Origin of the sequence: Streptomyces sp. NPDC090108, assembly GCF_044747185.1 — a bacterium.
Taxonomy (GTDB): Bacteria; Actinomycetota; Actinomycetes; order Streptomycetales; family Streptomycetaceae; genus Streptomyces.
This window is the reverse complement of sequence record NZ_JBIVDQ010000007.1, coordinates 333803-525947: the sequence shown is the minus strand read 5'-3', so window position 1 is coordinate 525947 and position 192145 is coordinate 333803. Positions and strand designations below refer to the sequence as shown.

The following is a 192145-nucleotide window of genomic DNA, read 5'->3' as shown; positions in this document are numbered from 1 at the left end:
AGGCTCCCAGTAGACGACTGGGTTGATAGGCCAGATATGGAAGCCCGGTAACGGGTGGAGTTGACTGGTACTAATAGGCCGAGGGCTTGTCCTCATTTGCTCGCGTCCACTGTGTATGTTCTGAGGCAACGAACGGTTGCCGGCTTTGAGCTGAACTATATGAACACAAGTAAAAAGTGTGCTTGTTCGCTCGAAACCATTAGGGTTTCGGTGGTCATAGCGTGAGGGAAACGCCCGGTTACATTTCGAACCCGGAAGCTAAGCCTCACAGCGCCGATGGTACTGCAGGGGGGACCCTGTGGGAGAGTAGGACGCCGCCGAACAATCTTTGGAAGGACCCCTGGTCCCAGCGTTCAGCTGGGACCAGGGGTCCTTTTGTTTTTACAATACTTGCGGTACCGAAGACAGGAGTCACCCATGTCCACCAACTCGCCCGAGGACCGACCGGAGCGCGACCAGCGGCGACGGGACAGCGGTGACCGCGGCGATCGCGGCGGCTACCGCGGCGACCGTGGTGGCTTCCGTCGCGACAACGACCGCGGTGGTTACGGCCGGCGCGACGACAACCGCGGCAGCTACGGCGACCGTGGCGGCGACCGCGGCGACCGTGCCCCGCGCCGTGACGACCGCGGTGGCGACCGTCCGGCCTTCCGTGGCGGCGACCGCCGTGACGACAACCGTGGCAGCTACGGCGACCGCGGCGGCTTCCGTCGCGACGACCGTGGCGGCGACCGCGGTGGCCGTCCGGCCGGCGGTGGCTTCCAGCGTGACGACCGCGGTTCGCGTCCCTCGTTCCCGCGTGACGACCGTGCCCCGCGCCGTGACGACCGCGGTGGCGACCGTCCGCCCTTCCGTGGCGGCGACCGCCGTGACGACAACCGTGGCAGCTACGGCGACCGTGGCGGGTTCCGTCGCGACGACCGCGGTGGCGACCGCCGTGACGACCGTGGCGGTCGTCCGGCCGGCGGTGGCTTCCAGCGTGACGACCGTGGTTCCCGTCCCGCGTTCCAGCGTGACGACCGCGGCCCGCGCCGCGACGACCGTCGCGACGACAACCGTGGCAGCTACGGCGACCGCGGTGGCGACCGTGGCGGCTTCCGCCGCGACGACCGCGGCTCGCGCCCCGGCTTCCAGCGTGACGACCGCGCCCCGCGCCGTGACGACCGCGGTGGCGACCGTCCGCCCTTCCGTGGCGGCGACCGTCGCGACGACAACCGTGGCAGCTACGGCGACCGCGGTGGCGACCGTGGCGGGTTCCGTCGCGACGACCGCGGTGGCGACCGCCGTGACGACCGCGGTGGCCGTCCGTCCGGCGGTGGCTTCCAGCGTGACGACCGTAGTTCCCGTCCCGCGTACCAGCGTGACGACCGCGGCCCGCGCCGCGACGACCGCCGTGACGACAGCCGTGGCAGCTACGGCGACCGCGGTGGCGACCGTGGCGGCTTCCGCCGTGACGACCGTCGCGATGACCGAGGTGGCGACCGTCCGGCCTTCCGTCGTGACGACCGTCGGGACGACAGCCGTGGTGGCGACCGCGGCGGGTTCCGCCGTGACGACAGCCGTGGCAGCTACGGTGACCGCGGCGGCGACCGTGGCGGCTTCCGCCGCGACGACCGTGGCGGCGACCGCCGTGACGATCGCGGCGGCTTCCGTGGCCGCGACGACCGGGACCGTGACCGCGACCGCGAGCCCCTCAAGCGGATGCCGATCCCCGAGGACGTCACCGGCGACGAGATCGACAAGGACGTCCGGCAGGAGCTCCAGAGCCTGCCCAAGACGCTCGCCGAGGACGTCGCCAAGAACCTGGTGATGGTCGCTCGCCTCATCGACGAGGACCCCGAGCGCGCCTACGCCTACTCCCGGGTCGCCCTGCGCCTGGCGTCCCGTGTGGCCGCCGTCCGCGAGGCCGCCGGATTCGCCGCGTACGCCAACCAGAAGTACAGCGAGGCTCTCGGCGAGTTCCGTGCCGCCCGTCGCATGACCGGCAGCGTGGAGCTGTGGCCGGTCATGGCCGACTGCGAGCGCGGACTCGGCCGGCCCGAGCGTGCCCTGGACATGGCCGGTGCCCCCGAGGTGCAGAAGCTGGACAAGGCCGGTCAGGTCGAGATGCGTCTCGTCGCGGCCGGTGCCCGGCGTGACATGGAGCAGCTGGACGCGGCGATCGTGACCCTGCAGAGCCCCGAGCTCGCCTCCAGCTCCGTCCAGCCGTGGACCGCCCGTCTGCGCTACGCCTACGCCGACGCCCTGCTGGCCGCCGGCCGTCAGGCCGAGGCGCGCGAGTGGTTCGCGAAGGCCGTCGAGGCCGACCGCGACGGCAGCACGGACGCCTCCGACCGGCTCGCCGAGCTGGACGGTGTCGAGTTCACCGACGCCCTGGACGAGGACGAGGCCGAAGGCACCGCCGACGAGGCCGGTGCCGCCGAGGCCCCGGCACAGGACCTCGACCGTGAGCGGACCGAAGCCGCCACGGACGCCGAGGCCACCGACGACGCCGACGAGGACGACGACGAGGCCTGATCGGGCCCGCCGTACGGATGAACGGCTGAGCGCATGACGAAGGGCGGGACCCCCTGGGTCCCGCCCTTCGTCATGTCCGGCTCCGGTGTCCGGGCCCCTGCGTCCGGGTCCGCGATCCCGCGCTCAGAGCTCCAGCGCGCGCAGCACCAGCCCGGACGCAGGCTTCGGCCCGAACGACGTCGACTTGCGGGGCATCGTCACGCCCTGCCTGGCCAGATCGCGTACGACCTCCTCGCGGACCGGATGCATCAGCACCGCCGTCCCGCCGTCCCGCTCCGCCTTGGCGACCGTGGCCGCCGTGTCGTGGATGTAGGCGATGTGGGCGGGCGAGTCCTCGGGGATGTGCCAGACGTGTTCCAGGAGCGTGGCGTGCAGGACCGTTGCGTCCAGGGAGCGCCAGGCGGCCGGACGGTCGGCCGGGACCGTGCGGACGAGCAGGTCCGGGTCGGGCCGGTCCACCAGGTGGAAGGCGCCGTCGCCGGCCAGCAGGAAGGCGTTGCCCGCGCAGGAGGCGTCGGCCAGTGCCTCCAGAGCCTCGGCCAGCGGCACGTACATGCGCCGCACGCGGAACAGGCCTTCGAGGGGCGCCAGCGCCTCCGCGACCGGCAGGCCGTGCAGCAGGCGGTGGATGGCGCGGACGCGCAGCGGATAGCGGACGGTGTCCACCAGCAGCACCAGGCCGTGGTCCCAGGCGCTCGGGGACGGGTGCTCGGCACGCAGCCGCAGATAGGTGGCCCAGCGGTGGTGGCCGTCGGCGATCAGCGCCTGGTGCCGGGCGAGGTCGGTCCGGACCAGGGTCAGATCGGCGGGGTCGGTCACCGACCACAGACGGTGCCGGACGCCGTCCTCCGTGGTCGTGGTCAGCAGCGGCGCACCCAGGACCGTCCGCTCGATCACCTCGGCCGTGGCGCCGTCGCCGCGGTAGGTCAGCAGCAGGGGTTCCAGATTGGCGCGGGTGGCGCGCATCAGGGCCGCGCGCTCGGCCACGACCGGCCCTATCACGTCCTCGTGCGGCAGGACCACGCCCTCGGACGGCTCCGACAGGCGCAGGGCACCGATCACACCGCGCTGCACCAGCCCGTCGACCGTCCGCTGCTCGTAGACGTACAGGGCGGGCTCGGGGTCGGCGGCCAGGACGCCCTCGGCCAGCCACCGGTGCAGCGTGTCGGCCGCCTGTTCGTTGCGGGTGCTGGGCGTGCCGGCCTGGGGGAGGATCAGCCGGACGATGTTGTGCGGGTCGGCCGACTGCAGATGGTGCAGGCCGTCGGGGCGCACGACGACGTCGTACGGGGGAGAGGTGACGGAGGCCAGGCTGCCGACCCGGTCGGGGTCGTATCGAAGGCCTCGGAACGGGGTCAGTTCCAGGCCTCGGCGCGCCGTTGCTTCCGAGGGACCTGCTGTCTTCATCCCGGCATCGTACGTGTGCCGGGACGGTGGGGGATGATCGGGGGAAACACGGTCGAACGAGGAGCGATGCGGAATGAGCCAGGGCGTCAGGACGAGTCCCGGGAGCCCCGGGAGCAGCAGCCGGCCTCTGGACGAGGTGTACGACACGGCGCTGCTGGACCTCGACGGGGTGGTGTACGCGGGCGGCCACGCGATCGCGCACGCCGTCGAGTCGCTGGCCGTGGCGCGTACGGACGGGATGCGGCTGGCGTACGTCACCAACAACGCGCTGCGCACGCCGGACGCCGTGGCGGAACACCTCACGGAGCTGGGCATACCGACGGGTGCCGAGGACGTCATCACGTCCGCGCAGGCGGTCGCGCGGCTGATCGGCGAGCAGGTGCCGGCCGGGTCGCGGGTCCTCGTCATCGGCGGTGAGGGGCTGCGGGTGGCGCTGCGCGAACGCGGCCTGACGCCCGTCGAGTCGGCGGACGACGATCCGGCGGCGGTCGTGCAGGGGTACGGCGGGCCGGACCTGACGTGGGGCCGGTTCGCCGAGGCGTCGTACGCGGTGGCCCGCGGGGTGCCGTGGTTCGCGTCCAACACCGACCTGACGATCCCGAGCGGGCGGGGCATCGCGCCGGGCAACGGCGCGGCGGTGGAGGTCGTGCGGATCGCGACCGGCGCCGAGCCGCAGGTCGCGGGCAAGCCGCTGCCTCCCATGCACCGGGAGACCGTCCTGCGCACCGGCGCGGAGCGGCCGCTGGTCGTCGGGGACCGGCTGGACACGGACATCGAGGGCGCGTTCAACGGCGGTGTGGACTCGCTGCTGGTGCTGACCGGGGTCACCGACGGCGCGCAGCTGCTCGCCGCGCCGCCGCGGCACCGGCCGACGTACGTGGACGCCGACCTGCGCGGGCTGCTCACCGGCCAGCCGGAGGTCACCCGGGAGGGTGAGGGTTTCCGGTGCGGCGGGTGGACGGCGACGGCCGGGGCGGACGAACTCGGGCTGGACGGGGACGGCGAGGCGCTGGACGGTCTGCGGGCTCTGTGCGCGGCGGCCTGGACGGCGGCCGGGGACGGCTCCTGCGCACTGGACGGCTCCAAGGCGCTGGCCCGGCTCGGACTCTGAGGGTGCGGGAGGTCCGCCGCCCCCGGGGTTCCCGGAGAGTGTCCTGAAGTGTGCGCCCGTCGTGGGCCCTTGGAACAGGGGCGGAAGAGGCGCCTCGGCGTCGAGATCGAATGCGAGGGTAGGCTAACCTAACCTCGTGTTGGTCGACAGTCCTCCGGAACAGCGCGCGGAGATATCCCCCGCGCCCCCCTCCCGCCGGGCGGCGCGGGCACTCGGGCTGCTCCTGTCCGCCGCGGTCCTCGTGCTCGTCGCCCTGGCGAGCATCGCGGTCGGGGCGAAGGCGCTGTCGCCCGACCAGGTCTGGCACGGTCTGTTCCACGCCACCGGCACCTACGGCGACGTCGTCGTGGACGAGCGGATCTCCCGCACGCTCCTCGGCCTGCTGGCCGGTGCCGCGCTCGGCCTGTCCGGCGCGGTCCTCCAGGCGCTCACCCGCAACCCGCTGGCCGATCCCGGGCTGCTCGGCATCAACGCCGGCGCCTCGGCCGCCGTCGTCACCGCCATCACCTTCTTCGGTGTCACCAGCCTGAGCGGCTATGTGTGGTTCGCCTTCGCGGGCGCGGCGGCGGTCGGCGCACTGGTGTGGTTCCTCGGCGGCAGCCGGGGCGCGACACCGGTGCGGCTCGCGCTCGCCGGCACGGCGATCAGCGCCGCGCTGTACGGCTACCTCCAGGCCGTGATGATCACGGACGACGCCGCGCTGGGCAGGATGCGCTTCTGGACGGTCGGTTCACTGGCCTCGGCCTCGGACTCGACGATCCGGCAGGTGCTGCCGTTCCTCGCGGCGGGCACGGTCCTCGCGCTCGCGCTGGCCCGGCCGCTGAACGCCATGGAGATGGGCGACGACACCGCCCGCGCGCTCGGCGCCCACCTCAACCGCACCCGCGCGCTGGCCATGCTCGCCGCGACGGTGCTGTGCGGCGCCGCGACGGCCGCCTGCGGCCCGATCGTCTTCGTCGGACTGATGGTCCCGCACATGGTGCGCTCCTTCACCGGCCCCGACCTGCGCTGGATCCTCCCGTACGCCGCGGTCCTGTCGCCGGTGCTGCTGCTCGGCGCCGACGTCGTCGGCCGGGTCGTCGTGCGGCCCTCGGAACTCCAGGTCGGCATCGTCACCGCGCTCATCGGCGGGCCGGTCTTCATCTTTCTCGTACGACGGCGGAGGACGGCCCAGCTGTGAAGACCCGACTCAGGAGCCGTGCCGTGCGCACCCCCGGCGGGCTGTCGCTGCGCCTGGACCTCCGCTCCCTGGCCGTCGTCGTGCTGCTGGCGCTCGCCGCGATCGCCGCGGGGGTGGCGCTGATCGGCACCGGGGACGCGAAGATCCCGGCGGCCGACGTGCTCAGGACGCTGGCCGGGAACGGCAACGCGTACCAGAACTTCATCGTCGAGGAGCTGCGGCTGCCGCGCGTCCTGGTCGGCCTGCTGGTCGGCGCCTCGCTCGGCCTCGGCGGCGCGGTGTTCCAGGCCGTGTCCCGCAACCCGCTGGGCAGCCCCGACGTGCTGGGCCTGTCGCAGGGGTCGACCGCGGGCGCGCTGGTCGTGATCGTGCTGATGTCCGGCAGTGCCGCCCAGGTCACCGTCGGCGCGCTGCTCGGCGGACTGCTGACCGGGCTCGCCATCTATCTGCTCGCCTGGAAGCAGGGCGTGCACGGGTACCGGCTCGTCCTGGTCGGCATCGGCGTCTCGGCGTTCGTCACCGCGGTCAACGGCTATCTGCTCACCAAGGCCGACCTGGTGGACGCGGCCCGCGCGGTGGTGTGGATGACCGGCTCGCTCGACGGCCGTGACTGGACGCAGGTCTGGCCGCTGCTGGCGCTGTGCGCCGTCGTCGTCCCGCTGGTCCTCGTCAACGGCCGGGGCCTGAGGATGATGGAGATGGGCGACGACGTCGCGAACGCGCTCGGCGTGCGCGTGCAGCGCGTACGGATGGTCCTGATGGTCTGCGCCGTCCTGCTGACCGCGGCCGCCACCGCCGCCGCGGGACCCGTCAGCTTCGTGGCGCTCACCGCCCCCCAGCTCGCCCGGCGGCTGACCCGCTCGCCCGGTCCGAACCTGGTCCCCTCGCTCTTCATGGGCGCGGCCCTGCTGGTCACCGCCGACTGGGCCTCCCAGCGCGTCTTCGGCGCCGACCAGCTGCCGGTGGGCGTGGTCACCGGAGTGCTGGGCGGCGGCTATCTGCTCTGGCTGCTCGTCACCGAGCGCAGGGCGGGCCGGATATGAGCGAGGGCGCGCAGAGCACGAGCGAGAGCGAGCGCGGCCCGGCGACGGGCGGCCCGCACCAGAACACCCCGAGGAGCACCGTGAACCGCCTGTCCGCCGAGAACGTCACCCTCGCCTACGACCGGCGCGTCATCGCCGAGAAGCTGTCGGTGGAGATACCCGACAACTCCTTCACGGTGATCGTCGGCCCGAACGCGTGCGGCAAGTCGACCCTCCTGCGGGCGCTGTCGCGGATGCTCAGGCCCACCGAGGGCCGGGTGCTGCTGGACGGGCAGACCATCCAGTCGATGCCGGCCAAGAAGGCCGCCCGCACCCTCGGCCTGCTGCCGCAGTCGTCCATCGCGCCCGACGGCATCACCGTCGCCGACCTCGTCGGCCGCGGCCGGTACCCGCACCAGGGCCTGCTGCGCCAGTGGTCCGCCGAGGACGAGCGCGTCGTCCAGGAGTCCATGGCCCACACCGGTGTCGCCGAGCTCGCCGACCGGTACGTCGACGAGCTATCCGGCGGTCAGCGCCAGCGCGTCTGGATCGCCATGGCGCTCGCCCAGCAGACCCCGCTGCTCCTCCTGGACGAGCCGACCACCTACCTCGACATCCAGCACCAGATCGACGTCCTCGACCTGTGTGCCGAGCTGCACGAGACCCAGGGCCGCACCCTGGTCGCCGTCCTGCACGACCTCAACCACGCCGCCCGGTACGCCACCCATCTGATCGCCCTGCGCGGCGGCGAGGTGATCGCCGAGGGCGCGCCGAAGGACATCGTCACCGCCGGTCTGGTCGAGGAGGTCTTCGGGCTGCGCTGCCAGGTCATCGACGACCCCGAGACGGGCACCCCGCTGGTGGTGCCGGCCGCGCGCGGGGCGCGGAAGGCGAAGGTCCCGGCCGCTTCCTGAGCGCCGCCGGCCGGGCGCGGACCGGACGGCGTGGCACGGGCCGCTTCCGGGCACACGTCGCCGGGCCCGCGCTACAGCAGCTTTCTGAGCTGGAACAGGTCCAGCAGGCTCGCCTCCAGCCGCACCCGGCCGGAACCCCAGGCGGTCGCGAAGTTCAGCCGGCCGTCCACCAGCGACACCAGGTCGTCCCCCGCCATCGCGAGCCTTATCCGGGCCCGCTCGCGGGGCGCCCCCGGGTGGGTCTCGTCCACCTCGATCCGGCCTCCGGTCATCCGGCCGGCGAAGGTGATGTCGAGGTCGGTGATGTGACAGCTCACCGTCCGGTCCAGGGCGGCGGCCGCGCGGACGTCGCCCTCGGCCCCCCGCATGCTGTCCGAAAGCTTCTCCAGTGCGGCGCGGCACTGCTCGATCGTGGCCATCGCGGACGACGGTACCCCAGCGGTTCGCGGTAGCGTCTGGGCATGAGCGAGTCCGTGTCCGAGACAGAGAGCGTCACCGCGGCCGTACCCCCGGACGGTCCCGCCGTCCCGGCGCCGCTGGACGTGGCGCGCCCGCCCACCGGCGACGCGGGGATCGACGCCGCGCTGGAGCGGCTGGCCGACGCCGACCACCTCGCCACCGACGGACACCTCGAGGTGTACGAGGATGTACACCAGGGGCTGCGGGACGCGCTCACCGCGCTGGACTCCCGCCCGGGACCTCCGGTCCCGGCCCGGCATCCGGCCGGCGCCCCCGGGTGAGACCCCGCGGGCCGCACTTTTTCGAACGTCGTTACACAAGCAGGAGCTGAACCGAACGTGGCAGGAGTCGCACGCCGTCGTCTGGACGCCGAACTGGTCCGCCGGAAGCTCGCGCGCTCGCGCGAGCACGCCGGCCAGCTGATCGCCGCCGGGCGGGTCACCGTGGGCAGGACCGTGGCGACCAAGTCGGCCACGCAGGTGGAGACCGCGGCGGCGATCGTCGTCCAGACGGACGACGGCGACCCGGACTACGTCTCCCGGGGCGGCCACAAGCTCGCCGGCGCCCTGGAGGCCTTCGTGCCGCTGGGGCTCGCCGTCGAGGGCCGGCGCGCGCTCGACGCCGGCGCGTCCACCGGCGGCTTCACCGACGTCCTGCTGCGCGCGGGCGTCGCCCATGTCGTCGCCGTCGACGTCGGCTACGGCCAGCTCGCCTGGTCTCTCCAGAGCGATGAACGCGTCACCGTCAAGGACCGTACGAACGTACGAGAGTTGACGCTCGAGGCGATCGATGGGGAACCTGTGGATCTTGTCGTGGGCGATCTGTCCTTCATCCCGCTGGGGCTGGTGCTGCCCGCCCTGAAGCGGTGCGTGAAGCCGGACGCCGACCTGGTGATGATGGTCAAGCCGCAGTTCGAGGTGGGCAAGGAGAGGCTCGGCAGCGGGGGGGTCGTACGGAGTCCGCAGCTGCGGGCGGAGGCCGTGCGAGGAGTGGCCGAGAAGGCCTGGGAGCTGGGGCTCGGGGTGCGCGGGGTCACCGCGAGCCCGCTGCCCGGCCCGTCGGGCAATGTCGAGTACTTCCTGTGGCTGACGGCCGGTGCTCCGCGACTGGACCCGGCCGATGTCGAGAGAGCAGTGGCGGAGGGGCCGCGTTGACACAGAACCGAGCGCGAACTGTTTTCCTGCTCGCCCACACCGGGCGGCCGGCGGCGATCCGCAGTGCGGAACTCGTCGTGAAGGGCCTGCTGCAGCACGGCATCGGGGTGCGCGTGCTGGAGGAGGAGGCGTGCGACATCCCGCTGTCCGACGAGGTGGAACTCGTCAAGGAGGCGACACCGAAGTGCCTGGACGGCTGTGAGCTGCTGATCGTCCTCGGCGGCGACGGCACACTGCTGCGCGGCGCCGAGTTCGCGCGGGCCTCCGGGGTCCCGATGCTCGGCGTCAACCTCGGACGTGTCGGCTTCCTCGCCGAGGCCGAGCGGGACGACCTCGACCGGGTCGTCGACCGGGTGGTGGCCCGGTCGTACGAGGTCGAGGAGCGCATGACCATCGATGTCGTCGTGCACCGCAACGGCGACATCGTGCACACCGACTGGGCGCTCAACGAGGCGGCCGTGCAGAAGGCCGGCGCCGAGAAGATGCTCGAGGTCGTGCTGGAGATCGACGGCCGTCCGGTCACCGAGTTCGGCTGCGACGGGATCGTCCTGTCGACGCCCACCGGCTCCACGGCCTACGCGTTCTCCGCGGGCGGCCCCGTGGTGTGGCCGGAGGTGGAGGCGCTGCTGATGGTGCCGATCAGCGCGCACGCGCTGTTCGCGAAGCCGCTGGTCACCTCGCCGGACTCGGTGCTCGCGGTGGAGGTGCTGCCGCACATCCCGCCGGGTGTGCTGTGGTGCGACGGGCGGCGGACCATCGAGCTGCCGCCCGGGGCGCGGGTGGAGGTGCGGCGGGGGGCGGTGCCGGTGCGGCTGGCCCGGCTGCACCACGCCTCGTTCACGGACCGGCTCGTGGCGAAGTTCGCGCTGCCGACGACCGGCTGGCGGGGGGCGCCGCACTAGCCGGCGCCAGGGGGCTGGTTCCGGTTCGCCGGTGGGCGCGGGTCCGTCGTGGGTGCCCGCGCCCACGCGGCGGAGCCGCGCATCGGCACAGCCCCGCGCCCCTGAGGCAGCACCACTCGCCGGAGTGACATTGCTGCCCTATGTGCGCTCACCGCCTCCGACCTCGTATGGTCTGTTCCGTGTTGGAGGAGATGCGGATACGGTCACTCGGGGTCATCGACGACGCCGTCGTGGAGCTGTCACCGGGGTTCACCGCCGTCACCGGCGAGACGGGTGCCGGCAAGACCATGGTGGTCACCAGCCTGGGGCTGCTGCTCGGCGGTCGCGCCGACCCGGCGCTCGTGCGGATCGGGGCGGGGAAGGCGGTCGTCGAGGGGCGCATCGCCGTACCCCCGGACGCCTCCGCCGTCCTGCGGGCCGAGGAGGCCGGGGCGGAGCTGGACGACGGCGCCCTGCTGATCAGCCGCACCGTCTCCGCCGAGGGCCGCTCACGGGCGCACCTGGGCGGGCGCAGCGTGCCGGTGGGACTGCTGTCCGAGCTGGCCGACGACCTGGTGGCCGTGCACGGCCAGACCGACCAGCAGGGGCTGCTGAAGCTGTCCCGGCAGCGGCAGGCGCTCGACCGCTACGCCGGGGCCGCGGTCACCAAGCCGCTGACCGAGTACACCGAGGCCTACCGGCGGCTGCGGGCCGTCTCCACCGAGCTGGAAGAGATCGTCACCCGCGCGCGTGAGCGCGCCCAGGAAGCCGACATGCTGCGCTACGGCCTCGACGAGATCGCCGCGGTCGAACCGCGCGCCGGGGAGGACACCGAGCTGGCGGAGGAGGCGGAGCGGCTGGGGCACGCCGAGGCGCTGTCCTCCGCCGCGACCGCCGCGCACGGCGCGCTCGCGGGCAACCCCGAGGACCCCGAGGGGATCGACGCCTCGACGCTCGTCGCGGGTGCCCACCGGGCCCTGGAGGCCGTCCGCTCGCACGACCCCGGGCTGGCCGCGCTCGCCGACCGGATCGGCGAGGTCGGCATCCTGCTCGCCGACGTGGCCGGTGAGCTCGCCGGATACGCCGACGACCTGGACGCCGACCCGCGCCGGCTCGCCGCCGTCGAGGAGCGCAGGGCCGCGCTGACGGCCCTCACCCGCAAGTACGGCACCGACGTCGCCGCCGTCCTCGCCTGGGCCGAGCAGAGCGCCGCACGGCTGACCGAGCTGGACGGCGACGACGAGCGGATCGGTGAGCTCACCGCCGAACGGGACGAGCTGCGCACCGGGCTCGGCGCGCTGGCGCAGGCGCTGACCGACGCCCGGACCGAGGCCGCCGAACGGTTCGCCGCCGCCGTGACCGAGGAGCTCGCCTCGCTGGCGATGCCGCACGCGCGCGTGTCCTTCGACATCCGGCAGACCGAGGACCCCGAGGGCGTCGAGGTCGGCGGCCGGACCGTCGCCTACGGGCCGTCGGGCGCGGACGAGGTCGAGCTGCTGCTCGCGCCCCACCCCGGTGCCCCGCCGCGGCCCATCGCCAAGGGCGCGTCCGGCGGCGAGCTGTCCCGTGTGATGCTCGCCGTGGAGGTCGTCTTCGCGGGCACCGACCCCGTGCCGACCTACCTGTTCGACGAGGTCGACGCCGGTGTCGGCGGCAAGGCCGCCGTCGAGATCGGGCGGCGCCTGGCGAAGCTCGCCAGGACCGCGCAGGTCGTCGTCGTCACCCACCTGCCCCAGGTCGCCGCCTTCGCCGACCGGCAGCTGCTGGTCGAGAAGACCAACGACGGCACGGTCACCCGGTCCGGCGTGAAGGTGCTGGAGGGCGAGGAACGCGTCCGCGAACTGTCCCGGATGCTCGCCGGCCAGGAGGACTCCGAGACGGCCCGCGCCCACGCGGAGGAACTCCTGGCCACGGCCCGGAGCGAACACTAGGTACTCACCCCGGACCGCCCCGGATCCGCACCCCTACGGGGACGCTGGTCCGGGGCGGCCGGGACCCCTACGGGGACGCTGGTCCGGGGGCGGTCCGGGACGGGTGCGCGTGCGGGGCGGGTCCGGGACGGTCGCGTCCGCGCGCCGCCGGTTCCGCGTCCGCGCGAGGGGCGCGCGGCTTTCGGAACGCGCCCCCGGGGGAGCTCCCGCGGGGACACCGGGCGCGCGGTGCCGCGTACGCACGCCGTCGCGGCCGCGGGCGCCGCCAGAGCGGCCGGTTCCTCCGCGCGGGGGAACCCGACAGCACGCGCGCACGGTCGCCGCGCGTCGCTGACCTCGCGGTACGAAGGCCGGGAGCCGTTCGGCCGCCCAGGGTGTTCTTTCACCCGTGTGGGTGACGTGCTCCGGCGCATTGCCCCCGCCTGCCGCACCGTGCGCCTCCCCGCGTTTCCCGGAACGGCCGTACGTGCTGGCATGCTTGGCGGGGAACGCGGTCCGCGGGGAAGGCACGCGCGGTACGTGCCTCCCGCCTCCTTCCGCCCGCTACCTTCTGTACGTTCCCTCGTGACCGATCCCCGGCCCGTGCCGGAAACCGAATCAGGAGCCCGGCCCCGTGAGCCCCGTGAGCAGCAACGCACCGCACGGCCTGTCGCCGCTGCGCACCGTGCAGGTGCTGGGCGGGGGCAACGCCGGCAGCAGTGCGCACGTGCGCTCCCTGGCGGACGGGCTCGTCGCCCGGGGCGTGCGCGTCACCGTGTGCGCTCCCGCCGAGGCGGACCACGCCTACGACTTCACCGGGGCCGGTGCCGAGCATGTGCCCGTGCCCCGCAGCAGCGACCCGGCCTCCGTGGCCGCGCTCCGGGCGGCCTGCGCCCAGGCCGACCTCGTCCACGCGCACGGACTGCACGCGTCCTTCCGCGCCGTGCTCGCCCTCGGCGGCCGCACCACCCCGCTGGTGGTCACCTGGCACAACCGCGCCCACGCCGAGGGCGCGCGGGCCCATCTGCTGCGGCTGCTGGAGCGGCGCGTGGCGCGGACGGCCGCCGTGGTGCTCGGCACCACCTCCGAGCTGGTGGACCGGGCCCGCCGCACCGGCGCGCGGGACGCCCGGCTCGGCGCCGTGGCGCTGCCGGGCCGGCGCCGGCCGCCCGGCGGCGACCCCGACCGGCCGCGCCCCAAGACGCGCGCCGAACTCGGCGCCATCGACAGGCCCTTGCTGATGGCCGTCGGCTCCCTCGACCGGCACCGCGGCTACGACGTCCTGCTGGACGCGGCCCGCGTGTGGCGGGACCTGGACCCGATGCCGCTGGTCGTCGTCGCGGGGGAGGGCCCGCTGCGGCCGGAGCTGCAACGGCGGATCGAGGACGAGGACCTGCCGGTCCGGCTCCTCGGCACCCGCGACGACGTGCCCGAACTCCTCGCCGCCGCCGATGTGGCCCTGCTGGCCAGCAGGTGGGAGTCACGCTCCGTCCTGGCCCAGGAGGCCCTGCACGCGGGCGTGCCGCTCGTCGCCACCGCCGTCGGGGGCGTCCCCGACCTGGTCGGCGACGCCGCCGAACTCGTCCCCTACGGCGACGCGCGGGCCCTCGCCGACACCGTCGTACGGCTGCTCGCCGACCCCGGGCGGTGCGCGCTGCTCCGCGAGCGCGGACTGCGGCAGGCCGCCGGCTGGCCGACCGAGGACGAGACGGTCGCCCAGGTCCTCAGCGTCTACGACGAACTGACCCAGCCCAGGCCCCTGGTGTAGGTCCTGTCTTCCGGATCCTGTCTCCCGGATCCTGCCGGTGTGTTCAGGGCACGTGGCGGCGTGCGCGCAGGGCGAGGCTCAGCGCCAGGACCGTCTGCGGGTCGTCGAGGTCGGTGCCCAGCAACTCGCCGATGCGGGCGAGCCGGTTGTAGAGGGTCTGGCGGTTGAGGTGCAGTTCGCGGGCGGTCTCGGCCTTGCGGCCCGCGTGCGCGAGATAGGTCTCCAGGGTGGGCAGCAACGGCGGCCTGGCACGCCGGTCGTGGTCGCGCAGCGGGCCGATCGCCCGGTCCACGAAGGCCGCCAGATCCGGATGGTCGCGCAGCCGCCACAGCAGCAGGTCGGTGTCCATGCGGCGCGCGTCGTACCAGGGCCGGTCGGGCAGCCCCTGCGCCGCGGCCGCCGTCTCCGCCGCGTGCCGCAGCCCCGCCGACGCGGCCGCCCAGCCGCCCGCGACGCCCACCACCACGACCGGCGGCCGGGACCCGGGCCGCAGCATCCCCGCCCGCTCCGCGCCCGCCCGCAGCGCCGCCGCCACCTTGTCGGCGACCGCCGCCCGCTCCGGCTCCGCGCGCAGCCCGAGCAGCACCGGCACCCGGCCCTCGACCGGCCGTACCCCCAGCAGGACCGGCAACCCCACCGCGGCCAGCTCCTCCGCGACCGCGCGCGCCAGCAGCGCCCAGCCCCCGCCCGGCGAGAGGACGTCCCCGACCCGCATGACCACCGGCAGCAACGGGCCGTCGCCGGGCCGGAAACCGAGGACGCGGGCCTGCGCCGGGGCCGCCTCGGCGGTGATCCGGCCCTCGGCCAGGTCGGTCAGGAAATCCCCCCGGCCGCGCGCCGCGAGCTCCTCCTCCTGGCGGGCCTGCATCAGCACCACGGCCAGGATCCCCGCCGCCCGCTCGGCCGCGATCCGGTGAACCGGGGCGAGCGGGGTCCGCACGGGCAGCAGCACCAGCCGGGCCCGCACCGCGCCCGGTCCCGCGCCGGTTCCGCCGCCGGGCACGTCCACCAGCACCGAACCGGCCGGCGGCGGCACGTCCTTGTGCGGCCCCCGCAGCCCCTCCCACACCTGGAGCGGATCCGCGCCCTCGGGGCCCGTCCCGGCGGCGTACAGCAGCCGGCCGTCCGCGGTCTCCAGGAACACCGGGTTGCCGCCGAAGTCGGCGAGGATGCCCAGCACCTGCGGCACCCCGCCCCCGCCCAGCAGCGCCTCGGTGCACCGCCGGTGCACCTCCTCCGCCCGCTGGAGCAGCGCGTAGTGCCCGTTGACGATCTCGGTGTGGATCTCCTCGGTGACGGCCACGAACGGCACCTCGCGGTGCAGCTGCACCAGCGGCAGCCCGGCGGCGCGCGCGGTGTCCACCAGGGCCGCGGGCAGCCGGGTGAAACGCGGACCGAGCTCCACCACCAGGGCCGCGATGCCGCGTTCGGCGAGGGTGCGCACGAACGCCCGCTGATCGGCCGGCCGTGTGCCCAGGCCGTAGCCCGTGGTCAGCAGCAGCTCGCCGCCCTTGAGCAGCGACGCGATGTTCGGCACCTCGCCCGCGTGCACCCAGCGCACGGTGCGCCCCAGCCGGTCGGCGCCCGCCAGGATCTCCGGCAGCCCGCTGCGCAGCCCCGGCAGCTCCAGGGCCCGCCGGACGGTGATCCCGGCGTCCGAAGTGACGGCTGAGTTCTCCGTACCGCTGTCCATGCACCGGACGCTACCTGCGAGAACGTCCGGGCGACAGCTCCGGGCGCCCGCTACAGCGGCCTGATGTTGTGGTTGAAGCGGAACACGTTGTCCGGGTCGTACGCCCGCTTCACCTTCTCCAGCCGCAGCATGTTCCCGGCGCCCAGCCCCGCGCTCACCCGCTCGGAGCCCTCGTCGCCGATGAAGTTCAGGTACACGTCCCCGGTGCGCCACGGACGCGCGTCGGCACGGACGTCCCGCACCCAGGCGACCGCCCGCTCGTCGTCGGCCGGGTCCTCCCAGACGCCGAAGGGATGCACGACCCAGGGCGCGTCCCGGTAGGGCAGCGGGTAGTCGTGTGGACCGGCCGCGACCGCCCCGCCCTGCGGGAACAGCACGTGCTGGGTGCCGGTCGGCACCGGCATGCTCTCCGCGCGGGCGCAGTACCGGTCCACCCAGGCGTCGGGCAGCCCCGTCAGATACTCCGCCGACCAGTAGTTCCGCATCCCGGGCGGATCGTCGATCATGCACTGCAGATCCGCGTACGGCAGCGTGGCGACCACCTCGCCCGCGTGCGGCAGCGCCAGCAGCGGTCCGGCCAGCCGCCGCAGCCCCTCCTCGCCGCCCGCGTACGTCACCAGCACCCCGCACACGAGCCGCCCGACCAGGTCCTCGGGGACGAACTCCTCGGGCGGCCCGGTGATGTACAGCGCCGCTCCGCCGATCTCGTCGGGGCCGGAGCCGATCAGCTCCCGGAAGGCGCGGACCGCTTCGGGTCCGGACTCCGGCGGGTAGATCAGCAGGGCGACGGAGAACTCCGGCAGCTCGTGCACCGCCAGGGTGAGCGCGGTGGCGACCCCGAAGTTGCCGCCGCCGCCGTGCAGGGCCCAGAACAGCTCGGGATTCTCGTCGGCGCTCGCCCGCACCCGGCGCGCGTCGGCGGTCACCAGTTCCGCACCGAGGAGGTTGTCGGCGGCCAGGCCGAAGAGGCGGTCGAGCCAGCCGGTGCCGCCGCCGAGGACGAACCCGCCGACGCCGGTGGTCGAGACGCGGCCGCCGGTGGTGGCGAGGCCGTACGGCTGGGTGGCCCGGTCCAGGTCGCTCATCGTCGCGCCGCCCTCGACCCGGACCGCCTCGGCCGCCGGGTCGACCGTCACCCCGCGCATCCGGCGCAGGTCCACCACGACCGCGCCGTCGCCCAGCGCGGTACCGGCCACGCCGTGCCCGCCGCCGCGCACCGCGACCGGCAGGTCCAGGTCCCGCGCGAAGCGCACCGCGCGGACCACGTCGGCGGTGTCCGCGCACCGGGCGATCACCGCCGGGTGCCGGTCGATCATCGCGTTGAAGACGGTGCGGGCCTCGTCGTAGCCCCGGTCGCCCGGGGCGAACACCTCGCCGGCCAGGTCCTCGCGCAGCGCGGCCAGAGCCGCGTGCGCCTTCGAGCGGACGGCCATGACAGCCCCCTTCCGTACGAAAACGGGGCATACGTCCGCGTCAAGCCTAGGGGAGACACGCCCTGGGGCGTGCCTCCCACCGGAGGGACCGGAGGCAGGGGCGGGGGATCAGCCCCCGTAGGCGCCCGAGGCCGTCAGCCGCAGCGCGGTGTCGATCAGCGGGACGTGGCTGAAGGCCTGCGGGAAGTTGCCGACCTGGCGCTGCAGCCGCGGGTCCCACTCCTCGGCGAGCAGCCCGAGGTCGTTGCGCAGCGCGAGGAGCTTCTCGAACAGCTGGCGGGCCTCGTCCACCCGGCCGATCATCGCGAGGTCGTCCGCCATCCAGAACGAACACGCGAGGAAGGCGCCCTCGTCACCGGGCAGCCCGTCGACGCCCGCGTGCTCACCGTCGGTGGGGTAGCGCAGGATGAACCCGTCCGGCGTGGACAGCTCGCGCTGGATCGCCTCGATGGTGCCGATCACCCGCTTGTCGTCCGGCGGCAGGAAGCCCATCTGCGGGATCAGCAGCAGCGAGGCGTCCAGCTCCTTGGAGCCGTAGTACTGCGTGAAGGTGTTGCGCTCCTTGTCGTAGCCCTTCTCGCACACCTCGCGGTGGATCTCGTCGCGCAGTTCCTTCCAGCGCTCCAGCGGGCCGTCCACCGCGCCGGACTCGATCAGCTTGATGGTGCGGTCCACGGCCACCCAGGCCATCACCTTGGAGTGCACGAACTGCCGGCGCGGGCCGCGCACCTCCCAGATGCCCTCGTCCGGCTCCTGCCAGTGGTCCTCCAGGTAGCGGATCAGCTTCAGCTGGAGCAGGGAGGCGTAGTCGTTGCGGGCGAGGCCCGTCATGTGCGCCAGGTGCAGGGCCTCGGTGACCTCGCCGTACACGTCCAGCTGGAGCTGGTGGGCGGCGCCGTTGCCGACCCGCACCGGGCGGGAGTTCTCGTACCCGGGCAGCCAGTCCAGCTCCGCCTCGCCCAGCTCGCGCTCACCGGCGATGCCGTACATGATCTGCAGGTTCTCCGGGTCGCCCGCGACCGCGCGCAGCAGCCACTCGCGCCAGGCGCGGGCCTCCTCGCGGTAGCCGGTGCGCAGCAGCGAGGACAGGGTGATCGCCGCGTCCCGCAGCCAGGTGTAGCGGTAGTCCCAGTTGCGGACACCGCCGATGTCCTCGGGCAGAGAGGTGGTCGGCGCGGCGACGATGCCGCCGGTGGGCGCGTACGTCAGCGCCTTCAGCGTGATCAGCGAGCGGATCACCGCCTCGCGGTACGGCCCGTGGTAGGTGCACTGCTCCACCCACTCGCGCCAGAACTCCTCCGTCGCCTCCAGCGCCGCCTCCGGCTCCGGCAGCGGCGGCGGCTCCTTGTGCGAGGGCTGCCACGAGATGGTGAACGCCACCCGTTCACCCGGTCCGACGGTGAAGTCGGAGTACGTCGTGAGGTCCTTGCCGTACGTCTCGGCGTCCGTGTCGAACCACACGGAGTCGGGCCCGGCGACCGCCACGGTCCGGTTGTCGTGCTTGTGCACCCACGGCACCACACGGCCGTAGGAGAACCGCATCCGCAGCTCCGAGCGCATCGGCACCCGGCCGGTGACGCCCTCCACGATCCGGATCAGCTGCGGGGCGCCGTCACGCGGCGGCATGAAGTCCGTCACGCGCACCGTGCCGCGCGGGGTGTCCCACTCCGACTCCAGGATCAGCGAGTCGCCGCGGTAGGTGCGCCGGGTCGCCGGGGGCGGCGGCGAGTCGGCCGCGTGCGCCGGGCCGAGCCGCCAGAAGCCGTGCTCCTCGGTGCCCAGCAGGCCGGCGAAGATGGCATGCGAGTCGAAGCGGGGCAGGCACAACCAGTCGGCTGTGCCGTCCCGGCAGACCAGTGCGGCGGTCTGCATGTCTCCGATGAGTGCGTAGTCTTCGATGCGCCCGGCCACGTGCAACTCCAGTCGAACGGCCACGTCATCCCCGCGCAGGGGCTGTCGCTTGGTGCGGTCAAGGGGTGTTGTTGTGCGTCGTTGAGCGGTGAAGCAAAGCAGCCGCCGAGCCCTGAGGCAACACGACAGTCCTTGCTCAACGAACTGCCGCGCCTCCGTGGTTCCGGGTGATGGGCGGGGGTGTGCCGTCGTCCGGCGGGCCCGGCAGCGAGTGTCCGAGCAGGATACGACGCACGTAGATGATCTGCGCGCCGCTCCGGGCAACCCGTGTGAGCCGAACGAGTGAGCATCGGGTGAAGGTCCCCGGCCGTGCCACGGGTTCCGCCCGGTGCCGCCGCCGGAGCCCGCGCCGCCGCCCGCGGCCGTGCCGAGGTGTGTACGGAGCGTGGCCGGAAGCCATCCCCTCCGGGCGCTGATACCCTGGTAGCCCGTGGACGGTGGGCCGGAAAAACCCCCGGACCGCAGCGACGGCGCCCCGCGAGGAATCACAAGATCCTCCGGGCCGGCAGCCGCACCGCATCACAGACAGCGACCACGGGAGCCCCCTCTTGGCCATGACGCCCAAATCCACGACGACCAAGCACATCTTCGTCACCGGGGGTGTCGCCTCCTCTCTCGGCAAGGGCCTCACCGCCTCCAGCCTGGGCATGCTGCTCAAGGCTCGCGGCCTGCGCGTCGTGATGCAGAAGCTCGACCCGTACCTGAACGTCGACCCGGGCACGATGAACCCCTTCCAGCACGGTGAGGTGTTCGTCACCAACGACGGCGCCGAGACCGACCTGGACATCGGCCACTACGAGCGCTTCCTCGACCGCGACCTCGACGGCTCCGCCAACGTCACCACCGGTCAGGTCTACTCCACGGTGATCGCCAAGGAGCGGCGCGGCGAGTACCTGGGCGACACCGTCCAGGTCATCCCGCACATCACCAACGAGATCAAGCACCGCATCCGCCGCATGGCCACCGACGAGGTGGACGTCGTCATCACCGAGGTCGGCGGCACCGTCGGCGACATCGAGTCGCTGCCGTTCCTGGAGACCGTCCGCCAGGTCCGCCACGAGGTCGGCCGCGACAACGTCTTCGTCGTGCACATCTCGCTGCTGCCCTACATCGGCCCCTCCGGCGAGCTGAAGACCAAGCCGACCCAGCACTCCGTCGCCGCGCTGCGCAACATCGGCATCCAGCCCGACGCGATCGTGCTGCGCTGCGACCGCGAGGTCCCCACCGCCATCAAGCGCAAGATCTCGCTGATGTGCGACGTCGACGAGGCCGCCGTCGTGGCCTGCCCCGACGCCCGCTCGATCTACGACATCCCGAAGGTCGTGCACGCCGAGGGCCTGGACGCCTACGTCGTCCGCAAGCTCGACCTGCCCTTCCGCGACGTCGACTGGACGACGTGGGAGGACCTGCTGGACCGCGTCCACAACCCCGACCACGAGATCACCCTCGCCCTGGTCGGCAAGTACATCGACCTGCCCGACGCCTACCTGTCGGTGACCGAGGCGCTGCGCGCCGGCGGCTTCGCCAACAAGGCCCGCGTCAAGATCAAGTGGGTCACCTCGGACGACTGCAAGACCCCGGCCGGTGCCGCCGCCGCCCTCGGCGACGTCGACGGCATCTGCATCCCGGGCGGCTTCGGCGACCGCGGTGTCTCCGGCAAGGTCGGCGCCATCGAGTACGCCCGCGAGAACAGGATCCCGCTGCTGGGCCTCTGCCTCGGCCTGCAGTGCGTCGTGATCGAGGCCGCGCGCAACCTGGCCGGCATCCCGGACGCCAACTCCACCGAGTTCGACCCGGGCACCGCCCACCCGGTCATCTCCACCATGGCCGAGCAGCTCGACATCGTCTCCGGCGAGGGCGACCTGGGCGGCACCATGCGCCTGGGCATGTACCCGGCGAAGCTGGCCGACGGCTCCATCGTGCGCGAGGTGTACGACGGCAAGGAGTACGTCGAGGAGCGCCACCGCCACCGCTACGAGGTGAACAACGCCTACCGCGCGGAGCTGGAGAAGAAGGCCGGCATCCTCTTCTCGGGCACCTCGCCCGACGGCAAGCTCGTCGAGTACGTCGAGTACCCGCGTGAGGTCCACCCCTACCTGGTCGCCACGCAGGCCCACCCCGAGCTGCGCTCGCGTCCGACCCGCCCGCACCCGCTGTTCGCCGGCCTGGTGAAGGCCGCCGTCGAGCGGAAGACGTCGAAGTAACACACCGGTTGTACGGTGGCCGGGGTGCGGACCTTCCCAGGTGCGCACCCCGGCTTTTCGTCGAGCCGGACTTTTCGCAAGCGCGTGGGAGGACAGGGCATGACCATCAAGGACACCCCCGAGGAGTGGGAGATCCGGGCGACGGAGACCCCCTTCACGGGCAACAAGACCTCCGTGCGCACGGACGACGTGGTCATGCCCGACGGCTCGGTCGCCCGCCGCGACTACCAGGTGCACCCCGGCTCGGTGGCCGTCCTCGCCCTCGACGAGCAGGACCGGGTGCTGCTCATCAACCAGTACCGCCACCCCGTACGGCACAAGCTCTGGGAGATCCCGGCCGGCCTGCTCGACGTGCCCGGCGAGAACCCGCTGCACGCCGCCCAGCGCGAGCTGTATGAGGAGGCCCACGTCAAGGCCGAGGACTGGCGGGTGCTGACCGACGTCTACACCACCCCCGGCGGCTGCGACGAGGCCGTCCGCATCTTCCTCGCCCGTGATCTGTCCGAGGCCGAGGGCGAGCGCTTCGTGACGGAGCACGAGGAGACCGACATGGCGTACGCGCGCGTGCCGGTGGACGAACTGGCGCGCCTGGTGCTCGCCGGCGACGTGCACAACAACTGCCTCGTCGTGGGCGTGCTCTCGCTGCTCGCGGCCCGCGCCGGGGACGGCGTCGACGCCCTGCGCCCGGCCGACGCGCCCTGGCCCGCGCGCCCCTTCGCCTCCTGACCGCTCCCTCGCGTGTCCCGCGCCCCCACCGGCGCATTGGTGTGACCATCGCCTGATCCGATCGAGGGATGTACCCGCCCCGCTCCGCCGGGAACGTCGCAGAGAGTGAACTAGGCTCTGATCGCCCGCACCGGAGACCCGGCGGGCTTGCGCGTGCGGTGGGACGGGAGTGTGGCCCGTGACGGATCAGGCGGTGGACACAGGCGGCGTTCGGCTGTCGGGAGCCCCGGCGGCGGAGGGCCGGTTCCTCGGCCGGACACGCGAGCTGAAGGAACTGCGCGCCGACATCGAACGCACAGGACTGGACACCCTCGCCGGCCGCAAGGCGCCCCGCGCCCGCGTGCTCCTCATCGCGGGCCGCCCCGGCTCCGGCCGCACCGCGCTCGCCGAGGAACTCGTGCGGCAGGTGGCGGAGCGTTACCCCGACGGAGTCCTGCGGGCCCGGCTCAGCGAGCCCGGCGGCACCCCCGTACCGGTCGAGCGCACCGCCCGCGACCTGCTCACCGCGCTCGACGTGCCGGCCCCCGCCGGGGCGGCCGAGGACGAGCTGACCGAGATGCTGCGCGAGGCCCTCGCGGGGAGCCGGCGACTGCTCCTGCTGGACGACGCGGCGAGCGCCGACCAAGTCGACGCGCTGCTGCCGGACGCCCCCGACTGCCTGGTGGTCGCCGTCTCCGGCGGCCCGCTCACCGGCATCGCCGACGTCCGCCCCTGCACCCTCGGCGGCCTGGACACCAAGTCCGCCGTCGCCCTGCTCACCCGCTACACCGGCTCGGTGCGCATCACCGTCGACCCGCGCGCCGCCGAGACCCTGGCCGAGGCCTGCCAGGGCCAGCCGGCCGCGCTCACGCTGGCCGGCGGCTGGCTCGCCTCCCGGCCCCAGGCGGCCGTCTCCGACCTCGCCAAACGGCTGCACAAGGACGCCGAGGACGGCGCCGACGGCACCCCGCTCGCCCGGGTCTTCCGGCTCGTGCACGACCAGCTGCCCGGCCAGGCCGCCCGGATACTGCGACTGCTCTCCCAGGCCCCGCCCGCGCCGGTCGACCCGCACACCGCCTCCGCCCTGGCCGGCTGCTCGGTGGACGCCGCGCGCGGCGCGCTGGACGAGCTGGTGTCCGTCGGCCTGCTGCGGCCCGTCGCCTCCCCGCTGCCCGAGTACGACGTGCCCGGCTGCCTGCACCCCCTGCTGCACGCCCTGGCCGAGAGCCAGGAGCGGCCGGGCGAGCTCCAGCTGGCCCGCGCCCGCCTGCTCGAACGCGATGTGCGGCTGCTCCAGTCCTGCCGGGCGATCACCGAGACCGACAGCCCGCAGGCCCGGGAGAAGCTGCAGGCGCTGCCCCCGGCCCTGCGCTTCCCGAGCCCCCGGGCCGCCGCCGAGTGGCTCGACGTCCGGCGCCCCGCCCTGCTGGCCGCCGTCCGGCTCGCCGTCGCCGACGGGGAGCTGGACACCCTCGCCCGCCGGCTGATGTCCCAGCTGGTCAGGGCCCTGGTCGCGCACGTCGGCACCCAGGCCGCCGCACCCGACCTGTACGGCGTCCACCGGCTCGTCCTCGACGTCGCCGAGCGGCGCGGGCTGCCCCGGGAGCGGGCCGCGGCCCTGCTGAACCTCGGCGACCTCGACGCCCAGACCGGCCGCACCCGGGACGCGCTGGTCCGCTACCGGGCCGCCCTGGACGCCGGACGCGAGGCGGGCGACCCGTACGCGACCGGCCGCGCGATGGAATCCGTAGGCGGCGCCTACCAGGAGCTGGGGGACCACGACCGGGCCGCCGACTGGTTCGGCCGCGCCCTCGCCGACCGGCTGGCCCGCGACGACCGCGCGCAGGCCGCCCGGCTGTACGGCCGGATCGGCACCGCCCACACCTACGCGGGCCGCTACGGCGAGGCGCTGCGCAACTGGCGGGCCGCCGTCGCCGGATACCGCAAGGACGGCGATGTGCCCGCCCACGCGCGCGCGTTGAGCGAGCTGGCCCGGGTCCAGGAGTACGCGGGCCGCCCGGCGGAGTCCCTGGGCACCTGCCGGGAGGCGATCGAGTGGGCGCGGCGGGCCGAGGACACCCGGCTCCAGGCCGCGCTCCAGCTCCGGCTCGCCGACACCCTGGACCGTCTCGGCGACCCGGTCGCGGCCCGCCTGCACCGTGTCGCGGCGGAGCGCATGCTGGTGGAAGAGGCCCCGGAGGACGAGGTCTGCGGCAGGGACGGCGACGATGCCTGCGAAATCCGCAGCACATCTGGTGAAGATTGATGCAATGAAAGGCTAGACACTCGGAACGCCTTCATTAAACTGGCTCTGCCGCACGTTCTCCTGCGGTGTCTCCCGGTGTGCGCCGGCATGCATGGTTATGTGCAGGTGACGCACCCGTCATACCCCCTGAGTCAAGGACCGTGATCGACGTGAAGGTCGGCATCCCCCGCGAGGTCAAGAACAACGAGTTCCGGGTGGCCATCACCCCCGCCGGCGTGCACGAGCTGGTGCGCAACGGCCACCAGGTCGTCATCGAGCGGGGCGCCGGCCTCGGTTCCTCGATCACGGACGAGGAGTACACGGCCGCCGGTGCCGCCATCCTCGACAGCGCCGACGAGGTGTGGGCCACCGCCGACCTGCTGCTGAAGGTCAAGGAGCCCATCGCGGAGGAGTACCACCGCCTCCGCAAGGACCAGATCCTCTTCACCTACCTGCACCTGGCCGCGTCCAAGGAGTGCACGGACGCCCTGGTGGACTCCGGCACCACGGCCATCGCCTACGAGACGGTCGAGCTGGCCAACCGCGCGCTGCCGCTGCTGGCCCCGATGTCCGAGGTCGCGGGCCGGCTGGCCCCGCAGGTCGGCGCCTACCACCTGATGGCCCCGGCCGGCGGCCGCGGCGTGCTGCCGGGCGGCGTCCCGGGCGTGACCCCGGCCAAGGCCGTCGTCATCGGCGGCGGCGTGTCCGGCTGGAACGCCACGCAGATCGCCATCGGCATGGGCTTCGAGGTGACGCTGCTGGACCGCGACATCAACAAGCTGCGCGAGGCCGACCGGATCTTCGGCACGAAGGTCAAGGCCATCATGTCCAACTCCTTCGAGCTGGAGAAGGCCGTCCTCGACGCCGACCTCGTCATCGGCGCGGTCCTCATCCCGGGCGCCAAGGCTCCGAAGCTGGTCACCAACGAGCTGGTGTCCCGCATGAAGCCCGGAAGTGTCCTTGTCGACATCGCGATCGACCAGGGCGGCTGCTTCGAGGACTCCCGTCCCACCACGCACGCCGAGCCCACCTTCCGGGTGCACAACTCGGTCTTCTACTGCGTCGCCAACATGCCGGGCGCGGTGCCGAACACCTCCACCAACGCCCTCACCAACGCCACGCTGCCGTACGTCGTGTCGCTGGCCAACAACGGCTGGGTCGAGGCGCTGCGCCGCGACGCCGCTCTCGCCAAGGGCCTCAACGTCCATGAGGGCAAGGTCGTTTACAAGGAGGTCGCCGAGGCGCTCGGCATGGAGCACGTGGACCTGGAGACCGTGCTCGGCTGACGCCCGCGACCTGGTGAGTCACTAAGTCGCCATCAGGCGAATGGTGATTCGTCAACCCTGGTCGTCAACACCGCGCACCCGGCCGGACCTTGCCCGACAAGGTCCGGCCGGATGTGTGTATGGTCACTTTGCGACACTGGACCAACTCGCCTCGAACGTAACCCTTCGCCCGATTCGCACACCGGTGAAACCTGCGGTGCGACGGCTGTACGCCCTTGACAGAGGGATGTTTCATTGCCGACACATCCTGCCGGGTCCGGCGGATTGTGTTGCTGCGGACCGCCGACACGCCATAGAGTCGCCAACCGTCGGCATGGTGCCACGCTGACCTTGTCTAGAAGTTTCCTGGTCACCAAGGAGGTAAGACGACTTGTGAATGAGTCGACATTTTCTCCCGGGGGTGGTCAACCAGGAATGCCGGCACAGGGCCAGGGGTCCACGGGATTCGAGGCTGTCGGCTCCGTCGCAGTGCGCACCTTCGCAGCCCACCAGAGTCCGGCGCCGCAGACGGCCCGGACAGCACACCAGAGCATGGATGGCCATCACGTGAACGCCATGGCCGGCGACGGAAGTGGCGCGCCCCACAACCACTTCGCCGACTACGACGAACTGCCCGAGGGGCACTTCTACGACCCCGACGCCGAGTACGAGCCCGATCCGGAGTACGCGGCCACGCTCGCGCCCGACGCGGCACGCCAGCGTCGCGAGCGCGTCGGCCCGACCGGGCGCCCGCTGCCGTACTTCCCGATCCCGGGCCCGCTGACCGACCACGGCCCCGCGAAGATCATCGCGATGTGCAACCAGAAGGGCGGCGTCGGCAAGACCACGTCGACCATCAACCTGGGTGCCGCGCTCGCGGAGTACGGCCGGCGCGTGCTGCTCGTGGACTTCGACCCGCAGGGCGCGCTGTCGGTGGGTCTCGGTGTCAACCCGATGGAGCTGGACCTCACCGTCTACAACCTGCTCATGGAGCGGGGCATGTCGGCGGACGAGGTCCTGCTGAAGACGGCGGTCCCCAACATGGACCTGCTGCCCAGCAACATCGACCTGTCGGCCGCCGAGGTCCAGCTGGTCTCCGAGGTCGCGCGCGAGTCGACGCTCCAGCGGGCGCTCAAGCCCCTGATGGACGACTACGACTACATCGTGATCGACTGTCAGCCCTCGCTCGGCCTGCTCACCGTCAACGCGCTGACGGCCGCGCACAAGGTGATCGTGCCGCTGGAGTGCGAGTTCTTCGCCCTGCGCGGTGTGGCCCTGCTGACCGAGACGATCGAGAAGGTCCAGGAGCGGCTCAACCCCGAGCTCGAACTGGACGGCATCCTCGCCACGATGTACGACTCGCGCACCGTGCACAGCCGTGAGGTGCTCGCGCGTGTCGTCGAGGCCTTCGACGATCACGTCTACCACACGGTCATCGGGCGCACGGTCCGCTTCCCGGAGACCACGGTCGCCGGTGAGCCGATCACCACGTACGCCTCCAACTCCGTCGGTGCCGCCGCCTACCGCCAGCTCGCCAGGGAGGTGCTCGCCCGGTGTCACGCCGAGTGAGTCTGCCCGGGGCCGACGAGCTGTTCCGCACGACCGGGGGGATGGGGCTCCAGTCGTCCTCTCCCCGCCGCGCGGTGGGCGGAGAGGCCCGGGTGCCGGCTCCCGCGGGGGAGAGCGATCCCTCGGCCGCGGCAGCCGCCGAGGACGCGCCGCAGTCGGTGCCCGCCCAGGGCGGCGACGGCGAGGGCGCGGAACACGCGGCGGCGGTCGGATCCGACGGCGCCGAGGGCGGGGAGTCCCGCACCCGGCCGGCCCGGCGGCAGGCGCAGGAAGGTTCCGCGGACGCGGACGCGCAGCCGCGCAAGCGGGGACGCCAGGCCAACCGGCGCCCCAGCGGGCGCGAACGCCATGACGAGAAGATCACCGTGTACGTCTCGGCCGAGGAACTCATGGACCTCGAGCACGCGCGGCTGGTCCTGCGCGGCGAGCACGGCCTCGCCGTCGACCGCGGCCGCATCGTCCGCGAGGCGGTCGCCGTGGTCCTCGCCGACCTGGAGTCGCGCGGCGAGGCGAGCATCCTGGTACGGCGGCTGCGGGGGCGTTAGGGCCTGTCTTTTCGGATCTTGCCGGGGTCGCGGGGTCCTGCACGCGTTCCCCCGAGCTCTGCGAGCAGGGGTGCCCCCAGCGGCGTCGTCGTCGGTCGCCGACGCGCCGCGTCGGCGCCCTCCTCCGCCTCGCAGCCGCACGCACCGGACCCCGCTCGGGCCTGCTGTGAGGCGCCGCAGAGCCGCCCCGGCCCGATCCGGAAGAAAGGCCCTAGGGGGCTCACCGGGCGCCAGACGGTAGCCTGCGACGGCCATGACCTCGAACGACGCTCCCGCCTCGGACCCCGCCCCCGGACGCAGACGCGCCCTGGGCCGGGGCCCGGGAGCCGCCCGCCCCGAACCGGCCGGGCCCCCGCCGCCTGCCGCGGCTGCCGCCCCCTCCGCACCTCCCGCACCCTCCGCGCGCCCGGTGCCAGCCGCCCCCTCCGCACCCCCGGTGCCTGCCGCCCCCTCCGCACCTGCCGGGCCGCCCGCGCCTGCCGCGCGCCCCGTGCCGGAGGGGACCGTCCCGGCGGCAGCCGCTGAGCCCCCCGAGGCTCCGGCGCCCGGGCCAGCCGCCGTCCGGCCCGAGGCGTCCGCATCCGCCGCGTCCTCACGCGCCGCGTCCGCACCCGACGCGTCCGAACGGGCCGCGTCCCCGCCCGCCGACGGGGTCTTCAAGGTGCGGCTGGCGAACTTCGAGGGGCCGTTCGACCTGCTGCTCCAGCTCATCTCCAAGCACCGGATGGACGTCACCGAGGTGGCGCTGTCCCAGGTCACCGACGAGTTCATGACGTACCTCCGGGCCATGGGGCCGGACGGCGACCTCGACCGGACCACCGAGTTCCTCGTGGTCGCCGCGACCCTGCTCGACCTGAAGGCGGCCCGGCTGCTGCCCGTCGCCGAGGTGGAGGACGAGGCCGACCTGGCGCTGCTGGAGGCCCGGGACCTGCTGTTCGCGCGGCTGCTCCAGTACCGGGCGTACAAGCGGATCGCCGACATCTTCAACGAGCGCCTGGACGAGGAGGCCCTGCGCCGCCCCCGTACCGTCGGCCTCGAACCGCACCACGCCGAGCTGCTTCCCGAGGTGGTCATCAGCATCGGACCCGAGGGCCTCGCGCGGCTCGCGGTCAAGGCGATGCAGCCCCGGGCCGAGCCGCAGGTGTACGTGGACCACATCCACGCCCCGCTGGTGAGCGTGCGGGAACAGGCGGGCATCGTCGCCGTGCGCCTGAGGGAGCTCGGCGAGGTCAGCTTCCGCGCGCTGGTGGAGGACACCGACGACACCCTCACCGTCGTCGCCCGCTTCCTCGCGCTGCTGGAGCTGTACCGCGAGAAGGCCGTGGCCCTGGACCAGGAGGCCGCGCTCGGCGAGCTGCTGGTGCGCTGGACCGGCGGGGACGCGGACCCGGCACCGCTGGTCACCGACGAGTTCGACCGGCCGCCCGGGACCCCCGAGGAGCGCGAGAACGCCGAGGAAGCCGAGGAAGCGGCGGAGAGGACGAGGGCATGAGCGAGGAGACCGCAGAACTTCCGGCAGGACCCCGTACCGTCGCCGGGCTCGACCTCAAGCCCGCCCTGGAGGCGGTCCTCATGGTCGTGGACGAGCCCGCGACCGAGGAGCATCTGGCCCGGATCCTCGAACGGCCCCGGCGGCAGGTCGCCGACGCGCTGCGGGAGCTGGCCGACGACTACACCGTGCAGGGCCGCGGCTTCGACCTGCGGTTCGTCGCGGGCGGCTGGCGCTTCTACAGCCGTGCCGCGTACGCGCCCGCCGTCGAGCGGCTGGTCCTGGACGGCCAGACAGCCCGTCTCACCCAGGCGGCCCTGGAGACCCTGGCCGTCGTCGCGTACCGCCAGCCGGTCAGCCGCAGCAGGGTCTCCGCGGTGCGCGGAGTGAACTGTGACGGGGTGATGCGGACCCTTCTTCAGCGGGGTCTGGTCGAGGAGGCGGGCGCGGAACCCGAAACAGGTGCGATCCTGTACAGGACGACGAACTATTTCCTGGAGCGGATGGGCCTGCGCGGTCTGGACGAACTCCCGGAGCTCGCGCCCTTCCTCCCGGAGGCGGAGGCGATCGAGGCCGAGACCCAGGAAGGCGTACCGTCGTTCGACCCGGACGCGCCCGACGCGCCCGGCGGCCAGGATGCGGACGACTAAGACGGAACTTTGATGCGAAGCAGCGGCAGCGGCAAGAGCGGCGGCGGGCGCGGGAACTACCGCGGCGCCGGCAACAACAGGGATGAGCGGCAGGGGCAGGGCCGTCCCAGCAAGCCCCGCCCCGAGGAGCGCCGCTACGACGTGGGCCCCGGCGCCACCAAGGACGGCCCCAAGTCCGGGCGTGGCGGCGCGGCGCGCGGCGGCGCCAAGGGCGGCCCCCGGCAGCCCCAGGGCGCCGGACGCGGCCGTACGGAGCCCTCGCGCTCGCGTGAGTACGAGACGCGGGCCGAGGAGCGCAACCGGGAGCGGTACGCCGGCAAGAAGGACGTCAAGCTCCCCAAGACCTTCCCGGGCGCCGAGCAGGAGGGCGAGCGTCTGCAGAAGGTCCTCGCGCGCGCGGGCTACGGCTCCCGGCGTGCCTGCGAGGAGCTGATCGAGCAGGCCCGGGTCGAGATCAACGGCGAGATCGTGCTGGAGCAGGGCCGCCGCGTCGACCCGGAGAAGGACGAGGTCAAGGTCGACGGTCTGACCGTCGCCACGCAGTCGTACCAGTTCTTCTCGCTCAACAAGCCCGCCGGTGTCGTCTCGACGATGGAGGACCCCGAGGGCCGGCAGTGCCTCGGCGACTACGTCACCAACCGTGAGACCCGCCTGTTCCACGTGGGCCGGCTCGACACGGAGACCGAGGGCGTCATCCTGCTCACCAACCACGGTGAGCTGGCGCACCGCCTCACGCACCCGAAGTACGGCGTGAAGAAGACCTATCTCGCGGCGATCGTCGGCCCGATCCCGCGCGACCTGGGCAAGCGCCTGAAGGACGGCATCCAGCTGGAGGACGGCTACGCCCGCGCGGACCACTTCCGCGTCGTCGAGCAGACCGGCAAGAACTACCTGGTCGAGGTGACCCTCCACGAGGGCCGCAAGCACATCGTCCGCCGCATGCTGGCCGAGGCCGGCTTCCCGGTCGAGAAGCTCGTGCGCACCTCCTTCGGGCCGATCACCCTCGGCGACCAGAAGTCGGGCTGGCTGCGCCGCCTGTCCAACACCGAGGTCGGGATGCTCATGAAGGAGGTCGACCTCTAGGTCGGCCTGCCTCCAGGAGCGCCTCAGCGGCTCCGTGGCGGCCGGTACCGGGTTTCCCGGTACCGGCCGCCGCTGTTTGCGCGGAAGACGCGGAGGGAGGCGCTGAGGGCTTGCGAACCGGAGCCGCCACTCTTTATAGTCAGGATGACTACTAGTCATGTTGACCATAAAGGGGAGACCGTCGTGGAGGCCGGAGTGACGGGCTACGACAAGTACGCCTACGAACCGTTCGCCGTCACCGTCGACCTCGCCGTGCTCACCCTGCGCGAGGGCGCCCTGCACGTCCTGCTCGTCGAGCGCGGGCAGGAGCCGTACGCCGGACGGTGGGCCCTGCCCGGCGGCTTCCTGCTGCCCGAGGAGTCCGCCGAGACGGCCGCCCGGCGCGAACTCGCCGAGGAGACCGGCCTGGACGACGTCACCGGGCTGCACCTGGAACAGCTGCGCACCTACAGCGAGCCCGGCCGCGACCCCCGGATGCGGGTCGTGTCCGTCGCCTTCACCGCTCTGCTGCCCGAGCCCTTCGAACCCCGCGGCGGCGGTGACGCGGCGCAGGCCCGCTGGGTCCCGTACGACACCGTCCGGGGGCTCGCCTTCGACCACGACCGGATCCTCGCCGACGCCCACGACCGGATCGGCGCCCAGCTGGAGAACACCCGCCTCGCCACCGCCTTCTGCCCGACCGAGTTCACCCTCGGCGAGCTCCAGCGGGTCTACGAGACGGTGTGGGGGACAGCCCTGGACCGGCCCAACTTCCGCCGCAAGGTGCTGGCCACGCCCGGCTTCGTGGAACCCGTGCCCGGCGCCGCCCGGCTGACCGGCGGCCGCGGCAAACCCGCCGCCCTCTACCGCGCCGGCACCGCCACCGCCCTGCACCCGCCCCTGCTCCGGCCGTCCCGGGAAGGACACTCCGCATGACCACCAGCCAGACGGGCAAGCGCGCCGCCACCGGATCCCTCGTCGGCCTCGCCCTCGGGGACGCGCTGGGCTTTCCCACCGAGTTCGACGACATGCCCTCGATCCTCGCCAAGTGCGGGCCCTGGCGGGAGATGGAGCTGCCGAAGCGCGCCTTCGTCTCCGACGACACACAGATGACCCTCGCTCTCGGGCGCGGACTCAGGACCGCTCTGGGGCACGGGGACCTGGCTCCCCGGCGGCTGGAGCCGCCGGTGCGCGAGGAGTTCGTGGACTGGTACCGGTCGCCCGACAACAACCGCGCCCCCGGCCGTACCTGCCTGACCGCCTGCGCGCTGCTCAAGGAGGAGGGCCGTGCCTGGCAGGACGCAAGCCAGACCGGCTCCAAGGGCTGCGGCGCCAACATGCGCGTCGCGCCGATCGGCCTCGCCCCGGGGCTGAGCGACGCCCAGCGCGCCGGTGCCGCCCAGCTCCAGTCCGCGCTGACCCACGGCCACCCCACCGCGCTCGCCGCCTCCGACCTCACCGCCCACGCGGTCCACCTGCTCGCCCGGGGCGCCGACCCGGCCGGACTCGTCGGGCGGCTGCGCTCCTACGCCTGCGACAACCGCACCCGCTACGACCACGTCTGGCTCGGCGACCTGTGGACCCGCTCCCAGGACCCCAGCCCCGAGCACTTCATCGCGCGCGGTTGGGACGAGTGCCTGGAGATCCTCGGACGCCTCCAGGAGGCCGTCGGCCGGGTCTCCCCGGAGACCGACCCGTGCCTGGCCACCGGCGCGGGCTGGATCGCCGAAGAGGCCCTCGCCACCGGGCTGCTGTGCTTCCTGCTCTTCCCCGACGAGCCCGTGACCGCCCTGCGCCGGGCCGCCTGCTCCTCCGGCGACTCCGACTCCATCGCCTGCCTCACCGGCGCCTTCGCTGGCGCCTGGCTCGGCGCGGACGCGTGGCCGGACGCGTGGGCCGGCCGGATCGAGTACCGAGGCGATCTTTTGGAACTGGGGACGCTCTGGGACGCTTAGGCACATGATCGACACCCTCGACATGGACCTGACGCCGGTGATAGCCGAGCAGCCCGATCCCCTGCTGTTCGCGACCGTCTCCGGAGCCCACCTCTACGGCTTCCCGTCCAAGGACTCCGATCTCGACCTGCGCGGCGTCCATCTGCTGCCCGCCGCCGACCTGGTGGGACTGCGCGAGCCGGAGGAGACGCGCTCGCGCGACTGGGTGCGGGAGGGCGTCGAGATGGACCTCGTCACCCACGATCTGCGCAAGTTCGTGCGGCTGATGCTCCGGCGCAACGGCTATGTGCTGGAGCAGCTCCTCTCGCCCCTGGTCGCGCACACCACCGACGCCCACCGCGAACTGGTGTCGCTCGTCCCGGGCGTCCTCACCAGCCATCACGCCCACCACTACCGCGGTTTCGCGGTCACCCAGTGGCGGCTGTTCGAGAAGACCGGCGAACTCAAGCCGCTGCTCTACACGTTCCGGGTGCTCCTCACCGGCGTCCTCCTGATGCGCACCGGCGAGGTCCAGGCCCATCTGCCCACCCTGCTGGAGCGGCTCGACGCGCCCGCCTACCTGCCGCAGCTCATCGCCGCCAAGGCCGAGCACGAGCACGGCCGCGCCGACGTCGACCTCGCGCGCGTGGCGGCCGACGTCGAGCGGCTGCACCTCGCGCTCGACGAGGCGCAGAAGACCTCAGCCCTGCCCGGTGAGCCCAGCGCCCATGACGCGCTGCACGACTTCACGGTCCGCGTCCGCCTCGGCTGAGGCGCGGCGGGTCCGGAACAGGAAGTCCGCCACGCGCGCGTGGTCCGGCTCCGCGGGCAGGGGGGTGCGGCGCAGAGCCTCCTCGGTCTCGGCGGCCAGCCGGGCCATGCGGGCCTCCACCTCCGCCCAGGGCACCTCGCCCTGCTTCACCGCCAGCAGCGGCTCCCGCAGTTCGCCGACGTCCAGGCGCAGTTCGCCGGTGCGCAGCAGGTCCCGGGCGCTCCCCAGCAGGCGGAGGAGGTGCATCGCGTGCTTCCAGCGCGGGGCGCCCGTCGTGCGCACGTCGGCGTCCAGCCTGCGGCGCTGGCCGAGGGCGTAGCGGGTGAAGGTGCCGTACACCTCGCGCGAGAGGAACGCGCCGCGCAAATCCAGCAGTTCGCGGCCCGTGCCGTTCAGGTGCTCCACGAGCGGCGAGTGCAGGCACTCCAGGATGTTCGGGTTCCCGCGCAGCGCCAGCTCGCAGAACCGTTCCAGCTCCCAGGAGAAGCGCTCCTCGCCCGGCCCCTCCACATGCGTCGGCGGCTTCTCGAACCGCCAGAACAGGGGAGTCGGGGCGAGGAAGACGCCCCGCCGGTCGGTGTCACTGCCCTCCGTGGCCAGCCCGAAGGCCCGCGAGCCCATGACGCAGGCGTAGACGGTGTGGTCGAGCACCAGGCTCTCGGCGATGCCGGCGCGCCCGGTGGTCCCGGTGCTCCGGGAGCGCCCGGCGACGCCGGCCGGTTCGGCGCTGCCGGTGCTCGTGGTGGCGTCGCTGCTCTCGGGGACCGGTGCCCGCCCGGGGGTCTCGTGCCGCATGCCGGGAGCGTACGCGGCACCCTCACGTCAGGTGGATCGAGTTTCCCTCCACCTTGATCGCCTCGGCCGGCAGCGGCCTGGTCGCCGGGCCGTGCGCCACCGAGCCGTCGGTGACGCGGAACCTGCTGCCGTGGCAGGGGCAGTCGATCGTGCCGTCCGCGACCTTCGCCAGCGTGCAGCCCTGGTGGGTGCAGACCGCCGAGAAGGCCTTGAACTCACCCTTCGACGGCTGCGTGACCACGATCTTCCGCTCCCGGAAGATCTTGCCGCCGCCCTCCGGGATCTCGGCGGTGCGCGCCAGCACCTGCCCGGTGGAGGCCGCCGCGTCCTGGCTGGCCGAGGAGTCGGCCGGGGTCTTGTCGGCGGCGCCGGTGGTGGTGGACGTGCTGTCGTTGCCGCCGCATCCCACGCATCCGACCGCGAGCGCCGCGGCACCCGTCGAGAGAATCGTGCGCCGCGTCGCGGGCTGGGTCATGTCATCACTCCGAACGTACGTAACGGGAGGAATGCCTCAAGTGCGGTCATCTTTTCACCGAAGACGCGCCCCTTTTCGCCGAAGACGCGCCCCGCGAAGGAACCCCGGACCCGGCGTCACCGGATCGGCCCCCCGCGGCCGCCCGCCCCGCCCGGCCCCCGCGAGCCCCGGCCCCGCCGCCCCCGACCCGGTCTCCGCGCCGTGCCGGGGACGCGTCCCGGTACACGCCCCGGTCCGCAGCCCCCCGGCCCGGCGACGTCTCGGAGGGCGGGCGGTGCGCGCCGGGTCCGCGCGTGCTGACTAGGCTGGACGCACCACGAGCCGGCACCGGTCGGCACGCACGTCAGTGAGGAGCAGCACCGTGGCGATACGAGCGGTCCGGGGGGCCGTCCAGCTGGAGCGGGACGAGGCCGGCCACATGGACGAGCAGGTCGGAGCGCTGCTCACCGCCATCCTGGAGCGGAACGACCTCCACACCGACGACCTGATCAGCATCTGGTTCACCGCCACCCCGGACCTGCACAGCGACTTCCCGGCCGCCGCGGCCCGGTCGCTCGGCATCGTCGACGTCCCGCTGATCTGCGCGCAGGAACTCGACATCGAGGGCGCCATGCCCCGGGTCGTCCGGGTGCTCGCGCACATCGAGTCGGACAAGCCCCGCGCCGACATCTCGCACGTCTACCTCGGTGCCGCCGCCGCCCTGCGCAAGGACATCGCCCAGTGAGGACCGCGCTCGTCATCGGCACCGGCCTCATCGGCACCTCCGCCGCGCTCGCCCTGACCCAGCGCGGCGTCACCGTCCACCTGGAGGACCCCGACCCCCAGCAGGCCCGTACGGCGGCCGCGCTCGGCGCCGGCACCGACGAGCCGCCCCAGGGCCCCGTGGACCTCGCGATCGTCGCCGCCCCGCCCGCGTACGTGGCCTCCGTCCTCGCGGACGCCATGGCCCGCGGCGCAGCGCGCGGCTACCTCGACGTGGCCAGCGTCAAGGGCGGCCCGCGCCGGGAACTGGAGGCCCGCGGCCTGGACCCGGCCGTGCTGGCCCGGTACATCGGCACCCACCCCATGTCCGGCCGGGAGAAGTCCGGCCCGCTGGCCGCCACCGGCGACCTCTTCGAGGGCCGCCCCTGGGTGCTCACCCCGGCCCGGGACACCGACACCGAGGTGCTGAACCTCGCACTGGAGCTGGTCTCGCTCTGCCGGGCCGTTCCCGTGGTCATGGACGCCGACGCCCACGACCGCGCCGTGGCCCTCGTCTCGCACATGCCCCACCTGGTCTCCAGCATGGTCGCCGCCCGGCTGGAGAACGCCGAGGAGGCCGCCGTACGGCTGTGCGGCCAGGGCATCCGGGACGTCACCCGGATCGCCGCCTCGGACCCGCGGATGTGGATCGACATCCTCTCCGCCAACCCCGGCCCGGTCGCCGACCTGCTCGCGGACGTCTCCGCCGACCTCGACGGGACCGTCCGCGCGCTGCGCGCCCTGCAGTCCTCCGACGAGGACGAGCGCCGCAAGGGCAACGCGGGCATCCAGGACGTCCTGCGCCGCGGCAACGCCGGCCAGACCAGGGTGCCGGGCAAGCACGGGTCCGCGCCGCGGGTCTACGAGGTCGTGGCCGTGCTCATCGACGACTCACCGGGGCAGCTGGCCAGCATCTTCGCGGACGCGGGCCGGGCCGGGGTCAACATCGAAGACGTGCGCATCGAGCACGCGACGGGGCAGCGGGCCGGTCTGGTGCAGCTGATGGTCGAGCCGAAGTTCACCGTCGAGCTGACCGCCGCGCTGCGCGAGCGCGGCTGGGCGCTGCGGCAGTAGCCCCCGCGCCCGGGGCCGGCCGCCCCTTCGGGACCGGCCGGCCCCGGGCACCCGTGCGCGGCTCCGGCGCGCGGCGGCCCGCCCGGGTCCCCGCGCGCCGCTTCCGTGCGCGGCGGCCTCCTCGGGGGCTTGTCGCGCCGCTTCCGCGCGTCGCGGCCTCCTCGGGGCTCGGTCCTCCGCTTCCGTGCGTGGCGGCCGTACCCGCGTGATCCTCCGCCGTCCGGACGCGCGGCCGGACGAGTGACCCGCACCCAGTAACCTTGTCCCGGGCGCCCTCCGCGTCCACCGACCGTCTCTCGACTGTCGCTCGACTCCGCTCACCGCACCGCACCAGGAAGGTGTCCACCCGTGGAAAACGGCGTTCCGACCGCCAAGCCCGTCATCGTCGCGATCGACGGCCCCTCCGGCACGGGCAAGTCGAGCACGTCGAAGGCCGTGGCCGCCCAGCTCGGCCTGAGCTACCTGGACACCGGCGCCCAGTACCGGGCGATCACCTGGTGGATGGTGACCAACGGCATCGACCTCGAGGACCCGACCGCGATCGCGGCCGTCGCCGGCAAGCCCGAGATCGTCTCGGGCACCGACCCGTCCGCCCCGACCATCGTGGTCGACGGCATCGACGTGGCCGGCCCGATCCGCACCCAGGAGGTCACCTCCAAGGTCAGCGCGGTCAGCGCGGTCCCCGAGGTGCGCACCCTGATCACCGAGCTCCAGCGCTCGCTGGCCGCCGCCGCCGAGGTCGGCATGGTGGTCGAGGGCCGCGACATCGGTACGACCGTGCTGCCGGACGCCGACCTGAAGATCTTCCTGACCGCCTCCCCGGAGGCCCGCGCCGCCCGCCGCAGCGGCGAGCTGAAGGGCGCCGACGTCCACGCCACCCGCGAGGCGCTGATCAAGCGGGACGCGGCCGACTCCAGCCGCAAGACCTCGCCGCTGGCCAAGGCCGGCGACGCGGTAGAGGTGGACACCACCGAGCTCACCCTCGCCCAGGTCATCGAGTGCGTCGTCACCCTGGTCGAGGAGAAGCGGGCCGGCAAGTGAGCCGACCCTCCCGCCAGGAGGCGGACCTCCCGTCCGGACGGGGCGCAGAGGCCGGCCGGCGCATCGGCGTCGGCCTGATGTACGGGCTGTGGAGGCCGCGTGTGCTGGGCGCCTGGAAGGTGCCCGCCACCGGACCGGTGATCCTCGCCGTGAACCACTCCCACAACATCGACGGTCCGATGGTCATGGGCGTCGCGCCCCGGCCGACGCACTTCCTGATCAAGCAGGAGGCCTTCGTCGGCCCGCTGGACCCCTTCCTGACCGGCATCGGCCAGCTGAAGGTGGACCGCACCAGCGCCGACCGCACCGCCATCACCCGGGCGCTCGGTGTCCTGGACGGCGGGGGAGTGCTCGGCATCTTCCCGGAGGGCACCCGAGGCGAGGGCGACTTCGCCTCGCTGCGCGCCGGCCTCGCGTACTTCGCGGTGCGCAGCGGCGCGCCGATCGTGCCCGTGGCCGTCCTCGGCAGCGCCGACCGGCCCGGACGGCTGGTCAAGGCGCTGCCCCCGCTGCGTTCGCGGGTCGACGTCGTCTTCGGAGACCCGTTCCAGGCGGGTGACGGAAGCGGGCGGCGCACCCGCCGGGCGCTGGACGAGGCGACCGGGCGGATCCAGAAGCAGCTCACCACCCACCTGGAAAACGCCAGGCGCCTCACCGGGCGCTGGGCGACACTTGAGTAGTGGAACCGGCCCGTCACGGGTCACTCCACCGATCACCACGATGAACGACGAGGTACGGACTTCATGAACGACCACATCCAGCCCGACGGCTCGGCCGCGCACGAGTACGACCACGGGGCGCTCGGTGACGCCGAGTACGCGGAGTTCATGGAGCTCGCCGCCGAAGAGGGCTTCGACATCCAGGACGTCGAGGGCGCCATCGAGGAGGCCGGCCACGGCCCGCTTCCCGTGCTCGCCGTCGTCGGCCGCCCCAATGTCGGCAAGTCGACGCTGGTGAACCGGATCATCGGCCGCCGCGAGGCGGTCGTCGAGGACAAGCCGGGCGTCACCCGCGACCGCGTCACCTATGAGGCCGAATGGGCCGGCCGCCGTTTCAAGGTCGTCGACACCGGCGGCTGGGAGCAGGACGTCCTCGGCATCGACGCCTCCGTGGCCGCGCAGGCCGAGTACGCGATCGAGGCGGCCGACGCGGTCGTCTTCGTCGTGGACGCCAAGGTCGGCGCGACCGACACCGACGAGGCGGTCGTCCGCCTGCTGCGCAAGGCCGGCAAGCCGGTCGTGCTGGCCGCCAACAAGGTCGACGGCCAGAGCGGCGAGGCCGACGCGGCCTACCTGTGGTCCCTGGGCCTCGGCGAGCCGCACCCGATCTCCGCGCTGCACGGCCGCGGCACCGGCGACATGCTGGACGCCGTCCTGGACGCGCTGCCGGAGGCGCCCGCGCAGACCTTCGGCTCGGCCGTCGGCGGCCCCCGCCGCATCGCCCTGATCGGCCGCCCGAACGTCGGCAAGTCCTCGCTGCTGAACAAGGTGGCCGGCGAGGACCGCGTCGTCGTCAACGAGCTGGCGGGCACCACCCGCGACCCGGTCGACGAGATGATCGAGCTCGGCGGCAAGACATGGAAGTTCGTCGACACCGCCGGTATCCGCAAGCGTGTCCACCTCCAGCAGGGCGCCGACTACTACGCCTCCCTGCGCACGGCCGCGGCCGTGGAGAAGGCCGAGGTCGCGGTCATCCTGCTGGACGCCTCCGAGAACATCTCGATCCAGGACCAGCGCATCGTCACCATGGCCGTCGAGGCGGGCCGCGCCGTCGTCATCGCCTACAACAAGTGGGACAACCTCGACGAGGAGCGCCGCTACTACCTGGAGCGGGAGATCGAGACGGAGCTGGGCCAGGTCGCCTGGGCGCCCCGCGTCAACGTCTCGGCGCGCACCGGCCGGCACATGGAGAAGCTGGTCCCGGCGATCGAGACGGCCCTGGAGGGCTGGGAGACCCGTGTCCCCACCGGCCGCCTGAACGCCTTCCTCGGCGAGCTGGCCGCCGCCCACCCGCACCCCGTCCGGGGCGGCAAGCAGCCGCGCATCCTGTTCGGCACCCAGGCCGGCACCAAGCCCCCGCGCTTCGTGCTGTTCGCCTCCGGCTTCATCGAGGCGGGCTACCGGCGCTTCATCGAGCGCCGGCTGCGCGAGGAGTTCGGCTTCGAGGGCACCCCGATCCACATCTCGGTGCGGGTGCGCGAGAAGCGCGGCGCGAAGAAGAAGTGACGGCCCGCAGGGCCGAACGGCGAAGGGCGGCTCCCGCTTCCGCGGGGAGCCGCCCTTCGCCGTTCGCTCACGCGCCCCGGCGGGGTGCGGGGGGCAGCGCCGCCGGCACGTGCTGCGTCCCGCCGGCCTCGTGCGGCCGCCCGAGCGTGCCGACGCGCTGCCACTGCGACTGCTGGCGCGCGCTGTAGGCCCCGGCGCTGTAGGCGCTGTAGGAGCTGCTGAACGACCCCGGCCGGTGGCCGCCGTAGGTGCCCGTGCTCTGCGGGAGGCTCCCGAAGGCGGTGAAGCCCAGATCCTCCTCACCGCTGCGGTCCCCCGGCAGCGTGCGGAAGGTCTTGACCCACTCCGCGTAGAGCGTGTCGTAGATGGGCGTGGCCGAGTTCCCGCCGGTGCCGTCCTGCCCGGCTCGGGCGGCCGGTACGGGCGAGAAGACGGACCGGCGGTGGGGGATGTCGTATGCGTGCACGTATGTCCAAACGACGGCGCATCCAAAGGGATGCGGCCTCACCGCGCGGCCGCGCCCCCGGCGGACACACGGGGGCGCGGCGGCGGACACGGACACGCGGGGCTGCGGCCGCGCTCACGCGTGCGCGGCGGGCGGCCGCCCGCGTGGGAGCGGCGCCGCCCCGTGTGTCCACCGGGTGAGCCCACGTGCGACCGGCGCCGCCCCTGTGGGACCGGCGGTCGCCCGCGTGGGAGCGTCGCCCGCGTGGGCCCGGCGGCGCCCCGTGTGTCCGCCGGGTGCGCCCACGTGATCGCGGCCGCAGACCCTGCGGGACCGGTGGTCGCTCCTGGGGGAGTCGCGGTCGGTACCGGGGCGTCGGAGGGGCTCAGGTGCCGGCGAGCGGGAGCGCCGCCGCCACCAGCTTGCCCTCCGCCGCGGCCTTGTCGAGCGACATCCGCAGCAGGTCCTCCCGGGGCTGACGGCCGATCGACCCGACCGGTGCCGCGAACATCAGCACCTGCTGGTGCTTGTTCGCGGCGGCCCGCCAGCTGTCCGTGACCTGGAGCGGCTGGTGCGCCTGCCACCAGGCCACCGGCTGGCCCGCGTGGGGCCCGGGCTGGAGCACCGCGTGCAGCTGTCCCACCGCGAGCAGCACCGACCAGCCGTGCAGCACCGGCGGGACGGTGGTCAGTTCGCTCATCGGCATGAAGCCCTGCTCGGCGAGGAGCGGCAGGAAGTCGTCACCGGCCCCGGCGGTGCCCGGGCGGGCGATCGGCGTGGTGGGCTCGACGACGAGCGCCGGGTGCAGTTCGCCCTCGATCAGCACGAGTCCGCTGGTCACACCGAGCACGGCCTGTTCGGGCGCGCTCTGCGCGGGCACCGCGCCGGCCTGGCCGGCGCCCGGGGCGACGCCGTCGCCGATGGAGCGGACGGCGCCCTGGAGCTGCTCCTCGGTGACCTGTACGACCTGGGAGGGCAGGCATCCGGCGTGGGCGAAGGCGAGCACGGCGGTCTCGTCGCCGACGAACAGAACGGTGCTGGTGCGCTCCTGCTCGGAGTCGCCCGGGGTACGGCAGGACGTGCAGTCGTAACTGCCCGGGGCGTTCTCTCCGGCGAGCAGCCGGTCGGCTTCTTCGTCGCCGATCTCGGCGCGTACGGCGTCACTCACGTCGAGCATGCGCGGCACGGGGGCTCCCTCGGGATGCGTGCTGGGTCGGCCGGGTGGCTCCCGGCCGATGAGCCCCGGGGTTCCGGGCTCATGAAGAAGACAACGGGCGTCCTGTGGTGGGGGTCACGCCCCGCTGGGCACGGAATCGAACCGCCCGACGCACACGGTCACCTTTGGTACGGGTTCTGACACTCACCGTCAACTCCGTACATTGTCAAGGAACTTGAAAGAGTGAAGTGGGTCACACATCCTCTCGATGGCTGGTCGGCAAATCATGAAATAGACCGATGAAGTGGCTGTCCGGAATTGGCCGCTACCCGAGGTAACCCCGAACTGGCCTGGAATGACAGGGAGTTGGTTGAAATCACCCCGCTCTTCTCCCTAGATTCCTCCGCCGTGTGCAACGAGCACCGCTCGGGAACGTCCTCCCGGCCGGCACGGGCAGCGCAGGATCGCCCGGCCGGACGCGGCGGACGGGGCGGGGCGCGCGGAACCGCGGTCATGCGCGGCGAGGCGCCCTCGCCCGGGGGAGCCCGGGTATGTGGAGAGGGAATTACATGTCCGAGTGTGCCGATACCACCCGCAACACCGCTCGTCACGACGGAGCCCGCAAGGGCCGTACGACGGCCGCCCTCGCCGGGGCGGCACTGCTGGCCCCGCTGGGCCTGCTGGCCGTGAGCGGCGAGGCCGCAGCGGCGGACAACGGAGTGTGGGACCGCATCGCCCAGTGCGAGAGCGGCGGCAACTGGCACATCAACACCGGCAACGGCTACTACGGCGGGCTCCAGTTCTCCGCCGGCACCTGGCGCGCGTACGGCGGTTCCGCCTACGCCCCGACGGCCGACCAGGCCTCCAGGAGCGCGCAGATCGCCGTCGCCACCAAGGTTCAGGGGGCCCAGGGCTGGGGAGCCTGGCCGGTCTGCGCGAGCCGCGCCGGAGCCTCGGGCGGCGCGCCCGCGGCGGCCCACCCGGGCACGGCACCGTCCGGCACGAGGTCCGGCTCCGCCACCCAGGAGTCCGCGACGACGAGGTCCGCACCCGCGCGGACCCCGCGGCACCAGGCGGCCCCGGCGGGCAGCCGGAGCGGCCACGGCGGCTACCGGGTGCGCGAGGGGGACACCCTCAGCATCATCGCCGCCCGGCACGGCACCTCGTGGCAGCACCTCTACGCCGTCAACCGGCACGTCATCGGGGACGACCCCGATCTGATCGTCCCGGGGCAGCACCTCGCGGTCTGACCCGACCGCCGGAGCCGGCCCCGGCACCACGGGGACCGGCTCCGGAAGCCGCCGGCACCGGACCGCCGTGGGGACCGGACCCGACACCGCCGGCCACCGGCCCCCGGCCGTCCCGACCCGCCCGCGGGCCGTCGGGACGGCCGGGGGCCGGTCCGCGCTTCGCCCGCCGGCGTGATGCGTACGGCGGTTGTGTGCGGGACCGGTGAAATTCCTATGCGCCGTCAGCTGTCCTGATCCGGCCGCGGATTCCGGCGGATTCCCAGTCGGACGTCGTCGGCGCGCGGCCGCACGGGCGCATTCCGCCAGGGAATTCGGCGGGGCGCTCCGGCACGCGGGAATTCTGTTCGATTACCCCGGGAAGGCGAGCGGAAACCCCCGATCGTGTGACGGAGTTCGAAGGAATCGGGCCACCGGAAGCTGTGACAGAAGTGTGACGGGAGGGGAAGCCGGGGACCTGCGGCGGGACCGCCTTCCGCCGCCGCCCGATGCCGCCTAGCGTGGCCGCATGACATCGATTCCCCCTCCGCCCGAGGAGCCGAAGGACAGTCCGGACGGGTACGTCGGCCTCGACGCCGCGCAGGCAGAGCGGCTCGCCCGGGAGCGGGGCTGGGCCACGGTGCGGTCGCTCCCGCCGGGCACGGTCATCACCATGGAGTACCGGTTCGGCCGGCTCAACTTCGAGGTGCGGGAGGGCCGGGTGGCCCGCGCCTGGAAGGGCTGACCCGGCTCCGGCCCTCGTACACGTTCCGGTCCGCGTACACGCTCCGGCCCTCGTACACGCTCCGGTCCGCGTACACGTTCCGGCCCCCGTGCGCGTCCGGACCCCGTGCGCGCTCCGGCCCACGCGCGCGCTCCGGCCCCCGTGCACGTTACGGCGCGGGGGCGAGCCGGCCCCCGTACGCGTGAGGCCCCGCTCCCGGTACGGGAGAGGGGCCTCTTCGCGGTGCGGGCGGTGTGCGTACCGGGTCCCGCGGCCGTGACGGCGGGTCAGCCGCCCGTGAGGGGGCGGGCCGACGGGGAGGAGCCGCGCGGCAGCCGCTCGGCGTGCTGCGGCCGGCGGCTGCCCGCCGGGGTGACCGGGCTGCGCTCGGAGCGGGGCGTGTGCGGTCCGGGCGCCAGATGTATCGGGGTCCTGGTGCCGCGGCCCGACGCCACCGGTTCGCGGGCCGCCGCGACCGCGTGTTCGGCGGGCGCGGTGAGCGGACGGAGCGGCACCGGGGCGACCGGTGCGGCGGGTGCCGGAACCGGCCTGGTGCGGCGGGCGCGCCAGCGGTCGCGGAGGGAGAACAGCGCCGTCTCTGTCCGGGCGACGAGCGGCTCGAACCAGGGCAGCGCGAGCATGATCAGCAGTCCCGCAGCCCAGCCCAGCAGCACGTCGCTCAGCCAGTGCGTACCGAGGTAGACGGTGGTGAGCCCGACACCGAGCGAGGTGACGGCGGAGAGCGCGGACAGCCAGCGCCGCGCCCGCGGGGTGGAGGCCAGATAGGCCAGGATCCCCCAGGTCACGACCGCGTTGGCGGTGTGGCCGCTGGGAAATATATCGCCGCCGCGGGCCATCTCGTTGGAGCCGATCACGGTCGCGTAGTGCGGACCGAGCCGCCCCATGCCGAGCTTGGCGGCGCCGACCGTGATGTTCAGCAGCAGCAGCGAGGCGGCCAGGGTGAGCAGCGGGCGCAGCGTGTGCTGACGCCAGGAGCGCCAGCCGAGCCAGGCCGCGACCATGACGGCGGTGGGGCCGCGCTGGCCGAGCACCACGTAGTAGTCGAGGAAGGCGTGGATCTGCGGCCACTGCTGGTACGGCCTGAAGAACATGACTCGCCAGTCGAGCCGGACGAGCCATGAAGTGGTGATCACGGCCCACACGATCGCCAGGTAGAAAGCCAGGGTCGACGAGAACAGAACGACCCTGTGCCGGCTCATCCTCGGCACATCGATGTGAGCCGGTCGTTCCGGCTCACGATCCAGCCTGGCGAACACCCGGTCCAGACTCCGGGTGAGGTTTCGTTCGGTACGCACCCAAACGACGTTACAGCGAGTGAGGTGTGTACCCGGTCGTAACAGGGGCTTTGTGATGACGATGTGATGTGGGAAACCTCTCAAGGGCCGTCCGAATTCACGAGATTCGGCAATCCGTCGGTCTCCCGTAGCGCAATTCCTTTGATCATGCCGGGCAGTGCTTATATGGCACTTATGAATGCGTTCACCGAATCATGGCGCGGAATTCAGGGGCCGCTCACGGACGCGCCGAAGTCGATCATGGAGGACCGGAGCCGTTCAGCCAGAGCGCGCCGTAGGCCGCCGCGGCGGCCGCCAGCCCTGCCGTGACCAGTGCCGACCGTGCGGTGCGCGAGCGCGCGAGGGACCGGGCGAGGGGGAACAGTACGGGGAACGCGGGCAGCAGCAGCCGCGGTTTGGACCCGAAATAGCTCGACGCGCACAGGGCCAGCGCCAGCACGGCACCCGTGTAGACCAGCAGTGCGAGGGGCTGGCGCTGCCGTACACAGGTGACGTACAGCCAGATCAGCAGGGCCACGCCGATGATCAGGCCGAGACCGGCGAGGGCCGACGGAAATGACGTGAACTTGTCGGCCACGAAGCGGGCGAAGGCGTAGCCGCCGTCGAAGCCGTTGCGCCAGCCGGCCTGTACGTCCAGGTACCCGAGCGGCCCCCGGCCGGTCCGGTGTCCCACCCACAGGACGTAGGCGGCGGCCCCCAGCGGGGAGAGCGCCATGCCGAGAGCGCGCCGGGCGGCGGAGGCGTGCGGCGCGGCACCCGCGGTGTCCGGACCGGCGGGAGCGAGGGGGAAGACCGCGGTGGCCAGGGCGGCCGGGGTGGCCGGGGCGGCGAAGGTGCCGGTTGCGGGGGAGGGGGCGCGTACGGAATCGGGTGCGCCGTCCGCGCGCCGAGCGCGCTCCGCGTGGGCTTCGTCCCCCGTCGCGAGGGCGTGTTCCTCGCCGCGCGCGCCGTGCGGGCCCCCCGCGCTTCGCTCTCGCACGAACGAGATCACGCCCGTCACCCACACCGCCGCGACCACCGCGAGCCCCACCGGCCGGGTCAGCCCGGCCAGCGCCGCGAGCAGACCCGCCGTCACCCACCGGCCCGTCAGCACCGCGTACAGCGACCAGGCGGCCAGCGCCGTGAACAGGGACTCGCTGTACGCCATCGACTGCACGACCCCGACCGGCAGCACCGCCCACAGCAGCACCGCGCAGACACCCGCCCGGGCCCCGTACACCCGCTCCGCGACCGCGAAGATCCCCGCGGCCGCGGCGAGCGACGCGAGCAGGCTGACGGTGAGACCGGCGTCCGCGTACGACAGCGGCGTGAGCGCGTGCAGCAGCCGCTCCAGCCAGGGCAGCAGCGGGAAGAAGGCGAGGTCCGAGTGGATGTCGCCGTCCGGCAGCCGCACCGTGTGGCCGTAACCGCCCTCGGCGACCCGCGTGTACCAGAGGGAGTCCCAGCGCGCGGTGAGCAGCGTGTGCGCGCTCTTGCCGCGCGCGGCGCTCCACACGGCCAGGACGAGCAGGCCCAGGGCGCGCACGGCGGCGTACCCGAGGAGGGCCGGAGCCGCCCGGCGCGGGAGTGGGGCGCGGGGTGGGGACACGCGCGTCGCTAGTTCGGTCACGGGCTCGATTATCGACCGGCGGGAGAGTGGTCCGGTTTGTGCGGACGCGGTCAAGGGGAAGAGGGGTGGCGTACGCCACACGGGTCGGGCCGAACCCGTGAGATGTCCACCACGTGTCCGCAGGGCGAACTCGCGTACGCTGACGAGCCACCCGCGTGGGTTCGCGGCGGCCGGAGTCCCCGCAGTTCCGGCCGTGCGACGGGGAGTCCCCACCCCGCCCGATCCGCGCACGCGAGGGATCATCTGGGAGGTACGTATGTCCGGGACGACCACTGCCGCCGTCCGGCGGCGCTGTCGGGAGACCGGGGCCGGTGCCAACCGCTGGGTCGTGCTGGTCGTGCTGTGCGTCAGCCTGCTGCTCGTCGCCGTCGACGCGACCGTGCTGCACGTGGCGGTGCCCGCCGTCACCGAGGACCTCAGGCCCGGCGCCATATCGCTGCTCTGGATCGTCGACGTCTATCCGCTGGTCTGCGCCTCGCTGCTGATCCTCTTCGGCACGCTGGGCGACCGGATCGGCCGCAGACGCGTGCTGCTGTGCGGATACGCCCTCTTCGGCGTCGCCTCCGCCATGGCGGCCTTCGCGCAGAGCGCCGAGATGCTGATCCTCGCCCGCGCGCTGCTCGGCGTCGGCGGCGCCATGATCATGCCGGCGACCCTGTCGATCCTCCGCCAGGTCTTCCCCGACCGGCGCGAGCGCGCCCTCGCCATCGGCGTCTGGAGCGCGGTCGCGGCCGTCGGCGCGGCGGTCGGGCCGCTGCTCGGCGGCTTCCTGCTGGAACACTTCTGGTGGGGCTCGGTCTTCCTGGTCAACATCCCGCTCATGCTGGTCAGCCTCCCGGTCGGCCGGCTCCTGCTGCCCGAGTCCCGCGGCGCGCACGACGGCCCCTGGGACGTGACGGGCGCGCTGATGGCGGCGGCCGGTCTGTTCGGCGTCGTGTTCGGGGTGAAGCGTCTCGGCGGCGGCGCGGAGGTGGCGAGCCCCGTCACCCTGCTGCCGCTGGTGGCGGGCGCGGCACTCCTCTTCTTCTTCGTCAGACGCCAGGGGCGCCGCTCGCACCCGCTGGTCGACCTGCGGATGTTCCGGCGCCCCGCGTTCGCCACCTCGGTGGGCTGCATCGTGCTGGCGATGCTCGCGCTGGTCGGCCTGGAGCTGATCGCGGCGCAGTATCTGCAGCTGGTGCTGGGCCTGTCCCCGCTGGCGACCGGCCTCAGGCTGCTGCCCCTCACCGTCGCGGCGATGGCCGCGGGACTCGGCGGCGCGCGGATGCTGCGCCGCTTCGGGCCGCGCCGCATGGTCTGCGCCGGCTTCTGCCTCACCGCCGTGGCCGTCCTCGCGCTGACCGGCATGGGCGGCACCGACGACGAGGCCCTGCTGCTGTCCGCCTTCGTGCTGCTCGGCTTCGGCCTGGAGACCACGCTGTTCGCGGCCTACGAGTCGATGCTCAGCGAGTGCCCGGCGGACCGGGCCGGCGGCGCCGCCGCGATCGGCGAGACCTCCTACCAGCTGGGCGCCGGCATCGGGATCGCGCTGCTCGGCAGCGTGATGAACGCCGCGTACGCGCCCGGACTGAAGTCGGTGCCGGGCGTCTCCGCGCACGACTCGGGCGCGGCCTCCCACTCCCTGGGCGAGGCCTACGACATCGCCGGGCGGCTCGGCGGTGCCGCCGGGGCCGCGCTGCGGCACGCGGCACGCGACGCCTTCGTGCACGGGCTGCATGTGACGCTGCTGGTCAGCGCCGGTCTGCTGCTGCTGGGTGCCGTGATGGCGCTGCGGCTGCCGCGGATCATGCAGTGCGGTGAGAGCGGCGAGGAGTCCGCCGAGGCCCTGCTGCCCGCCCCGCGCGAGGCGGAGAAGCCGACGGTCTCCGTCTGACCCGGCTTCTTCCCCTTCCCCTGTCCGAGCCCCTTCCCCGGCGCGTCCCCCGTCCCCGGCCCGGCCCCTTCGTCGGCCCGGCGCTTCCCCGGCCTGGCGGGCTTCCCGGCCCGGTGCCCGTCCGCCCGCTCGCGGCGTGGCGTGGTCGGTGCGGCCCGGTCGCTCTGGACGTGCGGGAGACTGCACCGTAACGTCGCCCGCAGCGCTGTGACTAGCGCTGCTAGTTTTCCGTGTGCCGCACTGTGCCGGAGGGTGTCCCATGTCCGCGTCCGCGAAGCTGCCCCCGTTCGACGCCGCCGATCCGCTCGGGATCGACGACCTCCTGGAGCCGGAGGACCTGGCGGTCCGGGACACCGTGCGCCGCTGGGCGGCGGACCGGGTGCTGCCGTACGTCGCCGACTGGTACGAGAAGGGCGAGCTGCCCGGCATCAGGGAGCTCGCCCTGGAACTCGGCGGGATCGGCGTCTTCGGCATGTCCCTGACCGGCTACGGCTGCGCGGGCGCGACGGCCGTGCAGTACGGCCTCGCCTGCCTGGAGCTGGAGGCCGCCGACTCGGGCATCCGCTCCCTGGTCTCCGTGCAGGGCTCCCTCGCGATGTACGCGATCCACCGCTTCGGCAGCGAGGAGCAGAAGCGGGAGTGGCTGCCGCGCATGGCCGCCGGTGAGGTGATCGGCTGCTTCGGCCTCACCGAGCCCGACCACGGCTCCGACCCCGCCGCCATGCGCACCCACGCCAAGCGCGACGGCGACGACTGGGTGCTGAACGGCCGCAAGATGTGGATCACCAACGGCTCCGTCGCCGGGGTGGCCGTGGTGTGGGCGCAGACCGAGGACGGCATCCGCGGCTTCGTCGTACCGACGGACAGCCGGGGATTCTCGGCGCCCGAGATCAAGCACAAGTGGTCCCTGCGCGCCTCCGTGACCAGCGAACTCGTCCTCGACGACGTACGGCTGCCCGCCACCGCCGTGCTGCCCGGCGTCACCGGCCTGCGCGGACCGCTCAGCTGCCTCTCGCACGCCCGTTACGGCATCGTCTGGGGTGCCATGGGCGCGGCGCGCAGCAGCTTCGAGGCGGCGCTGGCCTACTCGACGACGCGCGAACAGTTCGGGCGCCCCATCGGCGGCTTCCAGCTCACCCAGGCCAAGCTGGCCGACATGGCGGTCGAACTCCACAAGGGGATCCTGCTCGCCCACCACCTCGGCCGACGGATGGACGCCGGCCGCCTGCGTCCCGAGCAGGTCAGCTTCGGCAAACTCAACAACGTCCGCGAGGCCATCGAGATCTGCCGCACGGCCCGCACGATCCTCGGTGCCAACGGGATCTCCCTCGAATACCCCGTGATGCGGCACGCGACCAACCTCGAGTCGGTGCTCACCTACGAGGGCACCGTCGAGATGCATCAGCTCGTGCTGGGCAAGGCGCTCACCGGTCTCGACGCCTTCCGGTGAGCCCCGGCGGGGGCAGGGCCGGCGGGCGGCCCTGCCTCAGCTCTGGTTGAAGAAGCCGTCCTCGCGGCGCGCGGACGGCTCGCCGCTGATGATCTCCGTGTTCGAGGGTGTCAGGAGGAAGACCCGGGTCGCGACCCGCTCGATCGTGCCCCGCAGGCCGAAGGTCAGTCCGGCCGCGAAGTCGACGACGCGCTTGGCGTCGACCGGCTCCATCGCGGTGAGGTTCATGATGACCGGGACACCGTCCCGGAACAGTTCGCCGATGGCGCGGGCGTCCCGGAAGCTGTCCGGGGTGACCGTGCCGATCCGGCGGCCCTTCTCCTCGGCCGTGTCCGTGGCCACCTGCACCCGGGGGTCCGTGACCCAGGCGTCCGCGGCCTCGGAGCCCTCGGAGTAGTCGTCGTCGTAGTAGCGCTCGTCATCGTTGTCGTCGACGAGGCCGAGCCACGCACTCGCCTTGCGTACCGATCCCATGGACGCCTCCTCTCACAGCGGTCTTTCTTGCTCTGCGCATCCCTATGGTCATCCATGATGCGGACGGCGCGCCAAGGGGATAGACGCCGCGCGGGGGGTTTGTGACGGTACTGGTGCACGGCCGATCCGTCGAGAGTCCTTGTGCCCCAAGGGGTCCGACTCATACGGCTGCTGACTGTGAGTGAAATATGATTGTTCTTGGCGTACGGGTGATGCACGGTGCGTACGGGTGAACGCGGAGCCTGACCGGAGCGGGCCGGCGCACTTGTGCGGGCCGAGCCCCGCGCCGCGCGAGAGCCCCGAACGACGTGCGCGCGCCGTGGCGGACCACGACGCGCGCTGTGTGCAACGGTTCTGACGCGACCTCAGGCCCGGGCGGGCCGCAGCCGTCAGTTCTTGAGTTCCGGCGGTGAGATCCGGGACGTGCGGATCGCCGACGCCGTCGTGCCCCACTTCCTCAGGATCCGGTCGTAGGTGCCGTCGGCGATCAGGCGGTCGACCGCCGCCCGGAAGGCGGGGGCCAGCGGGGTGCCCTTCTTGAAGGCGAAGCCGACGTCGAGCCGGTGGTACTCGTTGAGGAACTTGAGCCCCGGCTGCTGGGCGACGGCGTAGCGCAGCCCGTTGATCGTGGACATCACGACGTCGCTGCGGCCCTGCTGGACCGAGGACCAGATCGCGCTCTGCTCGGCGTACGTCTGCACCTTGTATGGCTTCTCGCCGGCGTCGGAGCACACGTGCGCGTTCTCCTCCAGCGTGGCCTCGAAGGTCGTGCCCGCGCCGGTGGCGATGTTCAGTCCGCAGAGCTGCTTCAGATCGGTGATCCGGGACAGCTTGCTGTCCTTGCGCGTGGCGAAGCCCTGGCCGTCGTTGATGTACGTGACGAAGTCGATCGTCCTGCGGCGCTCGTCCGTGACGCCGAAGTTGCTCGCGCCGACGTCGTACTTGCCGCTGTCCAGGGCGGGCAGGATCGCCTCGAAACTCGCCTGGTCCACCGTCAGCCGCAGCCCCAGGACCCTGGCGACGGCCTTGGTGAAGTCGACGTCCTGGCCGGTCAGGGTCTTCCCGTCGGCCAGGTAGGTGGTGCCGGGCGGGGTGCCGCCGACGCTGACGGCGACGGTGAGGTGCGAGACGCCGGCCGGCAGCAGCCGGGCGGCCGCGCCGTCCTCGCGGATCGCGGACACCACGTCCCTGGTCGGCACCGCGCCGGGCCCGGCCGCCACACCGGCAGCGTCTGTGCCCGTGCCGCCGCCCGAACCGCACGCGGTGAGGAGGAGCGCGGCCGAGGTGATGACGGCGAAGGGCATGAGAAGTCGATAGGTCTGCTGATGCATCGGTAAGCGGTCTCCTGAGGCGGACAGAAGGCGAGCCGTGCGCGAGGGGAGGTGTGCGAGAGCCGTGCGCGAGGGGAGGGGGCGCGTGTGAAGGCGGCGAAGTCGGGCGTGGTGAACGGGAGAAGAAGGAGAGCGCTCAGGGTGCCCGCCTGCCGCGGCGGGCGTACAGCGGGGTCAGCTCAACAGGAAGAGGACCACACACGACCGAAGTCGATGTGGGAGCGGGTGACCAGCCACTGCTGTGGATGCATGGGGCAAGTGGAACAGGCGACCGGTTCCGCGTCAACCGAGTCCAGGCCAACGGCTCACTGTATGGACAACCTTGACAGCGGACCGAAGTCAGCCCGTACTCTCGACGGGCGGCCCTGCTGAGGGGCTCGGCCGCGTCCGCGCCCCAGGGCGCCCGTGTGCAGGCACCACCGTGTTCGACTCTCGTGTCACGGAGCCCTCGCATGTCATCCGACACCCTCGCCGAGATCCCCGCCGCACCTCCCGCTCCCGGAGGCGCGGACGCCCTGCCCGTCGTCCCGCGCCGCCGGCTGGGACAGTGGGCCGCCGCGGCCGCCGTCCTCACGCTGCTCGGGCTCGCGGTCGACTCGGTGCTGCGCAACCGGGCGTTCCAATGGGACGTCGTCGCCGACTACTTCACCTCCGACTCCGTGCTGCGCGGGCTGTGGCTCACGCTGTGGCTGACCGCGGTCGTCGTGGTCCTGGGCTTCGCCCTCGGCACGCTGATCGCCACGTTCCGGCTCTCCGCCAACCCCGTCCTGCGGGCGGTCGGCTGGGGGTACGTCTGGCTCTTCCGGTCCATCCCGATCCTCGTGCAGCTGCTGCTCTGGTTCAACATCGGCGCGCTGTACCCGCGGGTGCTGGGGGTCAGGACCGTCGATCTGCTGAGCCCGGTCGCCGTGGCCGTCGTCGGCCTCACCCTGCACGAGGCCGCCTATGCCGCCGAGGTCGTCCGGGGCGGCATCCTCTCCGTCGACCGCGGCCAGATCGAGGCCGCCCAGGCGCTCGGCCTGAGCCGGTGGCAGCGCTGGTGGCGGATCGTGCTGCCCCAGGCCATGCGGGCGATCGTGCCGCCGGCCGGGAACATGCTGATCGGCACCCTCAAAGGCACCTCGATCGTCAGCGTCATCGCCGTCGAGGACCTTCTCTTCTCGACCCAGTTGATCTATCACCGCACCTACCAGGTCATTCCGCTGCTGATGGTCGCCACCCTCTGGTACACCGTCGTCACCTCGGTGCTCGGGGTCGGCCAGTACTACGTCGAGCGGCACTACGCGCGGGGAACGGAGTCCGCCCGATGAGACCGCAGCTGGTGATCGTGGGAGCCGGTCCGCGGGGGACCGGACTGCTGGAGCGGATCGCCGCCAACGCCCCGGACCTGTACGCCGGTTCCGGCCTCGACATCCATCTGGTCGACCCCCATCCGCCGGGCGCCGGCCGTATCTGGCGGCAGGCGCAGTCGCCGCTGCTGCTGATGAACTCGCACGCCGAGGACATCACCATGTTCACCGACGACACCGTGCCGATGGACGGCCCCGTGCGCGAGGGCCCCACCCTGCACGAGTGGGCCGGCCTGGACGGCCGCACGTTCGCCGACCGGCAGGTCCAGGGCCGCTATCTGCGCTGGATCTATGACCGGTCCGTCGCCGGGATGCCGCCGGGGGTCGCCGTCTATCACCACCCCCGGCGCGCCCTGCGGATCAGCGGGCCGCGCGAGGGGCGCCAGCAGGTGTGGCTGGAGGGCCGCCCGCGCCCCCTCCTCGCCGACGCGGTCGTCCTCGCCGTCGGCCACCTCGACGCCGAACCCGACGCGGAACAGCGGGAGCTGGCGGCCTACGCCCGCGCGCACGGCCTGGTGCACCTGCCGCCCGACTTCACCGCCGACAGCGACCTGTCCGCGCTCGAACCCGGCGCGCCCGTCATCGTGCGCGGCTTCGGTCTCGCCTTCGTCGACCTGATGGTGCTGCTCACCGAGGGACGGGGCGGACGGTACAAGGGCGACCTCTACCTCCCCTCCGGGCGCGAGCCGGTGCTGTACGCGGGCTCACGGCGCGGGGTGCCGTACCGCGCGAAGATCGGCTACGACTGGACCGGGCCGCGCCCGCCGCTGCCCCGCTTCTTCGGCCCCGAACAGGTCAAGGCGCTGTCGGCCGGTCCGGACGCCCCCGACTTCCGGCGCGACATCTGGCCGCTGGTGGAGAAGGAACTGGGATTCGCCCACTACCACCGGCTGTTCACCGCCCACCCCGGACGCACGGCGATGGACCGGCTCCGCTTCGAGGAGCGGTACGCCGCCGCGGCCGGCCCCGCCGAGATCGCCACGCTCGTCGCCGCCGCCGTGCCCGACCCCGCCGACCGGCTCGACCTCGCCGCGCTCGACCGGCCCCTGGACGGGGTGCGCCACGCCTCGCACGAGGAGTTCCAGGAGGGGTTGCGCGGCCACATCGAGGCCGACCTCGCCCGCAGGCACGACCCCGGGCACAGCGCGGACCTGGGTGTCTTCCTCGGACTGCTCTCCGTCTACGGGCAGTTGACGCGGCTCGGGGACATCGGCTCCTGGTGGCACGGCTTCTTCAGCTACCTGGCGTCCGGGCCGCCCGGACCCCGGCTGCGGCAGATGCTCGCGCTGTCCCGGGCCGGGCTGCTGAAGTTCGTCGGCGCCGGCATGACCGTCGGCGCCGCGGACGGGGTGTTCCGGGCGGCCAGTCCCACGGTGCCGGGGTTCTCGGTCACGGCACGGGCACTGGTCGAGGCCCGGCTGCCCGAGCCCACCCTGGCGCGGGTGCGCGACCCCCTGCTGCGGGACCTGCACGCCACCAGGGGCGCCGCCGGGACCCCCGACGGGCTGCTGCGGGTCGACCCCGGCGACGGCCGTGTCCTCGACGGCGCCGGACGCCCGCATCCCCGGCGCTTCGCGCTCGGCCCCTTCACCGACGCCCGCACCGCCGGAGCCTTCACCAGACCGCGCACCGGCGGGCCCGCGTTCCGCCAGAACGACGCCACCGCCCGGGCCGCCCTGGCCCTGCTGCGGGACCTGGCGCGGCACGCCGCGGCCTGAACTCCCCGGGCCCGCACGCCGAGGCGCGCACCGGACACCCCCTGGGCCGAGGGCCGTCCGGCGGGTCGACTTCCGGACATTCCCGGCCACCGGGCGGCCGGCGGGGGCACGGTCCGGCTCGCCGACGGCGCGGCCGACGGGCTCACCGCGGCCGGGCCGCCCTTCTCCGGCACGGTGCGGCTCACCGCCGACAGCGGCCCGGAGCGCGGGTCACGGGGTCGCGTCCGGTGAGAAACGGCTGGTCGCCCTCGTCCGCGAAGACGTCCTCGGGGGGGCGGTCCGGCGACGCGGACGGCCGGGAGCGCGGACTCGTCCTCGCCGGGGAGTTCCCGGCGCCCGGCAACCCGCCCGGCAACCCGCCCGGGAGCGCCGCCGAGGCGGGGCGCGAGGCCTGATCCGGCGTCAGGAGCCGGACGCGTCCTGCCAGGTCGGGGCGGGTGCACGGCGAGACGGGGCGACCGGGGGCGCGCGGGTGGTGAGCGCGGGGGCGTACGGGCGGCGCGGCCGGCGGCTCACAGGTGGTTCAAAGGTTGACGGCCGAAAGGCACCCTTGTGCCGACCGGCCGTTCGACCGAATACTCCCCCTCAGCGCTTGTCAGGGGCATGAGTTGTCCGGAATCCGGTGCACCTCTCCTCCCCTGGCTGCGCCTCACGGGCCCCGACCCCACGCGGGCCCCCGACTTCCCCTGGGAGGGAACGAGTGAGGATCAAGCGCACCACTTCCCGCAGCGGCGTTGCCAGACGGACCCAGCTCATCGCCGTGGCCGCCGGTCTCCTGGCCGCGGCGGCGGTCACCGTCCCCACCGCGAGCGCCGGCACCACCCCCACGTTCAGTGCCAACCAGCTCACCAGCGCCAGCGGTTCCGTGCTCAAGGCCGACGTCCCCGGCACCGCCTGGGCCGTGGACGGCAAGAACAACCGCGTCGTCGTCACCGTCGACAGCACGGTCTCCCAGGCGGAGATCGCGAAGATCAGGCAGCAGGCGGGCGCCGGCTCCGCCGCTCTGGTCATCAAGCACACCCCGGGCACGTTCAAGAAGCTGATCTCCGGCGGCGACGCCATCTATGCGAGTAGCTGGCGCTGCTCCCTCGGCTTCAACGTCCAGGACTCCGCGGGCAACTACTACTTCCTGACCGCCGGCCACTGCACCGACGGCGCGGGCACCTGGTGGGCGGACTCCTCGCACGCGACCACGCTCGGCACCACCGCCGGTTCCTCCTTCCCGGGGAACGACTACGGCATCGTGCGCTACACCAACAGCTCGGTCACCAAGTCGGGCACGGTCGGCAGCCAGGACATCACCAGCGCGGCCACGCCGTCCGTCGGCACCACCGTCACCCGCCGCGGCTCCACGACGGGCATCCACAGCGGCACCGTCCAGGCGCTCAACGCGACGGTCAACTACGGCGGCGGCGACGTCGTCTCCGGCCTCATCCAGACCAACGTCTGCGCCGAGCCCGGGGACTCCGGCGGCCCGCTGTACGGCGGCACCAGGGCCTACGGCCTGACGTCCGGCGGCAGCGGCAACTGCAGCTCCGGCGGAACGACCTTCTTCCAGCCGGTCACCGAGGCGCTGAGCGCCTACGGAGTCCACGTCTACTGACGCAGAAGGATCCCTCCGGCCCGTCCCGGGCGGACCGGTGACAGCACCGTGCCCCCGTGCGCGTTCCTCGCGTGCGGGGGCACTCGCGTGCCCGCGTGCTTTCGGCCACGCACCGCTGAACGGCGCTGTCCATGCGTGGGTTACCGGGACGTAGTGTTTGCACCGCGAATGTTGTGTGCGTCTTGGGCACGACCTTGTGCGTCCCCTGTGCGGTTCGGAAGAGTGAGCGCCCGTCAACCAGCCTTCCGGTCCGGAAGCCCCATCAGTCCGGGCCGACCCCCCACAGGAGGACGTGAGTTGAAGCACCGACGCATACCCCGGCGGCGGGCCGCACTGGCCGGAGCGGGAGCCGCCGCGCTGATCGCCGCGGGTGTCACCTTCCAGACTGCGAACGCCAGCGAGCCCGCGAAGTCTCCGCAGCAGCCGCGGACCCTGTCCGCCCCGGCGGCCGGAAAGCTCGCCTCGACGCTCGTCCGGGACCTCGGTTCCGGCACAGCCGGCAGCTACTACGACGCCGGGTCGAAGCGGCTCGTCGTCAACGTGCTCGACGCCGCCGCCGCGAACGCCGTCGAGGCGGCCGGCGCCCAGGCCAAGGTCGTCACGCACTCGCTCGCCGCGCTCGACGGCGCGCGCGCCGCGCTGAAGAAGGACGCGACCGTCCCCGGCACCTCGTGGGCGGTCGACCCGGTCACGAACAAGGTCGTCGTCACCGCCGACCGGACCGTCTCCACGGCCGAGTGGACCAAGCTCGGCACGGTGGTCGACGGGCTCGGCGGCAGAGCGGAACTCAAGCGGTCGAAGGGGGAGTTCAAGCCCTTCGTGGCGGGCGGCGACGCCATCACCGGCTCGGGCGGGCGCTGCTCGCTCGGCTTCAACGTGGTCAAGGGCGGACAGCCGTACTTCCTGACCGCCGGGCACTGCACCCAGGCCATCTCCAGCTGGTCGGACTCCTCCGGGAACGTCATCGGGCAGAACGCCCAGTCCAGCTTCCCGGGCAACGACTTCGGTCTGGTCAAGTACACCGCGGACGTCGCCCACCCGAGCGAGGTCGACCTCTACAACGGGTCCGCCCAGCAGATCACCGGCGCGGCCGACGCCACGGTCGGCATGCGGGTGACCCGCAGCGGCTCCACCACCCAGGTGCACGACGGCACGGTCACCGGGCTGAACGCCACCGTGAACTACTCGGAGGGCACGGTGAGCGGTCTGATCCAGACCGACGTGTGCGCCGAGCCCGGCGACAGCGGCGGCTCCCTGTTCTCGGGCAGCAGCGCCGTCGGACTGACCTCCGGCGGCAGCGGTGACTGCACCTCCGGCGGGGAGACCTTCTTCCAGCCGGTCACCGAGGCGCTGTCGGCCACCGGATCGTCGATCGGCTGACCCGCCCGCCCCTTCGGAGAAGTCCCGTCCCGCCTCGCCGCGGGGCGGGACTTCTCCGTGTCCGGGGCAGCCCGCGGGTGCGTTTGCGCAGGTGGGAGGGGGGAGAGCCGTTGTCGTACGCATGTTCGGGAATGGAGGTATGGTGGTGAAGGGAACAGATGTTCGAGAGTCGTACGGGGCTCACGAGTGCGGGAGGTGTGTGTGCCGGGTTTCGCGCATCTGCGCACCGTCTCCGGGTTCTCCCTGCGCTACGGCGCCTCGCACCCGGAGCGGCTGGCCGAGCGCGCCTCCGAGCGGGGCATGGACGCCCTCGCCCTCACCGACCGCGACACCCTCGCCGGCGCGGTGCGCTTCGCCAAGGCCTGCGCCGGGGCCGGGGTCCGTCCGCTGTTCGGCGTGGACCTGGCGGTGGCCGCCCCGCCGCGCCGGGACGGTGCCGTACGGCCGGCGGGGGAGCCTTCCGCCCCGGCGGAGCCGGGAGCCACCGGGCGCCGCCGCGCCCCGGTGCGGGGCGGTGCCTTCGTCGACGAGTCGGCGCCCCGGGTGACCTTCCTCGCCCGCGACGGCGCCCGCGGCTGGGCCGGCCTGTGCCGGATCGTCACCGCCGCGCACGCGGCCGGGGGCACCCCCCTGCTTCCCTGGGACCGCCACGAGGGGGACGGGCTGACCGTGCTGCTCGGCCCCGGTTCCGACGTGGGGCGCGCGCTCGCCGCGGGGCGGCCCGACCGTGCCGCCGTACTGCTCGGGCCCTGGCGCGAGGTCTACGGGGACGCGCTGCGCCTCGAAGCCGTCTGGCACGGCCGCCCGGGAACGGGGGCCGGGTCCCTGCGGCTGGCCGCCCGCACGGTGGGGTTCGCCGCCGAGCAGAGGATCCGGCCGGTGCTCACCAACGCCGTCCGGTACGCCGACCCGGGGCAGGGGCGGGTCGCCGACGTCCTGGACGCGGCCCGCCGGCTGGTGCCCATCGACCCGCGCGGGGAGCTGGACTCCGGTGAGGCGTGGCTGAAGGACGAGCCGGCCATGCTGCTGGCCGCCGAGCGGGTGGTGGAGGCGGCCGGTTTCCGGCAGGGCACCGCCCACCGGCTGCTGGAGCAGACCCGGGCCACGGCCGCGGAGTGCCTGGTCGACCCCGAGGACGACCTCGGCATCGGTTCCGTGCACTTCCCCGAGGCGCGTCTGGTCGGCGCCGGCCGGCGCACCGCCCAGCGGGCGCTCGCCTCGCGGGCGGCGGCCGGGATGGTGCTGCGCGGCCACGCGGGCCGCCGGGAGTACTGGGAGCGGATGCACCGCGAGCTGGACATCATCGCCCACCACGGCTTCGCCTCCTACTTCCTGACGGTCGCCCAGGTCGTGGACGACGTACGGAGGATGGGGATCCGGGTGGCCGCGCGCGGATCGGGCGCCGGCTCCCTCGTCAACCACCTGCTCGGCATCGCGCACGCCGACCCGGTCGAGCACGGGCTGCTGATGGAGCGCTTCCTGTCCAAGGAGCGGATCGCGCTGCCGGACATCGACATCGACGTGGAGTCCGCGCGCCGGCTGGAGGTCTACCGCGCGGTCATCGGCAGGTTCGGCACCGAACGGGTCGCGACCGTCTCCATGCCGGAGACCTACCGTGTCCGCCACGCCATCCGCGACGTCGGGGCCGCCCTGTCCATGGACCCGGCCGAGATCGACCGGGTGGCCAAGTCCTTCCCGCACATCCGGGCCCGGGACGCCCGCGCCGCGCTGGAGGAACTGCCCGAGCTGAAGCGGCTCGCGGGGGAGAAGGAGAGGTACGGCAGGCTCTGGGACCTGGTCGAGGCCCTGGACGCCCTGCCGCGCGGGGTCGCCATGCACCCGTGCGGGGTGCTGCTGTCCGACGCCTCGCTGCTCGCCCGTACGCCGGTGGTGCCGACCAGCGGTGAGGGGCTGCCCATGTCGCAGTTCGACAAGGAGGACGTGGAGGACCTCGGGCTGCTCAAGCTGGACGTGCTGGGGGTGCGGATGCAGTCGGCGATGGCGCACGCCGTCGCCGAGGTCGAACGGGTCACGGGCGAACGGCTCGACCTGGACGCGCTGCCGCCGGGGGACCCGGAGACGTACCGGCTGATCCGGTCCGCCGAGACCCTCGGCTGCTTCCAGATCGAGTCCCCGGGACAGCGGGACCTGGTGGGGCGGCTCCAGCCCGCCACGTTCCACGACCTCGTCGTCGACATCTCCCTGTTCCGGCCCGGTCCGGTCGCCGCCGACATGGTGCGGCCGTTCATCGAGGCACGGCACGGGCGGGCCCCCGTGCGCTTCCCGCACCCGGACCTGGAGCGGGCGCTGAAGGACACGTACGGCGTCGTCGTCTTCCACGAGCAGGTCATCGACATCATCGCCGTCATGACCGGCTGCGGGCGCGGGGAGGCCGACCAGGTGCGGCGCGGCCTGTCCGACCGGGAGACGCAGGGGCGGATCAAGGTGTGGTTCGCGCGGGCCGCGGCGGACAACGGGTACGACCCGGAGACGGTCCGGCGCACCTGGGAGATCGTCGAGGCCTTCGGCTCGTACGGCTTCTGCAAGGCGCACGCGGTCGCCTTCGCCGTGCCGACCTACCAGTCGGCGTGGCTGAAGGCGCACCACCCCGCCGCCTTCTACGCCGGGCTGCTCGCGCACGACCCCGGGATGTACCCCAAGCGGCTGCTGCTGGCCGACGCGCGGCGGCGCGGGGTGCCGGTCCTGCCGCTGGACGTGAACGTCTCGGGCGTCACCCATCGGATCGAACTGGTGTCCGAGAAGGGGGCGTGGGGACTGCGGCTCGCCCTCGGCGACGTGTACGGCATCGGAGAGGCCGAGGCGCGGCGGATCGCGGACGGGCAGCCGTACTCCTCGCTGCTGGACTTCTGGGAGCGGGCCCGGCCGAGCCGGCCGCTGGCCGGACGGCTCGCCCAGGTGGGCGCGCTGGACGCCTTCGGCGCCAACCGCCGGGACCTCCAGCTGCACCTGGCCGAACTGCACCGCGGCGGCCGCGGTGGCGGCGGCGGTCAGCTGCCCCTGGCCGGCGGCCGGCGCACCGCCCCCGCCGGTCTCCCCGACCTGTCCTCGGCCGAGCGGCTCAGCGCCGAACTGGGCGTGCTCTCCATGGACGCCTCACGCAATCTGATGGACGACCACCGGGAGTTCCTCGACGAACTGGGCGTGACCTCGGCCCGCCGGCTGCGGGAGGCCGCGCACGGGCAGACGGTACTGGTCGCGGGCGCCAAGGCGGCCACCCAGACCCCGCCGGTCAGGTCCGGCAAGCGGGTCGTCTTCAGCACGCTGGACGACGGCACGGGCCTCGTCGACCTCGCCTTCTTCGACGACTCCCACGAGGCCTGCGCGCACACCGTCTTCCACTCCTGGCTGCTGCTGGTGCGCGGAGTGGTGCAGCGGCGCGGCCCGCGCAGCCTGAGCGTGGTCGGGTCGGCCGCCTGGAACCTCGCCGAACTCGTCGAACTGCGCGCGGAGGGAGGCCTGGACGAGGTGGCCGCCCGGCTGGCGGCACCCGTCGCGCCGGGCACGGGCGAGGATCCGACGGGCGGCCGGCGGATCCATCTGCCGACCGGGTACGACATGCACCCCTGGGCCGACCTGCGGCCCGCGGGCGAGGGGACCTCCCAGGGTCCCGCGGCGGCGAGGAAGCTGTGGCACCGGAGTCCGGGGAGTGCGGGATGACCGTTCTGTGCGTGCGTTTCCGGCTGCCGCCGATGTACGAGGCGGCACTGCCCGGACTGCTCGGGCTGCTGGAGGAGTTCACCCCGGTCGTCCAGGCGCTGCCCCCGGACGGGGCGCTGGCCGATCTCCGCGGCGCCGAGAGGTACTTCGGGCGGAGCGCGGTGGAACTGGCCTCGGTGATCCGGGTCCGCTCCCTGGCGCGGTACGGCGTCGACTGCGCGATCGGCGCCGGGCCGGGACCGCTGCTGGCCCGCGTGGCGCTGCGCGCCGCCCGCCCCGGCGCGACCTGCGCCGCCCCCGAGGACCCGGACGCCGCGGCGGAGTTCCTCGCGCCGTTGCCCGTCTCCGTGCTGCCCGGCGTCGGCGCCGCCACCGCCCGCGTCCTGTGCGAGTACGGCCTGGACACCCTGGGCCGCGTCGCCGCCGCGCCGCCGTCCACGCTCCAGCGGCTGATCGGCGCGAAGGCGGCCCGCGAGCTGCGCGAGCGGGCGCGCGGGACCGACCGCGGCCGGGTCGCCCCGGACGCCGTCTTCCGCTCCCTGTCCGCCGAACGCTCCTTCGGCCTGGACGAGCTGGACCCCGCCAGGCATCGCAGGGCGCTCCTCGGCACCGCCGAGGACCTGGGCGCCCGGCTGCGCGCGGCGGAGAAGGTCTGCCGCACCGTCGCCCTCACCGTGCGCTACGCCGACGGCTCCGCCACGACCCGCAGCCGCACCCTCCCGGAGCCGACCGCCCACTCGGCGGCCCTCACCAGGGCGGCCTACGGGATGTACGAGGCGCTCGGCCTCCAGCGCGCCCGGGTCCGCGCCATCACCCTGCGCGCCGAGGGCCTCGGCTCCGCGGGCCACGCCTCCCGCCAGCTGACCTTCGACCCCGTGGACGAGAAGGTCCGCCGTATCGAGGAGGTCGCCGATCGCGCCCGCGCGAAGTTCGGCCCGCGCGCGGTCATGCCGGGGACGCTGGCGGCCTGATCCCGCGCCCCGGCGGCCGGATCCCGCTCCCCGGCAGGACGTCCGCCCGGGAGGGGGACACGCGCGGGACGCCGGCCGTGTCGTCCGGCGGGCGGGTGCGCGCGGGGCATGCGACGGGCGGGTGCGCGTGTTGCGGGAGGGGCGGGTGAGGATCGTCCCCTATCGTCCGATGAAGCCCGCCTGGTGACGATCTTTCAGGTCAACTCATGATTCCGGCCGTTAACCGGAATTTTTTACCGACGCGTAACTTCACACGTCTGCTACTCGCCCGTAACTTGACGAGTGAAACAGCATCCTCGTGATCCGGATCACAGGGCCCCCACCTCCCCTTGAGCCGCAAGGAGATCACCCGATGCTGCCCTGGAAGCGAGTGCTCAGACCCCTCGTCGCGCTGGCCCTGACGGCCGCCGTCGCCGCCGTACCCGCCGCCACCGCGCACGCGGCCGCCGCCGCACCCAGCACCGGCTGGAACGACTACTCCTGCAAGCCGTCCGCAGCCCACCCCCGCCCCGTGGTCCTCGTCCACGGCACCCTGGGCAACTCCGTCGACAACTGGCTGTCCCTCGCCCCCTACCTGGAGGACCGCGGCTACTGCGTCTTCTCCCTCGACTACGGCCAGCTGCCCGGCGTCCCCGTCTTCTACGGCCTCGGCCCCATCGACAAGTCGGCCCAGCAGCTGTCCGACTTCGTGAACAAGGTCCTCACCGCGACCGGCGCCGCCAAGGCCGACATCGTCGGCCACTCCCAGGGCGGCATGATGCCGCGCTACTACCTGAAGTTCCTCGGCGGAGCGGCCAAGGTGAACGCCCTCGTCGGGCTCGCCCCCGACAACCACGGCGCCACCCTCAGCGGTCTCACCAACCTGCTGCCGTACTTCCCCGGCGCCGAGGACCTCATCAAGGCCACCACCCCGGGCCTCGCCGACCAGCTCCCCGGGTCCGCCTTCCTCACCAAGCTCAACGCGGGCGGGGACACGGTCCCCGGGGTGCACTACACCGTCATCGCCACCCAGTACGACGAGGTGGCCACCCCCTGGCGCAGCCAGTTCCTGACCGGCTCCGACGTCCGCAACGTCGCGCTCCAGGACCTGTGTTCGCTCGACCTGTCCGAGCACCTGGCGATCGCCCTGTTCGACCGCATCGCCTTCCACGAGGTCGTCAACGCCCTCGACCCGGCCCACGCCACCGCCACCACCTGCGCGTCCGTCTTCAGCTGACCGCCGGCGGGACCCGCCCGGCCTGAGCCGCCGGACGGGTCCCGCCGTCGTACGCGCGTCCCGGGGAGGGGGTGACCGGGAACAGCCACCAGGAAACCGTGGAATCACCCGCGCGGGGCGGCCGGAAGCGATCTTTATGGTCGCCTTAAGGTCCTGTTCGGACTGTGCTCAGGCTGTGCGCGCGCCATGCCCGCACCGTGCCGGCACCGCGGCCGCACCGTGCCCGCGCGGCCGGCGCGCGCGGCCGGGTAGCGTGCCCCGCATGGACATCGGGGACACCGGCACCGGCACCGGCACCGGCACAGGTACTGGCACTGACACCGGCACCGGGAACGGCGGACGCGCCGGGGAGCTCGTGACCGGGCAGGTCATCCGGGCCGCCGTCGCCGCGGACGTGCCGGCCGTGCGCGCCGTGACCGACGCGGCCTACCGGCCGTACATCGCGCGCATCGGCGTGGTGCCGCAGCCCATGGAGGCCGACCACGCCGCCGACGTGGCCGCGGGCCGGGTGTTCGTCACCGGAGACCCCGTCACCGGCCTCGTGGTGGTCGAGGAGTTCCCCGATCACCTCCTACTGGACAGCATCGCGGTCCACCCCGGCGCCCATGGCGGCGGCGTCGGACGCCGGCTGCTGCGCTTCGTCGACACGCACGCGCGGGCGCTGGGCCTCGGCGAGGTCCGGCTCTACACGAACGCGATGATGTGGGAGAACCAGCGGATCTACCCGAAGTACGGCTACGAGGCCGTGGAGCGCCGCGTCGACGGGCCCTACGACCGGATCCACTACCGCAAGCGGCTCGGCTGACCGCCGGCCCCGGCCCGCCCGGCGATGTCAGTGGCGGGTGCCACCGTGGAGGCATGACGGAGCGGAACGAGCAGAGCGAGCACGCGCACACGAACGCCACCGGTGCCGCGGTGGACTGGGACGCGGAGGCCGCCGCCTTCGACGAGGAGCCCGATCACGGCCTGCGCGCCCCCGAGGTGCGCGCCGCCTGGGCGGCCCGGCTCCGCGGCTGGCTGCCGGAACACCCCTGCGACGTCCTCGACCTCGGCTGCGGCACCGGGAGCCTCTCGCTCCTCGCCGCCGCACAGGGCCACCGCGTCACGGGTGTCGACCGTTCCCCCGCCATGGTCGAACGGGCCCGCGCCAAGCTCGCCGGGCGGGACGCGACGGTCCTGCGCGGCGACGCCGCGGCCCCGCCGGTCGCGGAGGGCAGCCAGGACGTCGTCCTGGTGCGCCATGTGCTGTGGACGCTCGCCGAGCCGGGCCGGGTCCTGCGGCACTGGCGGACCCTGCTGCGGCCCGGCGGCCGGTTCGTCCTGGTCGAGGGGGTCTGGGGCACCCTGAGCCCGGTGGGCATACCCGCGGACCGGCTCGCCGCGCTGCTGGCGCCGCTCGCGCGGGACACGCGCGTCGAGCGGCTCTCCGGCGACCCGCTGCTGTGGGGGAAGGCCGTGACCGACGAGCGGTACGCGGTCCTCGCGACCCTCTGAGACGCCCGGGGGAGCCGGGGCCGCCGGGAGACGCTCCCGCGCTCCCGGCGGCCGTGCACGGCGGGAGACGCATCCGCGCTCCCGGCGGCCGTGTACGGCGGGAGACGCCCCCGCGCTCCGGTGGCCGTGTACATAGGGAGACGCCCCGCGCTCCCGGCGGCCGTGTACGGCGGGAGCCTCAGGCCAGCAGTGAACCGAAGCCGCCCGCGCGGGCCAGCGCCTCCAGCTCGTCCAGCGCCGCCACGGCCGCGGCCGCGGCCCCCGGGTCCCTCTCCGCCAGCCCGCTCTCGGCGAACTCGTCCTCGTCCAGGCGCCGTACGTCCCCGCCGTCGGCGGAGCGCCACAGGTCCAGGTCGAGATCCTCGACGACCAGTTCGCCGCCGGAGAGCGCGGCGGGCCGGGTGATGTCGCAGTACCAGCCCTTGAGGGTGCCGTCCCCGGCGCGGACCTCCTTCACCGAGAACCAGCGGTCCCGCCAGTAGTGCTCGGTGAACACGTCACCCGGCTCGAAGCGCACGAAGCCGAAGTCGCGGACGCCCTCGCCCGCCCACGGGGCGCGGACGGTGATCCGGGTGCCGTCGTCGCCGAGCAGCTCCGCCGCGTAACGGATCTTCGTACGGCCCGCCTTGACGAGGACGACCTCCACCCGCCCGCCGGATTCAGCCGAGTTCACGGACATAGCGCACCTCCGTACCGCAGATCTCGTACCCGAGCCGCTTGTTGATCGCGATCATCGGGTCGTTGCCCGCGTCGTTGCCCGTGAAGGCCTCCGTGAACCCGGCCGCGCGGGCCCGGTGCAGCGAGTGGGTCTTGGCGAGCCTGGCCAGCCCCCGGCCGCGGTGGGCGCGGGCCGTGCCGGTCATCGCGGTGGAGTAGCGGGCACCGCCGTCGGTGTAGGCCACGGTGAAGGCGACCGGACGGCCGTCCGCGACGGCGGCCACGGTCAGCTCGCGGTCCAGCAGCGGGTGGTTCCAGGTCTGCGCGAGCCAGGCCTCGTAGTCCGTGAACGCGTAGGTGATGTCACCGGGTTCGTCCGACACGGTCTCCGCGTCCAGCTCGAACAGCGGCCGCGGATCGTCCGCGAACTCGGCGGCCGTGCGCAGCACGACACCCGGCGGGATCTCCGGGAGCGGCGGCAGGGTGCCGTCGGTGAGGTCCAGGCGCAGGAAGTGGGCGGGGCGGCCCCGGGTGTAGCCGTGCCGCCCGGCGAAGGCGCGGTTGCCCGGCTCGTCGAGCAGCCAGGCGTACACCTTGTTCGCGCCGTTGGCGGCCAGATGCTCCTCGCCGGCCCGGACGAGCAGCTCGCCCGCGCCGCGCCGGGTCCGGTCCGGGCGTACGTAGACGTTGAGGTACCCCTGGCCCGGCTCCGTGCTGTCGTGTGCCAGGGCCACCTGGGCGGTGCCGATCACCTCGCCGTCCTCCTCCGCGACGAGCGAGCGGAAGCGGGCGTCGGGAGGGGTGCGGGTGAGCAGGTGACGGACCGAGTCCGGGGTGAACAGGATGAAGGGCAGGGCGAGGCGGCGGACGCGGACGAAGCCCTCCAGGTCGTCCGGGGAATCGGGCCGCAGGTCGCGCACGATGACAGTCATGGGCAGGCACCGTACGGCCGGGCTGGCCGGAGTGCCTCTCATTTTCCCTCCGCTGGGGGACAATCGGCCCTGTGAGCCTGAAGATCCACATCGATGACAGCGCGCCGCCCTACGAGCAGGTGCGTGCGCAGATCTCCGAGCAGGCGCGGTCGGGGGTGCTGCCGGTGGGGTACCGGCTGCCCACGGTGCGCGGGCTGGCCGAGTCGCTGGGGCTCGCGGTGAACACGGTGGCGAAGGCCTACCGGGCCCTGGAGGGGGACGGGGTGATCGAGACGCGGGGCCGGCACGGCACCTACGTGGCCGCCGCCGGTTCGGCCGCCGAACGCGAGGCCTCCGCGGCCGCCCAGGCCTACGCGGAGCGCGCCCGCCGCCTGGGCCTGGCGGAGGACGACGCGCTGGCCGCCGTCCGGGACGCCCTGCGGGCGGCCTACGGCGAACACAAGGCGTAAGGACGCCAGGGGCGTGACTCCCCGGTCCTCGCCGGTCCTCCCGGTCTTAGCCGGTCCTCACGGACCCGCGAGGACCGGGGAGTCACGCCCCTGGGCCGTCCGGGCGCTCAGAGGTACAGTCCCGCGTCCGCCTCGCCCCGCGCGCCCGGCACGGCCGTCGGGGACGAGCCGCGGCGCAGCGCGTACAGCTCGGCCAGGGTCGCGCCCTCGCGGCCCAGGCCCTCTTCGGTGCCCAGCCAGTCCACCGCCTCCCGGCGGGTCAGCGGACCCACCTCGATACGGGCCAGACAGCGGCCGGGGCGGACCACCGCGGGGTGCAGCCGCTCCAGGTCCTCGTTGGTGGTGACGCCGACCAGGACGTTGCGCCCCTGGCCGAGCAGGCCGTCGGTGAGGTTGAGCAGCCGGGACAGGGCCTGGCCCGCGGTGTGCTTGGCCTCGCCGCGGATCAGCTCGTCGCAGTCCTCCAGCAGGAGCAGCCGCCAGCGGCCCTTGCCCGGGCCGTCCTCCTCGCCGATCGCGATGTCCATCAGATAGCCGACGTCGGAGAAGAGCCGCTCGGGGTCCAGCACGCAGTCCACCTGGCACCAGTCCCGCCAGGACCGGGCGAGCGTGCGCAGCGCCGAGGTCTTGCCGGTCCCGGGCGGACCGTGCAGCAGGAGCAGCCGGCCGGCGATGTCCTCCGGCGTCGTCTTCATCAGCCGGTCCATCGCCTCGGCCACCGGCGCCGTGTAGTTGGGGCGGACCTCGTCCCAGGTGCCCGCCGAGATCTGGCGGGTGGTGCGGTGCGGGCCGCGCCTCGGGGAGACGTACCAGAAGCCCATGGTCACGTTCTCCGGCTGCGGTTCCGGCTCGTCGGTCGCGCCGTCCGTGGCCCGGTCCAGGACCTGCTTGGCCAGTTCCGCGGTGGTCGCCGTCACCGTGACGTCCGCGCCCCGGTTCCAGCGGGAGACCAGCAGGGTCCAGCCGTCGCCCTCGGCGAGGGTCGCGCTGCGGTCCTCGTCCCGGGCGATCCGCAGCACCCGGGCCCCCTCCGGCAGCAGGGTCGCGCCGGACCGCACCCGGTCGATGTTGGCCGCGTGCGAGTACGGCTGCTCGCCCGTCGCGAAGCGTCCGAGGAACAGCGCGTCCACGACATCGGAGGGCGAGTCGGAGTCGTCGACGTTGAGCCTGATCGGCAGAGCGTCGTGTGGGTTCGCTGACATGCCGCCATGATCCGGCACGGACGCACTCCGCGCACGGCATTTCCGCCCCTTCTTCCGGGTGTTGTCCCGGTGTGGCCAAGACCTCCCCCCGCCCCCTCTCCCCGGTTACTGTGGTCCTCGATGGGACGTCATGAGTGGTATACGGGGGCTCGGCGGTGGCGGCTCACCGCCCTGCTCGGTGTGGGCGCGGCCGCCCTCGCCCTGTTGCTGACCCTGCTCAACACGCTGCCGGGGGCCGATCCGGACACCGGCGGCACCACGCGTCAGGGCGACCGGGTGCACGGCACGCCCGCCACCCCCGCGCGCAACGCGGACGCTTCCGTGGGCTGGGGATTCACCCACACCCAGTACAGCGCCGACGAGGGCAGCGGAACGGCCGGCGACCGGGTCGAGGGGCTGCTGGAGAAGACCGGCGGCCTGCCGCAGGACCAGGCCCTGATGGGCTGGGGTGCCGACAACCCCGAGCCGGTGAAGGGGCATTACGACTTCGGCGCGATGGACCGCCGTATCGACTTCATCCGCAGGTCGGGCGGCACGCCCGTGGTCACGCTGTGCTGCTCGCCGGACTGGATGAAGGGCGGCCGGGCAGGCGTCGGCAACACCGACTGGAGCCGGTCGGCCCTGGAGACCGCGCCGACCCCCGGCCACTACCAGGACTTCGCCGACCTCGCCGCCACCGTCGCCCGGCGCTACCCCGACGTACGGCACTTCGTCGTCTGGAACGAGTTCAAGGGCTTCTGGAACGACTCCGCGGGCCGCTGGGACTACGAGGGCTACACGGAGATGTACAACCTCGTCTACAAGGCCCTCAAGAAGGTCGACCCCGGCATCATGGTCGGCGGCCCGTACCTCGTCATGGACAGCGTCGACCCCCGCCAGGACGGCGCCTCCACCACCTTCCGGGGCCCCTGGGGCGCCATGGACCAGCGGGTCCTCGACGCCTTCGACTACTGGAACACCCACAAGGCGGGCGCCGACTTCGTGGTCGTCGACGGCTCCAGCTACACCAACGACGACGAGATGCTGCCCGACGAGTTCGGGGCCACCGGCAAGCTGACCGCGGTGAGCGAGTGGGTGCGGTCACGGACCCGCGGACTGCCCCTGTGGTGGGCCGAGTACTACGTCGAGCCCGCCGACGGCAACGACGACCGCACGGGCTGGACCGAGGCCCACCGGCGCGCCGTGCACGCCACCGCCCTGATCGCGATGGTCCAGGGCGGTGCCTCCTCCGGCTTCTACTGGAACCCGGAGGAGGAGAAGGGGACCTCCTGCCCCGGCTGCCTGTGGACACCGACCGACAGCGCCGGCGGAGGCAGGGAACTGCCGATGTACGACCTGGTGTCCCGGTTCGGCGAGGCGTTCCCGCCGGGCACCCGGTACGAGAAGGTGTCCGTCGCCGAGGACGACGTGCCCAACGTGCGCGTCCTGGCGAGCGCCGGCACGGCCCTGGTGGTGAACACCCTGGACCGGCCCATCAGCGCCGAGGTCGACGGGAAGCGGTTCACGATGGGCGCGTACGAGGTGCGGTGGCTCGACCGCCGTACCGGCTGAGGAGCCATCCCGCCCCGTCGCCCGCCTCATTTCATGGTGAGGAACCGCTGCACCAGGGAGGCCAGGAACAGCGCCAGCAGCGGCAGCGAGAACCAGAAGGCGCCCTGCAGCCGGCGCAGCCTGCGCACGCTCGGCGGCGTCGCGACACGCACCAGCTCGCGCGCGGTGAGCAGCACGATCAGCGCGACGGCCGCCAGCGCGCCGACCACCGACCACGGCGTCCACGTCACCTGCGGCCCGATCGGCCCCGGATCCGCCCTCGGCACCGCGCCCGCCGGCCGTACACGCATCGCGTACACGGCGACGTCGTCGTTGACCAGGACCTTCGTCAGCTCCGGACGGTCGTCCAGGTTGCGGGTCAGCCGGGAGTCCCAGCCCGCCGGGTAGCCCGCGTCCAGCCTGAGATAGGTGGCCTGGCTCTCGTTCACCATCAGATACGAGTTCGGGCCCGCGTCCTTCAGCGCCTTGACCAGCCCCGACACCAGCGCCGGATCGGGCGGCGCCAGTGTCGGCACGTAGTTCACGCGCTCCATGTCCCGCGCGCCCCACGGCATCGCCGGGGTCACGTCGTTCACGGTGTCGTTGCTCAGCCACAGCAGCCGTACGGTCGGCTTGTCGTGGGCGTACACCCAGTCCATCGCCGCGACCTCGCCGGGCCGGATCCGCTCGAACGGCTCGTTGCCCCAGCGGGCCACCAGGAAGCCGCCCATGAGCAGCAGACCGGCGAGCAGCGCGGCCAGCGGGGCGGGATTCCGCCGGTCCCGCTCGCGCTCCCGCGCGGTGACACCGGTGCGCGGGAAGAGGGCGAGCGCGCCGAGCAGGGCCGCGCCCGGCAGCGCGAACATGAAGACGCGCAGCGCCATCTCACCGCCGTACGACTGCATGCCGAAGCCCAGGAACGGCACGAAGGCCAGCACCAGCAGCGAACGCTCGCGGTACTGGCTCCGGCGCCGGCGCCACCAGCCCCAGCAGGCGAGCGCCATCACCGAACCGGCCAGCAGCACCCGGGTGTACAGCACCAGCTTGTGCGTCGAACTGCCGCCCTGGATACGGCCGGAGACGGAGGTCGAGACATTGCTGCCGACCCCGCCGACCCCGCCGAACAGTTCGTCGAAGTGCCCGGACCAGTAGGGCTCCGCCATGAACCCGACCCAGGCCGCGACCACCACCGCGAACAGCAGCGGCAGGCCGCGCAGTTCGGAGCGCTGCAGCAGCACCAGGGCCGCGAGGACGCCCAGCATCACGAACGGCGTGAGCTGGTGGGCCGGGACGCTGGCGGCGAACGACGAGGTCAGCACCAGCAGCAGCACGGCCCGCTGGCGCCGGCCGGCCGGTTCCACCTCGGCCTCGCCGGGGCGGAACCTGGTCCAGATCACGTGCGGGGCGCGGAACCACACCAGCAGGATCGCCACGAAGGCGAGATACAGCAGATAGGTGAAGCCCTGCGGGGAGAAGTAGTCCTGGCCGACCCAGCCGCACAGCACGAAGAACCACACACCGGTCCACTTGGCCCGCCAGCTCGCCCGCAGCGACCGGGTCAGCAGGAACATCGGTGCCAGATAGGACAGTTGGACGGCCGTCGGCCACCAGCGGATGATCTCCGTGAAGTCGGTGACGCCGCACGCCCGGCCCACGAACGCGGCCACCGCGAAGAAGCCCGGCCAGCTCCAGCGGGCGTCCAGGTCGGGCACGGCGGACCCGGTGCGGTCGATGTAGTCGATGAAGCCGAGGTGCTGCCAGGCCGTCGGGAACCGCGGTTCGGCCTCGATGACGGCCGGCAGCGCGTGCAGGGACACCACGGTCGCCAGCAGGGTGATGAGCAGCAGCGCGCGGTGCTCGCGGTGCTGCCGGAGCAGCCCGGCGAACACCACGACGAGCAGAGCGGCCCCGGCCAGGGTCGGCAGCGGCAGCACGGAGATCAGCCCGAGCCCGCCCATCCGGTCCAGATCGGCGTCGCCGAGGCGCAGCACGGGCACCCAGTACAGCAGCAGCGCGGCGGCCAGCAGGCAGCCGAGGACGACCCCGGTGCGGGTCGGCCCCGGACGCGTGTACGGCTGCGAGCCCGGCCCGTCGGGTGCATCCCCGGCGTCCGCCGTACCGGCCTCCGGGTCCGCCTCGCCCGTCGAGCCGGGCGCCGGCTGTCCCGAGGGCTTCCCCGCTGGTGGTCGCGAGGGCTGTTCCGGGGACCGTCCCGAAGGCCGGCCCGCGGATGGCCCCGCGGGCGGTTCCACGGGTGTCCCGGCGGGCGGGGTGCCCGGGCCGGGGCGGACGTCCGGGCGCCGTTCGACATGGTCGAAGTCGACGTGGACGCCGAGAGTGAGGGTGTCGTCGTCCAGCGCCCAGGCCGGACCGCGCCGCCGGGACGCCTGCCCGGCGGGCCGCTCGCGCGCCCCCAGGTCGGCCAGGTCCCCGTCCGGCGCCCCGGCCGCGGGGGCGTCGGCGGGCACCGATCTGATGGTCCGCCACAGCTTCGGCGCGGCGATCGCCACGATCACCGCGAGGCTGGAGATCTCGGCCACGCCCGCACCGGTCAGCCCCATCCGTGGCAGGAGCAGCAGGGTGAGACCCAGCACCAGCACGCACAACAGCCCCTGGAGCCAGGCGAGTCCGGCGGTGCGGCTCTGCGCGCGCAGCACCGCGAAGTGGGTCTCCATCACCACGCGCAGCACCGCGCCGACCGCGAACCAGCGCAGCAGCGGGGTCGCCGCGTCCGCGTAGCCCGCGCCGAACACGCCGAGGATCCAGGGCGCGCCGATGAACAGCACGGCCGCGATCGGCAGCATGATCCGGGCCATCCGCTTCAGCGCGGCCCGGGTGTCGGCGGCCAGCCGGGCCGGCTCGTGCGAACCCTCCACGGTCAGGGAGGCGCCCATGTTGATGGCGAGCAGGTTGGTCGTGCCGCCTATGGTCGTGGTGATGTAGAAGTACGCGTTGTCCTCGGAGCTGACCTGCGAGGCGATGATCACCGGGACCAGGTAGACCACGGCGAGGGAGAACAGCGAGCCGGTGTAGTCCCCGGCGAGGAACCTGCCGATCTCCCGGAACGTGGGCGGTCTGGCGTGGTCCGCGGTCGCCCGGACGTGCCGGGGCACCAGCCGCCGGAACACCAGCCAGCCCAGCGGCACCACCGAGGTGGCGATCGCGGCGACCCAGGACACGAAGACACCCGTGGCCGGGATGGCCACGGCGAACGCGACGAGCAGGGCCAGCTTCACCGCCGAGAACACGGTGTTGCCGACCGGCACCCAGGGCGCGCTGCGCAGCCCGGTCAGCACCCCGTCCTGGAGGGTGAGCACGTTCCAGGCGACGACGGCGGCGATGAACCCGAGCCCGTTCAGCGGCCCGTGCAGGAAGCGGTACGAGGGCCCCCACGCGTTCAGCGTCAGCAGGAAGCCGCCGGCCGCCAGTGCCACGACCAGTGAACTGCCCGCGTAGGTGCCGAAGATGAGCTTGCCGGTGCGCTGTCCGGACACCGGGATGAAGCGGGCCAGGGCGCCGGTCAGGGTGACCGCGGTCAGCCCGGCGAGCAGTTTCATCGCGGCGATGGCGGCCGATCCCTGGCCGACCGACGACTCGGGGTAGTAGCGCGCCGCGGCGAGCCAGAAGCCGAGTCCGAGGACGGCGGAGATGCCGGTGTTGAGCATCAGCGCGTAGGCGTTGCGGAACAGCTGGTCGCCGCCGCCCGAGCGGCCCAGTCCGGGCAGGCGCAGCCGGCGTCCCGGCCGGCCGGGCTCCTCGGTTCCGGGCGCGGCGGCCTCGGTTGCGGTGGTCGTGTCAGACACGGGAGCTGATGGCCTTCCGGCGTACCTGGCGGGCTCTGCGGACGAGGGCGTACCCCTTGGTGAGGACACGGTCCCGGGCGAAGGTGCGGGTGATCGCGCTGCCGCGCAGCAGCCGCTCGAACTCCTCGACGCCCGTGGTGCGGCGGACGGTGACGCGCTGCAGGGCGTACGGCCCCTGCCGGCGGCGGGCGAGAGCGTTGCCGACGGCGAGCGCCTGGCCGTACCCGGCGGCCCGGACGGCGCGGCGGACCCGGCGGCTGGAGTAGCCGTAGGGGTAGGCGAACGAGACCGGGCGCGTGCCGAGTTCACCGGTGAGGATCTCGGTGCTCCGGGTCAGTTCCGCCGTCAGCGTGGCGTCGTCGAGCTGGTCGAGCTGCGGATGGGTGTGGCTGTGTCCGCCGATCTCCACACCGGAGCCCGCGAGTTCGCGGGTCTGGGCCCAGTCCAGCATGGTGTCGAGGCCGCCTCCGGTGTCGTGGGCGCCCCTGATCCAGCCGGTGGACACGAACAGCGTGGCCGGGAACCCGTGCTGGGCGAGCACGGGCAGCGCGTGCCGGTGGACGCCCTCGTACCCGTCGTCGAAGGTGATGAGCACCGGCCGGGCCGGCAGCGGCCGTCCGGAACGCCAGCGGGCCGCCAGCTCTCCGGTGGTCACCGGGGTCAGCCCCAGATCGCCGATGAGCGCCATCTGCTCGGCGAAGGCCTCCGGCGCGACCGAGAGCACCCGGGTGGCGTCGTTGGGCGCGGTGGCGACCGCGTGATACATCAGAATCGGTACGGCCGCGCTGCTCATGCCCCCGCCTCCCCGGCCTCGGCGCCGCCCGCCGCGGCGTGTTCCCCGCGGACCCCCGCGGGCGTGTCCCCGGGGCCGTCCGGGGCGGTGCCCGGCCCGACCGGCCCCACGGTGAACTCCATGGCCCCGCGCCGGGCCCGCACACTCCCCACGACGTACCCTCCCGCGGCCGTCAGCACCCCCGCGACGATCGCGCCCGCGCGGCCCGCGCCGCCCGGCCGGGCGAGCAGCGCGTCGCGCAGTCCGCGTGCCACGCCCGCGGGCAGCACCCGCGTGGCGTACCGGCGTTCGGACTCGAGTCCCTTGTCCGCGCCGACGCTCCGGGCCACCAGCGCCTTGGACAGGCCCTCGGCGTAGGCGCGGGTGCGGAAGTAGGCGAAGTGCTCACGGGGCTCGGGGACGCGGTGGTGGATCACCGCGCGGTCGTCGATCAGCAGGACGGCGTCGGGCCGGGCGCGGGTGAGGCGGATGCACAGCTCCGTCTCCTCGCAGCCCAGCGGGCGCCGGTCGCCGTCGCGTCCGATGCCGGTCGCGAAGCCGCCCGCCGCCTCGAACGCCGCCCGGCGGAACGAGGCGTTGCCGCCCAGGACGTTGCGGACCCGGACCCGGCCGGGCGGCAGGCCGCGGTAGGTGCAGCCCACCACCCAGTCGAACTCCTCGGGGAACCAGGCGGGGCGCCTGCCGGACGCCCAGACCGGTTCCGTGCGGCCGCCGACCGCCATCACGCGCGGATCGGCGTACCCCTCGGCGAAGCGGCGCAGCCAGTGCCGTTCGGCCACGGCGTCGTCGTCCAGGAAGGCGATGACCTCGCCGCGGGAGGCGGCGATGCCGGTGTTGCGGCCCGCGGACAGGCCGCGCGGGCCCGCGTTGGGCAGCACCCGCGGGCCCGTCCCTTCCTTGTACTCCCGCGTCAGCCGGTCCAGCAGCGCGGGGTTGTGGTCGACGACCAGGAGCGTCTCCAGTGCCGGGTACGACTGCGCGCGCACCGAGGAGACCGCCGCGAGGATGTCCTCCCAGCGGTCCTCGGTGTACACACAGATCACGACAGAGATGCCGGGATCTCTCAAGACACGTCTCCCTGACCGGTGTTCAGCAGCCGCACGTGACGCCGGCGGCGGCGCAGATCACGCCGGTTGGAACGCTCGCCCAGGATGACGCGCAGCACCCGCAGCCCGTCGCGTACGGCCCGCAGGTTGCTCATGCCGTGGATGCGCAGATACTCGTGGCTGGGGATCTCCTGCACCTTCAGCCCGGCCTTGACCACTCTGATGTTCATCAGGGTCTCGACCTCGAAGCCGGTGCAGTCGAGGTCGATCTTGTCGAGGCAGTGCCGCCAGAAGGCGTTGTAGCCGTAGCACAGGTCGGTGTAGCGGGCGCCGAACTTGCGGTTGACGATGGTGCACAGCGCCCAGTTGCCCAGCTTGCGGATGAAGGTCATGTCGTCGGTGCCGCCGCCGTTGGCGAAACGCGAGCCCTTGGCGAAGTCGGCGCCCGAGACCAGCGCGGAGACGTACGAGACGATCTCGTTGCCGTCGGCCGAGCCGTCCGCGTCGACCATCACGATGATGTCGCCGCTGCACGCCTCGAACCCGGTGATCAGGGCATCCCCCTTGCCCTTGCCGTGCTGCTCGACGACCTTCACGCCCGGCCACAGGGAGCGGGCCACCTCGACGGTGTCGTCGGTGGAGTTGCCGTCCACGAGTACCACCTCGTGGATCCAGTCCGGCAGCGTCTTGAAGACGTACGGCAGGTTCTCCGCCTCGTTCATGGCGGGGATCACCACGCTCACCGGCGGAGTGATCGCGAGGTGCGTGGAGATCGGCCGGTAGTGCACGGCGATCGACGGATCCTTGCCCGAACTCGGCGGGCGCAGAACTGAACTCATGACTGTGGTCGGTCCCTCTCGTCCGGTGGACCGCCCGCCCCTGGGCGGCCCCGCTATGTGTCCGGTTCGAAAGGGGGGTTCTCGTCCCGGGCGCGGCGCGGCTTTCTCCGCACGCCGAGAAGAGCTGGCAAAGCTGGCCGGACCGCCGTCGGAAGAAGGCAGCCGGTCGCGCGGCACGGCCCGGTCACCTGGTGCGGTCACCGAGCGCGTCACCCCCCTACCGCGCCCCGCGCCGGTTCGCCACGGCCCTGAGCCCTCCCCTGAACCGTGTGCTGACGGACCGATGCGGGTGAGATGTACGACGGTATTGACGATTGAAGCAGAATCGCAAGGCCTGGTACGGGTCTCACGATTTTGTTGGTTTGGCCGTTACACAACCTTGAGCGACGTTCTTCACTCTTTCGGGTGATTCTTCGAACTGAACTTCACTCGCGCGAGGAAGCCCGCGAGCAGCAGCAGACTGAGCGCGGTCACCGCGAGCAGCCCGCCGCGGACCGACCAGCGGTGCACGGCCAGCATCCCCTGGGCCACCAGCATGTCCAGGGCGACCGCGCCCGCAAGTGCGGCCACCGCCCGGCCGAACGGATCCAGCCCGCGCAGGCCCACGGCGATCGCCGCCGCCGGCGTGACGAGCAGGAAGAACAGCGCGAGCGGACCTCGCAGCGGCGAACCGGAACCGATGAGCGCGAGCAGCGCACCGGCCCCGCCGGCGGCGGTCGCGGCACCCGCGAGCAGCGGTGACAGGTTCCTCCCCGGACCTGGCCGCTTCCGCCCGGCGTCGTCGCCGACGCCGCCTTGTGAAGGTGTCTTGATACGCAAGGTCTGCATTGGCGACTTTGCCCCCCGACGCGCCGGATGCCGGGCTTCAATGTGGCCCACCCGCGCACGGCCCGTCAAGACGGCCCCGATGCCGTGGACATGCGTTCCATACCGGTCGTCCGATGCCGCGAGTGCGGTCACGGACGGGCGGGTCGGCGCTTCCCGCAACACGGCCGACATGCATACGCAATGGTCGGGCGGTGAACATCCCGCGTCGGTTCCGTCGCGAAACGGTCGAGATCATCGAAAGTCTTGACATGACCACTTCCAGGCAACGCGCGTAGCCGCTACCAAAGTTGACGCAGAGATCCTGCTAAAGGGAGGTTCCATGAGACGTTCCCGAATCGCGGCATACGTGACCTCGCTCCTCCTCGCCGCCGGCCTCGGACTCGGCGGGGCCGCGGCGGCACAGGCCTCCACGAACGCCGTCACCGGCGGCTACGTGGCCCTCGGCGACTCCTACTCCTCCGGCGTCGGATCGGGCAGCTACATCAGCTCGAGCGGCAGCTGCGACCGCAGCACCCTGGCCTACCCGTACCTGTGGAACGCCGCGCACCACCCCTCCTCCTTCGCCTTCAACGCCTGCTCCGGCGCCACCACCGACGACGTGCTCGCCGGCCAGCTCGGCTCGCTCAGCTCCTCCACCGGCCTGGTCTCCATCAGCATCGGCGGCAACGACGCCGGTTTCGCCGACGTCATGACGACCTGCGTCCTGCAGTCCGACAGCTCCTGCCTGAACCGCATCAACACGGCCCGCGCGTACGTCGGTTCCACGCTCCCGGGCAAGCTGGACAACCTCTACGACACGATCCGCGCCAAGGCCCCCTCGGCCCGCGTGGTCGTGCTCGGCTACCCCCGCTTCTACCTGCTCGGACAGAGCTGCCTGGGCCTGTCCGAGACCAAGCGGTCCGCCATCAACAACGCCTCCGACTACATGGACGGCGTCATCCAGACCCGCGCCCAGGCCCATGGCTTCACCTTCGGCGACGTCCGCACCACGTTCTCCGGTCACCAGATCTGCTCCGGCAGCTCCTGGCTGCACAGCGTCGACTGGCTGAACATCGGCCAGTCGTACCACCCCACCTCGGCCGGGCAGTCCGGCGGCTATCTGCCGGTGCTCACGAACGCCGCCTCCTGACGGGCGGACCGTACGGCCCGACGGGGTGAACCCGTCCGGGTGAACTTCCGCGCACGTCCGGCCCGGTGACGGTCAGGGCGTGGGCGAGGAGGAGGCGGAGGCCCCGTCCGACGGGGTCTCCGCCGTCGCGCAGGTGATCGAGAACGGCACCGAGTGAGACGTGGTCCGCACCGGGGACCGCACCTCCACCGCGATCTCGTTCTCGATCGCTCCGCTGCCGGACCAGGCGCTCACCGTCACCCGCACCTGCTGCGTCCGCCCGCCGTCCGCCGGGAACGACAGCGTCCGCCACCCCGATCCGGCGAACGACCCGTGGGCCAGCACCCACCGGTACTCCACCTGCTCCGGCACCCGGCCCACCGTGAACGTCGCGGTGAACGCCGGTGCCCGCGCGTCCGGCGGCGGGCACGTCCCCTCGTACCCCGTGTGCTCGCCGGTCACCGTCACCCGCACGGACCGAGCCGGACGGCTGCTCGCGGCACCGGTCGTCGGCGCCGGCGGCGGGGTCCCGGTGTCCGCGTCGGTGCCGGTGCCCGTGGCGGAGGAGTGCGCCGTGGAGGACGCCGTACCGCCCGCGCCCGGCTTGCCGCCGTCCCCGTCGCCGCCGCCCCGGTCGAGAAGCGCGTACGTCAGTCCGCCCAGCGCCAGCGCCAGCGCGAACAGCCCCGCGACCAGCACCGCCCCCGCGCCGCGGCGGCGCCCCGGCCCGTCCGGCGAGGTCGTGGCCGTGGGCCCGTGGGCGCCCCCGCCCCCGGACCGGGTGTCCGCGTACCCGGCGGGCACCGGCACCGGCATCGGCGGTGTGGGGCCGGGCCGCCGCGGCTGCGCGGCGACCGTCGGCGGGTACGGCGTCCGGGACGGCCCGGGCGGGGACGACGAGAAGGGCGCGGTGTCCGCTCGGGGCGTCCCGCCCGCGGCGACCAGCCGCAGATCCTGCTCGGCCCGCCCGGGCGACAGCCGTTCGGCGGGATCCTTGCGCAGCAGCGCCTCGACGACGGGCGCCAGCGGCCCCGCCCGGCGCGGCGGCGGCAGTTCGTCCTCCACCACGGCGCGCAGGGTGCTGAGCGGAGTGTCGTACCGGAACGGGGAGTTGCCCTCGACGGCCGCGTACAGCAGCACGCCCAGCGACCACAGGTCCGACTCCGGACCCGGGGTGCGGCCCAACGCCCGCTCGGGGGCGAGGAATTCGGGGGACCCGATCACCTCGCCGGTCATCGTCAGCGCGGACGTGCCCTCCAGGGTGGCGATCCCGAAGTCGGTCAGCACCACCCGGCCGTCGTTGGCCAGCAGCACGTTGGCGGGCTTCACGTCCCGGTGCAGCACCCCGACGGCGTGCGCGGCCCGCAGGGCGGCGAGCACCTCGGCCCCGATGTGCGCGGCCCGCTGCGGCGTCAACGGGCCCTCCGCGTCAAGCTGGTCGGCCAGGGACAGCCCGCGCACCAGCTCCATCACGATCCAGGGGCGGCCGTCCTCCCGCGTCACGTCGTACACGGTGACGACGTTGCGGTTGGCGACCCGGGCGGCCGCCCAGGCCTCCCGTTCCAGCCGGGCGTACATCCGCTCGACGTCCCCCGCGGGGAGTCCGGCGGGCGCGCGTACCTCCTTCACCGCCACCTCGCGGTGCAGCACTTCGTCGCGGGCGCGCCACACCGTGCCCATGCCGCCCTCGCCGAGCGGCGACAGCAGTCGGTAGCGTCCCGCGATCACACGTTCACGTTCCGGGTCCTCGGACACGAGCGCCCCCCACGGCATCTCACGTGATTCCTCCACAAAAGTAGCTCAGCCGAGCACGGATGCGGCCCCCTTGAACACCAATCCGGCGCCGAGAGCCAGCACGACGAGCGCGGAGGCCAGCGGTACGGTCCGGCGGGCCAGGGCGGTGGCCGGGTGGGCGGTCCAGCGCGGCCGCCGCTCCAGCAGCCTGCCGACCCCCGAACCCAGCCGTACGACGGCGAACCCGGCGGCCGTCAGCGTCAGCGCGAGCCCCGCGCCGTACGCCACCACCAGCAGCAGCCCGAACCACGCCTGCCCGAGCGCCGCGGCACCGACCAGCACGACCACCGCGGACGGGCTGGGCACGAGGCCGCCGGCGAACCCGAGCAGGATCGTGCCGCGGAGGGTGGGGGCGGTGGGATGGGTGTGGGTGTGACCGCCGTGGGTGTGGGTGTGGGCGCCGTGGGTGTGGCCGCCCTCGTGAGCGTGCTCGTGCCCGTGCTCGTGTCCGTGCTCGTGGGTGTGGGGCTCGGGGGAGTGCTTCGCGGCCGGGGCGCCGGTGGGGGCGGCGGCCAGTGCCAACGGGCGGCTCGTCGCGCGCTCCCGGGTGTGGTCGTGCGCGTCCTCGCGCCGGTGATCATGTTCGTGTTCGTGTTCGTGCGCGTGGGCTTCGGCATGGCCGTGTTCGTGGGGGTGGAGGTGCGGATGGGCGTGCCCGTGCCCGTGGCTGTGCCCAGGACCGTCCCCCTGGGGCCTGTTGCGCCAGGCCCGGCGTACGAGGTTGGCGCCCGCCGCGAGCACCATGGCGCCGCTGGCGAGGCCCAGCCACGCGATCACCGAGGGCGTCGCGGCCGAGCCGGCGGTCACGAGCGCGCCCAGCGTGACCACGCCGAGGGTGTGCGTCACGGTGACCGAGGCCGCGAGCGGGAGCACGTCCTTCATCCGGGCCCGCCCGCCGCGCGCCGCCGCGGTCGCGGCCATCAGCGTCTTGCCGTGCCCCGGAGCCAGCGCGTGCAGCGCGCCGAGTCCGACGGCGATGAGCAGCGCGAGGGAGGCGAAGGCGACGCTGAGATCGTGCCGGGCGACCAGGTCGTTCAGGGCCTGGGTCCAGCGGTCCGCGCCCCGGGGCAGGATCGAGGCGGCCGGGGCCTCCTGGTGCTCCGCCGCCAGCGCGGGCCCGCCGGGTCGCACCCGCAGCCGGGCGCCGGAGGTGTCCGCGGGGGAGGAGAGCAGTTCCTTGGGGTAGACGGTGAGCCGGCGGGAGGACGACTTCTCCGGCACGTCGGACGCGGTGAGGGTCATCCGGTCGCCCCGGGCGGTGATCTCCCGCCAGCCGGGCCCGGAGGGCGTGCCGGCGCTGCGGAAGCCGACGGTGACGGTGGTGTTCCGGGGCAGCGGTGCCGTCTGCGCGCACTCCACGCGGAGCGTGTGCAGCCCGGCCTGTCCGGGGCGCAGCCGGGCGGAGGCGGTCCGCGGGGTGAGGGGGACGCTGCGGCCGTCGACGGTGAGTTCGCTGTCCCTGGCGGCCTGCGCGCAGCGCCGGCGCGCCCACTCGGCGACACCGAGCCGTTCGAGGTCCGGCCGGGCCTGGGTCGCCGGGATCTCGGCGAGGTCCTCCACATGGTCCACGCGGAGCCGGCCGGGGGCGGCGACGAGACCGTCGTAGCGGTTGACGGTGAAGTTGCCGAGCGGGTGCGCGCTCGCGGCCGGGGCGGGGCCGAGCGCGAGCGCGCAGGCGGCCGTGAGGACGGCCGCGGCGCCGGCGAGCGGGCGGCGGAGACTCACTTCGCGGCCTCCAGCGCCTTGCGGGCCGCGGCCGCCCCCAGCGGGGAGAAGCCGGGGTTGAGCCTCAGCGCCGCCTTCAGGGAGGCCCGGCCGTCCCGCGCGTGGCCGGTGGCCAGCTCGATCATGCCGCGGTGGAAGAGGAACGCCGCGTTGTGGTAGCCGGTCGCCGTGGCCTGCCGGGCGTACGAAAGGGCCTGCCTGTCCTGGCCGTTGACGTGCAGCGCCCAGGCGAGGGCGTCCGCGGTGTGCACGGTGTGACGGCGGCCCCACTCGGCGCGGGCCGCGCGCAGGGCGGCCGCCCTGTCGCCGTGCTCCGCGGCCGCCAGCGCGGTGTCGAGGTCGGCGTCCACGCCGTTGGCGCGGGCCAGCGCGATCCACGCGTCGACCAGCGCGTACTGGTCGCGGGCCCGGGCCGGATCGCCGGCCGCGCCCCGGGCCTCGTACAGCTCGCCGAGTTCGACCAGCGGGCCGGGGAGCGGCGCGCGGGAGACGACCGTCTCCATGCCCTTGATCGCCTCCGCCCGGTGCCCGGTCGCGGCCTGTGCGCGGGCCCGGCCCTCCAGCGCGGGCAGATAGGTCTCGTCGGCGGCGAGAGCGCGCGCGTAGAAGGTGAGCGCGGAGGCGTAGTCGCCCTGGTTCCAGACGAGTTGGCCGAGCTGGGTGGCCACGTAGGCGACATCGCCGGGGGAGGTGGCGCCCGCGAGGGCCTGGCCGAGCACCCGGCGGGCGGTGGTCACGTCCCCGCGCAGTTCACGCACGTACGCGTACCGGGTGAAGACCGGCACGCCGGGTTTGCGGGTGTCGGCGGTGTCGGCCGCCCTGGACGCCTCGTCGTACCGGCCGAGTTCGACGAGGGCGTCGATCCGGGAGCACAACGCCCTTTCGCTGTAGGGGTTCTGGGCCAGTGCGCGGTCCGCGTAGGTCAGGGCGTGCGCGAAGTCGTGCCGGGCGGCGGCGAGGGCGGCCCGGCCGGCCAGCGCCTGGTCGTTGCCGGGGGCCAGCGCGAGGGACCGCTTCAGGGCCTTCTCCGCCTGCGGGTACCGCCCCGGATCCGCCGTGGTCCGCGCCTGTTCGACGTAGGCCAGGCCCAGTGTGGCCCAGCTGCCGTAGTCCTTCGGCTGCGCACGCAGATGCGCCTGCGTGGCGGCGATGCCCGCGTCCAGGTTCCCGCTCGCCAGCACGCCCGGATCGACGGCGTCCGAGGCGGCCGCCGCCACGGGCGTCCCGCCCCGGTCCGCCCCGAGGGCGATCGCGCCGCCGGTCAGGGCGACGGCCAGCAGGACGGCACAGCCGGCGGTCCGGACGCTCCGCCGCCGCCACCCGGCACGGGCCGCCCGAGGCGCCCCCGCTTCCTCGTTCCCGCTTCCGCGGGGGCCATGGGGCTCGTCGGCGGGCTCATCGGCGGGTTCGCCGGCTTCCCGCTCCGGCCCGGGGCCCGCCGGAGCGCCGGCTCCCGCGTCCCGCACGTCGGCGGGCGTGGCCTCCGCGTCGGCCGGTGCGCCGGAAGAGGCGCCGGGCTCCACGGCCGGCCGGCCGGTCCGGGCACGGGTCTCCTCGTCCCGTCCGCCCGTCTCCTCGTCATGCGTACGCGGGGCCATGCCCTCTCCTAGGTCGCCTGGTGCCGGTGCCGTCGCCCGATGCTGTTCGGGACGTGGGGGGTTGTGGGGGGAAGGCGCGGCCCGCCGTGGGGGTGGGGGGTGGGGGGAACGGGCCGCGCCGCCCGGTGGGGGTGTGGTCAGTACGGGCGCTGCATCCGGCGGCGCCACCACGCGACGGCGGTGCCGATCAGCAGGATCCCGGCGGCGCCCGAGGCGGCCGAACCGGCGATCAGCACCGTGTTGTCCGTGCCTCCGGTGACGGAACCGGCCGGCTGGAGCGCGTCACCGAGCTGGCTGCGCACGTCCGCGCCCGCGGTCGTGCCCTTGGCGAGCGGGCCGCGCGAACCCGAGGTGGGCTCGGCGACGTACGGGAAGTACTTCCCGAAGCCCTTGTCGTTCTTGTCGACCGCGTCGCCCAGGTCGTTCTTCGTGCCGAGCAGTTCGCCCTCCACGACCTGGAGCGCCTCGTCCACCACGTCGTCGGTCAGCCGACGGCCGTTCGGGAAGCCCGCGTTGTCACCGTCCAGCACCCCGAGCCGCTTGGGATGCATGCTCGGCTTGATCGAGGTGTTCAGGCGCAGTTCCTCCGAAGGCCGCACGTGCGGCGGCTGGTTGAGGCCCTTGACGCCCTTGAGGAACACGTCCACCAGGTCGTTGCGCGGCTCGGCGGGCGCCTTGATCTTGTAGATGCCCTCGATCAGCTTGGGAAGCTCGGGCTGCGTGACGTTCTTCAGGAACTGCGCGTCGTCCCAGGGCGCGGACGCGTTGAACTTGTCCTTGTCCTTCTGCGGGTTGACCACCTCGTTGACCAGCGGGTTGCCGAGCCGGGAGACCTGCGTGTACGCCCCGCGCGCGTTGCGGCGCTGGGTGGTGGACCAGACACCGACCACCGGCTGTCCGGCGGACTCGCGGATCAGGTCGTTGGGGACCTGGAGGGCGATCGTGTTGACGTTGTAGCCCTTGAGGGTGTCCCGGCCGACCTCGGTGAGGTTGCCGCCGTACAGCAGGTCGAAGACGCGCAGGTCCAGGAAGAACGGGTCGTCCGCCTGGCCCGCGAAGGTCGTCGCGCCGCCCGCCGTGCGGTAGACGGCCTGCGACCGCAGCTTGCCGTAGTCCGGCATGGACGCCTTGCCGACGTTCGACGGAGCCACCGGCACGTCGTCCGCGAGCTTCGTCTTCGACACCACGCGCTGATTCCTGAGCCGGACCAGATCGATGTCGTACGTCTGCGTGACGTTGAGGTCGGGGTCGGCCAGGCTGGTGACCGGACCGGTGTTGTACAGGAACGTGTTCCCGTTCTTCGTCCGGGTCTTGAAGGTGTAGCGGAACACCATCTCGCCCTGGGCGTCGCCGTTGTTGTCGATGTGGATGTCGTACTGGGCGTCGTCCGCGAACGTGTAGAAGTTCGGGCCGCCCGCCGGGTCCTCGAACGGGATCCAGTTGGCGACGATCGTCGTCGTGTCCGGCTTGTCCGGGCTGACGAACGCGTACAGGTCGGTGTTGTCGTACTGCGGGGTGCCCGAGATCAGCGGGGCCTCCCGGTGGGAGGAGGCGTAGGCCGCCTCGGGTCCCAGCGCGGTGGCGCCGGCCGCTGCGAGCCCCCCGGCTGCCAGCGCACCGCATATGAGCGGGATCAGGCCCTTGCGTCCTGTGCCGCTCCTGGAGAAGAGAGGAGTCATGCCGTCCGTCCTCAGTGCCGACTTGCCTTTGACGGACGGGTATACGGAGGGAGGGGGCCGTCCGGATTGGTCGGACGGGAATTTTCTTTTCCTTCTTTCCGGCCCGCGTTTCCGGCCCGCGGATCCGTACCACCCACCGGAGGTGTGCGTTCGTGCGGATGCGTGGGGTCAGAGGCAGGCCGGGCTGCGGCCACAGGAGCCAGGCGGAGGGGGCCGGGGTGCGGGCGGACGAACTGCTGGTGCGCGTGGCCGCCGGGGACCAGAGGGCGTTCGAGGATCTGTACGCACTGGTGTCCGGCCCCGTCTACGGTCTCGTACGGCGGATCGTGCGCGACCCGGCCCAGTCCGAGGAGGTCTCCCAGGAGGTGCTGCTCGAACTGTGGCGCTCCGCCGCGCGGTTCGATCCGGTCCGGGGCAGCGCGCTGTCCTGGATCCTCACCCTCACCCACCGCCGCGCCGTCGACCGGGTGCGCAGCGTCCGCGCGGCCGGCGAGCGCGAGCAGCGGGAGGCCCTGCGCGCCGGGGAACCCGCCTTCGACCAGGTCGCCGAGGAGGTCGAGGCCGGTCTGGAACGCGAATGGGTGCGCCGCTGCCTGGACCGGCTCACCGCCCTCCAGCGTCAGTCCGTGACCCTCGCCTACTACGACGGGTACACCTACCGCGAGGTCGCCGAGCGGCTGGAACTGCCGCTCGGCACGGTCAAGACCCGGATGCGCGACGGGCTCACCCGGCTGCGCGCGTGCCTGGGAGGTGCCGCGTGAGCTTCTTCGGCCGGCTGCTGCGCCGCGAGGACCCGCACTCCCTCGCCGCCCCCTACGCGCTCGACGCCCTCGAACCCGGCGAGCGGCGCCGCTTCGAGAAGCACCTCGGGACCTGTGACCGCTGCGCGGCCGAGGTCCGTGCCCTGTCCGAGGACGCCGTGCGCCTCGCCTTCTCCACCGCCGCACCCGCTCCGGCGGCCCTGCGCGACCGCGTCCTCGCGGCCGTCCGCACCACCCCGCAGGAAGCGGCGCAGCCCCCCGCGCGGTCCCGTTCCTCCCAACTCCCCCCGCACGTATGGGGAGTCCAGCCGCCGCCGGCCCGTGCCCGCGTCCCCCGGGCACGCCCCCTCCTCGCCCCGCTCGCCACGGCGACCGCCGCCGCGGCCCTCGTCGTCGCCTCCCTCTTCGCGGTCCAGGCGGGCCGGACCCAGGACCGGCTCGACGCCGAGCGGGCCCAGGCGCGTGAGATCGCCCACGTTCTCGCCGCGCCCGACGCCCGCGCCGCCGGCAGCGAGGACGGCCACGGGCGCGGCATCGCCGTGATCGCGTCGGCCTCCCAGGGCCGCGCCGTCGTCACCCTGAGCGGCTACGGCACCCCGTCCGGTGGACGCGTACGCCAGCTGTGGGTCATGCGCCCCCACGCGCAACCGCGCTCCCTCGGGCTCCTGGGGCGCGACACGCCCTTGGTCGCCTCCGGTCTGGAGAAGTCGTCCACGTCACTCGCCGTGACCGTCGAGCCCGACGGCGGCTCACCGCAGCCCACCGGCCAGCCCATTGTCCAACTCACCCTGAATTCGGTCGGATTCGGAGAGTAGTCAAATGGGGATGATCAACCGCCTTGCGGGGAAGGTGAATCCTGTGGGCGAGATACCCGCATGCCCCAATGGGGCGATAGGGTTACCCTGCCCGGGCCGGGTGGACTTGTACGGGTGGGGAGTGACATGGAGCAGATAGCGATGCGCAGCAGGGCCAGGATCCCTGCCATCACCTGCGGCAGCAGCGCGACCAGTTCGCGTCTCGACCGCCATCTCTCGGTGCTGGCGGGGCCCGCCATACCGCAGCGGGAGACCGTCGAGGCGACCTCACTGATGCGTGAGCTCACCAACCGCGACACCGCGCACCAGCGCAGTGACCGCGGCACGCGTGTCAGCCGGGTCTCTCTCTTCGCGCCCCTGCGCAGGCTCCGCCGTTCGCTGTTCGGCGGGCAGTGAGCACGTTCTGAGCGAGTACCGGGCGGATCCTGTGCGGATTCCGCTCGGGTCCCGGACGTACCGGCGTTCCCCGTAGTCCCGCTCCGCGCGGTGATCACGCTCTGCGAGCCCGCGTTCAGGCCACCACACCGTCACGGCGCCATGCCGTGCCCGCGCTCCGTCATCCCCACGGCGCGCGGCGCCGCCACGGCACCCCGGCCGAACGCGGGCCCGGCCCCTCAGTCACCCGTCTCCACCCGGCGCCGCTCCGGGTTCTCCTGCCGTCGGCCCCGGCTGGACGGGCGCGCACCACACCCCCTAGAGCAGCGCGAACTGGCCTTCCGGGCCTTCCTCCTGGTGGTCGAGGACCGAGGCGGGGCGGCGGGCGGAGCGGGGCGCCGGAAGGACGGCCGCGTTGCGCAGGTCCGTGGCCGTGATGGGGGTGGTGAAGGCCAACGCCGTGCGCTGCGGGCGGAGTTCCGCGAGGAGCGCCAGGACCGTGACGAGTTCGAGCAGTTCCGACGTCCAGGACTGCGGCCATGACGTGGGGCGGATCGCCGCGAGGGTTCCGGGTTCGCCGGGGGCCGTGCGAGACGCGAACCAGGCTTCCAGGACCCGGACTCCGGCCACCTCGTAGTCCCACGCCTCCGGCGGCACGGGGGAGACCCGGCCCTCGTCGACGCACAGGGTCTGCGTGTCACGGTCGTAGGAGAGGGCGAGCGGGCGGCCCGGCAGCGGGGCCCTGACGTACGGTCGGCGCCCGCCGGGCAGCTTGGGGCGCTCGCCGTCGCGCCGCATGAGCCACATCGCGCGCCGCCCCGACGCCACTCCCCGGGACCACACCCCGGCGTCCGCGGTGAGCGGGACCGTGAGGTCGGGACGGACCGCGGCCAGGATCCACGCCAGGACGTCGACGGGGGAGGGGAGTTCGCCGAGCAGGGCGCCCAGATGGTCCAGCAGGCCCGGCGCCAGGTTGGGTTCGGCGCCGCCCGGCCGTCGGTACAGCGGACGGACGCGGCCCGTGCGCAGGGCGGGGAACAGGGAGGTCGCGAGCACCGGGAACTCCCCCTCGGCGACCGCGCCCGTCTCCACCACGAACACCTGCCGCTCGTCCGCCACCCGCCACAGCTCCGGCCTGGCCGTGTCGAGCAGCCGGTGGTCCGGGATCAGCCACTGCTCGTCGAACGGCGCCGTCAGCACACGGACCGGTTCCGCGCAGGGCCCCTCGGCGCGCGCCAGGCGTTCGGTGCCCGTGCGCCTGCCGGGCAGCTGCCCCACCGCCGAGTGCGTCGTACGGGCCCGGGTCGGTTCGAACAGGGCCTCCCGGTGCGGGCCCCGGGCCCGCAGCAGGGCCTCCCAACGGGCCTTCAGGGACGCCGGATCGGGTGCCGTCGGCCAGGCGCGGCCGGGCCGCGGCGGTGCGACGGACCACGGCATGAGGTCTGCCAGCGGCGGCGCGTCGTCGTGCGTCACGCTGGGCATCGTACGGCCTGGGTTCGCGCCGGGAGCCGGTTACGGACCGGTGCCCGGGAGCCCGCCGCCGCCCGTCCGGCGCGGCGGCCGGGCATCAGGTGGCCTCCAGGGTCACGGTGAAGGAGAAGCGGTCGCCCCGGTAGTGGATCACCGCCACGTCCAGCACCCGGCCGCCCGCGTCGTAGGTGATCCCCGTGTAGTGCAGGATCGGGCTGAGCAGCGGCACCTGGAGCAGACGTGCCGTCTCCGGGTCGGCCAGCCGGGCCTCCACGGTGTCCGTGATCCGGCCGATGTCCGCGCCCACCACGTCCCGCAGCACCTTGGTCATCGGCCAGCGCACCAGGTCCGACGGGTCGATGCGGGCGGCGAGTTCGGGACGCACGTGGTTGACGGCGTGGTTCGTCGGCTCGCCGGTCCGCTCGTCGCCGCGCAGACGGTGGTAGACGGCCACCTCGGCGAGGTCCGGGAAGTGCTCGGCCAGACCGGGCGGCACCGGCACCCGCCCGTGGTCGAGCAGTTCGGTCGTCATCCCGGACTGCTGGGCCACGATCGCGTCCACCGAGCCCAGCAGCCGCACCGGGGCGCCCCGCCGCACGCCCGGTTCGATGAAGGTGCCGCGCCGCCGGTGCCGGCTGATCAGGCCCTCGTCCTCCAGCTCCTTCAGCGCCTGCCGCATGGTCAGCACGCTCACCCCGTAGTGCTCCGCGAGCCGCTGCTCGGTGGGCAGGCGCAGCGGGTCCTGCGGCGAGCGGCCGAGGATCGAGGCGCGCAGCGACTGCGACACCTGGTACCAGAGCGGCAGCTTGCGGTTCAGGACTATCGAATCCGGAGCGAAAGAGGTCACAGTGCTATCCGTACCTGTCGGTGAACGGTCGGCGCAATGGACGGGTCACTCCGGGCGGAAGTGACGTTCGAGTCCCCGCCACACGTCGTCGTACCGCTCCTGGAGGTGATCCGCCTCCGCCGCCCCTTGCGTGAGGGTGACCGGCCAGCGGGTCTCGAACATGAACGCCAGCCCGTCGTCGATCCGGTGCGGCTTCAGCTCCGCGGCGCTCGCCCGGTCGAAGGTCTCCCGGTCGGGGCCGTGCGCCGACATCATGTTGTGCAGCGAGCCGCCGCCCGGCACGAAGCCCTCCGCCTTGGCGTCGTACGCGCCCTCGACCAGGCCCATGTACTCGCTCATCACGTTCCGGTGGAAGTACGGCGGCCGGAAGGTGTCCTCGCCCACCAGCCAGCGCGGCGCGAAGACCACGAAGTCCACCCCGGCCAGCCCCGGGGTGTCCGAGGGAGACGTCAGGACCGTGAAGATGGACGGGTCGGGGTGGTCGTAGGAGATGCTGCCGATCACATTGAAACGGCGGAGGTCATAGACGTAGGGCACATGGTTGCCGTGCCAGGCGACCACATCGAGCGGGGAGTGGTCGTAGGTGGCGGTCCAGAGGTTGCCGCAGTACTTGTTCACCACCTCCACCGGACCCGTCACGTCCTCGTAGGCGGCCACCGGCGCCCGGAAGTCCCGTGCGTTCGCCAGACCGTTGGCGCCGATCGGGCCCAGGTCGGGCAGCCGGAACGGCGCCCCATAGTTCTCGCACACATATCCGCGCGCGGATTCATCGAGCAGCTCCACACGGAAGCGCACCCCGCGCGGAATCAGCGCCACATGTGCGGGCTCCACATGGAGTCGCCCGAACTCGGTGTGCAGCAGCAGACCGCCCCGCTCGGGCACGATCAGCAGCTCCCCGTCGGCGTCGGAGAAGACCCGCTCCATCGAGGAGTCGGCGTGGTACAGGTGCACGGCCATACCGGTGCGCTGCGCGGTGTCGCCGTTGCCGCCCAGGGTCCACAGCCCCGCCAGGAAGTCCGTCCCGGCCGGCGGCTCGGGCAGCGGGTTCCAGCGCAGCCGGTTGGGGTCGGGGACGGTCTCCGTGAAAGGGGCCGAACGGAGTGCGCCGTTGCCCGTACGGGTGAACGCCGGGTGCGCGGCCGAAGGACGGATCCGGTACAGCCAGGAGCGGCGGTTGTGCGCCCGCGGCTCGGTGAACGCGGTGCCGCTCAGCTGCTCGGCGTACAGGCCGAGCGGTGCGCGCTGCGGCGCGTTGCGGCCCTCGGGCAGGGCGCCCGGCACGGCCTCGGAGGCGTGTTCGTTGCCGAAACCGGAGAGGTACGACAGCCCCTCGGCGGTCTTCCGCGCTCCTTCGCGCCCGAACCCGCCCGCGCGGGAGGTGCCCCCATCGCCCATGATCGCTCCCTCGTGCTCCTGATTCCTATGCTTCACCGTAGGAATGCGCCGGGGCCCGCGCAAGAGGGCGCCCGTACCCGGGTCCGGGAGAGCGCGGGAACCGGACTTCCGGGGGACCCGTGGACCGCGGCTTTGTTCTAACGTCGCTGATATGTCGTGGATGTCGCGGGTATCGCGGGTGCCGCGGACGCAGCAGGCCCCGTCGGTGCCTCGGGCGTCTCCTGCGTCTGCTGTGTCTTCTGCGTCCGCCGTATCTTCTGCGTCTGCGGTGTCCACCGTCTCCGCTGTGTCTGCGGTGGCGCGGGTGCGCGGCGGCCGCGCCGTGCTCGCGCTCTGCTTCCTGCTGCCGCTCGGCGCGGCCTGCGGGGAGGTCGGGGAGCGCGCTCGCGGGACCGGGTCCTCGCCCGCCGGCCGGGTCCTCGAAGGCACCGACGGCACCGGCCGCCATCTGCGCGAGACCGGTGCCGGACAGGCGCCCGGGGCCGGCATCGAGGTGACCCCCGGCGCGACCGGCGGCTGGGACGTCGTCCTGACCCTGCGCCGCTTCCGCTTCTCCGCGCCCGGCACCCGCCCCGAGCCGGCCGTCGGACGCGGGGTGGCCCGCCTCTTCGTCGACGGCAGACAGGTGAGCCTCCTGCGGACCCGTGCCTGTCACCTCGCCGCCCGGCTCGTCCCGCAGGGCACCCACCACCTCACCGTCCGCCTGTACGCCGACGACGGCACGGCGTGGGCCGTCCACGGCAAGCCGGTCCAGAGCACCGCCGACGTCACCGCGTCCGCCGCGGAGACGGCACCGGACCCACGGCGGTAGCGGACACGGCGGTAGCGGACCCGCAGCGGTAGCGGACCCATGGCGGTAGCGGACGGCGGTAGCGGACCCACGGCGTAGCGGACCGCCGCGCGTCCCCGGCGCCGGCCGTGAGGCGCACCGCGCCCCCCGCGGAGGCGGGATGCGAACCGCTCCGGTGGGGGTGCGGTTCACCGTGCCGCGGCGGAGGAGCATCATGAGGGCCGTGCCCCACGCGACATCGCTTCGCCGCGCGCCCGTCCAGCGGCGCAGCGCGGAACGGCTGACCAGGATCCTCGACGCCTGCGCCGGCCTCCTCGACGAGGCCGGATACGACGCCCTGAGCACCCGGGCCGTCGCCGAGCGCGCCGGCGTGCCCATCGGTTCGGTCTACCGGTTCTTCGGCAACAAGCGGCAGCTGGCCGACGCGCTCGCCCAGCGGAACCTGGACCGCTACACCGAGCGCGTCACCGAGCGGCTGAAGGCCGTCCGCGCCGGAGCCGCCCTCCCGCCCGACGCGCGTGAAGGAACCGCACCGGACCGGGGGCCGGAAGCCGAGGCCGAGGCGGAAGGCGGGGCGGACCGGCCGCCCGCCGGTGACTGGCGTCCCGTCATGGACGCCGTGCTCGACGAGTACCTCGCCATGAAGCGCACCGCCCCCGGCTTCTCCCTCGTCGACTTCGGCAACCAGATCCCCGTCGGGACCGCCCGGACCGGTGCCAACACCCGTGTCGCGGACCGCCTCACCGGCCTGATCGCCGGCTTCCTCGGCCGCACCCCCGACGACGACCTGCGCCGCGCCTTCCTCGTCGCCGTAGAGAGCGCGGACACCCTCGTCCAACTGGCCTTCCGGATGGCACCCCAGGGGGACCCGGCGATCATCGAGGAGACACGGGCGCTGCTGCGGGCCTATCTGGCGCGCGTGCTCGACTGAGCCGCCGGGCCGCGCGGGGGCCGGAGCCCGTACTCGGCGGGCCCGGACTCCGTACTCGGCAGGCCTGGATCCTGTACCGGACGGGCCCGGATCCCGTCCGTGAGGGCCCGGGATCCCGTAAGGGGCTCCCCTCCGTGCGTACCGGTCGGTATGCTCCCGCTGAGCCCACCCGCGCGCTCGCCCGGCACCGTCGCCGATCCTCCGGGAGGACCCGTGTCCCGCACCGCCCTGCGAATATGCCCCCTGTGCGAGGCCACCTGCGGGCTGACCCTCACCATCGAGGGCACCCGTGTCACCGGTGCCCGCGGCGACCGCGAGGACGTCTTCAGCAAGGGCTTCATCTGCCCCAAGGGCGCCTCCTTCGGCGCCGTCGACGCGGACCCCGACCGGCTGCGCACCCCGCTCGTCCGGGAGGACGGCGAACTGCGCGAGGCCACCTGGGAGGAGGCGTTCGACCGGATCGCCGCCGGACTGCGCCCGCTCGTGGAACGCCACGGCCCCGACAGCGTCGGCGTGGTCCTCGGCAACCCCAACGTGCACACCGTCGCCGGCGGCCTCTACCCGCCCCTGCTCGTCGGCGCGCTCGGCACCCGCAGCCTGTTCACCGCCTCCACGGTCGACCAGATGCCCAAGCACGTCTCCAGCGGACTCCTGTTCGGTGACGCCAACGCCATTCCCGTACCGGACCTCGACCACACCGGTCATCTGCTGCTGATCGGCGCCAACCCCCTGGAGTCCAACGGGAGTCTGTGCACCGCGCCCGACTTCCCGGGCAAGCTCAAGGCGCTGCGCGCACGCGGCGGCACGCTCACCGTCGTGGACCCGCGCCGCACCCGCACCGCCAGGCTCGCCGACCGGCACATCGCCATCCGGCCCGGAACCGACGCGCTGCTGCTCGCCGCGATGGCCACCGTGCTGTTCGAGGAGAAGCTGGCCGACCTCGGCGACCTCGCCCCGCATGTCGAGGGCCTCGGCGAACTCCAGGACGCCCTCGCGGACTTCACCCCGGAGGCCGTCGCGGAGGCCTGCGACGTCGACGCGGACCTCATCCGCACCCTCGCCCGCGAACTGGCCGCCGCACCCACCGCCGCCGTCTACGCCCGCATCGGCAGCTGCACCGTCCCGCACGGCACCCTCGGGAGCTGGCTGGTCGACGTCCTCAACACCCTGACCGGCAACCTCGACCGGCCCGGCGGCGCCCTGTTCCCGCAGGCCGCCACCGACCGCACGCCCCGCCCCGCCGGTCCCGGCCGCGGCTTCGCCCTCGGCCGCTGGCACTCGCGTGTGCGCCGACTGCCGGAGGCCAAGGGGGAGTTGCCGCTCTCCGCGCTCGCCGAGGAGATCGACACGGCCACCGGTGAGGGCGAACCCGTGCGGGCGCTCGTCGTGATCGCGGCCAACCCGGTGCTGTCCGCCCCCGACGGCGACCGCCTCGACAAGGCCCTGGAATCGCTGGACTTCATGGTCAGCGTCGACCCCTACCTCAACGAGACCTCCCGCCACGCCGACGTGGTGCTGCCGCCGCCCCCGCCCGCGCAGAGCCCGCACCACGACTTCGCGTTCAACACCCTCGCCGTGCGCAACCAGGTCCGCTACAGCCGGCCCGCCGTCCCGCTGGAGCCGGGCAGGATGGCCGAGACCGAGATCCACGCCCGGCTGGTCCTGGCCGCGTCCGGGATGCACGGCGCCGCCCCGGAGGCAGTCGACACGATGGTGATCGACCAGACCCTCGGCAAGGCCGTCCAGGAGGCCCACTCCCCGGTCCACGGCCGCGACCCGCGCGCACTCGCCGCCCTGCTCACCGGCGACACCGGCCCCGAGCGCCGCCTCGACATGATGCTGCGCCTCGGCCCCTACGGCGACGGGTTCGGCGCACGGCCCGACGGGCTGACCCTGGCCCGGCTGCTGGACAGCCCGCACGGCATCGACCTCGGCCCGCTCCGCCCCCGCCTGCCGCAGCCGCTGAAGACCCGCAGCGGCAAGATCGAGCTGCTGCCCGGACCGATCGCCGGCGACCTGCCGAGGCTCCGCGCGGCACTGCGCGAGCGGCCCGCCGGACTCGTCCTCGTCGGCCGCCGGCACCTGCGCTCCAACAACAGCTGGATGCACAACGTGCCCGCCCTCACCGGCGGTTCGAACCGCTGCACCCTGCACCTGCACCCCGAGGACGCCGCCCGCCTCGGTGTGCTCGACGGGCAGCCGGTGCGGGTGAAGGGGGCCGGGGGAGAGGTGACCGCGCGCGCCGAGGTCACCGACGCCGTCCGGCCCGGAGTGGTCAGCCTCCCGCACGGCTGGGGCCACGACCGCCCCGGCACCCGGCTGAACCACGCCGCCACCGACCCCGGTGTCAACGTCAACCAGCTCCTCGACGGCAGCCTGCTCGACCCGCTCTCGGGCAACGCGGTCCTCAACGGCATCCCCGTGGAGCTCGCGGCGGCGCTCTGACCCCGGCCGTCCCCGCCGAGCCCGCGGCGGCGCCCCGATCCCGGCTTCCGCGTGAGCCGCGGGCGGGCCGGGCGCCGGGCGCGCCCCCGGCCCGCCTCCGGGCGTGTCCCCGTACGGGCGAGGAGGATGTCCGGGTACGTCCGGGCGCCCGGACCGTCCCGGTGCCCGGGATGTCTGGCGCACGAAAACTAACGCCGCTAGTTTATGTGCCGGACGACGCACAACCGCCGGGAGGAAGCACCATGAAGGCACACGACGGCCTCTACATCGACGGCGCCTGGCGCCCCGCCGACAGCCAGGACGTGATCGAGGTCGTGAACCCGGCCGACGAGCAGGTCATCGGCCGGGTCCCGGCCGGCGGCGCCGCGGACGTCGACACCGCGGTGCGCGCCGCGCGCGCCGCCCTCCCCGCCTGGGCGGCCACGCCTCCCGCCGAGCGGGCCGCGCGCCTGGCCGCCCTGCGGGACGCGCTCGTGGCCCGGCAGGACGAGATCGCCGAGACGGTCACCGCCGAACTCGGCTCCCCGCTCCCGTTCTCCCAGGCCGTGCACGCCGCCGTGCCGATCGCCGTCGCCGGCTCCTACGCCGAGCTGGCCGCCACCCACTCCTTCGAGGAGAAGGTCGGCAACTCCACCGTGTTCCACGAGCCCGTCGGGGTCGTCGGCGCGATCACCCCCTGGAACTACCCGCTCCACCAGATCGTCGCCAAGGTCGCCCCGGCCCTCGCCGCCGGCTGCACGATCGTCCTCAAGCCCGCCGAGGACACCCCGCTCACCGCCCAGCTGTTCGCCGAGGCGGTCCACGAGGCGGGTGTGCCGGCGGGCGTGTTCAACCTGGTCACCGGAGTCGGGCCGGTCGCCGGGCAGGCTCTCGCCGAACACCCGGACGTCGACCTGGTCTCCTTCACCGGCTCCACCGCGGTCGGCCGGAGCATCGGCGCGGCGGCCGGCGCGGCCGTGAAGCGGGTCGCCCTGGAACTCGGCGGCAAGTCGGCCAACGTCATCCTGCCGAGCGCCGACCTCGCCAAGGCGGTCAACGTCGGCGTCGCCAACGTGATGTCCAACTCCGGCCAGACGTGCAGCGCCTGGACCCGCATGCTGGTCCACCGCGACCGGTACGAGGAGGCCGTGGAGCTCGCGGCCGCGGCCGCCGCCAAGTACGGCACCCGCATCGGCCCCCTGGTCAACGCCAAGCAGCAGGAGCGGGTGCGCGGTTACATCGAGAAGGGCGTCGCCGAGGGCGCCCGCCTGGTCGCCGGCGGACCCGAAGCCCCGCGCGAGCAGGGCTACTTCGTCAGCCCGACCGTCTTCGCCGACGTCACCCCCGAGATGACCGTCGCCCAGGAGGAGATCTTCGGCCCGGTCCTCTGCGTCCTGCCCTACGAGGACGAGGACGACGCCCTGCGCATCGCCAACGGCACCGTGTACGGCCTCGCCGGGGCCGTCTGGGCCGCCGACGAGGCCGAGGCGGTCGCCTTCGCCCGCCGGATGGACACCGGGCAGGTCGACATCAACGGCGGCCGCTTCAACCCCCGCGCCCCGTTCGGCGGTTACAAGCAGTCCGGAGTGGGCCGCGAACTCGGCGCGCACGGACTCGCCGAGTACCTCCAGACCAAGTCCCTCCAGTTCTGAGCCCTTTCCGATCCAGCACGGTTTTCCCGAGGGAGTTCCCGAGCCATGGCCGTACGAGCCGCCGTCCTGCCCGCCGTCGGCGCACCCCTGGAGGTCACCGGCATCGAACTGCCCGACCCCGGCCCCGGACAGGTCCGGGTGCGCCTTGCCGCGGCCGGGGTCTGCCACTCCGACCTGTCCCTCTCCAACGGCACCATGCGGGTGCCGGTGCCCGCGGTCCTCGGCCACGAGGGCGCCGGTACGGTCGTCGCCGTGGGGGAGGGCGTCACCCATGTGGCGCCCGGTGACTCCGTCGTCCTCAACTGGGCCCCGTCCTGCGGAACATGCCACGCCTGCACACTCGGTGAGGTCTGGCTGTGCGCCAACGCCCTCAACGGCGCCGGAGACGTCTACGCCCGTACGGCCGACGGCACCGAGCTCCATCCCGGCCTGAACGTCGCCGCGTTCGCCGAGGAGACGGTGGTCTCCGCGTCCTGCGTGCTGCCCCTCCCCGACGGCATCCCGCTCACCGACGCCGCCCTCCTCGGCTGCGCCGTCCTCACCGGCTACGGCGCCGTCCACCACTCGGCACAGGTACGGCCCGGCGAGACGGTGGCCGTGTTCGGCGTCGGGGGAGTGGGCCTCGCCGCCCTGCAGTCGGCCCGCATCGCGGGCGCGTCCCGCGTCGTCGCCGTCGACGTCTCCGCGGAGAAGGAGGAACTGGCCCGCCGGGCCGGTGCCACCGACTTCGTCCTCGCCTCCGACCAGAGCGCCCGCGAGATCCGGGGCCTCACCGGCAAGCAGGGCGTCGACGTCGCGGTGGAGTGCGTGGGCCGCGCCGTCACCATCCGCGCCGCCTGGGACTCCACCCGCCGGGGCGGCCGTACGACCGTCGTCGGCATCGGAGGCAAGGACCAGGAGGTCACCTTCAACGCCCTGGAGCTCTTCCACTGGGGCCGCACCCTGTCCGGCTGCGTCTACGGCAACACCGACCCCGCCCGTGACGTGCCGGTGCTCGCGGAGCACGTACGGCAGGGCCGGCTGGACCTCTCCGGCCTCGTCACCGAACACATCGGCCTGGAGGACATCCCGGCCGCCTTCGACAACATGCTCGCCGGCAAGGGCGGCCGCGCCCTGGTGATCTTCTAGCCCGCCTCCTCACCGCCCCGGCCCCGTCAAGATCCTCGCGGACCGGGCGCGTTCAGCGCGCCGACCCCGCTTCCGGCGTCCCCTCGGGCCGCGGCACCGGATCTCCCTCCGGCGCCGCGGCCCGTGCCGCCCGCCCCCGGAGCTCCGCGCCCGGCCAGAGCCGCGTCCGCGCCGCGGGCCGCTCCCCGGCCCGTGCCGCCGCCCGGGACCGGGAGACGGCCACGCCCGCCAGGCACAGCACGCCGCCGCCCAGCGTCAGCGGCCCCGGCACCTCGCCGAGCACCAGCCACGACATCAGCACGACCAGCGCCGGCACGGCGTACGTCGTCGCCCCCATCCTGCTCGCGGTGGTGCGTGCCAGCGCGTACGCCCAGGTCGTGAAGGCCAGCGCGGTCGGGAAGACGCCCAGGTAGACCATGTCGACGGTCGCGCCCACGGGCGCGTGCGCCGCCTCGCTCACCAACTGCCCGGCGAACGGCAGACAGACCACCGCGCCCACCGCGCACCCGAAGGTCGTCACCTGCAGCGCGCCGGCCTGCCCGAGCGCGGGCTTCTGCGCCACCACCCCGCAGGCGTACGCGGCCGCCGCGAGCAGACACAGCACCACCCCGAGCAGCGAGGCCCCGCCGCCTCCCGCCGACATCGACACCCCCACGGTCACCGCGCCGGCGAACGACACGGCCATCCCCGCCAGCAGCCGGGGCGGCATCGGGTCGCCGAGCAGCCGCGCGCCGAGCAGGGCGATCAGCAGCGGACCCACGTTCACCACGAGGGCCGCGGTCCCCGCGTCCACCTCACGCTCGCCCCAGTTCAGGGCCACCATGTAGAACCCGAACCACAGCACCCCGGACAGCAGGATCCCGCGCCACGCCGACCGGGGCGGCCACCCCTCCCGCCGTACCGCCCATATGAGTCCCAGCGTGACGGTGCCGGCGAGCAGCCTGCCGAGCGCCAGCGCCCCGGGCGAGTAGGCGTCCCCCGCGCGGCGGATCGCCACGAACGCGGAGGCCCACAGCACGACGGTGACGACGGCCGCGGCGACGGGCAGCGCCCGCCGGCGTGAGGTGGTGTTCATCATGTTCCTGAGACTAGGTCGGAAGATCGCTCACGACTCGCGGAATTCGGACACGATGGCGGGCGACGGGCGACGGGCGACGGGCGACGGGCGGCAGGCGGCAGGCGCGACGGGTGACGGACGACTGGTGACGCCGTGGCGCGGTGGCCGCGGGCGGTTCAGCCCAGGGCCGCCGCGTCGATCCCCAGCAGCTCGCGCAGGTTCCGCTCACCGGCCGGTGTCACCCGCACCGCGCGCTCCGACCCGATGCGCACGCACCACCCCGAGTCCAGGGCGTACCGGCACAGCGCGGCTCCCGCCACGCCCGCCAGGTGCGGCCTGCGCTCGGTCCAGTCCAGGCAGCCGCGGGCCAGGGGGCGGCGGCCGCTCCGGACCAGCGTGATCCCCCGGGCGCCGAACCACTCCATGCCCGCGTCCGTGAGCGCGAACCCGGTGTCCTGCCGCAGCAGCCCCCGTGCGGTGAGCGCGTCGGTGAGCACGATGCCCAGCCGCCCGGCCAGGTGGTCGTAACAGGTGCGGCCGCGGGCCATCGCGGAGCCCGCGCTCGACTCGCGCAGGGTGCGCGGCCGTACGACCGCGCCGCCGGGCACCTGGGTGACCAGGTCCTCGACCAGCTGTGCCACGCGGGGCCCGGCCAGCCGGACGTACCGGTGCCGTCCCTGCCGCTCCTGTGCGAGCAGCCCGCCGGCGACCAGCCTGCTCAGGTGCTCGCTCAGGGTCGACGGCGCGACCCCGGCGTGCCGGGCCAGTTCACCGGCGGTCCAGGCGCGTCCGTCCAGCAGCGCGAGCAGGCACGAGGCCCGCGTCTCGTCCGCGATCAGCGCGGCGAAGGAGGCGAGGCCGGCGGCCCGCGAGCCCCCGGGCGCCCCGGACACCCTGGGCGCCCCAGGCACGACCCGCGAGTCCCCGGAGGCTGCTGGCACGGCCCGCGAGCCCCCGGACACGGCCCGCGCGCTCCCGGAGGCCGCGGCGCCCCCGTAGCCCACGTAGCCCCCGGCCCCGGAGTCCCCGGAGGCCGCGGCGGGCGTGCGTTTCCTGGAGTCCTCGGCGGTCATGTCCCCAGCATGGACCCCCGACGCTTCGGCGTCGGCCGAACTATCGCCGCTCGCTCCGCCGTACCTGCTCGAACTGCCCGGCCAGCCCGTCCAGCAGGGCCAGGAGCCCCGCTTCGAAGGCCCGTTCGTCGACCTCCTCCTGGCGTTCGGCGAGCAGATGCGCCTGGCCGAGGTGCGGGTAGTCGCAGGGGTCGTAGGCGCTCGCGTCGTCGACGAAGCCCCCGGCGAAGGAGCCGAGCGCGGAGCCCATGATGAAGTACCGCATCAGCGCGCCGATGCTGGTCGCCTGGGCCGGCGGCCAGCCGGCGTCGACCATCGCGCCGTACACCGCGTCGGCCAGGCGCAGGGCGGCCGGGCGCCGGCCGGGGCCGCGGGCGAGGACGGGGACGATGTTCGGGTGGGCGCGCAGCGCGGCCCGGTAGGAGACCGCCCAGTCGTGCAGCGCGGTCCGCCAGTCCCGGCCGTCCTCGAACATCGCCAGGTCGACCAGGGCGCTCACCGAGTCCGCGACCGCCTCCAGGATCTCGTCCTTGGTGCGGAAGTGGTTGTAGAGGGACGGTCCGCTCACTCCGAGTTCGGCGGCGAGCCGCCGGGTCGAGACGGCGGCCAGGCCTTCCGCGTCCACGAGTTCCCGGGCCGTCTCGACGATCCGGTCGGTGCTGAGCAGGGGCTTGCGCGGTCGGGCCATGGCGCACATAGTAGGGCTGCGACAAGAAACTAGCAGTGCTAATTTAAATGTACGGCTTTCAAGATCCGTCTGGTGTGGGGTGATCTCGTGGTGAACCTGGGACTCAGCGAGGAACAGGCCGCGGTCCGGCGGCTCGCCCGGGACTTCGTGGAGCGGGAGATCGCCCCCCACGTGACCGCCTGGGACCGCGCCGAGGACGTCGACCGGGGCATCGTGAAGAAGCTCGGCGAGGTCGGCTTCCTCGGTCTGACCATCGACGAGGAGTACGGCGGCTCGGGCGGCGACCACCTCGCGTACTGCCTCGTCACCGAGGAACTGGGGCGCGGCGACTCCTCCGTGCGCGGGATCGTCTCCGTCTCCCTCGGACTCGTCGCCAAGTCGATCGCGGCCTGGGGGAGCGAGGAGCAGAAGCGGCGCTGGCTGCCGGGGCTGACGGCCGGCGACCACATCGGCTGCTTCGGCCTCACCGAGCCCGGCACCGGCTCCGACGCCGGAAACCTCACCACCCGGGCCGTGCGCGAGGGCGACGAGTTCGTCATCGACGGCACCAAGATGTTCATCACCAACGGCACCTGGGCCGACGTGGTCCTCCTCTTCGCCCGCTCCACCGACGCCCCCGGCCACAAGGGCGTCTCCGCGTTCCTCGTCCCCCTCGACACGCCCGGGGTCTCCCGCCGCGCCATCCACGGCAAGCTCGGCCTGCGCGGCCAGGCCACCGCCGAACTGGTCCTGGAGGGGGTGCGGGTGCCCGCCTCGGCGCTGGTCGGGGAGGAGGGCAAGGGGTTCACCGTCGCCATGTCCGCGCTCGCCAAGGGCCGGATGTCCGTCGCCGCCGGCTGCGTCGGCATAGCCCAGGCCGCGCTGGACGCGGCCGTCGGATACGCGGGGGAGCGCGAACAGTTCGGCAGGCCCATCGCCGGGTACCAGCTGGTGCAGGAGCTGATCAGCGACATCGCCGTCGACGTGGACGCCGCCCGGCTGCTGACCTGGCGGGTGGCCGACCTGATCGACCGCGGGCAGCCGTTCGCCGTCGAGTCCTCCAAGGCCAAGCTCTTCGCCTCCGAGGCCGCCGTCCGCGCCGCCAACAACGCCCTCCAGGTCTACGGCGGTTACGGCTACATCGACGAGTACCCCGTCGGCAAGCTCCTGCGCGACGCCCGGGTGATGACCCTCTACGAGGGCACGAGCCAGATCCAGAAGCTGCTCATCGGGCGTGCCCTGACGGGAGTCTCGGCGTTCTGAGTACGTGACTGAGTATTCCGGCGGATGTGGCGCGGGCCACGTTCGCCGATGCTCGTCCCATGAGTGACACACCGGTCAAGCAGCAGAACACGGCCGCCTTCTACGGTCAGGCCGTCGCGTCCTTCGCCATCGCCATGGTGGCCACCACCGTCGGCATCCTCCGGCTGCACGCCGACGCCTGGGTGCGCAGCTTCCTCGGCATCGCCGTGCTCTACCTCGTCACCTCCGCCTTCACCCTCGCCAAGGTGATCCGGGACCGTCAGGAGGCCGGGCAGATCGTCAGCCGGGTCGACCAGGCGCGCCTGGAGAAACTGCTCGCCGAGCACGACCCCTTCGAGAAGCTGTGACCTCGCCGGGCGCCTGCCGCGGCACGGCGGGGCCGTGCCGCGCGGCGGCCGCGTACCTCCCGCGCCCGCTCCACTAAGCGCGCGCTCACCTTCGGCTGTATGGTGTGGGTCCTGTCACCGAAGAGGGGCGAGCGAGCGATGAGTACGGCGGAGGAGACGGCCGGCGGCGAAGCCGGGCCGTGGGCGGAAGTCACCCCTGACGCGGCCCGGCGCCTTCTCGTCGCCGCCGTGGAGGCCTTCGCCGAGCGCGGGTACCACGCGACGACGACCCGTGACATCGCGGGCCGCGCCGGCATGAGCCCGGCCGCGCTCTACATCCACTACAAGACCAAGGAAGAGCTGCTCCACCGGATCAGCCGCATCGGTCACGACAGGGCCCTGGACATCCTGCGCACGGCGGCCGCGCGCGAGGGCACCGCTTCCGAGCGGCTCGCCGACGCGGTCAGCTCCTTCGTCCGCTGGCACGCCGGCGGACGCACCACCGCCCGGGTCGTGCAGTACGAACTCGACGCGCTCGGCCCCGACGCCCGCACCGAGATCCTCGCCCTGCGCCGCAAGGTCGACGCCGAGGTCCGCGGGATCATCGAGGACGGTGTCGCCTCCGGCGAGTTCGACGTCCTGGACGTCCAGGGCACCACGCTCGCCGTCATGTCGCTCTGCATCGACGTGGCCCGCTGGTTCAACGTGGAGGGCCCCCGCACGCCCGAGGAGGTCGGCGAGCTCTACGCCGACCTCGTGCTGCGGATGGTGGGCGCCCGCTAGGGGGGCGTCTCCCCGGTCTTCGCGGGCCGGGGCACCGGGGGCGCCTCCTGGGACGCGTCAGCCGCGGGCCCGGGGGCCGCACCCCCGGGTGCCGCACTCCGGGCCTACGGCCGCCGCACTCCGGGCCCACGGCCGCCATGGTGTCTCGTGGCCGGTGCCTCGCGGCCGGTGGCGTGACCCCGGCGACGGGTACCGGCGCCTCAGATGTAGTAGCGGGAGACCGACTCCGCGACGCACACCGGCTTGTCGCCGCCCTCGCGCTCCACCGTGAAGGCCACGGCCACCTGGACGCCTCCGGGCACGTCCTCGACACCGGTGATTGCCGCGGTCGCGCGCAGCCGGGAGCCGACCGGGACGGGCGCGGGGAAACGGACCTTGTTCGTCCCGTAGTTGACGCCCATCTTGACGCCCTCGACGTGGATGAGCTGCGGCCCGAACAGCGGGAGCAGCGAGAGCGTGAGATAGCCGTGCGCGATGGTGGTCCCGAACGGTCCGGCCGCCGCCTTCTCCGGGTCCACGTGGATCCACTGGTGGTCCCCGGTGGCCTCGGCGAAGAGGTCGATCCGCTTCTGGTCGATCTCCACCCAGTCGGTGTGACCGAGCTGCTCGCCGACGGCGGCCTTCAGCTCGTCGGGGGAGGTGAAGGTCCTCGGTTCTGCCATGATCCCGGCCTCTCGCTCGTACGTCCCTAAGCAACTGCTTAGCATGGTCGGGAGCGGGGCGCCTGTCAACGGAGCGCGGCCGACGGCGGGGGCGGAGGCCGCGGGAGCGGCGAGGCGGTGGGAGCGGCGGGGCGGTGGGCCGCGAGCGTCGGATCGGCGGGGCGGTGGGGCCGGCCGGGCGCACCCGCCGTGTCGGTAGGCTCTCAGGAGTGCCGCAGATTCCCGAGAAGATCCACGAGCTGACCGTCGGCCAGCTGTCCGCGCGAAGCGGCGCCGCCGTCTCCGCCCTGCACTTCTACGAGTCCAAGGGCCTGATCACCAGCCGCCGCACCTCCGGCAACCAGCGCCGCTACAGCCGCGACGCGCTGCGCCGCGTGGCCTTCGTCCGCGCCGCCCAGCGCGTGGGCATCCCTTTGGCGACCATCCGCGAGGCCCTCGCCGAACTCCCCGAGGAGCGCACCCCGACCCGCGAGGACTGGGCCCGGCTGTCCGAGGCGTGGCGCTCCGAACTGGACGAGCGGATCAGGCAGTTGAACCGGCTGCGCGACCATCTCACGGACTGCATCGGATGCGGATGTCTGTCCCTGGACACCTGCGTCCTGTCCAACCCCGACGACGCCTACGGCGAACGGCTGACGGGCTCCCGCCTCATGGCGGAGGGTCGCTAGGGAGACATCCCCCCGGGCACTGTCCCCGGGGGGCATCCCCGGGCCTGCCCCGCGGATCGGCGCGGACGCGGGACAGACGCGGGACCGGCCGCCCGGGGCTCACTCGTACTCGGTGCCGCCCTTGCGGGTCAGGTACGCGGGGCTGACGGCCTTGGCGATGGCCCGGCCCCCGGTCACCGCGCTGTACCGCTCGACGGCAGGGCGTATCACCACGCCCTCGCGCAGGTGCAGCTCCCGCCCGGACACCGTCTCGCGCCCGCTCGCGCACTCCGTCACGCGGGCGATGTCGTACGGCCCCGAGAACAGCACGGGCGCCAACGGCAGCTCACCCGCGAGCAGTTCCGCCGCGTCCAGCCAGCGCACCGTCCCGTCCAGTTCGGCCGCCACGTCGAACGCGGCGTACCCCAGCGTCGCGCGCCGCCCGTCGGCGCCGTACGTGAGGTCCTGCACCCCGGCGCCGTAGACCTCGCCGAAGATCCCGACCCGCCGCGCGCCCAGCCGCTCGCAGAGCCGGGCGGCGGCCTCGGCCACCCCGTGCGCGCGCACGGCACGCCAGTACAGGTTGCGCGGATCCTCCCGCAGCGCGAGCGATCTGGCGCCGAAGCCCTTCGAGGACACCCGCACCCGGTCCCCGTCGGCGGTGTACGTGAGCAGGCACGCCGAACCGTGCAGCTTCTCCGTCAGGACGACCGGCTCGCCCGGCACGAAGATGTCCGGGTACCGCTGGATGTTCTCGATGTCGGTCCACGGCAGCAGTTCCGGCGCCCGCTCGACCTCTCCGCTCATGGTCGGCGGGACCGGCGGCACCCACTTGGTGATGCCCAGCAGCTCCGCGAAGTCGGTGCCCTCGGCCGCGGCCCGCGCCAGGTCCACGCCCGCGAGCGCGTCCGGCCGGCACACGAGGCCCTGCGACAGCTCGCCCCGCAGCCGTACGGCCCTGACCCGGTTCCCGTCGCCGCCCGCCAGCCGTCCGGTCAGCCCCAGTTCCTCGATCAGCGCGCCCGGCAGCACGGACTGCTCGGGGATGTACACGGCCGTGTCGCCGGTCCGGTAGACGCCCTTGGCGACGACGGCCCGGTACAGGCCCACCTGGGCCAGTTCGAGCGCGTCGGCGTTCGGGTGGTCATGGACGGTCAGCACTTCGGCGGTGACGCGCAGCGTCGACATCTCCGGATTCCTCGCGGGCGGGAACGTCATGTTCCTCGGACGTGTTCCATCGCGGCCCAGTGTCCGGACGGGAAACGGGTGGAGCGAGCGGATTGCCGGCTGCTAGCGTCCCTCTCTTCGGCCGTCGGCGACGCCCCGGCACGGAGTACCCGACAGGGGCCGCGATCCCATGCCCACGCCCGCACTCGCCGCCGCGCTCGCGGACATCGACACGGTCTTCAACGGCTTCGCCAGCCCGGCCGAGACCGGCTGCCCGCTCTGCTACGCCCCCGAGGACGCAGCCTGGCTGCGCACGCCGTACACCACGGTCCCGCCCGGCCTGCTGCGCCGTTTCGTCCATGAGGGGCCCGGCCACTTCGAGGACCACGACGCCGTGCTGCGGCGTCTGCTGCCGCAGTGCGCCCACGCGATGGCCGACGGCACCCTGGAGGACGTCGGCTGGGCGCCCCACGGCCTGAGCCGGGCGGACTGGCGGTCCTGGCCGGCGGAACAGGCCGCGGCCGTCGAGGCGTTCGTGCTCGCCTGGTGGCAGGACGTGCTCACCACGCCCGAGCCGCCCTACCCGGTGACGGACGTGTTCGAGACCTGCGCCTCGATCCTGCGCGCGACGACCCCGCTGCTCGACGGGTGGGACGCGCACCCCGTGGCCGACGTCCACCTCGTGGACTGCGCGCAGACGTGGCTGTACGACCTGATCACCGACCGCTGGCCGTTCACCTGGTGGCAGCCGGAGGACGAGGCCGGGGCCGTCGGCGAACTCCGTGCCTGGCTCGCCCGCAACGCCCCTGACCGGCTCCGCGCACAGGGGAAGGAGGACCTGGCGATCCGCGCCCGGCTCGTCGGCCTCCCCTACGAGGAGCGCTGGAACGACCCCTACTGGGCCCGCCCCTCGGCCACCGGCTGAGAGCGTGGACGGCGGCTCGCCGCGACTCCACGGCCGTCAGGGGGCGTCCATACCGCCCGTGCCTGTGCGGTGCCCGTCGGGACGGACCCGCGCCCTGCCTCCACGGCGCTCGCGTGGTTCCATCGGCGGTTCCGCGCCGGTGCGGACCGGTGGTGCGGCATCCCCGGCGCACCCCGGCACATCCCCGCCGGCCCCGCCCTCGGGCCGTCGCTCGGTCGCTTCCCTGGTCGCTGTCCGGCCGGGTCCACCGGCCGGGTTCCCCGCTCGTGCCCCCGGCCGTGGTCGTGCCCGTCACGCTGGTCGTCGTCGTCGTCGTGGTCGTGGTCGTGGTCGTCGTGGTGGTCGTGGTCGTCCGGTCGGTCCGTCAGTTCCGCTCAGTCGCGTCAGCCCGGTCGGTCCGGTCGGTCCGTCACTCCCGTCGGTCCGCTTCGCCGGGGCCGTGGACGCGTCGTCGCGGCCGCGTTCCTGGCGTCGGGCTCCGCGCTCAGGCCGACATCAGCAGCCGTTCACGCCGGGCGAACGCCAGCGCCCGCGGTGTCAGCACCGGCCGCGGCACGAGGATGCCGCAGTCCGCGCAGACCGGGCCGGACGACGGATCGTGGTCCAGGCCGTACGTCCACACCAGGCGCTCCCCGTCGCAGACCGGACAGACCGAGGCCGGTTTGCGCTCCAGTGCGGCTATCAGCCGGCGCAGCACCTCCGCGAGCGGAGCGCCCGGATGGATCCCCGGGTCGTCGCACCAGGCGACCCCGAACCCGCCCCAGGTCATCCGGTGCCAGTCGTCCACACTGCCCGGCCTGCGCAGCCCGTCGTGCTTCTCCTTCCTGCGGCGTTCGGCGAACTGGGACTCGTAGGCCAGCCATACGGCCCGGGCCTCCTCCAGCTCCTCCAACGCGGCCACGAGCCGCGCCGGATCGGGAGAGCGGTCCTCCGGGCCGAAACCGGCCCGTGCGCACAGATGGTCCCAGGTCGCCCGGTGCCCATAGGGAGCGAACCGCTCCAGACACTTGCGCAACGAGTAGCGCCGCAGCGCCAGATCGCATCGCGCGTCCCGTACCTGTCTCGCCAGACTTCGGAATCCGGCCATCGCCCTGCACCTCCGTCACACCCGCGCCCGTACCTCGGTCACTTCGGCGTCGCCGTACGGGTTCCACGCGACGTCGCCCTGTAGACGTGTCGACACGCGATCCGGCTCCATCCGAATTCCGATGCCTCCCATAAGGCGCCCCGGGTTGACCGCCGGGAGCACCGGACCAAGTGACCAAAGAAGTTGACGCATGTTCATCTTCTCTCCCGGGGATACCGGCGGTAACGTCCGGCCCACCCCCGTCGGGAGGAGCTGCCATGACACGGCGCACCCCACGCAACGTGTTGCTCGACAAACTGAGAACTCCCCGCAAGCTCTCCGGGTTCCTGAAGACGGCATCCGTCTGCGTCCTGATCGCCGGCCTTCTCTCTCCGCTCACCCAGGCCGCCGCCCAGGGCGTCACCACGCAGGGCCTCGCCGCCTCGAACGACTACTGCGGCGGCCAGTGTTCGGACATCCTGCCGCCTGGCGAGAACGGCAACGCCACCCTCGCCCAGATCCTGCTCAACCAGGTCTTCGGCACCCAGCCCGCACACGCCGAGGACCAGCTCGGCCCGTACGCGGGCCTCGCCACCGGCTACCAGGGCCTGACCGACGCGAAGATCAACACCTTCTTCGACGACGCCTCCTTCGGCGTCCCCGCCGACCAGGTCGCCTCCACCGAGAAGCCCGCCGGGCGCACCGACGTGTCGATCGTCCGGGACAAGAAGACCGGCGTGCCGCACATCACCGGCACCACCCGCTACGGCACCGAGTTCGGCGCCGGCTACGCGGCCGCCGAGGACCGGCTGTGGCTCATGGACGTCTTCCGGCACGTGGGCCGCGGCCAGCTGACCTCCTTCGCCGGCGGCGCCCCCGCCAACCAGGGCCTGGAGCAGGAGTTCTACCGCAACGCCCCCTACACCGAGGCCGACCTCCAGGCGCAGATCGACCGCGCCGTGGCCGGCAACGGCGCCCGCGGGCAGCAGGCACTCTCCGACGCCGACGCCTACCTCGCCGGGGTCAACGCCTACATCGACGCCTCCGACAGCGGCCGCTACTTCCCGGGCGAGTACGTCCTGACCGGCCACAAGGACTCCATCACCAACGCCGGCACCATCGACCACTTCAAGATCACCGACCTGGTGGCGCTCGCCTCGGTCGTCGGCTCGCTCTTCGGCGCCGGCGGGGGCGGCGAGGTGAACAACGCGCTCTCCCTGATCGCCGCCCAGTCCAAGTACGGCGTTGAGGAGGGCACCAAGGTCTGGGAGTCCTTCCGGATGCGCAACGACCCCGAGGCCGTGCTGACCGTCCACGACGGCCGGAGCTTCCCCTACGCGGGCAGGCCCGACGACGCCCAGGGCGAGGCCCTGCCCGACCCGGGCTCGGCGGCCCAGGAACCGCTGGTCTACGACCGCACCGGCAGCGCCGGAACCGCGAGCGCCCGCGGTGCCTCCGGCACGGCGGCCAGGACCACGCTCGGTTCCGCCAGGCGCGGCATGTCCAACGCCCTCGTCGTCAGCGGCGAGCACACCGCGAGCGGCCACCCCGTCGCCGTCTTCGGGCCGCAGACCGGCTACTTCGCCCCGCAGCTGCTCATGCTCCAGGAGATCCAGGGCCCGGGCATCAGCGCCCGCGGCGCCTCCTTCGCCGGCCTGAGCATGTACGTCGAACTCGGCCGGGGCCAGGACTACTCCTGGAGCGCCACCACCTCCGGCCAGGACATCATCGACACCTACGCCGTCGAACTGTGCCAGGACGACTACCACTACCTGTACCGCGGCACCTGCACCGCCATGGACAAGGTCGAGCGGAAGAACTCCTGGTCGCCGACCGTCGCCGACGGCACCGCGGCCGGCTCGTACACCATGCGGGTGTGGCGGACCGCCTACGGACCGGTCGAGTACCGCGCGACCGTCGGCGGCAAGAAGGTCGCGTACACCACCCTGCGCTCCTCCTACCTGCACGAGGTCGACTCGATCATCGGCTTCCAGATGCTGAACGACCCCGACTACGTCAAGGGCCCCGCCGACTTCCAGAGCGCGGCCCAGCACATCAACTACACCTTCAACTGGTTCTACGCCGACTCCCGGCACACCGCGTACTACAACAGCGGTGACAACCCGGTCCGGGCGAGCGGCGTCGACGCCGAGTTCCCGGTGTGGGCCCGGCCGGCGTACGAGTGGCGGAACTGGGACGGGTCGACGAACACCGCCGACTACACCCCCGCCTCCGCCCACCCCTCCTCCGTCGACCAGGACTACTACATCTCCTGGAACAACAAGCAGGCCAAGGACTACGCGGCCGCGCCCTGGGGCGAGGGCTCGGTGCACCGAGGCAACCTGCTGGAGGACCGGGTGAGGAAACTCGTCGCGGCCGGCGGGGTGACCCGCTCGGCACTGGTGAAGGCGATGGCGGATGCCGCCCTGGCCGATCTGCGTGCCGAGGACGTGCTGCCCGGCCTGCTGAAGGTGATCACCTCGTCCCCGGTGACCGACTCCACGGCCGCCGCGGCGGTGAACAAGCTCCAGGCCTGGGTGACGGCGGGCGCCAGACGCACCGAGACGTCGGCCGGTTCGAAGAAGTACGCCGACGCCGACGCGATCCGTATCCTGGACGCCTGGTGGCCGCAGCTGGTGAAGGCGGAGTTCGAGCCCGGTCTGGGCAGCGACCTGTACACCGCGTTCACCAACGACCTGCCCGTGGACGAGGCCCCGTCCGCCGGACACGGCCCGACCGGCTCGCACGCCGGCAGCTCCTTCCAGTACGGCTGGTGGTCCTACGTCGACAAGGACATCCGGGCGGTGCTCGGCCAGTCCGTGCAGGGCCCCCTGGCACGGACGTACTGCGGCGGCGGCAGCCTCGGCTCCTGCCGGGACATCCTCATCGGCACGCTGAAGACGGCGTCGGGCCTGACCGCCGCCCAGGTCTACCCGGGCGACGACCAGTGCTCGGCGGGCGACCAGTGGTGCGCCGACTCGATCACGCAGCGCGCCCTGGGCGGCATCAAGCACGGCAGGATCAGCTGGCAGAACCGGCCCACCTTCCAGCAGGTGGTGGAGTACACCTCGCACCGGTGAGCGGCTGAGAACGGACCGATGGCGGCCGGCGCGGACCGGCCGCCATCGGCGGCGTCTGCCATCGGCGGGCGTCCGTCGGTCATTGGCGTCCGTCTGTCATCGGCGGGCGCCCGCCCGGCTCAGCTGATGCGCCCCGCCGCCAGCACCACCCGGGCCAGTTCCGGGTGCAGGATGTCGCTGTGCGCGCCGGACGGCGGGCCGCCCCGCCTCACCACGGCGGCCGCGTCCACGTTCACGCACCCCCGGGCGGGCAGCGGGCCGCGCAGCGCCGCGGCGAGGTCCAGCCCCGCCGCGCCGGACATCGCCTGCGCCCCGTCGTGCCCCATGGCACCCCACCGCGAGCCGAGCAGGTCCCCGACGGTGTTCCCGTCCAGCGACCGGTCGTCGCCGGCGGTCCGGGAGGCCAGCGGGTAGAACGTGCCGAGAGCGGCGTCGAAGTGCGAGTAGCAGCACACCAGGGGGCCGTCGATCCGGTCCTGGGCCCCGTGCAGGGCGCCGGCCGTGTCCGGCGCGTGCGGCAGCCGGCCGGCGAACGCGTAGTGCGAGAAGGCCCCTTGCAGCAGCGTCACGGACTTCACCGCGCGTACGTCCGCAGGCATCCCGCGCAGCGCGAACGACACCAGCCGCCCGCCGAAGCTGTGTCCGACCAGATGCACCCGCAGTCGCTCCGAGGCGTGCGCCAACCGCCCTATGAACGGCCCGAGTCCACGCTCGCCGACCGTCCCCGCCCGGCGCTTCATCGTGTAGTACGTCACCTGCCGCAGCAGCTCCTTGGCGCCGTCCCACGGGTTCGGCAGGCCGAACGGCTCGGGCGCGTCCGGCCCGGCGAGCCCGGCCAGCGCCCGGGCCAGCCCCGCGCACACGGCCACCGTGTCCCCGTCGAGCAGGGCGGCCGCGTCCTCCCGCGGGGTGTCCGCCGGGACGTCCGCCGCGGACCCGGTGTCCGGGACCTCCGCCAGCGTCCGCACCAGCCGCCCGAACTCCGCCAGTCCCGCCTCCCCGCGCGGCCGTTCGTCCAGCATCCGCGCGATCTCGCCGACCGCCGCGCTCCGTCCGGGGAAGGCCGCGACCAAGGCGCGCCTGGTGTCCTCGTCCAGGGCCGGAGCCCGCGCGCCCGCGGCCTCCGGGGCCGCGGCGGATCTGGGGAAGTCGGGGATCGGCTCGTCGCAGAAACGCATCGACGGCCAGATCACCCCCACGTAGCCCACGCGTGCCCTCGGGACGAGTCCCGGGACCGGCGCGAAGAATCCGCGGTAGAGCGCGGTGGCGTCCGAACGGTCGTTGTTCCAGCCGTGCGCGAAGACGATCAGGTCACGGACGCCGCGGTCCGTGATCCCGGCGAGCAGCCGGTCGCGTTCGGGGCGGTCCACGTCCCCGTCCGCGTCGAAGGTCAGCTCCCAGTAGGGAGTCACGCCGATCCCGGGTTGCGCCATGTCAGGCTCCCTCTCATCCCCCCCAACGGTCTGATGTGGGCGCATCGTCCCGCCGCGGGGGGAGCCTGGCCATACGGCGCGGCTCAGCCGTAGAGGAGATATTCCTTTCGAACCCGGCGGAACGCGGTCAGCTCCTCCTGCCACGCCCCGGTCACCTCGTCGGTCCCGGCGCCCGCGTCGATCATCGTGCGCACCCGTGTCGAACCGGTGAGCTTGTCGATCCAGTTGTCCGGTCGCCAGGCGAAGCCGTCCCAGACCTTCTTCGCGGTCACCAGCAGCGCGATCCCGGTGCGCACGGGGTCGAACGCGGCCCGGTCGTGGACGTGGATCTGCACGCCCCCGACGGTCTTGCCCTGGAACTTGGAGAAGGTGGGCGCGAAGTACGCCTCCCTGAACCGCACGCCCGGCAGCGCGAGTTCGTTCGCCGCGGCGGCCCAGCGCCCGTCGACGCCCTCCGCGCCGAGGAGTTCGAAGGGGCGGGTGGTGCCGCGGCCCTCGGACAGGTTGGTGCCCTCGAACATGCAGGTCCCGGAGTACACCAGAGCCGTGTCCGCGGTGGGCATGTTGGGGCTCGGCGGCACCCACGGCAGCCCCGAGGCGTCGTAGAAGTCCCCGCGCTTCCAGCCCGTCATGGTGACGGTCTCCAGCGGCACGGGGGCCGCCAGGAACTCGGAGTTGAAGAGCCGGGCGAGTTCGGCGACCGTCATGCCGTGCGCCTGCGCGATCGGCTGCCGGCCGACGAAGGTGGCGAACTCCTTGTGCAGCACCGGCCCCAGGGCGGCACGTCCGGTGACCGGGTTGGGGCGGTCCAGGACGACGAACCGCTTGCCCGCGAGCTGCGCCGCCTCCATGCAGTCGTACAGGGTCCAGATGTACGTGTAGAAACGGGCGCCGGCGTCCTGGATGTCGAAGACCACCGTGTCCACGCCGGAGGCGGTGAAGACGTCGGCCAGCGCGGTGCCGCTCTTGAGGTAGGTGTCGTAGACGGGCAGGCCGGTCGCCGGGTCGTCGTAGCGGCCCTCGGAGCCGCCCGCCTGGGCGGTGCCCCGGAAGCCGTGCTCGGGGCCGAAGACGGCCGTCAGCCGCACGCGCGGGTCGGCGTGCATGACGTCGACGATGTGGCGGACGTCGCGGGTGATCCCGGTCGGGTTGGTGACGACGCCGGTCTTCCGTCCCGCCAGTAGGCCGTAGCCGTCGTCGGCGAGCCGCTCGAAGCCGGTGCGCAGCAGGCCCCCGGAGGAGCCGTGGTGCGGCCGGTGCCCGGATCCGGAGCCGCCCGCCTCCCGGGCGGCGGAGACGGCCAGCGGCGCGGCGGCGGCCGCGGCGGCCGTGGTGGCGAGCAGGCTCCTTCTGGACAGCGTCATGCGGTCGACCTCCGTGATCGCGGCGGTGTCATGGCCACGGGGACGCTAGCGCGCGGCCGCCCCGCGCGGAACGCGCCGGACCGCAGTCGTCGGAGATTCCCCTTCCGAATGACATACCGACTGGTTAGTCTGGCGCCGCGGAGCCGATGCGCGTGCCGCGTGAAGTCGTGTCGAAGGAGACCGAGGACCGATGGTGGAAGCCGTGCAGGATGCGGGAGTGGTCGTCACCGGAGCGGGCGGCGGGATCGGGGCCGCGCTGGCCCGCCGGTTCGCCGCCGAGGGCGCCCGGGTGGTCGTGAACGACCTGGACGGCGACAAGGCCAAGGCGGTCGCGGAGGAGATCGGCGGGATCGCCGTGCCCGGCGACGCCTCGGTGATCGTCGGCGAGGCGCGGGACGCCCTCGGCGGCACCGTCGACGTCTACTGCGCCAACGCGGGCGTCGCCTTCGAGGACGGACTGCCCGGCGCCGGCCTCGACGAGAAGTCCTGGGCGGTGTCCTGGGACGTCAACGTGATGGCCCACGTCCGCGCGGCCCACGAACTGCTGCCGGACTGGCTGGAGCGCGGCACCGGCCGGTTCGTCTCCACCGTCTCGGCCGCAGGCCTGCTCACCATGATCGGCGCCCCCTCCTACAGCGTCACCAAGCACGGCGCGCTCGCCTTCGCCGAATGGCTGTCGCTCACCTACCGCCACCGCGGCCTCAAGGTCCACGCCATCTGCCCGCAGGGCGTGCGCACCGACATGCTGGCCGCCACCGGCACCGCCGGCGACCTGGTGCTCCAGCCCGGCGCGATCGAGCCGGAGGCGGTCGCCGACGCCCTCGTCCAGGGCATCGAGGAGGACCGTTTCCTGATCCTGCCGCACCCCGAGGTCGCCGACTACTACGCCGCGCGTGCCACCACCCCCGACCGCTGGCTCGCCGGCATGAACCACATCCAGCGCAAGTGGGAGGCCGCCAGGTGACCACCTCCCCCTACGCCGCCCGCCCCTGGCTGGCCCTCCTCGACGAGGCCCAGCGCGCCCCGGTCGACCCCGTCGACTCCCTGGTGCACGCCCTCGGCCGGGCGGCCGGCCAGGCCCCCGACCGCACCTTCCTGGCCTACTTCGACGCCCGGCTGAGCTACCGGGAGGCCGACGAGCTGTCCGACTCCGTCGCCGCCCACCTCGCCGGGCGCGGAGTGGAGCGCGGCGACCGGGTGGCCGTCCTGCTGCAGAACTCCCCGCACTTCGTGCTCGCCGTCCTCGGCGCCTGGAAGGCCGGCGCGACCGTCGTCCCCGTCAACCCGATGTACCGCTCGGCGGAGGTCGGCCACGTCCTGCGGGACGGCGAGGTGACGGCACTCGTCTGCTCCGACCGGGCCTGGGAGTCGTACCTGCGCGAGACCGCCGCGGACTCGCCGGTGAAGATCGTGCTCACCGCGTGCGAGCGGGACTTCCAGACCCGCGACGACGCCCGCGTGCTCACCTTCGAACGGCTGCCGCAGGCGGCCGACGCCGACGACCTCGTGGCCGTCGCCCGCCAGGGCGGCAAGGCACCCGGGGGCCGCACCCCGCACCCCGACGACATCGCGCTCATCAGCTACACCTCGGGCACCAGCGGCACCCCCAAGGGCGCCACCAACACCCACCGCAACATCATGCACAACGCCGAGCGGCAGAGCACCGGGCTCGCCCTGCCCGAGGCACCCGTCTACTACGCCCTCGCGCCCCTGTTCCACATCACCGGCATGGTCTGCCAGTTCGGCGCCTGCCTGAACAGCGCGGGCACCCTCGTGCTCACCTACCGCTTCGAGCCCTCCGTGGTCCTGGAGGCCTTCGCCGAGCACCGCCCGCACTACACCGTCGGCCCCTCCACCGCCTTCATGGCGCTGGCCGCCCACCCGGACGTCACCCCGGAGCACTTCTCCTCCTTCGTGAACATCTCCTCGGGCGGCGCCCCGGTGCCGCCCGCCCTGGTGGAGCGGTTCCGCGAGCGCTTCGGCCCCTACATCCGCGTCGGCTACGGCCTCACCGAGTGCACCGCGCCCTGCGCCTCCGTGCCGCCCGGCCTGGAGGCACCCGTCGACCCCGTATCCGGCACCCTGTCGGTCGGCCTGCCCGGGGCCGACACCGACGTCCGCATCCTCGACGACCGCGGCGAGGAGGTGCCGCTGGGGCAGCAGGGCGAGATCGTCGTGCGCGGCCCGCAGGTCGTCCCCGGCTACTGGCGGCGCCCCGAGGCCACCGCCGAGACCTTCCCGGACGGCGAACTGCGCACCGGCGACATCGGCTTCATGGACGAGCAGGGCTGGCTCTACGTCGTCGACCGCAAGAAGGACATGATCAACGCCTCCGGCTTCAAGGTGTGGCCGCGCGAGGTGGAGGACGTCCTCTACACCCATCCGGCGGTGCGCGAGGCCGCCGTCGTCGGCGTCCCCGACGGCTACCGCGGGGAGACCGTCAAGGCCTACATCAGCCTGCGTCCCGGTGCGGAGACCGCCCCCGACGACCTCGCGGCCTGGTGCAAGGAGAGACTGGCCGCGTACAAATACCCGCGCCAGGTGGAGATCCTGCCCGACCTGCCCAAGACGGCCAGTGGGAAGATCCTCCGGCGGGAACTGCGTTCCCGCGCCCAGGACAGCGGCAACGAGAGCCGGTAGTCACGACGGAAAGGCAGGTGGCGGCAGTGCCCAGGACGACGGACGGTGACGGCACACCCGTCCCGCAGCGGTTGCTGAACGCCGCCACCCGCCTCTTCGCCGAGCAGGGGTACGACCGCACCTCGGTGCAGGAGATCGTGGAGGCGGCCGGCGTCACCAAGGGGGCGCTGTACCACTACTTCGGCTCCAAGGACGACCTCCTGCACGAGGTGTACGCGCGGATGCTGCGCGTCCAGCAGGAGCGTCTCGACGCGCTCGCCGACGCCGACGAACCCGTGGAGAAGCGGCTGCGCGCCGCGGCCGCGGACGTCGTCGTCACCACGATCGAGAACCTCGACGACGCCATGATCTTCTTCCGGTCGATGCACCAGCTCAGCCCGGAGAAGAACAAGCAGGTCCGCGCCGAGCGCCGGCGCTACCACGAGCGCTTCCGCGCCCTCATCGAGGAGGGCCAGCGCGCCGGGGTCTTCTCCACGGCGACCCCGGCCGACCTGATCGTGGACTACCACTTCGGCTCGGTCCACCACCTGTCGACCTGGTACCGCCCCGACGGCCCCCTCACCCCGCAGGAGGTCGCCGACCACCTGGCCGACCTGCTGCTGCGGGCCCTGCGCCCCTGACCACGGCGCAACACGCGTGAGGGGCCGGCCGCGATCGCGGCCGGCCCCTCACGCGTGTCCGTCCTACAGGTACTTCTTCAGCTCCCGGCGCGCCAGCGAGCGCTGGTGCACCTCGTCCGGGCCGTCGGCCAGCATCAGCGTGCGCGCACCGGCGTACAGGTCGGCCAGCGGGAAGTCCTGGCTGACACCGCCCGCGCCGTGCAGCTGGATCGCGCGGTCGAGGATGCCGACCACCGCGCGCGGCGTGGCGATCTTGATGGCCTGGATCTCCGTGTGCGCGCCCTTGTTGCCGACGGTGTCCATCAGCCAGGCCGTCTTCAGCACCAGCAGCCGCAGCTGCTCGACCTCCACCCGGGCGTCGGCGATCCAGTTCTGCACCACGCCCTGCTGGGCCAGCGGCTTGCCGAAGGCCGTACGGGACACCGCACGGCGGCACATCAGCTCGATCGCCCGCTCGGCCATGCCGATCAGCCGCATGCAGTGGTGGATCCGGCCGGGACCGAGCCGGGCCTGGGCGATGGCGAAGCCGCCGCCCTCCTCGCCGATCAGGTTCGACGCCGGCACGCGCGCGTGGTCGAACACCACCTCGGCGTGGCCGCCGTGCGAGTGGTCCTCGTAACCGAACACCTGCATGGCGCGCTTGACCGTCACACCCGGGGTGTCGCGCGGGACCAGGATCATCGACTGCTGACGGCGGATGTCGGCGCCGTCCGGGTCCGTCTTGCCCATCACGATGAAGATCTTGCAGTCCGGGTTCATCGCCCCGGAGATGTACCACTTGCGGCCGGTGATCACGTACTCGTCGCCGTCGCGCTCTATGTACGTCGTGATGTTCGTGGCGTCGGAGGAGGCCACCTCCGGCTCGGTCATCGCGAACGCCGAGCGGATCTCACCGGCCAGCAGCGGCTCCAGCCACTGCTTCTTCTGCTCGTCCGAGCCGAACTGGGTCAGCACCTCCATGTTGCCGGTGTCCGGCGCCGCGCAGTTCAGCGCGGTGGGCGCCAGGTGCGGGGAGCGGCCGGTGATCTCGGCGAGCGGGGCGTACTGGAGGTTGGTGAGCCCGGCGCCGTACTCGGCGTCCGGCAGGAAGAGGTTCCACAGGCCCTGCCTGCGCGCCTCGGCCTTCAGCTCCCCGACCACCGCCGGGGTGTCCCACGGCGAGGCCAGCGCGGCCCGCTGCTCCTCGGCCACCGGCTCGGCCGGGTACACGTACTCGTCCATGAAGGCGAGGAGCCTGCCGCGCAGTTCCTCCGTGCGCGCGTCGAACGCGAAGTCCATGTCCGGTCAGCCTTCCTGGAGAGTGGTCAGTCCGTGGTGGATGAAGACGGGCACGAGGTCGCCGATGCGGTCGAAGCCGCCGCCGACCGTCTGGCCCTGCGTGTACCGGTAGTGGATGCCCTCCAGGATCACGGCGAGCTTGAACCACGCGAACGCCGTGTACCAGGAGATCTCCGAGACGTCGCGCCCCGAGCGCGCGGCGTACCGCTCGACCAGCTCCGCCGGGCTCGGGTGCCCCGGGGCCTCGGCGGTGGTGGAGACGGGGGAGTCGGCCGTCCCGAGCGGCATGCTGTACATCACCAGCAGGCCCAGGTCGGTCAGCGGGTCGCCGAGCGTCGACATCTCCCAGTCGAGCACGGCCTTGATCTCGTCGCGCCCCTCCGGCCCGTCCGGGCCGCCGATGAGGACGTTGTCCAGGCGGTAGTCGCCGTGGACGATCGTGGGCGCGGGGGAGACGGGCAGCGCGCGGCCGAGGGCGGAGTGCAGCTCGTCGATGCCGGCCAGTTCGCGGTTGCGCGAGGCGTCCAGCTGCTTGCCCCAGCGGCGCAGCTGCCGGTCCAGGAAGCCCTCCGGCCGTCCGAAGTCGGCGAGGCCCACCTCGGCGGGGTCCACCGCGTGCAGCGCGACGAGCGTGTCGACCAGGGACAGCACCGCGTCCCGGGTGCGCTCCCCGCCCAGCGCGGCGAGCTGGTCCGCGGTGCGGTACGGGGTGCCCTCGACGTACTCCATGACGTAGAACGGCGCCCCGAGCACCTCCTCGTCCTCGCACAGCAGCACGGGGCGGGGGACCGGTACCTCGGTCGGGTGCAGCGCGCTGATCACCCGGTGCTCGCGCTTCATGTCGTGCGCGGTGGCCAGCACATGGCCGAGCGGCGGCCGTCGTACGACCCACTTCGAGGTGCCGTCGGACAGCGCGTAGGTGAGGTTCGACCGTCCGCCCTCGATCAGACGGCCGGTCAGGGGGCCGTGCACCAGGCCGGGCCGCTCACGGTCGAGCAGGGCACGCAGCCGGTCGAGATCGAGTCCGGGCGGGTGGTCGGCGCTCATGCATCACTCCTACGAACGGGCGAACGGAACCCGTCTCATGATGCCGACCGGTCGGTATGTCGTCCAGTGGGTGAGCGCAACCCGCGATGAAACGTGACCGGGGCCACGGCGGGCCGCCGGCCGGGCCCCGGGACGCCCCGGGGCCGGACCCGGACGAGGGTCAGTGGTCGTCCCAGTGGTCCCCGTGCTCGGCGTGCCGGTGGCCGTCGTGCAGGTAGTCGACGTGGTCGCCGTGCACCACTCTGGCGTGTCCGCACTCCTCGTGGTGCACGTGGCTGTGGCCGTCGTGCGCCGTGTGGCCGGCCACCTCGCACTCGTCCCAGTGGCCGCCGTGCTCGCGGTGCAGATGCCCGTCGTGCGCGTAGTCGACGTGGTCGCCGTGCGGTACGGCCGCGTGCCCGCAGCCCGGTCCGTGGCTGTGCGTGCCGTGCTCGCTGTGCTCCTGGTGAAGGGTGGTCATGCCGCTGCTCACCTTCGAGGGGGTACGGGATGGTGACGAGCGCCAGGCTACGCGCGAACCGTACGAATCCCGGCAAACCGGATGCACGGCGTGTGGTGTCACCCCGTCACCCCGCGCCCTCCGTCGCTCCATCCCATTCCGTCCCCCCGTCTCCCCGTCACGTCGCCCCCGTCACCCCGTCACCCCGTCCCCCCTCGTCACACCACGAGCGCCGCCGCGCACACCGCCATCGCCACCGCGCACAGCACCGCCGACCCCGCGTGCCGGGGCGTCAGCGCGGCTGGGCGGGGACTCGCGGACAGGGCCCTGATGCGGTGGTGGGCCACGAACAGGAAGCCCAGCCAGAGCGCGCAGCACAGCGCGCACACGACGACACCGCCGGCGGTGCCGCCGTGCAGCGCGGTCTTCACGGCGAGCACGGTGGCCACGGTGCTCGCGAGCGTCGTACGCCGCCAGGCCAGCCGCGTCCGCTCGGGCTGCAGCCCGGGGTCACGGGCCGCCGACGCCGAAGGGTTCCCCGGTGCTCCCGGTGCTCCCGGTGCTCCCGGTCCCTCCGGGTTCCCCGGTCCACCGGTGACCGCCGGTTCTCCGGATCCACCTGATCCACCTGATCCATCGGACCCACCGGACCCACCGGATCCACCGGCCCCATCCGGTTCGCCCGGGCCACCCGGGACCGCCGGTCCGTGCGGCTTCACCCGGCCCACCCGACGAGCACCACCACGACCATCGCGACGGCGACCACCGCCACCAGCAGGCCCAGCACCGCCGGGAACCGGGAGACGGGCAGATCCTCGCCGCGCCGCATCGCCCGCTCGCAGCGCACCCAGTGGTTCACCGCGCGCAGCGAGCACAGCACCCCGGCGCCGAGCAGGGCGAGCGCCAGCCCGACCCGCCAGCCCCAGCGCAGGTCCGGCAGGAACTGGTCCACCGCGAAGCCGCCGCCGATCAGCGCGAGCGCGGTCCGCAGCCACGCGAGGAACGTGCGCTCGTTGGCCAGCGAGAACCGGTAGTCGGGAGTGCTGCCCTCGTCCCGCACCCGCTCCGGCGCGAACCAGAGGCGGGCGTTGCGTACGAATTCGATCACGCCGAGGACACTACCGGCGCGCCCGCGGACCCCTCCGACGTGTCACCTACCCGCGCGGAAGGCCTTCAGCCGCTCGTACGCCGCCAGCCCGTCCGGCGTCCACTCCCACTCGGTGAGCCGCCGCTCCAGTTCCTCCTCGGACAGGAAGCCGTGCCACTGCACCTCCTCGGCCTGGGGACTGACCGGCAGGTCGCAGCGGACCTCGTAGACCGCCGACCACCACGTGCGCCCGGCGCCGTCGTCGTACAGGAACTTGAAGAGGTACTCCGGCTCGGGCAGTCCGGACACCCCCAGCTCCTCCTCCGCCTCCCGCAGCGCCGCCTCGGCGTAGGACTCACCCGCGCCCACGACCCCGCCGACGAAGACGTCGTACAGGGCCGGATAGACCAGCTTGGTGGCGGTGCGCCGGTGGACGAACACCCGGCCGTCCGCGTCCCGGGCGAGGATGAAGGCGCAGCGGTGGCGCAGTCCCCGGGCGTAGGCCTCGCCGCGGGGGCTCTGGGCGACCACCCGGTCGTTCTCGTCGACGATGTCGAGGATCTCGTCAGAAGGATTCATGGCGGTATCCAAGCAGCACGCCGCGCGGCCAGGGCGCTCAGTTCCGCTGGAGGTCCCGCACCTGTTCCCGTTCCGCCGAGCGGCACGGCATCGCCGGGTGCAGCCCGAGCAGCACGATGCCCGTGACGATCCCCGCGAGCCCCGCCGCCTGCCAGGCCAGCGCCCCGGTGTCGGTGCGCAGCCGGTCGCCGAGGAAGCCCACCCCGCACAGGATGCCGGCGAGCGGCTGGACCGCGGTGAGCGCGGGCAGCGACATCCGCAGCGGCGCCGTCTCGAACGCGCTCTGCACGAGGAGCAGTCCGGTGACCCCGAGCGCCAGCACCCCGTACGGCTGCCAGGCGGTGAACAGTTCGGTGAAGCCGCCGGCGGAGAACCGGGTGCCGCTCACCCGGGTGAGCGCGTCCTGCACGCCGTACAGCAGTCCGGCGGCGGTGGCCAGCAGCAGCGGGCCCCGGCCGAGCCGCGACCGTTTGGCGTACGCCGTGAGCGCCAGGGCCACGCCGAGCATCACGCCGATGATCAGCCAGTGGCGCAGCGGATCGGTGACGGCGGTGCCGGCCCGCGGGCGCCCCGCCAGGATGAACGCGCTCACGCCGCCCGCGAGCAGCGCGAGCCCGGCCCAGCCCTGGCGGCCCAGGTGCTGCTTGTTCTGATGCCGCGACAGGGCGAGGGCGAACAGCAGATTGGTGGCGAGCAGCGGTTCGACCATCGAGATCTCGCCGGTGGCGAGGGCGACCGCGCCCAGGCCCATGCCGGCCACCATCAGCGCTATGCCGCCCAGCCAGCGCGGCACCCGCACCAGGTCGAGCAGCAGCCGGAAGGACAGGAAGTCGCTGAGCGGGGCGTCCTGGGCGGCGTTCTGCTGGAGGACGAAACCGAAGCCCACGCAGCAGGCGGCGCTCACGGCGAGGAGGAGAACCAGAACGGACACGCTGCGTACCTCGATCATCCGGCCGGGCCACGGGTGCGTAGTGGCCGACTGTAGCGCTCCCGGCGCGGTGCCGCCCGGAGAGTGCCCGCAACCGGGCACACGGCCCGGCCGCGCCACCCGGCGGCGGACGCCGGGGTGCGGGGAACCCGCCCGTCCGGTCATGTTCCGTCCGGCGGGCTCCCGGCGCCATGGCGCGCGCCACACCCGGACGCCCGCGCGCGGGTCCACACGCGCGGGTCACACGCGCTCGTCACGTCGCGCGGCCCCGCGCCTCAGGCCGCGCCTCACGCCGCGCCGCACGGCCGGATGCCGGGCCGCGCGGCATCCGGATCCCCGGCCCGGGACCGTGCCCCGACGCGGGAGCGCGTCACGGGCCGGGCCCGGCAACACGCCTGAGGCCGCACGCGGGACCGGTTCCGGGACAGCGGCCGGACCACGGCCATACGGCCCAGCCGTGGGTCCCGGTCGTACGGGGGCGACCGCGCGCTCCAGCCGTGGGTCCCGGTCGTTCGGGTGTGGCCGCGCCCTCCGGCCGTCGGGCCCGGTCGTACGGGCGCGGTCGTGCGCTCCGGCCGTACGGCCAGGTCCGGCCGCGGGGCCCACGCGGCCGGACCCCGGCCGCGCGCGGAGCGTCCCGCGGGCGCGCCGCCGTCCTCCGCTTCCGCCGCGGGCACCCGGGGCCGCGCCCTCGCACCCCCGCTCCCGGCCCGCCGCGGTACCCGCCGCATCCCGTGCGACGGGTGCCTCCGACGCCCCCGACCAGGGGTGCCGTACCTCAAGTGCCCCTCCTGTCAAGCTTGTTGAACCGGGCAACACCATGGTTCCGCTTGACGTCAACCCCGACTCGGGGGTTGACTGTGCGTGATCGGCCGATGGCAGCCCGAGCAAACAGGAAGGCCGGCGGTGCCTCCACTCCCGCCTCTGCTCGGCGCCCTCCGGGCCCCCATGGACCCGGCCGGCGCCACCCCAGCGAACGACCCCGGCACGGCCCGTGCCTTCGACGCCGCCCTCGGCGACGCCGAACTCCGCTCCGCGCGGGCGGCGTTGACCCAGGGCCGCTGGCAGCCCGTGCGCTCGCTGCTGCTGCACACGGGCGACGACTGGGACCGCCGCGGCCACCGCGTCACCGTGCTCGCCGCCGAGCCGTACGCCGCCGCCTGGGCCGGTCAGTGGCTGCTCGCCGAGCCCGGATCCGCCGACGCCGCCACCCTGCTCGCCCTGGCCCAGGTCCACCGTGCCCTGCGCGGCAAGGAGGACCCCGGCGTGGCCCGCGCCGCCTGCCGGACCGCAGCCGAGCTCGCCCCCGCCGACCCCACGCCCTGGCTCGGCCTGCTGCTGCTCGCCGGCGTCCACGGCACCGTGACCGAACTGCTGGGCACGTTCGCCCGGCTGCGTGAGCGCCACCCCGAACACCACCACGCGCACCACCTGCTCCTCGCCCGCCTCGCCGAGTGGCCGGCCGGCCGCCGCTCCGAGTCCCACGAGGTGTACGACCTCGCCGGACAGGCCGCCGCCGACGCCCCCGCCGACTCCCCGCTGGCCCTCCTGCCGGTGGTCGCCCACGCCGAGCGCCACCGGGTGCTGGCCGCCGCCGGGCTGGCCGTCACCGGACACTGGTCCGGCCCCCTCGCCCGCCGGACGCTGCGCGCCGCGTTCGACTGGTGGCTGGAGTGGGAGCACGACGACCACCCGCGCCGCCACATCGACCTCAACCACCTGGCCTTCGCGATGACCTGCGCCGGCCGCACCGCCGAGGCCGCCGCGCTCTTCGAACGCATCGGCGGGCACCTCACCCGGGCCCCCTGGTGCTACTCGGACCGCGACCCCCGCGCCGCCTTCCGCGCCGCCCGCGCCCGCGCGCTGGGCCTCGGCTGAGCGGTGCGTGCCCGGACGGCGCATGCCTGAGCGAGGCGCCCCGAGCGGCCCGTGCCCGGGCGGCGCGCGCCCGAGCGGGACACGCCGGGCGCGCGGGCCGTCCGTAAGAATTGATTACGGAACTCTGACCTGTGGCCCCCACTCCTGGCCCCGCCCGGGTGCGGAGTGCTCGAATGGTCAGGTGAAACCCGAACGGCCTGAGCGAGACGAACGATCCGGAAGCACCGAGCCGTCCGAGGAACCCGACGCCCAGGGCAGACCCATCGGCCGCCGCGTCTTCCTCGGCACCCTCGGCCTCGGTGTCCTCGGCGTGGCCACCGCGCCCACGCTGCAGCGCGGCCTCGAAGGCGCCCTCGGCGCCGTCTCCGGCAAGGACCCCACGGGCCTGACCGGCCTGCTGCCCAACGGCGGCGGCTTCCGCTACTACTCCGTCACCGCGTCCGTCCCGCGCAAGACCCCCGCGACCTACCGGCTCAAGGTCGACGGCCTGGTCGACCGCCCGCACACCTACACCCTCCCCGACCTGCGCGCGCTGCCGCAGAGCAGGCTGGTCAGGGACGTCCAGTGCGTCACCGGCTGGCGCGTCCCGGGCACCCCCTTCGAGGGCGTGCGGCTGTCCGACCTCCTCGACGCGGCCGGTGTGCAGCGCTCCGCCAAGGCCATCCGCTTCACCTGCTTCGACGGCGCCTACACCGAGAGCCTCACCCTCGACCAGGCCCGCCGCCCGGACGTGCTGGTCGCCCTGCGCATGCAGGACAAGGAGATCGGCCACGACCACGGCGGCCCCGTCCGCCTCTACGTCGCCCCGATGTACTTCTACAAGTCCGCCAAGTGGCTCTCCGGCATCACGGTCACCGACCGCGTCCGGCCCGGCTACTGGGAGAACCTCGGCTACGACGTCGACGCCTGGGTCGGCCGTTCGAACGGACGCGGCGATGACCCTACGAGCTGAGACCCCGGCGCCCGCGAGCGCGCGCGTCCGCCGCTTCACCCCCGCCGAACGCATGGTGCACAGGTTCTCCGCCGCCCTGATGGGCGTGTGCGTGGTGACCGCGGCCTTCCTCTACGTCCCGCAGCTGGCGGTGCTGGTCGGCCGCCGCGAACTGGTCGTCCGGGTCCATGAGTGGGCCGGCCTCGCCCTGCCCGTGCCCGTCCTGCTCGGCCTGGCCTCCCGCGCGTTCCGCGCCGACCTCGGTGTGCTCAACCGGTTCGGCCCGCACGACCGGGTGTGGCTGCGCGCCGCCCTGCGTCGTGACAAGCGGAGGTCCTCGCGTCCCGCGGGCAAGTTCAACGCCGGCCAGAAGGTCTTCGCCGCCTGGATCGCCGGTGCCACCCTGGTCATGCTCGGCACCGGCCTGATGATGTGGTTCACCCACCTCGCCCCGCTGATGTGGCGCACCTCGGCCACCTTCGTCCACGACTGGCTGGCCCTGACCGTCGGCGTGGTCCTGGCCGGTCACATCGGCATGGCCCTCGGCGACCCGGAGGCCCGCGAGGGGATGCGCACCGGGGAGGTCGGCAAGGCGTGGGCGGAGCGGGAACACCCGCTGTGGCGCCCCTGAAAAGCGCCTCCCCCAGGGGCCGTACCGCCCCGGGAACGCACGGGAACGGGAAACGCCGGACGGCCCGCCCCCTTCCGCTGGACGCGGAGAAAGGGGGCGGGCCGTCCGGCGCACGGAGCGCAGAGGCCGTCGTACGGCCGCTAGATCACCAGCGACAGCAGCAGCACCAGACCGCCGGCGACCACAGAGATGATCGTCTCCATCACGGACCAGGTCTTCACGGTCTGCCCGACGCTCAGCCCGAAGTACTCCTTCACCAGCCAGAAGCCGGCGTCGTTGACATGGCTGAAGAAGAGCGAGCCGGCGCCGATGGCCAGGACCAGCAGGGCGGTGTGCGTGGTCGACATGTCGGCCGCGAGCGGCGCGACCAGACCGGCCGCCGAGACCGTCGCCACCGTCGCCGAACCCGTGCACAGCCGGATCGCCACCGCGATCAGCCAGGCCAGCAGCAGCGCCGGGATCGACCAGTCCTTGGAGATGTCCAGGATCATCTGGCCCACACCGCAGTCGATCAGCGTCTGCTTGAAGCCGCCGCCCGCGCCGACGATCAGCATGATGCCAGCGATCGGCATCAGGCCCTTCTCGACCGTCTCCTGGATGCGCCCCTTGGTGAACCCGGCGGCGCGGCCCATCGTGAACATGGCCAGGACGACCGCGGCGAGCAGCGCGATCAGCGGCGAGCCGACCACGTCGAAGACCCGCTGGGTCAGGTTCGCCGGGTCGTCGACGACGATGTCCACCAGCGCCTTGGCCAGCATCAGGACCACCGGCAGCAGCATCGTCGCGAGCGTCGCGCCGAAGCTCGGACGCCGCTCCAGCTGCTCCGAGGCACGCTCGGGGATCATCCGCTCAGGAGCCTGGACGTCCACCCAGCGGGCGGCGACCTTCGAGAACAGCGGACCGGCGATGATCACGGTCGGGATGGCGACCACGAGACCCAGCGCCAGCGTCACACCCAGGTTGGCCTTGACCGCGTCGATCGCGACCAGCGGGCCGGGGTGCGGCGGGATCAGACCGTGCATCACGGACAGACCGGCCAGCGCCGGGATGCCGATGCGCATCAGGGAGTAGTTGCCGCGCTTGGCCACCATCAGCACGACCGGGATCAGCAGCACGATGCCGATCTCGAAGAACAGCGGCAGGCCGACCACCGAGGCGATCAGCACCATGGCCCACGGCATCGCACGGCCGCCCGCCTTGGCGAGGATCGTGTCGACTATCTGGTCCGCTCCGCCGGAGTCGGCGAGCAGCTTGCCGAGGATCGCGCCCAGCGCGATCAGCACGCCCACACCGGCGACCGTGTTGCCGAGGCCGGTGGTGAAGCTCGTGATCGCCTTGTCGAGCGGCGCTCCGGCGGCCGCCGCGAGCACCAGCGAACCGATGGTCAGGGCCAGGAAGGCGTGCAGCTTGAACTTGGTGATGAGGAAAACGATGACGGCGATGCCGGCCAGGACGGCGATGCCGAGCTGGGCGTGGCCGGCCGAGGTGATCGGCGGCACCGGGTCCGCTGCCAGCATCTCGACGCTGAGTCTGCTCACGGGGGATTCCCTTGTAGGTATGGGGACGAGGGGTGGGGTGCTGCTTGGTCCGGGGGAACCCCGGTGTTACGCGGAGGTCGCGGAGTACGCCTCGAGGGCCGCCACCGCACGCTCGGTGATCTCCTCCGGCCCGCCCGCGACGTCGACGGCCACTCCGGCCTCGTCGTCCTGGAGCGGCTGGAGCGTGGCGAACTGCGAGTCCAGGAGCGCGGTCGGCATGAAGTGACCCTGACGGTGTGACATGCGGTCCTCGATGAGCTTCCGGTCGCCCGCGAGATGTACGAACACGATCCCGGGAGCCGCGGCCCTGAGCCGGTCGCGGTACGCGCGCTTCAGCGCCGAACTGCTCACCACTCCGCCGAGGCCGTCACGGCCGTGCGCCCACTGCCCGATGGCATCCAGCCAGGGCCACCTGTCGGCGTCCTCGAGCGGGGTGCCGGCCGACATCTTGTCGATGTTGGCCTGCGGGTGGAAGTCGTCGCCTTCGGCGTAGGGAACGCCCAGCCGGGCGGCGAGCATCGGACCGATCGTGGTCTTGCCCGTCCCGGCGACACCCATCACGACGACGACCAGGGGGGTGCGCATGACTGCCTCGCTGTCTTCCTCGACATCCGACGCCGACATCCGGCGTCGCCACACTGAAACCTATTAGGTACGACAAATTCAAGTGCATGTGACATATAAGTCTGACTTTTTGTCTCTGTAACCCAGGCCGTACGCTGAGTGCATGAGCACACCGGGCCGAGGGCTGCACGGCCGCGTACTGGACAGCCTCGGCCCCGCGATCACCGCCGGCGAGTACCCGCCGGGCAGTGTCCTGCGCACCGACGAGCTGGCGCAGCACTTCGAGGTGTCGCGCTCCGTGATGCGCGAGGCCGTCCGGGTGCTGGAGTCCATGCACCTCGTGGAGTCGCGCCGCCGGGTCGGCGTGACGGTCCGCCCCAAGGTCGAGTGGAACGTCTACGACCCCCAGGTCATCCGCTGGCGGCTGGCCGGCGCCGACCGCCCCCACCAGCTGCGCTCACTGACCGTGCTGCGCTCGGCGATCGAACCGGCCGCCGCCGCCCTGACCGCCCGCAACGCCACGGCCGAGCAGTGCGCGGAACTCACCGAGTGCGCGCTCGGCATGGTCTCCCACTCGCGCGGTCACCAGCTGGAGCAGTACCTGGTGCACGACGTCGCCTTCCACCGCGTCATCCTCACGGCCTCGGGCAACGAGATGTTCGCCCGGCTCGGGGACGTCGTCGCCGAGGTGCTGACCGGCCGCACCCAGCACGAGGTCATGTTCGAGGAACCCGACCCGGCCGCCGTCACCCTGCACGTGCGGGTCGCGGAGGCGGTCCGCGCGCGCGACGCCGTACGCGCGGAGGAGCTGACCCGGGAGATCACCGTGGGTGCCCTCCAGGAGCTGGACATCCTGGCACCCTGACGGTCCGTCAGCTGCCCACCCCGCGCGCGTGGCGGGGTGTTTGACGGAACGTCAGACTGCGGACCGGGGTCAGTCGAGGAAGTCCCCGTCGACGTACACCCACGCCCCGTCCACCCGCTCGAACCGGCTCCGCTCGCACATCGAGCCGCCCCGGTACGAGGCGCGGAACGTCACGGTGCCCTTGGCGTGGAAGGCCGACCCGTCGGCGGCCTCGACGATCTCCAGCCCCGTCCACCGCGTCCCGGGATCCAGGTCCAGACCCTCCGGCCGGGTCCGGGGGTGCCAGGTCCGCAGCAGATACCCCGTGTCCCCCTTCACGAACGCGGTGTACCGGGACCGCATCAGCGCCTCGGCGGTCGGGGCGGCCGCGGAACCGGAGTGGAAGCGGCCGCAGCAGGCGTCGTAGGACCCGGGAAGTCCGCAGGGGCAGGTACGCGTGGTCATGCCCCCATTCTGCCCGGGCGCCCGGCGTCCCCCGGCCGCCGGTGCGGGGCGTCCCCGGCCGGTGCACAGTGGAAGGGGTGACGCGCCGGGCACCCCGTCGCGCCCCCCAGACCGGTGAGGAGGGCGGACGATGACCCCACCCGTGAGCGGCCCACCCCCGCCGTCCGTCAAGGAGTGGCGGCTGAACCTCTACCTGTCCGAACACGATCCGGACACCACCGCCCGGATCGTCCTGGACACCGGCGACAACGTCCTGGAGAGCCACGCCGAGGCCCGCCGCAACCCCTACGACACCGCGGTGCCCGAGATCGGCGACGAACTCGCCGCCGGACGCGCGCTGATCGCCATGGGCCGCCGGCTGCTGCGTGCGGCCTCCGGCGACATGAAGGCGACGGGCGCCCTCGACGAGGACGGCCCCGTACCCCTGTGGGGCGCCCAGGAGTGACACTCCGGGGCCCACCGCCCCTCGGGCCCACCGCCCCTCGGGCCCACCGCTCCCGGGGCCCATGGGCCCCGGGACAGCAAATGTTGTCTTTTCGGATCTATGTGACCGCGGATGCCGTTATCGTCGGCTGGCATGAGTGCCAGACCGGCGAGGGGCGGCGACCTGCCGCTCCCGTACGCCACCCATGACGCCGTGGTCGTCGTCCCCGGGATCATGGGCAGCGTGCTGCGGGAAGCCCGCACCGGCGATCCGCTGTGGGGAGAAGGGCCCGTCGCCGCCTCCTGGTTCGGCCCGGAAGCCCTGCGCAGACTCCGGCTCGACGACGACGAGCGCGAGGGCCGGTACGGACGCGTCGTCGCCACCTCGCTCCTGCGGTACGCGGCCTGGTTCCCCGCGTTCCGCGGCATCGAGCGCTACCGCGCACTCCTCGAAGGCGTCCACGGCGCGGTCGCCCACCCCAAGGCGGTCCGGCCGTTCCCCTACGACTGGCGGCTGCCCGTCGCCCACAACGCCCGGCTGCTCCTCGACGCCGCCCTGGAACACCTCGCGGTCTGGCGCGCCGACAGCGCCCACGACGAGGCCAGACGCCGCCACCCCGTACAGCCGCAGGAACCGGCCAAGCTCGTCCTGGTGGCCCACTCCATGGGCGGACTGCTGGTCCGCCACCTCGCACAGGAAGCGGCCGCGGCCCCCTTCATCAGGACCTGCGTCACCCTGGGCACCCCCTTCCACGGCACCCCCAAGGCCGCGGTCCTGCTGAACTCCGGCAAGGGCATCCCGCTGCTGCCCGCCCGGCGCCCCCTCACCTCCCTGCTCCGCGAGGACCCCGACGACGGCCTGCGCGCACTCGCCGCCGCCCTCCCCGGGGTCTACGACCTGTTACCCCGCTACCGCTGCCTCGACGACGGACACGCCGGCCGCCACCTCACCGCCTCCGACGTCACCGGACTCGGCGGCGACCCCGTCCAGGCGGCGGCCTGGACGGAACGGCACAAGGGCGACGCCCCGGCCCTCGCCGCCGACCGCCACCAGCTCCTGCTGGGCACCGCCCAGCGGACCGCGCAGAGCCTGCGCGTCGACGACGGCGTCGTCACCCCCCTCTTCACGACCCTGCGCGGCACGTCCGAGGCGCCCCGCCGCGTGAACGAATGGGGCGACGGCACCGTCCCCACCGGCTCGGCGGGAATACCGGGCACCCGTCCCGCCGCCCGGCTGTTCCAGTCGCACTCCGACCTCGGCAGCGCGGACGAAGTGGTCCGCCGCGTGGCACGCATCCTGCGCGACGGCGACCTCGCCGCCTACGGACCACCCCTCGGCGCCGACGAGCTGCCGGCCGGTCTGGAGACGCCGGACGGCGCGGTCGCTCCCCGCACGGCCTGGAGCGCGGTCGTCACCGGCGCCGAACCCGGCGGCGACGCCTTCTGCACCGTCGAGTCGGTCGACGCGCCCCGCGGCTGGGCCGACCGGTTCGGCCTGCAGGGACGGGACGGGGAGGTCCACGCCCGCATCACCCTGGAGCGCCCCGGACTCCACCGCGTGACACTCCGCACGCCCGGCGCCGCCCCGGTCTCCCAGCTCGTCTTCGCGGCCGCCCCGGACCAGCCGTGACCGAGGACCCGCGGCCGCCGGGGATGCTCTCCTTCGCCCTCGGCGCGTACGCGGACGACGAGATCGCGGACCTGCCCGGGGTGGAGGCCGAACTCGCCCGCGTCCGCGAGGTGTTCGCGCTCTTCGGGGCCGAGGACGAGGACTGGGACGTCCCCATGGCCGGACGCGGCCACGCACAGGTCACGGAACGCCTCACGAAGTGGCGGCTCGCAGCCGACCCCCGCGACACCGTCCTCTACTGGATCGGCCACGGCGAACTGACCGACGACGGGGCGCGGCTGCTGACCCACGACAGGTTCAGCCGCCTGCGCCCGGAGGACCTGTCCGACGCGCTCGCCCACCGCGCCTCCACCGCCCCCGAGGCCGTCTGGACGTTCGTCGTCGTCGACACCTGCCACGCGAGCGCCTTCGTCAAGGACACCGCAGCGGCTCTGGGCAAGCGGAAAGGCCGCCAGTACGCCCTCCTCTTCGGGGTGTCGGGCGACGGCACGACACGTCTCGGGGAGTTCGGCACCGCCCTGCGCACGGTGGTCGACACCGACTTCCGCGGCCAGGCCGTGATCCCCCTGCACGCCCTGGCCGTACGGCTGAAGGAACTCCTCCACACCAGCGACTTCAGCGAACCGTCCGGGCTGACCGGCGCGCGACTGGTCCGGCGCGGCCCCTGGCTGCCGTTCCGCGGCCCGCTCGACACGATGGACGGCCTCGACGCCGCGCTGCGCGCCCTCGCCCCGGACCGGCTCAGAGAGTTCACCGAGAGCATCGAGCAGGCCCGCGACGCCGAATACGACGACGTCACCTGGCACTTCACCGGACGCCGCGCGGAGCGCCGGCAGGTCGCGGACTGGCTGCGGGAGCGCCATCAGGGCATGCTCGTCGTCACCGGAGCCCCGGGAGCGGGCAAATCGGCCTTCCTCGGACACCTGCTCGCCCAGTCCCAGCCCGCGCTGCGCGCCGCGCTGAAAGGCCTCCGCCTGGTCATGGAGGACGAGGAACGCAACCGTCCCCCTGACGACGTCTTCACCGCCGCGCTCTCGCTGCGCAACCTCGGCACCGCCGCCACCGTCACGGCCATCGCCGAGGCCTGCGGACTGGGCGCCCCGCACACCCCCAGGGACCTGCGGCAGCCCGCCCACTGGCTCGTCCGCCGGGTACGGGACGGCCGCCGGCCGCTCACCCTGCTGTTCGACGCGCTGGACGAGGCCCAGGACCCCGTCGCCGTCGCCGACGGCGTGCTGCGCGCCCTGGCCGCACTGCCCGGAGTGCGGCTGGTGGTCGGCACCCGGCGCTCCACCACATCCGAGAGCGCCCCGAAGCCGCCCGACGGACCGGACACCACCACCGGCCCGGGCGCCGCCACCGGCCCGGACGCCCCCGCGAGCCCCGGCACCCCCGGGAGCACCGACATCCTCGACGCGCTGGGAGTGCCGCCCCCGTCCGAGGAGCACACCGGCGGAGCCGACGGCGGGACCTCGGCGGTCCGCCTCACCGCCGAACCCGAGGACGTCGTCCTCCACGTCATGGACCGGCTCGACGCCGGTCTCACCGGCACGCTGCCCTACCGGGCCCGCACCCTCATCCGCAACCTGATCGAGGAGGACCACTGGGGCTTCCTCTTCGCCCGCCTCGCCGTCCACGAGATCCTCGCCCGCCCGCGACTCCTCGACGACGCCGGCGAACTGCGGCGGCTGCTGAGCGGCGCCGACCCCGGCGTCCTCATCGACGCCGCCGTCGGCCGGCTGCGGGCCGCCGCACCGGAGAACGGCCACATGCTGCGCGCCCTCGCCCACGCCCAGGGCCGCGGACTGCCGCTCACCGGCGACATCTGGGCCACCGTCACCGCGGCACTGTCCGGTGGACCGGCCCCCGGCCACGAGCGGTTCGAGACCCTGACCCGGGCGGCCGCGCCGTACATCAGCCTCGACGAGGACGACGGCCTCACCGTGTACCGGCTCGCCCACCACACCTTCCAGGAACGCCTCCTCGCCACCGACGGCGACGCCACCGTCCGCGCCGGCCACCTCGCCGTCCTCGGCGCGCTGCTGGCCACCGTACGGCCCGGATCCGGCGACCCGCTCCACCCCTACGTCCGCCGTCACCTCTCGGGCCACGCGGCAGCCGCCGGCATGGACGGCTGGCAGGCCCTCGCCGCACGCCCCGACGTCCTCGACCGGCTGGACGCCCGGGCACTCGGCGCCGACGCCGTGCGCAGCGCGCTGGGGCGCCCCGGCGTCCCCGAGGCGGTCACCGGCGTGCTCGGCGCCCGCCACCGCCTGGTCCACGCCCGCCCCCAGGACCGCCGGGGGATCCGCGAGATGGCCATGGCTCAGCAGGCCGGCACCACCGAATTCCCCGCCCCGCGCGCCACGGACGGGGACACGGCCGCCTGGACCGTCCGGCGGGCCTGGCTGCGCCCCCAGGAACCGCACACCACCATGGACGGCCGCGGACGCCTGGGACTGAGCGCCCTGACCTCCTGCCCCGGCCGCCGCGGCACCGACCTGATCGTCGCCGGCGGCGCCGACGGGACCGTACGCGTCTGGAGCCCCACCGGGGAGCGCGTCCAACTGCTGCCTGGCCCGCCGGGCAGGGAGGTGCGGACCGTCCTCGCCCTCCCCGGACCCGACGGCGACACCCTGCTGGCCGCGGGCGGCAGCGGGGACCAGGTCCGCCTTTGGCGGGTACGCGGGCAGCACGCCGAGACCCTGACCACCGTGCGGCATCCCGGCGGCGTCCGGTCGCTGACCGTCCTGCCCGAAGACGGACGGCCCCTGCTGGCCACCGGGGGAGACGACGGCGTCGTCCGCCTGTGGGACCCGGCCACCGGCGTCCCGCACCGGACACTGCGCACGGTCCGCGACGAACAGCGGGAGTTCACGTCCCGCTACCGCAGCCGGCCCGGAGCGGGCAGACGCCACTGGGTGCGGGCCATGACCGCCTGCACCGCCCCGGCACCGGCGGGCGGGACCCCGCGCACCCTCCTGGCCACCGCCGGGCAGGACGGCCGCATCCGCCTCTGGGACACCTCCGCCGGACAGGACGGCGACGAGCCGGTGTCCGCGTGGAACGCCCGGCACGGACGCGTCTCCGCGCTCCTGACGCTCACCGGACGCGGCTCCGGAGCACTGCTCGCCTCCTGCGGCGAGGACGGGACCGTACGCGTCTGGGACCCGGCCACCGGCCGCCAGACGCTCCCGGACCTGCGCGGGCACACCCGGCGGGTCAACGACCTCGCCGTTCTCGACGGCCCCGACGGCGGCACCCTGCTGGCCTCCGCGGGCGACGACGGCACCCTGTGCCTGTGGGACCCGCTCACCGGCCGGCGCCTCGGCGAACCCTGGAGCACCGGACACACCAAGGGGATCCGGGCCCTCGCCGTCTTCACCGGTCCCGGACAGCGGACGATGCTCGCCACCGCGGGCCAGGACGGCCGGGTGAGGACCTGGGACCCCGCCGCCCGCCCCGCCGCGCCCGACGACACCACCCTGTGCCACAGCGGCCCCGTGCACGCGGTGACCGCCTACCGGCGCCAGGACAGCAGGGTCAGCCTCGCCACCGTCAGCAGCGACCGCACCGTCAGACTGTGGGACCCCGCGCAGTCCCGGCCGACGGGCTTGATGCTGCACCCCCGCGCGGTCAGGGCGGTGACCGCGTTCCAGGCGGAGGGCAGAGCTCAGATGCTGGCCACCGCGGGCAACGACGGACTGATCCGGATCTGGGACCCGGCCACCGGCCGCCGCCTGGACCCTCCCCTCGCCGCCCGCGGCCGGGTGGCCGCCCTGGTCACCTTCCCCGGACCGGGCAAGAAGAAGATCCTGCTCGCCTCCGCCGCCGGCCGCCGCGTCCGGCTCTGGGACCCCCGCGCCCGCACCACGTTCGGACCCGAGTTCACCGCCCACGACAAATCGGTCACGGCCATGACGTGGTTCCGCGATCCGCAGGGCGGACACCTCCTGCTCGTCACCGCCGGGGCCGACCGGACCCTGCGGATCTGGGACGCGCACCACCGCACCGAGGCCCGCCCGCCCGTCGTGCTGCCCTCCGGCCCCCTGGCGCTGTGCGCCGTCGTGCGGGACGGCCGGGCCCTGCTCGCCGTCGGCGGCAGAGACCGCTCCATCCTGCTGCTCGACGCGGCGACCGGCGCCCGGACACGGGTTCTCACCGGGCATTCCAAGCCCGTCACCGCGCTCGCCTGGACGGGGAAGGGCGACAACCTGCGGCTGGTCAGCGGCAGCTGGGACCGCGACCTGCGGGTGTGGGACCCGTTCGGTCCGCTGCCGCCCCTGACGGTGCCCCTGGGCGTGGCGGTGCACGGGCTCTGCGTGGCGGACGGCAGGCCGGCCGTCGCCTGCGTGGAGGGACTGGTGGTCATCGACGTACCCGCGCTGCGGGCCGCCCGGTAGCCCGCGCCGGCACTTCGCGCGCGGCCGTACGGCGGGGGCGGCCGTACGGCTGGGGCGGCGGCACGACCGGGGCGGCGGCACACGGACGTCCGGCGCATGGCCGGGGAAGGCCCCGGCGCACGGCCGGGCGGAAAGAAAAGGGGAGGGGACGGGGAGTGCCCGGACAGTTGCAGCAGAGCGGCAACCAGGCCTTGCTGATCGCCTGCGCGGTCTACCTGGGAGTCGTCTTCATCACCAGCCGGGGCCTGATCGCGGCACCGCGCTACCGCGACCTCACCGGCCGCGTACGGGACTGCCGCTCCCGGGCCCGCGCCCTCGCGGCGGAGCACGACGGGCCGGTCGCCGAGGCGGCCCTCGCCGCCGTCACCGAGCGTCTCGACGACCTCGAACGGCTCGGCACCGTGGTCTGGAAACTGCTGCCGCGTGCCGGTGTCGTCGCCATCCCGCTGTCCAAACTCGCCTCCGCCCGGCAGGTCCTGCACACCGCCGAATGCCGCCTGCTGCGGCTGGAGAACGACGAGGAGACGGCCGTACTCCTGGAGTCGCTCAGGCTGCGGCTCGCGGACTCCGCGCATCCGGACGACGCCCGGCTCGCCACCGCGCTGGCCGCCGCCCCCGCCTCCGGGCCGCAGGCGCGGGCCCTGCTCGTCGGCGCGGTCGAACGCCTCCACGCGCGCGAGGACGCCGAGACCGCCGCCGAGTTCGAGCAGCAGCGCGTGGCCCTGTGGCTGGCCACGACCGGCGTCGGCGTGCTCATCGCCCTCGGCCTGGCCCTCGACCACCAGCTCACCATGCTGCTCGGCGCCCTCGGCGGATTCCTGTCACCCGTCATCGGGGTCCTGCGGCCGCAGCCCGAACGCCCCAGGTCGTGGGGGGTGCTGGTGCTGGCCCCGGTCGGCGGCGCGCTCGCCGCGGTGGGCGGGCTGCTGCTGGTCCGCATGCTCGCCGACCCCGACCTGAACCTCCTCGGACCGGTCTTCTTGGACAACTCCTGGGACAGTCCCGCCGCGCCGCTGGCCCTCGCCTTCGCCCTGCTGTTCGGCTTCTCGGGCACCCTGTTCTCCCGGCTCGCCTTCACCGCCACCCGCCAGTTCACCCCGCCCGTCCCCTGACCGGAAGGCAGGTGCGGAAGAGAAACGCAGAAGAGCGGATGAAGACCCTGGGGTCTTCATCCGCTCTTCCGGTAAGTGTCCGAGGGGGGACTTGAACCCCCACGCCCGATAAAGGGCACTAGCACCTCAAGCTAGCGCGTCTGCCATTCCGCCACCCGGACCAGGTGTTTGCCGTTTCGCTCGGTTTCCCTTGCGGCGACGAAGAGAACATTACCAGGCTTTCGAGGGTGTCTGATCACCCCCCGTTCCCGCGGCCGGTTCCCCGTGAACGGCGCGTGACGGGCCGGTCCCGGTCTTGGGTCCGCGCGGTCACGGGGGCAGGATGAAGGGGACCACCAGCAGTGACAGCGGGAGGAAGCAGCGTGAGCGAGACGGACACGGCCAGGGGCGTCACCGGCGAGGACGAGGTCGTGGACCTCTGCCGCGAGCTGATCCGGTTCGACACCAGCAACTACGGCGACCACTCCGGACCCGGTGAGCGCAAGGCCGCCGAGTACGTCGCCGAGAAGCTCGCCGAGGTCGGGCTGGCACCGGAGATCTTCGAGTCGCACCCGGGCCGGGCCTCCACCGTGGCCCGCATCGAGGGCGAGGACCCGTCCAGGCCCGCGCTCCTGATCCACGGCCACCTGGACGTCGTCCCCGCCAACGCGGCCGACTGGACCCACGACCCCTTCTCCGGCGAGGTGGCCGACGGGTGCGTGTGGGGCCGCGGGGCCGTCGACATGAAGGACATGGACGCGATGACCCTCGCGGTCGTCCGTGACCGGCTCAGGAGCGGCCGCAAGCCGCCGCGGGACGTCGTCGTCGCCTTCCTCGCCGACGAGGAGGCGGGCGGCACCTACGGCGCCCGGTACCTCGTCGACCACCACCCCGGGCTGTTCGAGGGCGTCACCGAGGCGATCAGCGAGGTCGGCGGGTTCTCGTTCACCGTGAACGAGCAGCGGCGGCTCTACCTCATCCAGACGGCCGAGAAGGGCATGCACTGGATGAAGCTCACCGTGGCCGGCACCGCCGGGCACGGGTCCATGATCCACCGCGACAACGCCATCACCGAGCTGTCGGAGGCCGTCGCCCGCGTCGGCCGGCACAGGTTCCCGGTACGGGTCACCAAGACCACCCGGGCCTTCCTCGACGAACTCGGCGACGCGCTCGGCCTCGAACTGGACGCCGAGGACATGGAGTCGACCCTCGCCAAGCTCGGCGGCATCGCCAAGCTCATCGGCGCGACCCTGTCGAACACCGCCAACCCCACCCAGCTGAACGCCGGTTACAAGGTCAACGTCATCCCCGGCGAGGCCACCGCGCACATCGACGGGCGGTTCCTGCCGGGCTACGAGGAGGAGTTCCTCGGCGACCTCGACCGGCTCCTCGGCCCGCACGTCCGGCGCGAGGACGTGCACACCGACAAGGCGGTGGAGACCGACTTCGACGGTCCTCTCGTGGCGGCCATGCAGTCCTCGCTGCTCGCCGAGGACCCGACCGCCAAGGCCATCCCCTACATGCTCTCCGGCGGCACCGACGCCAAGTCCTTCGACGACCTCGGCATCCGCGGCTTCGGTTTCGCGCCGCTGAAGCTGCCGCCGGAGCTGGACTTCGCCGGCATGTTCCACGGCGTCGACGAGCGGGTGCCGGTGGACGGACTCCGGTTCGGCGTCCGCGTGCTCGACCGGTTCCTCGACGCGTCCTGAGGGCCGCCGGGCGCGTGCTGGGTGCGGGCTGGGCGCGCGTCGGGTGCGTCCCGGCGTGCACCGGGTGTGTGCCGGGTGTGTGCCGGGAGGGGCGGCTAATCGGCCGCCCGTACGAGCCCCACTGAGAAGGGTGAATGTGACCATACGCTCGTAGCTCCATTACTCCTCCCTCGTTACAGGTGATGCGATCCCGCACCTTGGGGTCGCTTTGCCAACGAGGAGGAAGTAATGATCAAGAAGGTCGTCGCTGCCGCGGCCGCCACCGGTGGTCTGGTTCTGGCCGGTGCGGGTCTCGCCGTCGCCGACTCGGGTGCCCAGGGTGCCGCCGTGCAGTCCCCGGGTGTCCTGTCCGGCAATGTCATCCAGGTCCCGGTCCACATCCCGGTGAACGTCTGCGGCAACACGGTCAACGTGATCGGGCTCCTGAACCCCGCCTTCGGCAACACCTGCGTCAACGACTGACGCCGGCTCCCCGCGGGGCCGCCTGTCCCGAAGGGGTGCCTCTTATGAGCCATCGGCCCCGGAGTGCGTGCCATGCGCTCCGGGGCCGACCGGCCTTTTCCGTAACGAAGGCAGGGGAAGCAGGGGGGAACGCACCATGCGACACAGTACGCGCAAGAGCTTGATGACCATGGCGGCCGCGACCGGCGTGATCGCCGCCGCCGGCGGGGGCCAGGCCTACGCCGCCGCCGGCGCGGCCGGCTCCGCCACCGGCTCGCCCGGTGTGCTGTCCGGGAACACGGCCCAGGTACCGGTGCACGTGCCGGTGAACGTCTGCGGCAACACGGTGAACGTCGTCGGTCTGCTCAATCCGGCGGCGGGCAACGCGTGCGCGAACACCGGCGGGCGTGCCGGGCACGGCGGGTACGGCGGCTCCGGAGCGCACGGCGGTTCCGGGGGCGCGCACGCGGGCGGCCACACCTCGCGCTCACCCGGGGTCGGCTCCGGGAACACCATTCAGGTGCCGGTCGACATCCCGGTGAACGCGTGCGGCAACAGCGTCGACATCATCGGAATCGGCAACGGCACCACGGGCAACGACTGCGGCAACGGACACACGTCGGGCCATCCGGGTCACCCCGGTAATCCGGGGACGCCGGGTCACCCGGGGCATCCCGGCCACCCGGGCAACCCGGGGACGCCTGGTCATCCGGGCCACCCCGGTCACCCCGAGTGCCCGGGGAAGCCTGGTCACCCCGGGCACCCCGGTGAGCCGGGTCACCCTGGGCATCCGGGTCACCCCGGCAATCCGGGGACGCCGGGTCACCCTGGGCATCCCGGCCACCCGGGCAACCCGGGAACACCTGGGCATCCGGGCCACCCCGGTCACCCGGGCCACCCCGGCACGCCGGGGACTCCGGGCAACCCGGGCAACCCCGGGACCCCCGGAACTCCGGGCCAGCCCGGCACCCCTGGTCAGCCCGGCAACCCGGGTACGCCCGGTACTCCGGGCACGCCCGGTACTCCGGGCACGCCCGGTACTCCGGGCACGCCCGGTACTCCTGGGCAGCCCGGTAACCCGGGAACTCCGGGTCAGCCCGGTACCCCGCCCGCCACTGGCGGCCACACCCCGCACGGCTCCCAGCACGTCTCGACGCCGGGCGGCGGCGCGTCCGTCTCGTCCCCGGGCGGCGCACAGCTCGCCCACACCGGCGGCGACCTGCCGCTGGGCCTCGCACTGCCCGCGGGCGTCGGCGCGGTGCTGGCCGGCGCGGTGCTGTACCGGAAGTCCCGCGTCCGCGACTAGGTCCGCGACCGAGCCGCAGCGGCCCGGAAAACGGAGGGGCCCCGCCTTCACCGGCGGGGCCCTTCCCGTTCACGCGTCCTGCTTCACCACGTGGCGCGCACCTGGCGGATGATCCGCCGGCGCAGCCGCACTCTGCGGCTGCCGTCGCGGAGCAGGCTCAGTCGGTCCAACTCCCAGTGTCCGTACTCGGCATGGTCCGTCAGCAGACGTGTGGCCTCCTTGCGGGTCACCCCGCGAGGCACGTACACGTCGACAAATTCGTATTCCGGCATCGCATCTATTGTGCGGGCTGGTGCCCGGTACGGATAGCGTCTGCACTATGTCTGATGCTGCGCAGCCCACCGCTGCCGAGGTACGCGCCGCCGCCGAGGCGATCAAGACCGCGCTCGACCGCCACCTGGCGGCTGTCGAACGCAGGTCGGGGGACGAGGACCCGGCCGTCTACGAGGCGTTCAACCAGCTGGCCGCGGCCGCCGAGGTGTACGACGAGCTGCTCTACGACCGCTACGACGAGGTCACCCCCTTCGAGATCCCCGGCGCGGACGACTCGCTGCCCCCCTACGCGGGCCCCGACGAGCCACACGCGATCAGCGTGCTGATCCGGCGCGACTACGCCGTGGCGGAGCCCCAGCGGCTGCTGGCGCAGGCACAGCGGGTGGAGGCTGCGGAGTTCGAAGAGGCCCTGGGCGCGGACGACGACGTCGCGAACACGGTCCCGGGCGCGCTCGGCATCCTGTTCGGCGAGTTCGAGCCGGACGAGATCGCCTCACGGCACAAGGAGTTCGGACTGGAGGAGGGCGACTCCACGCTCTGGGTCACCGCCGCCGAGGAACCGGCCGAGCCCGGGGAGTGGCTGGCCGCGCCGTTCGAGCAGGTCGACCCGCAGCTGGTGGTGTGCCGGTTCGACGTCAGCGCGGTCTTCGACGACCACGACCACGATCACGACGACGATGACGATGACGACGACGATGAGGACGACGGCGAGGCGGGGGACGGCGGCCCGGCACCGTCGGACTCCGGCCGTTGACCTCGTGAACCCGAGGTGACGCGCCGGGCATCCGGTGACGTCACGGGACCGGCGGTGCCGCACGGCTGAGAGCCGTACGGCACCGCCGTTCTCTTTCGCGGCCCACTCGGCCCCGGCGGCCCACTCCGACCGGCGGCCGGACGGCCGGGGGCCCGGCTCCCCGGAGGGCCAGATTCCAGGGGCCCGGCTCCCCGGAGGACCGACCGGATTCCGGGGGACCGAACCCCGGAGGACCGGCCTCCCGCGGATCGGGCCCCCGAGGACCGGGCCCCGGGACCGAACCGGTGTCAGTCCGCCGCCGGGACCTGCGCGCGCAGCAGCGTCCGCAGACGCGTCGTGCGCGGGCGGGCGGGCTTCTCCGCCACGGCCTTCGGCAGCGCCTGCTCCACGCCGTGCACCACCGACAGGTGCCGCTCGGCGCGGCCGAACGCGGTGTACACCCAGGGCCTGCTGAGCGTCTGCGCGGCGTCGCCGGGCAGCACCACCACGACGGCCGGCCAGCGGCCGCCCGCCGCCTGGTGCGCCGTCAGCGCCCAGCCGTGCCGTACACACCCCTCCACCCGCTCCCGCGGTACGACCACCGCAGCACCCGCGCACTCCAGGTGCAGCCCGTCCGCGTCGGCCCGCACGACCCGGCCCGGCAGCGTACGGCCCGGGGCGGGGGAGTAGGCGATCCGGTCGCCGGGGTCGAAGCCGCCGAAGCGGCCGGGGCCCGGGTTGAGACGCTCCTTCAGCGCGGTGTTGAGCGCGCGGGTGCCGACGGCGCCACCGTGGCCCGGGGTGATCACCACCGTCCGCTCGGCCGGGATGCCGATGGCGCGCGGCACCGAGTCCGCGACCAGCTGCGTGGTGCGGTGCACGGCCTCGCCGGCGTCCCGCACGGGCACGATGACGATCTCCTTGCCCGGCGCCTGGACCTGGTTCAGCTCACCGGCCCCGATGCCCGACACCAGCTCACCGAGCGGGCCGGGGTCGGGGGTGCGGGAGGCGATCTGCGGGCAGGCGCGGGCCGCGAGCAGGTCGGCGAAGACACGCCCGGGTCCGGCCGACCACAGCACCGCCGGGTCTCCGCTGAGCACCAGCCGTGCTCCGTCGGGCAGCGACTCCACGAGCATCGCCGCGCCCTCCACGTCGAGTTGCGGCGCGTCCAGCACGACCAGCAGGTCCAGGTCCAGGGCTCCGTCGGCGTCCCGGCCGGGTCCCTCGGCACCGGTGAGGAGACCGGTGACCGTGCCGACGGCGGGGGAGACCTCGGCGTCGCCCGCGGACGCGGCCAGGCGGCGGCTCCCGTCCGGCGCGTGGCAGGCGGCGAACACCCGCAGTCCCGCGGCGCGGGCGGCGGCGAGCAGCGCGGCCGGTTCGGAGCGGGCCGCCTCACCGCCGGTGTGCAGCACCAGACCGTGCCCGGCGACCGCGCGCACCAGCTCGGCGGCCTGGCGGGGGGCGCCGGCCGCGATGGTCTCCCAGGGTCCGGCGGTCTCCTTGGTCACGGAGTTGACCAGACGGGCCAGACCGTCGGCGAGGCTCTCCTCGGCGAGCGCGTACCGCTCCAGGCCGAGCAGTACGCGGACCGGCCGCTCCTCCTCGCCGTCGGCGTCCTCCTCGGCCTCGTCGCCGCTGTCACCGTCGCCGTGACCGGTGCGGTCGGCGTTCTGCTGCCGGGCCGGTGCGCCGGATTCCTCCAGGGCGTCCTGGAAGACCAGCGCCTCGCCCTCGGCGATGGCGCTCTGCACGGCCTCGTCCGGATCCGGTACGGCCCGCTGGGCCAGGGCGGCGGTGAGGGCCGGGAGTTCCAGCGCCGTGTGGCCGGCCAGCGCGGCCTGCTCCAGCAGCCAGACGGTCAGGGCGCGGCCCCGCCGCTCGTCGTCCGGGCCGCAGGCCGCGCCGAGCAGCGCCCGCGCGAAACCGTCGGCCTGGTCCGGCCGTACGCCCGGGACCCGCAGCAGCATCCAGGGGTCCTCCCGCAGCACGGTGCCGGCGCCCTCGCCGAGTGCCGCGGCCACCTGGGGGGCCAGGGTGTCGGGAGCGCCGGCGCCCGCGAGGACCTGCCGTACCGCGTCGACGGCTTCCGGGGCCGGGCCGGCGGGCGTGACGGCGGCCGGGGCGGGGCGCGGCGGGCGCTCCGGTTCCGGGGCGGGGCGGCGCGGGGCCGGGGGCTCGGCGAAGACCGTGGCGGCCGGCTTCTCACCGCTCTCCACCGCCCGGACCGCGGCGAGCAGATCGGCCGCCTTGCCGCTCAGCTTCGTACCGCCGGCGACCGGTCCCTGCTTCTCCGCCTTCCGCCGCTCGATGCGTTCGCGTTCGAGCCGCTGGGCCGCCAGTTCCGCCTCGGCCTCGGACCGCTGACCGGCGTCTTCGCCTCCGGCGTCCCCGGCGGCCCCGCCCCCCTCGTTCTCAGAGGCCTCGCCCCCCGCGTCCCCGAGGTCGTCCCTCGCGGCCTCCGCGGCCTCGGCGGCTTCGCCGGCCAGGTCACCGGCGGCGTCGTCCCCCGCGCCCCCGTCGGCTTCGTCGGCCACGGTCCCGGCGGCCTCGCCCCCGGTGTCCCCGGAGTGCTCCGCGGTCCCGTCCTCCGACGAGCCGTCACCCGCGTCCGGGTCCTCGGCCTCCGCCGTGCCGTCACCCGCGGTCTCCGGATCCCCGATGTGCCCGGTGTCCCCGGCGTCCGCCGTCCCGTCGCCCCCGGCAGCCGTCGCCGGCTCCTCGGCCGGAGGGGTCGCCGAGGTCTCCGGTGTCCCCGGCCCGGCGTTCTCCGTGGTCTCCGGCTCCGTGCTCACAGCGTGCTCCAGTCGTGATCGGGATAGCGGTGCACGGGCGCAGACACGTCGTCCAGCGCCCGGCAGATCTCCCCAGGAAGACTAAGGGCCTCCACTGACAATGCCGCCGTGAGCTGCTGGGCGTTGCGCGCGCCCACGACGGGCGCGGTGACCCCCGGCCGGTCGCGGACCCAGGCGAGGGCGACCTGGAGCGGGGTGACGGCGAGGCCGTCGGCGGCCGTCGTCACCGCGTCGACGATGCGGCTCGCGGTGTCGTCCAGGTAGGGCTCGACGAACAGCGACAGATGGTCGGAGGCTCCGCGCGAGTCCGGGGGGACGCCCTGCCGGTACTTGCCGGTGAGCACGCCGCGGCCCAGCGGGGAGGAGGGCAGCAGGCCGACGCCGAGGTCGAGCGCGGCGGGCAGCACCTCGCGCTCGATACCGCGCTGGAGCAGTGAGTACTCCAGCTGTGTGCTGGCGAGCCGGGTGCGGGTGCCCGGCGCCGAGAGCTGCCAGGTGGCGGCCTTGGCGAGCTGCCAGCCGCAGAAGTTGGAGACTCCCGCGTACCGGGCGCGGCCGCTGCTCACCGCGAGGTCCAGGGCCTGGAGCGTCTCCTCCAGCGGGGTGTCCGGGTCGTAGGCGTGGACGTGCCACACGTCGACGTGGTCGGTGCCGAGGCGGGCGAGGGAGGCGTCGAGCGCGGCGAGCAGATGGCCGCGGGAGCCGTCGAACCGGCGGTCGGGATCGGGGACACTGCCCGCCTTGGTGGAGATCACCAGATCGCGGCGCGGCACGAGGCCGTCCATGAGCCGCCCGAGCAGATACTCGGCCTCGCCGTCGCCGTACACGTCGGCGGTGTCGACGAGATTGCCGCCGGCTTCCCAGAACGCCTTCAGCATGTCCGCGGCGTCGTGCTCCTCGGTGTCCCGGCCCCAGGTGAGGGTGCCGAGTCCGATCCGGGACACGCGCAGGCCGGTACGGCCGAGATGCCTCTGCTCCATGTCCGCGAGATTACTGGCCAGAGCTGCTGCCGTGTGTTGCCTGTGGACAACGGAACTGCCTTGTGGAAGCAGGTTTGGCCGGCGGATGCCCCTGCCGGTGCGGGCCTCACCACGCTAGTGTCTGCGACACCACAACGTTACTCACCGGTAAGGGGAATCGGCCATGCAGCTCGGTATCAACCTCGGCTACTGGGGCGCCGGGATGGACGCGGACAATCTGGCCGTGGCTCAGGAAGCCGACCGGCTGGGCTACGCCGTGTGCTGGGCCGCCGAGGCCTACGGCTCCGACGGGGCCACCGTGCTCAGCTGGGTCGCCGCACAGACCGAGCGGATCGACGTCGGCTCGGCCATCTTCCAGATCCCGGCCCGCCAGCCGGCCATGACCGCGATGACCGCCGCCACGCTGGACTCGCTGTCCAAGGGCCGCTTCCGGCTCGGCCTCGGCGTCTCCGGCCCGCAGGTCTCCGAGGGCTGGTACGGCGTCAAGTTCGACAAGCCGCTCGCACGCACCCGCGAGTACGTGGAGATCGTGCGCAGGGCGATGAGCCGCGAGCGGCTGTCGTACGAGGGCGAGCACTGGACGCTGCCGCTGCCCGGCGGCCCCGGCAAGCCCATCAAGCTGACCGTGCACCCGGAGCGCGAGCACATCCCGCTCTACATCGCCGCCATCGGCCCGAAGAACCTGGAGCAGACCGGCGAGATCGCCGACGGCGCGCTGCTCATCTTCCCCTCCGCCGAACACCTGGAGGACACGGCGGTCAGGTACCTGCGCGCGGGCCGCGAGAAGGCCGGCAAGACCCTCGACGGGTTCGACATCTGCCCGACCGTCCCGCTCGCCCTCGGCGCGGACGCGGACGTGGCCCGGCTCGCCGACACCTTCCGCCCCTACACCGCCCTGTACGTCGGCGGCATGGGCAGCCGCAAGCAGAACTTCTACAACCAGCTCGCCCAGCGCATGGGCTACGAGAAGGAGGCCGCCGAGATCCAGGACAAGTACCTGGCCGGCGACAAGCAGGGCGCCGCCGCGGCGATCCCGCACGACCTCATCGACAAGACCACGCTGCTCGGCTCGGTCGACCGCATCGCCGACCGCATGAAGGCCTACGCGGCCGCGGGCGTCACCACGCTCAGCCTCGCCCCCGCCGGCTTCACCCTCGACGAGCGGCTCGCCTCCCTCAGGGCCGGCGTCGAAGCCCTGGAGCGCGCCGGCCTCGCGTAGCGGCGCCGCACAGAAGTTCCGCGGCCGTGGTGGGGGCTCGGGGGTCTTCCCCGCCACGGCCGTCACGCGGAACAACGCGCCGGGCACCCCGCCGGTTACGACTCCCGCGCTCCTCCTTTCGGCCGAGTGGCCCCGCACTGCTGTTGCGGCCCCCCTCCGCCCGCACTTGAACTGTTCTTTGCGGAGTTCTGCAGAGAGGCGGGCACGATGCTTTCGGCCAAGAGTCTGTTCCAGGAGATCCTCGACAACGACGCGTCCTTCCAGCTCTTCTGCTCCATCGCCGCCAGCGGCGAGTCCCAGGGAGGCTGGGAGAACGGGCGCATCGCCGCGCTCGTGCCGCCGAGCGCCCGCGCGCTCGCCCCCAAGATCGCCCGGCACGGCGCCGACGAGGACAAGCACGGGCGGATCTTCCACGCGCTGCTGCGCAAGCGCGGCCTGCGGCCCGTCGAGATCCCGCCCGAGACCGACTACACGATGCTCCTGGAGCGGCACGGCATCGGACTCGCCCACGAGAAGCTGGCGGCCGAGCGGCCGCTGAGCGAACAGGACGTCATCACCTACCTCGCCCACAGCAGGGTCACCGAGCAGCGGGCCTCCGAACAGATGGACCTGCTGTGCAGGTACTTCGGCGACCACCCGGACGTCGGACGCGCCGTGCGGATGATCGCCCACGACGAGGACAACCACCTCGCCTACTGCCACGAGGAACTGCTCCGCCTCGCCCACGCCGGCCACGGCCCCCTCATCCAGCGCGTCCTGCGCGAGTGCGCGCTGGCCGAGATCCGCGTCCACCGCGACGTCAGCCTCGCCGTCATGACCCGCATGGGACGCATCCTCGGCTGGCCCCGGGCCAGGGCCGCCGCCCTCACCGCGGGCATCCACGCGCAGTACGCCTACGAACGGCTGGCCGGCTGGCGCCGGATGGTCTCCCTCACCATGCCGGAACGGCGCGACGCGCTCGGCGGCCCCGCGCCCGCCGCGGCCGAGTTCGCCTGAGCCGCGGCCACGCCCGGCCGCGCTACAGCCAGCCGCGCCGCTTGAAACCCCGGTACAGCAGCACGTCCACCACCAGCATCACGGCCAGCACCGCCGGATAGCCCCAGTAGAAGTGCAGCTCGGGCATGTGCGTGAAGTTCATCCCGTAGAGCCCCGCGAGCAGCGTCGGGATCGCCGCCAGCGCCGCCCACGCCGAGATCCGCCGCATGTCGTCGTTCTGCCGCACCCCCATCTGCGCGAGATGCGCCGAGAGGATGTCGGAGACCAGCCGGTCCAGGTTCTCCACCGTGTCGTTCACCCGGGTCAGATGGTCGCCGACATCACGGAAGAACGGCCGCGACCCCTCGTCCACGAACGGCACACCCGCCCCCGACGACCCGCCGGCCAGCCGGGTCAGCGGCACCGCCAGCGGCGCCGTGGCCCTGCGGAACTCCAGCACCTGACGCTTGAACATGTAGATCCGCGACGCGGTGTCGCGCGCACCGGCGTCCGCCGGGGAGAACACCTGGGCCTCCAGGTCGTCCAGGTCCGACCCCAGCTCGGTCGCCACCTCCAGATACGCGTCGACCGTGGCGTCCGCGACCGCGTGCAGCACCGCCGTCGGCCCGTGCCGCAGCATCTCCGGATCCGCCTCCAGCCGCTTGCGCACGTCCGGCAGCGGTGAGACCTCGCCGTGCCGCACGGTCACCACGAACGCGTCACCGACGAAGACCATCACCTCGCCCGCCGAGACGGTGTCGCTCTCGTGCTCGTAGAACACCGGCTTGACCACCATGAACAGCGAGTCGTCGTACACCTCGAGCTTCGGACGCTGGTGCGCCTTCAACGCGTCCTCCACCGCCAGCGGATGCAGCCCGAACGCCTTCCTGACCCGGTCGAACTCCTCCGGCGCCGGATCGTGCAGCGCGATCCAGACGAACTCGTCCTCCGCGGCGCGCGCCTGCGCCAGTGCCTTGACGGGGTCCTCGGAGGTCCCGCTCCGGCGTCCCTCACGGTAGATGGCGCAGTCGAAGATCACGGGGTGCATTGTCCCGCTCCGCGGGCCGCCGCGCACACGGGCCTGGAGAACCGGTCACCGCACGGACACCGGACCGCCACCCGACGGCCACGGACGCCGGAACGCCGGCCGGTCCGCACCGCCCGCGGCCCGTCTACGCTGGGCCGCATGCCCACGCTGATCCTCGTCCGGCACGGACGCTCCACCGCCAACACCGCGGGACTGCTCGCCGGCTGGACGCCCGGCGTCGCCCTCGACGAGCGCGGCACCGCGCAGGCCGCCGCGCTGCCCGGACGACTGGCCGCGCTGCCGCTCGCCGAGGTCGTCACCAGCCCCCTCCAGCGCTGCCAGGAGACCGTCCGGCCGCTGCTCGACGCCCGGCCCGGACTGCGCTCCCACACCGACGAACGGATCGGGGAGTGCCACTACGGCGACTGGTCCGGCCGCAAGCTCGCCGAGCTCAAGGACGAACCGCTGATGGAGGTCGTCCAGGCCCACCCCTCGGCCGCCGCCTTCCCCGGCGGTGAGTCCATGCGGGCCATGCAGACCCGCGCCGCCGAAGCCGTACGCGAGTGGAACGCGCGCGTGGAGCGCGACCACGGCCCCGACGCCGTCTACCTCATGTGCTCGCACGGCGACATCATCAAGTCCCTGGTGGCCGAGGCCCTCGGCCTGCACCTCGACCTGTTCCAGCGGATCTCCGTCGAGCCCTGCTCCGTCACCGCCATCCGCTACACCCGGCTGCGCCCCTACCTCGTCCGCCTCGGCGACACCGGGGACCTCGCCTCCCTCGCCCCGCGCGAGACGTCCCCCGAGGACGACGCACCGGTCGGGGGCGGTGCGGGCGCACCGTGATCCACGGCCGCAGTAGGGTGAAGCGATCCACTCGGTCGCGCGCACCAGTGCCCCGCTCCGCCGAACCTCTCGAATCCCATGGAGACAGGACGTGTCCCGTCAGGTGTTCCTCTACGATCCGCCGGACCGCTTCGTCGCGGGCACCGTCGGACTGCCCGGACGCCGTACGTTCTTCCTCCAGGCCGTCGCGGGCCCCCGGGTGACCAGCGTGGCACTGGAGAAGACCCAGGTCGCCGCGCTCGCCGAGCGCATGGACGAACTGCTCGACGAGGTCGTACGGCGCAGCGGCGGCAACGCCGCCGTCCCGGCCGTCGCCCCCACCGAGATCGCCGACACCGCCCCGCTGGACACCCCCGTCGAGGAGGAGTTCCGGGTCGGCACCATGGCCCTGGCCTGGGACGGCGAGGAACAGCGCATGATCGTCGAGGCGCAGGCCCTGGTGGAGCTGGACGCCGAGACCGAGGAGGACCTCGCCGAGGCCGAGGAGCGGCTGCTCCAGGACGAGGAGAACGGGCCCCCCATGCTGCGGGTCCGGCTGACCGGCGCGCAGGCCCGGGCCTTCGCCAAGCGCGCCCTCGACGTCGTCAACGCCGGGCGGCCGCCGTGCCCGCTGTGCAGCCTCCCGCTCGACCCGGAAGGACATGTATGCCCGCGCCAGAACGGATACCGCCGCGGAGCGTGACAGCCGCCGACGCGGGGGCCGGCGCGGCCGCCGAACTGCTCGCCCACGGTGAACTGACCGTACGCGGCCGGATCCGGGAGGCGTCGAACGCGGCGCTGTTCTGCACGGTCGCGCTCGACGGCCGGGAGGCCGGCTGCGTGTACAAGCCGGTGGCCGGGGAACGCCCCCTGTGGGACTTCCCCGAAGGCACCCTGGCCGGCCGCGAGGTCGCCTCCTGGGAGGTCTCCGACGCCACCGGCTGGGGGCTCGTACCGCCCACCGTGCTGCGCGAGGGGCCGTACGGCGAGGGCATGTGCCAGCTGTGGATCGACGTGGACGCCGAGGCGGAACTCCTCGCGCTGGTGGACGCCGAGGAGCCGGAACCCGGCTGGAAGGCGATCGGGTTCGCCGAGGTCGGCGAGGGCCGCACCGCGCTGCTCGTGCACGCCGACGACGAACGGCTGCGCCGGCTCGCCGTCCTGGACGCCGTGATCAACAACGCCGACCGCAAGGGCGGCCACCTGCTGCCCACCGCCGCCGGACACCTGTACGGCATCGACCACGGGGTCACCTTCAACGTCGAGAACAAGCTCCGCACCCTGCTGTGGGGATGGGCCGGAGAGCCCCTGACCGAGGACGCCGTCGGCGTGCTCGGGAGGCTGCGGGAGGGCCTCGCCGACGGCGGCGCGCTGGCCGCCCGCCTCGCCCCGCTGATCAGCCCCGCCGAGATCCGGGCCACGGCCGCACGGGTCGACGCGCTGCTCGCCTCCGGTGTCCACCCGGAGCCGCTCGGCGACTGGCCGGCCATCCCCTGGCCGCCGGTGTGACCGACCGCACGGCCGCGGGCGCGAGCAGCCGCCGCGCCCGCGCGCAAGCACGCCTGTCCGGCCATCCGGACCGGTCCGGTTCGTGGACGCGGCTCGCGGCCGGTTAGGCTCATGTACATGCATGCCTGGCCCGCTTCCGAGGTCCCCGCCCTGCCTGGTCAGGGCCGCGACCTGAGGATCCACGACACCGCGACCGGCGGCCTCGTCACCCTCACCCCCGGTCCCGTCGCCCGTATCTACGTCTGCGGCATCACGCCGTACGACGCGACCCACATGGGTCACGCGGCGACCTACAACGCGTTCGACCTCGTTCAGCGCGTGTGGCTCGACACCAAGCGGCAGGTTCACTACGTCCAGAACGTCACCGACGTCGACGATCCGCTGCTGGAGCGCGCGGAGCGCGACGGCGTCGACTGGACCGCCCTCGCCGAGAAGGAGACGGCCCTCTTCCGCGAGGACATGACCGCCCTCCGGATGCTCCCGCCCCGGCACTACGTCGGCGCCGTCGAGGCGATACCCGGCATCGTCCCGCTCGTGGAGCGCCTGCGCGACCTCGGCGCGGCCTACGACCTGGACGGCGACATCTACTTCTCCGTCGAGGCCGACCCGCACTTCGGCGAGGTCTCCCGCCTGGACGCGGCCGCGATGCGGCTGCTGTCCGCCGAGCGCGGCGGCGACCCGGACCGCGCGGGCAAGAAGAACCCGCTCGACCCGATGCTGTGGATGGCGGCCCGCGAGGGCGAGCCCAGCTGGGACGGCGGCTCGCTCGGCCGCGGCCGGCCGGGCTGGCACATCGAGTGCGTGGCCATCGCCCTCGACCACCTCGGCATGGGCTTCGACGTCCAGGGCGGCGGCTCCGACCTCGCCTTCCCGCACCACGAGATGGGCGCCTCGCACGCCCAGGTGCTCACCGGCGAGTTCCCGATGGCCCAGGCGTACGTCCACGCGGGCATGGTCGCCCTGGACGGCGAGAAGATGTCCAAGTCCCGCGGCAACCTCGTCTTCGTCTCCCGGCTGCGCGCCGACGGCGTGGACCCGGCCGCCATCCGTCTCGCCCTGCTCGCCCACCACTACCGCTCCGACTGGGAGTGGACCGACCGGACGCTGAGCGACGCCGTCGAGCGGCTCGGCCGCTGGCGCGCCGCGGTCTCCCGCCCCGACGGCCCGTCCGCCGACGCGCTGGTCGAGGAGGTCCGCGAGGCCCTCGCCCACGACCTCGACGCGCCCGCCGCGCTCGCCGCGGTGGACCGCTGGGCGGCCCGGCAGGAGCAGGAGGGCGGCACCGACATCGCGGCCCCCGGCCTGGTCGGCCGGACCGTGGACGCCCTGCTGGGCGTGGCCCTCTGACGCGGGTACGGATCTGAACGCCGAAGGGGCGGTACGCGTGATGCGTACCGCCCCTTCGGCGTCAGGTCCCGTAAGGCGTCCCCGGCTCCGGTAAGTCCGTCCGGCGTTCCCGGGAGGTCCGTCCGGCGTCCCCGGCTCCGGGGAGGTCCGGTCCCGTGAGGCGCCCTCAGTCCTCGGAGGTACCCCGGCCGCCGTCCTCCGGCGTGTCCGGCGTGTCAGGGGTGTCCGGCGTGTCGGCCGTCCCCGCCGCGTCCGGCGTCCCCGGCGCACCGGGCGCCTCCGGCTTCGGCGGCCTCGCGGTCCGGCCGCGGCCGCCCGGCGCGTCACGGCGGAAGGAGCCGCCCTCCCCGCCCTCGGCCGTCGCGTGGCCGCCCGGCGGGCTGACGTCCCGGCGCCGCAGGTAGCGCTCGAACTCGCGGGCGATCGCCTCGCCCGACGCCTCCGGCAGCTCGGCGGTGTCCCGGGCCTCCTCCAGCGTCTGGACGTACTCGGCGACCTCGCTGTCCTCGGCGGCCAGCTGGTCCACGCCCACCTGCCAGGCACGCGCGTCCTCGGGCAGCTCGCCCAGCGGGACCCGCAGGTCGAGCAGGTCCTCCAGGCGGTTGAGCAGCGCGAGCGTGGCCTTGGGGTTGGGCGGCTGGGAGACGTAGTGCGGCACGGCGGCCCACAGCGACACCGCGGGGACACCCGCGTGCGTGCACGCCTCCTGGAGCACGCCGACGATGCCCGTGGGGCCCTCGTACTTGGTCTCCTCCAGGTCCATGCGCTGGGCCAGGTCGGGGTCCGAGGTGACTCCGCTGACCGGCACCGGGCGCGTGTGCGGAGTGTCCCCTAGCAGGGCGCCCAGGATGACCACCAGCTCCACACCCAGCTCGTGCGCGAAGCCCAGCAGCTCGTTGCAGAACGACCGCCAGCGCATGGACGGTTCGATACCGCGCACCAGCACCAGGTCGCGCGGCTTCTCGCCGCCGATCCTGACCACCGACAGCCGGGTCGTCGGCCAGGTGATCTTGCGTACGCCGCCGTCCATGAACACCGTGGGGCGGTTCACCTGGAAGTCGTAGTAGTCCTCGGCGTCCAGCGCCGCGAACACCTCGCCCTTCCACTCGCGTTCCAGATGCGCGACCGCCGTGGAGGCGGCGTCGCCGGCATCGTTCCAGCCCTCGAACGCGGCCACCATGACTGGGTCGATCAGCTCGGGAACCCCCTCCAGCTCGATCACCCAGTGCCTCCTTCCGACGTGCCCTCGCTTGACGTCCCCACCTTACGGCGTCCGACGGGGGCTACCGCAGCCCCCTCACGCGGGGGCACGGACGGATCACTGCCCCGATCACGTGCCCGGAACACCCCCGGTGAGCGGGGAGCCGTGTGCACCGCACGTCACGGCCGTGTCGCCGGGCCGGACGGCGGCGGCTCCCGCGTCCGGCCCCGCGCCCGTCCGGGGACCCGTCAGCCGAACACCTTCACGGCCTGGTAGTAGGTCCACGCCGTGCCGTCGCAGCTGGACTTCGTGGCACCGCTGTAGGCGGCGCAGACGCGTTCCAGGTCCGCGTACAGGGCGTCGTCCAGGCGCGACTTGTTGGCGCTGAAGGTGCCGGCCGCCTTGTAGTTGCGGTAGCCGAAGTCGTGCCGGGCGCAGGACGTGGCGAAGGGGAAGCCGAAGGGGTTGTCGGGGGAGTCGGAGCAGTAGTCGGTGGACCAGTCGAACCCGTAGGCGGACCAGGCCCCCTGGTTGGCGCGGGCGGCGGCCCACGCGTTGTAGCTGGACGCGCTGGTCTGCGTCCACCCGGACAGCACCTGCGGCTTGTCGGCGGGCGCCGCGCTCGCGGCGGTCGCGGTCGCGGTGACGGTGACGAGGGCCAGGGCCGTGGCGGCCAGACCGGTGGCGACTCTGCGGTGCATCCCACACCTCCATGAGGACTGCCGCCCGTCCCATGGGCAGCAGGTTCATGACAATGACGATGCCCATCACGCGTCACACTTCATTCCTTCAATCACTGCTGTATCAGCGGCAACTTCACGGAAAAATCACGGAGTTGAGGCGAAAGCGTGGCGAATCCACGGCCGGCGAGCGGACGGCGGGACGAACGGCGCACCGGCCGCGGCGGGGTGGCGCCGCCGCGGGATGCCCTCGATGTCCTCACACCGCGTCGAACCACTCCCTGTCCCCGGCCCAGTGCCGCACCCAGCCGGCGAACCCGGGCTCAGCGGTCGTCCCGCCGAACGGGGCGCCGAGGTCCCGTGCCGCGCCGGGTTCCACCTGATCGATGTCCACGCGCACATACGTATCACCGGGCGGCGCGCGCCCGCCGTGCGGGGGAGCGGCGGACGCATGGGGGAGGGGCGGACGCACGGCAGGGGCGGTCCCCACCGGGGGACCGCCCCTGCCGTCCGTTCCGGACCCGGTGCGTGCCCGGGGCCGTGCCGCAGCCGCGCGCCGGGCCCGCCGCGGGGGCGGCCCGGCGCACGTGTCACCTGTTGTCGAGGACGCCCTGGACGCCGGCGCGGACCTCGTCCGTGGCGAGACCGCGGATGGTCAGCGTCGTCCGGCGGCGCAGGACGTCGTCCGCCGTCTCGGCCCACTCGTGGTCGCGGGCCCAGACGACCTGGGCCCAGATCTCTGGGGCGTCGGGGTGGACGCGCTCGGCCAGCTCCGGGCTCTCGTTCGCCAGGCGGGCGATGTCGAAGGCCAGCGAACCGTAGTGGGTGGCCAGGTGCCGGGCGGTGTCGGCGGCCATGCGCGGGCCGGGCGCCGGACGGTCCACCAGCAGCCGGTGGGCCACCGCGCGCGGGTTGGCGACACCGGGCAGCGGGAGCCGCTTGGGCAGCGAGGAGACCGGCTCGAAGTCCTCCCCCAGCGGGTGGCCCGGCAGCTCCTCCAGCTTCTTCATGACCGTACGGCCGATGTGCCGGAACGTCGTCCACTTGCCGCCCGCCACGGACAGCATGCCGCTCCTGCCCTCGGTGACCACGGTCTCGCGCTTGGCCTTCGCGGTGTTCCCGGGGCCGCCCGGCAGCACCCGCAGACCGGCGAAGGCGTAGGTGATCAGATCCCGGCTCAGCTGCTGGTCGCGCACGGAGAACGCGGCCTCGTCGAGTATCTGGGATATGTCCTTGTCGTCGACCGCGACGTCCGCCGGGTCGCCCTCGAACTCCTCGTCGGTCGTGCCGAGCAGCAGCATGTCCTCCCAGGGCAGGGCGAACGTGATGCGGTACTTGTCGATCGGGGTCGCCAGCGCCGCCTTCCAGGGCGAGGTGCGCTTCAGCACCAGGTGCGCGCCCTTGGACAGGCGGATGGACGGCGCCGCGTGCGGGTCCTCCATCCGGCGCAGGTGGTCGACCCAGGGGCCGGTCGCGTTCAGCACCAGGCGGGCGTTGACGCCGAACTCCTCACCTGACAGCCGGTCCTTGAGCTCGGCACCGGTGACCCGGCCGCGGGTGAAGCGCAGCCCCGTGACCTCGGCGTGGTTCAGGACGACCGTGCCCGCCTCGACCGCCGCGCGGACCGTCATCAGCGCCATGCGGGCGTCGTTCATCTGGTCGTCGCCGTACACGGCCACGGCCTTGAGGTTCTCGGTGCGCAGCTCGGGCACGTCCTGCGCCGCCTTGGCGGGGGAGAGCAGATGTCCCACGCCGTCGCCGAACGCGGACAGCGCCGAGTAGGCGAACACGCCCGCGCCGAGCTTCGCCGCGCCGTGCGGGCCCCCCTTGTACACGGGGAGGTAGAAGGTGAGCGGGTTCGCCAGGTGGGGGGCCACCTGGCGGGAGACCGCACGGCGCTCGAAGTGGTTCTCCGCCACCAGCTTCACCGCGCCGGTCTGCAGGTAGCGCAGACCGCCGTGGAGCAGCTTGGAGGAGGCGGAGGAGGTGGCGCCGGCGAAGTCGCCGGCGTCGACCAGCGCCACCCTGAGACCGGACTGCGCGGCGTGCCAGGCGGTGGAGATGCCCAGGATGCCGCCGCCGATCACAAGAAGGTCGTACGACGCCTTGGAGAGTTGCTCCCTGGTCTCGGCGCGGCTCGCACGGGAGCCGGAGGCCGGGTGCGTCCCCAGGGCAGGCACGGACTTCAGGGTGGTGGGACTGGTCATGTCGGGTACTTACTCCTCGTCAGAGCGGCTGAGCGGCGGTCGGGCCGCTCAGCTCTCGTCTTCGAGCCAGCCCATGGTCCGGTCGACGGCCTTGAGCCAGTTCTTGTACTCACGGTCGCGGGTCTCCGCGTCCATGCGGGGGGTCCACTCGGCGGCCCGGCGCCAGTTGGCGCGCAGTTCGTCGGTGCTGGACCAGAAGCCGACGGCGAGGCCGGCGGCGTAGGCGGCGCCGAGGCAGGTGGTCTCCGCGACCATCGGGCGCACCACGGGCGCGTCCAGGACGTCGGCGAGCGTCTGCATCAGCAGGTTGTTCGCGGTCATGCCGCCGTCGACCTTGAGGGTCACCAGCTCGTCGCCGGAGTCCTTGGTCATGGCGTCGGCGATCTCGCGGGTCTGCCAGGCGGTCGCCTCCAGGACGGCGCGCGCGAGGTGCGCCTTGGTGACGTACCGGGTCAGGCCGGAGATCACACCGCGGGCGTCGGAGCGCCAGTGCGGGGCGAACAGGCCCGAGAAGGCGGGCACGAAGTACGCGCCGCCGTTGTCCTCGACCGACAGCGCGAGCGTCTCGATCTCGGCGGCGGTGGAGATCAGGCCCATCTGGTCGCGCATCCACTGCACCAGGGAGCCGGTGACGGCGATCGAGCCCTCCAGCGCGTACACGGTCGGCTGGTCGCCGATCTTGTAGCCGACCGTGGTCAGCAGGCCCGCGTAGGAGTTGATGATCTTGTCGCCGGTGTTCATCACCATGAAGGTGCCGGTGCCGTAGGTGGACTTGGTCTCGCCCTCGGAGAAACAGGTCTGGCCGAACAGGGCCGCCTGCTGGTCGCCGAGCGCGGAGGCGACCGGGATGCCGCCGAGCAGCTCGCCGAGGCTGCCGCCGGTGACCTCGCCGTAGATCTCGGCGGAGGAGCGGATCTCGGGCAGGATCTCGAGGGGGACGCCCATGGACTCGGCGATCTTCTCGTCCCACTGCGTGGTGTGCAGGTTCATCAGCATGGTGCGGGAGGCGTTGGTCACGTCGGTGACGTGCTTGCCGCCGTTCACCCCGCCGGTCAGGTTCCAGATGACCCAGGTGTCCATGGTGCCGAAGAGGATGTCGCCGGCCTCGGCGCGCTCGCGCAGGCCCTCGACGTTGTCCAGCAGCCAGCGGGCCTTGGGGCCGGCGAAGTAGGACGCCAGCGGCAGGCCGGTCTGGCGGCGGAAGCGGTCCTGGCCGACGTTGCGGCCCAGCTCCTTGCAGAGGGCGTCGGTGCGGGTGTCCTGCCAGACGATCGCGTTGTGGACGGGCTCACCGGTGTTCTTGTCCCACAGCACGGTGGTCTCGCGCTGGTTGGTGATGCCGATGGCCTTGATGTCCTCGCGGCTGATCTCCGCCTTCTGCAGGGCGCCGGCGACGACCTCCTGGACGTTGGTCCAGATCTCGTTGGCGTCGTGCTCGACCCAGCCCGGCTTGGGGAAGATCTGCTCGTGCTCCTTCTGGTCGACGGAGACGATGCGGCCGTCCCGGTCGAAGACGATGCAGCGCGAGGAGGTCGTGCCCTGGTCGATCGCCGCGATGAAGGGGCCTGCGGTATGGGCGTCGGTCACTGTGTGCTCCTGAAAGATCCTGGGTGAGGGGGCTGTACGTACGGCGCGTGCTGGAAGCGGGTCACTTCTCTAAGCAAAGGCGACGTTGTATATGCCTGCAGCGATGGCGCCGCCGATCAGCGGACCGGCCACCGGGATCCAGGCGTACCTCCAGTCGGAGCCGCCCTTGTTGGGCAGGGGCAGCAGGGCGTGCACGATGCGCGGACCGAGGTCACGGGCGGGGTTGATGGCGTAGCCCGTGGGCCCGCCGAGCGAGAGGCCTATGGAGACGACCACCAGCGCGGTGATCAGGGCGCCCAGCGTGCCGAGGCCGTTGCCCTTGTCGTTCAGGCCCTGGGTGAGGACCGCGAGCACCAGCACGACCGTGCCGATGATCTCCGTGGCGAGGTTCTGCAGCACGTTGCGGATCTCGGGACCGGTGGAGAAGATGCCGAGCACGGGACCCGCGGCCGCCTCCTCCGCCTCGACGGCCTTGGCCGCCGTGGCCTGGGCGCCGGGACCGCCGACGATCTCCTTGTCGGTGAGGTGCGCCTGGAACTGGCCGTAGTAGGCGAGCCACACCAGGGACGCGCCGATCATGGCACCGAGCAGCTGACCGCCCCAGTAGACGGGGAGGGTGCTGAAATCGTGGTCCTTGATCGCGAGCGCGAGCGTCACGGCCGGGTTCAGATGCGCGCCGGACAGGGGCGCCGAGGTGTAAACGGCCGTCAGAACGGCGAAACCCCACCCGAAGGTGATGGCGAGCCAACCGGCGTTACGGGCCTTGGAGGCCTTCAGCGTGACGGCGGCGCAGACGCCACCGCCGAGCAGGATGAGTATGGCGGTACCGATGGTCTCGCCGATGAAGATGTCGGAGCTGGACACCCGCGACTCCTTTGTCCTTCGTCCAGGGAAGCCGAACCCCGGATCTCTCCGGGGGTTCTGGCGCCCTCATGGGATGAGAGCGTTGCCGGCCCTTGGCGTTGTCACACTCTAGCGCGTATTACCGGTAGTTGTTCGACAATGCCGACCGATGGACGGGAGTCTCGCTTCGGCGTCACTCGTGCGTCAAGGGTTCTGTAATCGAAAACAGGATCGTTATTGATCGCACGCGCCTATGGTTCGTCCTTTGCTCAGCGTCACGTGCACGCTTTGGTGAGTTATATGTCCATTTCAGGACATGCGAAGAACCGGAACGCCGTCCCGCGTCCCGGTCGCTCACCGATGGCCCACTCGCCGCTCAGGGCGCGGATGTTCCGGTCGTCACACCGTCGCCGCGCCGGCCCGCGAGGGTCCCCTCAGAACCGCCCCATGCCCAGATCCCGCGACACCGCGCGGGCGCAGTCCCGCACCGCCGCGATCATCTCGGGCCGCAGCCCCCCGTCGGGGTGCAGCCGCTCCACCGCCCCCGTGATGCCGACCGCGCCCACCGGCATCCGCCGCCGGTCGTGGATGGGCGCGGCGATCGACGCGACGCCCTCCCAGGTCTCCTCCACGTCCGCCGCGTACCCCCGCGCGCGCGTGAGGTCCAGCAGGTTCTCGAAGTCCGCCGGGCCGCACACCGTCCGGTCCGTGAAAGCGGTGCGCGAACTCTCCAGGACCTCGCTGTGCGCCACCGGGTCGTACGCGGCCAGCACCTTGCCCAGCGCCGTGGAGTGCAGCGGCTGCATGGCCCCGATCTCCAGCACCTGCCGGCTGTCGTCCGGCCGGAAGACGTGGTGCACGATCAGCACCCCCTGCTGGTGCAGCACCCCCAGATAGACGCTCTCCCCGCTGGACCGCGCCAGATCGTCGGTCCACACCAGGGCCCGCGCCCGCAGTTCGTGCACGTCCAGGTAGGTGGTGCCCAGACGCAGCAGCTCGGCGCCCAGCTGATAGCGGCCCGAGGCCTCGTCCTGCTCGACGAACCCCTCGTGCTGGAGGGTGCGCAGAATGCCGTGGGCCGTACCCTTGGCCAGACCGAGCGACGAGGCGATGTCCGAGAGGCCGAGCCGCCTCTCACCGCCCGCGAGCAGCCGCAGCATCGCGGCCGCGCGTTCGAGCGACTGGATGTTCCGTGCCATCGCCGTCCTGCCTCCGTCCCTTCGACCGCCGACGCCTGCACACGCACCGTTCGGCAATGTCGAACACTACCGGTCCATGTCGACCTCCCGCCAACGGTCGGACGACTCCTGTCGCATCCACCGGGCCCGCGCGGCGCGGCCCGGCCACCCGGTTCCGCCATCCGCGTCCGCCTCGTGGACGCCGGTGCCCATCCAAGCCCACTCCCGGTTACGCTGACGCCGTGCCCCAACCCGGTCCGCCGGGAAAGCCGCATAGCCGACAGCCGTCGCATCCCAGGGAGCCCCTTCATGGCCTCGTCGCCAACGACCCCTTCCGCCGACAGCCGGACCCGTGCGTCCGCGCTCCGTGAGGCACTCGCCACCCGCGTGGTGGTCGCCGACGGAGCCATGGGCACGATGCTCCAGGCCCAGGAGCCCACCCTGGAGGACTTCCAGGACCTCGAGGGCTGCAACGAGATCCTCAGCGTCACCCGCCCCGACATCGTCCGCTCCGTCCACGAGGCGTACTTCGCCGTGGGCGTCGACTGCGTCGAGACCAACACCTTCGGGGCCAACCACTCCGCGCTCGGCGAGTACGACATCGCCCACCGCGTCCACGAACTGTCCGAGGCCGGCGCCCGCGTCGCCCGCGAGGTCGCCGACGAGTTCACCGCCCGCGACGGCCGCCCGCGCTGGGTGCTCGGCTCCATGGGCCCCGGCACCAAGCTCCCCACCCTCGGCCACGCCCCCTACACCACCCTGCGCGACGCCTACCAGCGCAACGCGGAAGGCATGATCGAGGGCGGCGCCGACGCCCTCCTGGTCGAGACCACCCAGGACCTGCTCCAGACCAAGGCGGCCGTCCTCGGCGCCCGCCGCGCCCTCGACGTCGCCGGCCTCGACCTGCCGCTCATCGTCTCCGTCACCGTCGAGACCACCGGCACCATGCTGCTCGGCTCCGAGATCGGCGCGGCCCTCACCGCGCTGGAACCGCTCGGCATCGACATGATCGGCCTGAACTGCGCCACCGGCCCCGCCGAGATGAGCGAGCACCTGCGCCACCTCGCGCGCAACGCCCGCATCCCGCTGTCCTGCATGCCCAACGCCGGACTGCCCGTCCTCGGCAAGAACGGCGCCCACTACCCGCTGACCGCGCCGGAACTCGCCGACGCCCAGGAGACCTTCGTCCGCGAGTACGGCCTCTCCCTCGTCGGCGGCTGCTGCGGCACCACCCCCGAGCACCTGCGCCAGGTCGTCGAACGCGTCCGGGACCTCACCCCGCCGACCCGCGACCCCCGCCCCGAGCCGGGCGCCGCCTCCCTCTACCAGTCCGTCCCCTTCCGCCAGGACACCTCCTACCTGGCCATCGGCGAACGCACCAACGCCAACGGCTCCAAGAAGTTCCGCGAGGCCATGCTCGAGGCCCGCTGGGACGACTGCGTGGAGATGGCCCGCGAACAGATCCGCGAGGGCGCGCACATGCTCGACCTGTGCGTGGACTACGTCGGCCGCGACGGCGTCGCCGACATGGAGGAACTCGCCGGCCGCTTCGCCACCGCCTCCACCCTGCCCATCGTCCTCGACTCCACCGAGGTCGACGTGCTCCGCGCCGGCCTGGAGAAGCTCGGCGGACGCGCCGTCATCAACTCGGTCAACTACGAGGACGGCGACGGCCCCGACTCCCGCTTCACCCACGTCGCCCGGCTCGCCCGCGAACACGGCGCCGCCCTGATCGCCCTCACCATCGACGAGGAGGGCCAGGCCCGCACGCCCGGGAAGAAGGTCGAGATCGCCGAACGGCTCATCGACGACCTCACCGGGAACTGGGGCATCCGCGAGGAGGACATCCTCATCGACACCCTGACCTTCACCATCTGCACCGGTCAGGAGGAGTCCCGGGGGGACGGCATCGCCACCATCGAGGCGATCCGCGAACTGAAGAGGCGCCACCCGGCGGTGCAGACCACGCTGGGCCTGTCGAACATCTCCTTCGGCCTCAACCCCGCCGCCCGCATCCTGCTCAACTCCGTCTTCCTCGACGAATGCGTCAAGGCGGGCCTGGACTCGGCGATCGTGCACGCCTCCAAGATCCTGCCCATCGCCCGGTTCAGCGACGAAGAGGTCACCACCGCCCTCGACCTCATCCACGACCGCCGGCGCCCCCAGCAGGGGGACGAACCGGCCTACGACCCGCTCCAGAAACTCATGCAGCTCTTCGAGGGCGCCACCGCCAAGTCGCTGAAGGCCGGCAAGGCCGAGGAACTGGCCGCCCTCCCGCTCGACGAGCGCCTCAAGCGCCGCATCATCGACGGCGAACGCAACGGCCTGGAGGCCGACCTCGACGAGGCCCTCACCCTGCGCCCCGCCCTCGACATCGTCAACGACACCCTCCTGGACGGCATGAAGGTCGTCGGTGAACTCTTCGGCTCCGGCCAGATGCAGCTGCCGTTCGTCCTGCAGTCCGCCGAGGTCATGAAGACGGCCGTCGCCCACCTCGAACCCCACATGGAGAAGTCGGACGCCGAGGGCAAGGGCACCATCGTGCTCGCCACCGTCCGCGGCGACGTCCACGACATCGGCAAGAACCTCGTCGACATCATCCTGTCCAACAACGGCTACAACGTCGTCAACCTCGGCATCAAGCAGCCCGTCTCCGCGATCCTGGACGCCGCCGAGGAGCACAGCGCCGACGTCATCGGCATGTCCGGCCTCCTCGTGAAGTCCACGGTGATCATGAAGGAGAACCTGGAGGAGCTGAACCAGCGCGGCCTCGGCGCCCGGTTCCCCGTCATCCTCGGCGGCGCCGCCCTCACCCGCGCCTACGTCGAGCAGGACCTCCACGAGATCTACGAGGGCGAGGTCCGTTACGCCCGCGACGCCTTCGAGGGCCTGCACCTGATGGACGCCCTCATCGGCGTCAAGCGCGGTGTCCCCGGCGCCCGGCTGCCCGAACTCAAGCAGCGCCGGGTCCGGGCCGCCACGACGGTCGTGGAGACCCCGGAGCGCCCCGAGGAGGGCCACGTCCGCTCCGACGTCGCCACCGACAACCCGGTGCCCACCCCGCCCTTCTGGGACACCCGCGTCATCAAGGGCATCCAGCTCAAGGAGTACGCCGGCTGGCTCGACGAGGGCGCCCTCTTCAAGGGCCAGTGGGGCCTGAAGCAGGCCCGCACCGGAGACGGCCCGACCTACGAGGAACTCGTCGAGACCGAGGGCCGCCCGCGCCTGCGCGGCCTGCTCGACCGGCTCCAGACCGACAACCTGCTCGAAGCCGCCGTCGTCCACGGCTACTTCCCCTGCGTCTCCAAGGACGACGACCTCATCATCCTGGACGAACGGGGCAACGAACGGACCCGGTTCACCTTCCCGCGCCAGCGCCGCGGCCGCCGGCTCTGCCTCGCCGACTTCTTCCGCCCGGAGGAGTCCGGCGAGACCGACGTCGTCGGCCTCCAGGTCGTCACCGTCGGCTCGCGCATCGGCGAGGAGACCGCCCGGCTCTTCGAGGCCAACGCCTACCGCGAATACCTCGAACTGCACGGCCTGTCCGTGCAGCTGGCCGAGGCACTCGCCGAGTACTGGCACGCCCGGGTCCGCTCCGAACTCGGCTTCGCCGGCGAGGACCCGGCCGGCATCGAGGACATGTTCGACCTGAAGTACCGCGGAGCCCGCTTCTCCCTCGGCTACGGCGCCTGCCCGGACCTGGCCGACCGCGCCAAGATCGCCGCGCTGCTCGAACCGGAGCGGATCGGCGTCCAGCTGTCCGAGGAGTTCCAGCTCCACCCCGAGCAGTCCACCGACGCCATCGTGATCCACCACCCCGAGGCCAAGTACTTCAACGCCCGCTGACAGGTCCGGGCGGGGCACCGGGCCACGGGCACACCGAAACCCTCCCTGACCTGCGCCGGAGGTGTTCCAAGGGATACCCCGGCGCGAGCCGGATAAACGAGGCGATCCGCCCGCCGGCGACGTACACTGGTCGGTCCACTGCAGGCCGGTTCCCTGTCCGGGAACCGGCCTGGCCGTCCCTCAAGGAGGTGCGCCCGGATGACCGGTACGGTCCCCGCGCCCGGAACCCTTCCCCACGCTCTCGGCACCACCCGAGCCGGGAAGACCACAACGGCCGAAAGCCTGGCCCTCGAAGCGGTGCTCCTCGACATGGACGGCACCCTGGTGGACACCGAGGGCTTCTGGTGGGACGTCGAGGCGGAGGTCTTCGCCGCCCTCGGCCACACCCTCGACGAATCCTGGCGGCACGTCGTGGTCGGCGGACCCATGACCCGCAGCGCCGGCTTCCTCATCGAGGCCACCGGCGCCGACATCACCCTCGCCGAACTCTCCGTCCTGCTCAACGACGGCTTCGAGGACCGCATCGGCCGGTCCCTGCCCCTGATGCCCGGCGCCGCCCGGCTGCTCGCCGAGCTCCACGAGCACGCCGTCCCCACCGCCCTGGTCTCCGCCTCCCACCGGCGCATCATCGACCGCGTCCTGACCGTCCTCGGCCCGCACCACTTCACCCTCTCCGTCGCCGGGGACGAGGTCTCGCGCACCAAGCCCTACCCCGACCCGTACCTGCTCGCCGCCGCCGCACTCGGCGTGGACCCGGCCCGGTGCGCCGTCGTGGAGGACACCGCGACCGGCGTCGCCGCCGCGGAGGCCGCGGGCTGCCAGGTCGTCGCCGTCCCCTCCATCGCCCCCATCGCCCCCGCCGAGCGGCGCACGGTCGTCACCTCCCTGGAAGAGGTCGACCTGACATTTCTGCGCGGTCTGATGACGCAAATGCGCTAGCCGTTCACCCAGCGTGCAAAGCCCATTGCGTGCACCAGGCACATTTCCCCGCCGGGCGCCCGGATCGAATTGCCCGGCGTTCACCTGGCTGAATTCCACTAATGGGACCCCGCGCGCCGATTTGTGACCTTCCTCACTCGAAGTGGTCTAGACATCGTCACCCGCATGTGCCGGACGGCCCGCCCCGGGGCCGCCCGGCGCGCCCTTGTGTCCCGATTGATGGATCACTGCACCAATCCTGCCGCCGCAGGGCCTTCGGTGCGTCCGCAACCGGTTCCGCTGCGTGATGGGCCCTCAACTCAACGCCCTGTGAACGTTCCTGTGAGCGCGGACTAATCTCATCGCGAGAACATCGCACAACCCCCGTGATCCGCCGCACCACTCATGCGTGACGGGTGCACGAAACGAAGAGCTCTGGAGAAAGTCCGCATGAACCGCAAGACTTTGGTGCTCCCGGCCGTGGCCGGACTGTTGACGCCGATTCTCGCCGCCTGCGGTGGATCCGACGACGGGGGCAAGAGTGACGACGCCATCACCGTCGGCACCACGGATCAGTTCGTCGCCACGAGCGACGCACCGGCCCCGCTCGACCCCGCCTTCGCCTACGACGTCGGCTCCTGGAACATCCTGCGCCAGACGCAGCAGACCCTCATGACCCAGCCCAAGGGCGAGGGCCAGCCCGTCCCCGAGGCCGCCGAGAGCTGCGCCTTCACCGACAGCGGCAACGAGCGCTACGTCTGCAAGCTGCGTGACGGCCTCAAGTTCTCCAACGGCGACGAGATCACGGCCGCGGACGTCAAGTACTCCATCGAGCGCGTCCTGCACATCAACGCCGACACCGGCGTCGCCGCCCTGCTCAACACCATCGACACCGTCGAGACCCAGGGCGCGCGGGACATCGTCTTCCACCTCAAGACGGCGGACGCCACCTTCCCGTTCAAGCTGTCCACCCCGCCGTCCAGCATCGTCGACCCGAAGCTCTACCCCAAGGACTCGCTCCGCAAGGGCTTCAACGTCGACGGCTCCGGCCCCTACACCTTCAAGGGCACGATCGCCGGCGACGCGATGAGCGCCGCCACGTTCACCAAGAACCCTTCCTACAAGGGCAGCGTGACGCTGAGCAACCAGAAGGTCGTCCTGCGCTCCTACAAGACCGCGGACCAGATGGGCGTCGCCATCGACAAGGGCGACATCGACGTCATGACCCGCAACATGTCGCCGGCGCAGATCCAGAAGCTCGACGCCGGATCCGACAAGAACGCCGCGATCGTCGACATGCCGGGTATGGAAATCCGCTACCTGGCCTTCAACACCGACGCGCCCACCGTGAAGTCCAAGGCCGTCCGCCAGGCCATGGCCCAGCTCATCAACCGTGACGAGATCATCTCCAAGGTCTACGGCACGCAGGCCGCCCCCCTGTACTCGCTGGTCCCGGCCTCCCTCACCGGCCACTCCAACTCGTTCTTCAACAAGTACGGCCCCCCGAGCGCCGACAAGGCCAGGGACCTGCTGACGCGCGCCGGCATCACCACCCCGGTGAAGCTGACCCTGCACTACACCACCGACCACTACGGCTCCGCCACCAAGCAGGAGTTCGAGATCCTGCAGCAGCAGCTCAACGGCAGCGGCCTGTTCGACGTCACCATCCAGGGCGCCCCCTGGGCGAAGTTCCGCCCGGCCGAGCTCAAGGGCGAGTACGACGCCTTCGGCATGGGCTGGTTCCCCGACTTCCCCGACGCCGACAACTTCCTCGCGCCGTTCCTCGACAAGGACAACGTCCTCAAGTCGCCGTACACCAACACCAGCGTGCAGCGGACGTGGATCCCCGAGTCCCGCCGCGAGGCCGACCGCCTCGACGCCGCCAAGACCCTCACCGAGATCCAGGACGCCGTCGCCGAGGACGTCCCGCTCATCCCGCTGTGGCAGGGCAAGCAGTACGTCGCCGCCCGCGACGACATCACCGGCATCTCCTACGCGCTCAACTCCACCTCCACGCTCCAGCTCTGGGAGCTCGGTCGCGGCGTGAGCAGCTGACACACCACCGGCGGACCCCTCCGGGCCCGCACACGCCAAGGGCGCCCTTCCACCGGAAGGGCGCCCTTCGCCGTCGTGACCCCGAAGCCGCCGCTACTGCGCGCCCGGACGCACCAGACCGCTCTCGTACGCGTACACCGCCGCCTGCACCCGGTCCCGCAGACCCAGCTTCGTCAGCACATGACCCACATGCGTCTTCACCGTGGTCTCGCTCACGAACAGATCCGCGGCGATCTCCGCGTTCGACAGCCCCCGCGCCACCAGCTTCAGCACCTCCACCTCACGGTCCGTCAAGGTGTGCAGCGTGTCCGGCACCGGCTCCTCACCCGACGGCAGATGCGTCGCGTACTTGTCCAGCAGCCGCCGCGTGATGCTCGGCGCCAGCATCGCCTCGCCGGCCGCCACCACCCGGATCGCCTGCACCAGCTCATGCGCCGGGGCGTCCTTCAGCAGGAACCCGCTGGCCCCCGCGCGCAACGCCTCCACCACGTACTCGTCCAGATCGAACGTGGTCAGCACCAGCACCTTCGCCGGACCGTTCCGCTCGGGACCGGTGATCTGCCGGGTCGCCTCCACCCCGTCCATCCGGGGCATACGGATGTCCATCAGCACGACATCCGGTTGCAGGGCACGTACCTGGTCGAGGGCCTGCAGACCGTCACCGGCCTCACCGACGACCGCGAGATCCTGCTCGGCCTCCAGAATCATCCGGAACCCGGTACGCAGCAGCGGCTGGTCGTCGACCAGTAGGACGCGGATCGCCACGAGACACTCCTTCGCTAGTCCGCGCCCATTCTGCCCCGCTCACCCTCACCGGACTCCGCCGCCCTCACCGGCTCCTCCCCGGCCCGCGCCAACGGCAGGGGATACGGCGGGGGAGTCCCCCCGAACTCCGGACAACGCGCCTGGTGATCGCACCAGCCGCACAGCTTCGTCGGCCGCGGCCGCCAGTCACCGGACTCCGTCGCCTCCCGGATCGCCGCCCACAGCGCCAGCAGCTTGCGCTCCACCCGCTCCAGATCGGCGACCACCGGGTCGTACGTCAGCACATCCCCACTGCCCAGGTACACCAGCTGGAGCCGCCGCGGAATCACGTTCTTCAGCCGCCACACCACCAGCGCGTAGAACTTCATCTGGAACAGCGCGCCCTCGGCGTACTCCGCGCGGGGCGCCTTGCCCGTCTTGTAGTCGACGATCCGCACCTCACCCGTCGGCGCCACGTCCACCCGGTCGATGATCCCGCGCAGCCGCAGCCCCGACTCCAGCTCCGTCTCCACGAACAGCTCCCGCTCGGCAGGCTCCAGCCGCGTGGGATCCTCCAGCGTGAACCAGCGCTCCACGAGCCGCTCCGCCTCACCGAGCCAGCGCGCCAGCCGCTCGCCCTCGGCGTCGTCCGCGAACAGCTCCGTGACCTCCGGCCTGCTCTCCCGCAGCCGGTCCCACTGCCCGGGGATCAGCGCCTTCGCCCGCGGAGCCGTCCGCTCCGACGCCGGCGCGTCGAACAGCCGCTCCAGCACCGCGTGCACCAGCGTGCCCCGCGTCGCCGCCTCGCTCGGCTTCTCCGGCAGCCGGTCGATCACCCGGAACCGGTACAGCAGCGGACACTGCATGAAGTCGCTCGCCCGCGACGGGGACAGCGAAGCCGGCGCCACGACGGCACGCGCGGCCACCACCGGCTCCCGCGCCCCCTCGCCCGTACCGGCCGTTCCCGAATCCTCGCTGCTGCTGTCCATTCCACAGACCATACGGCCCACCACCGACAGTCACCCACCCCCCGACCGCCCGACCGCGCACCCGTACGGCGAACACAGGGGGTGCCCGGGGCGGAACACGGCACCCGGGCCGCATACCATCGACCCGAGACCCTTCCGCCCGGCAGGAGCGGAAGACGCTTCGAACGAGGGGACACCGTGGACGTGAGCGGCGGGAGCGGGCAGCCGCGGTCCGGCAACGACGAGCCGGCCCAGCACCCCGCGACTCCTACCACCCCGGCACCCGAGGAGACCGCACTCCACTCCTCCCGGCGCCCCGGCGAAGAACGCCGGGAGGAGGCCGAGGACCCCGGCGCCACCCCCGGCACCCCGCCCACCGGCCACGACGACACCCCCGTCGAGCCCGCCGCGACGGACGCCGGCGACAACGGCACCCCGCCCGGGCCCGCCGCGTCGGACCGCGGCGAAAGCGGCACCCCGGCCGTCACGGACTCCGGTGACAGCGGCACCCCGGCCGAGCCGGCCGCCACGGACCGCGACAGCCCGGCCGAGCCGGCCGCGACGGACCCCGGCGACCACGGCACCCCCGCCGACGCCCCGGCCCCCGCCACCGGCACCGACGACGGACACCGCACCCTCGCCCACTCCGGCATCGCCAAGGGCGAACCCCCGCGCCCCCGCCCCGAGGAACCCGGAGGCGGCCTCCTCATGGGACGCCTCTTCGGCGTACCCGTCTACGTGGCCCCCAGCTGGTTCCTCGTCGCCGCCCTCATCACCTGGGTCTTCGGCGGCCAGCTCGACCGCGTCCTGCCCGAACTGGGCGCCGCCCGCTACCTCGTCTCCCTCTTCTTCGCCGTCGCCTTCTACGCCTCCGTCCTCGTCCACGAACTCGCCCACACCGTCGCCGCGATCCGCTTCCAGCTCCCCGTCCGCCGCATCCAGCTCCAGTTCTTCGGCGGCGTCTCCGAGATCGAGAAGGAAGCCGAGACCCCCGGCCGCGAGTTCGTCCTCGCCTTCGTCGGACCCCTGCTCTCCCTCGTCCTCGCCGGCGTCTTCTACCTCGCGATGAAACCCGTGGAACCCGCCAGCGTCCCCGGCGTCCTGCTCGCCGGCCTGATGATCTCCAACCTCTTCGTCGCCATCTTCAACCTGCTGCCCGGCCTGCCCCTCGACGGCGGCCGCATGCTCCGCGCCGTCGTCTGGAAGATCACCGGCAAGCCCATGAGCGGCACCGTCGCCGCCGCCTGGGTCGGCCGCGCCCTCGCCCTCGCCGTCCTCGTCGGCCTGCCCCTGCTCAACCAGTCCGGCGCCCTCGGCGGCGACGGCGAGGACATCAGCGGCATGGACACCGTCACCGACGCCCTGCTCGCCGCCATCCTCGCCGCCATCATCTGGACCGGCGCCGGCAACAGCCTCCGCATGGCCCGCCTGCGCGAACACCTCCCCGACCTCCGGGCCCGCACCCTCACCCGCCGCGCCGTCCCCGTCCAGACCGACACCCCGCTCTCCGAGGCCCTGCGCCGCGCCAACGCCGCCGGAGCCCGCGCCCTCGTCGTCGTCGACGCCGACGGCAACCCGCTCTCCCTCGTCCGCGAGGCCGCCATCGTCGGCGTACCCGAACACCGCCGCCCCTGGGTCGCCGTCAGCGGCCTCGCCCAGGACCTCACCGACGGCATGCGCGTCTCCGCCGAACTGTCCGGCGAGGAACTCCTCGACACCCTGCGCGCCACCCCGGCCACCGAATACCTCGTCGTCGAGGAGACCGGAGAGATCTACGGCGTCCTCTCCGCCGCCGACGTCGAACGCGCCTTCGTCAAGGCCATGGCCCGCCCCTCCTGAACCCCGCCCCGCCCGGCCCCGCCGCGGGCACCCCGCACCCCCTGGGCCCCGGCGTGGTCGGCACCCTCCCCGGGTGCCGGTAGGCTGGTCACATGTCCGAACCGACCGGTGCCGCCCGCAGGCGCGGGCCCTTCAAGGTCGGGGACCAGGTTCAGCTGACCGACCCCAAGGGCCGCCACTACACGTTCACGCTCGAGGCCGGGAAGAACTTCCACACCCACAAGGGTTCCTTCCCGCACGACGAACTGATCGGTGCTCCCGAGGGCAGCGTTGTCCGCACCACCGGCAACGTGGCCTACCTCGCGCTGCGCCCCCTGCTCCCCGACTACGTCCTGTCCATGCCCCGAGGGGCAGCCGTCGTCTACCCGAAGGACGCGGGGCAGATCCTCGCCTTCGCCGACATCTTCCCCGGCGCCCGCGTCGTCGAGGCCGGCGTCGGCTCCGGCTCGCTCAGCAGCTTCCTGCTGCGCGCCATCGGCGACCAGGGCATGCTGCACTCCTACGAGCGCCGCGAGGACTTCGCCGAGATCGCCAAGCAGAACGTGGAGCGCTACTTCGGCGGAGAACACCCCGCCTGGCAGCTCACCGTCGGCGACCTCCAGGACAACCTGTCCGACACCGACGTCGACCGCGTCATCCTCGACATGCTCGCCCCCTGGGAGTGCCTGGAGGCCGTCTCCAAGGCCCTCGTCCCCGGCGGCATCCTGTGCTGCTACGTGGCGACCACCACCCAGCTCGCCCGGACCGTCGAGTCCATCCGGGAGATCGGCTGCTTCAACGAGCCGACCGCCTGGGAGAGCATGATCCGCAACTGGCACATCGAGGGTCTGGCCGTCCGCCCCGACCACCGCATGATCGGCCACACCGGCTTCCTGCTCACCGCCCGTCGCCTCGCCGACGGCGTCGAGCCGCCCATGCGCCGCCGCCGCCCCGCCAAGGGCGCCTACGGCGAGGACTACGCCGGCCCCAACGCCGAAGGCGGTGCCGCGGGCCGCTGACCCGCCCACCCGGCACAACACACGAGCGCCGTGGCCGAGTTCCCCACCTCCACCGGGAACTCCGCCACGGCGCTCACACGTTGACGCCTCCGGCGCGGTGCTCGACGCCCCGCTCCCAGGGCCCCGGACGGCCGTGCGCCCACCCGGACCCCTCAGCGCACTCCGGCACCCCCGGCCGCCCTCCCGGACGCCCGTACCCCGAGTCGCCGCCACGGGCGGCCCGGCGTTTCCGGCGACCCGGTGGCGGCCCCGTGTCCCGAGCCGTCGCCGGAGCGATCCGGCACTCCTGACCGCCCGCCGGACGGCCCCGCGCCCGCGACCGTCGACTCGGGGGAGGCCGGGCCGGCAGCCCATGGTGGCCGCCGGTTCGACAGCATCGGCCCGCTCCCCGCGGCCGCCACCGGCCGAGGCCCCCGCCGCGAAGGCTCGCCCGGGGGAACGCGCGTGCCCCCGCCTGCGGAAATCCGTGCCGACCCCGCCGTTCCCCCGAAACGTGACGTGTGGCACCATGCAGGCCACCCCCTCACCGGCACAGCCCTCACAGGAGACACTCCTCGTGCAGCAATCCGCCGTACCGGAGCTCGCCCACGCGCACACCCGGCCCATCCACTGGGTCGGCACCGCGACCGCCGTCGCGGGCGTGATAGCCCTGACCTCCGTCATACAGCCCGGGTCGGCCACGGCCGCCCAGCCGGCCACCGGCACGGGCACCGCCACCGGGGCCCGGCCCGCCCCCGCCGACACCACGCCCCCGAGCACCGACGGAGTGGCCTTCCCGCTCCAGTGCGGGCCCGTCAAGGCGGTGGTGGTGAAGAAGGCCACCGGCGACCTGGACGGCGACCACCGGCCGGAGACCGTCGCCGTCGTCCACTGCGACGCCCCCATGGGCACCCCGCCCGACGCCGTCTACGTGCTCACCCGCGCCGCCGGCGACGGCAGGGCCCGCCTGGTCGCCACCCTCGTCGACACCAAGGACAGGCTCACCGTCACCGACTTCGCCGTGGCCGGAGGAGCCGTCACCGCGACCCTGCTCGGCTACTCGACCACCGACGTACCCCGTTGCTGCCCCGACGTGAAGACGCCCGCCAAGTGGCAGTGGAACGGCCGCGCGTTCCTCCGCTCCACCCCCGCCCCGTCCCACAGCGTCTGACCCGCCCGGCGCCCGCCCCGGGTCCGCCCTGGACCAGGGCCGCCCCGGACCCGCCGGACCCACGCGCGCGCCCGCGCCCGAAAGCCGGAACGCCCACGCCCGCCTGTCGGCGAACGTGGGCGTTCGGGGTTTCTGCCGGGACTCAGTCCGCCTCCGGACCGTACACCTCGACCTTGTCCGAAACCCGGCGCACATGGATGCAGTCGCCCGGACACTCCCGCGCCGAGTCCACCACGTCCGTCAGAAGCGGCAACGGCACCGGAGTGCTCGCCCCCGCGTCCTGGAGCAGTTCGTCGTCCGCGCCCTTCACATAGGCCAGCCCGTCGATGTCCAGCTCGAACACCTCCGGCGCGTACTGGACGCAGATCCCGTCACCGGTACACAGGTCCTGGTCGATCCAGACCTCCAGCGCCTCGCTGTCCGGGGCCTCCTGCTGCACGCTCATCTCTCCTGCCGTCGGTTCGCCGGGCGGGCCGTCCGGCAGGCGCGAGCCAGCCGGGTCCGCACCAGCGGCTGTTGGACACCACCGACCCTACCTCCGCCCGCTTTCCCCTCGTGTGCGGCAGGGTGGGAGGGTTTCCTCCCACGACCCCTCGGGTACAGGCGGCACACCGGGGAAGGGAGCCCCGGACCCCGCGGCGCACATTTCAGGCCGCCCTCACGGTGACATCCACCGCCCCCGCCGTCGCTCTACGTGATGATCGTACGAGCGGCCTCCCGCATGCCCGGGAACCGGCCGACCGCCCCGGAGCAGACAACTCCGGCCACTCCTGAAGGGTCTTGACTCCTCCCGACCCGGAACAAGCCGCTTCCGAATCACGTTGAGTGGGTATCCCCTCCGTGCGAGAGGGAGCACACCGGGTGACCGACGACACACCTTGACAGTCTTTGTGATCTAGGGGTTTCAATCGACACCCACCCAGGTAGGGTCTGGAAGCGTCCAGCTCCCCTTGGAGGAGGTGAGGACCGTGGCAGCCCACGACGACGACATGAACCGCGGCATCCGCCCGGGACGAGGGTCCGACGACCCGGCCGGGCAGATCGCCTACCTTGAGCAGGAGATCGCCGTCCTGCGACGCAAGCTCGCCGACTCTCCGCGGCACACGAGGATTCTCGAGGAGCGGATCGTCGAGCTGCAGACCAATCTGGCCGGCGTCTCCGCACAGAACGAACGACTGGCCAACACCCTCCGCGAGGCCCGCGACCAGATCGTGGCCCTCAAGGAAGAGGTGGACCGCCTCGCCCAGCCGCCCGCCGGCTTCGGCGTCTTCCTGCAGGCCAACGAGGACGGCACCGCCGACATCTTCACCGGCGGCCGCAAGCTCCGCGTCAACGTCAGCCCCAGCGTCGAACTCGACGACCTCCGGCGCGGCCAGGAGGTCATGCTCAACGAGGCGCTCAACGTGGTCGACGCCATGGAATACGAGAGCGTCGGCGACATCGTCACCCTCAAGGAGATCCTCGAGGACGGCGAACGAGCCCTCGTCCTCGGACACACCGACGAAGAACGGGTGGTACGGCTCGCCGAGCCACTGCTGGACGTCACCATCCGCCCCGGCGACGCGCTCCTCCTCGAACCCCGCTCCGGCTACGTCTACGAAGTCGTGCCCAAGAGCGAGGTCGAAGAGCTCGTCCTCGAAGAAGTCCCCGACATCGGCTACGAGCAGATCGGCGGCCTCGGCAACCAGATCGAGGCCATCCGCGACGCCGTCGAGCTCCCCTACCTCTACCCGGACCTGTTCAAGGAGCACGAGCTGCGCCCGCCCAAGGGCGTCCTCCTCTACGGACCCCCCGGATGCGGCAAGACGCTCATCGCCAAGGCCGTCGCCAACTCCCTGGCCAAGAAGGTCGCGGAGGTCTCCGGCCAGGCCGCCGGCAAGAGCTTCTTCCTCAACATCAAGGGCCCCGAACTCCTCAACAAGTACGTCGGCGAGACCGAGCGGCAGATCCGCCTCGTCTTCCAGCGTGCCCGGGAGAAGGCCAGCGAGGGCACCCCCGTCATCGTCTTCTTCGACGAGATGGAATCCCTCTTCCGCACCCGCGGATCCGGCGTCAGCTCGGACGTGGAGAACACCATCGTCCCCCAGCTCCTCGCCGAGATCGACGGTGTGGAAGGCCTCCAGAACGTCGTGGTCATCGGCGCCTCCAACCGCGAGGACATGATCGACCCCGCCATCCTGCGCCCCGGCCGCCTCGACGTGAAGATCAAGATCGAGCGCCCGGACGCCGAGGCCGCCAAGGACATCTTCGGCAAGTACCTCACCGAACGCCTCCCGCTCCACTCCGACGACCTCGGAGAACACGGCGGCGACCGGGCGACCACGGTCCAGAGCATGATCCAGACCGCGGTCGAGCACATGTACGCCGAATCCGAGGACAACCGCTTCCTGGAAGTCACCTACGCCAATGGCGACAAGGAAGTCCTTTACTTCAAGGACTTCAATTCCGGCGCCATGATCGAGAACATCGTGGGCCGCGCCAAGAAAATGGCGATCAAGGACTTCCTGGAGAAGAGCCAGAAGGGCCTCCGCGTCTCCCACCTCCTCCAGGCCTGCGTGGACGAGTTCAAGGAGAACGAGGACCTCCCCAACACCACCAACCCGGACGACTGGGCCCGGATCTCCGGAAAGAAGGGCGAGCGGATCGTCTACATCCGCACCCTCATCACCGGAAAGCAGGGCGCCGACACCGGACGCTCCATCGACACGGTGGCGAATACCGGCCAGTACCTGTAAACACAGGACGGCTGCGGGTGGCCCCGGCGGGCCCCCGCAGCCGCCTGCTTTTCCGGACAGGCCGCGACAGGCAATGACGCAAATGATCTCCCCACCGGCGCAAAGGCGTTCTAGGCTCTTTCCTACCGCCGAGTCGCGCAGTGCGGGGACGGGCACCGCACACGCACCGGAGCGCCAGCGGTAGTGAGCGGCACCCACGACCGAGGGCGCCGCCGGGCAAGGAGGGCCGCATGACCGTACGGCGAGTAATGGGCATCGAGACGGAGTACGGCATCTCCGTCCCCGGCCACCCCAACGCCAATGCCATGCTCACCTCGTCCCAGATCGTCAACGCCTACGCGGCGGCGATGCACCGGGCCCGCCGGGCCCGCTGGGACTTCGAGGAGGAGAACCCGCTCCGGGACGCCCGGGGCTTCGACCTCGCCCGGGAGGCCGCCGACTCCAGCCAGCTCACCGACGAGGACATCGGCCTCGCCAACGTCATCCTCACCAACGGCGCCCGCCTCTACGTCGACCACGCCCACCCCGAATACAGCGCCCCCGAAGTCACCAACCCGCGCGACGCCGTCCTCTGGGACAAGGCCGGCGAACGCATCATGGCCGAGGCCGCCGAACGGGCCGCCCAGCTCCCCGGCGCCCAGCCCATCCACCTCTACAAGAACAACACCGACAACAAGGGCGCCTCCTACGGCACGCACGAGAACTACCTGATGAAGCGGGAAACCCCCTTCTCCGACATCGTGCGCCACCTCACGCCCTTCTTCGTCTCCCGCCAGGTCTTCGCCGGCGCCGGCCGCGTCGGCATCGGCCAGGACGGCCACGAACACGGCTTCCAGCTCAGCCAGCGCGCCGACTACTTCGAGGTCGAGGTCGGACTGGAGACCACCCTCAAGCGCCCCATCATCAACACCCGCGACGAACCCCACGCCGACGCCGAGAAGTACCGCCGCCTGCACGTCATCATCGGCGACGCCAACCTCTCGGAGATCTCCACCTACCTCAAACTGGGCACGACCGCGCTGGTCCTGTCCATGATCGAGGACGGCTTCATCGCCGTGGACCTCGCCGTCGACCAGCCCGTACGCACCCTCCACCAGGTCTCCCACGACCCCTCCCTGAAGCGTCTGGTCACCCTCCGCAGCGGCCGGACACTCACCGCCGTCCAGCTTCAGATGGAGTACTTCGAGCTGTCCCGCAAGTACGTCGAGGAGCGCTACGGCGTCGACGCCGACGACCAGACCAAGGACGTCCTCTCCCGCTGGGAGGACACCCTCAACCGGCTCGAGAACGACCCCATGAGCCTCGCCGGCGAACTGGACTGGGTCGCCAAGCGGGAACTGATGGAGGGCTACCGCCGCCGCGACGGCCTCGACTGGGACGCCGCCCGGCTGCACCTCGTCGACCTCCAGTACGCCGACGTGCGCCCCGAGAAGGGCCTCTACAACCGTCTGGCGGCCCGCGGCCGCATGAAGCGCCTGCTGGACGAGTCCGAGGTCGACAGGGCGCGCACCAAGCCCCCGGAGGACACCCGCGCCTACTTCCGCGGACGCTGCCTGGAGCAGTACGCGGACGACGTGGCCGCGGCCTCCTGGGACTCGGTCATCTTCGACCTCCCGGGCCGGGACTCGCTCCAGCGCGTCCCAACCCTGGAACCGCTACGCGGAACGCGAAATCACGTCAAGGAGCTGCTGGACCGCTGCCGCACGGCAGAAGACCTGGTCAAGGTCCTGTCCGGCGGCTGAGCGGGGCCGGGGGCGCTCGCGGCCGGCCGGGCGGGCAGGGTGGAAATCCGCCCGTCCGGGAATCATCGAGATGGCCCCCGTACGTTCTCGGAACTGCGGGGCCGATGTCGGGCCCGGCTTGTAGGGTCTGATCATCACCGAACGGCAGGAATGCCGACCCGTCGACCATGTCGGGCGAACTGAGCGGGGTGAGGTTATGGCGACCAAGGACACCGACGGCGGCCAGCAGAAGGCCACGCGTTCCACGGAAGAGGTCGAGGAGCAGGCGCAGGACGCCCAGGCTTCCGAGGACCTCAAGGAGCGCCACGAGAAGCTGAGCGACGACGTGGACTCCGTCCTGGACGAAATCGATGATGTGCTCGAGGAGAACGCCGAGGACTTCGTGCGCGGATTCGTTCAGAAGGGCGGGCAGTGAGCCCGGTTCTCCTTCGAATCTAAGGCGGCGGGGTGGGGTTGGCAGGACCTGAAGGTGCGAAGCGCTGCTCGCGGTGCAGGCGGGAGAAGCCGCGAGCGGCCTTCGCGAGCGACAGGCCATGCGTGCCGGGCCGCAGGCGTACTGCCGGGAACGCGCGGCGGGACACGACCGCCTCGGACGGTCCGGCCACCCGCTGCGAGGAATGCCGTGCCGTGTGCGGCCGGCAGGACCGTCTCCGTCGCCGGTACGGCATCACCGAGGCCGAGCGGGACGCGTCGAGGGTCGCCCGGGGCGGTATCCGCCGCACATGTCCGTCCGCTCCTCCCGCGCACGTGGATCACCGCCCTGAGACGGGTAGGGTCCGTGGCGTACTGTGCTTCAGCTGCAACGCCGCTCTGGGGCGGTTCAAAGATCGGCCCGACGTCATCAGGCGGGCTGCCGCATACGTGGAAGGAATCGCGTGGAAGCCAACACTCGTAGCACCGGGCGTCTACCAGCTGCCTTCCTGACGCCAGGGTCCTCTTCGTTCATCGACTTCCTCTCGGAGCACCAGCCCGAGATGCTGCCCGGCAAGCGGCGGCTGCCCGTCGAGGGGACGGTCCAGGCGCCGCACGGCACCACCATCGTCGCGGTCACGTTCCCCGGCGGTGTCGTGCTCGCCGGTGACCGCCGCGCCACCATGGGCAACGTCATCGCGCAGCGGGACATCGAGAAGGTGTTCCCGGCGGACGAGTACTCGGCCGTGGGCATCGCCGGCACCGCCGGTCTCGCCGTGGAGATGGTGAAGCTCTTCCAGCTGGAGCTGGAGCACTTCGAGAAGGTCGAGGGCGCCCAGCTGTCGCTGGAGGGCAAGGCGAACCGCCTCTCGACCATGATCCGTTCCAACCTCGGCATGGCGATGCAGGGGCTGGCCGTGGTGCCGCTGTTCGCGGGGTTCGACGTGGACCGGGACAGGGGCCGCATCTTCTCGTACGACGTGACGGGCGGGCGTTCCGAGGAGCACAACTACGCGGCGACGGGTTCCGGCTCGCTGTTCGCGCGGGGTGCGATGAAGAAGCTGTTCCGTGACGACCTGACCGAGGAGCAGGCCACGACCCTGGTGGTCCAGGCGCTGTACGACGCGGCTGACGACGACTCGGCGACGGGTGGTCCCGATGTCGCCCGCCGGATCTACCCGATCATCACCGTGATCACCGAGGACGGTTTCCGCCGGCTGACCGAGGACGAGGCGTCCGAGATCTCCCGTGCGGTGCTCCAGCGGCGTCTGGAGGAGCCGGACGGCCCGCGGGCCGCTCTGCTCTGAGCGCGGCCGCGGTTCTTCCGGAGGTGATCCAGTGACCATGACAGAAAGGGACGGATAACCGGTGTCGACGCCGTTCTATGTCTCCCCCCAGCAGGCGATGGCCGACCGGGCGGAGTACGCCCGCAAGGGCATCGCGCGTGGCCGCAGCCTGGTGGTCATGCAGTACGCCGACGGCATCGTGTTCGTCGGTGAGAACCCGTCCCGTGCGCTGCACAAGTTCAGCGAGATCTACGACCGGATCGGTTTCGCGGCCGCCGGCAAGTACAACGAGTACGAGAATCTGCGCATCGGTGGTGTGCGGTACGCGGATCTGCGTGGTTACACCTATGACCGGGACGATGTGACGGCCCGGGGCCTGGCGAACGTGTACGCCCAGACGCTGGGCACGATCTTCTCCTCGGCGGCCGAGAAGCCGTACGAGGTGGAGCTGGTCGTGGCGGAGGTCGGTGAGACTCCGGAGGGTGATCAGATCTACCGGCTGCCGCATGACGGTTCGATCGTGGACGAGCACGGTTCGGTAGCGGTGGGCGGCAACGCGGAGCAGATCAGCACGTTCCTGGATCAGCGCCATCAGGACGGGATGAGTCTGGCGGAGGCGCTGAAGCTCGCGGTGCAGGCGCTGTCGCGCGACACCAACGGCGGTGAGCGGGAGATTCCCGCGGAGCGGCTGGAGGTGGCGGTGCTGGACCGTACGCGTCCGCAGAAGCGCAAGTTCAAGCGGATCGTCGGGCGTCAGCTGTCGCGTCTGCTGGAGGCGGACGGTGCGAGGACGGAGGCGGAGACCGCCGACGAGGAGTGAGTCCTCCCGCTGACGGGACGCCCCGGCCGGTTCTCCGGTCCGGGGCGTTCGTGCTGTCCGGGGTCAGGCGTCGCGTGGGGGCGCTGTGGAGCCGCGGACGACGAGGTGGACGGGGATGTCCCCGCTGTCGGGTTCGCGGCCGTCCAGGACGGCGAGGAGGGCGCGCATGCCGTGTTCGCCGAAGAGTTCGGCATCCAGGCGGACGGTGGTGAGTTCCGGGTCGATGGCGGTGCCGAGGGCGAGGTCGTCGAGGCCGGTGACGGAGATGTCGTCGGGGACGCGGAGGCCGAGGCGGCGGAGAGCCTTGTAGGCGCCGGCGGCGAGTTTGTCGTCGTCGCAGACGATGGCGGTGGGATGCGGGCCGGGGGCGGTGAGGGCGGTCTCGACGGCGGCGCGGGCTCCGTCGATGCTGATGGGCGCGGTGGTGGTGGTGATCTCGGTGCCGGGGACGGTCGCGAGGCGGGCGGCGAGTTCCCGGGCGCGGACGCGGAAGGTCCAGGAGGGGACGTCGGCGGCGAGGTGCAGGACGCGGCGGTGGCCGAGGCCGAGGAGGTGTTCGGCGACCTGGCGGACGCCGTCGGCGATGTCGAGGTTGACGGTGGCGGCGCCGAGGCTGCCGGCGGGGTCGCTGTCGAGCATGACGAGGGGGAGCTGGTCACCGAGGATGTCGCTGAGGGCGTCGGCGGCCATGGAGGAGGCGATGACGCCGTCGAGGGCGGCCTGTGCGGAGGCGAAGGGGTCGCGGGCGGGGCCGACTCCCTGGGGGGAGGGGTAGAGGACGACGCCGAAGCCGTGCTGGGCGGCGACGCGGGCGGCTCCGGTGTAGACGCCGGCGAAGAACTCGGTGGTGAGGGCCGGTACGACGAGGAGGACGGTGCGGGTGCGGCCGAGGCGCAGGTTGCGGGCGGCGAGGTTGGGGCGGTAGCCGAGTTCCTGTGCGGCCTGCCGTACGCGTTCGGCGGTGGGTTCGGAGACGCGGCCGCGCCATTTTCCGCCCAGGACGAGGGAGACGGCCGCTTGTGAGACTCCGGCCGCCTGGGCGACGTCACGGCTTGTCGGGCGCGTGCTGCTGCGTGCCACCGTGGGCGTGCTCCTCATGTTTCCGGGTTACGATGGGTGATTCTGTCGGGTTTTAGTTTTTTCTTCGGCCTGGTGGGTTCCGTGCCGGTCCGTGCGGATTCACGGGATTCGAGTCGACTCGCATCGATTCGTGTCGGCCGGGGTGGATCTCACCGTTTCCGGCCGTCCGTGCCCGGCGTCCGCGTGCCTGGTGGCTGCTTCCGTTCGTCTGGACGTGTGAACAGCGCACATGGTACGTATGGAAAAAGAAGTTATACGTAACACTTCGGAGCGTCGAGGCGATCCGGAGCGGCCGCTGGAAGGCAGGACATGGCCACGGGGTATCTGGAGATCCTCAGGGCGCGGCACGCGCTGCGCCTGCTCACCGGCACCCTGGTGGGCCGGCTGCCCAACGCCACCGCGGCGATCGCCATGGTGCTGTTCGTCCGCGCGCAGGGCGGCACCTACAGCCAGGCCGGGCTGCTCGCGGCCGTGTACGGGGTGGCGAACGCGGTGGGCCAGCCGGTCCTCGGCCGGCTGGTGGACCTGTACGGACAGCCGCGTGTGCAGCTGCCCGCGGCGGTGGCGTCGGCCCTGGCCATGACGGCGTTCGCCTTCTGCGGGATCGCCCCGCCGGCCCTCGCGTACGCGGCGGTGGCGGCCGCCGGTCTGTTCACTCCGCCGCTGGAGGGCGGTCTGCGGGCGCTGTGGCCGTCCGTGCTGCGCCGTGAGGAGCAGGTGCACACCGCGTACGCCATGGACGCGGTGGCCCAGGAAGTCATGTTCACGGTGGGCCCGTTGCTGGTGACCCTGTGCGTGTCGCTGTGGTCGGAGCGCGCGGCTCTGCTGGTGCTGAACGCGCTGGGGGTCCTCGGGGCGCTGTCGGTGGTCCTCTCGCCGCCTTCGCGTGCGTGGCGTTCGGCGCCGCGTGAGGCGCACTGGCTGGGCGCGCTGCGTTCGCCGGGGCTGCTGGCGCTGCTGGGCGCCTTCCTGTTCGTGGGGATCGCGATGGGGTCCATCACGGTGGCGTCCGTGCCGTACGCGGACGCGCACGGGGGTGACGCGGTGTACGGCTGGCTGATGGCGGGGCTCGGTCTGGGCGCGCTGGTGGGCGGCACGGTGTACGGGGCGCGGAGCTGGTCGGGGACGCCGGAGCGGCGACTGCGGGTGCTGGTGGCGCTTCTGGCGGTGTGTTATCTGCCGCTGGTGCTGATGCCGGGTGTGGTGGCGATGGTGCTGCTGTCGGCGGTGGCGGGGGTGTTCCTCGCGCCGTGCATCGCGTGTGCCTTCATCATCGTGGACCGGCATGCGCCGAGGGGCACGGTCACAGAGGCGTTCTCGTGGCTGGTGACGACGTTCACGGTGGGCGCTTCGGTGGGGACGGGGCTGGCGGGGCCGGTCGTCCAGTCGGGTGGCGCGCTGTGGGGATTCGCGCTTCCGGTGATGGCGGGAGCGGTGTCTTTGCTGGTCCTGCTGGGCACGGGGCGGGTGCTGGTGGCGCCTGTTCGGGGCGGTGTCGTGGCGGCGTCGACGGAAAATGATCCAAATCGTGCTGTCGAACCCCGTTTCAGCTCGGGGGATCGGGCGTAATGTTCAGTCATGGACCGCCGCATTTTCGGGCTGGAGAACGAGTACGGCGTCACGTGCACGTTCAGGGGACAGCGGCGCCTGTCTCCTGACGAGGTGGCGCGGTACCTCTTCCGCCGTGTCGTGTCATGGGGCCGCAGCAGCAATGTGTTTCTGCGAAACGGCGCCCGGCTCTATCTCGACGTGGGATCACATCCGGAATACGCGACACCCGAGTGTGACAACGTGACCGAACTGGTCACCCACGACAAGGCCGGCGAGCGCATTCTCGAGGGTCTCCTGGTGGACGCGGAACGACGCCTGCACGAGGAGGGAATCGCGGGCGACGTCTACCTTTTCAAGAACAACACCGATTCGGCGGGAAACTCCTACGGCTGCCACGAGAACTATCTGGTGGCGCGGCACGGGGAGTTCTCGCGGCTCGCGGACATCCTGATCCCGTTCCTGGTGACGAGGCAGTTGCTGTGCGGTGCGGGCAAGGTGCTCCAGACCCCGCGCGGCGCGGTGTACTGCGTCAGTCAGCGTGCGGAGCACATCTGGGAGGGCGTCTCGTCGGCGACGACGCGTTCGCGGCCGATCATCAACACGCGTGACGAGCCGCACGCGGACGCCGAGCGCTACCGGCGGCTGCACGTCATCGTGGGCGACTCGAACATGTCCGAGACGACGATGCTGCTCAAGGTCGGCGCGACCGATCTGGTGCTGCGCATGATCGAGGCGGGCACGGTGATGCGTGACCTGACCCTGGAGAACCCGATCCGGGCGATCCGTGAGGTCAGCCATGACATCACGGGCCGGCGCAAGGTGCGGCTGGCCAGTGGCCGGGAGGCCTCGGCGCTGGAGGTGCAGCGGGAGTACTTCGACAAGGCAGTGGACTTCTGCGACCGCCGGGGTATCCGTACGGGCACGGTGGCGCAGGTGCTGGAGCTGTGGGGCCGCACGCTGGACGCGATCGAGACCGAGGAGCTGGACCGGATCGGTACCGAGATCGACTGGGTGATGAAGTACAAGCTCATCGAGCGGTACCGGGCGAAGCACAACATGACGATGTCGCATCCGCGGGTCGCTCAGATAGACCTCGCGTATCACGACATCCACCGGCGGCGGGGTCTGTACTACCTGCTGGAGAAGAAGGGTCAGGCGGCACGGATCTGCAATGACTTGAAGATCTTCGAGGGCAAGTCGGTGCCGCCGCAGACCACTCGGGCGCGGTTGCGCGGTGACTTCATCCGGCGGGCCCAGGAACAGCGCCGAGACTTCACGGTGGACTGGGTCCATCTGAAGCTGAACGACCAGGCGCAGCGGACGGTGTTGTGCAAGGACCCGTTCCGTTCGGTGGACGACCGGGTGGAGAAGCTGATCGCCGGAATGTGAGCGGGGGAGGGTCCGTGCCGGGTTTTCCGGCGCGGACCGGTACGGCCGCGACACGGACGCCGTACGTTTCCCGTACGGCGCCCTGTCCACGTCGTAGAGTTGCGCGCACGTCATTCCACAAGATCGACCGATTACGAGGCATCTCCGTGCGCCGACGCTCATTGCTCCTAGCCGCCGTACCCGCAGGTCTGGTCACGCTCTCCGCGTGCGGTGACGACAAGTCCCCTTCCGGCGAAGCCAGCGCCTCGGCGTCGCCGTCGGCTTCGGCCCCGCCTCCGCCGAAGATCGTGGACGGTCCGCTGCCGGCGATCACGGCGGGGACGAAGTTCGGTGAGAAGCCGGTGGTCGCGAAGGGTTCGGGGGAGCCGTCGAAGGATCTCGCGGTCAGGACGGTGATCGCGGGCAGCGGTCGGGCCGTCGCGGAGAACGACTTCATCCAGGCCAACTACCTGGGGCAGATCTGGAGCTCGGGCAAGGTCTTCGACAACTCGTTCGACCGGCATCGGCCGCTGGTGATGCAGCTCGCCCAGGGCAGCATCATCGACGGCTGGCGGTACGCCCTGACGGGCAAGAAGACCGGCAGCCGGGTCGAGATGGCCGTGCCGCCGCAGTGGGGGTACGGCACGTCGGGCAATCCGCAGGCCGGGATCAAGGGCACCGACACGCTGGTCTTCGTGGTCGACGTGATCGACTCGTTCAACTCGAAAAGTTCCGCGAAGGGCAAGGCCGTACCGCAGACGGACGCGGCGCTGCCGACGGTGGGCGTCAACACGGACGGCGACGTGCCCAAGGTGACCGTGCCGAAGTCGGACCCGCCGAAGCAACTGGTGTCGAACTACGTGCTGGAGGGCGACGGGGCCGCGGTCAAGGCGGACCAGACGATCCTGTGCCAGTTCCAGGGTCTGGTGTGGGACGGGGGCAAGACGTTCCAGCGGACGTACGGCTCGGGGCGGCTCAGCCAGTTCTCGGTGGAGCAGATGCAGCAGGCCGTCAAGGGTCTGGCGCAGGGTGTGACGGGCAAGAAGGTGGGCAGCCGTGTGCTGATCGTCGTCCCGCCGGACCTGGGTTACGGCGACAACCCGCCGAGCGGCGGGGTCATCAAGAAGGGGTCGACGCTGGTGTTCACGGTGGACATCCTGGCGGCGATGTAGGGCTTTCGCGTGATGGCGCGGCCTGTGGCGGGGCGGCGGTGCGCGGGGATGAAAGACTGTCCGTGATTCGTGTCGTACACAGCAGGAGCTTTTGACGTGAACATCGAGAAGCCCGAGATCGACTTCCCGGGCGGCAACCCCCCGGCGGACCTCGAGATCAAGGACATCTGGGAGGGCGACGGCGAGGTGGCCGAGGCCGGCGACTTCGTCAAGGTCCACTACGTGGGCGTGGCGTTCTCCTCGGGCGAGGAGTTCGACGCCTCCTGGAACCGTGGCACCCCGCTGGACTTCCAGCTCGGTGTCGGCCAGGTCATCTCGGGCTGGGACAAGGGCGTGCAGGGCATGAAGGTCGGCGGCCGCCGCCAGCTGACCATTCCCGCGCACCTGGCCTACGGCGACCGTGGCGCCGGCCGTGCCATCGCGCCGGGCGAGACGCTGATCTTCGTGTGTGACCTGGTGGGCGTCGCCAAGCGCTGACCGTTCCCGGCCGGGATCCCTCGGGATCACCGGGGAACGTGGCCGGAGTCCGACCGGACCTGGCCGTAGGAGGGCCCGTGCTGTTCGCACGGGCCCTCCTTGCTTGCTCCGACTTTTGTCCGGACACCTCGGAGCGGTACGGTCGAGGGTCGGAAGCACGGATGGAAGGCGAAGGGCGTCGATGGCCATTGCCAAGGCTGAGCGGCTGATGAATCTCGCGCTGTGTCTGCTCGGCACACGGAGGCCGCTCAGCAAGCGGGAGCTGCGCGATTCCATCGAGGCCTACGTCGAGGCCACGAGGCCGGACAGGGGTGCGGCCGGGCGCCCGGAGAAGGGTGCGGCCGCTTCGGAGGACTCCTTCAACCGGATGTTCGAGCGCGACAAGGACGACCTGCGCGAGCTGGGCCTGGTCATCGAGACCGTGGAGAACCTGGACGGCGAGGTCGGCTATCTCGCGCGGCGGGACAGCAACCGCCTGCCCGCGATCACCCTGGACGCCGAGGAGGCCGCCGCCCTCGGCCTGGCGGCGAAGGTGTGGCAGCAGGCCCGGCTGGCCGGCGCGGCCAGCGGTGCCCTGCAGAAGCTGCGGGCCGCCGGCCTGCCCGAGGACGTCGATCCTTATGAGGCGCACGGGGCGCTGGAGCCGCGGATCCCGGTGCACGAGGCCGCGTTCGAGCCGCTGATGCTGGCGTGCCGCGACCGCCGTCCGGTCGTCTTCGACTACCGCAAGGCCTCCGCCGCCCGCCCCGAGACCCGCACCGTGGAGCCGTGGGCGCTGGAGTGCTGGCGCGGGCACTGGTACCTGGCGGGCTGGGACCGGGACCGGGGTGCCGAGCGGGTCTTCCGGCTGTCGAGGATCACCGGCCGGGTCCGCTCGCGCGGGACGGGCTTCACGGCGCCGGTCCCCGATGTCGTCACCGTCCGGGAGACGGTGGCCGGCTGGGCGGGTGAGATCGCCGACCGGTCGGCGCTGATCCGCCTGCGTTCCGGCGCCGGTTACCCCCTTCGGGCGAAGGCCGTGAAGGTCCGGGAACTCGGGAACGGCTGGGACGAGTTGGAGATTCCGTACGGGCACGGCCTGGACGCGTGGCTGGTGGAGTTCGGTCCGGACGTGGTGGTGCTGGAGCCGGCCGAGCTGCGTGCGGACGTGGTGGACCGGCTGCGTGCCGTGGCCAAGGGCTGAGGGGGAGCGGAGCACGACTATGGCAGGCAAGACGGTCAGGCCCGTGAACGCCATCGACCAGACCCGGCGGATGCTGTCGCTGGTGACCTATCTGCGCGAGCGCCCCGGCGCCCGGATCGCGGACGTCGCGCGCGCGTTCGGCATCACCGAGGACGAGCTGGTCTCCGACCTCGATCTGCTCCCCATGTGCGGGACCAGCTTCCGGGGCGGTGACCTGCTGGACATCGACACCGACGGCGAGCGCATCTGGTGGCACAACCCGGCGGCGCTCGGCGAGGAGGCGGCCGAGCCGCTGCGGCTCGCCGCCGACGAGGCGACCGCGCTGCTCGTCGCGGCCCGCGCGGTGTCGACGCTGCCCGGTCTGCGGGAGAGCGACCGGCAGGCCCTGCTGCGGGCGACCGCGAAGGTGGAGACCGCGGCCGGTGAGGCGGCGGGCGCCAGTTCCCGGCTGTCGGTGACCTTCGAGTCCGAGGGCGGGGTGTTCGCCGACGTCGACCGGGCCATCTCCGAGCGGCGCCGGCTGTGGATCCGCTACTACTCCCCGGCCCGTGACGAGGTCACCGAGCGGGAGATCGACCCGATCCGGCTGGTCAGCGTGGGGCACACCTATGTGGAGGCGTGGTGTCGCCGCTCCGAGGCCCGGCGCACCTTCCGGCTGGACCGGGTCGCGGAGATCCGGATCCTGGACGAGCCCGCCGCGCCGCCGGAGATAGAGCTGCGCGACCTGTCCGAGGCACTGGTGCAGCCGGCCGCCGAGGACCCCGAGGTCGTCATCGAGGTCGGCCCCGGCGGCCGCTGGGTCGCCGAGTACTACCCGCACGACAGCGCCGATGAGCTTCCCGACGGCGGTCTGCGTATCACTCTGCGGACCCCCGATCCGGCGTCCCTGCGCCGGCTGGCGCTGCGGCTGGGCGGTGACGGCCGGATCGTCTCTCCGCCCGAGCTGGCCGGCAGTGCCCGGCAGGCGGCCCGCGAGGCGCTCGCGGCCTACGACGGCCCGGCCGGGGCGGCACCGGGGGAGCCGGGAGAGCCGTACGACAGGCGGGAGCGAGGGCTGTGAACGACAGGCCGGTTGCGGGAGCGAGGCACGCCTCGGCGGTGTCCGGGGTGCGGGAGATGACGGTGGCGGCCGCCTTCGCCGGGATGCGCAGAGTGGTCCCCGTCATGTTCCGGGCGGGCTGCCCGGACTGCCGGAGCCGGTTCGAGCTCGCCGCGGGCGCGCTGCGGCTGGCCATCGGCGCCAGCAGCCGGACGACGTTCTACTCCTTCACCTGCCCCCAGTGCGGGGTGGCGGTGCGCAAGCCCGCGGGGGAGCGCATCGTCGAACTGCTCACCGGCGGCGGTGTCCGCACCCTGCGGCTGCACTCCACGGCGTAGCGGTGTCCGCGCCCCGCGGGCGCACCCGGGGCCGGCCGACCGTCTAGGCTCGGCGTCATGTTCTGGCCGATGTTCGCGGTAGCTGTGGGTTTCCTGGGTCTCGCCGTCCTGGGGGTGCTCGCCGTCCGGGTGTTCGTGGAGGCCCGGCGCCTCGGGCAGCAGGTCGCGCAGGCGGCGAGCCGTATCGGCACGGCCGCCGAGGACCTGGAGCGGGCGGCGGTGAGCGTGGCGCGGTCCGCGGACACGCTGTGACCGGTGGGCCGGGGTCCGCGACGGTGCGCGATGCACGCGGTTTGCGGCACTTCGCCCTGTCATGCTGTCCACCGGGCCAGGTACGCTGCTGGTCGCGGTCCGCATAACGAGGCGCGGTCCGCGGAGCTGGAGTACGCACCGGGATTGTTCCGTCTTCATCTCCGGGCGTTACGATCGCTGTCGGTACGAAGCTCGGACAGGTGTCCGATCGGTTGGTCAGGCCCCCCGCCGCCCGCCTCGAAGAGAAGGTGAAGACTAATGTTCCGTGGCGCTCTTGAGCCGTGGCACCTGCTGCTCCTGGTTCTCGTCATCGTCCTCGTGTTCGGCTCCAAGAAGCTTCCGGACATGGCGCGCTCGCTCGGCAAGTCCGCCCGCATCCTGAAGAGCGAGGCCAAGGCCATGAAGGACGAGGGCAAGGCCTCCGCCACGACCGCGCAGGCGGCCGAGGAGCCGTCCGTCGCCCAGCGCACGATCCAGGCCTCGCCCGGCGACGTCACCAGCGCCCGTCCGGTCAACGAGCAGACGGAATCGACCCAGCGCTGACGCGAGGACCGGAGAGCTCCGGTCCGCCTGCACGAGATGAGGACGTGGGTTGATCAAGTCTGCCCGCAAGAAGGAGCGGGATCCCGAGGGGCGGATGCCGCTCGCGGACCATCTGCGTGAGCTGCGCAACAGGCTCGCGAAGGGCGTGCTGGCGATCGTCGTCGTCACCGCGGTGGCCGCCTTCTTCTACAGGGACATCATCAACTTCATCACCAGGCCGGTGCTCGGCTCGGTGGGGTGCACGCAGACCTTCGAGGAGATGTCGAAGGCGCCGAAGGACGTCACCTGCGCCCGGATCACGATCAACGGTCTGCTGGCGCCCTTCACCCTGGCGCTGAAGGTGTCGCTGATGGCCGGCATCGTCATGGCGGCGCCGGTCTGGCTCTACCAGCTCTGGGCGTTCGTCGCCCCGGGCATGCACCGGCACGAGAAGAAGTACGCGTACGCGTTCGTCGGGTTCGGTTTCCCGCTCTTCCTGGCCGGCGGCTACCTCGCCTACACCGTGCTGCCCACCACGGCACGGATGCTGATCGACTTCACCCCGTCCCACGTGGACAACCTGCTGCCGCTGGACGACCTGCTCGACCTCGTCACACGCATGGTGGTGGTCTTCGGCCTCGCCTTCGAGATGCCGCTGCTGCTGGTGATGCTCAACCTCACGGGCATCGTCTCCGGCACCCGCATGCTCGGCTGGTGGCGGGGCATGATCGTCGGCATCACGGCCTTCGCGGCCGTCGCCACGCCCAGCACCGACCCGCTGACGATGCTCGCGCTGGCCGGACCCATCTGGGTGCTGTACTTCGTCGCGGTCGGCTTCGCCCTGTTCAACGACCGCCGCAGGGCGCGCCGCGAGAACGAGGGCCCCGGTGACGACGAGGCCTCCGAGCTGGACCTCACCCCCGGGGACATCGGGGCCGTCGAGCCCGTCTCGGCGGGCCGCGCCCTGCCGGGCCAGTCCACCGGCGACCGGGTCGACAGCTACGACGACGTGACCTGACCGCCCCGGCCGGACGGACCGCCGATGCCCCCCCTCCCGCCCGGGACGGGGGCATCGCTCGTTCCCGATCAGCCGACTTCCCGATAATGATCGTCCCGTTGTCGGCGCGGCCCGGTAGGCTCGAAAGCACGATGACAGAGGACCTCTCACCGGCCGAGCGGTACGCGGCGTCCCGTGCGCGGGCAGCCGAGCAGGCCACCGCGCTCGCGCCCTTCCGCGAGATGTACGACTTCGGCCTCGACGACTTCCAGGTCGAGGCATGCTCCGCACTCGAGAGCGGCAAGGGCGTGCTGGTGGCGGCCCCCACCGGTTCCGGCAAGACGATCGTGGGCGAGTTCGCCGTCCACCTGGCCCTTCAGCAGGGCAAGAAGTGCTTCTACACGACACCCATCAAGGCGCTGTCGAACCAGAAGTACGCCGATCTGTGCCGCCGCTACGGCGCGGACAAGGTCGGCCTCCTGACCGGCGACAACAGCGTGAACTCCGACGCCCCGGTGGTCGTGATGACCACCGAGGTGCTGCGGAACATGCTGTACGCGGGCTCCCGGACCCTGCTCGGCCTCGGTTACGTGGTCATGGACGAGGTGCACTACCTCTCCGACCGCTTCCGGGGCGCCGTCTGGGAGGAGGTGATCATCCACCTGCCCGAGTCGGTGACCCTCGTGTCACTGTCGGCGACCGTGTCCAACGCCGAGGAGTTCGGCGACTGGCTGGACACCGTCCGCGGCGACACCGAGGTGATCGTCTCCGAGCACCGTCCGGTGCCGCTGTTCCAGCACGTGCTCGCCGGGCGCCGGATGTACGACCTGTTCGAGGAGGGCGAGGGCCACAAGAAGGCCGTCAACCCCGACCTCGCCCGGCTCGCCCGGATGGAGGCCACCCGGCCGTCGTACCAGGACCGGCGGCGCGGCCGCGCGATGCGCGAGGCCGACCGGGAGCGCGAGCGCAGGCAGCGCTCCCGCGTGTGGACGCCGAGCCGGCCCGAGGTCATCGAGCGCCTCGACGCCGAGGGGCTGCTGCCCGCGATCACCTTCATCTTCAGCCGCGCCGGCTGCGAGGCCGCCGTCCAGCAGTGCATGTACGCGGGCCTCCGGCTCAACGACGAGGACGAGCGCGAGCAGGTCCGCGCCCTGGTCGAGGAGCGCACCGCCTCCATCCCGCCGGAGGACCTGCACGTCCTCGGCTACTACGAGTGGCTGGAGGGCCTGGAGCGCGGCATCGCCGCCCACCACGCCGGCATGCTGCCGACCTTCAAGGAGGTCGTGGAGGAGCTGTTCGTACGGGGTCTGGTGAAGGCCGTCTTCGCCACCGAGACGCTCGCGCTCGGCATCAACATGCCCGCCCGCTCGGTGGTGATGGAGAAGCTCGTCAAGTGGAACGGCGAGCAGCACGCCGATGTCACCCCCGGCGAGTACACGCAGCTCACCGGCCGTGCCGGGCGCCGCGGCATCGACGTCGAGGGCCACGCGGTCGTGCTGTGGCAGCGCGGCATGAGCCCCGAGCACCTGGCCGGGCTCGCGGGCACCCGCACCTATCCGCTGCGCTCCAGCTTCAAGCCGTCGTACAACATGGCGGTCAACCTGACCGAGCAGTTCGGGCGGCACCGCTCGCGCGAGCTGCTGGAGACCTCCTTCGCGCAGTTCCAGGCCGACAAGTCGGTCGTCGGGATCTCGCGGCAGGTGCAGCGCAACGAGGAGGGCCTGGAGGGCTACAAGGCCTCCATGACCTGCCACCTCGGCGACTTCGAGGAGTACGCGCGGCTGCGCCGCGAACTGAAGGACCGGGAGACCGAGCTGGCCCGGCAGGGTGCCTCCGAGCGGCGTGCGGAGGCCGCCGTCGCGCTGGAGAAGCTCAAGCCGGGCGACATCATCCACGTGCCCACCGGGAAGTACGCGGGTCTCGCGCTCGTCCTCGATCCCGGGCTGCCCGCCGGCCGATCCGACGGCCACCGGGGCTTCGACTCCCACGACGGCCCGCGTCCCCTGGTGCTCACCGCGGAGCGTCAGGTCAAGCGGCTGGCGGCCGTCGACTTCCCCGTCCCGGTGGAGCCGCTGGACCGGATGCGGATCCCGAAGACGTTCAATCCGCGCTCCCCGCAGTCGCGCCGGGACCTCGCCTCCGCGCTGCGCACCAAGGCCGGCCATGTGCCGGCCGAGCGGGCGCGCAAGAAGCGGTCGCAGGCGGCCGACGACCGGGAGATCGCCCGGCTGCGCACCGAGATCCGGGCGCATCCCTGCCACGGCTGCGACGACCGCGAGGACCACGCCCGCTGGGCCGAGCGCTACCACCGGCTGATGCGGGACACCTCGCAGCTGGAGCGGCGCATCGAGGGCCGCACCAACACCATCGCGCGGACCTTCGACCGGATCGTCGCCCTGCTGACCGAACTGGACTACCTGCGCGGCGACGAGGTGACCGAGCACGGCAAGCGGCTCGCCCGGCTCTACGGCGAACTCGACCTGCTGGCCAGTGAATGCCTGCGCGAGGGCGTCTGGGAGGGCCTCGGCCCGGCGGAACTCGCCGCCTGCGTCTCGGCGCTGGTGTACGAGTCCCGGGTCGGCGACGACGCGATGGCGCCGAAGCTGCCCTCGGGCAACGCGAAGGCGGCACTCGGCGACATGGTGCGGATCTGGGGCAGGCTCGACGCCCTGGAGGAGGACTTCCGCATCAACCAGACCGAGGGCGTGGGCCAGCGGGAGCCGGACCTGGGCTTCGCCTGGGCCGCGTACAGCTGGGCCTCGGGGAAGGGCCTCGACGAGGTGCTGCGCGAGGCGGAGATGCCCGCGGGCGACTTCGTGCGCTGGACCAAGCAGGTCATCGACGTGCTGGGGCAGATCGCGGCGGCGGCTCCCGTCAAGGAGGGCTCCACCGTGGCGAAGAACGCCCGGAAGGCCGTCGACCAGCTGCTGCGGGGAGTGGTCGCCTACTCGTCGGTGGGCTGAGCCGACGCGGACCCGGGTCCGCGCCCCTGGGCCGGCTGTCCCTCTCCACGGAGAGGCGACGGCCGGCCCTTTCGCCGTCCGGGCGCCGTCACCCTGTGTGTTCGATTAACTGCCCTGGGTGCAAATGGAGTTGAGGGTACTCCTGTTGCCGAGGCGATTTCAGAGGGTTGCCGAATGTGACGCGGCGTTGATCCGGTCGGATTAAGCTCGCCCGCGACGCACCGAGTTGAGACGAATTCGTGCGTCTGTTCCCCATCGGGCGGAATATCCGCCGACACCCAAGCCGACTCGTCCCAGAAGGCATCCATGGTGAGTGTTCAGAAGCCTCCCGGCGGCCGTGAACGTCCCCTTGCGAGCGTGCTGTTGCCGCCGGCCCTGCTGATGGCCGCGGTGACCGGAGCCGCCGTCGCCCTCGTGACGGGACCCGCCCGGGTCGCCGTCGGCTGCTGCGGGGCCGTCGCCACGCTGCTGGTCCTCGCCGCCGCGGCCGAGGCCGCCCGCCGTGCCCGCCTGCTCCGCGAGGCCCGCGCCGAGAATGCCCGGCACACCGCGTACCTGGAGCACCGTCTCGCCGCGCACGACGCGGAGATCG

The 192145-nt window shown here is 72.9% G+C and carries 164 protein-coding genes, 1 tRNA gene, 2 rRNA genes and 1 pseudogene (1 of these 168 only partly in view); 106 read left to right on the top strand and 62 right to left on the bottom strand.

Annotation, left to right across the window (positions count from 1 at the left end; all coding sequences use genetic code 11):
* From ACIPRD_RS26370 to ACIPRD_RS26355, 4 genes and pseudogenes are all read left to right on the top strand, one after another.
* Positions 1–94, top strand: a 23S ribosomal RNA gene (locus tag ACIPRD_RS26370); the annotation flags it as partial.
* 112 nt (positions 95–206) lie between these two features.
* A 5S ribosomal RNA gene (gene rrf / locus ACIPRD_RS26365) occupies positions 207–323 on the top strand.
* Positions 324–417: 94 nt separating this feature from the next.
* Positions 418–1686 (top strand): annotated as a pseudogene (locus tag ACIPRD_RS26360) (hypothetical protein); the annotation flags it as partial.
* Between the two features lie 15 nt (positions 1687–1701).
* A complete protein-coding gene (locus tag ACIPRD_RS26355; RefSeq protein ID WP_356400533.1) occupies positions 1702–2517 on the top strand; it encodes a hypothetical protein in 816 nt (271 codons plus the stop codon).
* Between the two features lie 123 nt (positions 2518–2640).
* Here ACIPRD_RS26355 and ACIPRD_RS26350 read toward each other — a convergent pair whose 3' ends face one another.
* A complete protein-coding gene (locus ACIPRD_RS26350; RefSeq protein ID WP_356399847.1) occupies positions 2641–3924 on the bottom strand; it encodes a DUF1015 domain-containing protein in 1284 nt (427 codons plus the stop codon).
* 73 nt (positions 3925–3997) lie between these two features.
* Between ACIPRD_RS26350 and ACIPRD_RS26345 the strand changes: the two genes are divergently transcribed.
* The 4 genes from ACIPRD_RS26345 (at position 3998) to ACIPRD_RS26330 (ending at position 8151) form a co-directional block, all read left to right on the top strand.
* Entirely contained in the window at positions 3998–5035 is a 1038-nt protein-coding gene (locus ACIPRD_RS26345) for an HAD-IIA family hydrolase (protein ID WP_401566448.1), read from the top strand.
* A gap of 136 nt (positions 5036–5171) precedes the next feature.
* Positions 5172–6215, top strand: coding sequence for a FecCD family ABC transporter permease (locus ACIPRD_RS26340; RefSeq protein WP_401566445.1), 1044 nt, complete (start codon positions 5172–5174; stop codon positions 6213–6215).
* Positions 6212–7258 (top strand): iron chelate uptake ABC transporter family permease subunit, encoded by a 1047-nt coding sequence (locus ACIPRD_RS26335; RefSeq protein WP_356399853.1) that lies wholly within the window; start codon positions 6212–6214, stop codon positions 7256–7258. The genes ACIPRD_RS26340 and ACIPRD_RS26335 overlap by 4 nt, the downstream gene beginning before the upstream one ends.
* The gene (locus tag ACIPRD_RS26330) at positions 7255–8151 is read left to right on the top strand and encodes an ABC transporter ATP-binding protein (RefSeq protein WP_356399855.1); all 897 of its coding nucleotides are present in this window, start codon (positions 7255–7257) and stop codon (positions 8149–8151) included. Before ACIPRD_RS26335 ends, ACIPRD_RS26330 begins: the two co-directional genes overlap by 4 nt.
* A 71-nt stretch (positions 8152–8222) precedes the next feature.
* Here the strand turns inward: ACIPRD_RS26330 and ACIPRD_RS26325 are convergent, their stop codons facing one another.
* Positions 8223–8570, bottom strand: coding sequence for a sterol-binding protein (locus tag ACIPRD_RS26325; RefSeq protein WP_356399857.1), 348 nt, complete (start codon positions 8568–8570; stop codon positions 8223–8225).
* 42 nt (positions 8571–8612) lie between these two features.
* Between ACIPRD_RS26325 and ACIPRD_RS26320 the strand changes: the two genes are divergently transcribed.
* The 5 genes from ACIPRD_RS26320 (at position 8613) to ACIPRD_RS26300 (ending at position 14323) form a co-directional block, all read left to right on the top strand.
* Positions 8613–8891 (top strand): hypothetical protein, encoded by a 279-nt coding sequence (locus tag ACIPRD_RS26320; protein ID WP_401566441.1) that lies wholly within the window; start codon positions 8613–8615, stop codon positions 8889–8891.
* Positions 8892–8948: 57 nt separating this feature from the next.
* Positions 8949–9764, top strand: coding sequence for a TlyA family RNA methyltransferase (locus ACIPRD_RS26315; RefSeq protein WP_356399861.1), 816 nt, complete (start codon positions 8949–8951; stop codon positions 9762–9764).
* On the top strand, positions 9761–10666 hold the full coding sequence (locus ACIPRD_RS26310) for an NAD kinase (RefSeq protein ID WP_356399863.1): 906 nt from the start codon (positions 9761–9763) through the stop codon (positions 10664–10666). Before ACIPRD_RS26315 ends, ACIPRD_RS26310 begins: the two co-directional genes overlap by 4 nt.
* Before the next feature lie 167 nt (positions 10667–10833).
* Positions 10834–12576 carry a DNA repair protein RecN gene (recN, locus tag ACIPRD_RS26305; protein WP_356399865.1) on the top strand — a complete coding sequence of 581 codons (1743 nt, stop codon included), beginning with the start codon at positions 10834–10836 and terminating at the stop codon, positions 12574–12576.
* A 613-nt stretch (positions 12577–13189) separates the two neighbouring features.
* Positions 13190–14323 carry a glycosyltransferase family 4 protein gene (locus tag ACIPRD_RS26300; RefSeq protein ID WP_401566436.1) on the top strand — a complete coding sequence of 378 codons (1134 nt, stop codon included), beginning with the start codon at positions 13190–13192 and terminating at the stop codon, positions 14321–14323.
* Between the two features lie 43 nt (positions 14324–14366).
* Here the strand turns inward: ACIPRD_RS26300 and ACIPRD_RS26295 are convergent, their stop codons facing one another.
* The 3 genes from ACIPRD_RS26295 to ACIPRD_RS26285 all read right to left on the bottom strand — a co-directional run bounded on the left by ACIPRD_RS26295 (position 14367) and on the right by ACIPRD_RS26285 (position 19360).
* Positions 14367–16016: a PucR family transcriptional regulator gene (locus tag ACIPRD_RS26295; protein WP_401566433.1), complete on the bottom strand. Its 1650-nt coding sequence runs from the start codon at positions 16014–16016 to the stop codon at positions 14367–14369.
* Between the two features lie 50 nt (positions 16017–16066).
* Positions 16067–17449 (bottom strand): FAD-binding oxidoreductase, encoded by a 1383-nt coding sequence (locus tag ACIPRD_RS26290; RefSeq protein WP_401566431.1) that lies wholly within the window; start codon positions 17447–17449, stop codon positions 16067–16069.
* Positions 17450–17557: 108 nt separating this feature from the next.
* Complete coding sequence (locus ACIPRD_RS26285) at positions 17558–19360, bottom strand: glycoside hydrolase family 15 protein (protein WP_356400535.1); 1803 nt, start codon at positions 19358–19360, stop codon at positions 17558–17560.
* A gap of 554 nt (positions 19361–19914) precedes the next feature.
* On the opposite strand from ACIPRD_RS26285, the gene ACIPRD_RS26280 reads away from it, so the two are divergent.
* The 12 genes from ACIPRD_RS26280 (at position 19915) to ACIPRD_RS26225 (ending at position 33800) form a co-directional block, all read left to right on the top strand.
* The gene (locus ACIPRD_RS26280) at positions 19915–21564 is read left to right on the top strand and encodes a CTP synthase (RefSeq protein WP_356399872.1); all 1650 of its coding nucleotides are present in this window, start codon (positions 19915–19917) and stop codon (positions 21562–21564) included.
* Between the two features lie 99 nt (positions 21565–21663).
* On the top strand, positions 21664–22290 hold the full coding sequence (locus ACIPRD_RS26275) for an NUDIX hydrolase (RefSeq protein WP_356399874.1): 627 nt from the start codon (positions 21664–21666) through the stop codon (positions 22288–22290).
* 178 nt (positions 22291–22468) lie between these two features.
* On the top strand, positions 22469–24535 hold the full coding sequence (locus ACIPRD_RS26270) for a tetratricopeptide repeat protein (RefSeq protein ID WP_401566427.1): 2067 nt from the start codon (positions 22469–22471) through the stop codon (positions 24533–24535).
* A 149-nt stretch (positions 24536–24684) separates the two neighbouring features.
* Positions 24685–25800 carry an alanine dehydrogenase gene (ald, locus tag ACIPRD_RS26265; RefSeq protein WP_356400537.1) on the top strand — a complete coding sequence of 372 codons (1116 nt, stop codon included), beginning with the start codon at positions 24685–24687 and terminating at the stop codon, positions 25798–25800.
* A gap of 414 nt (positions 25801–26214) precedes the next feature.
* On the top strand, positions 26215–27348 hold the full coding sequence (locus tag ACIPRD_RS26260; RefSeq protein ID WP_356399878.1) for a ParA family protein: 1134 nt from the start codon (positions 26215–26217) through the stop codon (positions 27346–27348).
* The gene (locus ACIPRD_RS26255; RefSeq protein ID WP_356399880.1) at positions 27333–27893 is read left to right on the top strand and encodes a hypothetical protein; all 561 of its coding nucleotides are present in this window, start codon (positions 27333–27335) and stop codon (positions 27891–27893) included. Before ACIPRD_RS26260 ends, ACIPRD_RS26255 begins: the two co-directional genes overlap by 16 nt.
* Positions 27894–28146: 253 nt before the next feature.
* Complete coding sequence (locus tag ACIPRD_RS26250) at positions 28147–29385, top strand: segregation and condensation protein A (RefSeq protein ID WP_401566424.1); 1239 nt, start codon at positions 28147–28149, stop codon at positions 29383–29385.
* Positions 29382–30032 carry an SMC-Scp complex subunit ScpB gene (scpB, locus tag ACIPRD_RS26245; RefSeq protein ID WP_356399884.1) on the top strand — a complete coding sequence of 217 codons (651 nt, stop codon included), beginning with the start codon at positions 29382–29384 and terminating at the stop codon, positions 30030–30032. The genes ACIPRD_RS26250 and scpB overlap by 4 nt, the downstream gene beginning before the upstream one ends.
* A gap of 12 nt (positions 30033–30044) precedes the next feature.
* Positions 30045–31115, top strand: a complete 1071-nt coding sequence (locus tag ACIPRD_RS26240; RefSeq protein WP_356399886.1) for a pseudouridine synthase — start codon at positions 30045–30047, stop codon at positions 31113–31115.
* A 195-nt stretch (positions 31116–31310) separates the two neighbouring features.
* Entirely contained in the window at positions 31311–32030 is a 720-nt protein-coding gene (locus tag ACIPRD_RS26235; protein WP_401566478.1) for an NUDIX hydrolase, read from the top strand.
* Positions 32027–33049, top strand: coding sequence for an ADP-ribosylglycohydrolase family protein (locus ACIPRD_RS26230; RefSeq protein ID WP_401566421.1), 1023 nt, complete (start codon positions 32027–32029; stop codon positions 33047–33049). The genes ACIPRD_RS26235 and ACIPRD_RS26230 overlap by 4 nt, the downstream gene beginning before the upstream one ends.
* A 4-nt stretch (positions 33050–33053) precedes the next feature.
* Positions 33054–33800, top strand: a complete 747-nt coding sequence (locus tag ACIPRD_RS26225; protein ID WP_356399892.1) for a DNA polymerase beta superfamily protein — start codon at positions 33054–33056, stop codon at positions 33798–33800.
* Here the strand turns inward: ACIPRD_RS26225 and ACIPRD_RS26220 are convergent.
* A complete protein-coding gene (locus tag ACIPRD_RS26220; protein WP_401566475.1) occupies positions 33729–34421 on the bottom strand; it encodes a DNA polymerase beta superfamily protein in 693 nt (230 codons plus the stop codon). The two genes, ACIPRD_RS26225 and ACIPRD_RS26220, sit on opposite strands and share 72 nt — an antisense overlap.
* A gap of 196 nt (positions 34422–34617) precedes the next feature.
* Positions 34618–35070, bottom strand: coding sequence for a Rieske (2Fe-2S) protein (locus ACIPRD_RS26215; RefSeq protein WP_356399896.1), 453 nt, complete (start codon positions 35068–35070; stop codon positions 34618–34620).
* A gap of 361 nt (positions 35071–35431) precedes the next feature.
* Here ACIPRD_RS26215 and aroH point away from each other — a divergent pair, with 361 nt between their 5' ends.
* The 5 genes from aroH to der all read left to right on the top strand — a co-directional run bounded on the left by aroH (position 35432) and on the right by der (position 40151).
* The gene (aroH, locus tag ACIPRD_RS26210) at positions 35432–35794 is read left to right on the top strand and encodes a chorismate mutase (RefSeq protein WP_401566417.1); all 363 of its coding nucleotides are present in this window, start codon (positions 35432–35434) and stop codon (positions 35792–35794) included.
* Complete coding sequence (locus ACIPRD_RS26205; protein WP_356399899.1) at positions 35791–36885, top strand: prephenate dehydrogenase; 1095 nt, start codon at positions 35791–35793, stop codon at positions 36883–36885. The genes aroH and ACIPRD_RS26205 overlap by 4 nt, the downstream gene beginning before the upstream one ends.
* Positions 36886–37233: 348 nt before the next feature.
* On the top strand, positions 37234–37926 hold the full coding sequence (gene cmk, locus ACIPRD_RS26200) for a (d)CMP kinase (RefSeq protein ID WP_356399901.1): 693 nt from the start codon (positions 37234–37236) through the stop codon (positions 37924–37926).
* A complete protein-coding gene (locus ACIPRD_RS26195) occupies positions 37884–38606 on the top strand; it encodes a lysophospholipid acyltransferase family protein (protein ID WP_401566414.1) in 723 nt (240 codons plus the stop codon). Before cmk ends, ACIPRD_RS26195 begins: the two co-directional genes overlap by 43 nt.
* A gap of 63 nt (positions 38607–38669) precedes the next feature.
* Complete coding sequence (der, locus tag ACIPRD_RS26190; RefSeq protein ID WP_401566412.1) at positions 38670–40151, top strand: ribosome biogenesis GTPase Der; 1482 nt, start codon at positions 38670–38672, stop codon at positions 40149–40151.
* Positions 40152–40218: 67 nt separating this feature from the next.
* On the opposite strand, the gene ACIPRD_RS26185 is transcribed toward der, so the two are convergent.
* Both ACIPRD_RS26185 and ACIPRD_RS26180 read right to left on the bottom strand, forming a co-directional pair.
* Positions 40219–40617: a hypothetical protein gene (locus ACIPRD_RS26185; protein WP_356399905.1), complete on the bottom strand. Its 399-nt coding sequence runs from the start codon at positions 40615–40617 to the stop codon at positions 40219–40221.
* A gap of 364 nt (positions 40618–40981) precedes the next feature.
* The gene (locus ACIPRD_RS26180; RefSeq protein ID WP_401566409.1) at positions 40982–41782 is read right to left on the bottom strand and encodes a hypothetical protein; all 801 of its coding nucleotides are present in this window, start codon (positions 41780–41782) and stop codon (positions 40982–40984) included.
* A gap of 539 nt (positions 41783–42321) precedes the next feature.
* Between ACIPRD_RS26180 and ACIPRD_RS26175 the strand changes: the two genes are divergently transcribed.
* Together ACIPRD_RS26175 and ACIPRD_RS26170 are read left to right on the top strand one after the other, a co-directional pair.
* The gene (locus ACIPRD_RS26175; RefSeq protein WP_401566406.1) at positions 42322–43002 is read left to right on the top strand and encodes a transglycosylase family protein; all 681 of its coding nucleotides are present in this window, start codon (positions 42322–42324) and stop codon (positions 43000–43002) included.
* A gap of 505 nt (positions 43003–43507) precedes the next feature.
* Positions 43508–43723: an I78 family peptidase inhibitor gene (locus ACIPRD_RS26170; RefSeq protein WP_401566403.1), complete on the top strand. Its 216-nt coding sequence runs from the start codon at positions 43508–43510 to the stop codon at positions 43721–43723.
* Between the two features lie 266 nt (positions 43724–43989).
* Here the strand turns inward: ACIPRD_RS26170 and ACIPRD_RS26165 are convergent, their stop codons facing one another.
* The gene (locus ACIPRD_RS26165) at positions 43990–45018 is read right to left on the bottom strand and encodes a phosphatase PAP2 family protein (RefSeq protein WP_356399913.1); all 1029 of its coding nucleotides are present in this window, start codon (positions 45016–45018) and stop codon (positions 43990–43992) included.
* A 238-nt stretch (positions 45019–45256) separates the two neighbouring features.
* On the bottom strand, positions 45257–46627 hold the full coding sequence (locus tag ACIPRD_RS26160; RefSeq protein ID WP_401566401.1) for a glycosyltransferase family 39 protein: 1371 nt from the start codon (positions 46625–46627) through the stop codon (positions 45257–45259).
* 256 nt (positions 46628–46883) lie between these two features.
* On the opposite strand from ACIPRD_RS26160, the gene ACIPRD_RS26155 reads away from it, so the two are divergent.
* Both ACIPRD_RS26155 and ACIPRD_RS26150 read left to right on the top strand, forming a co-directional pair.
* Entirely contained in the window at positions 46884–48500 is a 1617-nt protein-coding gene (locus ACIPRD_RS26155; RefSeq protein WP_401566398.1) for an MFS transporter, read from the top strand.
* A gap of 259 nt (positions 48501–48759) precedes the next feature.
* Positions 48760–49950: an acyl-CoA dehydrogenase family protein gene (locus ACIPRD_RS26150; RefSeq protein ID WP_401566395.1), complete on the top strand. Its 1191-nt coding sequence runs from the start codon at positions 48760–48762 to the stop codon at positions 49948–49950.
* 36 nt (positions 49951–49986) lie between these two features.
* On the opposite strand, the gene ACIPRD_RS26145 is transcribed toward ACIPRD_RS26150, so the two are convergent.
* A complete protein-coding gene (locus tag ACIPRD_RS26145) occupies positions 49987–50424 on the bottom strand; it encodes a cell division protein SepF (protein ID WP_356399921.1) in 438 nt (145 codons plus the stop codon).
* A gap of 389 nt (positions 50425–50813) precedes the next feature.
* Positions 50814–51755 (bottom strand): ABC transporter substrate-binding protein, encoded by a 942-nt coding sequence (locus ACIPRD_RS26140; protein WP_356399923.1) that lies wholly within the window; start codon positions 51753–51755, stop codon positions 50814–50816.
* A 452-nt stretch (positions 51756–52207) separates the two neighbouring features.
* Between ACIPRD_RS26140 and ACIPRD_RS26135 the strand changes: the two genes are divergently transcribed.
* From ACIPRD_RS26135 to ACIPRD_RS26090, 10 genes are all read left to right on the top strand, one after another.
* Positions 52208–53065 (top strand): amino acid ABC transporter permease, encoded by an 858-nt coding sequence (locus ACIPRD_RS26135; protein WP_401566391.1) that lies wholly within the window; start codon positions 52208–52210, stop codon positions 53063–53065.
* Positions 53062–54822 carry an FAD/NAD(P)-binding protein gene (locus tag ACIPRD_RS26130; protein WP_401566388.1) on the top strand — a complete coding sequence of 587 codons (1761 nt, stop codon included), beginning with the start codon at positions 53062–53064 and terminating at the stop codon, positions 54820–54822. The genes ACIPRD_RS26135 and ACIPRD_RS26130 overlap by 4 nt, the downstream gene beginning before the upstream one ends.
* Positions 54823–55049: 227 nt before the next feature.
* The gene (locus ACIPRD_RS26125; protein ID WP_401566385.1) at positions 55050–55217 is read left to right on the top strand and encodes a hypothetical protein; all 168 of its coding nucleotides are present in this window, start codon (positions 55050–55052) and stop codon (positions 55215–55217) included.
* Positions 55218–55522: 305 nt separating this feature from the next.
* Positions 55523–56425, top strand: coding sequence for a S1 family peptidase (locus tag ACIPRD_RS26120; RefSeq protein WP_356399931.1), 903 nt, complete (start codon positions 55523–55525; stop codon positions 56423–56425).
* Positions 56426–56722: 297 nt separating this feature from the next.
* Positions 56723–57805: a S1 family peptidase gene (locus ACIPRD_RS26115; protein WP_401566382.1), complete on the top strand. Its 1083-nt coding sequence runs from the start codon at positions 56723–56725 to the stop codon at positions 57803–57805.
* A gap of 201 nt (positions 57806–58006) precedes the next feature.
* A complete protein-coding gene (locus ACIPRD_RS26110) occupies positions 58007–61483 on the top strand; it encodes a DNA polymerase III subunit alpha (protein WP_401566379.1) in 3477 nt (1158 codons plus the stop codon).
* Positions 61480–62454, top strand: a complete 975-nt coding sequence (locus ACIPRD_RS26105) for a DNA polymerase thumb domain-containing protein (protein WP_401566376.1) — start codon at positions 61480–61482, stop codon at positions 62452–62454. Before ACIPRD_RS26110 ends, ACIPRD_RS26105 begins: the two co-directional genes overlap by 4 nt.
* A 352-nt stretch (positions 62455–62806) precedes the next feature.
* Positions 62807–63670, top strand: coding sequence for an alpha/beta fold hydrolase (locus tag ACIPRD_RS26100; protein WP_356399939.1), 864 nt, complete (start codon positions 62807–62809; stop codon positions 63668–63670).
* A 355-nt stretch (positions 63671–64025) separates the two neighbouring features.
* Positions 64026–64475, top strand: coding sequence for a GNAT family N-acetyltransferase (locus ACIPRD_RS26095; RefSeq protein WP_401566472.1), 450 nt, complete (start codon positions 64026–64028; stop codon positions 64473–64475).
* A gap of 53 nt (positions 64476–64528) precedes the next feature.
* Positions 64529–65164, top strand: a complete 636-nt coding sequence (locus tag ACIPRD_RS26090; RefSeq protein WP_356399941.1) for a class I SAM-dependent methyltransferase — start codon at positions 64529–64531, stop codon at positions 65162–65164.
* A 178-nt stretch (positions 65165–65342) separates the two neighbouring features.
* Here the strand turns inward: ACIPRD_RS26090 and ACIPRD_RS26085 are convergent, their stop codons facing one another.
* Both ACIPRD_RS26085 and ACIPRD_RS26080 read right to left on the bottom strand, forming a co-directional pair.
* A complete protein-coding gene (locus ACIPRD_RS26085) occupies positions 65343–65843 on the bottom strand; it encodes a DUF402 domain-containing protein (RefSeq protein WP_401566372.1) in 501 nt (166 codons plus the stop codon).
* The gene (locus ACIPRD_RS26080; protein ID WP_401566369.1) at positions 65824–66753 is read right to left on the bottom strand and encodes a GNAT family N-acetyltransferase; all 930 of its coding nucleotides are present in this window, start codon (positions 66751–66753) and stop codon (positions 65824–65826) included. Before ACIPRD_RS26080 ends, ACIPRD_RS26085 begins: the two co-directional genes overlap by 20 nt.
* 71 nt (positions 66754–66824) lie before the next feature.
* Here ACIPRD_RS26080 and ACIPRD_RS26075 point away from each other — a divergent pair, with 71 nt between their 5' ends.
* Positions 66825–67202, top strand: coding sequence for a GntR family transcriptional regulator (locus tag ACIPRD_RS26075; RefSeq protein WP_401566366.1), 378 nt, complete (start codon positions 66825–66827; stop codon positions 67200–67202).
* A 107-nt stretch (positions 67203–67309) separates the two neighbouring features.
* Here the strand turns inward: ACIPRD_RS26075 and ACIPRD_RS26070 are convergent, their stop codons facing one another.
* Entirely contained in the window at positions 67310–68404 is a 1095-nt protein-coding gene (locus ACIPRD_RS26070; protein ID WP_356399949.1) for a DUF5925 domain-containing protein, read from the bottom strand.
* A gap of 120 nt (positions 68405–68524) precedes the next feature.
* Here ACIPRD_RS26070 and ACIPRD_RS26065 point away from each other — a divergent pair, with 120 nt between their 5' ends.
* Positions 68525–69955: a xylan 1,4-beta-xylosidase gene (locus ACIPRD_RS26065; protein WP_401566363.1), complete on the top strand. Its 1431-nt coding sequence runs from the start codon at positions 68525–68527 to the stop codon at positions 69953–69955.
* A gap of 26 nt (positions 69956–69981) precedes the next feature.
* On the opposite strand, the gene ACIPRD_RS26060 is transcribed toward ACIPRD_RS26065, so the two are convergent.
* The 5 genes from ACIPRD_RS26060 to ACIPRD_RS26040 form a co-directional block, all read right to left on the bottom strand.
* The gene (locus ACIPRD_RS26060; protein ID WP_401566360.1) at positions 69982–73737 is read right to left on the bottom strand and encodes a lipopolysaccharide biosynthesis protein; all 3756 of its coding nucleotides are present in this window, start codon (positions 73735–73737) and stop codon (positions 69982–69984) included.
* The gene (locus ACIPRD_RS26055) at positions 73730–74530 is read right to left on the bottom strand and encodes a polysaccharide deacetylase family protein (RefSeq protein WP_401566357.1); all 801 of its coding nucleotides are present in this window, start codon (positions 74528–74530) and stop codon (positions 73730–73732) included. Before ACIPRD_RS26055 ends, ACIPRD_RS26060 begins: the two co-directional genes overlap by 8 nt.
* Entirely contained in the window at positions 74527–75597 is a 1071-nt protein-coding gene (locus tag ACIPRD_RS26050) for a glycosyltransferase family 2 protein (protein ID WP_356399957.1), read from the bottom strand. The genes ACIPRD_RS26055 and ACIPRD_RS26050 overlap by 4 nt, the downstream gene beginning before the upstream one ends.
* Positions 75594–76415 carry a glycosyltransferase family 2 protein gene (locus ACIPRD_RS26045; protein ID WP_401566353.1) on the bottom strand — a complete coding sequence of 274 codons (822 nt, stop codon included), beginning with the start codon at positions 76413–76415 and terminating at the stop codon, positions 75594–75596. The genes ACIPRD_RS26050 and ACIPRD_RS26045 overlap by 4 nt, the downstream gene beginning before the upstream one ends.
* 393 nt (positions 76416–76808) lie before the next feature.
* Positions 76809–77375 carry a hypothetical protein gene (locus ACIPRD_RS26040; RefSeq protein WP_401566350.1) on the bottom strand — a complete coding sequence of 189 codons (567 nt, stop codon included), beginning with the start codon at positions 77373–77375 and terminating at the stop codon, positions 76809–76811.
* A 187-nt stretch (positions 77376–77562) separates the two neighbouring features.
* On the opposite strand from ACIPRD_RS26040, the gene ACIPRD_RS26035 reads away from it, so the two are divergent.
* Positions 77563–78372 carry an SGNH/GDSL hydrolase family protein gene (locus tag ACIPRD_RS26035; protein ID WP_356399964.1) on the top strand — a complete coding sequence of 270 codons (810 nt, stop codon included), beginning with the start codon at positions 77563–77565 and terminating at the stop codon, positions 78370–78372.
* A gap of 72 nt (positions 78373–78444) precedes the next feature.
* On the opposite strand, the gene ACIPRD_RS26030 is transcribed toward ACIPRD_RS26035, so the two are convergent.
* The 4 genes from ACIPRD_RS26030 to ACIPRD_RS26015 form a co-directional block, all read right to left on the bottom strand.
* Positions 78445–80124, bottom strand: a complete 1680-nt coding sequence (locus ACIPRD_RS26030; protein ID WP_401566347.1) for a serine/threonine-protein kinase — start codon at positions 80122–80124, stop codon at positions 78445–78447.
* Positions 80125–80151: 27 nt separating this feature from the next.
* Positions 80152–81870 (bottom strand): nickel transporter, encoded by a 1719-nt coding sequence (locus tag ACIPRD_RS26025; protein WP_401566345.1) that lies wholly within the window; start codon positions 81868–81870, stop codon positions 80152–80154.
* Positions 81867–83468 (bottom strand): tetratricopeptide repeat protein, encoded by a 1602-nt coding sequence (locus ACIPRD_RS26020; protein WP_401566342.1) that lies wholly within the window; start codon positions 83466–83468, stop codon positions 81867–81869. Before ACIPRD_RS26020 ends, ACIPRD_RS26025 begins: the two co-directional genes overlap by 4 nt.
* A 137-nt stretch (positions 83469–83605) precedes the next feature.
* The gene (locus ACIPRD_RS26015) at positions 83606–85147 is read right to left on the bottom strand and encodes a DUF4331 domain-containing protein (RefSeq protein ID WP_401566340.1); all 1542 of its coding nucleotides are present in this window, start codon (positions 85145–85147) and stop codon (positions 83606–83608) included.
* A 218-nt stretch (positions 85148–85365) separates the two neighbouring features.
* Here ACIPRD_RS26015 and ACIPRD_RS26010 point away from each other — a divergent pair, with 218 nt between their 5' ends.
* The 3 genes from ACIPRD_RS26010 (at position 85366) to ACIPRD_RS26000 (ending at position 87119) form a co-directional block, all read left to right on the top strand.
* Positions 85366–85908: a sigma-70 family RNA polymerase sigma factor gene (locus ACIPRD_RS26010; protein WP_356399974.1), complete on the top strand. Its 543-nt coding sequence runs from the start codon at positions 85366–85368 to the stop codon at positions 85906–85908.
* On the top strand, positions 85905–86723 hold the full coding sequence (locus ACIPRD_RS26005; protein ID WP_401566338.1) for an anti-sigma factor domain-containing protein: 819 nt from the start codon (positions 85905–85907) through the stop codon (positions 86721–86723). Before ACIPRD_RS26010 ends, ACIPRD_RS26005 begins: the two co-directional genes overlap by 4 nt.
* Before the next feature lie 126 nt (positions 86724–86849).
* On the top strand, positions 86850–87119 hold the full coding sequence (locus ACIPRD_RS26000; protein ID WP_356399978.1) for a hypothetical protein: 270 nt from the start codon (positions 86850–86852) through the stop codon (positions 87117–87119).
* Positions 87120–87416: 297 nt separating this feature from the next.
* Here ACIPRD_RS26000 and ACIPRD_RS25995 read toward each other — a convergent pair whose 3' ends face one another.
* The 3 genes from ACIPRD_RS25995 to hmgA form a co-directional block, all read right to left on the bottom strand.
* The gene (locus tag ACIPRD_RS25995) at positions 87417–88580 is read right to left on the bottom strand and encodes a type ISP restriction/modification enzyme (RefSeq protein WP_401566336.1); all 1164 of its coding nucleotides are present in this window, start codon (positions 88578–88580) and stop codon (positions 87417–87419) included.
* Positions 88581–88665: 85 nt separating this feature from the next.
* Positions 88666–89415 (bottom strand): GntR family transcriptional regulator, encoded by a 750-nt coding sequence (locus ACIPRD_RS25990; RefSeq protein ID WP_356399982.1) that lies wholly within the window; start codon positions 89413–89415, stop codon positions 88666–88668.
* Positions 89416–89460: 45 nt separating this feature from the next.
* Positions 89461–90810 carry a homogentisate 1,2-dioxygenase gene (gene hmgA / locus ACIPRD_RS25985; protein WP_401566332.1) on the bottom strand — a complete coding sequence of 450 codons (1350 nt, stop codon included), beginning with the start codon at positions 90808–90810 and terminating at the stop codon, positions 89461–89463.
* 286 nt (positions 90811–91096) lie between these two features.
* Here hmgA and ACIPRD_RS25980 point away from each other — a divergent pair, with 286 nt between their 5' ends.
* The 5 genes from ACIPRD_RS25980 to ACIPRD_RS25960 all read left to right on the top strand — a co-directional run bounded on the left by ACIPRD_RS25980 (position 91097) and on the right by ACIPRD_RS25960 (position 97735).
* A complete protein-coding gene (locus tag ACIPRD_RS25980) occupies positions 91097–91621 on the top strand; it encodes a hypothetical protein (protein ID WP_401566331.1) in 525 nt (174 codons plus the stop codon).
* Positions 91622–91814: 193 nt separating this feature from the next.
* A complete protein-coding gene (locus tag ACIPRD_RS25975) occupies positions 91815–92531 on the top strand; it encodes a TetR family transcriptional regulator (RefSeq protein WP_401566328.1) in 717 nt (238 codons plus the stop codon).
* 213 nt (positions 92532–92744) lie between these two features.
* Positions 92745–94976, top strand: coding sequence for a molybdopterin oxidoreductase family protein (locus ACIPRD_RS25970; RefSeq protein WP_401566325.1), 2232 nt, complete (start codon positions 92745–92747; stop codon positions 94974–94976).
* A 242-nt stretch (positions 94977–95218) separates the two neighbouring features.
* Entirely contained in the window at positions 95219–96607 is a 1389-nt protein-coding gene (locus ACIPRD_RS25965) for an aldehyde dehydrogenase family protein (RefSeq protein ID WP_401566323.1), read from the top strand.
* A gap of 45 nt (positions 96608–96652) precedes the next feature.
* On the top strand, positions 96653–97735 hold the full coding sequence (locus tag ACIPRD_RS25960; RefSeq protein WP_356399994.1) for a Zn-dependent alcohol dehydrogenase: 1083 nt from the start codon (positions 96653–96655) through the stop codon (positions 97733–97735).
* Positions 97736–97787: 52 nt separating this feature from the next.
* On the opposite strand, the gene ACIPRD_RS25955 is transcribed toward ACIPRD_RS25960, so the two are convergent.
* The 3 genes from ACIPRD_RS25955 to ACIPRD_RS25945 all read right to left on the bottom strand — a co-directional run bounded on the left by ACIPRD_RS25955 (position 97788) and on the right by ACIPRD_RS25945 (position 100553).
* Positions 97788–98813: a DMT family transporter gene (locus tag ACIPRD_RS25955; RefSeq protein WP_401566321.1), complete on the bottom strand. Its 1026-nt coding sequence runs from the start codon at positions 98811–98813 to the stop codon at positions 97788–97790.
* Positions 98814–98968: 155 nt separating this feature from the next.
* The gene (locus tag ACIPRD_RS25950; protein WP_401566469.1) at positions 98969–99685 is read right to left on the bottom strand and encodes an ArsR/SmtB family transcription factor; all 717 of its coding nucleotides are present in this window, start codon (positions 99683–99685) and stop codon (positions 98969–98971) included.
* Positions 99686–99905: 220 nt separating this feature from the next.
* A complete protein-coding gene (locus ACIPRD_RS25945) occupies positions 99906–100553 on the bottom strand; it encodes a TetR/AcrR family transcriptional regulator (RefSeq protein ID WP_356399998.1) in 648 nt (215 codons plus the stop codon).
* Positions 100554–100643: 90 nt separating this feature from the next.
* Between ACIPRD_RS25945 and ACIPRD_RS25940 the strand changes: the two genes are divergently transcribed.
* The 3 genes from ACIPRD_RS25940 to ACIPRD_RS25930 all read left to right on the top strand — a co-directional run bounded on the left by ACIPRD_RS25940 (position 100644) and on the right by ACIPRD_RS25930 (position 102904).
* The gene (locus ACIPRD_RS25940) at positions 100644–101795 is read left to right on the top strand and encodes an acyl-CoA dehydrogenase family protein (protein ID WP_401566466.1); all 1152 of its coding nucleotides are present in this window, start codon (positions 100644–100646) and stop codon (positions 101793–101795) included.
* A gap of 59 nt (positions 101796–101854) precedes the next feature.
* On the top strand, positions 101855–102142 hold the full coding sequence (locus tag ACIPRD_RS25935) for a YiaA/YiaB family inner membrane protein (protein ID WP_356400000.1): 288 nt from the start codon (positions 101855–101857) through the stop codon (positions 102140–102142).
* Positions 102143–102280: 138 nt separating this feature from the next.
* On the top strand, positions 102281–102904 hold the full coding sequence (locus ACIPRD_RS25930; RefSeq protein ID WP_356400002.1) for a TetR/AcrR family transcriptional regulator: 624 nt from the start codon (positions 102281–102283) through the stop codon (positions 102902–102904).
* Positions 102905–103104: 200 nt separating this feature from the next.
* On the opposite strand, the gene ACIPRD_RS25925 is transcribed toward ACIPRD_RS25930, so the two are convergent.
* Positions 103105–103566, bottom strand: a complete 462-nt coding sequence (locus tag ACIPRD_RS25925; RefSeq protein WP_401566317.1) for a MaoC family dehydratase — start codon at positions 103564–103566, stop codon at positions 103105–103107.
* 209 nt (positions 103567–103775) lie between these two features.
* Between ACIPRD_RS25925 and soxR the strand changes: the two genes are divergently transcribed.
* The gene (gene soxR, locus ACIPRD_RS25920) at positions 103776–104234 is read left to right on the top strand and encodes a redox-sensitive transcriptional activator SoxR (protein ID WP_356400007.1); all 459 of its coding nucleotides are present in this window, start codon (positions 103776–103778) and stop codon (positions 104232–104234) included.
* A gap of 99 nt (positions 104235–104333) precedes the next feature.
* Here the strand turns inward: soxR and ACIPRD_RS25915 are convergent, their stop codons facing one another.
* Complete coding sequence (locus ACIPRD_RS25915) at positions 104334–105401, bottom strand: RNA ligase (ATP) (protein ID WP_401566314.1); 1068 nt, start codon at positions 105399–105401, stop codon at positions 104334–104336.
* 169 nt (positions 105402–105570) lie between these two features.
* Between ACIPRD_RS25915 and ACIPRD_RS25910 the strand changes: the two genes are divergently transcribed.
* Complete coding sequence (locus tag ACIPRD_RS25910) at positions 105571–106305, top strand: hypothetical protein (RefSeq protein ID WP_401566311.1); 735 nt, start codon at positions 105571–105573, stop codon at positions 106303–106305.
* Positions 106306–106789: 484 nt separating this feature from the next.
* Here ACIPRD_RS25910 and ACIPRD_RS25905 read toward each other — a convergent pair whose 3' ends face one another.
* Positions 106790–107392: a hypothetical protein gene (locus ACIPRD_RS25905; protein WP_356400013.1), complete on the bottom strand. Its 603-nt coding sequence runs from the start codon at positions 107390–107392 to the stop codon at positions 106790–106792.
* A gap of 257 nt (positions 107393–107649) precedes the next feature.
* Between ACIPRD_RS25905 and ACIPRD_RS25900 the strand changes: the two genes are divergently transcribed.
* Positions 107650–110451 carry a penicillin acylase family protein gene (locus ACIPRD_RS25900; protein ID WP_401566308.1) on the top strand — a complete coding sequence of 934 codons (2802 nt, stop codon included), beginning with the start codon at positions 107650–107652 and terminating at the stop codon, positions 110449–110451.
* A 119-nt stretch (positions 110452–110570) separates the two neighbouring features.
* On the opposite strand, the gene ACIPRD_RS25895 is transcribed toward ACIPRD_RS25900, so the two are convergent.
* Both ACIPRD_RS25895 and ACIPRD_RS25890 read right to left on the bottom strand, forming a co-directional pair.
* Positions 110571–111884: a serine-threonine protein kinase gene (locus ACIPRD_RS25895; protein ID WP_401566305.1), complete on the bottom strand. Its 1314-nt coding sequence runs from the start codon at positions 111882–111884 to the stop codon at positions 110571–110573.
* A gap of 83 nt (positions 111885–111967) precedes the next feature.
* Positions 111968–113248 (bottom strand): exo-beta-N-acetylmuramidase NamZ domain-containing protein, encoded by a 1281-nt coding sequence (locus tag ACIPRD_RS25890; RefSeq protein ID WP_401566302.1) that lies wholly within the window; start codon positions 113246–113248, stop codon positions 111968–111970.
* A 190-nt stretch (positions 113249–113438) separates the two neighbouring features.
* Between ACIPRD_RS25890 and ACIPRD_RS25885 the strand changes: the two genes are divergently transcribed.
* From ACIPRD_RS25885 to ACIPRD_RS25875, 3 genes are read left to right on the top strand one after another with little or no spacing between them, the layout of a single operon-like run.
* Complete coding sequence (locus ACIPRD_RS25885; protein WP_356400019.1) at positions 113439–114212, top strand: SDR family oxidoreductase; 774 nt, start codon at positions 113439–113441, stop codon at positions 114210–114212.
* The gene (locus ACIPRD_RS25880; RefSeq protein ID WP_401566299.1) at positions 114209–115888 is read left to right on the top strand and encodes a class I adenylate-forming enzyme family protein; all 1680 of its coding nucleotides are present in this window, start codon (positions 114209–114211) and stop codon (positions 115886–115888) included. Before ACIPRD_RS25885 ends, ACIPRD_RS25880 begins: the two co-directional genes overlap by 4 nt.
* 26 nt (positions 115889–115914) lie before the next feature.
* Complete coding sequence (locus ACIPRD_RS25875) at positions 115915–116508, top strand: TetR/AcrR family transcriptional regulator (protein WP_356400024.1); 594 nt, start codon at positions 115915–115917, stop codon at positions 116506–116508.
* A gap of 63 nt (positions 116509–116571) precedes the next feature.
* Here ACIPRD_RS25875 and ACIPRD_RS25870 read toward each other — a convergent pair whose 3' ends face one another.
* From ACIPRD_RS25870 to ACIPRD_RS25840, 7 genes are all read right to left on the bottom strand, one after another.
* Positions 116572–117786 carry an acyl-CoA dehydrogenase gene (locus ACIPRD_RS25870; RefSeq protein ID WP_356400026.1) on the bottom strand — a complete coding sequence of 405 codons (1215 nt, stop codon included), beginning with the start codon at positions 117784–117786 and terminating at the stop codon, positions 116572–116574.
* 6 nt (positions 117787–117792) lie between these two features.
* Entirely contained in the window at positions 117793–118833 is a 1041-nt protein-coding gene (locus ACIPRD_RS25865; RefSeq protein ID WP_356400028.1) for a phosphotransferase family protein, read from the bottom strand.
* Positions 118834–118993: 160 nt separating this feature from the next.
* Positions 118994–119293 carry a hypothetical protein gene (locus tag ACIPRD_RS25860; RefSeq protein ID WP_356400030.1) on the bottom strand — a complete coding sequence of 100 codons (300 nt, stop codon included), beginning with the start codon at positions 119291–119293 and terminating at the stop codon, positions 118994–118996.
* A gap of 197 nt (positions 119294–119490) precedes the next feature.
* Complete coding sequence (locus tag ACIPRD_RS25855; RefSeq protein ID WP_356400547.1) at positions 119491–119775, bottom strand: DUF202 domain-containing protein; 285 nt, start codon at positions 119773–119775, stop codon at positions 119491–119493.
* Positions 119776–119987: 212 nt separating this feature from the next.
* Positions 119988–120380 (bottom strand): DUF202 domain-containing protein, encoded by a 393-nt coding sequence (locus ACIPRD_RS25850; protein ID WP_356400032.1) that lies wholly within the window; start codon positions 120378–120380, stop codon positions 119988–119990.
* Positions 120381–120422: 42 nt separating this feature from the next.
* The gene (locus ACIPRD_RS25845) at positions 120423–120938 is read right to left on the bottom strand and encodes an NUDIX domain-containing protein (protein ID WP_401566295.1); all 516 of its coding nucleotides are present in this window, start codon (positions 120936–120938) and stop codon (positions 120423–120425) included.
* Between the two features lie 37 nt (positions 120939–120975).
* Positions 120976–121869, bottom strand: coding sequence for a DMT family transporter (locus ACIPRD_RS25840; protein WP_356400036.1), 894 nt, complete (start codon positions 121867–121869; stop codon positions 120976–120978).
* 903 nt (positions 121870–122772) lie between these two features.
* On the opposite strand from ACIPRD_RS25840, the gene ACIPRD_RS25835 reads away from it, so the two are divergent.
* The 3 genes from ACIPRD_RS25835 (at position 122773) to ACIPRD_RS25825 (ending at position 125306) form a co-directional block, all read left to right on the top strand.
* Positions 122773–123744 carry a hypothetical protein gene (locus ACIPRD_RS25835; RefSeq protein ID WP_401566292.1) on the top strand — a complete coding sequence of 324 codons (972 nt, stop codon included), beginning with the start codon at positions 122773–122775 and terminating at the stop codon, positions 123742–123744.
* Between the two features lie 181 nt (positions 123745–123925).
* Entirely contained in the window at positions 123926–124696 is a 771-nt protein-coding gene (locus ACIPRD_RS25830; RefSeq protein WP_401566289.1) for a molybdopterin-dependent oxidoreductase, read from the top strand.
* Positions 124680–125306: a cytochrome b/b6 domain-containing protein gene (locus ACIPRD_RS25825; RefSeq protein WP_356400040.1), complete on the top strand. Its 627-nt coding sequence runs from the start codon at positions 124680–124682 to the stop codon at positions 125304–125306. The genes ACIPRD_RS25830 and ACIPRD_RS25825 overlap by 17 nt, the downstream gene beginning before the upstream one ends.
* A 140-nt stretch (positions 125307–125446) precedes the next feature.
* Here ACIPRD_RS25825 and ACIPRD_RS25820 read toward each other — a convergent pair whose 3' ends face one another.
* Positions 125447–126844: a gluconate:H+ symporter gene (locus tag ACIPRD_RS25820; RefSeq protein ID WP_356400042.1), complete on the bottom strand. Its 1398-nt coding sequence runs from the start codon at positions 126842–126844 to the stop codon at positions 125447–125449.
* Positions 126845–126910: 66 nt separating this feature from the next.
* On the bottom strand, positions 126911–127429 hold the full coding sequence (locus ACIPRD_RS25815; RefSeq protein ID WP_356400044.1) for a gluconokinase: 519 nt from the start codon (positions 127427–127429) through the stop codon (positions 126911–126913).
* Between the two features lie 142 nt (positions 127430–127571).
* Here ACIPRD_RS25815 and ACIPRD_RS25810 point away from each other — a divergent pair, with 142 nt between their 5' ends.
* Positions 127572–128273 carry an FCD domain-containing protein gene (locus tag ACIPRD_RS25810; protein ID WP_356400046.1) on the top strand — a complete coding sequence of 234 codons (702 nt, stop codon included), beginning with the start codon at positions 127572–127574 and terminating at the stop codon, positions 128271–128273.
* Positions 128274–128342: 69 nt separating this feature from the next.
* Here ACIPRD_RS25810 and ACIPRD_RS25805 read toward each other — a convergent pair whose 3' ends face one another.
* Positions 128343–128717, bottom strand: a complete 375-nt coding sequence (locus ACIPRD_RS25805; protein ID WP_401566284.1) for a YchJ family protein — start codon at positions 128715–128717, stop codon at positions 128343–128345.
* Positions 128718–128847: 130 nt separating this feature from the next.
* Between ACIPRD_RS25805 and ACIPRD_RS25800 the strand changes: the two genes are divergently transcribed.
* From ACIPRD_RS25800 to ACIPRD_RS25785, 4 genes are all read left to right on the top strand, one after another.
* Positions 128848–129162: a dsRBD fold-containing protein gene (locus ACIPRD_RS25800; RefSeq protein WP_356400050.1), complete on the top strand. Its 315-nt coding sequence runs from the start codon at positions 128848–128850 to the stop codon at positions 129160–129162.
* A 132-nt stretch (positions 129163–129294) separates the two neighbouring features.
* Positions 129295–130770 carry a hypothetical protein gene (locus tag ACIPRD_RS25795; RefSeq protein ID WP_401566281.1) on the top strand — a complete coding sequence of 492 codons (1476 nt, stop codon included), beginning with the start codon at positions 129295–129297 and terminating at the stop codon, positions 130768–130770.
* Positions 130767–135173 carry a hypothetical protein gene (locus ACIPRD_RS25790; protein WP_401566278.1) on the top strand — a complete coding sequence of 1469 codons (4407 nt, stop codon included), beginning with the start codon at positions 130767–130769 and terminating at the stop codon, positions 135171–135173. Before ACIPRD_RS25795 ends, ACIPRD_RS25790 begins: the two co-directional genes overlap by 4 nt.
* Before the next feature lie 155 nt (positions 135174–135328).
* Complete coding sequence (locus ACIPRD_RS25785; RefSeq protein WP_356400056.1) at positions 135329–136285, top strand: hypothetical protein; 957 nt, start codon at positions 135329–135331, stop codon at positions 136283–136285.
* Between the two features lie 76 nt (positions 136286–136361).
* Here the strand turns inward: ACIPRD_RS25785 and ACIPRD_RS25780 are convergent.
* Positions 136362–136446 (bottom strand) — tRNA-Leu (locus ACIPRD_RS25780).
* Positions 136447–136647: 201 nt separating this feature from the next.
* Between ACIPRD_RS25780 and ACIPRD_RS25775 the strand changes: the two genes are divergently transcribed.
* From ACIPRD_RS25775 to ACIPRD_RS25765, 3 genes are all read left to right on the top strand, one after another.
* Positions 136648–137973 (top strand): M20/M25/M40 family metallo-hydrolase, encoded by a 1326-nt coding sequence (locus tag ACIPRD_RS25775; RefSeq protein ID WP_401566275.1) that lies wholly within the window; start codon positions 136648–136650, stop codon positions 137971–137973.
* 228 nt (positions 137974–138201) lie between these two features.
* Positions 138202–138435: a chaplin ChpH gene (chpH, locus tag ACIPRD_RS25770; RefSeq protein ID WP_356400060.1), complete on the top strand. Its 234-nt coding sequence runs from the start codon at positions 138202–138204 to the stop codon at positions 138433–138435.
* 136 nt (positions 138436–138571) lie between these two features.
* Positions 138572–139720, top strand: a complete 1149-nt coding sequence (locus ACIPRD_RS25765) for a chaplin (protein ID WP_401566272.1) — start codon at positions 138572–138574, stop codon at positions 139718–139720.
* Between the two features lie 83 nt (positions 139721–139803).
* Here ACIPRD_RS25765 and ACIPRD_RS25760 read toward each other — a convergent pair whose 3' ends face one another.
* Entirely contained in the window at positions 139804–139992 is a 189-nt protein-coding gene (locus ACIPRD_RS25760) for a DUF5703 family protein (RefSeq protein ID WP_018549191.1), read from the bottom strand.
* A gap of 47 nt (positions 139993–140039) precedes the next feature.
* Between ACIPRD_RS25760 and ACIPRD_RS25755 the strand changes: the two genes are divergently transcribed.
* Positions 140040–140747 carry a hypothetical protein gene (locus ACIPRD_RS25755; protein ID WP_401566270.1) on the top strand — a complete coding sequence of 236 codons (708 nt, stop codon included), beginning with the start codon at positions 140040–140042 and terminating at the stop codon, positions 140745–140747.
* A gap of 287 nt (positions 140748–141034) precedes the next feature.
* Here the strand turns inward: ACIPRD_RS25755 and ACIPRD_RS25750 are convergent, their stop codons facing one another.
* Together ACIPRD_RS25750 and ACIPRD_RS25745 are read right to left on the bottom strand one after the other, a co-directional pair.
* Positions 141035–143521, bottom strand: a complete 2487-nt coding sequence (locus tag ACIPRD_RS25750; RefSeq protein ID WP_401566267.1) for a helix-hairpin-helix domain-containing protein — start codon at positions 143519–143521, stop codon at positions 141035–141037.
* Positions 143518–144501 carry an aldo/keto reductase gene (locus ACIPRD_RS25745; protein ID WP_356400069.1) on the bottom strand — a complete coding sequence of 328 codons (984 nt, stop codon included), beginning with the start codon at positions 144499–144501 and terminating at the stop codon, positions 143518–143520. Before ACIPRD_RS25745 ends, ACIPRD_RS25750 begins: the two co-directional genes overlap by 4 nt.
* Before the next feature lie 163 nt (positions 144502–144664).
* Here ACIPRD_RS25745 and ACIPRD_RS25740 point away from each other — a divergent pair, with 163 nt between their 5' ends.
* Both ACIPRD_RS25740 and ACIPRD_RS25735 read left to right on the top strand, forming a co-directional pair.
* Positions 144665–145720, top strand: coding sequence for an LLM class F420-dependent oxidoreductase (locus tag ACIPRD_RS25740; RefSeq protein WP_401566265.1), 1056 nt, complete (start codon positions 144665–144667; stop codon positions 145718–145720).
* 207 nt (positions 145721–145927) lie between these two features.
* On the top strand, positions 145928–146716 hold the full coding sequence (locus ACIPRD_RS25735; protein WP_401566263.1) for a ferritin-like domain-containing protein: 789 nt from the start codon (positions 145928–145930) through the stop codon (positions 146714–146716).
* 22 nt (positions 146717–146738) lie between these two features.
* Here the strand turns inward: ACIPRD_RS25735 and corA are convergent, their stop codons facing one another.
* Positions 146739–147734 (bottom strand): magnesium/cobalt transporter CorA, encoded by a 996-nt coding sequence (gene corA / locus ACIPRD_RS25730; RefSeq protein WP_356400073.1) that lies wholly within the window; start codon positions 147732–147734, stop codon positions 146739–146741.
* A 147-nt stretch (positions 147735–147881) separates the two neighbouring features.
* Between corA and ACIPRD_RS25725 the strand changes: the two genes are divergently transcribed.
* The 4 genes from ACIPRD_RS25725 (at position 147882) to mshC (ending at position 151403) form a co-directional block, all read left to right on the top strand.
* Positions 147882–148568 carry a histidine phosphatase family protein gene (locus tag ACIPRD_RS25725; RefSeq protein ID WP_356400075.1) on the top strand — a complete coding sequence of 229 codons (687 nt, stop codon included), beginning with the start codon at positions 147882–147884 and terminating at the stop codon, positions 148566–148568.
* A gap of 91 nt (positions 148569–148659) precedes the next feature.
* Positions 148660–149250, top strand: coding sequence for a DUF3090 domain-containing protein (locus ACIPRD_RS25720; RefSeq protein WP_356400077.1), 591 nt, complete (start codon positions 148660–148662; stop codon positions 149248–149250).
* Entirely contained in the window at positions 149214–150056 is an 843-nt protein-coding gene (locus tag ACIPRD_RS25715) for an SCO1664 family protein (RefSeq protein ID WP_356400079.1), read from the top strand. The genes ACIPRD_RS25720 and ACIPRD_RS25715 overlap by 37 nt, the downstream gene beginning before the upstream one ends.
* A 117-nt stretch (positions 150057–150173) precedes the next feature.
* Complete coding sequence (gene mshC / locus ACIPRD_RS25710) at positions 150174–151403, top strand: cysteine--1-D-myo-inosityl 2-amino-2-deoxy-alpha-D-glucopyranoside ligase (RefSeq protein WP_356400081.1); 1230 nt, start codon at positions 150174–150176, stop codon at positions 151401–151403.
* A gap of 166 nt (positions 151404–151569) precedes the next feature.
* Here mshC and ACIPRD_RS25705 read toward each other — a convergent pair whose 3' ends face one another.
* The 7 genes from ACIPRD_RS25705 to ACIPRD_RS25675 form a co-directional block, all read right to left on the bottom strand.
* Positions 151570–152625 carry a PAC2 family protein gene (locus ACIPRD_RS25705; protein WP_401566256.1) on the bottom strand — a complete coding sequence of 352 codons (1056 nt, stop codon included), beginning with the start codon at positions 152623–152625 and terminating at the stop codon, positions 151570–151572.
* A gap of 227 nt (positions 152626–152852) precedes the next feature.
* The gene (locus tag ACIPRD_RS25700) at positions 152853–153305 is read right to left on the bottom strand and encodes a phospholipase (protein WP_356400085.1); all 453 of its coding nucleotides are present in this window, start codon (positions 153303–153305) and stop codon (positions 152853–152855) included.
* 238 nt (positions 153306–153543) lie between these two features.
* A complete protein-coding gene (locus ACIPRD_RS25695; protein WP_401566253.1) occupies positions 153544–153678 on the bottom strand; it encodes a hypothetical protein in 135 nt (44 codons plus the stop codon).
* 196 nt (positions 153679–153874) lie between these two features.
* A complete protein-coding gene (locus ACIPRD_RS25690; protein ID WP_401566250.1) occupies positions 153875–155491 on the bottom strand; it encodes an FAD-dependent oxidoreductase in 1617 nt (538 codons plus the stop codon).
* A 48-nt stretch (positions 155492–155539) separates the two neighbouring features.
* On the bottom strand, positions 155540–157078 hold the full coding sequence (gene glpK / locus ACIPRD_RS25685; RefSeq protein ID WP_356400092.1) for a glycerol kinase GlpK: 1539 nt from the start codon (positions 157076–157078) through the stop codon (positions 155540–155542).
* Between the two features lie 69 nt (positions 157079–157147).
* Positions 157148–157942: an MIP/aquaporin family protein gene (locus ACIPRD_RS25680; protein ID WP_356400094.1), complete on the bottom strand. Its 795-nt coding sequence runs from the start codon at positions 157940–157942 to the stop codon at positions 157148–157150.
* A 413-nt stretch (positions 157943–158355) separates the two neighbouring features.
* The gene (locus ACIPRD_RS25675) at positions 158356–159120 is read right to left on the bottom strand and encodes an IclR family transcriptional regulator (protein WP_356400096.1); all 765 of its coding nucleotides are present in this window, start codon (positions 159118–159120) and stop codon (positions 158356–158358) included.
* A 288-nt stretch (positions 159121–159408) separates the two neighbouring features.
* Here ACIPRD_RS25675 and metH point away from each other — a divergent pair, with 288 nt between their 5' ends.
* From metH to ACIPRD_RS25660, 3 genes are all read left to right on the top strand, one after another.
* On the top strand, positions 159409–162945 hold the full coding sequence (metH, locus tag ACIPRD_RS25670; RefSeq protein ID WP_356400098.1) for a methionine synthase: 3537 nt from the start codon (positions 159409–159411) through the stop codon (positions 162943–162945).
* Between the two features lie 198 nt (positions 162946–163143).
* Positions 163144–163884, top strand: coding sequence for an HAD family phosphatase (locus ACIPRD_RS25665; protein ID WP_356400100.1), 741 nt, complete (start codon positions 163144–163146; stop codon positions 163882–163884).
* A gap of 429 nt (positions 163885–164313) precedes the next feature.
* Positions 164314–165918: an ABC transporter substrate-binding protein gene (locus tag ACIPRD_RS25660; protein ID WP_401566245.1), complete on the top strand. Its 1605-nt coding sequence runs from the start codon at positions 164314–164316 to the stop codon at positions 165916–165918.
* A 93-nt stretch (positions 165919–166011) separates the two neighbouring features.
* Here ACIPRD_RS25660 and ACIPRD_RS25655 read toward each other — a convergent pair whose 3' ends face one another.
* Positions 166012–166683 (bottom strand): response regulator transcription factor, encoded by a 672-nt coding sequence (locus ACIPRD_RS25655; RefSeq protein ID WP_356400105.1) that lies wholly within the window; start codon positions 166681–166683, stop codon positions 166012–166014.
* Between the two features lie 14 nt (positions 166684–166697).
* Complete coding sequence (locus ACIPRD_RS25650; protein ID WP_356400107.1) at positions 166698–167651, bottom strand: RecB family exonuclease; 954 nt, start codon at positions 167649–167651, stop codon at positions 166698–166700.
* Between the two features lie 177 nt (positions 167652–167828).
* Here ACIPRD_RS25650 and ACIPRD_RS25645 point away from each other — a divergent pair, with 177 nt between their 5' ends.
* The 3 genes from ACIPRD_RS25645 (at position 167829) to ACIPRD_RS25635 (ending at position 171617) form a co-directional block, all read left to right on the top strand.
* The gene (locus tag ACIPRD_RS25645; RefSeq protein WP_401566243.1) at positions 167829–169469 is read left to right on the top strand and encodes a site-2 protease family protein; all 1641 of its coding nucleotides are present in this window, start codon (positions 167829–167831) and stop codon (positions 169467–169469) included.
* Between the two features lie 92 nt (positions 169470–169561).
* The gene (locus ACIPRD_RS25640; protein WP_356400111.1) at positions 169562–170467 is read left to right on the top strand and encodes a tRNA (adenine-N1)-methyltransferase; all 906 of its coding nucleotides are present in this window, start codon (positions 169562–169564) and stop codon (positions 170465–170467) included.
* Positions 170468–171023: 556 nt separating this feature from the next.
* Positions 171024–171617, top strand: a complete 594-nt coding sequence (locus ACIPRD_RS25635; RefSeq protein ID WP_356400113.1) for a hypothetical protein — start codon at positions 171024–171026, stop codon at positions 171615–171617.
* A gap of 142 nt (positions 171618–171759) precedes the next feature.
* Here the strand turns inward: ACIPRD_RS25635 and ACIPRD_RS25630 are convergent, their stop codons facing one another.
* Positions 171760–172062: a ferredoxin gene (locus tag ACIPRD_RS25630; protein ID WP_356400115.1), complete on the bottom strand. Its 303-nt coding sequence runs from the start codon at positions 172060–172062 to the stop codon at positions 171760–171762.
* 523 nt (positions 172063–172585) lie between these two features.
* Between ACIPRD_RS25630 and arc the strand changes: the two genes are divergently transcribed.
* The 6 genes from arc (at position 172586) to prcA (ending at position 178611) form a co-directional block, all read left to right on the top strand.
* Positions 172586–174352, top strand: coding sequence for a proteasome ATPase (gene arc / locus ACIPRD_RS25625; RefSeq protein WP_356400117.1), 1767 nt, complete (start codon positions 172586–172588; stop codon positions 174350–174352).
* Between the two features lie 230 nt (positions 174353–174582).
* Positions 174583–176094 (top strand): depupylase/deamidase Dop, encoded by a 1512-nt coding sequence (gene dop / locus ACIPRD_RS25620; protein ID WP_356400119.1) that lies wholly within the window; start codon positions 174583–174585, stop codon positions 176092–176094.
* Between the two features lie 196 nt (positions 176095–176290).
* The gene (locus ACIPRD_RS25615; protein ID WP_356400121.1) at positions 176291–176509 is read left to right on the top strand and encodes a ubiquitin-like protein Pup; all 219 of its coding nucleotides are present in this window, start codon (positions 176291–176293) and stop codon (positions 176507–176509) included.
* A 32-nt stretch (positions 176510–176541) separates the two neighbouring features.
* The gene (locus ACIPRD_RS25610; RefSeq protein WP_401566237.1) at positions 176542–177018 is read left to right on the top strand and encodes an endonuclease domain-containing protein; all 477 of its coding nucleotides are present in this window, start codon (positions 176542–176544) and stop codon (positions 177016–177018) included.
* Entirely contained in the window at positions 176970–177812 is an 843-nt protein-coding gene (gene prcB / locus ACIPRD_RS25605) for a proteasome subunit beta (RefSeq protein ID WP_356400125.1), read from the top strand. The genes ACIPRD_RS25610 and prcB overlap by 49 nt, the downstream gene beginning before the upstream one ends.
* Before the next feature lie 61 nt (positions 177813–177873).
* Positions 177874–178611 (top strand): proteasome subunit alpha, encoded by a 738-nt coding sequence (gene prcA, locus ACIPRD_RS25600; RefSeq protein WP_356400127.1) that lies wholly within the window; start codon positions 177874–177876, stop codon positions 178609–178611.
* Between the two features lie 63 nt (positions 178612–178674).
* On the opposite strand, the gene ACIPRD_RS25595 is transcribed toward prcA, so the two are convergent.
* A complete protein-coding gene (locus ACIPRD_RS25595; protein ID WP_401566235.1) occupies positions 178675–179691 on the bottom strand; it encodes a LacI family DNA-binding transcriptional regulator in 1017 nt (338 codons plus the stop codon).
* Positions 179692–180000: 309 nt separating this feature from the next.
* Between ACIPRD_RS25595 and ACIPRD_RS25590 the strand changes: the two genes are divergently transcribed.
* The 12 genes from ACIPRD_RS25590 to ACIPRD_RS25535 form a co-directional block, all read left to right on the top strand.
* Positions 180001–181260 carry an MFS transporter gene (locus ACIPRD_RS25590; RefSeq protein ID WP_401566232.1) on the top strand — a complete coding sequence of 420 codons (1260 nt, stop codon included), beginning with the start codon at positions 180001–180003 and terminating at the stop codon, positions 181258–181260.
* Between the two features lie 9 nt (positions 181261–181269).
* The gene (pafA, locus tag ACIPRD_RS25585; RefSeq protein ID WP_073899688.1) at positions 181270–182631 is read left to right on the top strand and encodes a Pup--protein ligase; all 1362 of its coding nucleotides are present in this window, start codon (positions 181270–181272) and stop codon (positions 182629–182631) included.
* A 146-nt stretch (positions 182632–182777) separates the two neighbouring features.
* A complete protein-coding gene (locus tag ACIPRD_RS25580; RefSeq protein ID WP_401566229.1) occupies positions 182778–183782 on the top strand; it encodes an FKBP-type peptidyl-prolyl cis-trans isomerase in 1005 nt (334 codons plus the stop codon).
* 96 nt (positions 183783–183878) lie between these two features.
* Complete coding sequence (locus tag ACIPRD_RS25575; RefSeq protein WP_356400135.1) at positions 183879–184259, top strand: FKBP-type peptidyl-prolyl cis-trans isomerase; 381 nt, start codon at positions 183879–183881, stop codon at positions 184257–184259.
* Positions 184260–184440: 181 nt separating this feature from the next.
* A complete protein-coding gene (locus ACIPRD_RS25570; protein WP_401566226.1) occupies positions 184441–185442 on the top strand; it encodes a helix-turn-helix transcriptional regulator in 1002 nt (333 codons plus the stop codon).
* A 19-nt stretch (positions 185443–185461) separates the two neighbouring features.
* A complete protein-coding gene (locus ACIPRD_RS25565) occupies positions 185462–186502 on the top strand; it encodes a WYL domain-containing protein (RefSeq protein WP_356400139.1) in 1041 nt (346 codons plus the stop codon).
* A 56-nt stretch (positions 186503–186558) separates the two neighbouring features.
* Positions 186559–186819: a hypothetical protein gene (locus ACIPRD_RS25560; RefSeq protein ID WP_356400551.1), complete on the top strand. Its 261-nt coding sequence runs from the start codon at positions 186559–186561 to the stop codon at positions 186817–186819.
* A gap of 57 nt (positions 186820–186876) precedes the next feature.
* The gene (locus ACIPRD_RS25555; RefSeq protein WP_401566223.1) at positions 186877–187071 is read left to right on the top strand and encodes a hypothetical protein; all 195 of its coding nucleotides are present in this window, start codon (positions 186877–186879) and stop codon (positions 187069–187071) included.
* Between the two features lie 258 nt (positions 187072–187329).
* The gene (gene tatA / locus ACIPRD_RS25550) at positions 187330–187614 is read left to right on the top strand and encodes a Sec-independent protein translocase subunit TatA (RefSeq protein WP_356400143.1); all 285 of its coding nucleotides are present in this window, start codon (positions 187330–187332) and stop codon (positions 187612–187614) included.
* Positions 187615–187663: 49 nt separating this feature from the next.
* A complete protein-coding gene (tatC, locus tag ACIPRD_RS25545; protein WP_356400145.1) occupies positions 187664–188611 on the top strand; it encodes a twin-arginine translocase subunit TatC in 948 nt (315 codons plus the stop codon).
* Between the two features lie 86 nt (positions 188612–188697).
* On the top strand, positions 188698–191553 hold the full coding sequence (locus ACIPRD_RS25540; protein WP_401566219.1) for a DEAD/DEAH box helicase: 2856 nt from the start codon (positions 188698–188700) through the stop codon (positions 191551–191553).
* Between the two features lie 306 nt (positions 191554–191859).
* A protein-coding gene (locus tag ACIPRD_RS25535; protein WP_401566216.1) for a sensor histidine kinase crosses the window boundary here: on the top strand, positions 191860–192145 show its 5' portion. It continues 1385 nt past the right edge of the window; only the first 286 of its 1671 coding nucleotides appear in the window; its start codon is at positions 191860–191862; its stop codon lies off the right edge, out of view.

Coding starts and splice junctions, on each gene's coding strand:
- ACIPRD_RS26355 (WP_356400533.1), top strand. CDS start 1,702: ATGCCGATCCCCGAGGACGTCACCGGCGACGAGATCGACAAGGACGTC.
- ACIPRD_RS26350 (WP_356399847.1), bottom strand. CDS start 3,924: ATGAAGACAGCAGGTCCCTCGGAAGCAACGGCGCGCCGAGGCCTGGAA.
- ACIPRD_RS26345 (WP_401566448.1), top strand. CDS start 3,998: ATGAGCCAGGGCGTCAGGACGAGTCCCGGGAGCCCCGGGAGCAGCAGC.
- ACIPRD_RS26330 (WP_356399855.1), top strand. CDS start 7,255: ATGAGCGAGGGCGCGCAGAGCACGAGCGAGAGCGAGCGCGGCCCGGCG.
- ACIPRD_RS26325 (WP_356399857.1), bottom strand. CDS start 8,570: ATGGCCACGATCGAGCAGTGCCGCGCCGCACTGGAGAAGCTTTCGGAC.
- ACIPRD_RS26320 (WP_401566441.1), top strand. CDS start 8,613: ATGAGCGAGTCCGTGTCCGAGACAGAGAGCGTCACCGCGGCCGTACCC.
- recN (WP_356399865.1), top strand. CDS start 10,834: ATGGTCTGTTCCGTGTTGGAGGAGATGCGGATACGGTCACTCGGGGTC.
- ACIPRD_RS26295 (WP_401566433.1), bottom strand. CDS start 16,016: ATGGACAGCGGTACGGAGAACTCAGCCGTCACTTCGGACGCCGGGATC.
- ACIPRD_RS26290 (WP_401566431.1), bottom strand. CDS start 17,449: ATGGCCGTCCGCTCGAAGGCGCACGCGGCTCTGGCCGCGCTGCGCGAG.
- ACIPRD_RS26280 (WP_356399872.1), top strand. CDS start 19,915: ATGACGCCCAAATCCACGACGACCAAGCACATCTTCGTCACCGGGGGT.
- ACIPRD_RS26275 (WP_356399874.1), top strand. CDS start 21,664: ATGACCATCAAGGACACCCCCGAGGAGTGGGAGATCCGGGCGACGGAG.
- ACIPRD_RS26260 (WP_356399878.1), top strand. CDS start 26,215: ATGCCGGCACAGGGCCAGGGGTCCACGGGATTCGAGGCTGTCGGCTCC.
- ACIPRD_RS26250 (WP_401566424.1), top strand. CDS start 28,147: ATGACCTCGAACGACGCTCCCGCCTCGGACCCCGCCCCCGGACGCAGA.
- scpB (WP_356399884.1), top strand. CDS start 29,382: ATGAGCGAGGAGACCGCAGAACTTCCGGCAGGACCCCGTACCGTCGCC.
- ACIPRD_RS26240 (WP_356399886.1), top strand. CDS start 30,045: ATGCGAAGCAGCGGCAGCGGCAAGAGCGGCGGCGGGCGCGGGAACTAC.
- ACIPRD_RS26230 (WP_401566421.1), top strand. CDS start 32,027: ATGACCACCAGCCAGACGGGCAAGCGCGCCGCCACCGGATCCCTCGTC.
- ACIPRD_RS26225 (WP_356399892.1), top strand. CDS start 33,054: ATGATCGACACCCTCGACATGGACCTGACGCCGGTGATAGCCGAGCAG.
- ACIPRD_RS26220 (WP_401566475.1), bottom strand. CDS start 34,421: ATGGGCTCGCGGGCCTTCGGGCTGGCCACGGAGGGCAGTGACACCGAC.
- ACIPRD_RS26215 (WP_356399896.1), bottom strand. CDS start 35,070: ATGACCCAGCCCGCGACGCGGCGCACGATTCTCTCGACGGGTGCCGCG.
- der (WP_401566412.1), top strand. CDS start 38,670: ATGAACGACCACATCCAGCCCGACGGCTCGGCCGCGCACGAGTACGAC.
- ACIPRD_RS26175 (WP_401566406.1), top strand. CDS start 42,322: ATGTCCGAGTGTGCCGATACCACCCGCAACACCGCTCGTCACGACGGA.
- ACIPRD_RS26170 (WP_401566403.1), top strand. CDS start 43,508: ATGACATCGATTCCCCCTCCGCCCGAGGAGCCGAAGGACAGTCCGGAC.
- ACIPRD_RS26155 (WP_401566398.1), top strand. CDS start 46,884: ATGTCCGGGACGACCACTGCCGCCGTCCGGCGGCGCTGTCGGGAGACC.
- ACIPRD_RS26150 (WP_401566395.1), top strand. CDS start 48,760: ATGTCCGCGTCCGCGAAGCTGCCCCCGTTCGACGCCGCCGATCCGCTC.
- ACIPRD_RS26145 (WP_356399921.1), bottom strand. CDS start 50,424: ATGGGATCGGTACGCAAGGCGAGTGCGTGGCTCGGCCTCGTCGACGAC.
- ACIPRD_RS26140 (WP_356399923.1), bottom strand. CDS start 51,755: ATGCATCAGCAGACCTATCGACTTCTCATGCCCTTCGCCGTCATCACC.
- ACIPRD_RS26135 (WP_401566391.1), top strand. CDS start 52,208: ATGTCATCCGACACCCTCGCCGAGATCCCCGCCGCACCTCCCGCTCCC.
- ACIPRD_RS26130 (WP_401566388.1), top strand. CDS start 53,062: ATGAGACCGCAGCTGGTGATCGTGGGAGCCGGTCCGCGGGGGACCGGA.
- ACIPRD_RS26105 (WP_401566376.1), top strand. CDS start 61,480: ATGACCGTTCTGTGCGTGCGTTTCCGGCTGCCGCCGATGTACGAGGCG.
- ACIPRD_RS26100 (WP_356399939.1), top strand. CDS start 62,807: ATGCTGCCCTGGAAGCGAGTGCTCAGACCCCTCGTCGCGCTGGCCCTG.
- ACIPRD_RS26090 (WP_356399941.1), top strand. CDS start 64,529: ATGACGGAGCGGAACGAGCAGAGCGAGCACGCGCACACGAACGCCACC.
- ACIPRD_RS26085 (WP_401566372.1), bottom strand. CDS start 65,843: ATGTCCGTGAACTCGGCTGAATCCGGCGGGCGGGTGGAGGTCGTCCTC.
- ACIPRD_RS26080 (WP_401566369.1), bottom strand. CDS start 66,753: ATGACTGTCATCGTGCGCGACCTGCGGCCCGATTCCCCGGACGACCTG.
- ACIPRD_RS26070 (WP_356399949.1), bottom strand. CDS start 68,404: ATGTCAGCGAACCCACACGACGCTCTGCCGATCAGGCTCAACGTCGAC.
- ACIPRD_RS26065 (WP_401566363.1), top strand. CDS start 68,525: ATGGGACGTCATGAGTGGTATACGGGGGCTCGGCGGTGGCGGCTCACC.
- ACIPRD_RS26055 (WP_401566357.1), bottom strand. CDS start 74,530: ATGAGCAGCGCGGCCGTACCGATTCTGATGTATCACGCGGTCGCCACC.
- ACIPRD_RS26045 (WP_401566353.1), bottom strand. CDS start 76,415: ATGAGTTCAGTTCTGCGCCCGCCGAGTTCGGGCAAGGATCCGTCGATC.
- ACIPRD_RS26035 (WP_356399964.1), top strand. CDS start 77,563: ATGAGACGTTCCCGAATCGCGGCATACGTGACCTCGCTCCTCCTCGCC.
- ACIPRD_RS26030 (WP_401566347.1), bottom strand. CDS start 80,124: ATGCCGTGGGGGGCGCTCGTGTCCGAGGACCCGGAACGTGAACGTGTG.
- ACIPRD_RS26020 (WP_401566342.1), bottom strand. CDS start 83,468: ATGGCCCCGCGTACGCATGACGAGGAGACGGGCGGACGGGACGAGGAG.
- ACIPRD_RS26015 (WP_401566340.1), bottom strand. CDS start 85,147: ATGACTCCTCTCTTCTCCAGGAGCGGCACAGGACGCAAGGGCCTGATC.
- ACIPRD_RS26000 (WP_356399978.1), top strand. CDS start 86,850: ATGGAGCAGATAGCGATGCGCAGCAGGGCCAGGATCCCTGCCATCACC.
- ACIPRD_RS25995 (WP_401566336.1), bottom strand. CDS start 88,580: ATGCCCAGCGTGACGCACGACGACGCGCCGCCGCTGGCAGACCTCATG.
- hmgA (WP_401566332.1), bottom strand. CDS start 90,810: ATGGGCGATGGGGGCACCTCCCGCGCGGGCGGGTTCGGGCGCGAAGGA.
- ACIPRD_RS25975 (WP_401566328.1), top strand. CDS start 91,815: ATGAGGGCCGTGCCCCACGCGACATCGCTTCGCCGCGCGCCCGTCCAG.
- ACIPRD_RS25965 (WP_401566323.1), top strand. CDS start 95,219: ATGAAGGCACACGACGGCCTCTACATCGACGGCGCCTGGCGCCCCGCC.
- ACIPRD_RS25960 (WP_356399994.1), top strand. CDS start 96,653: ATGGCCGTACGAGCCGCCGTCCTGCCCGCCGTCGGCGCACCCCTGGAG.
- ACIPRD_RS25955 (WP_401566321.1), bottom strand. CDS start 98,813: ATGATGAACACCACCTCACGCCGGCGGGCGCTGCCCGTCGCCGCGGCC.
- ACIPRD_RS25945 (WP_356399998.1), bottom strand. CDS start 100,553: ATGGCCCGACCGCGCAAGCCCCTGCTCAGCACCGACCGGATCGTCGAG.
- ACIPRD_RS25935 (WP_356400000.1), top strand. CDS start 101,855: ATGAGTGACACACCGGTCAAGCAGCAGAACACGGCCGCCTTCTACGGT.
- ACIPRD_RS25930 (WP_356400002.1), top strand. CDS start 102,281: ATGAGTACGGCGGAGGAGACGGCCGGCGGCGAAGCCGGGCCGTGGGCG.
- ACIPRD_RS25925 (WP_401566317.1), bottom strand. CDS start 103,566: ATGGCAGAACCGAGGACCTTCACCTCCCCCGACGAGCTGAAGGCCGCC.
- ACIPRD_RS25915 (WP_401566314.1), bottom strand. CDS start 105,401: ATGTCGACGCTGCGCGTCACCGCCGAAGTGCTGACCGTCCATGACCAC.
- ACIPRD_RS25910 (WP_401566311.1), top strand. CDS start 105,571: ATGCCCACGCCCGCACTCGCCGCCGCGCTCGCGGACATCGACACGGTC.
- ACIPRD_RS25905 (WP_356400013.1), bottom strand. CDS start 107,392: ATGGCCGGATTCCGAAGTCTGGCGAGACAGGTACGGGACGCGCGATGC.
- ACIPRD_RS25900 (WP_401566308.1), top strand. CDS start 107,650: ATGACACGGCGCACCCCACGCAACGTGTTGCTCGACAAACTGAGAACT.
- ACIPRD_RS25895 (WP_401566305.1), bottom strand. CDS start 111,884: ATGGCGCAACCCGGGATCGGCGTGACTCCCTACTGGGAGCTGACCTTC.
- ACIPRD_RS25890 (WP_401566302.1), bottom strand. CDS start 113,248: ATGACGCTGTCCAGAAGGAGCCTGCTCGCCACCACGGCCGCCGCGGCC.
- ACIPRD_RS25885 (WP_356400019.1), top strand. CDS start 113,439: ATGGTGGAAGCCGTGCAGGATGCGGGAGTGGTCGTCACCGGAGCGGGC.
- ACIPRD_RS25870 (WP_356400026.1), bottom strand. CDS start 117,786: ATGGACTTCGCGTTCGACGCGCGCACGGAGGAACTGCGCGGCAGGCTC.
- ACIPRD_RS25865 (WP_356400028.1), bottom strand. CDS start 118,833: ATGAGCGCCGACCACCCGCCCGGACTCGATCTCGACCGGCTGCGTGCC.
- ACIPRD_RS25860 (WP_356400030.1), bottom strand. CDS start 119,293: ATGACCACCCTTCACCAGGAGCACAGCGAGCACGGCACGCACAGCCAC.
- ACIPRD_RS25845 (WP_401566295.1), bottom strand. CDS start 120,938: ATGAATCCTTCTGACGAGATCCTCGACATCGTCGACGAGAACGACCGG.
- ACIPRD_RS25825 (WP_356400040.1), top strand. CDS start 124,680: ATGACCCTACGAGCTGAGACCCCGGCGCCCGCGAGCGCGCGCGTCCGC.
- ACIPRD_RS25815 (WP_356400044.1), bottom strand. CDS start 127,429: ATGCGCACCCCCCTGGTCGTCGTCGTGATGGGTGTCGCCGGGACGGGC.
- ACIPRD_RS25810 (WP_356400046.1), top strand. CDS start 127,572: ATGAGCACACCGGGCCGAGGGCTGCACGGCCGCGTACTGGACAGCCTC.
- ACIPRD_RS25805 (WP_401566284.1), bottom strand. CDS start 128,717: ATGACCACGCGTACCTGCCCCTGCGGACTTCCCGGGTCCTACGACGCC.
- ACIPRD_RS25800 (WP_356400050.1), top strand. CDS start 128,848: ATGACCCCACCCGTGAGCGGCCCACCCCCGCCGTCCGTCAAGGAGTGG.
- ACIPRD_RS25795 (WP_401566281.1), top strand. CDS start 129,295: ATGAGTGCCAGACCGGCGAGGGGCGGCGACCTGCCGCTCCCGTACGCC.
- chpH (WP_356400060.1), top strand. CDS start 138,202: ATGATCAAGAAGGTCGTCGCTGCCGCGGCCGCCACCGGTGGTCTGGTT.
- ACIPRD_RS25765 (WP_401566272.1), top strand. CDS start 138,572: ATGCGACACAGTACGCGCAAGAGCTTGATGACCATGGCGGCCGCGACC.
- ACIPRD_RS25760 (WP_018549191.1), bottom strand. CDS start 139,992: ATGCCGGAATACGAATTTGTCGACGTGTACGTGCCTCGCGGGGTGACC.
- ACIPRD_RS25755 (WP_401566270.1), top strand. CDS start 140,040: ATGTCTGATGCTGCGCAGCCCACCGCTGCCGAGGTACGCGCCGCCGCC.
- ACIPRD_RS25745 (WP_356400069.1), bottom strand. CDS start 144,501: ATGGAGCAGAGGCATCTCGGCCGTACCGGCCTGCGCGTGTCCCGGATC.
- ACIPRD_RS25740 (WP_401566265.1), top strand. CDS start 144,665: ATGCAGCTCGGTATCAACCTCGGCTACTGGGGCGCCGGGATGGACGCG.
- ACIPRD_RS25735 (WP_401566263.1), top strand. CDS start 145,928: ATGCTTTCGGCCAAGAGTCTGTTCCAGGAGATCCTCGACAACGACGCG.
- ACIPRD_RS25725 (WP_356400075.1), top strand. CDS start 147,882: ATGCCCACGCTGATCCTCGTCCGGCACGGACGCTCCACCGCCAACACC.
- ACIPRD_RS25715 (WP_356400079.1), top strand. CDS start 149,214: ATGCCCGCGCCAGAACGGATACCGCCGCGGAGCGTGACAGCCGCCGAC.
- mshC (WP_356400081.1), top strand. CDS start 150,174: ATGCATGCCTGGCCCGCTTCCGAGGTCCCCGCCCTGCCTGGTCAGGGC.
- ACIPRD_RS25700 (WP_356400085.1), bottom strand. CDS start 153,305: ATGCACCGCAGAGTCGCCACCGGTCTGGCCGCCACGGCCCTGGCCCTC.
- ACIPRD_RS25690 (WP_401566250.1), bottom strand. CDS start 155,491: ATGACCAGTCCCACCACCCTGAAGTCCGTGCCTGCCCTGGGGACGCAC.
- ACIPRD_RS25675 (WP_356400096.1), bottom strand. CDS start 159,120: ATGGCACGGAACATCCAGTCGCTCGAACGCGCGGCCGCGATGCTGCGG.
- metH (WP_356400098.1), top strand. CDS start 159,409: ATGGCCTCGTCGCCAACGACCCCTTCCGCCGACAGCCGGACCCGTGCG.
- ACIPRD_RS25665 (WP_356400100.1), top strand. CDS start 163,144: ATGACCGGTACGGTCCCCGCGCCCGGAACCCTTCCCCACGCTCTCGGC.
- ACIPRD_RS25660 (WP_401566245.1), top strand. CDS start 164,314: ATGAACCGCAAGACTTTGGTGCTCCCGGCCGTGGCCGGACTGTTGACG.
- ACIPRD_RS25650 (WP_356400107.1), bottom strand. CDS start 167,651: ATGGACAGCAGCAGCGAGGATTCGGGAACGGCCGGTACGGGCGAGGGG.
- ACIPRD_RS25640 (WP_356400111.1), top strand. CDS start 169,562: ATGTCCGAACCGACCGGTGCCGCCCGCAGGCGCGGGCCCTTCAAGGTC.
- ACIPRD_RS25630 (WP_356400115.1), bottom strand. CDS start 172,062: ATGAGCGTGCAGCAGGAGGCCCCGGACAGCGAGGCGCTGGAGGTCTGG.
- dop (WP_356400119.1), top strand. CDS start 174,583: ATGACCGTACGGCGAGTAATGGGCATCGAGACGGAGTACGGCATCTCC.
- ACIPRD_RS25615 (WP_356400121.1), top strand. CDS start 176,291: ATGGCGACCAAGGACACCGACGGCGGCCAGCAGAAGGCCACGCGTTCC.
- ACIPRD_RS25590 (WP_401566232.1), top strand. CDS start 180,001: ATGGCCACGGGGTATCTGGAGATCCTCAGGGCGCGGCACGCGCTGCGC.
- pafA (WP_073899688.1), top strand. CDS start 181,270: ATGGACCGCCGCATTTTCGGGCTGGAGAACGAGTACGGCGTCACGTGC.
- ACIPRD_RS25570 (WP_401566226.1), top strand. CDS start 184,441: ATGGCCATTGCCAAGGCTGAGCGGCTGATGAATCTCGCGCTGTGTCTG.
- ACIPRD_RS25565 (WP_356400139.1), top strand. CDS start 185,462: ATGGCAGGCAAGACGGTCAGGCCCGTGAACGCCATCGACCAGACCCGG.
- ACIPRD_RS25560 (WP_356400551.1), top strand. CDS start 186,559: ATGACGGTGGCGGCCGCCTTCGCCGGGATGCGCAGAGTGGTCCCCGTC.
- ACIPRD_RS25555 (WP_401566223.1), top strand. CDS start 186,877: ATGTTCTGGCCGATGTTCGCGGTAGCTGTGGGTTTCCTGGGTCTCGCC.
- tatA (WP_356400143.1), top strand. CDS start 187,330: ATGTTCCGTGGCGCTCTTGAGCCGTGGCACCTGCTGCTCCTGGTTCTC.
- ACIPRD_RS25540 (WP_401566219.1), top strand. CDS start 188,698: ATGATCGTCCCGTTGTCGGCGCGGCCCGGTAGGCTCGAAAGCACGATG.